The organism is Microbacterium sp. GQ128, assembly GCF_059758615.1.
Map to the genome: position 1 here is coordinate 1 of NZ_JCAXDY010000001.1, position 228,611 is coordinate 228,611.

The window sequence follows — 228,611 nt, forward strand, 5'->3', positions numbered from 1 at the left end:
GTTTACTCGAAAAGAACAGGGAGCATCATGCCAGAAGAGGAAGAGCGCCGTCCGCGTCGCAACGACGACAGCGGATCGCGCGGCAATCGCGCTTCTGGCGGACGCCCTGGGAACAGCCGTGACGGCTCGGCCCCGCGTCGTGAGGGTGGCGGCTACAACCGTGACGGCGCAGCTCCGCGCCGCGAGGGTGGTTACAACCGTGATGGTGGTGCTCCGCGTCGCGAGGGTGGCGGCTACAACCGTGATGGCGGTGCCCCGCGCCGTGAGGGCGGCGGGTACAACCGTGATGGTGGTGCCCCGCGTCGTGAAGGTGGCTACAACCGTGATGGTGGTGCTCCGCGTCGCGAGGGTGGCGGGTACAACCGAGATGGTGGTGCCCCGCGTCGTGAAGGTGGCTACAACCGTGATGGCGGTGCCCCGCGTCGCGAAGGCGGTGGCTACAACCGTGATGGTGGAGGCCCGCGCCGTGAAGGCGGCGGCTACAACCGTGATGGTGGTGCTCCGCGTCGCGAGGGTGGTGGGTACAACCGTGATGGCGGTGCCCCGCGCCGTGAAAGCGGCGGGTACAACCGTGATGGTCGTGCCCCGCGTCGTGAAGGTGGCTACAACCGTGATGGTGGAGCTCCGCGCCGTGAGGGTGGTGGGTACAACCGTGATGGCGGTGCCCCGCGCCGTGAAAGCGGCGGGTACAACCGTGATGGTGGTGCCCCGCGTCGTGAAGGTGGCTACAACCGTGATGGTGGTGCCCCGCGTCGTGAAGGTGGCTACAACCGTGATGGTGGTGCCCCGCGTCGTGAAGGTGGCTACAACCGCGACGGTGGTGCCCCGCGTCGCGAGGCCGGCGGCTACAACCGTGATGGTGGAGCTCCGCGCCGTGAGGGTGGCGGGTACAACCGTGAGGGTGCAGCCCCGCGTCGCGAGGGAGGCGGCTACAACCGTGACGGTGCCGATCCGCGCCGCGACTCTGCACCCCGTCGCGACGGCGGCGACCGTGATCGCTCGCGTTCCTTCCCGCAGCGCGGAGGCGCGAACCGGGAGCGTCCGGCTCAGGCGGCCAACGAGCGTCCGCGGTTCGACGAGCCGCAGATCCCTGATGAGATCACGGCACGCGACCTCAACGGGGCGGCTCGCAACGAGCTCAAGACCCTGAGCAAGGAGAACGCGGAGCATGTCGCGCGTCACCTGGCTATGGCTTCGAAACTCATCGACGAGGACCCCGCGCTTGCCCACGAGCATGCACTCGCTGCTTCTCGCCGTGCCGGTCGTATCGCGATCGTCCGTGAGACCCTCGGCATCACTGCTTACGCGACGGGCGACTTCGCCCTCGCGCTCCGCGAACTGCGCACCTATCGACGCATCTCGGGCAAGGACGATCAGATCGCGCTGATGGTCGACAGCGAGCGTGGCATCGGTCGCTCCGATCGGGCGCTGGAGACCGGCCGCGCAGTCGACCGCTCAGCCCTCGAGACTCCGGTACGCGTCGCTCTGGCGATCGCGATGTCGGGTGCGCGTCTGGACCAGGGCGATCTGGAGCTGGCACTCGGCGAGCTCGAGATCCCGGAGCTCGACCCGGATCGGGCATTCGAGTGGAGCCCGTCGCTGTTCGCCGCTCGTGCTGCTGTTCTCGAGGATCTCGGGCGCACGGAGGAGGCCGCGTTCTGGGCGCACCGCGCCGAGGTCGCCGCCCAGGCACTCGGCATCGACGAGGCCGGCGACGAGGAGATCTTCATCGAAGACAGCATGATCGAGGGCGAGTTCCTCGAGGAGGCTGAAGTTGAAGCTGAAGCTGAAGCTGAAGTTGAGGCCGATGACTTCCACGAGTCAGACGCCGATGAGTCAGACTCCGACGGATCAGACACCGACGGATCAGACACCGACGAGCCGGCCGCGGCCGAGCCCTCGGTCGAGGACGAGGTCCGGGAGCTCCTGGGTGAGGACGAGGCCGACGACACGGACCCGGAGGCGTAGTGGCGCTGTTCTCACGCAAGCGTGCTCCGCGCACGCCTCTCGATGGGGTCGACACGATCCTCGCTGATCTCGATGGCGTGGTCTACGCGGGCCCGGGCGCGCTGCCGTACGCGATCGACAGCCTCAATGAGGCCGCGAAGTCGGCGCGACTCGGTTACATCACCAACAATGCGGCTCGCACCGATGCATCCGTCGCGGAGCACCTCAGCAGCCTGGGCCTCCGCGTCGATGCGGCCGACGTGGTCACGAGCCCGCAGGCGGCCATGCGGTTGATGGCGAAGATCGTGCCCGCGCCGGCGACGATCCTGGTCGTCGGCGGCGATGGGCTCGTCGACGAGGTCCAGAAGGCCGGTTACGCCGTCACGCGCAGCGCCGAGGATTCGCCGAGCGCCGTCGTCCAGGGGTTCGCCCCGGAGGTGGCGTGGACCGACCTCGCCGAGGCGGCATTCGCCCTCAAGATCCCCGAAGACGAGGGCGGGATCCCGTGGATCGCCACGAACACGGACTGGACGATCCCGCGTGAGCGCGGTGTCGCACCGGGGAACGGCACTCTCGTCTCCGCGGTGCACACGGCCATCGGTCGTTTGGCGACCGTCGCCGGCAAACCCGAGGCGCCCATCTTCGAAGAGGCACTCGCCCGATTCGGCGCGCAGAAGGCGCTGTTCATCGGCGACCGGCTCGACACCGACATCATGGGTGCGAGCCGGGTCGGGATCGACTCCGTGCTCGTCCTCACCGGAATCGACCGTCCCAAGCACGTGCTGGCCACTCCCGAGGGCTCGCGTCCGACCTACATCCTCGGCGACCTGCGTGAGCTTCACGCGCCCTATCCGGAGGTCACGGAACGGGATGGCGTGTTCGATGTGAACGGCGCTGCCGTACGGGTCGTGGGGGCGGACGTCGAGATCGTGGCGGAGTCCGGATCGCAGATCGACCTGCTGCGCGCCGGCGCAGCCGCGATCTGGGCATCGGGGACACCCGTGTTCGTGCTGCGCGTTCCCGAGCGCCTCTACGACGACCCCTTCCATCGCCCCTGAGGCCACTCGCGTCGCTCCGACCGCCGTCGGAGGCGCCGCGTACAGTGGAACCGTGAGCGAAGAGACGACGAGTGCGCCGACCGACGGCCTGTGGAGCCGCCTCCGTCTGATCGAGGGGCAGCCTCTTCCGGCGCGAGCCGATGCGTACGCGAGCCTGCACGACGAGCTCTCCCGACGCCTCGAAAGCGGCGCGAAGCTCGACCAACGGGAGACCCCGGGATCCCGATGACGCGACTCGACGCTGCCCTCGCCGCCCGAGGACTCGCCCGCTCGCGCAGCCATGCGGCCACACTCATCGCCGATGGTCTCGTGAGCATCGACGGCCGCCCGGTGGTGAAAGCTTCGACCGCCGTCGACGATGAGGCGCAGATCACGATCGCCGGCGCCGATCACTATGTCGGTCGCGCGGCCCACAAGCTCATCGCCGGCCTCGACGGATTCGCGATCCCGGTCGAGGGGCGCCTCGCGCTCGACATGGGGGCGTCCACCGGAGGATTCACGCAGGTGCTCCGGGAGCGCGGCGCACGCAAGGTGCTCGCCGTCGACGTCGGACACGGTCAGCTCGCCGCGTCGATCGCGGCAGACCCCGGCGTCGTCGCCGTCGAGGGCTACAACGTGCGTCACATGACGCGGGAGAACCTCACCGACGCGACCGGCGAGAGCGACGCCCCCGACCTCGTGGTCGGGGACCTCTCTTTCATCTCTCTCGAGCTCGTGCTGCCGGCGGTGGCGGTCATCACCGAGCCGGGATCCGACATCCTGCTGCTCGTGAAGCCGCAGTTCGAGGTCGGGCGCACCGCGGTGCGCGGCGGTCTGGTCACCGACCCCGCGACGCGCGCGGACGCCGTCGCCCGCACCGTGTGGACCGCCTGGGATCTCGGGTTCGGGATGCTCGGCATCCTGCCCTCCCCGATCCTCGGAACGCACGGCAATGCCGAGTATCTGGTGCACCTCGCGCCGGGTCGGGGCAGCAATCCGACAGAATGGTTGGACAGCATCAACCGACTGGCAGGAGGACGATGAACGAGCGCAGCATCCTGGTCGTCGCCCACGCCGGCCGAGTCGACACGGTCGACGCCGCCCGCCGGGTGATCGGGGCCCTTCGGGAAGCCGGAGCCCGACCGGTGCTGGCCGCCGACGACCATGAGGCTCTCGTGGCCGTGGACGGGTTCTTCGCCGATGCCGACGTGCTCGGAGTGTCCGTCGATCCTGCCGATCTCGAACTGGCGATCGTGCTGGGGGGCGACGGGACCATCCTCCGTGCCGCCGAGCTCGTCCGCGACAGCGGCGCACCCGTGCTGGGCATCAACATGGGCCACGTCGGCTTCCTCGCCGAGATCGACCGCGACGACATGGACAAGGCCGTCCGCCGCGTGATCGACCGAGACTACGAGGTCGAGGAACGACTCGCGCTCTCCGTGCGGGTGAAGGATGCCGCAGGCGCGGTCGTCTACGAGACCTGGGCCCTCAACGAGGCCACGGTCGAGAAGGCCAGCCGTGAGCGGATGATCGAGGTCGTGCTCGAGATCGACGGTCGCCCGCTGTCGAGCTTCGGTTGCGACGGCATGGTCGTCTCCACACCCACAGGCTCGACCGCCTACAACTTCTCCGCCGGGGGACCGGTCATCTGGCCCAGCGTCGAGGCGATCGCCGTGGTGCCGCTGTCGGCGCACGCGCTCTTCGCCAAGCCTCTCGTCGTCAGCCCCGATGCCTCGGTCGCCATCGAGATGCTCGAGCGCACCGACGGCTCGGGCATCCTGTGGTGCGACGGCCGACGCTCGCACGACCTCCCGCCCGGCGCGCGCGTCGTGGTCCGCCGGTCTTCGCGTCCGGTGCGACTCGCACGCCTGCACCCCACGGCGTTCACCGACCGGCTCGTGCGCAAGTTCCAGCTGCCCGTCGAAGGATGGCGCGGACAGGCGCAGGGGGCGCAGTCATGATCGAGGAGATGCGGATGCAGGGCCTCGGTGTGATCGCCGACGCCGTGCTGCCCCTCGGTCCGGGATTCACGGCGATCACCGGCGAGACCGGTGCCGGAAAGACGATGGTGGTCACGGGGCTCGGGCTGCTGCTGGGTCAGCGCGCGGATTCCGGTGCGGTGCGCGCCGGTGCCGCCCAGGCCTCGGTCGCCGGTGTCTGGATCGTCCCCGAGAAGGGCGATGTCGCCGAGATCGTCGCCGACGCCGGGGGAGAGCTGGAGCCCGCTGGAGCCGGTAACGCCGAACTGTACGTCTCGCGCACGCTGAGCGCCGAGGGCCGCAGCCGAGCGAGCGTCGGTGGCCGCGCCGCACCGGCAGGAGTGCTCTCGGCTCTCGCGGAAGAACTCGTCGTGGTCCACGGACAGTCCGAGCAGCTGCGTCTGCGCTCCGCGGCTGCGCAGCGCGACGCCCTCGACCGCTTCGGCGGTGCTCCGATCGCGAAGGCGCTCGAGGCATACGCCGCCTCCTTCTCCCGCTGGCGGACACTCGACGCCGAGATCTCCGAGATCACGGAGAACCGCGACCGCCGCGCGGAAGAAGCAGCACGACTGCGCGAAGCCCTCGCACTGATCGAGGCGACCGCGCCGGAGCCGGGGGAGGACCAGGAGCTCGCCGAGCGTGCGGAGCGACTCGCGAACGCCGAAGAGCTGCGTCTGGCCGCCTCCCTCGCCCATGGTGCGCTCTCGAGTGAAGACGGTGAGCCCGATGCGTCGGCCCTCGTCGCGGAGGCGCGTCGTCTGCTCGAGCGCACCGCCGATGCGAAGCTCACCGAGATCGGCGAGAGCATCGCCGACATCGGTTACCGGATCGCCGACACCGCCGGACTCCTGTCCGCGTACCTGGCCGACCTCGACGAGACGGGCCCCCACGAGCTCGCCGCCGTCGAAGAGCGTCGAGCGGCACTCGGGACGCTGATCCGTGCGCACGGATCGCTCGACGAGGCTCTCGCGCTCTGGCAGACCGGCTCGGCACGCCTCGCCGAGCTCGACGACGACGGCGATCGCATCGAACGCCTCATCGCCGAGCGCGATGCGGCGCGAGCCGAACTCGATGCGCATGCCGCCGCGCTCACCGCGACGCGCACCGAGGCGGCTGCACGTCTCGGCGATGAGGTCACCGCCGAGCTGCACGCCCTCGCCATGCCGGATGCGCGCCTCGAGGTCGCCGTCTCGGAGGGGGCCGAGAGCACCCACGGTCGAGATGACGTCGCCATCCTCCTCGCCCCGCATCCGGGCGCCGAGCCACGCTCCGTCTCCAAGGGCGCCTCGGGCGGCGAGCTGTCGCGCGTGATGCTCGCGATCGAGGTCGTGATCGCCGCGACCGACCCGGTCCCGACGTTCGTCTTCGATGAGGTCGATGCCGGTATCGGAGGCGCCGCCGCCATCGAAGTGGGGCGGCGACTCGCCCGGCTCGCAGAGAAGTCGCAAGTCATCGCGGTCACGCACCTCGCGCAGGTCGCCGCGTTCGCGAACAACCACCTGTCGGTCGTGAAGGCCAATGATGGCGCGGTCACGGCGTCGAGCGTCCGGCGTCTCGAGGGTGAGAACCGAGAGGCCGAGATGGCCCGTCTGCTGTCCGGACTCACCGATTCGGATGCCGCACTGACCCACGCGCGTGAACTTCTCAGCCTCCGCGTCCCCACCGCCTGATAGGATCGAAGCCCGTGATGAACTCTTCTTCCGCGGCACCCAAGAACGACACGACCAAGCACATCTTCGTGACTGGTGGTGTCGTTTCGTCTTTGGGCAAGGGACTGACGGCGGCCAGCCTCGGCAACCTCCTCACGGCCCGCGGTCTGCGCGTCGTGATGCAGAAGCTCGACCCTTATCTGAACGTCGATCCCGGCACGATGAACCCGTTCCAGCACGGTGAGGTCTTCGTCACGGACGACGGCGCCGAGACCGACCTCGACATCGGCCACTACGAGCGGTTCCTCGACATCAACCTGTCCGAGGCCGCCAACGTCACCACCGGCCAGATCTACTCGCAGGTGATCGCGCGCGAGCGCCGCGGCGAGTACCTCGGCGACACGGTGCAGGTCATCCCGCACATCACCGACGAGATCAAGCGTCGGATGCGGCTGCAGGCCAGCGAAGACCCGCGCCCCGACGTGATCATCACCGAGGTCGGCGGCACGGTCGGCGACATCGAGTCGCAGCCGTTCCTCGAGTCCGCCCGCCAGCTCCGTCATGAGCTCGGCCGCGACAGCGTGTTCTTCGTGCACGTGTCGCTCGTCCCGTTCATGGGGGCGTCGGGGGAGCAGAAGACCAAGCCGACGCAGCACTCCGTCGCGGCGCTCCGTCAGGTGGGTATCCAGCCCGACGCGCTCGTGCTCCGCAGCGACCGTCCCGTCAGCGCGAGCAACCGCAACAAGATCGCCCTCATGTGCGACGTCGACGTCGAAGGCGTCATCAACACCGTCGACCTGCCGAGCATCTACGACATCCCGTCGACGCTCAACGACCAGGGTCTCGACTCGTACATCGTGCGCCGCCTCGGCCTCGACCAGAAGGCCGCGGAAGAGGTCGACTGGACGCGCTGGAGCAAGGTGCTGCACGCGGTGCACAACCCCAAGCACGAAGTCACGATCGGCCTGGTCGGCAAGTACATCGACCTGCCCGACGCCTACCTCTCGGTGACCGAGGCGCTCAAGGCCGGCGGTTTCGCGCAGGAGACCAAGGTGAACATCCGCTGGATCCCCTCGGACCTCTGCGAGACGCCGGAAGGCGCCCAGGAGCAGCTCGCCGAGCTCGACGGCATCTGCGTGCCCGGCGGCTTCGGCATCCGCGGCATCGAGGGCAAGCTCGGCGCCCTGAAGTTCGCGCGCGAGCAGGGCATCCCGACGCTCGGTCTGTGCCTCGGCCTGCAGTGCATGGTCATCGAGTACGCGCGCGATGTGGCCGGCATCGTCGGCGCCTCCTCGAGCGAGTTCGACCCGGAGACCTCCGAGCCCGTCATCGCCACGATGGCGGAGCAGGTCGACATCCTCGACGGCGGCGACCTCGGCGGCACGATGCGCCTCGGCCTGTACCAGGCGGCCCTCGCCGAAGGATCGCTCGCTCGTGAGCTGTACGGTGCGCCGGAGGCCTCCGAGCGGCACCGTCACCGCTATGAGGTCAACAACGCCTACCGCGACCGTCTGACGGAAGCCGGCCTGGTCTTCTCCGGACTCAACCCCGAGCTCGACCTGGTGGAGTACGTCGAGCTGCCGCGCGACGTGCACCCGTACTACATCGCCACGCAGGCTCACCCGGAACTGCGCTCGCGTCCCACTGCGCCGCACCCGCTGTTCCGCGGGCTCGTCGGCGCTGCGATCGAGCGTCACCGTGCGAGCGAGCTGTTCGACGTGAGCGATGACGTCACGGCCGATGCCTGAGTCGATCCAGCCCCTCCGGGACGAACCGTTCGAGCCGGAGGTGCTCCAGAGCGACCTCGTCTACGAAGGCCGGGTCTGGCACGTGCGCTCCGACCGCGTGCGCTACGGCGATGGCGAGATCGTGCGGCAGTACGTCGACCACACGGGTGCGGTGGCGATCCTCGCGCTCGATGACGACGGGCGGGTTCTGCTGATCCAGCAGTACCGGCATCCGATCCGTCATCGGGACTGGGAGCTGCCCGCCGGCCTGCTCGATGTCGAGGGGGAGGAGCCGCTCGCGGCCGCCCAGCGCGAGCTCGCGGAGGAGGCCGACCTCGTGGCCGCCCACTGGGAGCCGCTGGTCTCGTCGTGGACCACGCCCGGCGGCAACGACGAGGTCATCCACATCTTCCTCGCGACGGGCATCTCGTCGGCGGAGAACCCGCACGATCGCGAGGATGAGGAAGCAGACATCCGCGTCGAGTGGGTGCCGCTGGCCGACGCGGTGGATGCCGTTCTCGAGGGCCGCATGCACAACGGCATCCTCACGATCGGCATGCTGGCCGCGGCGCAGAGGCTGCGCGATCGGGGCTGAGGGATGCTGCTCGAGCGGGCCCTCGACGCGTACCTGCGTCACGTCACGATCGAGCGCGGCCTGAGCGAGCACACGATCGCCGCCTATCGGCGCGATCTCGACGGCTACTGCGAGTGGCTCGCGGCAGAAGGCGTCACCGACACGTCGGAGGTCACCCCGGCGGTGATCGACCGCTTCATCGCCGCGCGCGCGTCCGCCGAGCCGGCCCCGGCTTCGTCGAGCCTGGCGCGGCTGCAATCCTCGGTGCGGAGCTGGCATCGATTCCTCGCCCGCGAAGGCGTGGAGGTCGACGACCCGAGCGGGCGACTGCGCCCGCCCAAGGCACCGCGGCGCCTTCCGAAGGCACTGACCATCGATCAGGTCGAGCGGCTGCTCGCGGCTCCCTCTGCCGAGGACCCGATCGGCGTGCGCGACCGGGCCCTCCTGGAGCTTCTCTACGCCACCGGCGCCCGGGTGTCGGAGGCGATCGGACTCGATGTCGACGACCTGGCGCATGGCGACGTGCTGCGGCTGCGGGGCAAGGGCTCGAAGGAGCGCATCGTGCCCATCGGGTCGTTCGCGCGCGCGGCGGTCGATGCCTACCTCACCCGCGTCCGCCCGGCACTCGCGGCGAAGGGGCGCGCGTCGGCCCGGCTGTTCCTCGGCGCGCGCGGAGCACCCCTGTCGCGACAGAGCGCCTGGCTCGTGATCCGCGCGGCTGCCGAGAAGGCGCAGATCACCTCCGAGGTGTCGCCGCACACGCTGCGGCACTCCTTCGCGACGCATCTGCTGCAGGGCGGTGCCGACGTGCGTGTCGTGCAGGAGCTCCTCGGGCACTCGTCGGTCGCGACGACGCAGATCTACACGCACGTCTCGGTGGACACCCTGCGGGACATCTACGCCACCTCCCACCCGCGCGCGCGTTGAGCTCCGCAGACGCGGGAGAGGCGCCGTGCCGCGTGCCGAGGCGGCTGAGGAACGGGCCGACCGGTACAATCGACCAAGCACGAAGGAGCAGGAGAATCGGTGGCTGAGAAAGTGGCGAAGTCCAGGGCGAAGGCGCAGAAGGCCGACGAGACCCCCATGGGACCCACCGGCCGTCCGTATCACGGGTTCGCGATCCCGGAACCGTTGAAGTCCCACGGTCCTGCACGCATCATCGCGCTGTGCAACCAGAAGGGCGGCGTCGGCAAGACGACGACCTCCATCAACCTGGCCGCAGCTCTCGCCGAGTACGGCCGGAAGGTGCTCGCCGTCGACTTCGACCCGCAGGGCGCACTGTCCGCCGGCCTCGGCATCCCGACGCACGACGTGCCGACGATCTACGACCTCCTGCTCGACACGAAGCGCGACGCCCACGACGCGATCGTGCACTCCAGCGTCGAGGGTCTCGACGTGATGCCCGCGAACATCGACCTGTCGGCCGCCGAGGTGCACCTCGTCAACGAGGTCGCCCGTGAGACGATCCTCGCCCGGGTCCTGCGCCAGGTCGCGGGGGAGTACGACGTCATCCTCATCGACTGCCAGCCCTCGCTCGGCATCCTCACGGTCAACGCCCTCACCGCCGCACACGGCGTGATCATCCCGCTCGAGTGCGAGTTCTTCGCGCTGCGCGGTGTGGCGCTGCTCATCGAGACGATCGACAAGGTGCGCGACCGGCTGAACCCCTCCATCACGATGGACGGTCTGCTGGCGACCATGTACGACCCGCGCACGCTGCACTCCCGCGAGGTCCTCGAGCGCGTGGTCGAGGCGTTCGGGGACGACGTGCTGGAGACCGTGATCGGCCGCACCGTGAAGTTCCCCGATGCCTCGGTGTCGGGTGTGCCCATCACCGAGTTCGCCCCCGAGCACGCGGCCGCTCAGGCATACCTGCGGCTGGCGCGGGAGCTGGTCGCCCGTGGCGCTGTCGCCTAGCGAGGAGTCCGTCGACGCGACGCTCGAGGAGAGCGCGGGCGATACGGTCGCGACCGATCCGGGCTTCCGGGTCTCGCTGTCCAACTTCGACGGCCCGTTCGACCTGCTCCTGAACCTCATCTCGAAGCATGAGATGGACATCACCGAGGTCTCGCTGAGCGCGGTCACGAACGAGTTCATCGCGTACCTCGGTCAGCTCGAGAACGATGAGGAGCTGGATCAGGCATCCGAGTTCCTCGTCGTCGCCGCCACGCTCCTCGACATGAAGGTGGCCGGACTCCTCCCGCAGGGCGAACTGGTGGATGCCGAAGCCGTCGCGCTGCTCGAGGCGCGCGACCTGCTGTTCGCACGCCTGCTGCAGTACCGAGCCTTCAAGGAGGTCTCGGCGTGGTTCGGCCGTTGCCTGCAGCGCGAAGACCGTCGGCACGTCCGCGCCGCACGGCTCGACGAGAAGCACCGCAAGCAGACGCCCGAGCTGGTGTGGTCGCTCACTGCCGACGACTTCGCCGCGCTCGCGCTCCTAGCCTTCGCGCCCAAGGAGATCCCGCACGTCGGACTCGACCACCTGCACGCGCCGCTGGTCAGCATCCGGGAGCAGGCCGCGATCGTCGTCACGCTGCTCCGCGGTACGGAGTCGCTGAGCTTCCGCGAGCTCGTCTCGGGGGTGAGCGAGCCCGGCATCGTGGTCGCACGCTTCATCTCGGTGCTGGAGCTGTACCGCCACGCGGCGCTGTCCTTCGAACAACTGGAACCGCTCGGCGAGCTCACGCTGCGCTGGGCAGCCGACTCCTGGTCGGACGAGACTCTTGCGACCCTGGGGGCCGACTATGACCGATGACCTGACCGAGACCGTCGACGAGGTGGCGGAGCCGGCCTCCGACGAGGCGACGTCGGACGAGGCGACAGACGCTACCGAGATCCCGCTGTCCGAGCGCATCGAGGCCATCCTCCTCATCGTCGACGAGCCGCTCGGACTCGTGGCGCTGGCCGCCGCGGTGGGCTCCCCGGTGCCCGCCGTGCGGCAGACGCTCGAGACGCTGGTCGACGACTACGACGGGAAGGGCAAGGGCCCTCGCCGTGGCTTCGAGCTCCGCGAGGTCGGCGGTGGTTGGCGGCTGTATGTGCGCGAGGATCTCGATTCGCTGGTCGCGGAGTTCGTGGGCGGGCAGGCTCCGGCGCGGCTCTCGCAGGCGGCGCTCGAGACGCTGGCGGTCATCGCCTACAAGCAGCCGGTGACCCGAAGTCAGGTCGCCTCCATCCGTGCGGTGAACGTCGATTCCGTCGTGCGCACCCTCCTCGCCCGCGGTCTGATCACGGAGCTGTTCGCCGACTCCGAGACCGGCGCGATCAACTACGGCACGACCGAAGCACTCCTGCAGCACCTGGGCATCAACTCGCTCGACGAGCTGCCCCCGATCTCCCCTCTGCTCGACGACGGCGCAGACGGTTTCGACGAAGGGACCATCCGATGACCGGCTTCGACGCCTCCACCGACTCCGAGGGCGCGCCCGAGGGCATCCGTCTGCAGAAGGTGCTCGCCGGCGCCGGGGTGGCTTCGCGCCGCGTCGTCGAGCAGTACATCACCGAGGGACGCATCCGCGTCAACGGCATCGTCGTCTCCGAGCTCGGCCGGCGGATCGACCCGGAGCACGACCTCGTCGACGTCGACGGCACCGCCGTGCAGCTGGACGTCTCCAAGCGCTACGTCATGCTCAACAAGCCCACCGGCGTCGTCAGCAGCATGAAGGACGAGAGCGGTCGCCCCGACCTCCGTCGCTTCACCGAAGACTACGAGGAGCGCCTCTACAACGTCGGCCGCCTCGACGCGGAGACCAGCGGTCTGCTGATCCTCACCAACGACGGCGCGCTCGCGCACGTGCTCGCGCACCCGTCGTTCGGCGTGACCAAGGTCTACATCGCCAAGGTCGAGGGCACGGTGCTGCCGCAGACGATCTCGAAGCTCACGAAGGGCATCGAGCTCGAAGACGGTCCGATCGCCGCCGACAAGGCGCGTCTGCTGGACACCTCGCGCGGGTCGAGCCTGGTCGAGCTGACGCTGCACTCCGGACGCAACCGCATCGTGCGCCGGATGCTCGCCGCGGTCGGGCATCCCGTCACCGAACTGGTGCGTCGACAGTTCGGACCGCTCCACCTGGGAACCCTCCCGGCGGGGAAGACGCGGGAACTGACTAAAATCGAACTCGGCGCGCTTCTCACTCTGTCGCGCCGTGATTCCGGTGTCGCCGAGGCGCCAGGCGAGCAGGAGAACGAATGACCGATACGACGAGTGCGCCCACGGCGCGGAGGGCAGGCACCGTCGCGCCGCGCCTCTCCGGCACCGTTCGCGTCGTCGGTGCCGGTCTGCTCGGCGCGAGCGTCGGGCATGCGCTCCGGTCGAAGGGCATCGACGTCGTCCTGACGGATGCCTCGCCCGCCCAGCTGCGCCTCGCGGTCGACTACGGCGCCGGTCGCCTCGCCGCCGACGATGACATGCCCGCTCTGATCGTGGTGGCCGTGCCGCCCGACGTCACCGCCGACGTGATCCAGGCCGAGCTCGAGAGGTTCCCGGAGGCCGTCGTCACCGACGTCGCCAGCGTGAAGCTCGAGCCGTTCCGCACGTTGCAGGCGCGCGGCGTCGACCTCACCCGCTACATCGGCTCCCACCCGCTCGCCGGGCGCGAGCGCGGGGGAGCGATCTCGGCACGCGCCGACCTCTTCGTCGGTCGTCCCTGGGTCGTGTGCCGCGACGAAGACACGAAGGCCGCCGACCTCGCGCTGGTCGAGGCCCTCGCCCTCGACGTGGGTGCGATGCCGCTCGAGATGACGCCGGAGGAGCACGACCGCTCTGTCGCGCTCACCTCGCACGTGCCGCAGGTGGTCGCGAGTCTGCTCGCCGGCCGTCTCGCCGACGCCGAGGAGGGCGCGCTTCGTCTGGCCGGCCAGGGGGTGCGCGACACCACGCGCATCGCCGCCTCGGCCCCCGAACTCTGGGTGCAGATCCTCGGTGCCAACGCCGGTCCCGTCGTCGAGATCCTCGATGCCCTCGCGGGCGATCTCGCCGAGGTCGCATCCGCGCTGCGTGAGCCGAGCGCTCCGGGCGCCCGGCGCATCGTCGCCGAGACGATCCGTCAGGGCAACGACGGCGTCGACCGACTTCCCGGGAAGCACGGGCAGAACCAGCGCTTCGAGTCGCTCGTCGTCATGGTCGACGACACCGCCGGTCAACTGGGCCGCCTGTTCGGCGAGCTCGGGGAACTCGGCGTGAACGTCGAGGACCTCCGACTCGAGCATTCGCCCGGGGCGCAGTTCGGCCTGGCGGAGATCAGCGTCGACCCCGCCGCACTGCACGGGGCGATCACCGGACTTCAGGAACGCGGCTGGCGGATCGCGGGGAACACCAATGACTGACACCACCACGCCGTCCGCGGCACCGGCACACGGCACCGACGCGACGAAGTTCATCGCCATCGACGGGCCGGCCGGCTCCGGAAAGTCGAGCGTGTCGAAGGCCGTGGCCCGCACGCTCGGTCTCGGCTACCTCGACACGGGGTCCGCGTACCGGGCGCTCGCCTGGCACGTGCTGGACCGTGGTGCCGACACTTCCGATGCCGACGAGGTCCTCGCCGCCGCATCCGATTTCCCGGTGCAGTTGGGGCTCGACCCCGATGACCGCACCGTGCGCGTCGGCGATGCCGATGTGACCGAAGCCATCCGGGACCCGCGGGTCTCCGGTGCCGTGAGTGGCGTGGCGCGCGTGCCCGCGGTGCGTGCCCAGGTGAATGAGCTGTTCCGCACGCTCGTCGCCGAGTCCCCGTACCCGGCCGTCGTGGTCGAAGGTCGCGACATCACCACCGTCGTCGCGCCGGATGCCCCCGTGCGGATCCTCCTCACCGCGGCCCCCGAAGTGCGGGCCGCTCGACGTGCCGGCGAACTCGCCGGCGAGAACGCGGCAGCTGTCGCCGCGGCGCTGCACAAGCGCGACGCCTCAGACAGCGCCGTCGTCGACTTCCTGAACGCCGCAGAAGGCGTCGAGGTCGTCGATTCGACGGAACTCGATTTCCCCCAGACCATCGACGCCGTCCTCACGGTGATCGAGCGAATCCAAGGAGCACACCGTGGCTGACGAAGAATACGAAGGCGGCCCCGACCAGCTCGCCGAGAAGATGGAACAGATCGACGAGCATCTCGCCGAGCAGCGGGCGGAGACCCTGCGCGCCGGGCTCGCCGACTACGACCTGGACGATGAGGACGCAGAGCTTCTCGCGGGTGTCACGCTCGGCGAGGACGGCATCCACTACAGCCCGGCGCTTCCGGTGGTGGCGATCGTGGGGCGGCCGAACGTGGGCAAGTCCGCGCTCGTCAACCGCATCCTCGGCCGCCGCGAGGCCGTCGTGGAGGACACGCCCGGCGTGACCCGCGACCGCGTGACGTACAAGGCCGAGTGGGCCGACCGGCGGTTCTCCCTCGTCGACACCGGCGGCTGGGAGCCCGACGCCCGCGGCATCGACCGTTCGGTCGCGATGCAGGCCGAGGTCGCGATCGACCTCGCCGACATGGTGCTGTTCGTGGTCGACGCGATGGTCGGCGCCACCTCGACCGACGAGCACGTCGTGAAGCTGCTGCGCAAGAGTGGCAAGCCGGTGTTCCTCGTCGCCAACAAGATCGATGACGCCCGCCAGGAGCCGGAGACGGCGGGCCTGTGGAGCCTGGGCCTGGGCGAGCCCTGGCCGGTGTCGGCCATCCACGGACGCGGCGTCGCCGACCTGCTGGATGCCGTGCTGAAGAAGCTCCCCGAAGTCTCGGCCGTCGCGAAGCAGGAGATCGGTGGACCGCGTCGTGTCGCCATCCTCGGTCGCCCGAACGTGGGCAAGTCGTCGCTGCTGAACAAGGCGGCCGGCGAGGAGCGCGTGGTCGTGAACGACCTGGCCGGCACCACCCGCGACCCGGTGGACGAGGTCGTCGAGCTCGGCGGCAAGATGTGGCGTCTGGTCGACACGGCCGGCATCCGTCGTCGCGTGCACATGGCGCAGGGTGCGGACTTCTACGCCTCGCTCCGTACCTCTGCGGCGCTGGAGAAGGCCGAAGTCGCGGTCGTCGTGCTCGATGTCTCCGAGACGATCAGCGAGCAGGACGTGCGCATCATCGACCTCGTGCTGGAGTCGGGTCGCGCGCTCGTGCTCGCGTTCAACAAGTGGGACCGTCTGAACGACGACGACCTGGAGAACGCCGACCGTCGTCGCTACCTCGAGCGTGAGATCGAGCAGGACCTGGCGCACGTCGCCTGGGCTCCGCGCGTGAACATCTCGGCCAAGACCGGTCGTCACCTCGACAAGCTGGTTCCCGCGCTGGAGACGGCGCTGGAGAACTGGGACCGCCGTATCCCGACGGGCAAGTTCAACGCGTTCCTCGCGGAGCTCGTCGCCGAGCACCCGCACCCGCTGCGCGGTGGCAAGCAGCCGCGCATCCTGTTCGGCACGCAGGCGTCGACGCGTCCGCCGACGTTCGTGCTGTTCACGACCGGATTCCTCGATCCCGGATACCGACGGTTCATCCAGCGGCGTCTGCGCGAGCTCTACTCGTTCGAGGGCACGCCGATCGTGATCAACATGCGCGTGCGCGAGAAGCGCCAGCGCTGATCTGTTCCGGCGCATGTCGCGCCGTGGTGCCGATGCCCCGATGCTGTGAAAGGCTGAGGGGGTGACTGTCGTACCTCCTGCCGCTGGTGAACCGCGTCGCCCCGAGGGGCCGCGGGATCCGGGTGATGCGTGGGTCGTGGCCGAGTCGGGGGAGAAGTACTGGGGGCGCTTCGGTGCTGCCGGTCTGCTGGCGTACGATCCCGCTCGTGGCATCCTGCTGCAGCATCGTGTGGCGTGGAGCCACTTCGGCGGCACCTGGGGTCTCCCCGGCGGAGCGTTGCACGAGGGCGAGAGCGCGATCGTCGGTGCGATCCGCGAGGCGCAGGAGGAAGCGGGTGTGCCGGACGGTGCGGTGCGGCCGCGGTTCACGAGCGTCCTCGATCTGGGCATCTGGTCGTACACGACCGTGATCGCCGACGTGCAGGTGCCGTTCGACCCGGTGATCAGCGACCCCGAGAGCGTGGCGCTCGAGTGGGTGCCGGTCGACCAGGTCGATGCGCGGCCGCTGCATCCGGGCTTCGGCGCGTCGTGGCCGGCACTGCGCGCACTCCTCGAGGTGCGGCCGGTGGTCGTCGTCGACGCGGCGAACGTCGTCGGATCGGTGCCGGACGGGTGGTGGAAGGACCGCGCGGGGGCGGCCCGACGGCTGCGCGGGCGGCTGGAGGGATTGACCGTGCCTGCCGCCGACCTGGAACTCGAGGGCTCCGCGTGGTTCCCGGAGGTGTCGATGGTGGTCGAGGGACAGGCGCGCGGTGTCGACTTCGACGCGAGTGATGTGTCGGTCATCCGCGCCGATGCCGCGGGCGATGACGCGATCGTCGCCGAAGTCGAGCGTCTGGTGGCCGCGAAGCGCACCGTGGTCGCGGTGACCAGCGACCGAGGACTGCGCGAACGGGTCGAGCACGGGGGTGCCGAGCATGTGCGATCGGCCGGATGGTTGCGCGATCTGATCGATCACTGATCCCGACGTCTCACCGCGGGCCAAGGCTCATCCGCCGAACCGGCGTCAGACGAACATGACCCGTCGGGGCGGGGGATCGGAGTAGGCGCGGCCGAGCGGACTGTGCCAGGTGATGCTGCCGTCTCGTTCCTGCTGCGCCGCCCACCGATGCGGGTCGGGGATGTCGGGGTGCTTGAGAGTGTGGTGTGTCCGGCAGAGGTGGCCGAGGTTGTCGAGGCGCGTCTTCCCGCCCTTGGCATGATCGTGCTGGTGGTCGATTTCGCAGCGGTGCACGGGCATGCGGCAACCGGGAAAGCGGCAGTGCTGGTCACGAGCACGGAGGAACCGCCGCATACCCTCGGTCGGCGTGTACGTATCCGTTTCGACGAGCATCCCGGCGGCATCGAGGAACAGTCGGGTCCATCCGTTGTTCCCTCCCGCGAGAGCGCGGGCTACGTCGGGGTCCAACGGGCCGTGTCCGTCGAGCTCGGCCGGCTGATCGTCGATGCCGGCGAGCGTGGTCGCGGCGACCGTCACCTGGACGCGTCCTTGGATGCGTCCGAGGCCGTCGCCGTGCGCGCGGCTCGGGTCGCCGGCGAGGAGGAGGTCGGTGAAGAGGTCGGCCCGGATCTGCGCCCACGTGCGCGCGTCGGCAGGGATGTGCTCGATCTCGGGATCGGTCGCGAACGTTTCTCCGTCGGCGCTGAAGATCCTCCCGTCGGCGTGAGCGTCAGCGTCAGCAGGGTCGGCGTCAGCAGCGTCGGCGTCGGCGTTGGCCGCGGGGGCGTAGGCGTCGAAGGCCGGGTCGTCGAGCGCGAAGTCTTCGGGATGCAGGGCATCGATGTCTTCTTCCGACCACCAGGGCAGAAAATCGGGTACCGAATCCTGGCGCGCGCGCACGACTTCCCGGGTCATCCGGCTCAGCCGGTCGGAGATGGCGGTCGCGATCCATTCGGGAAGTACTGCCGTGAGCAGGGCGAGGCCGTCGTCGAGCGACTTCACGGTCACGCAGCGTTCCTTGGCCGCTCGCCGATGCCGTTCCCCGATGCTTTCGCCGATGAGTGCGCTGGCGACCTGCCTGGCGTGCGCGCGGGTGCGGGCAGCCGTGTCTTGCTCGGCGACGACGAGGACCGCCGTCTCGAACAGCGCCATGACGTCGGCATCGACCTTCTTGTTGCGGATGGCTTCGGCCACGAGCGCGCTCGCGCGGGCGATCTCCCGGACGTGGCCGGCGCTCAAGGACCCCGCGGAGAATGCGGCACGGACTGCGGGGAGGTGTTCGTGAAGCGCCTGTGCGTCGGCGAACGCGAAGTCCATCGACCCGCGGGACACGTGACCCGCGGCGGAGAACTCCGCGATCATGGAGCGGTGGATCGCGTCGCGATGGAACGGGCTCGCTGCGACCTCGGCATCGTGGAGGACGATCTGCTCGACCAACAGGTCGGCGGCCTCGGCTTCGAGCGCGGCGATGCGCCGTCGTTTCTCTACCCAGGCCTCGAGTACGCGGCGTCGCTCCGCGAGTTCGAGGTCGATGTCGGTCCGGGTGGCCATACCCCTATTCTAGAACAAAGCTTCGAAAGAATGCGGGGAGGATAACGGAATATCAATCCTCTGGGTCGTGGTTCCGCCCGCGGAGCTTGTCGATGTCGCGGCGCTCGCGTTTGGTCGGACGTCCGGCTCCACGATCACGGAGACCCAACGCGGCCTGCGGTTCCCGCGCCGGCGTCTTGTCCTCGTAGGCGAGCGCCGCCACCGGGGCACCGACTCGCTTGACGAGGAGCTGCCGCACGATCAGGATCCGGTCGAATCCGGCGATGCGGATGCGCAGCTCGTCGCCCACCCGCACCTGCTGCGCGGCCTTCACCTTGTCGCCGTTCACGCGTACATGCCCGGCACGGCATGCGGTGGTCGCAGCCGACCGGGTCTTGTAGACGCGGATCGCCCAGAGCCAGCTGTCGACGCGTGCCGCATCCATCAGGCAGTCCGCTTTCGCAGGGTGACCAGCGCGCCCGCGATGATGAGACCTTGGCCGAGCGTGTACGTGAGCATCACAGCCGGGCTGCTCCACACCGGAAGACCGTCGGGAAGGAAGAGTCGAAACGCCAGCAGAGTGTCGCTGGCGAGGAAGAACGCGCCGCCGATCGCGACCAGCGGGTGGCATCGTGCAGAGAACGCCGCCGTGCCGCCGAGCACGACGCCGTAGACCGCCACCGCGACCAGCAGGCCACCGGTGTGCGGCCCGAGGACGGCGATCATCGTCACCCACCAGAGCGCGTAGATCAGCGCCCACCACGGCATCCGCCGCACTTTCAGATGGCGGGCGAAGAGCAGGATGTATGCCACATGGGCGATGCCGAAGAACAGCAGCATCAGGGGGAGCTCCGGCGCCGCGGGGAAGAACGCGCCGGCGCCGTCGCCGAGCCATGAGAAGAGCAGTGCTGCGAGGAGCAGGATGAGGGTCATCGGGGGCTTGAGCCACCGCGCGGCGGCGAGGACGGGGATGGCGAGCAGCGGCATCAACAGGAGCTTCGTCGGTCCGGCGAGCGGGCTTCCGACGGCGAGCAGCACGACGTGGAGAACGGAGACCGCGACGTAGGGGAGGAAGGCCCAGGCCAGGAGCGAGGGCGAGGCGCGGCGCTGCATCTCCCCATCGTAGGGTCGGCCGATCGCCGGCGCTGTCGGGTGAGGCATACGCAGGGTCAGGATTCGACGGTGACCTGCTGGACGGCGTCGTCGATGCCCAGGTGCACGGCCGGCCAGTACCCCTCGGGGAAGTGCTCGCCGCAGGTGTCGGTCAGGTGCAGGACGGCGGTGCCGTCGGGGGTCACCTCGATCGCTTCGAGGGCGAGATCGGAGGCGGCGTCGTCGAGGTCCTGCCGCTCGGGTTCGCCGGTGTTGAAGTTCGTGACGACGGCGTCGGTCGCGATCCGCCGCAACATGTGCAGCCGCTTGACGACGTCGCGCATGCGGGGGAGCAGCGGCGCCACGTCGTCGGGAGTCTGGCCCTCGAGCATGAGCTCGATCTCCGCTCCCTCGACCGAGACCGTGCCGACGAACCAGTCGTGCGTGAGCACCGAGCCGTCGGTGAGCTGGGAGACGGCGCGGGTGAACGTGCCGAGTTCGGGATCGTCGATGGTCGGGCTCGCGTCGCTCATGCCTTCACGCTAGCGGCTCGCGGGTGTGACGCGATCATGGGGCCAGTTCGAGGGCGACGAGGGTGCGCCCCGGCTTGAGCTCGGTCTTCTCGATGAAGCCGGCCGCGAGGAACGTGCCGAGCGTGCCATGGAACAGATCGTTGGATCGCTGCTTCTCGCCGCGGGTATCGACCGGGTACCCCTCGATCAGTCGCGCTCCGGATTCGCGGGCGTAGTCGACGGCGGCTTCCAGGAGGGGCCGGTTCAGCCCGGCACCGCGGTGCTCGCGCCGCACGACGAAGCACGTGACCGCCCAGACCGACTCGTCATCGAACGGCTCGGTGGTCGCCGCGGCGATGATGCGCGTTCGCGGGATGCGCGCCTGGCGGGTGCGCGGCCCGATCCTGATCCAGCTGGCGGCATCGCCGTCGACGTAGGCGATGATCCCGGGCGGTGGCCCCTCGTCGATCTCGGCGCGGAACATCTCGATGCGCTGCGGAGTCGTGGTCGTGTTCCAGTCCTTGTTGCTCAGCACCGGCCAGATGCATTGGCAGCTCGCGCCGTCGCCACCTCCGGTGAGAGCATGCTGCACATCGTCCCAACGAGCCGTCGTCGCCACCTCGGTCGTGATCGTCACCATGCACGCGACGGTACGCGCGGCATCCGACAACCCGCAACGGCTCGGTTCGCGGAGGGGGTCGGGATGCGGCTAAGATAGGGGAGTTGCCTGCGCGAGAGTGCAGAACAACGGGCTGTGGCGCAGCTTGGTAGCGCACTTGACTGGGGGTCAAGGGGTCGCAGGTTCAAATCCTGTCAGCCCGACCACAAGGGCTGTTGGCAATACTGATTGCTGAACAGCGAGAGAAAAGGTAAGGGCACCTGCTTCGAGCAGGTGCCCTTCCCTTTTCTGTGTCTGCGAGGTCGATCCGGGTTCAGATAGTCGAGTCCGAACGATTCTGGGGACGAAAACACGAACGCGCCCGGTATTCGGGCGCGTTCGATTGTCCTGGTGTAGCGGGAAGCGTGCCGAGCGTGCCGCCGGCGGGCGTCGTCAGTGAGCGGAGCCTCTCAGGTGCGCATTGTTGTCAACGCGAGCTGGTCCTGTTGGTCAGTCGGCGTGGTCGTCGGCGACGATGTTCGACCGCCTCGGAGGATGCTGAGGTGACGTAGCCCCCGGCCGGCTCGGGGGCGTGCAGGCCGTCCGCTTGCACGGCGTAAGCGACGAAGCTCTGGCACCGGAGGGGAAGCAACGTCATCCCGTCGCCGGTGCGGGTGACGGCTCCGACGATGCGGGAAGCTCTCTCACGGCGGGCAGAGCGGACGCGAGCACGACTACCAGCTGCAGGGCGAAGACGATCACGGCGGCTGCGATGCACCAGACGAGGCCGAACGAGGCCGAGATCCCGACGCCCAGCCCGGCCCCGATGGGTCGCGCGCCGTAGGTGGAGACCACGACCAACGACGACACTCGACCGATGAGCGGTCTCGGTGTGACTACCTGCCGCAGCGAGGTCGTGGATATCGTCCAGAGGACGGGGCCCAGTCCGAAGAGGAAGAAAGAGGCGAACGCCAGAGCCGGAGACGGAATCCACAAGGTGGTGACCATCAGGATGGCTGCGATGAACCCGCCCGCCGGTCCGAGCACCGTCATCAGGCCGAATCGAAGGCGCCGGGAGAGAGGCTGCGAGAGCGCGGCGCCGATGACCATGCCCGCCCCGTAGGCTCCCATCGCGAGTCCCACCGTGGCGGGTGTCATCCCCAGTCCGTCCAATGCATAGACGACGAACACCGACTGGATCAGGAACCACCCGATGTTGAAGATGGTCGAGGTCGCGATCATCGGGCGTAGGTACCGATGCGTCAGCACGTATCTCATTCCTTGCGCGGCCTCGCTCCACGCCGAGGTGCGGGGCGATGGTGCGCTTCGGGGGATGTCGAGTCGGAGCAAGAGCACAGCCGCAGCCGCGCACGCGACGGTGGCCACGATGAGCGCTGTGCCCGCACCCGCCGCTGAGACGATGGCACCCGCGAGGACCGGACCGCTGACGAATGCGGCGCTTCTTCCGAGCTCCAGCCACCGGTTCGCGTCCATCAGGCGACCGGAGGCCACGAGTCGCGGCACCGAGGAGGGGACCGCGACGCTGACACCGACGGTCCCGACCGCCCCCACGCAGCTGAGGGCGAGGAGCGCGCCGAAGGAGAGCGCGTCGAGCGCGATCAGCACGACGATCCCGCCGAGGGTGGCCATGCGCAGCAGCTCTGACGCGAGGAGGATCCGCTGCGGAGAGGTTCGATCGATGACGAGCCCGAACGGCAGCGCGAGCACGAGAAAGGGCAGTGTCTGTGCGACCTGTAGCAACGCTGTCTCCGTGGCCCCGGCGCCGAGCATCAGCACGGCGGCCAGGGGCACAGCGACGAGCGCGATCTGCTCCGCCATCTGGGTGGTCACGCTCGACCACGCGATGCGCGTGAATCGGCTCGGGAGAGGATCGCGTCGGAGTATCGTCATGGATCGAGTCCACCAGCGTCGCGGGCTCAACTCCGGCGGGAATCAGACATCGCATCCGCGGCGCTGAAAGACGTGGCCTGTTCGGGCCGTGACGAACGCCGGACTCAGCGGCGCCGACGTCGTGCGGGGTCGGTGAGCCAGGGATAGCTCGGCGGTGATGCGTTGTAGATCCGGTCGCCGGGGGTGACGATCTCGTCGATGCGGTCGAGGACGGCATCGTCGAGAGCGAGGTCGGAGCCGGCGAGCGCGGCGTCCAGCTGCGACATCGTGCGGGGTCCGATGATGACCGAGGTGACCGCGCGGTGGGCGAGGGGGAATGCCACGGCGAGTTCCGGGAGCGTCACACCGATGCCCTCGGCGACCTCGACGAGTTGCTCCACGACGTCCAGCTTCCGCGCCGTCGTCGGGTCGCTCGGGTCGAACCATGCGGGTCGGAGCGCCGCGCGGCCGGTGTTCTCTACCGTGATGCCCTTGCGGTACCTGCCCGTGAGGAACCCGAAGGCCAGGGGGCTCCAGGTGAGCACGCCGAGGCCGAGCCGCTCGGCGACGGGGAGGACGTCGGCCTCGGCCCCTCGATCCAGGATGTTATACGGCGGCTGCTCGGTGCGGAAACGCATGAGGTGCCGCTCGCGGGCGACCTGGTCGGCATGCACGATCTCGTGCGCGGGGAACGTCGAACTCCCGAAGGCACGGATCTTGCCGTCGCGGACGAGGTCCGTCAGGACTCCGAGCGTCTCCTCGATGTCCGTGTCCCAGTCCGGCCGGTGCACCTGATACAGGTCGATGTAGTCGGTGCCGAGTCGCTTCAGGCTCGCGTCGACGGCGCGGATGAGGTATCGCCGCGAGTTGCCGCTGGTGTTCGGCGCCGGGTCTTCGTCGAGGGGAAAGTGGCCCTTGGTGGCGAGCACGGCCGCATCCCGACGCCCCCGGAGCGCCTTGCCGACGATGATCTCGGACTCACCTGCGGAGTACATGTCGGCGGTGTCGACGAAGTTGATCCCCCGGTCGAGGGCGGAGTGGATGATGCGCACCGCATCGTCGTGGTCGCCGTTGCCGATCGCGCCGAACATCATCGTGCCGAGCGTGAAGGGAGACACGGATATGCCCGTCCCCCCGAGTGGTCTGTAGGGAAGCATCTTTACTCCATGTCCTGTTCAGTGGGCGATAGCGGGTACGACGTCGCATTCATCGGATGTATTCCCTCGGCGTCATCGAGGCTTGCTCTGTCGGGCCAAGATCGGTTGTGCTCCAGCCATCGCGTGAGCTCGGCAGTGAGCATTTCCGGCGCATCCCATTGGATGAGGTGCCCGGCATCGGCGACCTCTGCGAGTGAAGCGTGCGGGATCATCGCTTGAAGTCGCGTGGCGCGGTCGGCCGGGATCCATGCGTCTTCGACACCCCAGACGATGTGCACGGGCTCGTCGATGTTGCCGTACCGGCCTTCCACCTCGTCGGTGTAAAGCTCATCGGCCTGAGCGATCTGGCGGTAGAACGCGGGCTGCCCATCTGGTCCCGTCCACGGCTGGACGAGCATCTCCAACGCCTGTTCGGTGAGTCCGCGGAAGCTCGCGCCTCGAACATAGGCTTCGACGGCTCCACGGTGCACGGCAGGCGGCAGCTGGGCGAAGACCTCTGCATGCTCCTTCACGAGTTGGAAGAACGGCGAGCCCCAGGGCGAGAACGCGACGACGTCGACCAGGCAGAGAGACGCGTAGGTCATGCCGTGCAGGAGCCTGGCGCGGAGCGCGACCGCCCCACCGAAATCGTGCGCGACGATGTGCGGGTGTCGGACGTCCCACACGTCGCACAGGTGCGCGAACAGCTCGCCCTGGACACCGAGATCGACGGGGTGATCCGCATCTTTCGAGGAGGCACCGTACCCCGGCATGTCCCAGAGATACACCGTGAACCGCGACGAGAGGGCGTCGGCGATGGGGCGCCAGAGTGCCGACGACCACGGCGTCCCGTGCAGGAGGATGAGCGGTGGACCATCGCCGAATCGATCCCAGGCGACGTTTCGCCCTCGCCAGTGAACAGCGCGGTCGAGCTGATGGTGAGTCATGGGTCCATGCTTTCAGAGGTGGAGAAGGGTGGTCCGGGCAGGCGATGACTTCCTCGAGACGGCGCCGCTCTCGTTCCGCTTCGGTTGGGCGCCTCGGCGCTCGGTGATCACCGCAGCGCTCGGAAGAACTCGCGGACGTCCGCCAGGAGGGCTTCGGGCTCTTCGAGTGCGGCGAAGTGGCCGCCGCGCCCCTCGACGTCCGTCCAGCGCACGATGTTGTTCGCCTTCTCTTCGGCGAATCGCAAGCCAACGTCATGGGCGAAGACGATCACGGCGGTGGGCACGCCGGAACTGGTGGGCACCGCACCCCAGCCGGCGTCCTGCGCGTAACCGACATAGGCTGCCGAGCCTCCGGTCGCCGTGAACCAGTACAGCGAGGCGTTGTCGAACAGGAATCCCTCACCGAGGATCTCGGCGACGGGTGTCTCGGCGGGGTGGGTCCACTCCTGGAACTTGTCGTGGATCCAGGCGAACTGCGCGACGGGGCTGTCCGCCGTCATGGCTCCGATCAGAGCCGGCCGCGTCGATTGGATCGCGATGTACCCGAACTCCTTCTGCATGAACTCACCGACCCGGCGCAGCCGATCCTGCTCGAGCGGAGTCAGCGCCGCCGCCGTCTCCTCATCGACTTGGCCGACGAACGAGCCGAGAGAGCCGTTGACATGCACGCCGATCACGCGGTCGGGTGCGAGGCGCCCGATCTCCGGCGCGACGCCCGCCCCCATGTCACCGCCCTGTACCGCGAAGCGCTCGTAGCCGAGCCTCATCATCAGCTCGAGCATCGTTGCGGCGATGTCGCTGCGCTTCCAGTCCCGGCCGACGAGCGGCGTGGAGAATCCGAAACCCGGGTGGGACGGAATCACCACGTCGAACGCATCGGATGCGTCGCCGCCGTGAGCGGTCGGATCGGTGAGCGGTCCGATCAGCGCCTCGAACTCGAGGAAGGACCCGGGCCATCCATGCATCAACAGCAGCGGTGTCGCTTCCGGATGCGGTGACCGCACATGCACGGCGTGGATGTTCTGCCCCTCGATCGTCGTGATGACCTGCGGGAACGCGTTCAGGCGCGCTTCGGTCGCGCGCCAGTCGTGATCCGCCCAGTGCGCGATCAGCGTCTGCAGTTCGGCCGCGGGGATGCCGGTGCTGCGGTCGTCGACGGGGAGCGGAGGCGTGAACCGCGCCCGGGCGAGCCGGCTGCGAAGGTCTGCGACGGCGGACTCCGGAATGTCGATGCGGAAGGGGCGGACGGTCTCGTTGGTGTTCATGACTTCATCCTCCCGAGCTAAACGGCCATAATATGGCCTGATATGAAAGGAGGCTGACGGCATGACTCGAACCACCGGGCGCACGCTCGCCCTCCTCTCCCTCTTGCAGGTTCGACGCGAGTGGAGCGGTGCGGAACTCCGCAAACGCCTCGAAGTGAGTGATCGCACGCTCCGACGTGATATCGACGATCTGCGCGAGCTCGGGTACGGGATCGAGGCGACTCGTGGACGGCACGGCGGCTACCGCTTGGGACCGGGCGCTGAGGTCCCGCCGCTGGCGCTTGCCCCCGACGAGTCCGTCGCCATCGCCGTGGGACTGCGTGCTGCGGCAGGCAGCGTGATCACCGGTCTGGAGGACGCCGCGGCGCGAGCTCTGGCCAAGCTCGAGCAGTCTCTGTCGTCGGCGACACGGCAACAGATCAGCGAGGTCGAGCAGGCGATGGTGCCGCTCGCGGGTCGGGTGCGCCCGGACATCGATCTGAACATCGTGACGGCTGCGGCCTCCGCGATCGCCGGTCGACTGCGACTCCGAATCGACTACACGCGCCACGATGGCGTCGAGGTGCAACGCATCGTCGAACCGCATCGCATCGTTCACACGACGACGCGCTGGTATCTGATCGCCTGGGTGCCTGAGCACGAGGCCTGGCGAACACTGCGCGTCGACCGCATCCGCCGCCCCGTCCTGGCCCGCGATGTCTTCCCGAGACGCGATATCCCCGACGATGCATTGCGGGAGTTCACCGCGCGCAGCATCACGACAGCTCCGTACCCCTACCGGGCGCGACTGAAGATGCACGCTCCCGCAGCGGAGGTCTCACGGCTCTTCGGCGCCACGGTCGCCTCGGTCGAAGCCGGCGGTGACGATGCCAGCATCCTCACCGCCGGGGCGCGCACTCCCGAGGAGTTCGCCCTATACATCGGCATGAGTGGCATCGAGTTCGAGGTGCTGGAAGGAGAAGAGGTGCGTCAGGCCCTCGCCGATATCGCCCAACGGATGCTGCGTGCCGCCGCGCCACAAGGGTGCCAACCGGCGCCTTAGGCAGCGTCAAATCCCGAAGAACGGTAGACAAGGGGCGAGTCCCTCGACAGCGACCGCCGGGCGTTGAACCCGGAACCACGTATCTCTATCCAGCCGCAGCCGGTCGGAGACAAGGGCCTGCCCGTCTCGATCATCCCGAGAGATGCCATCCGAGCGATAACCAAGTCGACGCGACACCCCGTGGGAAGCGGCGTTGTCTTGGAACACCTCACTGAGGGCGCTTTGGGCACCCAGCTCGTCGAAGGCCAGGTGGAGAAGCGCTGCACGAGCCTCAGTCCCGAGTCCCTGCCGGTGATGTTGGAGGCCAAGCCACGACTCAGTTCTAACCTCGCGGAGTACCGGAAAGTTCCTCGCTCGAAGGGCGACCATGCCCACGGGATCGCCACCACGGAACAGTCCCAATTCCAGGGCCCACGCTGAGCTGGACCACTCCCCACGCCGCGCCCAATGCTGCTGCAAGACGTTGAGCGCGGTTTGCTGCGGCGACTCCTCTGTCCACGGCGTCAGATACGGACGCTCACCCGGCTCGTGCACTCCCGCCGCAGCGACGGCGGCCAGCGCCCCAAGCTCGTCCTCATCGGGACAGCGGAGAACGAGCCGATCCAAGTACTCGGGGCAGACCAGCAGTGCCATCGGCGGCTATATGATCTTCTACTCGCTCGGCTCCGCACTCGGCGCGACCGCCACCACCACGATCTACTCCACTTCAGGGTGGACAGGAAGTGCTGTTCTCGGCGCAAGCTTCGCCCTCTGCGGGCTACTCACCTGGGCGCTCAGCCGCCATGCAGCCACGAGAGCGCGACGTGACGCCGCCGCTCTCGGATCGGGCCGCCTGGGTACGACGTCGAAAGCAGACTGAAGTTGGCCACCCGAACGCGCCACTGTCGATCGAGGGACGCCGACGGTTGATCGAACGCTGGGCATACTGCACGAGGTTTCGCTGGTTGAGGGCACCCTCGACGAGCTTGGTCCCGTCGCGACCGCCGATACGCAGGGCCTCGGTGCGGGGGCGGAGGATGCCGCCGTCGATCTGCAGGGAGGGCGCTTGCCCTTGTACCTTCTGGCGCCGATGACCCACACACGCCGGAGGGCGATCGCGATATGGTCGGTATTCGCGCGGCTGCCGGGAATGCGGCGGTCGTGGAGCACCCTCACTGGCGCCGGAAGATCCTTCAGCCTCGTGGCTGCTAAAGGTGAACGCGCCCTATCTGGTCCACTCGTGCTTGTCGCAGGAAAACCCAGGCGCAACAACAGGAAAGACCTGAGGACAGCGGAGCGTTGATCCGCACCACAGGTGGTTGTGCCAACAGCCCACCACAAAGCAGAAGAGGGACCGGCCGGAGGCTGGTCCCTCTTCTGCTTTCCCGAGCGCCTTCAGCGCCTCCGGCAAGGCCACTCGGCGCCGGGACGCTCCGCGGTCACCGCTCACTACGCGCGTGCGGTTGCCGCCACGTCGATCGTCTGGTCGTGCTCCCCATCGGGGTGGCGAAGCGCTGGGCAGTGTTCCGGGGTGGGGTGGTGGGCGATATCTATGATGTGGTCCAGGGCATCGCGGGCGGCGATGAGACCCTCGATGGCGTCGGTGATGCGATCGCGTTCCGCGGCCAGCAGGGCGAAGGATTCCGGGGATCCGTGGCCGGTGTCGACGCACGGCAGCAGTTGCGCGATCGTGCGACTCGGGACTCCGGCGGTGAAGAACTGCTGAAGAAGTCGGACGCGTTCCACGGCCGACGCGGCATAGTCCCTCTGGCCGCTCGGTGTGCGCTCCGACGACAGCAGCCCCTGCTCCTCGTAGTAACGGAGCGCTCTCGTGCTGACTCCTGCCTGGTACGCCACCTCGCCGATCCGCATCCGTGCTCCTCCTCGTTCCGCACTGCACTTGACCTTGACGTCAACGTCAAGTTCTAGCGTAGAGCCCGTCGGCTCGATCGGGCCGGAGAACGCAGAACCCCACAGAGGCAGGAACCCATGAACGTCACCGACCAGATCGCCCTCGTCACCGGAGCGAACCGAGGGATCGGACGCCAGTTCGTTCTCGAACTGCTCGATCGCGGCGCACAGACCGTCTATGCGACAGCTCGTCGTCCTGAGACGCTCGATTTCGGAGACGCGCGCGTGGTGCCGCTGAAGCTCGACCTGCTCGACCACGACTCCATCGTCGCGGCCGCCGCCGTCGCTCAGGACACCACGCTCGTCGTGAACAACGCCGGAATATCCACCGGCGCCGCTCTCGTCGCCGGCGACCTGGCGGAGTTGCGTCGCGAGATGGACACTCATCTCTGGGGCACCCTCGACGTCATCCGCGAATTCGCGCCGGTGCTCTCCGCGAACGGCGGCGGCGCGATCGTGAACGTGCTCTCCGCGCTCTCGTGGTTCTCCTCCCCGGCGGCGGGAGGGTACGCCGCCGCGAAGGCTGCGGCGTGGAACATGACCAACGGTGTTCGCCTCGAGCTCGCCGGTCAGGGAACACTCGTGCAGGGCGTGCACCTGGGCGCCGCGGACACCGATCTCATGGCCGACTACGACGGGCCCAAGATCGATCCTCGTGACGTGGCCCGCCGGTCACTCGACGGCCTCGCCGCGGGCTCGATCGAGGTGATCGTCGATGACTGGTCGGCGATGGTGAAAGCGTCGCTCGCGGGAGACCCTGCCGTGTTCTATGCCCAGATGACTGCACTGCTCGGCGCTTCCTGACGCCGGGCGCCATCGAAAGCCGCGTTCGGGACGAGTGGGGCGACGCCTCAGATGCGTCGCCCCACACGGCCGGATCCCGCTCAGGGCACGAGCACGATACGCCCGAACACATGGCCGGCATCCATGAGGCGGTGCGCCTGGGCCGCGTCGCTCAGCGGGAGCGTGTCGTGGATCACGGGGGAGAGGACACCTCGAACGGCGTCGCCGAACATCTCGCGTCGCACCCGCGCGAGCTCGTCGCGCGGCACGGTGTCGAGGCTGAGCGTTCCGAAGGTGATCGATCGGCGGAACCGGGACAGAAGCACCGTGCCGAAGTCCGCGGGCGGGAACCCGCCGACGACGCCCACGGCGATCAGGCGGCCGTTGGGCGCGAGCCGCTCGATGAACCGGGGAAGATCGGGGCCGCCGACGATGTCGAGGATGACGTCGAACTCGTCCGGGGCTTCCGGCACTCCCGTGCCGGCGCGGTCGAGCACGTGGGTGGCGCCGAACGCCCGCAGCCGCTCCCCGCGCTCGGGGGATGACGTGGTGACGGCGATGGTCCTGGCGCCAGCGCGAGCGGCCAGCTCTACGGCGGCCAAGCCGATGCTCCCGGCGGCACCCCGCACGAGCACGGATTCGCCCTCGACGAGGCGGGCGCGTTCGAGCGCGAAGTGCGCGACGGGTGCAGCGCTGCCGAGCGTCACCGCTTGGACGGACGTGAGTTCGGCCGGCAGCGCGACGATGTCGTCGGCGCGTGCGATCACGTACTCGGCGTACCCGCCCGAGATTCCGGTGAACGCCCAGACGCGTCGACCGACCCATGCCGGGTCGACGCCGGCTCCCGTCGCCGTCACGACTCCGGCCGCTTCGCTTCCGGGGATCATCCCCGAGTCGCGTGTCGCTTCGGCGATCCCTCCTCGACGGATCACGACATCGACCCCGCCGACGCCGATCGCCTCCGTTCGCACGAGCACCTCGCCGGCTCCGGGCGTCGGGATGGGAAGGTCCGTCACCTCCATGCCACTCGGGTCGCCGAAGGTCCGGATGATCACTGCGCGCATGGGTGCACTCCGTTTCGCGGCGGGAGGTCGGACCCGCCTTCGGAAACGTAACGGACGCCTGCGTCCACTTGAGTAAAGTGAGACAGATGTCCACGACTCTGCCTCAGGATCTGCGCTCGGACGCCCAGGAGAACCGCGACCGCATCATCGACGCGGCCCGCGAACTGTTCGCCACCGACGGCCTCGAGGTGACGATGCGGCAGATCGCCCGGCGCGCCGGCGTGGGCCCGGCCACCCTCTACCGGCGGTTCCCCACGAAAGCCGATCTCGTGCGCGCCGCCTTCGTGGACGAACTCCGCGACTGTCGGTCCATCGTGGTCGACGGCGTCGCCGACACCGACCCGTGGCGGGGGTTCAGCAGCATCATCGAGCGTCTCCTCGTGCTCAATGCCCGGAACCAGGGCTTCACGGACGCGTTCGTCTCCGCCTACCCGGAGGCCGTCGACTTCCGAGCGCATCGCGAGGACGCAGTGCGAGGGATCGTCACCGTGGCTCGTCGTGCCATCGAAGCCGGCGCGCTCCGCGATGACTTCGTCCTGGACGATTTCCTCATCGTCCTGCTCGCGGCGCGTGGACTCTCGCGCACGACGGAGGGGGAACGCACTCGGACCGCCCGTCGCTACGCGGCGCTCGTGATCGACGGACTGCGCGCCTCGGGCCGGCACGGCGCGCTGCCCCCCGCGCCGCGACTCCTCCCGAGTGTGATCCCGGGATAGATCGCGTGCCGTGTCGGCGCTGAGCGCGGGACGGATCGGCGATCGACTCTCCGAGAAGGCCGTTGCGTTCAGCGGCCTCCGAAGGTATCTCCCAGCCGGAAGACGGGGACGAAGTCGGGGTCGACGATCGCCGGACGTCGCAGACTGAACGCGGAGATGTCGTGTTCCGTGCGGCCGACGGTCAGCAGGTCGGCGAGGATCCGCCCCATCAGGCTCGCGAACTTGCCCGCGTGGCCGGCTCCGTTGAACACCGCGACGTGGGGATGGCCGGGCACGGTGTCGAGTACGAAGTCCCGGTCGGCCGGCATGTCGTACACGCAGGTCTTGCTCACCAGCAGCGGACCGGCGGCGGCCGGAAGGTGCTCCCGGAGGAAGTCGTGGAGCAGCAGCGGCTCCGTGTCGTCGGGGACGAACGTCCGCTCGGAGGACGAGATGAAGCGACCGCGCATGTCCCGGGCGATCTTGACCGCCGCTTCACCGTAGACCGGGAACCCGTAGTGAACTTCGTCGGCGTGATGGATCCAGATGGGGAATCTGTCCGGAGTGAAGTCCGCGAGGTGCGATGAGGAGAAGTACCCGACCTGCTCCTGACTCAGGGTGAGATCGAAGGAGAGGCCGAGGTCGGGCATGAGGTCGCCCAGCCACGAGCCGGCGGCGACGACGAGGTGGCCGCCGTCGAACGAACCCTCCGACGTCGTGACCGTGACTCCGTCCGGGTCGATCCGCACACCGGTCACGACCACGCCCGAGCGGAACTCGACCCCGGCGGCTCGGGCGAGCGACACATGGGCGGACACCGACCGGCGGATGTCGAGGATGCCGCCATCCGCCTGATGAATGCCGATCGTGTCATCCGTCACGTTCCACTGCGGGTACTGCGCGCGGATGTCGTCGATCGTCAGTTCGTCGTAGTCGATCCCTGCGGCATCCATCGCCCGGCGATATGCGTCGATCTCCTCCGCACCGGCGCTCCCGGCGGCCGCGAGGTCGATCCCGCCGGTCTTCGTGTAGACCTGCAGGCCGGAACGCTCCTCGACTTGAGCCCAGGCGGCGAACATCGCATCCGTGAGCCGGGTGTATTCCTCGCGGTGGTACGCCCGACGGATGATCCGAGAGTGGTCACCGGACGAGCCGAAGGCATGGCCGAGCTCGAACTGCTCCAGCACGAGGACGCGTTCTGCACCGGCCTCTGTCAACCAGTAGGCGGCCGCGGATCCGATGGCTCCGGCGCCGATGACGATGTGAGAGTAGCCCTGGGTCATGCTGTCGACTCCTTCGTGAACGATGCGATGAAACGGTCTGCGGCGGCATCCACCTCCGCGGACGGGCTGAGCAGTCGCTGCAGCAGCAGTCCGCGCATACCCGCGACCGCGACGAGGCTCGACTGCGCGGCATCCGGTGCTGTGAAGCCGTCGCGACGGGCAGCTGCTTCGAGGAGACGCGTCAGATCGTCGAGGTCGGCGACGAACTCGTCGTAGGCGCCGCGTTCGTACACAGCCAGCCCGATCAGGTGGAAGAACGCACGGGTCCTCTCCTCCTGCGCCGGGCTCGAATAGAAGCCCCAGATCGCCCGGAACAGCTCGACGAAACCGAGGCCCTCGCTCGTCGCCGCGATCATGAGGTTGTCGCGGCGGCGCGCCTCGGAGAGCACCGCGCTGAGCAGGCCCGGCCGCGAACCGAAGTGGTAGGTCAGCAGCGTGTGGTGCACGCCGAGACGCTCGGCCACCTGGCGCATCGACAGGTTCGGGCTGGGCCCGTTCTCGCCGAACTCGTCGAACAGCGCATGCAGGAGCCGCGCTTTTCCTTCGCCCACCGGTGCTCGCATGTTGCCTCCGTTGACATCTTCACCACTGTTGAGTACGTTAGCGCACAACCAATTCACCACTGTTGAGGACGCAGTCGTTCTCGGAAGAGGCGTCATGACCGAGATCTGGTTCGCAGGCGGGATCATCGCCGACGGGTCCGGTGCCGAGCCTTCGCCCGCGGACGTGTGCGTCGCGGACGGAGTGATCACCCGGATCGGAACCGCCCCGGCGGGAGCGGCCACCGTCGACCTCGACGGCATGTTGCTGACGCCCGGCCTGATCGACGCACACGTGCACTTCGGACTCTCGAGCCCGATCCGCGCGCAGTTCGGGTTCCAGCTCTCCGCCGCCGAGATCGCCGCCGACATCTTCCTCACGGCGAGCCGCACCCTCGACGCGGGTTTCACCACGGTGCGCGACACCGGTGGCATCGACCGGGGAGTGGTCGAGGTCATCGCCAACGGCAAGGTGCGTGGCCCACGGGTGCTGTCGTGCGGCCCGGTGCAGTGCCAGACCGGTGGACACGGCTACTACGGCGCCGCGTGGGAGCCCACCGAGCTGTGGGAGACGCACCACATCCCCGGCCTCGCCGCCCTCTCCCTCATGTCGGGCAACGCCGATGAACTGCGACGCAACGTCCGGGAGTCTTTCCGCCGCGGTGCGACCTTCCTGAAACTGTGCGTCACGGGAGGTGTCGTCGGGGGCCACGACCGCCTCGACGACACGCAGTTCACGTCGGCCGAGATCGCGGTCGCGGTGGAGGAGGCCGCCGCGCGCGGCACCTACGTGACCGTGCACGCGCACAACAACGCGGGCATCCGCAACGCCGTCCTGGCGGGTGTGCGCTGTGTGGAGCACGGCACCGACATCGACGAGCCGACCGCGCAGCTGATGCGCGAGCACGATGTGGCACTCGTCCCGACGTTCGCCGTGGTCGAGCAGATCATGGATCCGGGGAGCCTCGACGTGGATCCGTCGACCCGCGATCGTCTGGCCGGCGCCCGTCGCCGCATGGCGACCGCGCTCGAGATCTCCCGCGCAGCGGGCGTGCGGATCGGGCTCGGCTCCGACCTCCTCGGCCCCGAGCAGTACCGCCGAGGCGAGGAGCTGCGACTGCGTGCCGAGCTGGAGTCGCCCATGCAGGCGCTCGTCTCCGCCACCAGCGTCAACGCCGGCATCCTCGGCATCGGCGACACCGTCGGAATGCTCCGCGTGGGGATGGCGGCCGACATGGTCGCCTGGCAGCGGAACCCGCTCGACGACGCCCGCGTCTTCGCGGATCCGGACATGGCCGCCTTCGTCGTGAAGGCCGGCCGCATCATGAAGGGAGACACCCAGTGAGCGCGATGCTGAACGGCTGCTTGGCCGACACGGAGTACCTGGAGGTCACGGCACGGTCGGGACACCGCTACGCCGTGTGGGTGACCACGCCCCCGGGCTATGCGGAGTCCGCCGACTCCCTGCCCCTGATCTATGTCGTGGACGGCAACTGGTCCGTCGGGCTGACCGCGCCGCTCATCGTGACCCAGGCCGACCCGTACCTCTCGATCGCCCCCTACATCCAGGTCAGCGTCGGCTACGCGGGCGAAGAGGCCGCGCAGTGGGCACAGCTCCGCAACCGCGATCTCGTACCGCCGGGAGAACCCGTGGGCGACGAGATGCGGAGGACGCTCGCGGCCGCCCGCGATTCCGGGGCGATGACGCCGGAGCACGTGGACGCCTATCTCGCCCAGCTGGCCGACACCCATGCCGACGTCTTCCTCGAGTTCCTGACGGAGGAGCTTCACCCCCTCCTGCAGTCGAAGGTCCGCGTCAGCGAGACCGGCCACGGCCTCTTCGGCTATTCCTACGGCGGCCTCTTCGCCCTGTACGCCTGGCTGCGTGAGACGCCTCCGTTCGCGACGTTCGGCGCCGGCAGCCCGGGTGTCGCGGCCACGGACAGCCAGGTGTTCCCCCTGATCGCCGCCCTTCCGCAGCGTGACCCCGTCTCTTCCCTGCAGCAGCTGCACGTCACACTCAACGAAGCCGAGCTGTTCGGAGCGATCCCGATCTATCGGGAGATCGGACGCAATCTGCTCACGGTCATCGAAGAGCTGCATGCCCAGGGGCGCTCCGAAGGGATCTCGAAGGCCATGCTGCACGAGACCCATCTCACGGGGCTGCAGGCATCGTTCCTGAGCTATCTGAAGACCTGCCACACGCGCTCGGCATCCGCTGCGGGCGACGACGACCGTGAGTGAGTCCGCGCTCCTCGCCGACCTCGCGGCGGTCCTGCCCGCCGACCGTCTCACGACGGACCCGGACGTGCTCGAGAGCTACGCGCACGATGACGCCGAGTGGGCGGAGTGGTCGCTGCCGGCCTGCCTCGTGCGGCCGCGCACCCCCGAAGAGGTGCAGGCGGTGGTGCGCGCATGTCTGCGCCATGGCACGGCGGTCGTCGCCCGCGGGGCGGGCACGGGGCTCTCCGGCGGCGCCAACGCGCTCGCCGGCAGCGTCATGATCTCTCTGGAGCGGATGAACGCCGTGCTCGAAGTGGACGAACTCGAGCGACTCGCCGTCGTGCAGCCCGGGGTGGTCAACGACGACCTCCGGGCACGCGTCGCCGAGAACGGCCTCTGGTATCCGCCCGATCCGGCCAGCTCGCCGTGGTCGACCATCGGCGGTAACGTCGCGACGAACGCGGGCGGGGTGTGCTGCGTGAAGTACGGCGTCACCCGGGACTACGTGCTCGGGATGCAGGTCGTGACCGGCGCTGGAGAGCTCGTCCGTCTGGGCCGCCGCACCGCGAAGGGTGTCGCGGGGTACGACCTCACCGGACTCCTCGTCGGTTCCGAGGGGACACTCGGCATCGTCACCGAGATCACGGTGCGACTGCGGCCGGCGCGCCCGCCCGAGCAGACCGTCGCCGGGTTCTTCGACTCGCTCACCGCCGCGGGGGAGGCCGTGCGCGAGGTCGCGGCGGCCGGACTCACGCCGTCGGCGCTGGAGCTGATCGACCGCAACTGTCTGCGCGCGGTCGACGACTGGAAGAACATGGGGCTCTCCGCGGATGCCGCGGTCGTCCTGCTCGGGCGCGTGGACACCCCGGGCGCCGCCGGCGAAGAGGAGGCGGCAGCGCTGCTGGCGGCGTTCGAGCGCGGTGGTGCCACCTGGGCCGACCGGAGCACGGACGAGGCCGAGGGAGAGGCGCTGTTCGCCGCCCGACGCCTGGCGTATCCGGCCCTCGAGCGCCTGGGTCCCGTCCTGACCGAAGACGTGTGCGTCCCGAAAGGCGCGGTCCCGGAGATGCTCGGCCGCATCGAGGCCATCGGGCTCGCGAACGACGTGCTCATCGCCAACATCGCTCATGCGGGCGACGGGAACCTGCATCCGCTCCTGGTCGTCCCCGCCGGCGACGACGCGGCTCGCGCTCGCGCGGAGCAGGCATTCAGCGAGATCATCGACGCGGCGCTCGCGCTCGGGGGCACGGTCACGGGCGAGCACGGCGTGGGCCTGCTCAAACGCAAGGGCCTCGTGTCCGAGCTCGCTCCCGCCGCCCTCGACATGCATCGAGCGATCAAGGCCGCCCTCGACCCCGCCGGCATCCTCAACCCGGGCAAGGTCATCGGATAACGCGGGCGGCGCAGAATCAGTTCGCGCACACCTCGACGAAGGCCATCGCCCGATCGCGCAGAGCACGCAGGTCTCCGCCCGAGAAGGCATCGCCGAGAAGTGGACCGCCCACGCTCACGGCCGCCGCGCCCGCCTGCAGCCAGGCCGAAGCGCCCGCGAGATCGACGCCGCCCGACGGGACAGCGACGAGATCGGGGAAGGGTCCGCGCAGGTCCTTGAGGTAGCCGGGACCGACCTGCCCCGCGGGGAAGATCTTCACGGCCGAGGCGCCCGTCGACCACGACGCGAACAGCTCGGTCGGGGTCAGGCCGCCCGGAATGATCGGCACTCCGGCATCCGTCGCCTGGGTGACGAAATCGGCCGAGGTGATCGGGGTCACGAGATACGTCGCGCCCACCTCGATCGCTTGCGAGAGGTCGAGGGTGTTCGTCACGGTGCCGATACCGAGGTCGATCGCGTCGCCGAACCGCGCGAGCAGCTGCGGGAAGTGCTCGAACGTCCCCGGCGTGGTCAGCGTCAGCTCGACGCTGCGGATACCCGCGTCCACCAGCACATCGAGCACGGCGTCGTAGTCCTCGGCCCGCTTCGCGCGGGCGACCACGACCAGGCGCGAGTCGACCGTGCGCTGCGGGAGGGCGACCCGGCGGACCTCACCAGTCATGGCCTCACCAGTCAGGGCCTCACCAGTCATGGACGGTCCCGTCGAGCAGACGGTTCACCGGCAGGTAGGCCTTGGTGTACTCGTGGCCGGCGGCGGCATCCTCGTCGAGGTCGACGCCCAGACCGGGCTTGTCGCCGGGGTGCAAGAAGCCCTTGTCGAAGGTGAAGGAGGTCTGGAACACCTCGAGCGTCTGCGCGTTGTGGGGCATGTACTCCTGGATGCCGAAGTTGTGGATCGCGAGGTCGAGGTGCAGAGCCGCGGCCATGCCGACGGGGGAGATGTCGGTGGGACCGTGGATGCCGGAGCGGATGCCGTAGATCGCGGCGAAGTCGAGCAGCTTCTTCATGGCCGTGATGCCACCGGTGTGGGTCACGGCCGAGCGCACGTAGTCGATCAGGCGCTCGGTGATGAGGGTCTGGTAGTCGTAGACCGAGTTGAAGACCTCGCCGATCGCGAGCGGTGTCGTCGAGTGCTGGCGCACGAGGCGCAGTGCGCTCTGGTCCTCGCCCGGGGTGCAGTCCTCGAGCCAGAACAGGTCGTAGGGCTCGATGTCCTTCGCGAAGCGTGCGGCCTCGATCGGCGACATCCGGTGGTGTCCATCGTGGAGGATGCGCAGGTCGGTGCCGAAGTCCTCGCGGATCTGCGAGAAGATCCCGGGCATGTGGTTCAGGTAGCTTCGCGTGTCCCACGTCTCCTCGCTCGGGCGGTCACCCGAGCGCTTGGCGGGCTCGTAGTCGTAGCGCACACCGGGTCCGGTAGCCGAGACGCCGTAGATCTGGCCGAGGCCGGGCACACCGGTCTGCACGCGCACGGCGGTGTAGCCGAGCTCCTCGTAACCGGTGATCGCGTTCTTGAGGGCGGCGTAGTCGGTGCCGGAGGCGTGCGCGTAGACGCGGACGCCATCGCGGCTCGCGCCGCCGAGCAGCTGGTACAGCGGCATCCCGGCCTTCTTGGCCTTGATGTCCCAGAGGGCCATGTCGACCGCGGCGATCGCCGCCATGGTCACCGGTCCGCGGCGCCAGTACGGCCCGCGGTAGAGGTACTGCCAGGTGTCTTCGATCCTGTCCTCGTCGCGGCCGACGAGCATCGAGGCGACGTGATCGGAGAGGTACGACGCCACGGCGAGCTCACGTCCGTTGAGGGTGGCGTCGCCCAGGCCGACGATGCCGTCGGAGGTCGTGATCTTGAGCGTGACGAAGTTCCGTCCGGGGCTGGTGATGTTGACGTCGACGATCTCGATGGTCATGTCGTTCTCCTGAAGATGCGGGGCGAGGTGCGGGGCGCGGACGTTCGGGCGTCCGCACCCCTGGTCGTTACGGGCAGGGCGATCAGATCGCGTCGCGCGGATCCGTGAGGTCGCGACCGGCGACCTCCGGCATCCAGATCGAGGCGATGAGGGCGCACAGCGTGAAGATGAAGAGCATGATGATGATCGGGATGAACGAGCCGGTGACGGCCGACACCCATGCCGCGGCGATGACGGGGCCCGCGCCGGTCGCGACGATGGCGGCGATCTCGCGTGCCATGGCGGTGAACGTGTAGCGGTTGCGCGATCCGAAGAGCTCCGGGAGCGTGAGGTTCTCGAGCGACGCGAAGCTCATCACGGCGAGGTTGTGCAGCACGACGTAGCCGACGAAGACCTGCACGGTGTCCTTGCTGCTGATCATCAGCATCGTCGGGACGATGATGATGAGCGCGATGATCGCCCAGACCATGTACATGCGCTTGCGGCCGAAGCGATCGCCGAGCCAGCCCGAGAGCGGCACCGTGATGAAGGCGACGAGAGACGAGACGATCACGGCGTTCACGCCGATCGAGCGGTCCAGCAGCAGCACGACGGTGATGTAGCTGATCAGGTAGGTCTGGATCATGCCGGAGTTGCCGGCCTGGCCGAAGCGCAGCAGGAGCGCGATCGAGAACGCCTTCCAGGGCTTGCGCTGCATCGCCTCGAGGGTGCGGATGTCGCCGGTCTCGGTGGCGAGCTGGATCGCCTCGTCGCGGGACAGGGCCTTGCCGTCGACGACATCGTCGCGCTCCTCGAAGACCGGGGTCTCCTTGAGGTTGAAGCGCACCCAGATCGCGAAGAGCATGATCACGGCGCTGGCGATGAAGGGGATGCGCCAGGCCCAGGCGATGACCTCGTCTTCGCTGTACGCGACGAGCAGGATGGCCCAGATGCCCGAGGCGAGCAGCGTGCCGCAGTTCGTGCCGAGCGCGACGAGCGAGGCGATGATGCCGCGACGCTTGGCCGGCGCGTACTCGGCGAGCATGACGCCGGCACCCGAGATCTCGGCTCCGGCACCGAAGCCCTGCGCGATGCGCAGCAGCACGAGGAGGATCGGCGCGAGCACGCCCACCTGCGAGTACGTCGGCAGGAAGCCGATGAGGGTGGTCGCGAGACCCATCAGGAGGATCGTGTAGAACAGCACCTTCGTGCGACCGGTCTTGTCACCGAGTCGTGCGAAGAAGAACGCACCCACCGGGCGGGCGACGTAGCCGACACCGTAGGTGGCCATCGCGGCGACGACGGCGACGGCCGGGTTCTCGGAGGAGAAGAACAGGTCGGCGAAGACGAGCGCGGCTGCCAGCGAGTAGAGCTGGTAGTCCATGAACTCGAGGGCGGTGCCGAGCCACCCCGAGATGGCGGCGCGCACGAGGTCGCGTACCGACCTCTTCGCGGCGGGGTCGGCGACCGTGGCGGTCGTCTGCGGTTCGGACATGGGAGGTACTCCTTCGGACCAGGAACAGGGTGGGTGTATCGGTGCGGCGGGGCCGCCGGGTGGGGGTGATTCGCTAGAGGGCCAGGAGGACCTTGGCCGAGGCGGACGAGTCGCGGGCGAGCTCGAACGCCTGGATGGCATCGGATGCCGGGAGCACGTGGGAGATGACGGAGTCGAGGGCGTCGGACTCGGCCAGCAGGGCGACCGCGTCGTCGATCTCGGTGGAGAAGCGGAAGGCGCCGCGGATCGTCAGCTCCTTGGCGAGCATCGGGGCGAGATTCACTCCGATTTCAGCGTTCGGGAGCATCCCGACCTGAACGATCGCTCCGACGCGGCGGGCTGCGCGCACCGCCTGAGTGAGTGCGACGCCGACGCCGGAGCACTCGAAGACGACGTCGTACGACTCGTTCTCGATCGTGTCGCGGCCGACGAGTGAGACCTCGGTCGCGCCGAGTGCCTGAGCGCGGCTGAGCGGCTCTTCGCGCACATCGCTGGCGCCCACGACCGCGGCGCCCGCCTTGAGCGCGGCGGCGACGACGAGCAGGCCGATGGGTCCTGCGCCGATCACGAGGGCGCGTTTGCCGGCGATGTCTCCGGCGAGGCGCACGGCGTGGATCGCGACGGCCAGCGGCTCGGCGAGGGCTGCCCGTTCGAGCGGAAGGGATGCCGGGAGCACGCGGACCATGTGGTCTTCGACGATCAGCAGCTCGGATGCGCCGCCCTGACGGTGCGGGTTCGCCGCGGCGCTGCCGAAGTAGTCGCCGCCGGGACGCAGGTGCGGGTGATCCTCGAGGCCGGGGACCTCGGCTCCGTAGCGGGCGGGGTGCACGGTGACAGGAGTGCCGGGCGCCAGCCGGCCCGACGGGTCGAGGTCGACGACACCCGAGAGCTCGTGACCGGGGGTCAGGGGCTCGCGGATCGTGTACTCGCCGTTGGCGCCGTGGAAGTAGTAGTGCAGGTCGGACCCGCAGATGCCCACGTAGCTGACGCGGAGTCGGACCTCTCCGTCGCTGGGGGTCGGAACCTCGCGATCTTCCCAGCGGATGTCTTCCTTGCCGTGGATGGCGAGAGCCTTCATGGCTGCATCTCCTCTGCGCTGATGAACGATGATGTCGTGGTCTGGGATGCCGAGACGGCGTCGGCGATCGCGGCATCGACTCCCCGACGCCGGATGGCGTCGACGAGCTCCCCGACGCGCGCGATGAACGCATCCTGTGATCCGAGTCCATCACCGAACAGGTGCAGCTCGCCGATCACGCGCTGCGCGATCTCGCGACCGTCGCGGGCGGTCGACGCGAATCCGGCGAGGCGCTCGCGGGCGCCGTCGGTCATGGCGGCGGCGTGCAGGCCGGGGTCGAATCCGGGCAGCGGAGCGATGCAGGACAGATAGCCGGCGACGGTCAAGGCGATCAGGTGTGGCATCCCACCGGCGTGCAGAACGCGCAGTGCGGGTTCCGGGATGCGCTGGCGCAGCTTGACCGAGCCGTCGGTGCCGACCTGGCTCGTGCGGTGGCCGAGCGCGCTGTTGGCCCAGCGCTCGAACAACTCGCTCTCGTAGGCGCGGATGTCGACGCCGGAGGGAACCTCGATCGACGGCTCGTACTCGTCGCGTAGCACGGCGCGCGCGGCCCTCTCGATGCCGTCGAGCCCGATGGCCTCCGGGATTGTTCCGACGCCGCTGAGGGCGCCGAGGTAGGCGATGAGGGAGTGTGTGCCGTTGAGTAGCCGCACCTTCATCTGCTCGTAGCGCCCGACCTCGTCCGTGAACACGGCTCCGCCCGCCTCCCAGGCGGGCCGACCGCCGGCGAACCGGTCTTCGATCGCCCACATCGTGAAGGGCTCGGCCGGCACGGGAATGTCGTCGCGGGCGCCGAGCAGGGTGCTGACTCGAGTGCGCAGCTCTGCGGTGGTCGCCGGGACGATGCGGTCGACCATGCTGGAGGGGAACGTCACCGCACGGTCGAGGAACGCGAGGGCGTCCGCACTCTCGGAGCCCGGAAGCTCCTGCAGGAACTCGCGCACGAGCTTCTCGGTGTGGGCGCCGTTGGCGGCGAGGTTGTCGCAGCTGAGGATGGAGATCGGCGCTCCTCCGGCGGCGGCGCGGGCCTGGAGTCCGCGGGCGAGCTGGCCGATCGTCGAGTGAGCCGCCCCGCCTCGGAGGTCGGCGCGCACGGTGTCGTCGTCGAGGTCGAGGTGCTGCGTCGCGGGGGAGTAGCTGTAGCCGTTCTCGGTGACCGTGAGGGTCACGATGCGGATGCCGGGGTCGGCGATGTGGGCGATCACGCGCTCGGGCTGCTCGGCGCCGACGAACGCGTCGGTGTGCACCCCCGGGATCGTGAGCGAGGTGCTGCCGGGCGCGATGGTCGCGACCGAGTAGAGGAGGTCCTGGGCGTGCAGGGCATCGACGATCGAGCGGGAACGCGACGCAACGCCGATGATGCCCCAGTCGCCGCCCGCGTCCTGGAGTGCGGCGGCGGTGTAGACCGCCTGGTGTGCGCGGTGGAAGCTGCCGAGGCCGAGGTGGAGCATGCCGGCGCCGCTGGGGGAGACCATCGGAACGGTGGCCGTGGAGGCAGCTCGGCTCAGGATCCGGAGATCGGCGTTGATCGTCATGTAAAGCAGTGTGAATGGTTTGTACAAACTTGTCAAGTCGTTACATGGTCGGGAGTGATGATCTAGGATTGCTGACGAACGGGAGGGCGACGTGGCAGCGACACTGACGGACGTGGCAAGGCGCGCCGGCGTCTCCATCGCCACGGCATCCCGCGCATTCGGTGAGCCCGACAGACTCGCGCCGACGACGCGCGAACGCGTGCTCGAGGCCGCCGTCGAACTGGGCTACGCCAACACGCAGACGGGAACCGCCACCCGCACGTTCGGCGTCGTCGTTCCCGATGTCGCCAACCCCGTGTACGGCATGCTGCTCAAAGCCATCCAAGGGCAGGCGTGGCATGGACGCCACCGCATCGTGCTCTTCGATGCCGACGAAGACCGTCGTCGGGAACACGAGCAGATCGAGCAGGCCCGCAAACTCGACGGGATGCTGCTGTGCTCCCCGCGACTGCCCGACGCCGACGTGCTCGACCTGGTCGGCGACGCTCCCGTGGTCGTCGTCAACCGCCAGATCGACGGTATCGCCTGCGTGCTCATGGACACCGAGCACGGGCCCGCCCAGGCGATCGAACACCTCGTCGCGCTCGGGCACGAGCACATCGCGTACGCCTCGGGGCCGCGCGGCTCGTGGGCCGACGCGCGCCGTTTCGAGACGATCGCTGCGGCCTGTGAACGCCATGGGACCCGGCTGACCCGTCTGAGCCATCAAGCGGCTTCGATCCAGGGCGGCCGGGCCGCTGCCGCTCTCGCCGCCGCCAGCGGTGCCACGGCGGTCATCGCCTACAACGACCTCGTCGCCCTCGGCGTCGAAGCGGGGATGTCCGAACTGGGAAGGCAGTGCCCGTCGGACATCAGCATCGTCGGTATCGACGACATCGATCTCGCCGGAGCGGTCACCCCCGGGCTGACCACCGTGCGCATGCCCATCGAACGCTGCGGCGCGCTGGCGGTCGACCTTCTCCTGAAGACGCTCTCGGGCACGGTTCTCGGAGACATCCCACCCCTCTCCTCCGAATTGATCGTCCGCGCCTCCACCGCAGCCCCGCGCCGCTGAGACATGCTGTCGCCTGACATCGTGTCCGAAGGGACCCCGCCCGTGACCGTCGCGGTCGTCGGCCCCGGCGCGATCGGCACCGTCGTGGCAGCGGCGTTGCACGAGCGCGGCCTCGTGCCCCAGCTCTGTGGCCGCACCGCCCGCGAGAGTCTGGCGCTGATCGCGGACGGCGACCGCATCCTCGTGCCCGGGCCGGTCCTGACGGATCCCGAGCTCGTCACGGATCGAGTCGACCTCGTCTTCCTCGCGGTGAAGGCGACGCAAATCGCGGAGGCCGCGCCGTGGTTGGCGGCCCTGTGCGGGCCGGGCACGATCGTGTGCGTGCTGCAGAACGGCGTCGAACAGGTGTCGAGCGTCACCCCGTTCGCGAACGGGGCACAGGTGCTGCCGGCGGTGGTGTGGTTCCCCGCCCAGGCACAGCCGGATGGCGCGGTCTGGTTGCGTGCACCCGCGCGCCTGACCGTGCCCGACGTGGATGCCGCTCGGCGCGTGGCCGACGCGTTGCGCGGATCCCGATGCTCGGTCGACCTGTCCCCGGAATTCGCCTCCGTGGCCTGGTGCAAGCTGATGCAGAACGCCGCGGCCGGACTCATGGCAGTCACCGGTCGGCGCTCCGGCATCTTTCGCCGCCCCGATGTCGCTCGGCTGACTGTCGCGTACCTGCGAGAGTGCCTCGCTGTCGCTCGTGCGGAGGGGGCGCTCCTCGGCGACGAGGTGCCGGAAGAGATCCTCGCGAAGTTCCAGTCGGCTCCGGAAGACCTGGGAACCTCGATCCTCGCGGATCGGGAAGCCGGCCGTCCGCTGGAATGGGACATCCGCAACGGCGTCATCTCCCGGCTCGCCCGAGCACACGACATCCCGACGCCGACCAGCGACGCGGTGGGCGTGCTTCTCGCCGCGGCGAGCGACGGCCCCGGCTGACGGCCTGAGACGACGCTGGCGCCCCCGCACGGGATCGAGGAAGATGTCGATCATCGCACCGACACCTCGAAAGGGCGCACACCAGGATGACGAACCTCACGATCGGGACTGCACTCGGCGACCCGGAAGCCCACGTCCACCTCGACGCGCGGCGCTTCAACCGCCACACCTTCTGGGTCGGTCAGAGCGGGAGCGGCAAGACCTACGCGCTCGGCGTGGTGCTGGAGCAGCTGCTGCTGGAGACCGAGCTGCCGATGCTCATCCTCGACCCGAACGGTGACTTCACCCGGATGCGCGAGACCAGGGTCACGGCCAAGGATGCGGAGGCGTCGCGGCTCGCCGAAGCCGACATCCGGGTGTTCCGTTCCGGCTCGGGAGCGGGCGACGGGGATCGGCTGCACGTGCGCTACGTCGATCTGGTGCCCGCATCGAAGGCGGCCGTGCTGCGGATGGATCCCATCGCCGACGCCGAGGAGTACAACGCCCTGATCCATGTCGAGCAGGAGGCCGAGAGCTTCGATGCGCGCGACATGCTCCCCGACCTGCGTGCGTCGAAGGACCCCGCGCGGGTGGGGCTCGCGAACCGGATGGAGAACCTGCAGGTGCTCGAGTGGGAGCTGTGGTCGCGCGGTTCGGCATCCGTCGTGGACGTCATCGATGAGCGGCCCCGCGTGACGGTCCTCGACCTCGGCGGCTTCGAGCATCCGGCGGAGCCGAAGGTCGCCGCTCTCGCGGTGCTCGAACATCTCTGGGCGCGACGCGAAGAGCGGCGTCCCGTGCTGATCGTCATCGATGAGGCGCACAACCTCTGCCCGCCGAATCCGGAGACCGCGGTCGAACGAGCCCTCACGGAGCAGCTGGTGCAGATCGCCGCCGAGGGACGCAAGTTCGGTCTCTGGCTGCTGCTGTCGACTCAGCGGCCGACGAAGATCCACCCCAACGTCCTCTCCCAGTGCGACAACCTGGCGTTGATGCGCGTGAACGCCCCGCGGGATCTCGCCGAGCTCGCCGATGTGTTCGGCTTCGCCTCGGAGGAGGCGATCCGGCGATCCGCGCAGTTCGCGCAGGGACAGGCGCTGTTCGCCGGCGGGTTCGTCGCCGAGCCGACGTTCGTGCAGATGGGTGCGCGGATCACCGAGGAGGCGGGTGGCGACGTGAAGGTTCCGCTGCGCATCGGGAGATGATGGGAGCTCGATGTAGCGCTGGCACGACCGAACAGGAGCCGTAGCGGGTATGAATGGGCAGCGAGCGGCGGCGGACGACGGGATCCTGCGCGTGCACCGGGCCTTGCGTTCGGGGTTCGGAACCGAGGCCGCCGTCTACGGCACGATCCTGGTCAGCGGTTTGGTGGCCGTGTCCTCGGCGCACGGGGAGACCTCGCTGGCGGTGCTCTTCACGGTCGCCGTCACCGTGCTGGTTTTCTGGGGTGCGCATGTCTATGCCGGCACTGTGGCGCGGGTCAGCGATCGCGATGAACGGGAACAGGGTGAGCGCGTGGGCGTCCGTGTGGCGTTCGCGGCATCGGTGAAGCACTCCCTGGGCATGCTCAGCTCGGCGACGGTGCCTGCGGTGTTCCTGCTGGCGGGCACGACCCGCATCATGCCGGACGGACTTGCGAACGATCTCGCTCTCTGGTCGGGCGTCGTCATCCTCGCCTTCCTCGGGTACGTCGCCTTCCTCCGGCGGGGGAGCTCGCTTCTCGTGCGTATTCTCGGAGCCCTGGGGACGGCGTCCTTCGGGCTCGTGTTCGTGGTGCTCAAGGCGCTCGTGCACTGATCGCGAGCCCGGCTGTGGCACCCGGATCGCGGCGCCGGAGGGACGCATGATCGACGCAGCGTCCCTCCGGCGCGGGCCAGCGCACCGCAGTCCGGTCAGCCGGCGCTGCCCACGGGGGCCGCGGAGCGGCTGCCGTTCGCGGCCGCGATCACAGCCGACAGGGTGGCTGCGATCACCGAGCGCCCTTGGCCGGCCGTCCATCGGCTTCCCGCCGCGGACTGATGCTCCACCAGTGTCAGTGCGTCGCTGTCGTTGCCGGAGCCGACGCTCGTCTGATGCAGGCTGACCACATCGACCTGGATGCCGTGGGCGTCGAGCGCGGCGGTGAGGGCCTCGACGGGACCGACGTCGGTGTGGTCGCTGACGTGCTCGCATCCGTCGATGCGCAGCGTGATCGCGGTGTGCGTGGTCCCGGAGCTCTCGGCGATGTCGTAGGCGACGAGGTCGACGGAGTCGGAGGCCGCCCGGATGTACGTGCTCCGGAAGACGTCCCACAGCTCGGCGGCCGTGATCTCGGCTCCGGTCGCATCCGCGTGGCGCTGTACATGGCGCGCGAAGTCGATCTGCAGGCGCCGCGGCAGCTCGACGCCGTACTCGGCCTCCAGCAGGTAGGCGATGCCGCCCTTGCCGGACTGCGAGTTCACCCGGATCACCGCGTCGTAGTCGCGTCCGATGTCGGCGGGATCGATCGGCAGGTAGGGGACCCGCCACTCGACCTCGTGCTCCGCACGCCCCTCCGCGGTCGCACGCGCGCGATGCTCGGCGAAGCCCTTCTTGATGGCATCCTGATGGGTCCCGCTGAATGCGGTGTGCACGAGGTCGCCGACATACGGATGCCGGGCAGGGACCTCGATCCGGTTGCAGTATTCGACCGTGCGGCGGATCTCGTCGATGTCCGAGAAGTCGATCATCGGGTCGATGCCCTGCGCGTGCAGGTTCAGGGCCAGGGTCGCGATGTCGACATTGCCGGTGCGCTCGCCGTTGCCGAAGATACAGCCTTCGACCCGCTGCGCCCCGGCGAGCACGGCCAGTTCTGCGCAGGCGATGCCGGTGCCGCGGTCGTTGTGCGGATGGACGGAGAGGATCACCGCCTCGCGGCGAGCCAGGTTCTTGTGCATGTATTCGATCTGGTCGGCGTACACGTTGGGCGTCGCCACCTCGACCGTCGCGGGGAGATTCAGGATCACCGGCCGCTCGGGCGTCGCATCCCACAGGTCGGTCATGGCGTCGCAGATCTCCAGGACGTAGTCGGGCTCGGTGAGGTTGAACACCTCGGGAGAGAACTCGAATCGCACGTTCGGCAGGTCGCCGGCGAACTCGAGCACGTCGCGGCCGCCCGTGAGGATGAGCTGCTTCAGATCGGCCTCGCCGTAACCCAGGACCATGTCGCGCCATGCCGGCGCCGTCGCGGTGTACATGTGGATCACGACCGGATTACGGATGCCGCGGATCGAGGCGACCGTGCGCTCGATGAGGTCGCGGCGGGCGGGTGTGAAGACGACGATGGTTACGTCGTCCGGCGCGATGTCGCTCTCGGCGATGAGGCGGACGAAGTCGTGATCCGTCTGCGACGCCGAGGGGTATCCGACCTCGATCTCCTTGTAACCCATCGAGACCATCAGCGCGAAGAAGCGCCGTTTGCGGTCGGGGTCCATCGGTTCGGCGAGCGCCTGGTTGCCGTCGCGCAGGTCGACGGGCACCCACAGCGGTGCCGCGGTCAGGCGGTGCGTGGGCCAGTCGCGCTCGATCAGGGGAACCTCCACTCGCGAGAACACGTCGCGGTAGCGGTGCGAGGGCATCTGCGAGTGTCGTTGCCGGTTCCACGTCGGTGCGTATCGGGGGATCGGGCCAGTGGGGGTGGAGATGCGGGAGGAGGGCGTCGTGCTCATGGCGGTGCTGCTTCCTTCTTCGGAGAGGTGACCGGCGCATGATCGACTCCACGACGGGGAGCCGGTCCGGCTACGCCCCGCCGTGGCGGCGAAGAAGAAGGTGCTCTGACATGAACATGGCTAGACTGTAGCAGAACTCCTCAGACAAGTAGACGAGCTTGTAGACGACGGATCGGACGACCCATGGCTCAGGTGAAGCGCACACCGCTCGCGGATCAGGCGGCAGCGCTGCTGCTGGAGCGGATCCGAGCGGGAGAGTGGACGCTGGGGGAGAAGCTCCCCGGTGAGACCACGCTCGCACCGCAGCTCGGAGTGGGGCGCTCCACGGTGCGCGAGGCGATCCGCCAGCTCGCCGGACGCGGAGTGCTGGCCTCACGGCAGGGGGCCGGGGTCTTCGTCACCGCACTCGACGCACCCGAGGACTGGGATTCCGTTCTGCGCAGAGCCGGAGTCGCCGCGGTGATCGAGGCGCGGATCGCGATCGAGACCGAAGCGGCAGCGCTCGCCGCGTCACGACGGACGCCGGCCGATCTGCGCGTCATCCGTCGCGCCCTGGCCGAGCGCGACGCACATCGCTCCGAGCTCGAGAGCCACGTCGACGCCGACACGGTCTTCCACCGGTCGATCGTCGCCGCGGCCCACAATCCGGTTCTGCTCGATCTGTTCGACAGCTTCACCCCGCGACTGCGGGAGGCCATGATCGAGATGCTCCGCATCCGCCGGGTGTTCGGCGGCGACGAAGACCACGATGCGCACGCCGTGCTTGCGGACGCGATCGCCGACCGTGATGCGACGGGCGCGGCCGAACTCAGCCGCGCCCACCTCCTCACACTGCGGGACGCACTGGCCTGACGGCGGAGGCACCCCGCCCGTCGCCGCAGGATGACCAGCTCACGAGTGGTCCTGGTCATGGCGACATAGCGGTCGACCGCGCCCGTCACGTCGTCACCGAACTGCTCGGGCCGCACGAGGGCGACCAGGTCGAACTCGAGTCCCTTCGCGCCCTCCGGGGTCAATGACCGCACCCGCTCCCGGGGCGCGAAGCCCGGGTCCCCGATCACGCAGGCCACGCCGTCGGGGTGCGCGTCGAGCCAGGCGCCGAGCACGTCCGGAAGCGTTGCGGCGTCGCCGAACCGCACGGGAACTCCGCTCTCGCGCACCGACGTCGGCACGTTGGCGTCCGGGATCGCCGCGAGCACAAGGGGCGCCGCCGTCGCCATCACCTCCGCGGGCGTGCGGTAGTTCACCCCGAGGTGGGTGATCCGCACGTCGCGCAGACCGATGCGCGTGAGCCTCTCCTCCCAGGTCTCGGTGAATCCGTGCCGAGCCTGCGCGCGGTCGCCGACGACGGTGAAGCTGCGCGAGGGACAGCGGGCGACGAGCATCCGCCATTCCGCATCCGTCAGTTCCTGTGCTTCGTCGACGACGATGTGCCCGAAGGGGCCGGCCAGCTCGTCGGGTGTGAGCGCCGGTGGGGCGTCGACGCCAAGCAGCACGTTCCGCGCGTCCTGCCCGCGCAGCATCGACATCACCTTCATCTCGCTGTCGTCGTCTTCGATCAGGTGGTCGACCACGTGGGAGATCTGTTCCTGCGCTGAGGCGATCACCGCCTGGCGACGGTGTTCCTCGCGCACGGACTCCGGGTCGCCGATGCGACGCCGGGCGGCATCCAGAAACGGAAGGTCCGCCGTGGTCCACGGCGCCGATTCGTCCCTTTGCAGCAGCGCGATGTCGTCCGCGGAGAGCTGAGGCGCGCACCTCCGCAGCAGATCGGGCGAGCTCCATATCCGCCCCACGACGGTGGTCGGGGACAGCAGCGGCCAGGCGCGCACGAACGTCCCGGTGAGGTCGTCGTCCTGACGCAGCCAGCGCCGGATCGCGTGCGGCGGCACCTCCTCATCACTGACCTGTTCGACGAGGAGTTCCACGATCTCCTCCCAGACCTCGTCCCGAGCCTCGTTGTGCGACGCCGCGGGGTCAGCGGCGGCGAACACCTCTGTCCACTCCTCGCGGCTCAGCCAGAGATCGGCCCAGGGCGATTCCAGACGCATGGCGTGCTGCGGAGGGCGCTCGAAGGTCCGGGCGGCGGCGTCCAGCATCGCGTCAGGAGAAAGCGAGGCTTTCACCGCGGCGACGCGTGGATCCGGCTCCTCGACGGCGGTCGCGCCTTCGGGTACGAGGTCGCGCAGCGTGCACAGCCGCACTGTGTCCTCGCCGAGACTCGGCAACACGTCTTCCACGTAGGCGAGATAGTGCGCGTTCGGCCCCACGAGCAGCATGCCCCCGGCGCTCTGGGTCAGTCGCGGCTCCGCATACAGGAGGTGCGCGGCCCGGTGGAGGGCCACGACCGTCTTTCCGGTGCCCGGACCGCCGTCGACGACGAGAGTGCCGGGGGAGGGAGTGCGGATGATCGCATCCTGGTCGGCCTGGATCGTCGCGAGCACGTCGCGCATCCGTGAAGTGCGGTGCGTGCCGAGGCTGGCGATGAAGGCGGACTGGTCATCGAGGGAGGCCGCCCCGTCGAACCCCGCCGGGGTGAGCGCCTCGTCCCAGTAGTCGCTGATACGAGCGTCTGTCCACCGGTACCGACGACGCGAGACGATGCCGCGAGGATCCTCCATGGTCGCGGCGAAGTAGGGCTCCGCCGCCGGAGTCCGCCAGTCGACGAGCAGCCGGGTGCCGTCTGCCGCAGCCAGACCCGTGCGACCGATGTAGATCGGGTGGCCCTCGGCCGGCGTCATCCTGCCCAGGCAGATGTCGATGCCGAAGCGCTCCAGGATCCGGAGCCTTCCGCTCAGGCGGCGGATCTCCAGGTCGCGGTCCACGGCGGCGTCCCCGAAGCCGGCGCGCTGGCGGCGCACCTCGGTGAGGCGGCGGGTTACCTCGGCGCGCTGCTCCTCCAGGGTGTCGGCGATCCGTCGGAGGCGCGCGCGGTCGGCGTCGAGGAGGCCAGGGGTGGCTTTCGCGTGCAGATTCTCGGGCAGGTCGAAGGGGTCGAAAGGCATGGGTCTCCTTCACACGCGAGGGCCGGATCGCGCGAGCGAGGGTCGATTCTGCCGCATGGAGGGGGCCTTGCGGCAAGCCCCCATCCCGGAGATATCCTGGAAATGGAAGGACGCGGGGATCACGCTGACGCATCCGACCGGACGCCCTCCCTGCGGAGCACACCATGACGCATCGCATCGGCTATGTCATCGGAAGCCTCGCGCACGACTCGATCAACCGTGTCCTCGCGAAAGCGCTCGTGGGGCTGGCGCCGCACAGCCTCGAACTCGTCGAGATCCCGATCCGCGATCTCCCGCTCTACAACCGCGACGACGAGCTCGATCCGGTCGCCGCGGTGACCGAGTTCAAGCGTGCTGTCGAGGAATCCGAGGGGCTGCTGCTGGTGTCGCCCGAGTACAACCGCTCCATCCCCGGAGCGTTGAAGAACGCGATCGACTGGGGATCCCGTCCCTGGGGCCACAACTCCTTCGCCCGCAAGCCCACCGGCATCATCGGCGCTTCCACCGGAGCCATCGGCACCGCCGTCATGCAGTCGTCGATGCGCAGCGTGCTGAGCTTCCTCAACGCTCCGCAGCTCAATGCCCCGGAGGCGTACATCACGTTCGATCCCACGGTCTTCGGCGCGGACGGCGAGGTGAAGGATGCCGGCACGCGGGAGTTCCTCCAGCACTACATGAACGAGTACGCCGCGTTCGTCGAGCGGGTGCTGTCCCTCACCGCGCCGGGGCACGTGGGGGATCAGGGCTAGTCGGACCGACGGAGCCGCCCGTCAGCGGGCCGCTCCGTCGACGTGCTCTGCGGGCGGCATGCGCGAACGGCAGCCTCGATTCGATCGCGCAGGTCAAGGCCCTTGGCTCGGGCGCCTACGCGTCGCATGCTGGACGGATCTCTGGAGAGGAAGGGCATCGCATGTCTCTGAATCATGATCCGATCGACGCGGTGAAGCCGGACGCCGACCTGCACGAGCAATCCCGCCCCGAGCTCGAGGAGCCGGAAGACCCGGAAGTCGCGGTGGCCGCGCCGGGTCCTGGTCCGCTGGACGTCGATCTGGCCGACGCCGATTCAGCGGACGCCGTGGACCAGCGGACCGAGGTCCCTCTCGACGAAGAGCGTCGCGAGGAGTGATCCCCGCTCCGGCGACGGGGAATAGCCGACGGTGGGCTCGGGGTTGACGCCATCGGAGGCGCTCGTCGGCCGCACCACGACACGGCCGATCCGCGATCTTGCGAGTCGCGCCTCGACGGGACTCAGGAGGAGTGGGCAGATGACGATGTGGAACGCCGACGAGTTGGCCGCGATCGCCGCGCCGGAGATGTTCGATCTCTCCGCGCAGCTCGACGACGGGACGACGCCGAAGACCGTGGGGATCTGGGCGGTCGCCGTGGACGGCCGCCTGTTCGTACGCTCCTATACGGGGCTCGAGGGCAAGTGGTACGCCCCGGCGCTCGCCAGTCTGCGCGGTCGGGTGTCGGCCGGTGGTGTCACGAAGGACGTCCGCTTCGAGCGCGTCACCGATGAGGCGACGAACACGGCGATCGATGCCGAGTACCTCGCCAAGTACACGCCGAGCCCCTACGCGCCCGAGATGGGACAGGAGCCGGTGCGCTCGAACACCCTCGAGGTGATCCCGCTCGACTGAGCGTGCGCCGAATCGGCGGCTCGACGGGGGTATGCCCTCCCGAACGATCCGCCCCAGACGGTACCGCCGAGAGGGCTGACCGTCCTTCCCGGACGGTTGGGGAGGCGGCGAAGATCTCGCTGCGCTCTCGGCTGATCTCCCCAGATCTCAGCCTGTAGCCCCCGCTACGTGAGCAGAGTACCGCTTAATCGCCTTGTCCGCCATTTGGGGGACAAAGAAATTTACGAATGTTGCGCATTCCGGTCTCCTGTTGTCTTCCTGTCGGCGATGTTTAGGGTGGACTCATGGACAGACTGCTCGTTATCACCGCTCAGGTCGCCATCGCCCACGGCCACCGGGTCGAGGTGACCGAGCAGGTCGATCCGCTCACCGATGAACCCGTGGTCCTCGCTCTCGTCGACCTCGACACCGGCATCCGGTACCGCCGCGCAGAGGAGCCGAGCGGTGACGTCTCGCGCTGGATCGGCCGGGTGCTGGAGTGCACGGTGACCATCGGAGGACCCCGAGCGCACACCACCCTGCTGGTCGACCCCATCGGGCCCGGAGCGACGGGCGCCAAACGTGCCCTCCGCGGGGCCGACGCGGCCGCCGACGCCGCGAAGGCGGAAGCCGACCGATGGAGTGGCGCCGATCGGCCCCCGGTGGAGGAGCCCGAGCGCTTCTGGTGAGTCGGGGGCGGCGAGCCGAGAAGTGCCGCCGTCAGCGGAAATCCCTGGACCGGTGCGTGAGCCCGGTGCGCAGATCCTCGAAACCGTCGGCGAGCACATTGACCACTCCCTCGACCGACCGCTCCAGGATGCCGCGGATGATGAGCGCCGGTGATTCCCGGGCGACGCGACGGTAACGGTTCCAGACTCCGGCCGAGCAGACGATGTTCACCAGTCCGCTCTCGTCCTCGAGGTTCACGAAGGTGATCCCTGACGCTGTCGCCGGCCGCTGGCGATGGGTCACGAGGCCGGCGACCTCGATACGGCGACCGGCCTCGTGGCCCTGCAGATCGGCGGCGGTGAGCACCCCGCGGGTGCGCAGTGCCTCCCGGAAGTGCGCCATCGGATGGTCATCGGTCGACACCCCGGTCGCCCAGAGATCCGCCGAGAGCCGCTCGTAGCTGGTCTGATCGGCGAACAGGGGCGGTTGCACGGCGACGGTGGTCCCCGGAAGGAAGCGGGAGCGGTCGTCCGCTGCGGCGCCGGCGAGCCAGATGGCCTCTCGGCGCTCCAGCCCCAGGCAGTCGAAGGCACCGGCGGTGGCGAGTGCCTCCAGCTGTGCGGCGGTGGCATCCGTCCGACGCACCAGATCGTGCAGGTCACGGTACCGCCCGTGCGCCTCGCGCTCGGCGACGATCCTCTCCGCCATCGGCACGCCGATCCCGCGGATGCCGCTGAGGCCCAGTCGCACCGCGGATCCGCCGTCCCGCCGATGTGCCGCGGACTCGTCGGGAGCCTCCCTGTCGAAGCGGAGGGTGGGCGGTTGCGGATCGTCGAGGCAGTCCTCCCGGCCGGTCGGACCGTGCGAGGACGCGCCCTGGTCGAGAGGCTCCAGCATCTCCGTCGCCCCTGAGACGTGCAGATCGGGGCGGCGGACTTCCACCCCGTGCCGTCGGGCGTCCGCGGTGAGGGTCGCCGCGGAGTAGAAGCCCATCGGCTGCGAGCGCAGCAGGCCGGCGAGGAACGCTGCGGGGTAGTGCAGCTTCAGCCAGGAGCTGGCGTAGACGAGCAGGGCGAACGACAGGGAGTGCGACTCCGCGAAGCCGAAGTTCGAGAACGCCTGGATCTGGGCGTAGATGCGATCGGCCGCCTCGTCGGTGAGCCCGCGCCTGGCCATGCCGGCGTACAGCTTGTCCCTGACCTTCTCGATCTTCTCCAGACCGCGTTTCGACCCCATCGCCCGGCGTAGCAGGTCGGCCTCATCAGCCGTGCAGTCGCCGATGGCCGTCGCCATCTGGATGAGCTGCTCCTGGAAGATCGGGATGCCCAGCGTGCGCTTGAGGATGTCCTCCAGATCGCTGTGCGGGTAGGGGATCGTGAAGTCCACGGGCTCCTCGCCCCTGGCCAGGCGCTTCCGGTTCTCCTCGTCGACACGATCCTTCGCCATCTTGCGTCGCACGAAGGGGTGCACGGCCCCTCCCTGGATGGGGCCGGGACGGATGAGCGCGATCTGGATGGCGAGGTCGTAGAAGCAGCGGGGCTGCAGACGGGGGAGCAGGCCGATCTGCGCGCGGGACTCCACCTGGAAGACCCCGATCGAATCCGCCCGGCAGAGCATGTCGTACACCCCCGGCTCCTCCTTGGGGATGCGCTCCAGCGTCCACTCCTCGCCGGTGTTCTCCCGGATCAGGTCGAAGCAGTGCTGCAGGGCGGCGAGCATCCCGAGGCCCAGCAGGTCGAACTTCACCAGGCCCATGAAGGCGGAGTCGTCCTTGTCCCACTGGATGACGGTGCGGTTCTCCATGCGGGCATGCTCCACCGGCACGACTTCGCCGACCGGGCGCGCGGTGAGCACCATGCCGCCGGAGTGGATGCCGAGGTGGCGGGGTGCCTTCAGCAGCTCACCGGCGTAGGCGAGCACGTTCTCCGGGATGTCGTGACCCTCGACGGGCTCGAGTCCCACGCCCCAGCCGTCGACCTGGCGGGACCAGGCATCCTGCTGTCCGGGGGAATGACCGAGCGCCCTCGCCATGTCGCGCACCGCGTTCTTCGGTCGGTACTGGATGACGTTCGCCACCTGGGCCGCGCGTTCCCTCCCGTACTCCCGATACACCCACTGGATGATCTCCTCACGGCGGTCGGAGTCGAAGTCCACGTCGATGTCCGGCTCCTCCGTCCGCGTCGTCGCCAGGAACCTCTCGAAGGGGAGGCGATAGAGGATCGGGTCGACCGCGGTGATCCCGAGCAGGTAGCAGACCGCGCTCGCCGCGGCCGATCCCCGACCCTGGCAGAGGATGCCGCGTCTGCGCGCCTCGGCGACGATGCCGTGCACGATCAGGAAGTACCCCGGGAAGTCCTTCTCCTCGATCACATCCAGCTCGCGTTCGATCCGACGGTGGCCGGCGTCGTCCAGCCGGGGGTACTTCGACGGCACGGCCTCCCAGACCAGGTGACGCAGCCAGCTCATCGGCGTGTGCCCCTCCGGGACCTCCTGCTGGGGGAGCGCTGGCCGGGCGAGGCGCAGCGGGAAGGCGGATGCCGCCGCCAGTTCGAGCCCGTAGGAGATCGCTCCGGGGTAGCGCTGGAAGCGCGCGGACATCTCGGCGCCGCTGCGCAGATGTGCGCCGCCGTGTGCAGGCAGCCAACCGTCGAGCTCATCCATGCTGCGCACCGCGCGGACCGCGGCCACCGCCTCGGCGAGGGGCGCCTGTGCGGGGGTGGCGTAGTGCACGTTGTTGGTCGCGACCACCGGCAGCCGCATCCGACGGGCGTGGTCGGCGAGGGCGTCGTTGCGGCGGGTGTCCAGCGGGTCTCCGTGGTCGAAGAGCTCGACGGCGATGTGGTCGGCTCCGAACAGGTCGATGAGGGAGCGCAGCGGAGTGGCCGCGTCTCCGGCCTCGAGCCCGCGGCGCACCGCGCCCTTGCGGCATCCGGTCAGGATCGTCCAGTGCCCGCCCGCGCGTGCGGCGAGGTCGTCGAGGTCGTATACCGGGCGCCCTTTCTCTCCGCCGCGCAGCTGTGCCGCGGAGATCGCGCCCGAGAGCCGGTGGTAGCCCTCCATCCCGCGGGCGAGAACGAGCAGGTGCTCACCGGCAGGATCGGCGGAGCCTCGTTGCGGTGCGGGCAGGTCGAGTGACAGCTCGGCCCCGAACACGGTCTGCAGCGGGCTCTCCATGAGGTCGGCGACCTCGGCGAACCGTGCGGCACCGTAGAAGCCGTCGTGGTCGGTGAGGGCGAGCGCGGTCAGGCCGAGGCGGTCGGCCTCGGTGAGGAGATCCTCCGGGGAGGAGGCGCCGTCGAGGAACGAGTACGAGGAGTGGGCGTGCAGCTCGGCATAGGGGACCGCATCCTCGGGGCGCGCGGTGGCGGTGGGAGGAGTGCGCTTGCGGCGCCGACTCACCGGTCCTGGGTCCGTCCGCTGGCCGCGCGGTTCGGCGCCGAGAGGGGCCGGGGGCGACTCCTCGCCGCTGAGGGTGCGCTCCAGGTCGTTCCAGGAGAGGGGCGGATTGTGCCAGCCCATCAGCGATACCTCCCCTCGACCCACCAGCGCTCGCCGGTGTGGAAGACCAGCCAGGCACGGTCGTGATCGTCGACGATCTGCAGTCGGTGCCCACGTTTGCCGCCGCCGGATGCCCAGCGGCGCTCGTGGACGGGCCAGGGGCCGGCCCACGCCTGCACGGTCGCCCCGTCGATGCGGGCGGGATCGCTCGAGAGCGCCCCGCGCTCGTCGATGGTGATCGTGGTCTCGTCCGCCGCCAGCACCCCGATCGGACGCGGGGGGCGGAACACCTCTGCCGGGAGCGGATCGGGCAGGCTCCCCGGCCAGGGCGATTCCGGGTCGCGAGGGGCGACCGTGCGCTCACCCCAGGGCGTCAGCACCTGGCGATCGGCGAGCCACCGGCCGCCGGATACCGCGGCGGTGAGCACGCCCTGATGCCCCAGCATGGTCTGCACGCGGGAGACCGCGTGGTGCAGGCGCTCGTCGGTGCCGGATCCGAAGAGGCCCGGCTGGTGATGGGCGGCGTCGTCCACGGCGGCGGGGACGATGCGCACCGCCATGATGCCGCCGAACGCCCGTGCCTCATCGACCGGTTCCTTCGCCGACTGCGCGGCCAGGGCCTCCAGCTGCCAGCGCACCCGATCCACGAGGTCGGAGGCGTCGAAGCAGGTCGGATGCAACCAGGACCGGGAGAAGACCACGCCGTTGTCGTCGGTCAGATCGATGCGCACCTCCGTGCACACGACCGAGGCGTCACCGAGCGCGAGCATGACCGCATCCGCCGTCTGCCGCACCGCGAAGGCGACCTGGTCCGCTCCACCCAACGGCGAGTCGAACTCGATGTTCCGAACGAGTTCCGGGTCGGGGGGACGCGGTGTCAGCGGGCGGGAGTCGGCGCCGGCGGCGAGCGCGTGCAGGCGCGCACCGTGTTCGCCGAAGCGGTCGCGCACGTCGAGCGGGGCGAGCGCGGTGAACTCGCCGAGGGTGCGCACTCCGAGTCGGACGAGGAGACCGGCGATCTGCTCGTCGCGCAGCACCTGCACGGGGAAGGGAGCGAGGAACTCGCGGGATCCGCCGGGCGGCACGACCGTGCAGGGTGTGGGACCCCGCGCGGCGATCTCGGCGGTGAACGGGCCGTCCGCGACGCCGATGCGCACCTCGGGGAAGCCGGCCTCCGCGAGGACGGCGGTGAGCGACTCGGCTGCTTCCGCCTCTCCGCCGTGGTAGCGGGAGATGCCCCGGGCGCGGACGATCGCGAGTCCCGGCCGCAGCAGGGTGACCCCTGGCGCCTGCTTCTCGATGAGGTGCAGTACGGGGAGGAAGGCGCGCTCGTCGCGGTCGGGGTCGTGGGGGAGCACGCGCAGCGAGGAGAGGTGGCCCTGGGCGACGCGGCGGCGCTGACCGGTGCGCACGCCGTGCTCCCGGGCGGAGGCGGTGCAGGCGACGATCGTGTTCGCCTGCACCAGGGCGGTGGGCAGGTGCGGAGGCGGGCTGCCGAGCGCGGCACGCAGGGGCCAGTCGGGGAACCACAGCACGAGCACGCGGAGCGGGCTGTTCATCCGGCTTCCGCCCATCGCAGGAGCTCCGGGGGAGCAGCCTCTCCCTGGCCGGCGATGTCAGGGGAGAGGGAGGGCAGCGCGGTGAGCTCGGTCGCGACCGTCTCGACGGCGCCGTGGCCTCCCGGCAGCCGCACGTGCACGCTCGACGGGCGAGAGGTGTGCCGGGTCTGCGCGGTCACGGTCACGGTGCAGTCGGAGAGCAGCCCCCATCCGGCGCCGAGACCGTGCCAGTGCGGGTCATGAAGGCGTATCGTCCCCTCGCTCTGCGGCCAGCGTCCGATGCCGGGTGTCTCGGTGACCAGGAGTGTGCACCCGCGATCGCGCAGGCGGGCGCTCAAGCGGGAGACGTCGGCATCCCGTGCCCGCGTGGCGGGGTTCACGACGATCAGGGGCACGACCTCGGCCAGCGCGGAGGTGGCCGCGAGCCAGCGCTCTCCCGGGTCGGGGACGAGGATCAGCCGGGCGAGATCGATGCCGAATGCGGCTGCCGCTTCGACGCCGAGGGTCGGCATGCCGACGACGGCGCACCAGTGCCCCTTCTGAGACGCGGCACTGAGCAGTGCGAGCACCAGGCTCGGCGAGGGGGAGACGGTGTAGGAGGTTCCGGTCTGCAGCCCTTCCTCGGGAAGGAGTGCGGAGAAGGCGGGGTCGAGGGGGATCAGCGTATGCTCGCTGCGCCGGCGCTGCATCCGGCTGATCTCACGGCGCAGTCGCAGCACTTCTCCCGCGCGGGAGTCGCTCGCCGGTGAGAGCGAGGCCAGTGCATCGAGACTGATCACCCTGCATCCTTTCTCGAAGATATATTCTAATATATCAAGTCGTGTGGATGACGATAGTTCGTACATCGGACATCGGCAGGAGTTCTCCACAGGCCACCGGCGTCCGGACCGCGGATCTCCTAACCTGCGCCTATGGACCCGCGACTCGCACTCATCTCACTCGTGCACGTCATGCTGGCGGTCGTCGGCGCATGGCTGATCGTGATCGACGCGCGCACCCACCGCCTCCCGAATCGCATCGTGCTGCCGACGCTCGCCGTGCTGATCGTGCTCGCAGCCCTCGACGCGCTGGTCACGGGGCAGGGCACCGCGTTCCTCCGCGCCCTCCTCGGCATGGTGATCCTGGGTGGCTTCTACGCCGTGCTGCGCGGGATCAGCCGTGCCGGGATGGGCGGCGGCGACGTGAAGCTCGCCGCGGTCATCGGGTTCGCGCTGGGCTGGCACGGCTGGCAGTCGCTCGCGATCGGCGCCGCCTCGGCCTTCGTGCTCGGGGCGCTGTACGCACTCGTGCTCATCCTCCTGCGCCGAGCGGACGGTGCCACCCGCATCGCCTTCGGCCCGTGGATGATCGCGGGTGCTCTCCTCGGTGTCGTCCTGGGCTGAATCCGCCGGGTCTCGCACGGATAGTCCGATGTCGGGGCTACCCTGAAGCACATGGCACTTGCACGGCTTCACGGCGGCCCGCTCGACGGGCAGATCATCCCCCTCGGCGACGCGGACGACAAGCTGATCGTCCCCTACAGCGAGACGCAGGTGGTGTACAACCGCCGCAGCGAACCGCAGAACACCGGCCCGACCGATGGGCCGACCGAGGTCGACTACTGGTTCGAAGAGTCTCTCGAGGATCTCACTCTCAACGACGATGACTGAACCGTCCCGCACGGTCGAGGTCGAGCGCAAGTACGACGTCGACGGCGAGACCCCGCTGCCGGTCTGGGAGGCCATCCCCGGGGTCGACGCCGTCACCGCCGGGGAGGCCCGTGCGCTCGACGCGCAGTACTTCGACACCGCCGACGGAGATCTCGCCCGTGCCGGGGTGGCGCTGCGCCGTCGCACCGGTGGCCCCGACGAGGGCTGGCACGTGAAGGGACCGCGACAGGGCGACGGCCGTCTCGAACTCGGCTGGCCGCTCGGTGAGGGCGATGCGCTGCCCGAGGCCGTGGCCGAGACCGTGTCCGCATGGACGACCGCTCCGCTCACCCCGCTCGCCCGCATCCGGAACGACCGCACCGCCTACCTCCTCACGGGCCCAGCCGGGGTCGTGGCCGAGTTCGTCGACGACCGGGTGCAGGCGACGGATCTCCGGGGCGATGTGCAGCGTGAATGGCGGGAGTGGGAGATGGAACTCGGTCCCGCAGCTCCGGCCGACGACGAGGCGCGCGCCGCCTTCTTCGATGCCGTGGAGCGTGCCGTCCTGGCCGCGGGAGGCCGGGAATCGGCATCCGGTTCCAAGCTCGCCCGCGCCCTCGGCTTCTAGTCAGACGCAGGGCCGAACGCAACCCCTTCCCCCGGGGCGACACCGCATGCTTGAGTGACAGCATGAGTCGACCGCCTGTGCTCCGATCGCTGCAGACGATCGTCCCCGACACCGTTCTCGTCCAGGAGCAGGTGCGCGACGTCTTCGCCCAGCAGCCCGACCTCGGGCGTTTGGCGCAGCGGATCGTCACGACGTCGTTCAACGTCTCGGGCATCGACCGGCGCCACACCGTGATCGACGAGCTGTCGCTCGATTCCGACGTGGCCGAGCCCGTCTTCTTCGACCGGCGTTCCGGAGAGCTGCTGGCTCCGGGCACCAAGGCACGCAACGACATCTACACCCGCGAGGCTGCGAAGCTCTTCGTCGACGTCGCACGGAAGGCCCTGGATGCCGACCCCGAGATCGGCCCGGAGGATGTGACGCACGTCATCACGGTGTCCTGCACCGGGTTCCACGCCCCCGGCCCGGAGTACGAGATCGTGCGCGCACTCGGGCTGTCCGACGCCGTCCAGCGCTTCCATCTCGGGTTCATGGGCTGCTACGCGTCCATGCCGGCGCTGCGGGCGGCGAGTCAGTTCTGCATCGCGGACGAGAACGCGGTGGTCCTGGTGGTCAGCGTCGAACTCTGCACCCTGCATCTGCGCTCCTCGGAGAACCCCGACACGATCGTCGCCTCCTCGCTGTTCGCCGACGGCGCCGCGGCCGGCATCGTCACGGCCCGGGACCTCGCGTCGGCCTCACCCGCCCTGCGGTTGGACCGCTTCCACACGGCCATCGCGCCGGAGGGCGAGAAGGACATGGCCTGGACGATCGGCGACAGCGGTTTCGAGATGATCCTCTCCACCGCCGTTCCGCAGATCATCGGGGAGACCATCATCGGCGCACTCCGGCCGCTGTACTCCGCTGATGCGGAGATGGCCGAGGCGTTCGAGGGGGGTCGGGTGGGGGAGAAGGTCGAGCACTGGGCGATCCACCCCGGCGGTCGCAGCATCCTGGACCGGGTGCAGGAGCGGATGCACCTCAGCGACGCGCAGCTGCACCCCGCTCGCGAAGTCCTGCGCGAGAACGGGAACATGTCCAGTGCGACCGTGCTCTTCGTCCTCAAGCGCATCCTGGAGGAGGAAGAGGCTGCAGCGGGCGAACGCGTCGCCGCGATGGCCTTCGGCCCGGGGCTGACCGCCGAGAGCGCGCTGTTCACCGTCGTCGCCCCTTCGACCTCATGAGTCCAGTCCTGGCGGTCAGGGACGTCGACACCCCTGAGCTGATGGACGACCCGCACGCCGATGCACGGATGCTCGCACGGACCTACGGACGTTTCGGCTTCGTGAACGCGCTGGTCTCCCGTCCTGGCACGCTCTATCGTCGCGACATCCGGCCGCGCGCCGAGCGGTCGGGGCGACTGCGCATCCTCGATGTCGGTGCCGGCGGGGGAGACCTCTGCCGCCTGCTCGCCGGGCGGCTGCGTCACGACGGGCTCGACGCCGAGATCACCGCTCTCGACGCCGACGAGCGCGCGATCCGATGGGCCTCGGCGCACGACCGCGGGGCCGGTATCCGCTACCGACGCGCGCTGACCTCCGAGCTGGTCGACGCGGGCGACACCTACGACGTCGTGCTGTCCAACCACGTGCTGCACCACCTGGACGCGGACGAGCTTCAGACGGTGCTCAGCGACTCGGTGCGACTCGTCGCGCCGAACGGGCTGGTGTCCCACCACGACATCGCCCGGAGCCGGGCCGCTCACGTGCTGTTCGCCGCCGCGACCTGGCCGATCTCGCGCACCCTCCTCGCCGATTCGTTCATCCGCGAGGACGGACTCATCAGCATCCGTCGCTCGTACACGGCCGCCGAGCTGACGGCGATCGCTCCGACCGGGTGGACCGTCCGCGGGGGACTGCCCTCGCGACTGGAGCTGCGGTGGGAGGAAGGCAGTGCCCGATCATGACGTGCTGATCGTGGGAGCAGGCCCCGTCGGTCTGCTCCTGGCGTGTCTGCTGCTGCAGGAAGGGTTGCGCGTGGTGGTCTGCGAGCGGCAGACGGATGCCGACGCTCGGACCAGAGCGATCGGCATCCATCGGCCGGGGCTGGACGCTCTCGATGCGGTCGGCATCGGCACGGACGTCCGGTCCGAAGCGCTGCGGCTCGACGGTGGAGAGGTACGCAGCCGCCGACGGACATTCGCGACGCTGACCTTCGCGCCGGACCGTCCCGTCCTGATCCTCCCGCAGCCGCGGACGAGCGCGCTGCTCCGAGCCCGCGTGCAGGCTCTCTCGCCGGATGCGTTGATCTCCGGATGCACCGTGCGGACTCTCCGGCAGGACGCGGATGCCGTGCTGGTGGCGGCGGAGACCGTCGGAGGTCCCCGCGAGCACACGGCGTCGATGGTGGTCGTCGCCGATGGCGTGCGGAGCCGTCTCCGCGACGATCTCGGTGTCGGGTGGCGGCGTCATCCGGGACACGCGTCGTACTCGATGATCGACATCGACGACCCCGGAGCGGGGGACCGTGCGGTGCTGCACTGCGAACCCGCAGGTCTCGTCGAGTCCTTTCCGCTTCCCGGCGGACGCAGGCGGTGGGTGGTCCGCCACGGCGTGGGAGAGGACCTGCACCACGCTGATGCCTTCCGTAGGACGATCGAGGCGCGCACCGGGCTCGGCATCGAGCTCCCGCCCGACGCGGAGCCGACCTCCTTCGTCGCCGCGCAGCACCGAGCGACACGGCTGACCACAGGTCGGGTCGTGCTCCTCGGGGATGCCGCGCATGAGATCAGTCCGATCGGCGGGCAGGGGATGAACCTGGGCTGGGTGGACGCCCGACGTCTCGCGTCCGAGCTCGTGCGGTCGCTGCCGCATCGGATGCCGGAGTTGGCGAGGTTCGAGTGGCACGTGCTGCGCTCCGCCTCGCGCGCACAGCGTCGCTCGGCGTTCTACATGTCGATGGGTGCTCCGGCGCCGATGCCCGTGGTCCGCGGCAGGGAGCTGCTGATGCGCGCGCTTGGCGCGCCGCCGGTCCGGGGCTGGACGGCCGGGCTCCTCACGATGCGCGGACTCTGACGCACGACCTCCTCACGATGCGCGGACTCTGACGCACGACCTCCTCACGATGCGCGGACTCTGACGCTCGTGCCGCTGACGCACGAAGGCCCGGTCCGCATTGCGCGGGACCGGGCCTTCGAGAGGGTGGATCAGAAGTTGATCATGTGGCCGGCGAGGCCGTGGAAGCCCTCCTGCAGCGCCTCCGACAGCGTCGGGTGCGTATGCACGTTGCGGGCCAGCTCGAGCGCCGTGAGGTCCCACTTCTGGGCCAGCGTGAGCTCCGGCAGCAGCTCGGACACGTCCGGGCCGATCATGTGGGCGCCGATGAGCTCGAGGTGCTCGGCGTCGGCGATCAGCTTGACGAAGCCGACCGGCTCGCCCAGGCCGTGCGCCTTGCCGTTCGCCATGAACGGGAACGTCGCGACCTTGATCTCGCGCCCCTCATCCTTGGCCTGCTGCTCGGTGAGACCGAACGAGGCGACCTGCGGCGAGCAGAACGTCGCGCGCGGCATCATCCGGTAGTCGCCCAGCGTCTGCGTCTCGGCGCCGCCGATGGTCTCGGCCGCGACCACGCCCTGCGCCTCGGCCACGTGGGCGAGCTGCAGCTTGGCGGTCACGTCGCCGATGGCGTAGATGCCCTCGACGTTGGTGCGCGTGTGGTCGTCGATGTCGATCGCGCCGCGCTCGGTGAGCTTGACACCGGTCGCCTCGAGTCCGAAGCCCTCGATGTTCGGGGCGAAGCCGACCGACATGAGGACCTTGTCGGCCTCGATCGACGACTGCTGCCCGTCCTTGCCGGTGTAGGAGACGGTCACGGACGAGCCGTTGTCGACGACCGACTCGACCTTGGTGGAGGTGAGGATGTCGACGCCGTAGTTCTTGTACTGCTTCGTGATCTCCTTCGACACGTCGGCATCCTCGTTGGGGAGTGCGCGGTCGAGGAACTCGATGATCGTGACCTTGACGCCGTAGTTCGTCATCACGTAGGCGAACTCCATGCCGATGGCACCGGCGCCGACGATGACGATGGACTTCGGGAGCTCACGGCTGAGGATCTGCTCCTCGTAGGTCACGACGTTGTCGCTGAGCTGCACTCCGGGGAGCAGGCGGACCTTGGAGCCGGTCGCGATGATCGCGTTGTCGAAGGTGACCTCTTCGGTGGTGCCGTCGGCCTTGGCGACCGAGATCGCCTTCGGACCGGTGAAGGTGCCGCGACCGTCGTACTCGGTCACCTTGTTCTTCTTCATCAGGAAGTGGATGCCCTTGACGCGACCGTCGGCCACGACACGGCTGCGGTCGAACGCCTTGCCGTAGTCGATCGTGAACTCACCCGAGATGCCGAAGAACTCGGCCTTGTGATTGAGCGTGTGTGCGAGCTCCGCGTTCTTCAGAAGAGCCTTGGAGGGGATGCAGCCGACGTTGAGGCAGACACCGCCCCAGTACTTCTCCTCGATGATGGCGGTGGAGAGACCGAGCTGCGCGCTGCGAACCGCAGCGACGTATCCGCCAGGACCTGCACCAAGGATGACGACGTCGTAGTGTGGCATGCCTTAAGCCTATCGCTCCGTCGGGGCGTCGGAACCGGACGCGGAACCGCCGCGGCGACGGCTCAGGACGATCCAGATGACCACGCCGGCGACCACCAGGACAGCGACGATCGCAAGCACCCAGACCCACGGCGATCCGCCGGTGGTGTCGTCGGAATCCGCTGCCGGGGTCGTGGTCGCCTCGGGGGCTGCGGTCTGCTCGGCCGTCGGCGCCGCGGTGGTGGGGGCGGCAGTGGGTTCCTCGGTCGGTGTCGCGTCGTCTCCGACGGTCACGGTGAAGGAGTACTCGCCGGAGGTGGGGTGGCCGTCGCTGGAGACGACCTTCCAGATGACGTGATAGTCGCCGGCGGGACCCGAGCCCTGCAGCGGCTGCGTCACGATCGCGCCGTCGACCGTCGCTGCGCCATCGGAGACCGAGGAGCCGTCGGGGGCTGTGACGACGACCTCGGTCGCGCCCTCGCCGTCGATGAGCTTCGCGCTGAAGGTGAGCGTCAGCTCTTCCGGCACGGTCTCGACCGACTCATCGGCGGCCGGAGACGACGATACGAGCGCGTCGTGCGCGGAGGCGGAGACCGGGGAGAAGAGAACGAGGAACGCGGCGAGCAGTGTCACGGCGAGGGTGATCGGGGCGGCCGGATGGCGCAGAGCTTTGATCTTCACGAGTCCACCCTATGAATCCGCGGTATGTGATGGCTGAGTATGCAAGCTGCCTCCCGCGAGCGCCTCGGCATCCGTTAGTCTGGAAAACCAAGGAGGGCACTGTGACTGACAGCGACAGCCGACCGGCCGGAGAAGCCGCGATCCACCGTTCCGGTGAGCAGAGACACGACGTGACGCAGACGTTCGGGCACGATTCCGACCTGTCTTTCGTGCCGTTCGGAGTGGAACTCACCGACGTGGAGCAGAGTGCGATCAGCGCCCTGCCCGCAGGATCGGCGTTGCTGCTGGTCCGTTCCGGCGCTCTCGCCGGTGCCCGCTACCTCCTCGACACCGACGTGACCACGGTCGGCCGTCATCCCGAGGCCGACATCTTCTTCGACGACGTCACCGTGTCCCGTCGTCACGCGGAGATCACTCGCACCGGGTCGACGTTCGAGATCATCGACCAGCGCTCGCTCAACGGAACGTACGTCAACGGGGAGCGCGTCGACCGCAGCCCGCTGGTCGACGGCTCCGAACTGCGGGTCGGCAAGTTCCGCCTGAACTTCTTCGCCTCCCCTCGCGATCGCGCGGCGGCGAACGACTGATGGCGGCTACTCCCGCCCGCGAACGTTCCGCGTCCGCGGGCTTGCTGAGCATCGGCCAGGTCCTCGCTCGGCTCACACCGGAGTTCCCCGACCTCACCTCCAGCAAACTGCGCTTCCTCGAGGTGCAGGGCATCGTCAGCCCCTCTCGTACGGAATCCGGCTACCGCAAGTTCTCCGCGGCGGACATCGAGCGACTGCGTCTCGGACTCACTCTTCAGCGCGACCACTACCTTCCGTTGAGCGTGATCCGCGAGCAGCTCGACGAGGTCGATGCCGGCGGGGAGGCCGCTCCGCTCGCTCCGCCGCCCTCCATCGCGCCGGCGCCACGCCGATATCGACGCGATGAGCTGCTGGCTGCGGCCGGCGCGGGTCCGCAGCTGCTCAACGACGCGATCAGCACCGGCGTCATCGTCGCGCAGGAGAGCTACCCGGAGGCGACGGTCACGCTGCTGCGTGGTCTCGTCGCCCTCGACCGTCACGGCATCGAGCCCCGGCACCTGCGCTCGCTGCGTCAGGGAGCAGACCGCGAGGTCGCGCTCATCGAATCGGCGATGTCCTCGCTGCTGCGTCGGACGGATGCGCCGTCGCGGGCCAAGGCCAGTGAACTGGCGCCGGAATTGGCCGCGCGGATCGACGAAGTGCGCTCGCTCTTCGTGAAGGACGCGCTGTCGCGCGTGCTTTCGTAACGAACTGGTTGCGACACACCTTCGCGGTCCCGCGGATGTGATTGCCGGTGCCCAGGCACTGCTCTACCGTGGAAGATAACCGTTCCAGGGAGGATTTCAGATGAATGCGGATGAGCTCGCAGCAGACCCGCGGTTCGTACCCGAACTCCTCTTCACGGACGGTCTTCCGGCCATGGACGACGAGGTCGGCTACCGCGGTGCGGTCGCCGCTCGTGCCGCCGGCATCACCTACCGTCAGCTGGACTACTGGGCGCGCACCGAGCTGGTGGAACCCACCGTTCGCGGAGCGAGCGGCTCCGGTTCGCAGCGCCTGTACGGCTTCCGCGACATCCTCGTGCTCAAGCTCGTGAAGAGCCTTCTCGACACGGGCATCTCTCTGCAGCAGATCCGCACCGCCGTGGAAGAGCTGCGACGCGCGGGTATCCGCGATCTCGCCGGCACGACCCTCATGAGCGATGGCGCTTCGGTCTATCTGTGCACCTCGAACGATGAGGTCATCGACCTCGTGAGCCGAGGCCAGGGCGTCTTCGGCATCGCGGTCGGCAAGGTCCTCCGCGAGGTGGAGTCGACGCTCGTCGCGTTCGACGCGACCGCTCCGGATCCGGTCGACGAACTCTCGGCCCGCCGGACCAAGCGCTCCGCTTAGATCGCACGTCTCGTCATACAGAAAACGGCCGTCCTCGATGAGGATGGCCGTTTCACTGTGCGCGTGGCGGGTGTCAGCTCTGCGGCCCGCTCTCGGGAACGGCGATCCGTCCGGTGCGGATGATGCGATCGAGCAGCGAATCGAAGTCGGCGGCGAGCTCCTGTGCGGAATCGCCGGGCCAGATGTGCAGCGGCTTGGCGGCACCCTGCGCCTGCTGCAGGGAGGTGCGCTCCGGGAGCTGCGGGGAGAGCACGAGGGGGCCGAACATGTCGCGCAGCTCTTTGATGCGGAACTGGTGCTCGATGGACTGCGGGCGCACGCGGTTCACGACGATGCCGAGCGGCTGCAGCCGGGGAGAGAGGCCACGCCGGATCTCTTCGATCGCGCGAAGCGCGCGGTCGGCCGCGGCGACCGAGAAGAGCCCGGGTTCTGTGACGACCATGACGCGATCACTCGCGGCCCAGGCCGTGCGGGTGAGGGCGTTCAGCGACGGTGCGCAGTCGACGAGCACGAGGTCGTAGTCGGCCTCGACGGAGGCGAGCGCTTCCTCGAGCTTCCAGACGTCTCGGACGCTCGGGTGCGGTCCGTCGAAGTTGATCGCGGAGGGGCTTCCGATCAGCACGTCGATGGTGCCGGGGTGGACCTTCGCCCAGCCGCTGGAGGTGATCGCCTGACGGACCACCTTCTCCTTCGGATTCGCCAGGACGTCGGCGATGTTGAGTCGTCCGGCCACCTGGATGTCCATCCCGGTGGAGACGTCGGACTGCGGATCGAGGTCGACGACGAGAGTCCGGACTCCTCGAGCGAAAGCCGCTGAGGCCAGCCCGAGTGTCACGGTCGTCTTGCCGACGCCTCCCTTGAGAGAGCTGACGCTGAGTACGTGCACGGACACCACGTTACCTTCCCCTAGGCTGAGGGAACACTCAGCCCCGCCCCATGCGCATCGAAAACGCTGCGCATCGAGCTTTCAGAGGTGTGCATGTTCCAGAAGATCCTTGTGGCGAATCGCGGCGAGATCGCGATCCGCGCATTCCGTGCGGCAGTCGAAGTGGGGGCGCGCACCGTCGCGGTCTTCCCGCATGAGGACCGCGGCTCAGTGCACCGGCTCAAGGCCGATGAGGCCTACGAGATCGGTGAACGCGGACATCCCGTCCGCGCGTACCTGAACGTCGATGAGATCATCCGTGTCGCTCTCGAGTCGGGCGCGGATGCGATCTACCCCGGATACGGGTTCCTCTCGGAGAACCCTGAGCTGGCCGAGAAGGCCGCAGCCAACGGCATCGTCTTCATCGGACCTCCGTCCAACGTCTTGGAGATGGCGGGGAACAAGGTCGAGGCCAAGCGTCACGCGATCGAAGCCGGTGTACCCGTCCTCCGCTCCACCGAGGCCTCCGACGACGTCGAGGCTCTCGTCGCCCAGGCCGAGGACATCGGATTCCCGCTGTTCGCCAAGGCGGTCGCGGGTGGTGGCGGGCGCGGCATGCGCCGGGTCGAATCCTTCGGCGATCTCGCCCCCGCGCTGGCCGAGGCCATGCGCGAGGCGGCCAGCGCCTTCGGCGATGCCCGGATGTTCCTCGAGCAGGCGGTCGTGCGCCCCCGGCACATCGAGGTGCAGATCCTCGCGGACAAGACCGGCGAGACCGTGCACCTGTTCGAGCGTGACTGCTCGGTGCAGCGGCGTCACCAGAAGGTCGTGGAGATCGCTCCGGCGCCGAACCTCGACGACAGCGTCCGCACCGCGCTGCACGGATACGCGGTCGCGTTCGCACGGTCCATCGGCTACGAGAACGCCGGCACGGTGGAGTTCCTGCTCGAGACGGCGGGGGAGCGCACGGGCGAGGTCGTCTTCATCGAGATGAACCCGCGCATCCAGGTGGAGCACACGGTCACCGAGGAGGTCACCGACGTCGACCTCGTGCAGAGCCAGATGCGCATCGCGTCCGGCCAGACCCTCGCGGACCTCGGCCTGCAGCAGGAGAACCTGCATCTGCGGGGCGCGGCGCTGCAGTGCCGGATCACGACCGAGGACCCGACGCAGGGCTTCCGCCCCGACACCGGGAAGATCACGACCTACCGCTCGCCCGGCGGTGCCGGCATCCGTCTCGACGGCGGAACCGTCCACCAGGGTGCGCAGATCAGCCCGCACTTCGACTCCATGCTGGCGAAGCTGACCTGCCGTGGTCGCGACTTCCCCGCAGCCGTCGCCCGAGCGCGTCGTGCGCTGGCGGAGTTCCGCATCCGCGGTGTCTCCACCAACATCCCCTTCCTGCAGGCTCTGCTGGAGGATGACGCGTTCATCGCGGGCGATGTGAGCACCTCGTTCATCGATGAGCGTCCCGAGCTTCTGCGCGGTCGGGTCTCGAAGGACCGCGGGACGAAGTACTTGAACTGGCTGGTCGACGTCACCGTCAACAAGCCGCACGGCGCCCACCCGGGTGTGATCGACCCCTCGTCGAAGCTGCCGACGGTCGATCTGACCGCGGAGCCGCCGGCAGGCTCTCGTCAGCGGCTCCTCGAACTCGGGCCGGAGGGCTTCGCCCGGAGCCTCCGCGAGCAGACCGCCCTGGCGATCACCGACACCACTTTCCGCGATGCGCACCAGTCCCTCCTGGCGACCCGGGTCCGCACGAAAGACCTCGTCGCCGCTGCCCCCTACCTGGCACGGCTGACCCCCGGCCTGCTTTCCGTCGAGGCCTGGGGTGGTGCGACCTACGACGTCGCCCTGCGGTTCCTCGGCGAGGACCCGTGGGAGCGCCTCGACAAGCTGCGTGCCGCTCTGCCGAACGTGGCGATCCAGATGCTTCTGCGCGGCCGCAACACGGTCGGCTACACGCCGTATCCGACGGCGGTCACCGAGGCGTTCGTCGCGGAGGCGGCCGCCAGTGGCGTCGACATCTTCCGCATCTTCGACGCGCTCAACGACGTCGAGCAGATGCGGCCGGCGATCGAGGCCGTCCGCAAGACCGGCACGGCCGTCGCCGAGGTGGCACTCTGCTACACCGGGGACCTGCTCGACCCCGCCGAAGACCTCTACACGCTCGACTACTACCTGAAGCTCGCCGACCAGATCGTCGAGGCGGGCGCGCACATCATCGCGATAAAGGACATGGCGGGTCTGCTGCGCCCGGCGGCCGCCGCGAAGCTCGTCGCGGCGCTGCGGGAGCGGTTCGACCTGCCGGTCCACCTGCACACGCACGACACTCCGGGCGGTCAGCTGGCCACACTCCTCGCAGCCAGCGCCGTCGGTGTCGATGCGGTGGATGCGGCGTCGGCACCTCTGTCCGGAACCACGAGCCAGCCGTCCCTGTCTTCGCTCGTCGCCGCTCTCGCGCACACCGAGCGGGACAGCGGAATCCCGCTCGATGGAGTGTCCGATCTCGAGCCCTACTGGGAAGCGGTCCGTCGGACGTACGCGCCGTTCGAGTCGGGGCTTCCGGGGCCGACCGGACGCGTCTACCACCACGAGATCCCCGGCGGTCAGCTCTCGAACCTGCGTCAGCAGGCGAAGGCGCTGGGCCTGGCGGACGACTTCGAGCTCATCGAGGACATGTACGCAGCCGCCGACCGGATTCTGGGACGCGTGCCGAAGGTGACCCCTTCGTCGAAGGTGGTCGGCGACCTGGCTCTCCACCTCGCCGCCGTGAAGGCGGACCCCGCCGACTTCGAGGCGAACCCGGAGAAGTACGACGTGCCGGATTCGGTCGTCGGCTTCATGGCGGGCGAACTCGGTGACCTTCCCGGCGGGTGGCCCGAGCCCTTCCGGACGAAGGTTCTCGCCGGACGCTCGGTGCGACTCGGCCTCACGGATATCACGTCGGAGGACGAGGCGGCACTCGCCGGCACCAGCGCCGAGCGACGGACACGACTGAACACCCTGCTGTTCCCCGGACCGAGCGCGGAATTCGCGGAGCGTCGTGAGCTGTTCGGCGATCTCTCGGTGCTCGACACCAGCGACTACCTCTACGGGTTGGTCGCCGGGCAGGAGCACATGATCGAGATCGATCGCGGAGTGCAGCTCTACGTCGGCATCGAAGCCATCGGCGAGGCGGACGACAAGGGCATGCGGACCGTCATGACGACGCTCAACGGCCAGCTTCGCCCCGTGTTCGTGCGAGATCGCGCGATCGCCGTCGATGCGCACGAGGTGGAGAAGGCGGACACCTCTGTCCCCGGGCAGGTCGCCGCTCCGTTCTCGGGCGTCGTCACCCTGAAGGCCGAGGTCGGAGCGACCGTTCGAGCCGGCGAGCCCGTCGCGTCGATCGAGGCGATGAAGATGGAAGCGGCCATCACCGCACCCGTCGACGGCATCATCGAACGCCATGCGATCGCCGAGACGCAGCAGGTGGACGCGGGAGATCTTTTGGTCGTGATCCGCCCCGCGCACTAATCTTGTGCGGGCGAGGCCTGCGCACTGTGTGCGCATCCCGAGGCCCGCGCAGGCTGGGAGCGAGATCGTGACACCGAAGAACACTGCTGACCCCGAGGAGAACCCGCTGGGGATGCTGGATGAGGCCGCATCGCTCGACACGGCCGGCATCGGCATCCTCGGCGGGACCGCGCAGGTCAGTGTGACATTGCCCAAGGACGAGGACGACGACCTCACCGACGACGGGGTCATCGAGGGCGAGGTCGTCGGCGATCTCGTGATCGACCCACCCGTCGCCGCACAGTCCGAGGCGCACCCCGCATCCATCGTCAAGCCGTTGGCACCGGGGGACTCCTCCCCGCAGAAGACCGCTGCTCCCGTGGAGCCCCCGACCGCTGCGAAGAAGCCGAAGAAGGAGAAGGCAGCGGGCGCGATCCCGGCCCCGAAGAAGGCCGCGACCGAAGATCTCGTGCGCTCGGCGCCGGTTGTCGAGGAGCCCGAGGTCGAGGAGCCCGAAGTCGAGGTCGTCGAGCCGTCGGTCGTCCATGCCACCGCGATCGACGACGGCCCGGTGTCTTCCCCTCCGCTCGTCCATCCACGGTCGGAGAACATCATCGATGCCGTGATCATCGACGAGCCCGACGCCACCGCGCAGGTCGATACGCCGGACGATGTCGGCGATCGGTCCGAAGAGGCGGCTACCGTGGAGCGCTTCCTCGCCAAAGCGAAGGCCGACATCGCATCGGCGCCCGCTGCATCGGCGCCCGCTGCATCGGCGCCCGCTGCACCGAAGGTCGCTGCACCGACGCCCGCGCGAGCGTCCGTCCAGAAGGAGAACAGATCCGTGTCCACTCCCGATGACCAGAAGTCCGTCGCGTCTCAGCCCGTGCGCTCCGCGCCGCGAGTCGACGTCACGCTCACATCCAAGCGCCTGGATGATCTGGGCGACTCCTCGAGGGAATCGGCCGACCTCCTGACCGCAGACCGGCTGCTCGACCCCCACCGGGTCTCGAAGCCCGAGCCGGAGGGAGCGTGGAGCCACTTCCTCTACGCCGTCTCGGGGCGGCGCATCAACATCGGCGACGGCCGTCGTGCACGTGAGCGCAAGGCGTTGTCGGCGAGGATCGCCGCTCCGCTCGCCGGCGGCGCGCGGTTCGTCCCCGTGCTTTCGCGCAAGGGCGGCGTCGGCAAGACGACGATCACCGCCCTGCTCGGCATGGCACTGGCCGACGCCCGTGAGGATCGAGTGATCGCCGTCGACGCCAACCCCGATCGGGGCACGCTGGCGGAGCGCATCGTGCGTCCGCACCACAGCAAGTCCGTGCGCGATCTGGTCCGGATCCACGACGACGTCAAGGGATATCACGACATCTCGGCCATCGTCGCGAGGGATGCGACACGACTCGACGTGCTCGCCTCCGACTCCGACCCGCGCATCGCCGAAGCCTTCAGCGACAGCGACTATCGCGATGTCGCCGACGTCGCCGCGCACTACTACTCCCTGGTCCTGACGGACACCGGGACCGGCATCGTCCACTCGGTGATGTCAGCCACCCTCGATCTCGCCGATCAGATCGTCATCGTCTCGGGACTCAGCGTCGACGAGGCGCGGCTGGCCTCCGAGACCCTCACCTGGCTCGAGACCAACGGCTACGCGGAGCAGGCGCGCGACGCGATCGTGGTCCTCAACCAGTCCACGCCGGGAACCCCGCTGGTGCGACTGAATGAACTGCAGGCGCATTTCGCCACCCGCGCGCGAAGCGTCGTCCGCGTTCCCTATGACCCGCAGATCGCCGGCGGAGGGACGATCGTGTTCGCGAACCTGCTCCCGGAGACCCGGATCGCCGCCCGAGAGTTGGCGGCACTGCTGGTCGAGGGCCTGCGGGCGAAGGCCGCCTGATGTCGGTGCGTGAGATCCGTATCTTCGGCGACCCGGTTCTGCGCAGCGTCTGCGCACCCATCGAGGAGATCGATGACGGTGTGCGGGCCCTCGTGGCCGACCTCGTCGACACCGTCGAGCTCCCCGGGCGTGCCGGCGTCGCCGCGCCGCAGATCGGTGTCGCGCTCCGTGCCTTCAGCTACAACATCGACGGCGACATCGGATACGTGCTCAACCCCGTCCTCACCGAGGTGCGCGGCGAGCCGCAGCCGACGGGGGAGGGATGCCTCTCGGTGCCCGGCCTCTGGCACGACGCCCAGCGCTACCCGTGGGCGCGGGTCGAGGGCATCGACCTCGACGGCGAAGCGGTGGTGCTCGAGGGGGAGGGTCTGCTCGCCCAGGCGTTGCAGCACGAGACCGATCACCTCGACGGCAAGCTCTTCCTGACGCGCCTCGATCCGGAGACCCGCAAGGTCGCCATGCGCGAGGTGCGCGAGAGCGCCTGGTTCTGACCGCCGAACCACCCCCTTGTAAACGAACCGGCCCCCTGCGCACGCGCACAGGGGGCCGGTTCGTACACGAAGGGGTGGTTGGGGCGAGCGTCAGCCGCCGATCGCCACGTTCGTCGTCGCCACGGGCTCGTCGTAGATCGCGGCGATCTCGTCGGCGAAGTCGTTCATGATGACGTTGCGCTTGATCGAGAGCTTCGGCGTCAGGTGACCGGATGCCTCCGTCCACTCCGAGTCGAGGATCGTGAACTTCCGGATCGACTCGGCGCGCGAGACATGGGCGTTCGCGATGTCCACCGCGCGCTGCACCTCGGTGCGGACAGAGGTGTTCTTCGACGCATCCGCGAGCGACATCTTGGCGTCGAGGCCGTTGTTCGCGAGCCAGGTCGGCAGCATCTCGGGGTCGAGGGTGACGAGCGCCGAGATGAAGGGACGCTGGTCGCCCACCACGACGACCTGTCCGATGATCGGATTGGCGCGGATCGGGTCCTCGAGCGCTGCGGGAGCGACGTTCTTGCCGCCGGCGGTGACGATGATCTCCTTCTTCCGACCGGTGATCGTCAGGAAGCCCTCGGAGTCGAAGCTGCCGATGTCGCCGGTGTGGAACCAGCCGCCCTCGCTGAAGGCCTCGGCTGTCGCCTCGGGGTTGTTCCAGTACTCCTTGAAGACGTTGATGCCGCGGACCTCGATCTCGCCGTCGTCGGCGAGACGGACGCCGACGCCGGGGAGAGCAGGCCCGACCGTCCCGATCTTCGACTTGTCCGCCAGGTTCACCGTCGCCGGTGCGGTCGTCTCGGTGAGACCGTATCCCTCCAGGATGACCACGCCGAGGCTGTGGAAGAAATGTCCGAGGCGGGAGCCCAGGGGAGCGGAGCCCGAGACGGCGTACACGACGTTGCCGCCCATCGCCTCGCGCAGCTTGCTGTAGACGAGCTTGTTGAAGAGGGCGAACTTGAGCTTCATCCCGAAGGGGATCTTCTTGCCCGCCTCGAGCAGCTTCGAGTGCTCGATGGCGACGTCGGCGGCGGCGCGGAAGATCTTGCCCTTGCCTCCGGCCTCGGCCTTCTGCTCGGCCGAGTTGTAGACCTTCTCGAACACGCGGGGCACGGCGAGGAGGAAGGTCGGCTTGAACGACCCGAGAGCCGGCAGGAGCTGGCGCGTGTCGGGCTGATGCCCGGTGCGGACGCCGGCGTGGATGTCGAGGATGGAGATGAACCGCGCGAACACGTGCGCCGTCGTGATGAAGAGGAGCGTCGAGGCGCCCGGCGTCTGCACGACGGCGTCGAGCGCTTTGGCGGAGTTGCGGGACAGCTCGACGAAGTTGCTGTGCGTGAGGACGCACCCCTTCGGCCGACCGGTGGAGCCGGAGGTGTAGATGAGCGTCGCGATGTCGGAGCCGACGGCGAGGGTGCGGCGTCGTTCGATCTCTGCATCGCTCACCGAGGCGCCCTGAGCGGTCAGGGTGTCGATGGCCCCGAGGTGCAGCTGCCAGACCTCGCGGATCAGCGGCAGGTCTCCGCGGACCTCATCGACGCGGGCGAAGTGCTCCGGGGATTCCACGATCAGAGCGATCGCACCGGAGTCCTCGAGGATCCACTGGATCTGCGACGGCGAACTGGTCTCGTAGATCGGCACCATCACCGCGCCGGCGTAGAAGAGCGCGAAGTCCACGAGCGTCCACTCGTACGTCGTGCGCGCGAGGAAGCCGATCTTCTCGCCGGGCTGGATGCCGGCCGCGGCGAAACCCTTCGCCAGTGCGACCACGGCGGTCTGGAAGTCGGCGGCCGAGATGTCGCGCCACCCGTCACCGTCTGGCACGGAGAAGAGCGCACGATCCGGAGTGGCTTCGACACGCTTCACCAGCAGGTCGGCGACGTTCGCGTCGGGATCGGCGGGGACGATCGCGGGGACTTCAAACTGGACCACGGCAGCTCCTTCGGTACCGGTCGGGCACGGGTGTCCTTCGAGTGTAGGGCATGGAATCCGGTCGCGCCCGAGGTGAGACTCAGTCGCTTCCAAGGGCGAGAACGCGAGAACTCCGGGGTGCGGCTCGCGGCGGCGCTAGACTTCACCTCGATGTTCTACTGGCTGATGAAGTACGTCGTTATCGGCCCCGTGGTCAAGGGTGTCTTCCGCCCCTGGATCGTGGGGCGGAACAACGTGCCCGCGAACGGTGCGGCGATCCTCGCGAGCAACCACCTCTCCTTCGCCGATTCCATCTTCCTGCCGCTGGTGATCGACCGTCCGATGTCCTTCCTGGCGAAGAGCGACTACTTCACCGGGCGCGGCCTCAAAGGGTGGGCGACGAAGTTCTTCATGAAGGCCACCGGTCAGATCCCGATCGACCGTTCCGGTGGCAAGGCCTCCGAGGCGTCCCTCAACACGGGGCTGCAGGTCCTCGGCGGCGGCGACCTGCTCGGCATCTACCCCGAGGGCACGCGCAGTCCCGACGGCAAGCTGTACCGCGGCCGCACGGGGATCGCACGGATGGCGCTGGAGGCGAAGGTTCCGGTCGTACCCGTGATCATGGTCGACACCGATACGGCGATGCCGATCGGCAGGCGCCTGCCGCGCATCGTCCGCGTCGGCATCGTGATCGGGGAGCCCCTCGACTTCTCCCGGTACGCCGGTATGGAGAACGACCGCTACATCCTCCGATCCGTCACCGACGAGATCATGGTGGCCCTGCAGCGGCTCGGCGAACAGACCTACGAAGACGTCTACGCGTCGACGGTCAAGGACCGCCTCCCGACCCGCGTCACATAGCCCTCCGCGCGCGTCTGGGCGGTACGCGCGACCACTAGGCTGGAACGCATGCTCCCGCACCACATCGAAGCCCTTGATGCATGGCGCTCGCTTCCCATCAAGCAGCAGCCGCAGTGGCCTGACGCGGACCGCGTCGCCGACGTCTCCCGTCAGATCGCGGGTCTCCCGCCGCTGGTGTTCGCGGGTGAGGTCGACAACCTCCGCGACCGTCTCGCTCGTGCGGCCTCCGGCCAGGCCTTCCTGCTGCAGGGCGGAGACTGCGCCGAGACCTTCGCCGGGGCGACCGCCGAGCAGATCCGCAACCGCATCAAGACGGTGCTCCAGATGGCCGTGGTGCTGACGTACGGCGCCTCGATGCCGATCGTGAAGATGGGTCGCATGGCCGGCCAGTTCGCGAAGCCGCGCTCGAGCGACTCGGAGACCCGAGGAGACGTCACGTTGCCGGCCTACCGCGGTGACATCGTGAACGGCTACGACTTCACCGAGGGCTCTCGCACGGCGGACCCTGGTCGCCTGCTGCAGGGTTACCACACGGCCGCGTCCACGCTGAACCTGATCCGCGCGTTCACTCAGGGCGGTTTCGCCGACCTTCGTGAGGTGCACTCGTGGAACAAGGGTTTCGCGCAGAACCCGGCCAACCAGCGCTACGAGCGCATGGCCGCCGAGATCGACCGCGCGATCAAGTTCATGGAGGCGGCAGGCGCCGACTTCGACGAGCTCAAGCGGGTGGAGTTCTTCACCGGGCACGAGGGCCTTCTGATGGACTACGAGCGCCCGATGACGCGCATCGACTCCCGCACGGACACCCCGTACAACACCTCGGCGCACTTCCTCTGGATCGGCGAGCGCACGCGTGAGCTCGACGGCGCGCACGTCGACTACTTCTCCAAGATCCGCAACCCGATCGGCGTGAAGCTCGGTCCGACCACGTCGCCCGAGACCGCTCTGGCGCTGATCGACAAGCTCGACCCCGAGCGCGAGCCGGGTCGACTCACCTTCATCACGCGGATGGGCGCGGGCAAGATCCGCGACGCTCTGCCGCCGCTGCTCGAGGCCGTCCGCGACTCCGGTGCGCAGCCGCTGTGGGTCACCGACCCGATGCACGGCAACGGCATCACCACGCCGACCGGCTACAAGACGCGTCGCTTCGACGACGTGGTCGACGAGGTTCGCGGGTTCTTCGAGGCGCACCGCGCTGTGGGAACCTTCCCCGGCGGCATCCACGTCGAGCTCACCGGTGACGACGTCACGGAGTGCCTCGGCGGATCCGAGCAGATCGACGAGGCAGCCCTCGCGACGCGCTACGAGAGCCTGTGCGACCCCCGCCTGAACCACATGCAGTCGCTGGAGCTGGCGTTCCTCGTGGCCGAGGAGCTCGAGAAGCGCTGACGCTCGATACGAAGAGGGGGCCGGAATCGTCTTCCGGCCCCCTCTTCGTCTATCCGGCCTCAGCCGGAGAAGCTCATCGTGAGCGTGATGGTCGTCCCCTTGCGCTGGGCATCGGTCGGACTGTACGACTCGACCTTCGTGTTCTCGTTGGCGAAGAGATCCCACACCGAGTCCGGGAGCCCCGTGCCGCTCGTGTAGGACCACTTGAAGCCTGCCTCGTTCAGCGCACCCGTCGCCTCGTCGCGGGTCATTCCGGACACGTCCGGCACGTCGAACAGCGGGGGACCCTGGGAGATGATGAGCTGCACGGTCTCGCCCGGGCGCCAGGCGCCTTCCGACGGCCGGTCGGCGATCCCGATGACCCGGTCCTTCCCGATGTTGTCGCTGGTCTGGTAGAGGCTCTCCGGATTGACCTTCAGCCCCTTGCCCGTGAGAGCGTCGGTCGCCTGGGCGACGCTCAGGTCGCTGACATCGGGAACAGGGCCTCGTGACACCTGGATCGTCGCGGTGTCGGTCTCGTGGACCGTGCAGCCCTCGGCGCAGCCGAACGCGTCTCCGCCGTCGCGCGGCGTGATGCGGACGTTGATGACCTTGCCGTCGTCGAGGTCGCCGAAGTACTCCTCGTCCTCCGTGAGTTCGAGGTTGGCGGCTTGCAGCGCCGCGCGGACGTCGTCCACTGCCACCCCGGCGACCGCATCGATGTCGTGCGACGCGGGACCGGATGACACGACGACCGTGACGGTGGTCCCCTTGTCGAGGCGTGCGCCTTCTTCGGGATCGGTCTCGATCACCGCCCCGGCCTCGACCTCGACGGACGACGCGTCCTTCTGCGTCGGAACGAAGCCCGCGTCGACCAGGAGCGCTGCGGCCTCGTCGTAGGTCTTGCCCGCGACACCCGGCACGGCGATGAGCGAGCCGGGCCCGGACCCGAACCACCAGCCCACGCCACCGGCGAGCACCGCCAGCAGCAGCACCAGTGTCAGCAGGAACGCCCCGCGGGCTCGCCGTTTCGATGCGCGTCGTCGAAGTAGTGTCGCGTTGTCGATCTCGGCGGCGACAGGAGCGGTCGGATCCGCGATGACCATCGTCCCCGGCATCACCTTGGTGAGGTCGCCGGAGTCGCCATGGCTGTTCTGCGGAGCGGTCGCTCGCGCCGCGGTCGGGGTGACGCCGAGTTCGCGCTCGATCTCCCGCAGGCGTTCGAGCATCTGCTGGGCGTCGTCCGGACGCTCGTCGGGAGATTTCTCGGTGGCCCAGAGCACGAGTTCGTCGAGCTGCTCCGGCACGGCGGGGTTTCGCACGCTCGGACGCGGCACCGACTCGGTGGCGTGCTGGAACGCGATCTGCATGGGCTGCTCGCCCTTGTACGGCTGCTCGCCGACGAGCATCTCGTAGAGCATGATCCCGAGGGCGTAGATGTCGCTGCGGGCGTCGGCGGTCCCGCGGGTCACGAGCTCCGGGGCGAGGTAGGCGATGGTCCCGAGCAGCTGCTGTCCGGTCGCCGTGTTCGCCGTGGTCGCTCTGGCGAGACCGAAGTCGCCGATCTTGATACGGCCGTCCTCCGCGAGGAGCACGTTCTCGGGCTTGACGTCGCGATGCACGATGCCGGCGCGGTGTGCTGCCGAGAGGCCGGCGAGGATGGCGTCCATGATCGTGATCGTCTGCGGGATCGTGAGGCGCTTCTGCTCGCGCAGGAGCTCGCGCAGCGTGATGCCCGGCAGATACTCCATCACGAGGTACGCGAGTTCGCCGTCCTGCCCCTGATCGAACACGTTGACGACGTGCGGATCCGCCAGGCGGGCGGCGGCACGGGCCTCTTGGATGAAGCGGCTCTGGAAGGCCGAGTCGTCGCTGAGATGCGCGTGCATGACCTTGAGCGCGATCCGCCGTTCGAGGCGGAGGTCGGTGGCGACGTAGACCGTGGCCATCCCTCCGCGCGCGATCCGGGCGCGGACGCGGTACCGACCGTCGACAAGCCGCCCGATGAGGGGGTCGGCCTGCTGATTGGTCGTCACGTCAGAATTCTATTGAGAACTGCCTGAAAGACAGGGGAGCGGCTCACCTCTCGACCCTGCGGATTTTATGGAAGTGGTCAGCCGTGGAGGGCGAGCCAGCTGTAGGCCTGCGTCTCCCACTGGCCGTACTTGTCCGGATAGGCCGAGATCTGCACGGCCTGCGCGGCGGAGGTGAAAGGCATGCTCTCCCATCCGGGGACGTCGAGCAGGCCGCGCGTGACGTGTCCGTTGGGGTCGCTGCGACCGCCGTAGAAGACGCGGGTGCTGCGGTCGGCGTCCATGATCTGCGCCGGAGTTCCCCACCCGGTGCTCGGACGCTGCTGGAAGATGCCGAGGGAGTCGCGGTCGCCCCAGTCGAGATTGCGGAGTCCAGATTCCACCATGCCGGTCGCGAGCGCGATGGCGATCGCCCGATCGGAGACCCCGAGTTCGCGGCCGACGCGGATGATGAGGGCCGCGTTCGCTGCCTGCTCGCCGTCGAGGGCCGCCGACCGCTGTCCGCCCGTGGCAGCTGCGGCCGTCGCCGGTGCGGGAGTCGGAGCCGCACGGACGGCGAGCTTCTGGCCGGGGTAGATGATCGAGGTCGGCCCCAGTCCGTTCAGGGCGAACACCGCCTGCGTCGTGGTGCCGTACTTCTGGGCGATGCTGAAGACGGTGTCACCGGCGACGACGGTGTGGGATGCGGCGGCTGCAGTCGCAGGAGCGGGAGCAGGCGCGGCGGCCGGCGCGGCGGCAGGCGCAGCGGATCCGGCGACCACCAGGCTCTGGCCGGGGTAGATCACCGATGCGCGTGTGAGTCCGTTCGCGGCCAGAACCGCGTCGACGGTGGTTCCGTACTTCTGTGCGATGGCGTACACGGTGTCACCCGCGACCACCCTGTGCGCGGCGGCGGTCGGCGCGGGGGCAGCGGCAGGGGCGGCCGCGGGCGCCGCAGCGGCCGTCCGCAGCATCAGGGTCTGGCCCGGGTAGATCACCGAGCGCCAGGAGAGATGGTTCCAGGTCAGCACATCGACGGTGCGGAGTCCGAATCTCGACGCGATGGATGAGACCGTGTCGCCCGGGCGCACGACATAGCTCGCCGGCACCGCCTGGGCGGGCACCACCCGTACGGGTGTGCTGCGCTGACGTTCGACCGGGGTGAGATCGGTGGCCGCTGCGGCATCGGCCGGCGCCGCGGTGAGAGTGGCGGCGAGAGCGCCGAGAACGGCGGCAGGCACTCCGAGTTGCAGGTTTCGCGTTCGACGCGTGGCGGTCTTGGTTCTCAAGGCGGGCCCCCTTTTCGAGCACTTCACGCTGACACGGATGTAAACGGAAGTCAACAGAAGTGACGCAAGTGACAGATGTGACTGGAGGGACGACATGCGATGCCCGTGCAGAGATGAGATAGTTGGCAACGTGTCTGAGAACGTTGCTGGAACCCCTGCCGCCGCTGACGTCGCGTGGCTGACGATGCCCGAGCTCGTCGAGGTGCTCGACGAGCCCCTCGGCCGTGTCCGCCGCCTGATCGACGACCACTATCTGGTCGGATCGCGTCGCAGCGGCGTCTTCGCGGTTCCTGCGGTGTTCATCGTCGACGGGCATCCGCTCAGCTCGCTGCGGGGGACGATCATCGTGCTCCAGGATGCAGGCTTCACCGACGACGAGCTCATCGACTGGCTCCTCGCGGAGGAGGAGAGCCTCGGCCGATCGCCGATCGATGCGCTGCTGGCCGGCCACAAGAGCGCGGTCCGGCGACTCGCGCGCACCCTCGCCTGAGGCGAGCCGACGTCAGGCTGAGCGCACGGTGGCGGCTCGCGCGAGCTCGCGCAGATCGCCGACCGCGGCGTTGTCGAGCCGTGCGCCAGAGAGTGCACGGTCTGCTTCGCGAGCGTATTCGGCGATCATCGCCTCCACCTCGTCCAATGCACCGGAGTCGGCGATGGTGGCCTGCAAGAACGACACCTGCTGCGCGGTCAGGTCCGGGTCGCCGAGCATCTCGTCCAGGAGGTTCCTCGCCGATGCGTCCAGAGTCTGCCTGGTGAGCGCGACGAGAACGGTGCGCTTGCCCTCACGGAGATCATCCCCGGCCGGTTTCCCCGTGACGGCGGCATCGCCGAAGACGCCGAGCACGTCGTCGCGGAGTTGGAACGCCATGCCGACCGGGTGGCCGAAGCGACGCAGCGCCGCGGTCTGGTCCGTGTGGGCGCCGGCGAGGGCGGCGCCCAGGACCAGCGGCTGCTCGATGCTGTAGCGGGCCGATTTGAGCGACGCGACGCGCAACGCCCTCTCGGCGTGGAGCCGACCGTCATTGACGCTCCAGGCCGACTCCTCGGCGATATCGAGGAACTGGCCTGTGGTCACATCCCGTCGCATCCGCGCGTACTCGGAGCGCACTGCCCGAGCGTGGAGCTGCGCGTCCAGCGCGGACTCGAGCAGGTCATCGCTCCACGCGACGAGGAGGTCTCCGAGGAGGATCGCCGAGGCGCGCCCGAAGGCCTCGCCGTCTCCCGACCAGCCGGCGGACCGATGCGCCGCCTCGAGCGCGCGATGGGCGGCAGGCCGCCCGCGGCGTGTATCCGAGTTGTCGATCAGGTCGTCGTGCACGAGGGCGGCCGACTGGAAGATCTCGAGCGCAGTGCAGACGTCCCACAGGGCGTCGGTCTCGTTCGCATCGCGGTCGTCGAAGCGGGCGACGGCGCGCCATCCGGCATGGCAGAACCGGGCGCGCAGGCGCTTCCCTCCTTCGAGCGTGCCGGCAGCGGCATCAAGGAAAGAGGCGGCATCCGATCCGTACTCCGAGGATTCCTCGCGCATCCGGGTGAGGAATCGGTCGAGGCGCGCGGCGACCGCACCGGGGACGGGGGAGGAAGACGGCACGACTCCCAGCATACGTAAAGCATGGGGACATCGAACTGCTAGCCCCGGAAGCCCGGGCGCGCGTAGAATGGAACGCACGATACCCGAGGGGGACGAAATGCCACTCTCCGAACAGGAGCAGCGTCTGCTCGACGAGATGGAACGCCATCTCCTTCACAACGATGCCGACGTCGTCAGCGCGCCGTCCGGCGACCGTGCACTGAGCTACCGAAATCTGGTCTACGGTGCTCTCCTTCTGCTCGCCGGAGTCGGCGGCCTCGTGGCCGGTGTCATCCTCGGCGGGGTGTGGGGCATCGTGGTCGGTGTGATCGGATTCGCCGCGATGCTCGCCGGCGTCATGATCGCCGTCATGCCCGTGCGCCGATCGACTCCCTCAGAGCCTCGTGAACGCACCGCCTCGAAGCGTCAGGATTCCGCCTCGTTCATGGATCGGATGAACGACCGCTGGGATCGGCGCCAGGACGGTCACTGACCCCCCAGATCTTTCACGACAGAAGCCCGGATGCTGAGCATCCGGGCTTCTGTCGTTAACGCGAGCCCTCGCTGATCCTCCACTGGCGCTCCACCTTCCTCCACCGCGGAATTCCGCGGTTCTTTGGCGCGCCCGGATTGTCCTCGCCCCTGATTCTGCGGATTGGTCGTAGGTAAGTGGAGGAAAGTGGAGTAAAGTGGGGCGCACCTCGAGTTGGCCGGACGGAGAGGGGGTGATGGCCGATGTTGCTGGGTACGCACTCACCGAAGCTGGACGACAAAGGACGGGTCATCCTTCCTGCGAAATTCCGCGAGGACCTCGGCGGCGGCATCGTCGTCACGCGTGGCCAGGAGCGTTGCCTCTACGTGTTCAGCACGGCCGAATTCGAGACGATGCACGAGCGGATCCGCCAGGCCCCGCTCGCCAACAAGCAGGCGCGTGACTTCATGCGACTGTTCCTCTCCGGTGCGAGCGCGGAGATGCCCGACAGCCAGAACCGCATCACCATCCCCGCGCATCTGCGTCAGTACGCAGGACTGCAGAAGGAGCTCATCGTCACCGGAGTCGGCGCCCACGCCGAGATCTGGGATGCCGAGAGCTGGAACGCCTACCTCGCCGCCGGCGAGGAGACCTACTCCGACCTCGAGCAGGAGGTGATTCCGGGACTCTTCTGACCACGGCTGTGATGCCCCGCCGCTCCCGCCCCGACACACTTCCCCGGTGCCGGGTCGAGAAGCGGAGGGGGATCAGAGCCGAAGGTCACCCCGAGAAAGATCATGAACCTCCGAGACATTCACACCCCCGTACTGCTCGACCGCTGCGTCGAGCTGCTCGCTCCCGCCCTCCAGGCGGACGGAGCGGTGCTCGTCGATGCCACGCTCGGCATGGGCGGCCACTCGGAGGCGCTGCTCGAGCGCTTCCCGAACATCCGTCTCGTCGGGCTCGACCGCGACACCGACGCCCTGCGCATCGCGGGGGAGCGGCTCGCCCGCTTCAAGGACCGCGTCACGCTCGTGCACACGGTGTACGACGAGATCGGCCTGCACGCCCAGGGCGCGGCGGGCATCCTCTTCGACCTCGGGGTCTCCTCACTGCAGCTAGATGAGGCCGAGCGCGGGTTCGCGTATTCGAAGGATGCACCGCTCGACATGCGGATGGATCAGACCAAGGGCGTCACGGCGGCCGACGTGATCGCCACGTACAGCGAGGGCAATCTGCGGCGCATCTTCGAGCGGTACGGCGAGGAGAAGCTCGCCGGTCGTTACGCGCGCTTCATCATCGACGCCCGGCAGAAGCAGCCGATCACCCGCTCCGGCCAGCTGGTCGAGATCCTGATCGCCGCGACTCCGGCTGCTGCTCAGCGCGCCGGGCATCCGGCCAAGCGCGTGTTCCAGGCCCTGCGCATCGAGGTGAACACGGAGCTCAACGTGCTCGCCGACGCGATCCCGTCCGCGATGGACGCGCTCGGTGTCGGCGGACGCATCGTGGTGATGTCGTACCAGTCGCTCGAGGACCGCCTGGTCAAGCAGGCGTTCGCCGCTGCCGCAGCTTCGACGGCTCCGGCAGGGCTCCCGGTCGAGCTTCCCGAGCATGCGCCGAAGTTCCGCATCCTCACCAAGGGGGCGGAACTCGCCTCCGACGAAGAACGCGCGCGCAATCCGCGTGCGATCCCGGTGCGTCTTCGCGCCGCCGAGAAGCTGCGGGAGAGCGCATGAGCCTGAACGCCGTCGTCCGCAAACCGGTCCAGCCGGTCGCCCCGGCACGTGAGCCGCAGCGGAGGCTTCAACCGGTCACCCGGCCTGCCGTCCGGCGCAAACCCAAGCTCGCGTACGCACTGGTCGCCCTGGGCGGTGCCCTGGCCATCGGCGCGGTCCAGGTCGCGCTGTCGCTCGCGATCACGCAGGACTCCTTCACGCTCGCCGGCCTCACATCCCAGCAGCGTGAACTGAATCTGCAGACCCATGCGCTCCAGGAGGAGCTCACCGGGCTGAGCTCACCCCAGGTGCTCGCCAACAGCGCGGCGGGGCTCGGGATGGTGGTGGCGGGATCGCCGTCGTACCTGCGCCTCAGCGATGGAACGGTGTTCGGCACCGGCGCGGGCGCGGACTGGACTTCCACCGTCAACCCCGGAGGAGCGGGTGCGGTGAGCAACTCGCTCATCGTCAAGCCCGCGCCGACGAAGACGGCGACCGATGCAGGAGCGACCGGCGAGACCACTCAGGAGCTGCCGCCGGCGATCACCGACGGACTCCCGAGCCCCACGACACGCTGAACACACACGATCGACGGAGAAAGCCATGACGACACGAGCCACCCGCGGACCGCGGCGACGCACCGTCGTCGCCCTCGCCGTCATCCTGTCCGTGCTGGCGGCCTTCGTAGTGCGCCTCGTCGACATCCAGGTCGTGAGCGCTGACGAGCACGTCGCGCAGTCGCTCACCAAGATCGGCGTGGGGGACACGATCTCCGGGCAGCGCGGCTCGGTCGTCGACGCCGGTGGCACCGTCCTCGCATCGAGCGTCATGGTGTACGACGCGCAACTCAGCCCGCTGGTGATCACACAGCTCGAAGAGAACGATCCCAAGCTGCCCTGGGCTGAAGCCGCGGACAGGATCGCCGCGATCACCGGGCAGACCGGCGACGACGTCCGCGCGCTGGTCGCCGACGCACTCGCGAAGGACTCGCAGAGTCAGTACGCGCCACTCAAGAAGTCCCTCACCACCGAGCAGTACATCGAGCTGCGCGACCTGAAGCGCGAGAACAACCTCGCCTACCTCCACATGGAGGGACGAGAGACCCGCGTCTACCCGAACGGCGCGGTCGCCGGTAACGTCCTCGGCTTCCTCGACGGCTCGGGGACCGCCCAGGCCGGTGTCGAGCAACTGGGCGAGAAGTGCCTTGCGCCGATCGATGGCGAGGAGTCGTATCGCCGAGGCGCGAACGGCGTGGTGATCCCGGGCAGCGAGCGCACGGTGGAGGCCGTCGACGGCGGTTCGGTGCAGCTCACCATCAACAGTGATCTGCAGTGGTATCTGCAGCAGATGGTCGGCGAAGAGGCACGGAAGCAGGGTGCCAAGGGCGGCACCGTGACCGTCGTCGAGGTGAAGACCGGGAAGATCCGTGCGGCGGCCGAGTGGCCGTCCCTGGACCCCAACGACCTCGACTCCTCGACGCCGGAGACGCGGTACAGCCAGATCTTCCACAGGGACTTCGAGCCGGGGTCGACCTTCAAGGCGATCACCGCCGCCGCCGCCATCGAGGGTGCCGGGCTCACGCCCCTGAGCACGGTCACGGCGTCGTCGCGGGAGACATTCCCCAACGGCGCGGTCATCAACGACGCGTTCAACCACCCGGCGTACAACTACACCCTCGCCGGCGGGCTCATCGACTCGTCGAACGTCGCGCTGTCGAAGTTCGGCACCATGGTGAGTCCCGAGGTGCGCTACGACTACCTGGAGCGGTTCGGGGTCGGGCACAAGACGATCGACTTCCCCTCCGAGGTCGGGGGAACCCTGCACCCGGTCAGTGATTGGGACAGCCAGTCGCTCTACACGACGACCTTCGGCCAGTACTACACGGTCACAGCCGCGCAGCTCGCCGGCGCGTACCAGGCGATCGCCAACGGCGGTGAGAAGATCGACCTCTCGCTGGTCGAGTCGTGCACGAAGGCGGACGGCACCGTCGCCTCGCCCGACAAGCCGAAGCACGAGCAGATCATCGAGAAGCAGACCGCGTCCGAGATCACGCGCATGCTCGAGAACGTCGCCGTCCAGGGTGGTAACGCCGAGCGGATCCAGGTCCCCGGCTACCGTGTGACGAGCAAGACCGGTACCGCTCAGGTCGCAGACCCCGTCAACGGCGGCTACAAGAACGGCGTGTACTACACCAGCATGGTCGGCTTCGCGCCGGTGGACGATCCCCAGTACGTCGTCGTGGTCACCCTCGACGAGCCGACTAAGGTTGTATCGTCCGCGGCCACCGCATCCGCCTTCCAGAAGGCGATGACGCAGGTGATGAAAACGTATCGCGTGATGCCGTCCTCTGTCCCGATGGACGAGCTCCTTCCCAAGTTCGGATAGTCGGCGAGAGCCGCGCATGGAGATGAAATGATCGCCCTGACGCTCGCTGAGATCACCGCCGCAATCGGCGGTGATCTGCGCGTGGCCGGAGAAGACACCGCCGAGACCGTCGTCGACGGCCTCGTCGATACGGACTCGCGGACGATGGTCCCCGGCTCGATCTTCGTGGCCAAGCCCGGCGCGGAGACCGACGGACACCAATTCGTGGGGTCCGCGGTCGCTGCCGGCGCCGTGCTGGCCATCGTGGAGCACCCGGTCGATGTGCCGGTCAGTCAGATCGTCGTCGCCGACGCCGTCGCTGCGCTGGGGGAGCTGGCAAGAGAGGTCGTGGCGCGCGTGCGTGCCGGCGGCTCCCTCCGCATCATCGGCATCACCGGTTCCAACGGAAAGACCACGACGAAGAACTTCCTGGCGCGCATCCTCGAGGACGAGGGCGAGACGGTCGCGCCGATCAAGTCGTTCAACAACGAGGTCGGGGCCCCGGTCACGATGCTCCGCGTCACGGAGAACACGAGGTTCCTGGTGAGCGAGTTCGGGGCAGCGGCACCCGGCAGCATCGCGCACCTCGCCGGTCTCGTCGAGCCGGATGTCGTCGTCGTGCTCATGGTCGGCATGGCTCATGCGGGAGGATTCGGCGGGATCGAAGCCACCGCGAAGGCCAAGGCAGAGCTCGTCGAAGCTGCTCGGGTTCCCGGAACCGCCGTCCTCAACATCGACGACAACAGGGTCGCCGCGATGCGGGAGCTCGCGGAGGCGCGTGGCCTGCAGGTCGTCGGTTTCGGGCAGGGGCCCGCCGCCGATGTCCGCGCGCACGACATCGCGGTCTCCGCCTCCGGCACGTCCTGCACCGTCGAGGTCGACGGCGACCACCTGGCGCTGCGCCTGCGAGTCCTCGGCGCGCACCATGTGTCCAATGCACTGGCGGCCATCGCCGCAGCCGTCGTCGTCGGCGTCACGCCCGCAGATGCGGTCGCGCGACTCGAGACGGTCGAGATCGCCGAACGGTGGCGCATGCAGCCGCTGGGCAGCGATCGGGTGCGGATCATCAACGACGCATACAACGCCAGCCCGGACTCGATGGCCGCAGCCTTGCGGACTCTCGCGCAGATCACCGGTCCCGATGAGCGCACCGTCGCCGTTCTCGGCGCGATGACCGAGCTCGGCGAGAGCGCGGGGGAGGAGCACGATCGGATCGGTCTGCTCGCGGTGCGGCTCAACATCCAACGCATCGTCGTGGTCGGGCCCGAGGCACGGCGGCTCTACCTCGCCGCCGTCGGCGAGGGTTCCTGGGACAGTGAGGCCATCCACCTGCCTGATCAGGAAGCCGCCTTCGAGTACCTCCGCACCGAGCTCCGCGACGGTGATCGAGTCCTCGTGAAGTCATCCAATTCCGTGGGCCTCCGGCATCTCGGCGATCGTCTGGGAGAATTGTTCTCGTGAGGTCACTCATCATGTCGGCGGCGATCTCGCTCGCCTTCACCCTGTTCCTGACTCCCGTCTTCCTCCGGCTCTTCCGGAAGTGGGGCTGGGGGCAGGTCATCCGCACCCCCGAGTCGGTCCACAACCCGAGTCACGAGGCGAAGCGCGGCACCCCCACCATGGGTGGCGTCATCTTCATCGTCGGATCCATCGTCGGATACTTCACCGGCGTCTTGGTCAGCGGAGAGGTCCCGGCGCTCTCTGCGCTGCTGGTGATCTGGCTGATGGTCGGTTTCGGCGCCGTCGGATTCATCGACGACTACATGAAGGTGCGCAGCCAGCGCAGTCTCGGGCTGTCGGGGTGGCGCAAGGTGATCGGCCAGCTGCTGGTCATCATCCCGTTCGGCATCGTCGCTCTGAACTTCCCGAACAGATGGGGGCAGATGCCGGCGAGCCCTGCGATCTCGCTGTTCCGTGACATCACCTGGCTCAACCTCTTCGCCTTCGGCATCGTTCTCGGCTGGATCCTCTACCTCGTGTGGATCTCGATCATCGGCGTCGCGACCTCGAACAGCGTGAACCTCACCGACGGTCTCGACGGACTCGCGGCCGGAGCCGGCGTCATCGTCGTCGGCGCTTACAGCGTGATCGCGTTCTGGCAGTTCAAGCAGCCCTGCATCGGCGGCGATCCCGACGCCCTCGGCGGATGCTACGAGGTGCGCGACCCGTTCAATCTGGCCATCATCGCCGCATCGGTCGCCGCCAGCCTCATCGGATTCCTGTGGTGGAACGCGCCCAAGGCGAAGGTCTTCATGGGCGATGTCGGCTCGATGGCGATCGGCGGCGTCATCACCGCGATGGCGATCCTGACCCGCACCGAGCTCCTCCTGCTGGTGATCGCCGGCGTCTTCGTCCTGTCCTCCGGGTCTGTCATCCTGCAGCGCGCATACTTCAAGATCACGCGAGGAAAGCGCCTGTTCCTGATGAGCCCCTTCCATCACCACCTCGAGATGCGCGGCTGGTCCGAGGTAACGATCGTGGTGCGCATGTGGATCATCGCCGGGCTCCTCGCGGTCTCCGCCGTCGGCCTCTTCTACGTCGAATGGCTCACCCGTGTCGACTGATCGCCTCAACAGCCTCACCAGTTGGAACGCCGATTGGCGCGATCTCCGCGTCGCTGTCCTCGGGCTGTCGATGACGGGCTTCTCGGTTGCCGACACCCTCGCGGAGCTCGGTGCGCAGGTGCTCGTGCTCAGCGAGTCCGCGGAGGAGGAGTATGCGCGTCTGCTCCCGGTGATCGGTGCCGGCCTCGAACTCGGCTCCCTCGCCGAGGTGCCGGCCGCGCTGGTGGACTTCGCCCCCGAAGTGGTCATCGCCTCGCCCGGGTTCTCGCCGTCGCACCCGGTGATCCGCTGGGCGCAGGAGTCGGGAATCGCGATCTGGGGCGATGTCGAGCTGGCCTGGCGCGTCCGCGACAAAGTGGTCCGCGCCGACGGAACGCCGGCCGATTGGGTACTCATCACCGGGACCAACGGCAAGACGACCACGACCCAGCTAACGGCGTCGCTGCTGGTCGAAGGCGGTCTCCGGGCAGCGCCCTGCGGCAACATCGGCGTGCCCGTCCTCGATGCGGTGCGGGATCCTGCCGGCTTCGACGTGCTCGTCGTCGAGCTCTCCAGCCACCAGCTCTGGTACCTCGGCCAGTCACGGCCAGAGGGTGAGCTGTTCCCGCACGCAGCCGTGTGCCTCAACCTCGCCGACGACCATCTCGTGTGGCACGGCAGCGCCCAGGCGTATCGCGATGCGAAGGCCGTGGTCTACCGAAACACCCGCGTCGCCTGCGTCTACAACAAGGCCGATGATGCGACCCGGCTCATGGTCGAAGAAGCCGAGGTCGTCGAAGGTGCCCGTGCGATCGGGTTCGATCTGGGCATCCCCGGTCCGAGCGACCTCGGTATCGTGGAGGGACTCGTCGTCGACCGGGCGTTCCTCGACGACCGCGCGCGCAGCGCGCTCGAGCTCACGACCATCGCGGCACTGGACGAGGTCGGACTCGCCGCTCCGCACATCGTGCAGAACATCCTCGCCGCCAGCGCCCTGGCGCGTTCGCTGGGAGTCGAACCCGAGGCCATCCACTCCGCCCTGCAGTCGTTCCGCCTGGATGCGCATCGCATCCAAGTCATCGCGCGGCATGCGGGCATCACCTGGGTCGACGACTCCAAGGCCACCAATCCGCATGCCGCCGCGTCATCGCTGCGTGCCTACCCCGGTGCGGTGTGGGTCGTCGGGGGAGACTTGAAGGGCGTCGACATCGCCGACCTCGTCGCCGATGTCGGTGCGACTGCTCGCGCTGCGGTCGTGATCGGGGTCGAGAGGACCTCCGTCGTCGCGGCATTCCGGCGACACGCGCCGTCGGTACCGGTGTTCGAGGTCGATGCTGGCGAGACTGGACAGGTCATGAACCGTGTCGTGGAGATCGCGTCGGGGATCGTCGACGGCGAGGGCACAGTCCTGCTGGCCCCGGCGGCGGCATCGTTCGATCAGTTCTCGAGCTATGCGGATCGAGGGCACCGTTTCGCCGAGGCGGTGCGTGACTGGATAGACCGGGGGAGCGCCGATGACGCAGGTGTCCCGCCCTCCGCGCTCTGAGTCCGGCGGACTCGCCGCCCGGGTGTCGCTCGGCCGCCGGTTCACGCCGGTGTCGACCGAGTTCCTCCTCATCGCGTCGACCGCTCTGCTGCTGACCCTCTTCGGCCTGGTGATGGTGCTCTCGGCGACGAGTGCGACCGCGGTCGCCAGCGGCGCCGATCCGATGGGCGGGGTCCTCCGCCAAGGGGTGTTCGCGCTCCTCGGCGTCCCGCTGATGTTCCTGATCAGCCGTCTGCCCGTCGCATTCCTCAAGAAGATGGCGTGGCCGGCCCTCTTCGGCGCCGTCGCCCTTCAGCTCCTGGTGTTCACGCCGCTCGGGATCGAAGACGGCGGCAACCGGAACTGGATCGACATCGCCGGCTTCACGCTGCAGCCCTCGGAGTTCCTCAAGCTCGCGCTGGCGCTCTGGATCGCCGCGGTGCTGCTGCGCAAGCAGGCGATGCTCGGCACCTGGCACCACGTCTTCATCCCCGTGATCCCGGTCGGCGCGCTCGCGATCGGCACCGTGCTCGCCGGGAAGGATCTCGGCACCGCGATGGTGCTGGTGCTCATCCTGCTCGGCTGCCTCTTCTTCTCGGGCGTCAAGCTCCGACTCTTCATCATCCCGGTGGTGATCGGCATCGTCGCCGTCCTCGCGTATGCGCTGTCGAGCCAGGACCGGATGCGGCGCATCACGGCGACGTGCGACAACATGGCGCTGTACGAGAGCGACTGCTACCAGTCCATCCACGGCATCTGGGGCATGGCATCGGGTGGGATCTTCGGGCTCGGGCTCGGCAACTCCCAGGAGAAGTACGGCTGGCTGCCCGCTGCCGGCAACGACTTCATCTTCGCGATCGTCGGGGAGGAGCTCGGGCTGATCGGCTGCATCGTGGTCCTGGCCCTGTTCACGTTCTTCACCGTCGGCGCCTTCCACGTGATCCGGAAGACGCCGGATCCGTTCATCCGCGTCGCCGCCGGTGGCATCACCGTGTGGATCGTCGGTCAGGCCGTGCTCAACATCGGCGTCGTGATCGGTGTGTTCCCGGTGATGGGAGTCCCGCTCCCGTTCATGTCTCAGGGGGGTACGGCGCTGCTCGCCGTGCTGATCGCGTGCGGGGTGCTGCTCGCCTTCGCGCGCACCATTCCCGTTGTCGAGAAGCCGGTCGAGAAGCCATCAGCCGGGCGGGGTAGGGTCACCAGGTGACCTCGTACCTCCTCGCCGGCGGTGGCACCGCCGGCCATGTGAATCCCCTGCTCGCCGTCGCCGACGCGCTCCGTGAACGCGACGCCGATGCCACCGTGCTCGTGCTCGGGACCGCCGAGGGGCTGGAGTCCCGGTTGGTGCCCGCTCGAGGGTACGAACTGCTCGTCGTCGACAAGGTCCCGTTCCCGCGTCGTCCGAACCGCCAGGCCGCGGCCTTCCCGGTGCGCTTCCGCCGCGCGATCGCTCAGGTGCGCGCGCATATCCGACGCCACCGCGTCGAGGTCGTCGTCGGATTCGGCGGTTACGCGTCCGCACCCGCCTACGTGGCTGCGCGGCGCGAGGGTGTGCCGTTCGTGGTGCACGAGGCCAATGCCAAGCCCGGTCTCGCGAACGTGCTCGGGGCTCGTCGCGCCGCCGCCGTGGGCGTCGCCTTCGAGGGCACGCCGCTCCGGGGCAGCGAGACGGTCGGGATGCCGCTGCGGCAGGAGGTCATCGCGCTCGATCGTGAGGCGACGCGTGCGGAGGCAGCGGAGTACTTCGGCCTCGACGCCGATCGTCCGGTCCTGCTCGCGTTCGGCGGATCGCTCGGTGCTCAGCGCCTCAACGAGGCTCTCGCGGATTCCTGGCGCGATATCCTCGCGGCCGGGTGGCAGCTGCTGCACGTGACGGGCGAGCGCAGCGATCTCGCCGATCCTGGCGTGGAGGGGTACGCACTGCGTCGCTATGTCGACCGCATGGACCTGGCCTTCGCGCTGGCGGACCTGATCGTGTCGCGGTCCGGATCGGCGACGGTCAGCGAGATCAGCGCCTTGGGCATCCCCGCGCTCTACGTGCCCTACTCGGTCGGCAACGGCGAGCAGCGCCTGAACGCGGCGTCGGCGGTGGCCGCAGGTGCCGCCGAGCTCCTCGACGACGCGACCTTCGACGGCGATGCGGTGCGTCGGATCGTCGTGCCGCTGCTGGGAGACAGGGACAGGCTCGACCGGATGGCCGCAGCCGCCGAGACGGCGGGAACACGCAACGGCACCGAGAACGTGATCAGGCTGATCGACCGCGCACTGGACGCGGTCTGACACGGCCGAGAACAGCCAAGAAAAGTAGACTGAAGCGGACATGATCAGACCCGACCTCTCCCTCCCCATTCCCGAGACGATCACCGCCGCCCACTTCATCGGCATCGGCGGTTCCGGCATGAGCGGCCTCGCGAAGATGTTCCTCGATGCGGGCATCCGCGTCTCCGGCAGCGACCGTGCGGACAGCGACAACCTGCGTGCTCTGGCAGCCGCCGGGGCGACCGTGCACGTCGGCCACGACGCCGCACACCTCGGCGATGCCGACACCGTCGTGCACACCGGGGCGATCTGGCCCGAGAACCCCGAGTTCGTGACGGCCAAGGCTCGCGGTCTCCACGTGATCCACCGGTCGCAGGCGCTGCACTGGCTGATCGGCTCCCGACGGCTGGTCTCGGTCGCGGGGGCGCACGGGAAGACCACCTCGACGGGGATGATCGTCACGGCGCTGCGCGAGCTCGGTGCCGACCCGCACTTCGTCAACGGTGGCGTCATCGAGCAGCTCGGCACCTCGAGCGCCACGGGCACGGGTGACCTGTTCGTGGTCGAGGCCGACGAGTCCGACGGCACGTTCCTGCTCTACGACACCGCGGTGGCGCTCATCACCAATGTCGATCCCGACCACCTCGACCACTACGGCTCGGAGGAGGCGTTCCACGACGCGTTCGTGCGGTTCGCCGACGCCGCGACCGAAGCCGTCGTCATCTCCAGCGACGATGCCGGAGCGCTCCGCGTCGGTGCCGGGATCACTCACTCGAACGTGCTGACGTTCGGCCAGGCGGAGACCGCCGACGTGCGCGTCAGCGACATCGTCGCGGCCGGACCGGTCGCCGCGACCATCAGCCAAGGGGACGAGCAGGTGCGTATGCATCTCGCGGTCCCCGGCGTGCACAACGCGATCAACGCGGCGGGGGTCGTCGCGGTGCTCAGGGCACTCGGGTACGCGCTCGTCGACGCCGTGCGCGCCGTCGAGGGCTTCGCCGGCACCGTGCGCCGGCTGGAGCAGCACGGTATCGAGCGGGGCGTCACGGTGTACGACGACTACTCGCACCATCCCACCGAGGTGCGGGCGGCACTCGAGGCCATGCGCAGCATCGCGGGGTCAGGGCGGATCATCGCGATCCAGCAGCCGCACACGTACTCCCGCACGCAGCACATGTATCAGGAGTTCGCCGACGTCCTGGAGGAATTCGCGGACCACACGGTGATGCTCGATGTCTACGGCGCTCGGGAAGACCCGGTGCCCGGCGTCACGGGCGAGCTGGTGAGCACCGCGTTCCGCGACCCGTCCCATGTGCACTACGTCGCCGACTGGCAGCAGGCAGCCGACTACACCGCCACGGTCGCCCGTGACGGGGACTTCGTCGTGACCCTCGGCTGCGGCAACGTCTACCAGATCATCCCGCAGGTACTGGAGTCGCTGCGCCGGACCGACGAGGCATAACGATGCGTCGTCCCGCACCCCTTCCGTCCGCCCCCGAGGACCCGGCGGAGAAGGGCACCGCGTCGCAGGCGAGGGCACGCTCGCGGGGGCAGAGCGATGACGCGGTCGGGGAGCGGGCCGAAGCGGATGGCGCGATGCCGGAGTCGTCGTCCCGTGACGGAGCCGTGGGTGCTGCCGGTGACGAGCCCGAGCCGACATCGACAAGAGACGTGTGGCGCGCAGCACGGGCCAGACGCAAGGCGCTCCGCTCCGAGATCCGGCGTTTCACGCAGCGCTCCCGGCGTCGACGGATCATCTGGCTGAGCAGCATCGGCGCGGTGGTCCTGCTGATCGGCGGCAGTGTCGCGGCGGCGTACAGCCCACTCTTCGCCGTGGAGAAGATCACCGTGGTCGGAGCCGCGAGTCTCGACCCTGCCGCGATCGAGGCCGCTCTCGGTGACCAGGTCGGCACACCTTTGGCGCTCGTGGACACCAGCGAGGTGAAGGCCGCGCTGCTGGCGTTCCCCCTCATCGAGACGTATGCGCTGGAGGCGCACCCTCCGCACGATCTCACGGTGCGGATCGTGGAGCGCACGCCTGTCGGCGTCATCCGATCGACTGCGGGATACACCCTCGTCGATGCCGCGGGCGTGGCACTGTCGACCACGTCCGATCAGCCGGCGGGTCAGCCGGTGATCGACGTCGACGGCGGGGTCGAGTCGCGAGCTTTCCAGAGCGCCGGTCTCGTCGTGCGCGCGCTGCCGGCCGATGTCCGTGCCGCTCTCACCGGTGTGCGTGCGACGACCGCTGACGATGTGACGCTGACGCTCGATTCCGGATTGGTCGTGGTCTGGGGGAGTGCCGAGGAATCGGGGCTCAAGGCGCTCACGCTCTCGGCCACCATGGTCAAGAACCCGGATGCGGCGTCCATCGACGTCACGTCTCCCGAGGTGGCCGTCGTCGGCTAACGGCTTTCGCGGCAACGCCGACGGCTTTCGCGAGGGAATGGGGCGACACGCCCACGTGATCGCGCGCACGAGGGCGGGCGGCGCTTACCTTCGATCAAAGAGAACGCAATACCGGGAAATACTTTACACCTCTAGTTGAGGTTTAAGGTTCACCCTTTCCAGGCTCGAATAATCGGAGGCCGGCCATGAGCCAGAACCAGAACTACCTCGCCGTGATCAAGGTCGTCGGCGTCGGCGGTGGCGGCGTCAATGCCGTCAATCGCATGATCGATCTCGGTCTCCGCGGAGTCGAGTTCATCGCCGTCAACACCGACGCGCAGGCGCTGCTGATGAGTGACGCCGACGTCAAGCTCGATGTGGGCCGCGAGCTCACCCGAGGCCTCGGTGCCGGTGCGGACCCCGAGGTGGGTCGACGCGCCGCCGAGGACCACGCCGAAGAGATCGAGCAGGCCCTGACCGGTGCCGACATGGTCTTCGTGACCGCCGGCGAAGGCGGCGGAACCGGAACCGGTGGCGCCCCGGTCGTGGCACGCATCGCGAAGTCGATCGGCGCCCTCACCATCGGTGTCGTCACGAAGCCGTTCTCCTTCGAGGGTCGCCGCCGCCAGAGCCAGGCCGAGGCCGGCGTCGCCAAGCTCAAGGAAGAGGTCGACACCCTCATCGTGGTGCCGAACGACCGTCTCCTCGAGATCAGCGACCGCGGCATCTCGATGATCGAGGCCTTCGCCACCGCCGATCAGGTTCTGCTCGCCGGTGTCCAGGGCATCACCGACCTCATCACGACCCCGGGTCTGATCAACCTCGACTTCGCCGACGTCAAGTCGGTCATGCAGGGTGCAGGATCGGCCCTCATGGGAATCGGTTCCGCCCGCGGCGCCGATCGTGCGATCAAGGCCGCGGAGCTGGCCGTGGAGTCGCCGCTGCTCGAAGCATCCATCGAGGGTGCGCACGGCGTGCTGCTCTCGATCCAGGGTGGATCGAACCTCGGCATCTTCGAGATCCACGACGCCGCCGATCTCGTCAAGGAGGCCGCGCACCCCGAGGCGAACATCATCTTCGGCACGGTCATCGACGACACCCTCGGCGACGAGGTCCGCGTGACCGTGATCGCCGCCGGTTTCGACGGCGGGGAGCCCTCCCTCCGCCTGGACCCGATGGTCGTCTCGCGTCCGTCGGCCGCGACGCTCCCCGAGGTCGCCCTCCCGGACGAGTCCGAGACCAAGAGCGAGACGACGAAGCCCGAGCCCGTGCAGCAGCGCGTGCCGACCACGAGCATCGAGCCGGCCTTCGCTGACGACGACATCGACATCCCCGAATTCCTGAAGTGACCTCGGCGGTCGACGGTCAGGACCATCTGGGCCTGGCCGAGCGGTTGACGGCGATCGATGAACGCATCGCCGTCGCCGCTCGCGCCGCAGGGCGGGGGCGGGAGGAGATCACCCGTATCGTGGTGACGAAGTTCCACCCTGCCTCCCTCGTGCGCGACCTGCGTGCGCTCGGTGTGCGCGAGGTCGGGGAGAACCGTCAGCAGGAGCTGTCGGCGAAACAGGCCGAGTTGGCGGCTCTCGATCTGACTTGGCACTTCATCGGTCAGGGCCAGACCAACAAGGCCGCCGCCATCCGTCGCAGCGCCGACGTCGTGCACTCGGTCGACCGCGACCGCTTCGCCGATGCCCTGCACAGGGCGGCCGAGAGCGACGACGTGCTCGACGTGCTCGTCCAGATCAACCTGACGGACGATCCAGGCCGAGGCGGCGTCGCTCCCACGGATGCGGTGGCTCTCGCCGAGCATGTGCTCTCCCTTCCGTCGCTGCGCCTGCGCGGCGTGATGGCGGTGGCGCCCCTCGATGAGGAACCGGCAGCCGCATTCGCTCGCCTGCGTGACATCGCCGATGCCGTCCGCGTCGCCGAGCCCGCCGCATCCTGGATCTCGGCCGGGATGACCGGAGACTTCGCCGAGGCGATCGCCGCCGGTGCGACACACCTGCGGATCGGCTCCGCAATCACCGGCCCCCGGCCCGACCGGGGTTAACCTGTGAAAAGACCAGCCCCAAACGTTCGAACCGGAGGACACGATGGGTAACCCGCTGAAGAAGACCATGGTGTATCTCGGCCTCGCCGACGAGGAAGAGGTCTACGAGGAGGAGGCGCAGGCACCTGCCCGCGCTCACCGCGAACGCGACCGTGACCGCGAGGAGCCCGCACCGGCTCCCGTCACGCCGCTGCGTCGCCCCGTCGCCGTCCGCCAGCCGTCTGCAGGAGCCGTGAACGAGATCCTCACCGTCCACCCGAAGCAGTACCGCGATGCGCAGCTGATCGCCGAGAGCTTCCGCGAGGGCGTCCCCGTCATCATCAACCTCTCCCAGATGAGCGATGCCGATGCGCGTCGCCTCATCGACTTCGCGAGCGGGCTCTCCCTCGGTCTGTACGGCCGTATCGAGCGCGTCACCTCGAAGGTGTTCCTGCTCTCGCCGGAGAACATCGCGGTTTCGGGCCACGGGGGCATCGCACACGCAGACGCTGAGTCTGCGGGCTTCGACCAGTCGTAACTCGTGGAGCTGGTCTCCGTCGCGGCGAGCATCGTCCATCTGGTGCTGCTGCTGTACATTTTCGTGCTCTTCGCGCGCCTCATCCTGGACTACATCCCGATGTTCAATCGGGAATGGCGTCCGAAGGGTTTCGGTCTGGTCGCCGCTGAGGCCGTCTACACGGTCACCGATCCACCCATCCGGTTCTTCCGGCGGCTCATCCCGCCCCTGCGGATCGGGTCGCTGTCCCTCGACTTCGGGTTCACGCTCACCCTGCTGGTGGTACTGATCCTGATGAACATCGTGCGGCTTTTCATTTGACGAACACCGCCTGATTCTCCCGTCGGGCGCGCCCCGAGTTCCCGCAGTCTGGGTGTCGCGACATCGCGGCGCTGTGGCGCGGGGGCTATGCTGGCACCCAGGTGCGCGCCCCGGGTTCGCGCCACATCACGACCACGCCATACATCGATACTGGCATTCGAACTCATCGAAAGAGGAGCCACTCATGGCACTTACCCCGGATGACGTCGTCACCAAGCAGTTCCAGCACGTCCGTTTCAAGGACGGCTTCGACCCGGACGAGGTGGACGACTTCCTCGACGAGATCGTCATCGAGTGGCGCAAGGCTCTCGAGGAGAACGTCGAGCTGAAGGCCAAGCTGGCAGCGTACGAATCCGGCGCCGCTCCCGAGGCTGCCGCACCGGCAGCTCCGGCCGCGACCGAAGCCCCCGCGCCCGTCGCCGAGGTGCATGCAGAGCCTGCTCCGACGGGTTCCGCGACCGCGACGGCCGGCATCATCGAGCTCGCGCAGCGTCTGCATGACGAGCACGTGGCCGAGGGTGAGGCGAAGCGCAACGCGCTCATCGCCGAGGCCGAGACCGAGGTCGCGCGCATCCGCACCGAGGCCGAGGCGAAGCAGCGCGAAGAGTCGGCACGCCTGGAGCGCGAGCGCAACACGCTCGAAGCCCGCATCACCGAACTCCGCAACTTCGAGCGCGACTACCGCTCGCAGCTGCGCGGCTACATCGAGGGCCAGCTTCGCGAGCTCGACGAGAAGTCGGCGTCCACGGACTCCACGCCCGTCTCCGCGATCGGTCTGTAAGGCGCCTCTTGTCAGGACGCCCGCCCCTTCGTCGGTCGGCGGCCGGTGCGATCGTTGCGATTCTCGCAGCGCTCGTGCTGGCCGCCGATCAGTTTGTGAAGTACCTCACGATCGAGAACCTGCCTCTGCATGAGCCGGTTCCGGTTCTCGGCGAGTTCCTTCAGCTGTACTACGTCCGCAACCCCGGCGCGGCTTTCTCGCTCGGCTCCGAGGTGACGTGGATCTTCACGATCGCCCTCGCGGTGGTCGCCTCCGTCATCATCTGGAAGGCGTTCGGGATCAGATCCCGACTGTGGGCCGTCGTTCTCGGCTGCCTGCTCGGCGGTGTGCTGGGCAACCTCACGGACCGTCTGCTCCGTGAGCCCGGTTTCCCTGTCGGACACGTCGTCGACATGATCTCCATGCCGTGGATGATGCCCGCGATCTTCAACGTGGCAGACATCTTCATCGTGACCGGCATGATCTCTGTCGCACTCCTCGTCGTGTTCGGGCTTCGCTTCGACGGCACGCGCGAGCGTGACCATGCCGTGGTCGAGACGGAGGAGGAAGCAGAGGCCGCAGCGGCGGCTGCTGTCGCCGCCACCGAGACCGACGCCGACGTCATGCCGGCAGACGCACCCGCCGGTCGCACAGACGAGGACGATGCACCCTCGGAGGGTGCAGCTCCCGCATCCGAAGGACGCTGACCGTGGAATCGCGGTCTCTGCCGGTGCCCGACGGCTTGGACGGCACTCGCGTCGACGCAGCCCTGGCGAAGCTCATGGGCTTCTCCCGCACCTTCGCCGCCGACGTCGCCTCAGCAGGCGGTGTGCGGTTGGATGGCGTGACGCTCGACAAGTCCGACCGCCTCCGCGGCGGCGGGTGGCTCGATGTGGAGTGGCAGCCGAAGGAAGCACCGAAGATCGTTCCGATCGCGGTACCCGAACTCGGCATCGTGTGCGACGACGACGACATCGTCGTGGTCGACAAGCCCACCGGCGTCGCGGCGCATCCGTCGGTCGGTTGGGAGGGCCCCACGGTCGTCGGCGCTCTCGCGGCCGCAGGATTCCGTGTCGCCACGAGTGGCGCTCCCGAGCGTCAGGGCGTCGTGCATCGGCTCGATGTCGGCACCAGCGGTCTGATGGTCGTCGCGAAGTCCGAGCACGCCTACACGGTTCTGAAGCAGGCGTTCAAGGACCGCACGGTCGAGAAGATCTATCACGCCGTGGTGCAGGGGCATCCGGATCCGCTGGCGGGGACGATCGACGCGCCGATCGGGCGGCACCCGAACCACTCCTGGAAGTTCGCGGTGGTTCCGGACGGCAAGCCCTCGGTCACTCACTACGAGACGCTCGAGGCCTTCCCGGGTGCTTCGCTCCTGGAGATCCATCTCGAGACGGGCCGCACTCACCAGATCCGCGTGCACATGGCGGCGCATCGGCATCCCTGTGTCGGGGACCCGCTCTACGGAGCCGACCCGACGTTGTCGGCTCGGCTCGGGCTCACTCGGCAGTGGCTGCACGCGCACCAGCTGGCGTTCGCCCACCCGACGACGGGGGACTGGGTGCAGTTCGAATCCCCGTATCCGGAGGACTTCCGGCACGCACTGGATGTGCTGCGCGGCGAATAGCCCGTGCGTCGGCGTTGCGATGTCGGCCGTCTCCGGCACACTGATCGCATGGACATCGAGGTTCGACCAGCAACGGAGTTCGACGATGTCGCGGCGCTCGTCGGCCCGAAGAATCCGACGTCGAACGTCTGCTTCTGCCTGAGCTATCGCATCGGCAGCAAGGAGAACGTCGCGCTGCGCGGGGACCAGCGCGCTGATCGTGTGCGGGAGCTGTGTCACCAGGATCCGCCACCCGGCGTGATCGCGTACCTCGATGATGAGCCGGTGGGCTGGGCGGCGCTGCACCCGCGGCGTGAGACGAGCTTCGCCCGTAATCGGCTGATCCCACATGTCGACGACCTCGACGTGTGGTCGCTGTGGTGCTTCCGCGTGCGGCCGGGGCACCGCAAACAGGGCGTCTCCCACGCGCTTATCGAGGGAGCGGTGGCATACGCGAAAGAACGCGGAGCCCCGGCCATCGAGGGGTACCCCGTCGACAACGGTGGAGAGAAGGTGAATCTCACCATGGCGTACGTCGGCACTCGAGCGCTCTTCGAGAGCGCGGGGTTCGCGAAGGCGGCGGACACGGGGTCCGTGCTCGACGGATTCCCTCGGGTGTTGATGAGGCTCGATCTGGGCGCGTCACGAAATTCTTCGAAGAAAGCGTGAACCGTTTTCGGGATTCGCCCCAATACTCAGTGTGAGCACGGACAGCGAGATCATCCAGCGGTCGCTCGAACATCCCGGAGTCTTCTCCGAGATCTTCGAGCGGCACGTCCGACCCGTCGGCGGCTACATCCGGCGACGGGTGGGAGCGGACGCCGTCGATGACGTCCTGAGCGAGACGTTCCTCGTCGCCTTCCGGCGGCGCACGTCCTTTGACCTAGGGGCGGAGTCGGCGCGGCCCTGGCTGCTCGGCATCGCGACCAAGGTGGTGAAGAGCCATCGGGCCGCGGAAGCGCGGCAGTGGCGGGCCTTCGAAGCCTCGGCATCAGCGGAGGAGGTCGCGGAAGAGACTCCGCACGTCGCTTCCGATTCGCGGATCGACGCCGACGCCGCCCTGCGGGCACTGGCCCCGCGGATCGCCGCCCTCGCAGCCAAGGATCGGGACACGCTGTTGCTGCATGCGTGGGGTGATCTTACGTATGAGCAGATCGCCGCAGCGCTCGGTGTGCCGGTAGGAACCGTTCGGTCCCGGCTGAATCGCGTTCGTCGAAAGCTCGCGCCGCCCGGCTCACACGGATCTGCCCGACTGACATGGATGGCGAAGGAGGATAGCGATGCAGCTTTTGGAACAAGTTCGTGAGATCGGGATCGATGAGTCCCATGTGGATGATGACACCGTTCTTGCCGCGCGGCGGGCGCTGACTCGAGAGATGGCGGGGAGTGCGCGTCCGGAGCGAGCACGCCCGTACCGACGACGCACGTGGACCGGGATCGGTATCGGGGGGCTCGTCGCCGGAGCGGCCGTGACCGCGATCGTCGCCGGCTCGGTCATCGCGCCCCCGACCGCTCCCGATGCGGCAGCAGCCGAGGTGCTGGAACGCGCGTCTGCCGTGACCTTCGGAGCGCAGGACACCGCACTAGTCGCCGGGCAGTATCTGCGGATCGAGACCGTCGGCGAACACCTGCAGTTCTGGAAGGCAGAGTGGGCCGACGACGACGACGAGAACACGATGCCGTTCAATGCCCCGCGAGATGGCAGTGACGCCGCCGTGCTGGTGCGCGACACGCGCGTCCTGTTCATCCCGGCTGACCGTTCAGGAGACTGGTTCTACGACTGGGGACACGCCGAGGTCGTGGAGTCGTTCGGCGACCGCGGCGCCGAGGCGGCACGAGATTGGTGCTCCTCGCCCGGCTCCCAGATTCGTGAACGCGGCACGATCGAGAACCTCCCGGCGGGGGAGTACCTCGCCGTAGGCGGCGACGAGCCACCGATGCCGTACCTGGCGGACCGATACCGGCCGTACTACGACGAGATGCCGAGGGATCCCCAGAAGCTGCTCGACTGGCTCCGTGGACAGGCGGGGATGACGGGCGAAGAAGCAGATCGGTGGCTTGTGGCGGGTCTCTCCGATCCGTCGGCGATCAACCTGATGCCGGCCGACCTGCGTTCGGCGTTCTTCCTCGCGATCGCCCTGATCCCAGGATTCGAGGTGGTGGCTGAGGAGGGTTCGACGGCAACGTTGCAGTACGTCGTCCCCGGCCACCGGACGACGACGATCGTGATCGACACCGACGAGGGACTCATCGACTCGATCGCCGAGGACTATGGAAGCGGCGGGCCCGCAGGCGACACGGTCGACGCCGTCACGACGGTGCACACCGCCGTCGTGGACTCCGCGCCCCAGGGCTAGCGACCCGGCTGCGAGCCCCGGCACCGACCTCCGGTTCCGGGGCTCCGCCGTAGACTCGCCGGTAGGCCCAAGAGAATTTCGAACCGTTTGGCGATTCAAGGGCAATACATAGTGTGAGCACAGACAGCGAGATCATTCAGCGGTCGCTCGGGCAACCCCGAGCCTTCGCTGAACTGTTCGATCGGCACGCGGGATCGGTGGGTCGATATGCGGCTCGCCGCCTCGGTCCTGATGCCGGTGAGGACATCCTCAGCGAGACGTTCCTGGTCGCTTTCGCGCGGCGGAAGTCTTTCGACGCGGCGTGGGACTCCGCGCTGCCGTGGCTGTACGGCATCGCCTCGCGGTTGATCAAGAAACACCGAGCTCGGGAGGCGAAGCACCACCGCTCCAGTGTGGAGTCAGCGAACCGCGAGGAGCACGTCTCGCTCGGCGACCTCGAGGGGACGATCGCCCGCCTCGACGCCGAGATCTCCACCCGGGAGCTGGCGCCCCGCATCGCTGCGCTATCGGCGAAGGAACGGGACACGCTGCTGCTCTACGCCTGGGGAGACCTGACGTATGAGGAGGTCGCCGTCGCCCTCGGCGTGCCTGTGGGAACCGTCCGTTCGCGAATGAACCGAATACGGACTCGACTCGACCCGAGCAGGGGGAGCCGCCGAGAACGAGTTATGAGCGGGAAGGAAGGAGAGGTCGATGGACGTTTTCGAACGCGTGCGTGAGGTGAACACGAGCGCGAGCCTCACGGACGACCGTGTAGCCGCGGCGCGTGCTCGCCTTCTGAGCGGGATCGACGAGAGCAGGGAGCAGAATCGCAGACGTCTCGCGCTTCGAACCCTGCTGATCGCCGGCACCGTGGCCGCCACGGCTGCGGTGGCCACGGCAGTGGTGGTCTTCACACAAGAGACCGCGCCGCCTCCGCGTGTCGAGGCGATTCCGACACCCACGGTGACGCCGCAGCAGCCGGCGACGCCGAGTCCGCAGCCCTCCCCGACCTCGGGAACCGGAGCGACCGAGCCTTTTCCCGGTACGACGCCGCAAGCGGGGCAGTACCTCCGCATCGTCGGCGTCACCGAACGTCTGCACTATCGAGCCTCGTCGGGCGGGGCGTTCCCGTGGGCCTGGATGTCCGAGTCGTCGTCTCCGCCCGTCTCGGCTCTGCTCGCGCGCGATCGCGAGGAGCAGTATGTTCCGGCGGATCGCTCAGGCGACTGGTATCAGGTGCACGGTCCGAAGGCCGAGAGGGTGGAGCTCTTCCCGGGGGCGCAGGGTCCGGATGAGGACCAGGCGTGGAACACGATCATGCCGGAGGACAGCACGATAGGGGAGACATCGAGCACGGGTGGGCTGGCGGGCGACGCTTTTCCGCCTGTGGGGTCGACGGAGTACTACGCCGACCTTCCACGGGAACCGCGAGCGCTTCTCGATCATCTACGAGCGGTCGTCGGCACATGGACGTCCAGCCCGGAGGAGACGGACGATGCGCTCCTCGAGAACATGACGTCCACGTTGCTGTCGAACTTCGCACCGGCCGATGTCCGCAAGGCGTACGTGGGTGCACTGACGCTGAGTGGCCTCGCTCAGACGAGTTCGTCGGACGACGGGACGGTGAGCTTCGAGCTCCGCCGAGAACAGTACTCTCCGCGGACGGAGAAGTTGATCGTCGACGAATCGACTGGGTGGGTGACCGTGCACACCGTGCGCTACGACCGTCAGGCCGGCGCGACGGGGGACATGGTGCCCACAGACGTGCCCGACATTCGGACGACGTATACCGTCTCCATCGCGAATTCGGGTCCGTAGCGACTCTCGATCGACCGCCGGAGAGCCCCGACACCGACCTCCGGTGTCGGGGCTCCGCCGTAGACTCGAAGGCATGGCATCCGACTCCTTCGTCCACCTTCATGTGCACAGCGAGTACTCGATGTTGGACGGTGCGGCGAAGATCAATGCGATGACTCAGGCGGCCGCCGAATACGGCATGCCGGCCATCGCGGTGACCGATCACGGCAACACCTTCGCGGCGTTCGAGTTCTACAACGCGGCGCGGAACGCGGGCATCAAGCCCATCATCGGGCTCGAGGCGTACATGACCCCGGGCACCCACCGCAGCGACAAGACGCGCGTGCAGTGGGGCTCGCCCGACCAGAAGAGCGACGACGTCTCCGGTTCAGGCGCCTACACCCACATGACGATGTGGAGCCAGAGCACCGAGGGCATGCACAACCTCTTCCGGATCAGCTCCCGGTCGAGCATGGAGGGCTACTACTTCAAGCCGCGCATGGACCGCGAGCTGCTCCAGACCTATGGCAAGGGGATCATCGCGACGACGGGGTGCCCGTCGGGAGAGGTGCAGACACGACTCCGGCTCGGGCAGTACGACGCGGCACGGGCGGCGGCCGCAGAGTTCCAGGACATCTTCGGCAAGGAGAACTACTTCGCCGAGATCATGGACCACGGTCTCTCCATCGAGCGACGGGTCATGACCGATCTGCTCCGGCTAGCGAAAGACCTCAACATCCCGCTCGTCGCCACCAACGACTCGCACTACACGCACCAGCACGAGGCCGACGCGCACGAGGCGCTCCTGTGCGTCCAGTCGGGCTCCACCATGGACGACCCGAACCGGTTCAAGTTCGACGGCGACGGCTACTACATCAAGACCGCGGCCGAGATGCGGCAGCTGTTCCGTGACCACCCCGAAGCGTGCGACAACACCCTGCTGATCGCCGAACGCTGCGAGGTCGAGTTCGACACCTCGGCGAACTACATGCCGCGGTTCCCGGTGCCGGACGGCGAGACCGAAGACAGCTGGCTCATCAAAGAGGTCGAGACGGGTCTGCACTACCGGTACCCGGGTGGCATTCCCGACAAGGTGCGCAAGCAGGCGGAGTACGAGACCGGCATCATCCTGCAGATGGGCTTCCCCGGGTACTTCCTCGTCGTCGCCGACTTCATCAACTGGGCCAAGGACAACGGCATCCGCGTCGGTCCCGGCCGTGGCTCCGGTGCCGGTTCCATGGTCGCGTATGCGATGAAGATCACCGACCTCGACCCCCTCGAGCACGGTCTGATCTTCGAGCGGTTCCTGAACCCCGACCGCGTCTCGATGCCTGACTTCGACGTCGACTTCGATGACCGGCGTCGTGGTGAGGTCATCGACTACGTCACCGAGAAGTACGGCTCGGAGCGCGTCGCCCAGATCGTCACGTACGGCACCATCAAGTCCAAGCAGGCTCTGAAGGACGCGGGTCGTGTGCTCGGCTTCCCGTTCAGCATGGGGGAGCGCCTGACCAAGGCGATGCCGCCGCCCGTCATGGGCAAGGACATGCCGCTCGACGGGATGTTCGACTCTGCGCACCCCCGTTACAAAGAGGCGAGCGAGTTCCGTGCGCTGATCGAGACCGACCCCGAGGCGAAGACGGTCTTCGACCGCGCGCTCGGGCTCGAGGGATTGAAGCGGCAGTGGGGCGTGCACGCCGCCGGCGTCATCATGTCGTCCGACCCGCTGCTCGACATCATCCCGATCATGAAGCGCGAGCAGGACGGCCAGATCGTCACGCAGTTCGACTACCCGTCGTGCGAGTCGCTCGGTCTGATCAAGATGGACTTCCTGGGGCTCCGCAACCTCACGATCATCTCGGACGCGCTGGACAACATCCGGACGAACCGTGGCGAGGAGCTCGACCTCGAGCACCTCGGCCTCGACGACCCGGGCGTGTACGAGCTGCTCGCGCGCGGCGACACTCTGGGTGTCTTCCAGCTCGACAGCCCGCCGCTGCGCTCGCTGATGCGCCTGATGAAGCCCGACAACTTCGGTGACATCTCGGCCCTCATCGCCCTGTACCGTCCCGGGCCCATGGGAGCGAACTCGCACACCAACTACGCGCTGCGCAAGAACGGTCTTCAGGAGATCACCCCGATCCATCCCGAGCTGGAGGAGCCGCTGGCAGACATCCTTCAGGAGTCCTACGGCCTCATCATCTACCAGGAGCAGGTGATGGCGATCGCCCAGGCGGTGGCCGGGTTCAGCCTAGGACAGGCAGACATCCTGCGCCGCGCCATGGGAAAGAAGAAGAAGTCCGAGCTCGACAAGCAGTACGAGGGCTTCGCGGGCGGCATGAAGCAGCGCGGATTCGGCGAGGCGGCGATCAAGGCACTCTGGGACATCCTGCTCCCGTTCTCCGACTACGCCTTCAACAAAGCCCACTCTGCCGCGTACGGTCTGGTGTCGTACTGGACCGCCTACCTCAAGGCGCACTATCCCGCCGAGTACATGGCGGCGCTGCTGACCAGCGTCGGCGACTCCAAGGACAAGATGGCGCTGTACCTGAACGAGTGCCGCCGCATGGGTATCAAGGTGCTCCCGCCCGATGTGTCGGACTCGATCAACTACTTCGCGGCCGTCGGCGACGACATCCGCTTCGGTCTCGGCGCTGTGCGCAACGTCGGCAGCAACGTCGTCGACGGCATCGTGCGGGCTCGAAAGGACGAGCGGTTCACCTCGTTCCACCACTTCCTCGACAAGGTGCCGCTGCACGTCTCGAACAAGCGCACCGTCGAGTCGCTGATCAAGGCCGGCGCCTTCGACTCGATGGGAGACACGCGACGGGCCCTCATGGATGTGCATGAGGACGCGGTCGAGGCGGCCGTCGACCGCAAGCGCAACGAGGCCCAGGGTGCGATCGGCTTCGACTTCGACAGCCTCTACGACGGCATGGAAGAGGCGGCGCCCGCCAAGGTGCCCGCCCGTCCGGAGTGGATCAAGAAAGACAAGCTCGCCTTCGAGCGGGAGATGCTCGGGCTCTACGTCTCCGATCATCCGCTCGCGGGGCTCGAAGTTCCACTGGCGAAGCACGCGTCGATCTCGATTCACGACCTCAACAACTCCGAGGACCTCCAGGACGGCGACCAGGTGACGGTCGCGGGGCTCGTCACCAGCGTGCAGCACCGCGTCGCCAAGGCCAGCGGAAACCCCTACGGCATGATCACCGTCGAGGACTTCAACGGTGAGGTGACCGTGATGTTCATGGGGAAGACCTACACCGAGTTCCAGCACACGCTGCAGCAGGATGCGATCCTCGCTGTCCGCGGGCGCGTCTCGCGTCGGGACGACGGGCTCAACCTCCATGCCCAATCGGCGTTCGCACCCGACATCGGATCGTTCGATGCCGCGGGTCCGCTGGCGCTCGTCCTCCCCGAGCAGCGTGCGACGGAACGCGTGATGACGGAGCTCGCCGAGGTCCTTCGCCGGCACAACGGCGACACCGAGGTGCTGCTCCGAGTGCACCGCGGGGGCACCGCGAAGGTGTTCGAAGTGCCGATGCCCGTCAAGGTCTCGGCAGACCTGTTCGGCGACCTCAAGTCGCTGCTCGGACCCACCTGTCTGGGGTGAGCGGGTAGGATCGTGAGCCGTCGACAGCACGGCGAAACTTCCCGTCGAGCACTGTGACGAAAGGACCATCATGAGTACGGACACCTCCGAACCCGACCTTCCCGAGTCCGACCCCGAGGACTCGATCTTCAGCGACGACGACGGTGTGCTTTACGACGACGAGGTGACTCCTGAGTACGGCATCCTCGGATTCACCCTGCGTGAACTGCTGATCGTGGGCGTGTGGGTGGTCTCGTTCGTGCTCTCGTTCTTCCCGCTGACCGGCGGCCTGTCGCTGTGGGGCGTCGGCATTCAGTGGATCCTTCCGATCGCGCTTCCGACCGTGGCGGTGTTCCTCCTGGTGCTGCGCCGCTTCTCGCCGGACGGCATCCGCCGGGTGGGCTCGCTGGGCATCGATCAGTTCGCCTCGGTGACGTTCTCCGTCGCGGCTGTCGTCTGGGTCGGGAACCTGTGGCTCTCGATCTCGGGGCTCATCGCCACCGGCTACTGGGGGCTCCCGTGGAACGGCGTGGGGATGGTCATCACCTCTCTTGCGCTGGTCGTGCTCACCGTCTTCGCCCCGATCATTCCGGGCCTGAAAGAGGACTTCCACGGCCGCCTCGTCACGCTCGCCCATCGCAATGCCAATCCGGTGCGACCGGTGATCGCACGCCCACGCCCTGAGCCCGCGCCCGTCGCGGAATCGACCGCGGCCACCAGTGACACTCCGGCCGATGTCACGGTAGACGGATCGGCACTGCCTCCCGTGACCGACCTCGACGACGAGACGACCGGCCGACAGGCGACGGACGAGATCGCGCGATTCGACCTCGCGGAGCAGGTTCCCCTCACGGCGCATGCGTCCGGGGGCGGAGTCGGGACGGATCACGACGCTTCCGACGAGGAGTACACGCCCGCGTATTCACGTCGTTCCCGCGGACAGGAGCCCGAGATCGTCTCGGACACCGGGAGCATCGAGTCGCTGCTCGAGACGGCGGCGACCTATGAGACCGGCGATGTCACAGCCGAGAACGAGCCCCGCATCGTGGAGGGCCTGGCCGATGCCGACCCGGATCTCGATGCGACGAACCCGCGCGAGACGACGCCCGCCGCGCAGCCGTTCTGGATTCTCGCCGCCTCCGAACGGGATGTGCATGACGAGCGGGGAGAGCCGCTGTTCCGCATCGGGCCGAGCGCCTGGGCACTCGTGATCGAGGACCGTGGAGGTGCCTATGTCGTCCGACATGACGACGGACGGATCGGCTACCTCCACGACATCTCCGACATCTCGAAGGGCTGAAATGCGCACGATCGACCTGCGGGGGCGCGAGCTCTCGCCCGCTGACATGCTCGCGGCCGTACCCCGCGCCGCACAGGCGCGTGCGGAGGCGCTCGACACCGCCGCACGCATCGTCGAGGACGTGCGCGTCCGTGGTGAAGCGGCGCTCCGGGAGCAGGCCGAGCAGTTCGACCGGGTGGCCGGTCACGAGGTGCGCGTTCCTGCGGAGCACATCGCCGAGGCCCTCGCATCCCTCGAACCAGCCGTCCGTGCCGCGCTCGAAGAGGCGATCGTCCGCGTGCGCCGCGGATCCGAAGCCCAGGTGCCGACGGCTCGGACCACCGAGATCGGCCCCGGGGCCCGCATTCTGCAGCGGTGGCAGCCCGTGCACCGCGTGGGCGTTTACATCCCGGGCGGCAAGGCGGTCTACCCGTCGAGTGTGATCATGAACGTGGTTCCCGCACAGGTGGCAGGTGTCGAGCAGATCGCGCTGGCTTCGCCACCGCAGGCCGATCAGGGAGGGCGAATCCACCCGACTATTCTGGCGGCCGCCGCCCTGCTGGGCGTCACCGAGGTCTACGCCATGGGGGGAGCCGGCGCAATCGGCGCGTTCGCGCATGGTGTTCCGTCGCTGCGCCTCGACCCGGTCGATGTGGTGTCCGGTCCCGGCAACAACTACGTCGCGTCTGCGAAGCGCGCCGTAGCCGGCGTCGTCGGCACGGATTCCGAGGCCGGCGCGACGGAGATCCTCGTCGTCGCCGATGCCGAGGCCGACCCGCGACTCATCGCTGCGGACCTCGTCAGCCAGGCGGAGCACGATGAGCAGGCTTCCGCCGTCCTGGTGACGGATGCGGTCGAGCTCGCTGATCAGGTCGCCGTCGAGGTCGCGCGTATGGCGTCGGTCACACGCCACAGAGAGCGTGTCGCCGCGTCTCTGGGCGGTCCGCAATCCGCGATCGTCCTCGTCGACGACCGTGCCATGGCGACGGCTTTCAGTAACGCCTATGCTCCCGAGCACCTCGAATTGCATCTCGTCGACGCCGAGGATGCGGCTGCGACGTTCACCAGCGCCGGTGCGGTGTTTGTGGGCGACCAGACTCCCGTCAGCCTCGGCGACTACATGGCGGGGAGCAACCATGTGCTCCCGACCGGCGGTCAGGCGCGCTACGCGCCGGGTCTCGGGTCCTACACGTTCCTGCGCCCGCAGCAGGTGATCTCCTACGACCGCGCCGCGCTGGCCGAGGTTCGCGCCGGTGTCGTCGCCCTCGCGGAAACCGAGGTGCTCCCCGCGCACGGTGAGGCGATCGAGGCGCGTTTCAGCGCGTAGGATCGGTCAGATGCACTGCCCCTTCTGTCGTCACCCCGACTCCCGCGTCATCGACTCGCGCACCAGCGACGACGGGCTCTCGATCAGACGGCGTCGTCAGTGCCCGGAATGCGGGGGCCGGTTCACGACCACCGAGACGGCGAGCCTCAACGTCATCAAGCGCTCCGGCGTCATGGAGCCGTTCAGCCGCGAGAAGGTCATCTCCGGCGTGCGCAAAGCGTGTCAGGGGCGGCCCGTGACCGAAGCCGACCTCGCCATCCTCGCGCAGCGGGTGGAGGAGGCCGTCCGCCAGACCGGTGTCTCGCAGCTCGACGCGAACGAGATCGGTCTCGCGATCCTGGGTCCGCTGCGTGAGCTCGACGAGGTCGCGTTCCTGCGCTTCGCCAGTGTCTACCAGGCATTCGACTCCCTCGAGGACTTCGAGGCAGCGATCACCGACCTGCGCGCCGACCACACGAAGCAGGAGCCCGCGGACCGGTAATCTGGCAGGGATGTATCCGCTGCTCTTCCGCGCTGTCCTCTCGCGCTTCGACCCCGAGTTCGCCCATCACGCCGGAATGGCGGTGATCCGCGTTCTGGGCGTGCCCCCCTTCTCCTGGGCGACGCGCGCGATGACGCGCCCGGACCCCTCGCTGCGCGTCGAGGCGCTCGGTCTCACCTTCCCCTCGCCGTTCGGCATCGCGGCCGGGTTCGACAAGAACGCGGTCGGGGTGCGTGGTCTGGGTGCGCTCGGCTTCGGACACGTGGAGGTCGGGACGATCACGGCGGTTCCGCAGGACGGCAACCCGAAGCCGCGGCTGTTCCGGCTCATCGCCGATCGCGCGGTCATCAATCGGATGGGCTTCAACAACGCCGGCTCGGATGCAGCAGCACGCCGTCTCGCCCGCCTGCGTCGTGGTGCCCCGGACACGGTCGTCGGAGTCAACATCGGCAAGAGCCGGGTGGTGGACGTGGAGCACGCGACCGCCGACTACGTGGCCTCCGCAACCCGCCTCGCCCCGCTCGCCGACTACCTCGCGGTGAATGTGTCGTCTCCCAACACGCCGGGGCTGCGCGGGCTGCAGGCGGTGGAGACTCTCGCCCCACTCCTGCGCGCGGTCAAGCAGGCCGCCGGCGCCACCCCGCTGCTCGTCAAGATCGCCCCCGACCTGCCGGATGAGGAGATCGCCGCGATCGCGCAGCTGGCGGTCGCCGAAGGTCTCGCGGGCATCATCGCGAACAACACGACGATCAGTCGAGACGGCCTGCTCGCGGACGCGGCGAAAGTGGAGGCTGCCGGTGCCGGCGGTCTGTCGGGTGCGCCGCTGAAGCAGCGCTCGCTCGCGGTGCTGCGCGTCGTGCGCGCTGCGGTGCCCGCCGACTTCTGCGTGATCGCGGTCGGCGGAGTCGAGACGCCTGCCGATGTGCAGGAGCGTCTGGAAGCGGGCGCCACTCTCGTGCAGGGTTACACGGCGTTCCTGTACCGCGGTCCGTTCTGGGGCCGCGAGATCAACAGGGGACTGGTCAGTCGGGGTACTGCCCGCGCTTGACCTGCGGCTTCGGCAGGCGCATGAATCGCATCTGCAGGGCCCGCATCGCCGCGTACCAGCCGAGGCCGCGCTCGAGGCGCTCCTTGCCGAACTTCGCCGCGGCCTTGCGCTTGACCCGCATGCTCAGCAGGATCATGCCGCCGATCGCGATCACCAGGTAGCCCATCATCACCGCGTACGCATAGAACGAGATCATCATGTTCGTGGGCAGCAGCGAGGCGAGGATGACCAGCACCATCACGCCCATCACGAACTCGGCGGGGTGCCAGCCCGCGTCGACGTAGTCGCGCACCCAACGACGCTGGGGGCCCTTGTCGCGGACGGGGAGGTACTTCTCCTCGCCGGCGGCCATACCGGCCTGCGCTTTGGCTCGGCGCTCGTTGAGCTCGGCCTTGGCAGCTGCCTTGGCTTCCTTGGTGTTGGCGACCAGGGGGCGGCGACGAGCAGCCTCCTGCTCCGCACGGGTCGGCGTCGCGCGTCCCTTTCCGACGGCTGGCGTCTCGGAGGCGTCGTCGTTCGTCGAAGGGGAGACAGGGGTAGTGGCCACGGAGTTCCTCGGTTCGCTGCGGGGGATCACCTTAAGATTACTCGCATGACCTCTCCTGTTCCTCCCCGTGAGCCTGATGCCGCTGTCCTCGAGGCCGTGGCGACCGGCATCCCCTCCGCGTTGTCGGACCTCGGCCACCTCGTGCGCATTCCCGGGATGGCCTGGCCCGCGTTCGACCAGACCCAGCTGGAGCGCAGCGCGGAAGCCGTGGCAGCGCTGGCCTCGGACACCGGAGTCTTCGACGACGTTCGGGTGCTGCGCGCAGCGATCCCCGGCACCGATGAGCAGGGACAGCCGGCTGTCCTCGCCACGCGCGCGGCCCGCAACGGCAAGCCGACGATCCTGCTCTACGCACACCACGATGTGCAGCCTCCGGGGGATGACGCACTCTGGGAGACCCCGCCGTTCGAGCCGACGGTGCGAGACGGGCGCCTCTACGGGCGTGGTGCCGCAGATGACAAGGCGGGGATCATGGCGCACATCGCCTCGATCCGAGCGGTGCACGAGGTGCTCGGCGATGACCTCGACCTCGGCATCGCGATGTTCATCGAGGGGGAGGAGGAGTACGGGTCCCGTTCGTTCGCCCAGTTCCTCTCCGACAACAAGGATGCACTTCGTGCCGATGCCATCGTGGTCGCCGACTCCGGCAACTGGGATTCCGTCACCCCTGGTCTCACCGTTTCTCTCCGCGGCAACGCCCGCTTCACGCTGCGCGTGCGGACCCTGGACCACGCGTCGCACTCGGGCATGTTCGGGGGTGCGGTGCCCGACGCGATGATGACGACGGTGAAGCTGCTGTCGACGCTGTGGGACGCCGACGGTTCGGTGGCGGTCGCCGGAATGACCGAGCGCGACGCCCCCACCCCCGACTACACCGAGGCGACGCTCCGCGACGAGGCAGGGCTCCTGCCCGGCACGACTCCGATCGGCGACGGCACGATCCTCAGCCGGATCTGGAACAAGCCCGCGGTGACCGTGATCGGGATCGACGCGACGAGCGTGGCCGCGGCGTCCAACACGCTGCTTCCCGAGGTCACGGTGGTGATCAGTGCGCGCGTCGCGCCCGGGCAGACGGGACAGGACGCGTACGACGCCCTCGAGAGCCACCTGCGGGCACACGCCCCGTTCGGCGCGGAGCTGACGTTCTCGGATGTCGACCTGGGCGATGGCTTCCTCGTCGACACCAGCGGGTGGGCGGTGCAGCTGACGCGCGATGCGATGCGCGACGGCTACGGCGTCCCGCCCGTCGATCTGGGTGTCGGCGGTTCGATCCCGTTCATCGCCGACCTGGTGCGGGAGTTCCCGTCCGCGCAGATCCTCGTCACCGGCGTCGAAGACCCGCATTCTCGCGCGCACAGCCCGAACGAGTCGCTGCACCTCGACACGTTCCGCCACGCGGTTGCGACCGAGGCGCTGCTGCTCACCCGTATGAATGCGGCGGAACTCTGAGCCTCACAGGATCTGCGGCGGTAGAATCATCCGAGAAGCCGTGCACCTGCGGCCCGTCACAAGGAGCGACATGAGCGACACCACACTCTCCCCAGAGACCACCCGCGCACACGGCGTCACCCTGACCGACGCTGCCGCCACGAAGGTGAAGAACCTCCTCGAGCAGGAAGGCCGCGACGATCTCCGTCTGCGCGTCGCCGTGCAGCCCGGCGGATGCTCGGGCCTGATCTACCAGCTTTACTTCGACGAGCGGTACCTCGAGGGCGACGAGACCGTCGACTTCGACGGCGTCGAGGTGATCATCGACAACATGAGCGTCCCGTACCTCGACGGTGCGGCGATCGACTTCAAGGACACGATCTCCGAGCAGGGGTTCACCATCGACAACCCCAACGCAGCGGGCAGCTGCGCATGCGGCGACAGCTTCCACTGATCTTCCGTCTGCCGGATCGGCCGCCGTCACCACTGGTGACGGCGGCCGTTCCGCTTTCGGAACCTGCGTGGTTGGCATGAATCAGGTGTGAGCTTGCCCTAGACTTGGGTGTGCTCTGTTCGCGATCTGAAAGGTGCATCGTGCCCTCGAAACGCAGCCTTCGTTGGGCCGCACTCCCTGTGGGAGTCGTGGCAGCCGTGGCCCTGGCGGGATGCTCTCCCACCGAGCTGAACGGCTTTCTTCCGGGCTTCGTGGAGGGTGGCCCCGCAGCCACCAATCAGACCGAGCGTGTCTCGTCGCTCTGGGTGAACTCCTGGATCGTGCTTCTCGCCGTCGGCATCATCACCTGGGGCCTGATGGCGTGGGCCGCGATCGCGTACCGCCGCCGCAAGGGCCAGACCGGCCTCCCGGTGCAGATGCGCTACAACATGCCGATCGAGATCTTCTACACGATCGTGCCGCTCATCCTCGTGCTGGGCATGTTCTTCTTCACCGCTCGGGATCAGACCGAGATCGAGGCCAAGTGGGACGACCCCGACGTCGAGATCACCGCGATCGCCAAGCAGTGGGCGTGGGACTTCCAGTACGACGGCGAAGAGGAAGACAACTCCGACGCCGTGTGGACCATGGGCATCCAGGCCCAGCCCGATGCGGAAGGCAACATCGACCAGTCGCAGCTGCCGACCCTGGTGCTGCCGGTCGACAAGAAGGTCACGATCGACCTGCAATCCCGCGACGTCATCCACTCCTTCTGGATCATCGACTTCCTCTACAAGAAGGACATGTTCATCGGGAAGGACAACTCCTGGTCGTTCATCCCCACCCGTGAGGGCGAGTACGCCGGCAAATGCGCCGAGCTCTGCGGTGAGTATCACTCGATGATGCTCTTCAACGTGAAGGTCGTCTCTCAGGACGACTACGACGCGTACCTCGAGTCGCTCGAGGAGAAGGGCAACACGGGCGACATCACCGACGCGTACGACCGTCTCGCGAACTTCCCGGGAACGACCGCGAAGACCGACACCGAGGAAGGAGGGGAGTAAGTCATGTCGACCACAGAAGCTCCCCGTACCGACGAGACCCCCAGGTCGCGTCCCACCACTCTGCCCGCCCGCCAGGCCGCTCTGATGAGCTCCTCGCGCGTGGAGCAGAAGGGCAACATCGTCGTCAAGTGGATCACCTCCACCGACCACAAGACCATCGGGTACATGTACCTGATCGCATCCGTGCTGTTCTTCCTCCTCGGTGGTGTGATGGCGCTCGTCATCCGCGCCGAGCTCTTCGCGCCGGGCATGCAGATCGTCCCGACGAAGGAGCAGTACAACCAGCTGTTCACGATGCACGGCACGATCATGTTGCTCATGTTCGCGACGCCGCTGTTCGCGGGTTTCGCCAACGCGATCCTGCCGCTGCAGATCGGTGCTCCCGACGTGGCCTTCCCGCGTCTGAACGCCTTCGCGTTCTGGCTCTTCCTCTTCGGCTCGACCATCGCGGTCGCCGGGTTCCTCACCCCGCAGGGAGCGGCCTCCTTCGGTTGGTTCGCGTATCAGCCACTGGCGGGCGCGTCGTTCTCGCCGGGTGCAGGTGGAAACCTCTGGATGGTCGGACTGGGCATCTCCGGTTTCGGAACCATCCTCGGTGCCGTCAACTTCATCACCACGATCATCACGATGCGTGCTCCTGGTATGACCATGTGGCGCATGCCGATCTTCTCGTGGAACACGCTCATCACGAGCCTGCTCATCCTGATGGCGTTCCCCGTGCTGGCAGCAGCCATCTTCGCCGCTGCCGCCGACCGCATCCTCGGCGCGCACATCTATGACCCGGCCAACGGCGGAGTCCTGCTGTGGCAGCACCTCTTCTGGTTCTTCGGGCACCCCGAGGTCTACATCATCGCGCTGCCGTTCTTCGGCATCGTCTCCGAGATCTTCCCGGTCTTCAGCCGCAAGCCGATCTTCGGATACAAGACCCTGGTCTATGCGACCATCGCCATCGCGGCCCTCTCCGTCGCCGTGTGGGCACACCACATGTACGTGACCGGCTCGGTGCTGCTGCCGTTCTTCGCGCTGATGACGATGCTCATCGCCGTGCCGACGGGTGTGAAGATCTTCAACTGGATCGGCACGCTCTGGCGAGGGTCCGTGACCTTCGAGACTCCGATGGTGTTCGCCCTCGGCTTCCTCGTGTCCTTCGTCTTCGGTGGTCTGACCGGTGTCATCCTCGCGGCCCCGCCGCTGGACTTCGCGCTCTCCGACTCGTACTTCGTCGTCGCTCACTTCCACTACGTGGTGTTCGGTACCGTCGTGTTCGCCATGTTCGCCGGCTTCTACTTCTGGTGGCCGAAGTGGACCGGTCGCATGCTGAACGAGCGTCTCGGCTACGTGCACTTCTGGATGCTGTTCATCGGATTCCACATGACGTTCCTCATCCAGCACTGGCTGGGTGTCGACGGCATGGTCCGTCGTTACGCGGACTACTCGGCGGCCGACGGCTGGACCTGGCAGAACCAGGTCTCCACGATCGGAGCGATCATCCTCGGCGCCTCGATGCTGCCGTTCTTCCTGAACGTCTGGATCACGGCCCGCAAGGCTCCGAAGGTCACGGTCAACGACCCGTGGGGCTACGGCGCATCGCTCGAGTGGGCGACGTCGTGCCCGCCGCCGCGGCACAACTTCACGTCGATCCCGCGCATCCGCAGCGAGCGTCCTGCGTTCGATCTGAATCACCCGGAGGCTGCCGAGTTCGCGACCACGGCACCCGGCGAGCGAGAGGCCCACTAAGTCATGCGCGACAACGTCATTCTCTGGTGGGTGCTGACGGCGTTCTTCGCCCTCGTCGGTGTCGTCTACACCGGCTGGCACATCCTGGTCACTCCGTCCGACAACTTCGCGATGCGTATCGAGTGGGTCGGAACTGTCGCCCTGTTCTTCGCAGCCTTCATGGCGGCGATGGTCGCGTTCTACCTCGACCGCACGCACAAGGCGCAGAACGGTGAGCTGCCGGAAGACATCCTCACCGCTGACATCGACGATGGTGACCCCGAGCTCGGCGAGTTCAGCCCGTGGTCCTGGTGGCCCATCGTTCTCGCGGCTTCGGCGGGAGTCTTCGTCGTCGGCCTGGCCGTCGGTCACTTCCTGCTCCCGATCGGACTCGCGATCTTCGTCGTCGCGATCGTCGGCTGGGTGTACGAGTACTACCGCGGCAACTTCGCACGCTGAGACAGCCGCATTGAAGAAGGCCCCCGGATTCGTCCGGGGGCCTTCTTCGTGTCATGAGGGGTCCGCGTTCAGGCGCGAGTACGGACGCGTGCGATACCGGTCAGCGGATCCACGGGGCGGTGATGGACGCCATCGGCATCCTGCACCGGGTAGCCCTCGCGCACCCAGTACTCGAAGCCTCCGATCATCTCGCGGACCCGATAGCCGAGTCGGGCGAACTCGAGGGCGCCCTTCGCTCCGGCATTGCAGCCCGGGCTCCAGCAGTAGACGACGACGTCCGCTCCTTCCGGCACCTCGGACCGGGCGCGAGACGCGATCTCGCTGTAGTGCATGTGCACGGCGCCGGCCACCCGGCCTTGCGTCCACGCCTCCTCGGAGCGGACATCGACGACGATGACGTCCTCGCCGGCCTTGAGCGCGGCGTGGACATCGCTGGGATCCGTCTCGTAGGCGAGCTTGGCGGCGTAGAAGTCGGCGCGATCGATCATGATCTCAGCCTAGGACGAGGCCGTCCCCTGATCCGAGCAGATTCCTGTCGCGCAGAGAGCGAATACCGTCAGCGTCGTCCCCTCAGAGAGTCGCCGCCATCTGCACGCGAGGGCCGTATCGGAAGAGCCCGAGAGCGGTCTCCGTGTCGATGAGGGAGCGGAGCAGGGGAGAGTCGGGCTCGGTGACGGAGAATCCGGCGGAGGCGTAGAAGGGGGCGTTCCACGGGACATCGCGGTAGGTGCGCAGTGTGATCTTCCGGTGCCCCCGGCGACGAGCCTCCGAGAGCGCGGCCCGCACGAGTCGACGGCCGATTCCGCGACGCCCGAAGGAGGGGAGAACCGAGAGCTGCTCGAGATGAGCGTGTCCGTCGATCTCCAGGACGTGAACGAAACCGACGGGCTCGGGAGATGGAGTGCCGACATCATCGGGCTCGGCGACGAGCACGAATCCGGGCATCGACGCCCGGTCCTGCGCGCTGGTCGGCGGAGGCCAGTCGACGGCGGCGAAAAGATCGACCAGCAAGGCGTCTGCGGCGAGTTCGATCTTCTCGATCGCCGGGTCATCCGGTTGCTGTGCAGGACGTATCCGGATCTCCATCACTCTCCAGCGACGGCGGCGATGGCTTCGATCTCGACGAGCTGGTCGTCGTAACCGAGGACGGTGACACCCAAGAGGGTGCTGGGGACGTCGTGGGCGCCGAAAGCGGCGTGGATCACATCCCAAGCCGTGACGAGGTCGGCCTGCGCGGAGGAGGCCACCAGCACCCGCGTGCTGGTCACATCGGTGAGCGAGGCTCCAGCGACCTCGAGTGCACCTTTGAGGGTCTCGATGCACCGGGCTGCCTGCGCGGCGTAGTCGCCGGGCGCTGCGGTGGTGCCGTCATCGTTGAGCGGACAAGCACCGGCGAGGAAGATGAGTCGCGCCCCGACGGGAGCGGTCGCTGCATAGGCGTACGGCGCGTCGGCGAGGGTGGTGGAACGGATCAGCTGGACGACGGAAGACATGATTCGATCCTCTCATTCACGGATCAACAATGAAGGCCTCGTCCTGGTGGACGAGGCCTTCATCAGTGGGGGAGTCACGGCTACTCGCCGTCCTCCGAGTCCTTCTTGCGAGGCTTCTTCACGGGCTCCGTGGAGATCACGGTGCTCGGAGTGTTCGCCGTCTCGTCGACGTGGGTCTCACCGACCGTGAGGGGGGCGTCAGGGAAGCCGGCGCGCTCATGAGCGCCCTGGATCTCCGCAGCCTCGGTCTCGTCGTTCTGAGCCGTCACGTGGTGCTGGTGTGCGTCGGCTGCCTCGACCTCGGCCTGCGTGAGCGGGGCGAGACGGTCTTCGAAGAACCAGCGCGAGATCGAGGAACGAAGGTTCTCCGTCCACGGGATGCGACCCTTGGCGTTGGGGCGAACCACGAGGGGCTCGTAGGAGTCGACATCGATGAGCTTCCAGCGGTCGTACTTGTCGACCGGCTGGTGGACCTCGATGAACTCGCCACCGGGAAGGCGCACGATGCGGCCGGACTCGAAGCCGTGCAGCACGATCTCGCGGTCCTTCTTCTGAAGCGCGATGCAGATGCGCTTCGTGACGAAGTATCCGAGGATCGGGCCCAGGAAGAGCAGCGCCTGCAGCGTGTGGATCACGCCTTCCATCGTGAGCATGAAGTGCGTCGCGATGAGGTCGGACGATGCCGCTGCCCAGAGGACGGCGTAGAAGACGACGCCGGCGACGCCGATGGCCGTGCGCGTAGCCGCGTTGCGGGGACGCTGTGCGATGTGGTGCTCGCGCTTGTCGCCGGTGACCCACGCTTCGATGAACGGGTAGATCGCGACGACCACGATGAACAGGCCGAGCACCAGCACGGGCGCGATGATTCCGAAGGACCACGTGCGATCGAGGAACACGATGTCCCAGTTCGACGGTGCCAGACGAAGCGCGCCGTCGGCGAAGCCGATGTACCAGTCCGGCTGGGTGCCGGCGGAGACCGGGGACGGGTCGTACGGACCGTAGTTCCAGATCGGGTTGATCTGGAAGAAGGTCGCGATCATCACGATCACGCCGAACACGATGAACAGGTAGCCGCCCATCTTCGACATGTAGACCGGCATCATCGGGTAGCCCACGACGTTGTCGTTCGAGCGGCCGGGGCCGGCGAACTGCGTGTGCTTGTTGATGACCATGAGCATCAGGTGCACGACGATGAGGGCGATCACGATCATCGGCAGCAGCAGGATGTGCAGTGTGTAGAGACGCCCCACGATGTCGGTGCCGGGGAACTCGCCGCCGAAGAGGAGGAACGAGGTCCACGTGCCGATGAGGGGGAGACCCTTGATCATTCCGTCGATGATGCGGAGGCCGTTACCCGAGAGCAGGTCGTCGGGGAGCGAGTAGCCGGTGAAGCCCTCTGCCATCGCGAGGATGAACAGGATGAAGCCGATCACCCAGTTGAGCTCACGCGGCTTGCGGAACGCACCGGTGAAGAACACGCGAAGCATGTGCACGCCGATGCCGGCGATGAACACGAGCGCTGCCCAGTGGTGGATCTGGCGGACCAGGAGACCGCCGCGGAGGTCGAACGAGATGTGCAGCGACGACTCGAGCGCCGCGGACATCTCAATGCCTCGCATCGGGGCGTAGGCGCCGGTGTAGTGGGTCTCGACCATCGATGCCTGGAAGAAGAACGTCAGGAAGGTTCCGGAGAGGAACACGACGACGAAGCTCCACAGCGCGATCTCGCCGAGCATGAACGACCAGTGGTCGGGGAAGATCTTGCGTCCGAGCTCCTTGACGAAGCCCGAGAGGCTGGTGCGCTCATCGATGTAGTTCGACGCGGCACCGACGAAGCGACCGCCGAGGGGCGCTTTGGTGTCCTTGTCGTCTTTGGACAGCGTTGCGGTGCTCAATGGCGCTCCCAGAAGCTCGGGCCGACGGGTTCCTTGAAGTCGCTGCGTGCGACCAGGTAGCCCTCGTCATCGACGGTGATGGGCAGCTGCGGCAGCGGACGAGCCGCCGGGCCGAAGATGACCTTTGCGTGGTCCGTGACGTCGAACTGCGACTGGTGGCACGGGCACAGGAGGTGGTGGGTCTGCTGCTCGTACAGAGCCACAGGGCATCCGACGTGCGTGCAGACCTTGGAGTAGGCGACGATTCCGTCGTAGGACCAGTCCTTGCGGTCCTCGGCCTCGATCAGCTGCTCGGGGCGCAGACGCATCATCAGCACGATGGCCTTGGCCTTCTCCTCGAGGTAGCCGTCGTGGTGGCTCAGCGTGGCGAGCTCCTCCGGGATCACGTGGAACGCGGATCCAAGGGTGACGTCCGCGGCGCGGATCGGGGTGCCGTCCGGGTCGCGGACGAGGCGTGCGCCCTTCTCCCACATCGTGTGCTTGAGCAGCACGACCGGGTCGCCCGCAGTGGGGTCATCCGGGGTCGAGTGCGGTGCCAAGCCACGGAAGAGCGTGACACCGGGGATGATCGAGGCGACCAGGGCAGCGAACAGCGAGTTGCGGATCACGGTGCGGCGTCCGAAGCCGGACTCCTCGTTCGCGTCGGCGAAGGCCTGGACGGCCGCCTCCCGGGTCGCATCCTTGCCCCGGGTGGGGTGGCGGTGCTCGACGAACTCCTTGTCGGACATGAGCGCCTTGGACCAGTGGATCGCACCGATGCCGAGGGCCAGCAGCGCGAGGGCGATGCCGAGGCCGATGAAGAGGTTGTTCTGCCGGATGTCGATGAGCGCGCCGCTCTCGATCGGGAACAGCATGTAGGCGGCGACCGCCCAGATGCTGCCGGCGAGCGAGAGGTAGAACAGCGTGTAGACAGTGCGGACAGCGGCCTTCTCAGCGCGCGGGTCCTTGTCGGTCATCCGCTCGCGGTGCGGCGGAAGCCCGGGGTTCTGCACGGGATCGCTGACTGCGACACCCAGCCCCGGAGAGGGCTGGTAGGCCCTGTCAAGAGCCTGCGAGTCGTCGTCGTGTGCCATGGTGCTCCTCGTACGTTCCTCTTCGATGAATAAGCGTCAGTTGGACTTCGCCGTGATCCACACGGTGATGGCGACGAGCGCGCCGATTCCGAAGATCCACACGAACAGGCCCTCGGAGACCGGCCCGAGCGAACCGAGCGAGAATCCGCCGATCTGCACGGACTGCTGCTGGAAGAGCAGCGCCGAGATGATGTCGCGCTTGTCCTCGTCGGACAGGTTCATGTCGCCGAAGACCGGCATGTTCTGCGGGCCGGTGACCATGGCCGCGTACATGTGCAGCGCGCTGGTCTCCTGGAGTCCAGGAGCGTACTTGCCCTCGGTGAGTGCTCCACCGGCGGCGGCCACGTTGTGGCACATCGCGCAGTTGACGCGGAACAGCTCGGCGCCGTTCGCGACGTCGCCCTCTCCGTCCAGGATGTGGTCGGCAGGGAACGTCGGGCCAGGAGCCTCGGACTGCACGAAGGACGAGATCGCGAGGATCTGGTCCTCGGTGAACTGCGGCGTCTTCTGCGGAGCCTGCGGTCCCTGCATCTGCAGGGGCATGCGGCCGGTGGAAAGCTGGAACTCGGTGGCCAGCTCACCCACCCCGTACAGGCTGGGGCCGTTGGCGGTGCCCTGCAGGTCGAGGCCGTGGCAGGTGGCGCAGTTCGCCTGGAACAGCTTCTCGCCGTCTTCGACGGTCAGCTGCGTCGACGCGGTCTGCGTGTCGGATGCGGCGAACGCAGCCGATGCACCGGCGTACACGGCGCCGGTGATCATGAGGCCTGCGCCGATGAGCGCGGCCGCCGCCAAAGGGCTGCGACGACCGCTGGAACGGCGCTTCTTCTCTCGTGCCATCTCGGGGATCAGCTCCGCTCTTATTTCAGGAAGTAGATAACGAGGAACAGCACGATCCAGACGACGTCGACGAAGTGCCAGTAGTAGGACACCACGATCGAGGAGGTCGCCTCCTTGTGCCGGAAGTTCTTGACGGCGTATGCGCGTCCGATGACGAGCAGGAACGCGACGAGGCCGCCCGTGACGTGGAGGGCGTGGAAGCCGGTCGTCAGGTAGAAGGCGGAGGCATACGAGTCGGCGTTGATCGGCATGCCTTCAGCGACCAGCTGTGCGTACTCCCACACCTGGCCGGAGACGAAGATCGCGCCGAGGGCGAAGGTGAGGAAGAACCACTCGACCATTCCCCAGCCGAAGAGGCGACGGCGTCCGGCGCCGTTCTTCTGCCCCTTGCCGATCTTGTAGGGCTGCAGGTCTTCTGCCGCGAACACACCCATCTGGCACGTGAACGAGGAGAGGACCAGGATCGCAGTGTTCACTGCGGCGAACGGGACGTTCAGCAGCTCGGTCCGGTCTGCCCACAGCTCCGGAGAGGTGCTGCGGAGGGTGAAGTAGATCGCGAAGAGTCCCGCGAAGAACATCACCTCACTGCCGAGCCACACAATGGTGCCGACAGCTACCGGGTTGGGCCGCTTAATCGTTCTCGCCGCCGGGGCATACGTCGCTGAGGTCGTCACCCCTCCATTATGGCCGATCCTCGGGCGTGATTCTTGCACCCGCGGCCTTCGAATCGCCCTCCGATGACTTAGGGGACCCTAAGAAAACACTGCGAATACCCGGTGAATCCGCGGGAAACAGGGGGTGGGGGCGAATTGCGCATGCGTGCGGAAGCATCTGCATGTTTTCTCCGCGTTTTCTCCGCGCCGATAGGATCGCACACATGCCTGATTCGCTGACCTGGTCCGACGTGCTCACCTCCCTGCTGGAGCGCCGCGATCTCAGTGTCTGGGAGTCCACGTGGGCGATGCGTCAGATCATGCAGGGCGGGGTCAGCGAGGCTCAGCTCGCCGGTTTCCTCGTCGCTCTCCGCGCGAAGGGCGAGACGATCGACGAGATCGTCGGTTTCCGCGATGCGATCCTCGAAGCCGCGGTGCCGCTGCCGGTGTCACCGAACGTGCTCGACATCGTCGGAACGGGTGGGGATCGCGTCGGCACCGTTAACGTGTCGACGACCGCGGCGATCATCATCGGCGCCACGGGAGTGCCGGTCGTGAAGCACGGCAACCGTGCGGCCAGCTCCGCCTCCGGGTCTTCCGACGTGCTCGGAGCGCTCGGTCTGGAGCTATCGCTCGACCCCGCGGACGTGGCATCCATCCTCGACCGCACCGGTATCACCTTCGCGTGGGCCGGGGCGTTCCATCCCGGATTCAAGCACGCCGGCTCCGTCCGAGCCGAGCTCGGGGTGCCGACCGTCTTCAACATGCTCGGTCCGCTGTGCAACCCGGCTCGGGCAGAAGCCAATGCCGTCGGGGTGGCGCAGATCGAACGCGTCCCTCTGATCACGGGCGTGTTCCGCACGCGTGGCGCCACAGCACTCGTCTTCCGCGGCGATGACGGCCTCGACGAGCTGACGACGACCGGACACAGCCGTATCTGGGAGGTCACGCGGGGAGATATCCACGAACACGACCTCGACCCGCGCGACCTCGACATCCCGATCGCCGACCTCGCCGACCTGATCGGCGGCTCGCCGCAGCACAATGCCGAGGTGCTGCGGCGCACGCTCGCGGGGGAGACCGGCGCGGTGCGCGACATCGTGCTCCTCAACGCCGCTGCCGGCATCGTCGCGTTCGAGCTCTCGCAAGACGCGACACAGGTGCAGCGGCCCATCCTCGAGCGGTTGCGCGCGGGGTACGACAAGGCTGCTGCGGCCGTCGACGACGGTCGCGCCCTGGCGAAGCTCGATCAGTGGATCGGCGTCAGTCGCGAGCTGGCGGCAGCCCAGGAGTGACCGTGGACCCCGTCGACGCGCTGCTCGAGATCGCCTCCCTCCTGGAGCGCGAGCGCGCGTCGCGGTATCGCGCGAAGGCTTTCCGCCAGGCCGCCGCGACATTGCAGGACCTGCCGGATGATGTGCAGACCGATCCCACGCGGCTTCGTGCAGCCAAGGGGATCGGCGAATCCACGTTCGCCGTCATCCGCCAGGCGCAGTCGGGGCAGGTGCCGGACTATCTGGTCGAGTTGCGCGGCGACGTCGAGCCGGAGCGCGTCTCGGTGTTGCGTGCCAAGCTGCGAGGCGACCTGCACGCGCACACCGATTGGTCCGACGGCACCACTCCGATCCCGGTCATGGCTGCGGCCGCGCGGGCGCTGGGGCACGAATATCAGGCGATCACGGACCACTCTCCGCGACTGCGGGTGGCGCGCGGTCTGTCTGCCGAACGTCTTCGGGAGCAGATGCCCCTGGTGCGAGCTGAATCGGGCGAGGGTTTCACCCTGCTCGCCGGCATCGAGGTGGACATCCTGGAGGACGGCACGCTCGATCAGGAAGACGACCTGCTCGCGGAACTCGACATCGTCGTGGCTTCCGTGCATTCCAAGCTGCGCATGGACGCACGGCCGATGACGGCGCGCATGATCGCGGCCGTCTCGCATCCGCGGGTGAACGTGCTCGGGCACTGCACGGGGCGGCTCGTGCAGGGCGACCGGGGAACGCGTCCGCCGTCGGCGTTCGATGCTGCCGCCGTCTTCGCCGCGTGCGCGGAGAACGGTGTGGCGGTGGAGATCAACTCGCGTCCGGAGCGGCAGGACCCTCCGGACGAGCTGATCGCCATCGCGCTCGACGCGGGGTGCCTGTTCTCGATCGATTCGGATGCGCACGCGCCGGGACAGCTGTCGTTGCTCGATCACGGCGCAGAGCGCGCCGAACGGGCGGGGATACCCCCGTCGCGGATCGTGACGACCTGGGGTCTCTCGCGGCTGCTCGCCTGGGCGGGGTGAGTCGGCGCCGCTACTTCGATCAATCGGCTCGCAGGGCGGCTTTCGATACGGCCGCGACCGCGCGCGTCATCGAACCGCCGAGGTTCCATTTCTCGGCGAGGGCGGTTGCGGCGTCTACTTCGGCGGGGGCGAGAACCCGCAGCGGGATATCGGGTGCGCTGATCGGCAGCGAGGTCGCCACGGCGACCACGGTCGGTGCGACCTCGAGGTAGTCCGAAGCCGCCAGGATCTTCGCCCGGACGCCCGCGCTCATCCCCTCGCCGGCCTCCGCCGCGGCACGGATGCCGGTGAGGTCGCTGTGGGTCTGCAGGAGCGTCGCCGCCGTCTTCTCTCCCACGCCCGCGACGCCGGGCAGGCCGTCGGAGGCGTCGCCGCGCATCGTGGCGAAGTCCGCGTACTGCGAAGGAAGCACCCCGTACTTGGCGACGACGGTCGCATCGGTGACGACCTCGAGGTTGCTCATGCCGCGAGCGGTGTAGATGACGCGGACGTCGCGGGCGTCGTCGACCAGCTGGAACAGGTCCCGGTCGCCCGTGACGATGTCGACCGGCATCGTCGCATCGGTCGCGAGTGTGCCGATCACGTCGTCGGCCTCGTGCTCGGCGACGCCGATGATGGGGATGCCGATGGCGGCGAGCGTCTCGCGGATCAGCGGGATCTGCGCCTCGAGCGGGTCGGGCACCTCCTCGACGTCGGGCCCGCTGGCCACGACTTCGACGACGCGATGAGTCTTGTAGCTGGGGATGAGGTCGACACGCCACTGCGGGCGCCAGTCGTCGTCCCAGCAGGCGATCACGTGCGTCGGCTCGTACAGGGTGACGAGTTTGGCGATGATGTCGAGCAGACCGCGCGCCGCGTTGATCGGCGAGCCGTCGGGCGCCGTCACCTTGTCGGGAACCCCGTAGAAGGCGCGGAAATAGAGGCTGGCGGTGTCGAGCAGCATGAGGCGGTCGGCGCGGGTCATGGACTCAGCGTAGAGCGCGGTCGGTCCGCGGTCAGCAACCGGGCGCGCCGGGTTGCTCGGCGCAGGTGCGCGCGACGAGAGCGGTCTCCGCCTCGTAGACACGGATCTGCCGCGCGGGGCCGTCGATGGACAGTTCGCCGTCGATCGGGAACCATCCACCGCCGATGTCGACCTCGGCGGTGTAGTGGACGGTGACGTGCGCCGAGTAGGTGCCGCGCTCGCGATACGAATGGCTCGTCGGCGTCGGCGTGAACTGCGCCTGACCGAGCGCAGCCCAGGACCGCCCGCCGGTGTTCGTCGTCGTCGTCGCGCCGTCGCCGTACGTGAAGCTGAAGCGGACCGGGGTGAACCGCACGCTGGTCGGTCTGTCGAACAGCGTCCCCGCGCGGGTGTGCACGGATGCCGCCGCCACGAAGTTCGCGGGCATGCCCGCGATGCCGACATTGCCCGGCTCCCCGACGGTGGTGGCGGGAGCAGGGGCGAACTGTGCCACGTCGGTCATGGTGAGGGGGCGACCTTCGTCGTTCGTCACCCGCTCAGCGGTGATGTTGCAGGACGCCTGGCGGACGGGGTCGGTCGTACAGGGCTCGGGTTTGGCGGTCGTCCGTGTGTCGGGGTGAAAATCGGGCAGCGACGAGGACTCGCGGGGGGAGACCGTCTTGGAGGCGGAGACAACAACGGTGTTGTTAACGTTTGATGCCCAAGCGTCATCGATTCCTGCCTGAGGTGGCGGAGAGTCTGACTGTCCGGACGCCACGACCCCCGTGATCAGAGCAAGAACTAGTAGAGCGCGAACTCTTAGCATTCGATCGCCCGCGTAGAGATGGTGGAAGAGATCGCCAGCCCGGAGCTCGTCGTAGCCTCTGTGAATTGCACCTCGAGCGCTTGTCGAGGGGGACGATCGGCTGGCACGGCCGTAACACCGTTCGCGTCGAGGAGCTCGACGTCTGATACATCCAAACAGAGGCGAGCTGTCACGAGCTCTTCGTCGTAGGAAACGCGAGTGAACGAATCGAAGGTGGTGTCGCCCGTGCGGGAAATGCCACTTGCGTTGAAATTGCTGTAGTTCTCCTTCGCAGCCGAGAGCGCTTCTCCTCGAAGCCACTGATACACAGACTCAAATGAACGCGGATCGTGTAGATCCGTATCGTTGGATGCAGCGGTGTATGCCCGATAGGTCGCCTCGGCGGCGGCGAAGGCCTCTTCTTCCGAGGCGAAGGCGGGCGTCGGCGTGGGAGACGGAGAGGGATCCGGCGTGCAGCCGACGAGCAGGAGGAGAGCGCTCGTGACGGCAGCAGCGCGCGCGAAGGAGCGGAAGGAAGGCATCGGGGAGATCACCCGGTCACGCTAACTCGGGGGACGGGATGCCCGTTCGAGTTATCCACAGCTCCGGCAGGCCCGAATCCGACTTCCTGCCGCATCCGAAGTTCTGATAGCCTTAACCGTCACTCGTGGCGTGCACGCGCATGCCCTCGTGGCGAGAAAACCAAAATCCAACCGCTGAGAAGCATGCAGTCGGCCGTGCGCGGCCGTTGAGTCTCAGCCCGAGTCTCCATTCAACAAGGACAACCCACTACATGACTACCGCAACGACCGCCCCGGCCACCAAGCAGGTCGCCATCAACGACATCGGATCTGCTGAGGACTTCCTGGCCGCGGTCGAGAAGACCCTGAAGTTCTTCAACGACGGCGACATCATCGAAGGCACGATCGTCAAGATCGACCGCGATGAGGTCCTCCTCGATGTCGGCTACAAGACGGAGGGTGTCATCCCCTCGCGTGAGCTCTCGATCAAGCACGACGTCGACCCCAACGAGGTCGTCGCTGTCGGCGACCTGGTCGAGGCCCTCGTTCTCCAGAAGGAGGACAAGGAAGGCCGTCTGATCCTCTCCAAGAAGCGCGCACAGTACGAGCGTGCCTGGGGAGACGTCGAGAAGATCAAGGAGAACGACGGCGTCGTCACCGGTACGGTCATCGAGGTCGTCAAGGGTGGACTCATCGTCGACATCGGCCTCCGTGGCTTCCTGCCGGCGTCGCTCATCGAGCTGCGTCGCGTCCGCGACCTCACGCCGTACCTCGGCCAGGAGATCGAGGCCAAGATCCTCGAGCTCGACAAGAACCGCAACAACGTCGTCCTCAGCCGCCGTGCGCTGCTGGAGCAGACGCAGTCGGAGTCGCGCACCACGTTCCTGAACAACCTGCACAAGGGTCAGGTCCGCAAGGGTGTCGTGTCGTCGATCGTCAACTTCGGTGCGTTCGTCGACCTGGGCGGCGTGGACGGCCTCGTGCACGTCTCCGAGCTGTCCTGGAAGCACATCGAGCACGCCTCCGAGGTCGTCGAGGTTGGCCAGGAGGTCACCGTCGAGATCCTCGAGGTCGATCTGGACCGCGAGCGTGTTTCCCTGTCGCTGAAGGCGACGCAGGAGGACCCGTGGCAGGTCTTCGCCCGTACCCACGCGATCGGTCAGGTCACGCCGGGTAAGGTCACCAAGCTCGTTCCGTTCGGTGCGTTCGTCCGCGTCGCAGACGGCATCGAGGGCCTCGTCCACATCTCCGAGCTCTCCAGCAAGCACGTCGAGCTGGCCGAGCAGGTCGTGTCGGTCGGCGAAGAGGTCTTCGTCAAGGTCATCGACATCGACCTCGAGCGTCGTCGCATCTCGTTGTCGCTGAAGCAGGCCAACGAGTCGGTCGACCCCAACGGCACCGAGTTCGACCCGGCCCTGTACGGCATGCTCGCCGAGTACGACGAGAACGGCGAGTACAAGTACCCGGAGGGCTTCGACGCCGAGACCGGTGCGTGGAAGGAAGGCTTCGACGCCCAGCGCGAGGCATGGGAGCAGGAGTACGCTGCGGCCCAGGCTCGCTGGGAGGCGCACAAGGCTCAGGTCGTCAAGGCGGCCGAGGCCGAGGCAGCAGCCGGCGAAGACTTCGGCGGCGGCCAGTCCTTCACCAGCGAGGTCGCCGGAGCCGGCACCCTCGCGGACGACGAGGCTCTCGCGGCTCTGCGCGAGAAGCTCTCGGGCGGCAACGCTTAAGCAGCACTCTGAAACGGGTCGCCACCTCGCCTTCGGGCGGGCGTGGCGGCCCGTTTCGCGTTTCCTGGATGCTGCTTCCGCTGCGTGACGGAACATTACGACGGCATTCGTAACAATCGAACCGCCCCGCCACCATGGGGATATGACTACTCTGCTGCCTGCGTCGCGCACCGCCGGCGCTTCGTCGTCGGCAGGCACAGCGCAGGCCGTCCGACTCGACGGGGTCGAGCGTTCCTTCGCGTTGCCGCGCGGGCGTCGGGATGTGCTCCGCGGCATCGACCTCGAGATCGCCGCAGGGGAGATCCTCGCGGTCGTCGGCCCCTCGGGGTGCGGGAAGTCCACCCTCCTCCGGCTCGTCGGCGGACTCGATGCTCCGACGCGTGGACGCATCCTTCTCGACGACATCGGCGTCGCCGACGTGGACGAGCGGACCGCCATCGCCTTCCAGGAGCCGCGACTGCTCCCATGGCGCACCATCGCCCAGAACGTCGAGCTGGGGCTGCCGCGAGGCACCGCTCGCCGTGTCGGCCGCGATCGAGTGCGCGAGCTGCTGCACCTCGTGGGACTCGAGCACGCGGCGGACCAGCGCCCGCGCGAGGTCTCCGGCGGTATGGCTCAGCGCGCCTCCCTTGCCAGGGCTCTCGCCCGAAACCCCGGCGTTCTGCTGCTCGACGAACCGTTCGGCGCGCTCGATGCGCTGACGCGCCTGCGCATGCATGACCTCCTGCTGAAGATCCATTCGGCGGAGCCCACCACGATCCTGCTGGTCACCCACGATGTCGAAGAGGCGCTCTACCTCGCCGACCGCGTACTGCTCCTGCAGACCCTGGATGGCACGGGAACCGACGGGGAACCGTCCGTCGCCCGCACCATCTCCGTGCCCGGCCTCCGCCCTCGCGACCGCGCCGATCGCGGTCTCGCCGACCTGCGCGCCGACCTTCTCGAAGGCCTCGGCGTCGACACCCACCACCGCATCACCGAGGAGTCCCGATGAGCATCACCACCCGCCGAATCATCCCCGCGATCGCGATCGCCGGGACGATGATGCTCGTCGCGACAGGCTGTGTGGCGGGGGAGAACGCCGGGGCAGCCGGCACGAAGCCCACCTCCGGTGCGACCGATTGGTCATCCGACACCCTGTCGATCGACTTCGCGACCTACAACCCGCTGAGCCTCGTCATCAAGGACCAGCGCATCCTCGAGGACATCCTCGGCGATGACGTCGAGGTCGAGTGGGTGCAGTCCGCCGGCTCGAACAAGGCCAACGAACTGCTGCGCTCCGGCTCCGTCGACGTCGGCTCGACCGCAGGATCGGCAGCGCTGCTCGCCCGCGCGAACGGCTCGCCCATCCAGGTGATCGACATCTTCTCGCAGCCCGAGTGGGCAGCCATCGTCGTCGGCCCGGACAGCGACATCACGTCGGTCGAGGATCTCAAGGGTGCATCGATCGCGGCCACCAAGGGCACCGACCCGTACTTCTTCCTGCTGCAGGCGCTGGAAGAGGGCGGCCTGTCGCTCTCCGACGTGGAGGTGCAGAACCTGCAGCACGCCGACGGCCGGGCTGCGCTCGACGGTGGCTCGGTGGATGCCTGGTCGGGGCTCGACCCCATCATGGCCGCGGCCGAGGTGGAATCGGGCGACAAGCTCATCTACCGCAACGTCGACTTCAACACCTACGGCTTCCTGAACGCGACCGAGGACTTCATCACCAACCACCCCGACCTGGCGCAGGCCGTCGTCGACGCGTACGAGCAGGCCCGCGAGTGGGCGCTCGAGAACCCCGAGGAGACCGCCGCGCTGCTCGCCGAAGTCGCCGGCATCGACGCCGGCGTCGCCACCACCGTGATCGAGGAGCGCTCGAACCTCGACGTGAGCGGCATCCCTGGTGACGACCAGATCGCGGTGCTCGAGAAGATCGCACCCGTGCTCGTCGAATCCGGTGACGTGCAGGGCGGCAAGGACTCCGTCGACAAGGCGCTGTCGTCGATCGTGAACGACACGTTCGCGAAGAAGGCGGTCGACGGCGAGTGACGATTCCCGACCGACTGATCGTTCCCGAGGAGTCCCGGGACGCGCTCGATTTCGCGAAGGGCCGCTACCGGCATCCCGATGTCGGGGCTCGGCGCTCGTGGGACCGGCCGGGCGTGCGGATCATCGCCGGGCTCCTGCTGCCCGTGATCATCCTGGTGGCCTGGCAGATCGTGACGACCAGCGGGATGGTGCCGCCGTACCGCCTGCCCACACCGGCATCGGTGTTCCAGGCGGGCGTGGAGCTGGCCGAGACCGGACAGCTCTGGACGCATATCGCGATCTCCGTGCAGCGTGTGCTGCTCGGCTTCGCGATCGGATCCGTCATCGGGCTCGCGGTCGCCGGCGTCGTCGGACTCTCTCGGCTGGGGGATGTGCTCCTCAGCCCGACGCTCGCCGCGCTTCGCGCAGTGCCGTCGCTCGCCTGGGTGCCGCTCCTCATCCTCTGGATGCAGATCGGTGAGGAATCGAAGGTCACTCTGATCGCGATCGGCGCCTTCTTCCCCGTCTACACGACGGTCGCTTCCGCACTCCGGCATGTCGACCCGCAGCTCGTCGAGGCAGGCCGATCGTTCAGCCTGCGGGGCTGGTCGCTGTTCCGCATTGTGCAGCTGCCGGCGGTCGTACCCTCCGTCGTCTCGGGCCTGCGTCTCGCCCTCGCGCAGGCGTGGCTGTTCCTCGTTGCCGCCGAGCTCATCGCGTCGTCCATGGGCCTCGGATTCCTGCTGACCGACTCGCAGAACAGTGGCCGCGTCGACCGCATCCTGCTCTCCATCGTGCTGCTCGCCGTTCTGGGAACGCTCACCAACGCGGTCCTCGTGCTGGTTGAGAAGTACCTGCTGCGCCGGTGGGTGTGACCGTGACCGAGGCACGATTGCAGGAGTCGCGTGTCTACGCGGCTGGCAGATTCACGGATGCGAACGTGACCGCGGAGGCCTATGCGCGGGCGGCAGCCGACCCCGTCGCGTTCTGGGAAGAGGCCGCGCGTCGACTGGACTGGTCCGAGCCGTGGCACACCGCCCACGAGTGGGATCCGCCGATCGGCGATGCCGTTCCTGCCGCCCGTTGGTTCCTCGGCGGCAGGCTCAACGTGGCCGTCAACTGCGTGGATCGTCATGTGCTCGCCGGCCGCGGCGACAAGGTCGCTCTGCACTTCGAGGGTGAGCCGGGCGACCGCCGCTCGGTCACCTACGCCGAGCTGCAGCACCGCGTGTCGCAGGCCGCCAACGCGCTCGTCGCCCTCGGCATCCGTCCCGGCGACCGCGTCGTCATCTACCTCCCTGTGCTGGTCGAGACGATCGTGATCACTCTCGCCTGTGCGCGCGTCGGCGCGGTGCACTCGCTCGTGTTCGGCGGCTTCTCCGCCGAGGCCGTGCGGTTCCGTCTCGCCGACACCGGCGCGAAGCTGCTCGTCACCAGCGACGGTCAGTATCGCCGCGGAACCGCCACCGAGGTGAAGTCGACGGCCGATGCGGCCGCGGCGGATCTCCCCGACCTCGAGCACGTACTCGTGCTGCGCCGCACCGGACAGGACGTCCCGTGGACGGACGGTCGCGACGTCTGGTGGCATGACGTCGTCGACACGGCGTCGCCCGTGCACGAGGCGGAGTCCTTCGACGCCGAGCATCCGCTCTTCATCATCTACACGTCCGGCACCACAGGGAAGCCGAAGGGGCTGGTGCACACGTCCGGCGGGTATCTGACGCAGGCGAGCTGGGCGCACTGGGCCCACTTCGACGCGAAGCCCGACGACGTGCACTGGTGCACCGCAGACCTCGCGTGGGTCACGGCGCACACCTACGAGATCTACGGTCCGCTCTCGAACGGGCTCACGCAGGTCATCTACGAAGGCACGCCCGACGCCCCGCATCGGGAGCGCCACCTCGAGATCATCGAACGCTACGGGGTGACCGTCTACTACACGGCGCCCACGCTGATCCGCACGTTCATGACCTGGTTCGGGGCGGACCTGCCCGCGGGGCACGACCTCTCCACGCTGCGGCTGCTCGGCACCGTCGGCGAGGCGATCAACCCCGAGGCCTGGGTGTGGTTCCGGCGCAACTTCGGCCGCGACGAGCTGCCCGTCATCGACACCTGGTGGCAGTCGGAGACCGGAGCGGCCATGATCGCCCCGCTTCCGGGCGTCACCGCTCTCAAGCCCGGATCGGCCTCTGTCCCGCTCCCGGGTATCGATGTTGCCGTGGTGGACGAGCGGGGCGACGAGGTCGCGCCCGGCCGGTCGGGGACTCTCGTTGTGCGCAGACCCTGGCCCGGAATGGCCAGGACCGTCTGGGGTGACCCCGCACGCTATCGCGACGCCTACTGGTCGACGTTCGCGGGTCGGGGTGCGCACGGCGGCTTCTACGTGGCCGGCGACGGAGCGACCAGGGATGCCGACGGGTACATCTGGATCCTCGGCCGACTCGACGACGTCGTGAACGTCTCGGGACACCGACTCTCCACCATCGAGATCGAATCTGCACTGGTCGCACACGACACCGTGGGGGAGGCGGGGTCTGCCGGCGTGTCCGATCCGGTCACCGGACAGGCCGTCGTGGCCTTCGTGACCCCGTCCGGCCGAGCCGAGATCACGCCCGCCGACCTGCGCGCGCAGGTCGCCCAGGCCATCGGTCCCGTCGCCAAGCCGAAGCACATCGTGATCGTGCCCGATCTGCCGAAGACCCGCTCCGGCAAGATCATGCGCAGACTCCTGGCACAGTTGTGGGAGGCCGAGCAGGATCGCAGAGCCGGCCGCGACGCCGAGCCCCTCGGCGACACCACGTCGCTGCAGAACCCCTGGGCCGTCGCCGACATCGCCGACGTGCTCACCGCCGCCGAACTGAGGACAGCATGACGGAAGAACACCGCTTCGGATTCCGCACCAGAGCCCTGCACGCCGGAGGCACGCCCGACGCGGCGACCGGTGCACGGGCGGTGCCGATCTACCAGACGACGTCGTTCGTGTTCGAGGACGCGGCGGATGCCGGCAACCTGTTCGCCCTGCAGAAGTACGGCAACATCTATTCACGGATCGGCAACCCCACGGTCGCCGCGCTGGAGGAGCGTCTGGCTTCGCTCGAAGGCGGCATCGGCGCTGTTGCGACCGCCTCGGGGATGAGTGCGGAGTTCATCACGTTCGCGGCTCTCGTCGGTGCGGGTGACCACGTCGTCGCAGCGGCACAGCTCTACGGCGGGACGGTGACGCAACTCGATGTGACGCTGCGGCGGTTCGGCGTCGAGACGACCTTCGTCGCCTCGACCGACCCGGCGGACTACGCGGCGGCCATCCGTCCGGAGACCAAGGTCGTCTACGTCGAGCTGATCGGCAACCCTTCGGGGGAGATCGCCGACATCGAGGGGCTGGCCGCCGTCGCCCACGAGGCCGGGGTTCCCCTCGTCGTCGATGCGACGCTCGCCACTCCGTATCTCGCGCGGCCGCTCGAACACGGTGCCGACATCGTGATCCACTCCGTGACGAAGTTCCTGGGCGGACACGGGACGACCCTCGGCGGCGTCGTCATCGAGAAGGGCACGTTCGACTGGGGCAACGGCAAGTTCCCGCAGATGACCGAACCCGTCGACTCCTACGGCGGCATCAAATGGTGGGACAACTTCGGCGAGTACGGGTTCCTCACCAAGCTGCGCTCGGAGCAGCTGCGCGACATCGGTCCGGCCCTGAGTCCGCAGTCGGCCTTCAACCTTCTCCAGGGAATCGAGACGCTGCCGCAGCGCATCGACGCGCACCTCGCGAACGCGCGCATCGTCGCCGACTGGCTCGCCTCCGACCCGCGGGTCGCCTACGTGACGTGGGCGGGTCTCGAAGGGCATCCGCATCATGAGCGCGCGGCCAAGTACCTCCCGCTCGGCCCCGGCTCGGTCTTCGCGTTCGGCGTCGCGGCGGACGACGGTCGGGCCGCGGGGGAGGCGCTGATCGAGAACCTGCAGCTCGCCTCCCACCTCGCGAACATCGGCGATGCGCGCACGCTCGTGATCCACCCGGCCTCGACGACGCACCGCCAACTCACCGAGGCGCAGCTCGTCGCCGCCGGTGTGCGCCCGGACCTGATCCGCATCTCGGTTGGTCTCGAAGACGCCGAGGACATCATCTGGGACCTCGACCAGGCCCTCACGGCGGCGACGGGAGCGAACCGATGAGCGAGACGCAGACGACCTCCGCGGATTCCTGCGCCGTTCCGGCGGTGGCGGATGCCGTCGCGTGCGCACTGCCTGGCGTGCCCGCGGCTCACCCCGAGCGGACCTGGGCGGGGCCGAGCCAGCAGGAGCGCTTCGGGCTGCTCCGGAAGGCCACGTCGATCGCGATCGTGGGAGCGTCGAACAAGCCGGCACGGGCGTCGTACTTCGTGGCGACCTATCTGCTTTCCAGCACGTCGTACGACGTCTACCTCGTCAACCCGCGCGAGACCGAGATCCTCGGGCAGCCGGTCTATGCGTCGCTGAGTGACCTCCCTGTGGTCCCCGACATCGTGGACGTGTTCCGCCGGCACGACGACCTGCCCGGCGTCGCGCAGGAGGCGATCGACGCGGGCGCGCAGACACTGTGGCTGCAGCTGGGCTCGTGGAACGAGGATGCGGCGGCGATCGCCGAGGCGGCCGGACTGTCGGTCGTGATGGATCGCTGCATCAAGATCGAGCACGCGCGGTTCCACGGCGGTCTGCACCTCGCGGGGTTCGACACCGGCGTGATCAGTTCGCGGCGCCAGCTGCTCGCCCGCTGACCGCTGGCCGCATCGAAACATAGACTGGCGAGATGTCACTCATCGCGCTCACCGGCGGCATCGCGTCGGGGAAATCGACCATCGCCCGGCGACTGGCCGAGCACGGAGCGGTGATCGTCGACGCCGATCAGATCGTCCGCGACGTGCAGGCACCGGGCTCGCCGGTGCTGGAGCGGATAGCGGAGACGTTCGGGGCGTCGGTGATCGACGGTGAGGGGGCGCTCGATCGAGCGGCCCTGGGCGCGAAGGTCTTCGGAGCCCCCGAACTCCTCCGGCAGTTGAACGCGATCGTGCACCCGGCCGTGCGAGAGGAGTCGCAGCGCCGATTCGACGCGGCGTTCGCAGCGGATGAAGATGCCGTGGTCGTGTACGACGTCCCCCTGCTCGTCGAGGCGCGGGTCGATGATCCGTGGGACCTGATCGTCGTCGCGCACGCTCCCGCGTCGGAACGGCTCCGACGACTGATCGAGCTGCGCGGCATGGAAGAGCAAGCTGCGCGGGAGCGGATCGATGCGCAGGTCTCCGACGAGAGGCGACTCGCCATCGCGGACGTCGTGATCGACACGGCAGGCACCCTGGGGCACACGCACGAGCAGGTCGACGCGCTCTGGGACCGGATCCGGCGCGGCTGACCGCCTCCGGGCGCGCTTCGCGATCCGGGTGGAGCGGTGGCCGGCTTCCCGCTCAGGGGGCTGGGCGTCGCTGATATTCTGGTTGTGGGCGTGGGGACGCACCAGGGGATGGTCTGCTGGGGATAGCTTTTCCGCGCGCTCTGGGGAGTGGAGCGTCGGACCCTCGTGGCGGGCGCAGCCTGGTCGGTGCCGGTCATCGCCGCAGCGGTGGCATTGCCGCTGGCGGCAGCGAGCGGGAGCAACACCAGCAACGATCTGGCGAACTACTACTGGGACGCCGAAGCCCAGGGCGGCTACACGTCGCTCGTGCCGGCAGCCGGCGAGCTCAGGGCGACCTTCAGCACGCAGATCAGCTATCGGTCCTAGCCCGACTGGGTGAATCCTCCGGCCGGCGCGTCGCTCGTGGTCGTCGTCGAGTTCAGCTCACCCGTGACGCTCGACTCCGGTCCGTCCGTCGGGTCATGGACTCCGGTGCCTGCTGGCGGTTCCTCCGCACGGACGTTCACCTTCACGAAGACGCCGGCGAGCTTCGGCGATTCGCTGACGTTCAACGTGATCGGCTCCGCCGCCGGGACGCTCACCTCGACGGCCACGATGGGACTCTTGGGCGGCGGCACGACCACCTGGTCGTCGGAGCCGTCGGCGAAGACGGCCACCATCGTCGCCTGACGGCCTCGATGTCGGAGGGGCGGCATACGCTGGAAGTATGCAACCCACGCGCAGTGTCCGCCCCTTCGAGGTCATCAGCGAGTACGAGCCTGCCGGCGACCAGCCGCAGGCGATCGCCGACCTGGCGGCGCGCATCAACGCGGGCGAGACCGACGTCGTGCTGCTCGGCGCGACGGGTACCGGTAAGTCGGCGACGACGGCCTGGCTCGTCGAGCAGGTGCAGCGGCCGACCCTCGTGCTGGCGCACAACAAGACGCTCGCAGCCCAACTGGCCAACGAGTTCCGCGAGCTCATGCCGAACAACGCCGTCGAGTACTTCGTCTCGTATTACGACTACTACCAGCCCGAGGCCTACGTCCCGCAGACCGACACCTTCATCGAGAAGGACTCGTCGATCAACTCCGAGGTCGAGCGGCTGCGGCATTCGACGACCAACTCGCTGCTCAGTCGTCGCGACGTGATCGTGGTCTCGACGGTGTCGTGCATCTACGGACTCGGTGCCCCCGAAGAGTACCTGCGCGCCATGGTGGCTCTGCAGGTGGGCGAGCGGTACGACCGCGACGCGCTGATCCGCCAGTTCATCGCGATGCAGTACAACCGCAACGACGTCGACTTCTCGCGCGGCAACTTCCGGGTGCGCGGCGACACGATCGAGATCATCCCCGTCTACGAAGAGCACGCCATCCGCATCGAGCTGTTCGGCGACGAGATCGAGGCGCTCTACTCACTCCACCCGCTCACGGGCGAGGTCATCGAGAAGCTCGACGCCGTCCCCATCTTCCCGGCGTCCCACTACGTGGCCGGCACCGACGTGATCCAGCGATCCATCGGCACGATCGAGCACGAGCTGGAAGAGCGTCTGGCCGAGTTCGAGCGGCAGGGCAAGCTCCTCGAGGCGCAGCGTCTGCGCATGCGCACCACCTTCGACCTCGAGATGCTGCAGCAGCTGGGCTTCTGCTCGGGAATCGAGAACTACTCGCGTCACATGGACGGGCGCATGCCGGGGGAGCCGCCGCACACGCTCCTCGACTTCTTCCCCGACGACTTCCTCCTGGTGATCGACGAGTCGCACGTCACGGTGCCGCAGATCGGCGCGATGTACGAGGGAGACGCCTCCCGCAAGCGCACCCTCGTCGACCACGGCTTCCGGCTTCCGAGCGCGATGGACAACCGTCCGCTCCGATGGGACGAGTTCAAGAACAGGATCGGGCAGACCGTCTACCTGTCGGCCACGCCCGGCAAGTACGAGATGGGCATCGCCGACGGAATCGTCGAGCAGATCATCCGCCCGACCGGCCTCGTCGACCCGCACATCGTGGTCAAACCGTCGAAGGGTCAGATCGACGATCTGCTCGAGGAGATCCGCGTGCGCGTCGAGCGTGACGAGCGCGTTCTCGTCACGACCCTCACGAAAAAGATGGCAGAGGAGCTGACCGACTTCCTCGGCGAGCACGGCGTGCGAGTGCGGTACCTGCATTCCGACGTCGACACGCTCCGTCGTGTCGAACTCCTCAGCGAGCTGCGTGCCGGCGTGTACGACGTGCTGGTCGGCATCAACCTGCTGCGTGAAGGCCTCGATCTTCCGGAGGTCTCCCTCGTGGCGATCCTGGACGCCGACAAAGAGGGCTTCCTGCGATCGGGGACGTCGCTCATCCAGACCATCGGTCGTGCCGCTCGAAACGTCTCGGGCGAGGTGCACATGTACGCCGACAAGATGACGGACTCGATGGCGAAGGCGATCGAGGAGACCGACCGTCGTCGCGAGAAGCAGGTCGCGTACAACAAGGAGCACGGAATCGACCCGCAGCCTCTCCGCAAGCGCATCGCCGACATCACCGAAGTGCTCGCCCGCGAAGGTGCAGACACGGCGGAGATGATGTCGGGGCGCGGCCGCGCGTCGGGGAAGGGCAAGTCCCCGACGCCCAACCTGCGCCGCACCGGCATCGCGGCCGAGGGCGCGCAGCAGCTCGAAGCAACGATCCAGGATCTGTCCGACCAGATGCTCGCGGCAGCGGCAGAGCTCAAGTTCGAGCTGGCCGGACGTCTGCGCGACGAGGTGCAGGACTTGAAGAAGGAGCTCCGGGCGATGGAACGCGCGGGGCACGCATAGGCGAGGTCGCGGGGCGTCGCGCGGGTGGCCGCCGATTCGACACCCGGCGCGCTCGGCTCAGACTGGCCTAGGGGCAGTGCATCAGAGGCTTCGGTCCCGATCGGTCGATCTCGTGCTGGGTCATCGGAGCACCGCACAGCGGACAAGCGCGTTCGGCGCGCTCTGCCGGGCTCGGCGGAGGGGTCTTCTCGTACGGGCCGACGGAGGCGGGGCCGGCGAACCGGATGAGGTTCGTGTTCACCCAGGAGTAGAGGCCACCGGCCTCGCGGATGCGGGTGCGAAGGGGCGGGCGGGCGGGGTCCTGTGCCATGTTGCTTAGTGTACTAACGATTAGTGCAGATGTATAGTTTTCCGTGTGACGGCTACAGACGACCTGCTCAAGCTGGAGAACCAGCTGTGCTTCGCCCTGGTGACCGCGGCACGAAACGTCGTCGCCCTCTACCGCCCCATCCTCGAGCCCCTGGGCCTCACGCACCCGCAGTACCTCGTGATGCTCGCACTGTGGGAGAAGGCGCCGCGGACGCTGAACGATCTCGCCCTGGATCTCGCCATGGAACCTGCGACCGCGTCGCCCCTGGTGAAGCGGCTCGAAGCAGAAGGACTCGTCGCCCGGCAGCGGAGCAGTGAGGACGAGCGGCGACTGGAGATCACGCTGACAGCGGCAGGCGCGGCGCTGCGCGAGCGTGCCGTCGACGTTCCCCATCAGGTCATGGCGGCGGTCGGCATGGGCATCGACGAGATCGCTGCGCTCCGCGACGGCCTCGGTCCGTTCGCCGGGCGGCGCCCGGACCTCGGCTGAGCCCGAAGATCCCGGCCGCTGAGCGCGCCAGGGAGCGACTCCCCGGGATCCGCGTCCTATGGTGGAGTCATGTCGCGCCACGAAGCCCCGGTTTCCGGGGACCGGCGCGTCGGCGACTCTCGCGTGGCCCGGGTTCTGCTGCCTCTGGTGACGGTCGCGGGTCTCTTCGTCGTCCTGATGTTCATCGCTGCGCAGCAGGGCCTTCCGCAGTTCCGCCCGCTGCCGGGCAGCGAGGCGGAGCCGGTGGACGGGGTGACCAGCGAACCCGCACCCGTTGCGACGCCGCCCGTGCCCACGCAGGAGCCCGAGGATTCTCCGCTGCGTGACGTCATCGGCGCGATCATGGCGACCCTCGTCGCGATCGCGGTCCTGACGCTGCTGTTCTTCGGCGCGAGGATGCTGATCCGCCACCTGCGCGGTCTCTGGCGGGATCGACCGTTCGCACAGCGCGAGGGCACCGATATCGACGCATCGGCCATGGGCGCCACCGAGGTGGAGGCCGAGCCCGACACGGCGACCATCCGACGAGGGATCGATCAAGCGCTGCGGGCGATCGACCTCGACCCGGAACCGGGAGACAGCATCGTCGCGGCCTGGGTCGGCCTGGAGGAATCGGCGGCGGATGCCGGTACCGGCCGCGCGCCCAACGAGACGCCGTCCGAGTTCACCGTCCGGATCATCGGAAGGCGAGAGGACATCTCCGCCGACGTCATCATGCTGCTCGGACTGTACGAGCAGGTCCGTTTCGGCGGTCTCGTCGCAGGCGAACACGACCGTGCCACGGCAGCATCCTGTCTGCGCGGCATCCAGGCAGGGTGGCGATGACGGGGCGGCTCATCCTCGTCGGGGTCGGGGCAGTGGTCGCGGGCGTGGTCCTCGTGCTGCTCGTCGTGCTCGGCGCGCCGGTGATGTTCGCCGTCTCCTGGCTGCTGCTCGTGCTGACGATCGCGCTCGTCGGTCGCCAGGTCTTCTTCGACGAGGGTTCCGGCTGGCCTCCGGAGCGACGACGACGCGCCGAGCGCGGCTCCGAGGTGTCGCGTCTCGCCTGGTCGATCAACTCGCGCACGGGCCTCGCCGGGCATGTGGTCGTTCGTCGAGTGCAGAACGTGCTGCGGCGCCGGCTGGCACTCCGGGGTCTCGACCTCGACGATCCCTCCCACTACGCGATGATCGACGCACTTCTCGGGCGGGGCGTGCGTGACGCGCTGCACAAGCGCGAGGTTCACGCCGCCGATCTCGAACAGGTCCTCGATGCGGTCGAGCGCATCGCGGACGACTCCGCCGCGAACACAGAGCCGAAGACCGCCGCGAGGCCGGAACAGAGGAGAACCGATGAACACGGATGAGATCACACGGATCGCCGCTCTCGGCCGCCGCGTGCGGGAGAGCGTCGGCACCGCCGTCGTCGGAATGGACGAGCCCCTGACGATCGCCCTGGCCGCGATCTTCGCCGGAGGCCACGTGCTGTTCGAAGATGTCCCGGGGCTCGGCAAGACACTCGCCGCGCGGAGCCTGGCCTCCGCGCTGGGCCTGGACTTCCGCCGATTGCAGTGCACGCCGGACATGCTTCCCGGAGATGTCACCGGGTCGTACGTCTATGCTCCGGCGACGGGCGAGTTCCAGTTCCGGCCCGGGCCCATCTTCACCGGGCTGCTGCTGGCGGACGAGATCAACCGCACCACCCCCAAGACGCAGTCGGCGATGCTCGAGGCGATGGCCGAGCATCAGGTCACCGTCGAGGGGAACAAATTCCCGCTGCCCCGGCCGTTCCACGTCATCGCCACGTCGAATCCGATCGAGTACGAGGGAACCTACGCGCTTCCCGAGGCTCAGCTCGACCGCTTCATGGTGCGGCTCTCGATCGGCTACCCCGCGGGTGCCGACGAAACCCGCATCATCCTGGACCGTGTGCGACGGCAGTCGCCGGACGTTTCCGTCGAGCCTGTCGTCGATGCCGAAGGCCTGCTGGCGATCCAACGAGCGGTGGAGCGGATCCATGTTGACGAGGACGTCGCCGGCTACTGCGTCGAGCTGGTCCGCGGCACGCGCGAGGCGACGAATGTGTCGGTCGGCGCCTCTCCGCGCGGTTCGCAGTCGCTGGTGCTGCTCGGACGCGCTCTCGCGGCGCTGGAGGGGCGGGCGTATGTGCGACCGGATGACATCAAACGCATCGCGGAGCCCGTGCTGGCGCATCGCCTGACCCTCACTCCGCAGGCCTGGGCACAGGGCGTGGATCCCCGATCGGTGGTCGCGTCGGTCGTCGCCAAGACCTCGGTGCCGCCGACAGTCTCCGCGGTGCGATGACCGATCCGATCCGCGTCACCGAGCGCGCGACGCTCCCGTGGCGGCGCACACCCGTCGTCGCGATCGGCCTGGCCGGAGCCGCGCTGCTCGTCGCCGTCGGTCTCGCGTTCTCTCGGCCGGATGTGGTCGGCATCGGACTTCCACTCGCGCTGACGACGGCGTGGATGCTGATACGCCGGCCCGCCACGGCCGAGCTGCGGGTGGAAGTGCGTGCGCAGCGCGGTGAGGACGGGGAGCGATCGGAGGCTCGCGCCGAGGTCGAGGTCCAGGTCGACGCTGACTGGGTACAGCTCGCGGTCGAACAGGACAGTGGACCGCAGCGACTCGCCGACGTCGTGGCGGGTCCCTCGGTGCTCACCGCGAGGACGCGCCTGCAGCACTCGGGTCCGCTGGACCTGCTGAGCATGACCGCTCGGTGCGTGGCGCAGGACGGCGCATGGATCACCGATGAGGCTCCGCGCGTGGGGATCCGGTGGAAGACGCCGCCCCGGGTTCGTCGTCTCGGTCGGTTGCCGGTCGCACCGCGGCTCTCAGGTCTTCACGGCGCACACGAGGGGGCGCGCCCGGGACAGGGCGGCGACTTCCGCGACATCCATCCGTTCGCGCCTGGCGACGAACTGCGCCGCGTCGACTGGCGTGCCACCGCCCGGGCCGCCCGGCGGCCCGGTGAGCTCCTCGTGCGCCGCAACAACACTCTGAGCGACTCGTCGGTCGTCATCGCCATCGACACCGCAGAGGATCTCGGTGCGGTCGTGGCGGCCTGGGGTGCCGACGACCCCGACCGGTCCGGTGCGACCTCGTTGGATCTCGCCCGCGAGGCGGCGCTGTCGATCGCCGCCTCGGCCCTCGGTGAGGGGGACAGGGTCGCCTACCACGCGCTGTCGAGCGGGGGCCGGAGCATTCCTTCCGGGGGAGGAGCACGACACCTCGCCCGGCTGCGCGATGTCATCGCCGCGACCGGGCCGAGCACCGACGGCTCGGCATATCGCCGTTCGCCCGTCGTCCCCTCGGGGTCCATCGTGTTCGTGCTCTCGACCTTCTTCGACGGGGTGGCCGCTCAGCTGGCCACGCGATGGCGCTCCGCCGGCCACGCGGTCGTCGCGGTGGACGTGCTTCCGACGCCGGACGAGTCGCGGCTCACTCGGGAGCAGCGCATCGCGTTGCGCACCGTCCTCGCGGAACGGACCGACATCCTGACCGAGCTGCGCCATACGGGCATCGAGGTGGTGCCGTGGGCGGCGCCCGATGTCGACGCCGAGATGCGACTGGCGGCGCTTCGCCAGCAGCGGATGAGGGCTGTGCGCCGATGAGTGCCGCGGTCCGCCGAATCCGGGTACCGGGTGCCGTACCGGGGGTGACGATCCGGCTGCTCGTCGTCGGCGTCCTTTGGGTCGGCGCGGTGACGCTGATCCCGTTCCCCCTCTGGCAGGGGATCGCGGTGGTCGCGGCCGTGGTCTCCGCCGTGATCCCTCGCACGCTCGCGGCGTGGGCCGCTGCGGCCTGCCTCCCGTTCGGGGTGATCCTCACGGAGCCGTCTCCGGGCCAAACGGCTCTCGCGCTCCTGCTCGTGCACGCCGTCCACGTCCTCGCCTCGCTCAGCCTGGTCGTGCCGATGAGATCGCGCCTCGCGCTGCGGGTGCTCCGACCGACCCTTCAGCGCTTCGTCGTCGTGCAGCTCCTGTCACAGCCATTGGTGTTCGCGATGTGGCTGCTCGCTCCGCGCGGTGTCGACGACGGAACAGCGTGGTTCGCTCCGATCGCCGCTGCCATCCTCGTTGCAGGAGTACTGCTCGCGCTGTGGGCTGCGAGACGGACGGATGCCGAGCCGACGCGAACGGACCCAGAGGGAGCAGAACCGGGAGTCGGAGCCGATGTCCGTGGTCCCTCGTAGACTTGTTCGGTGCCCATCGTCCCCGTTGCTTCCTCAGGAAAACTCAGTGTCCGCGGTGCCCGCGTCCACAATCTCAAGAACGTCGACATCGACATCCCGCGCGACTCACTGGTCGTGTTCACCGGTCTGTCCGGGTCGGGCAAGTCGAGTCTCGCGTTCGACACGATCTTCGCCGAAGGGCAGCGTCGCTACGTCGAATCGCTGAGCGCGTACGCGCGCCAGTTCCTCGGTCAGGTCGACCGGCCCGACGTCGACTTCATCGAGGGGCTCAGCCCGGCCGTCTCCATCGACCAGAAGTCGACCAACCGCAACCCGCGGTCGACCGTCGGCACCATCACCGAGATCTACGACTACATGCGTCTGCTCTGGGCGCGCATCGGCATCCCGCACTGTCCCGAGTGCGGTGAGCGCATCCAGCGTCAGACCGTGCAGCAGATCGCCGATCAGCTCATGGAGCTTCCTGAGCGCACGCGCTACCAGGTGGTCGCGCCCATCGTCTCCCAGAAGAAGGGCGAGTTCGTCGACCTGTTCCGCGAACTCGGCGCGAAGGGCTATTCGCGTGCCATCGTCGACGGCGAGCTCATTCAACTCGCCGAGCCGCCGACGCTCAAGAAGAGCTACAAGCACGACATCGCGGTGGTCGTCGACCGGCTCGTGGCATCCGATGACATCCTGGGTCGCGTGACCGATTCGGTCGAGACGGCGCTCGGGCTCGCCGGCGGAGTGGTGCAGATCAACTACGTCGACGGCGAGGGCGACGACGCATGGCAGACGTTCTCCGAGAAGCTGGCCTGCCCGAACGGGCATGCTCTCACGCTCACCGAGATCGAACCGCGCACGTTCTCGTTCAACGCGCCGTTCGGTGCATGCCCGGCGTGCTCCGGGCTCGGCACCCGCATGTCGGTCGACGTCGACCTGATGCTGGGCGACGAAGACCTCTCGATCCGCCAGGGCGTCATCATCCCCTGGACCACCCAGGGCAAGGGGCTCTTCCAGTACTACGAGCGTCTGCTCGAGGGACTCTCCCGCGATCTGGACTTCTCGCTGGACACCCCGTGGCGCAAGCTGCACTCCGAGGTGCAGAACGCGATCCTGCGCGGCGAGAACTACAAGGTGACCGTCAAGTGGAAGAACCGCTACGGGCGCGAGATGCGCTACGCGTCGGGGTTCGAGGGCGTGGTCCCCTACATCGAGCGGCAGTACCTGCAGGCCGAGTCCGACAACCAGCGCAGCCGGTGGGGCGAGTACCTCCGCGAGGTGCCGTGCCCGGTCTGCGACGGCAATCGCCTCAAGCCCGAAGTGCTGGCCGTGCAGGTGCACGGCCACTCCATCGCCGAGGTCTCGCACCTCAGCCTCGCCGACGCCCGCGCGTTCATGGAGACGCTCACCCTCACCGATCGTGAAGCCAAGATCGCCGCCCAGGTGCTGCGCGAGATCCGTCTGCGGCTCGACTTCCTGCTGCAGGTCGGGCTCTCCTACCTCAACCTCAGCCGCTCCGCGGGTTCCCTCTCCGGTGGAGAGGCTCAGCGCATCCGCCTGGCCACGCAGATCGGCTCCGGTCTGACCGGCGTCCTCTACGTGCTCGACGAGCCGTCGATCGGACTCCACCAGCGCGACAACCGACGCCTCATCGAGACGCTGCTCACGCTGCGCGACCTCGGCAACACGCTGATCGTCGTCGAGCACGACGAAGAGACCATCGAAGCGGCCGACTGGGTGGTCGACATCGGCCCGGGCGCCGGCGTCAACGGTGGCGAGGTCGTGCATTCGGGGCCGTATTCGGCTCTGCTCGACGACAGCGACTCGATGACGGGGGAGTACCTCTCCGGTCGCCGCGAGATCCCCATGCCGACCAAGCGCCGCAAGATCGACAAGAAGCGGATGCTGAGCGTGGTCGGGGCTCGGGCCAACAACCTCCGCAACGTCACGGCCGACTTCCCCCTGGGCGTGCTCACCGCCGTCACCGGGGTCAGCGGCTCCGGCAAGTCCTCGCTCGTGAACGACATCCTGTACCAGGTGCTCGCGTCGCGGCTGAACGGCGCTCGCACGGTCCCCGGCAAGCACACGCGCGTCACCGGACTCGACAACCTCGACAAGGTCGTGCACGTCGACCAGGCGCCGATCGGCCGCACCCCGCGGTCGAACCCCGCCACGTACACGGGAGTGTTCGATCGCATCCGCACACTCTTCAGCGAGACACCGGAGGCGAAGGTCCGCGGCTATCAGCCCGGTCGATTCAGCTTCAACGTCAAGGGTGGCCGCTGCGAAGCGTGCTCCGGCGACGGCACGATCAAGATCGAGATGAACTTCCTGCCCGATGTGTACGTCGACTGCGAGGTCTGCCACGGCAAGCGGTACAACCGCGACACGCTGGCCGTGCACTACAAGGGCAAGAACATCGCCGAGGTGCTCGAGATGCCGATCGAGGAGGCCGCGGAGTTCTTCGAGCCGATCCAGGCGATCCACCGCTACATGAAGACGCTCGTCGACGTCGGGCTGGGCTACGTCCGACTCGGGCAGTCGGCCACGACGCTCTCGGGCGGAGAGGCGCAGCGCGTCAAGCTCGCCACCGAGCTCCAGCGCCGCAGCAACGGACGCAGCATCTACGTGCTCGACGAGCCGACCACGGGTCTGCACTTCGAAGACGTGCGGAAGCTCCTCGAGGTTCTGAACGGTCTGGTCGACAAGGGCAACACCGTGATCGTCATCGAGCACAACCTCGATGTGATCAAGTCGGCCGACTGGGTGATCGATCTCGGCCCCGAGGGCGGTTCCGGCGGTGGCCAGATCGTCGCCACGGGCACCCCGGAGCAGATCGCACGCGTCGAGGCGAGCCACACCGGGCTGTTCCTCGGCGAGATCCTGGGTGAGGGGCGCTCCGCGCGGAAGGCCAGCTGATGGCCGACGTGCTGCCGTACAAGCCGCGGACGGGGGAGATCCCGACCGATCCCGGCGTGTACCGCTTCCGTGATGCGTCCGGCCGGGTGCTCTATGTCGGCAAGGCGAAGAATCTGCGCCAGCGGTTGTCGAACTACTTCGCCCCGTTGCGCACGCTCCACGAGCGCACCCGGCGCATGGTCACGACGGCGGCGTCCGTCGAGTGGACCGTCGTCCCGACGGACGTCGACTCGCTGCAGCTGGAGTACATGTGGATCAAGGAGTTCGATCCGCCGTTCAACGTGCGCTACAAGGACGACAAGTCGTATCCCTTCATGGCGGTGACGCTCGCCGATGAAGCGCCCAGGGTGATCGTCACGCGCAATCGCAGGATCCCCGGTGCGCGGTACTTCGGCCCGTTCCCGAAGGTGTGGGCGGTGCACGAGACGATCGATCTGATGATCAAGGCGTTCCCGATCCGCACCTGCAGCGACTCCAGCTACAAGCGCGCGATGCAGACCGGAAGGCCCTGTTTCCCCGGGCAGATCGGCAAGTGCGGTGGCCCGTGCTCGATGACGGTGACCATCGAGGAGCACCGGGCCATGGTCGATGACTTCGTGGCATTCATGGCGGGCGGCGACGAGCGCTTCACCCGGGAACTGACCAAACGGATGCTGGCAGCGTCGGCGGCGATGGACTACGAGGCGGCAGCGAAGTATCGGGACAAGCTCTCGGCGATCGAAGCAGTGCTGGGCAAGAGCGCACTCGTGCTTCCGTCCGACGAGGACGCCGACCTCTTCGGCATCGCCGAGGACGAGCTGGCCGCCGCAGTGCAGCACTTCGTGATCCGCGGTGGCAGGGTCCGCGGTGTGCGTGCGCTCACCATCGAGAAGGAGATCGACATCTCGAGTGGCGATCTCGTCGAACAGGTGCTGCAGCAGGCGTACGGCGAGGCGCAGGACGTCCCTCGCCGCATCCTCGTCCCGACCTTGCCCGACGATGCTGCCGAACTCGAGGTGTGGCTGCGCGAACGTCGCGGAAAGAAGGTCGAGATCGCGGTCGCGCAGCGTGGCCAGCGGGCCGACCTCATGCGCACGGCGACGTTGAATGCGCAGCAGGCGCTGATCCGGTACAAGACCCGCCGCACGAGCGATTATGTCGCCCGCACGCAGGCGCTCACAGACCTGCAGGAAGCCCTGGGGATGTCCGAGGCCCCGCTGCGCATCGAGTGCTTCGACATCTCGCACCTCGGCGGAACGAACGTCGTGGCATCGATGGTGGTGTTCGAAGACGGCCTTCCTCGCAAGGACCAGTACCGCTCCTTCAACATCGCCGAGACGACGGATGACACCGACTCGATGTACCAGGTGCTGCGTCGTCGACTCGCCTACCTGGATCGTCCCGAGGAACCGGAGGTCATCGATCCGACGACCGATAGTGTCGTGGCGGAAGACGTGGGCGAGGTCACTGCGAGACGGAAGCCGCGATTCGCGTACCCGCCGCAGCTCCTGCTCGTCGACGGAGGGCAACCGCAGGTGGAAGCGGCGGCCCGCGCGCTCCGCGACGCCGGTCACACCGAGATCGCGGTGTGCGGTATCGCGAAGCGGTTGGAAGAGGTCTGGCTCCCCGGCGACGACTTCCCGGTGATCCTGCCGCGCACCAGCGAGGCGCTCTATCTGCTGCAGCGTCTTCGAGACGAGGCCCACCGCTTCGCGATCACGCACCAGCGCAAGCGACGCCGCAACGACATCTCCTCCGTACTCGCCGAGGTGCCGGGGCTCGGCGCCTCCCGCATCAAGGTGCTGCTCAAGCACTTCGGCTCGGTGACGGCGCTCCGCGCCGCCGAACCGGGCCAGATCGAAGAGGTGCAGGGAATCGGGCCGGTGCTCGCGCAGAACATTCATTCGCACCTGTCCACTCGCTAGGCTGGAGGCCGAGGGGGAGAGGGAGCACTGAGCAATGTCTGACGAGGAAAAGGGCGAATTCCTCATCGTCACAGGAATGTCCGGCGCGGGCCGGACGACAGTGGCGAATGCGCTCGAGGATCTCGGCTGGTACGTCGTCGACAACCTGCCGCCGCAGATCCTCCGGCCGCTGCTGGAGCTGACCGATATGGGAGGCAATGCCCTCCCGAAGGTCGCTGCCGTCGTCGATGTCCGTGGACGCAACCTCTTCGACGACTTCCCCGGCGTCGCACGTGCTCTCCGCTCTCGCGGGTCCGTCCGCGTGCTGTTCCTCGACGCGTCCGACGACGTGCTCGTGCGGCGCTTCGAGTCCGTGCGTCGCCCGCATCCGCTCCAGGGGGAAGGGACGCTGCTCGACGGCATCCGTATCGAGCGCACCAGGCTCGCGCCCATCCGCGAGGCTGCCGACCTGGTCATCGACACCTCGACGCTCAACATCCATCAGCTGGCGACGCAGGTCTCCGACATCTTCTCCGAGGAGGGCGCGGCACGTCACCGGGTGACGCTCCTCAGCTTCGGTTTCAAGTACGGACTCCCGACGGACGTGGACATCGTCGCCGACATGCGGTTTCTTCCCAACCCGTTCTGGAACGAAGATCTCCGCGGCTTGACCGGCCAGGACGAGACCGTCCGTGAGTACGTTCTCTCGCGCCCGGGGGCGATGGAGTTCCTGGATGCCTACTCGACCGCCCTCGTCCCGGTCCTCGAGGGGTATCAGCGGGAGAACAAGAGCCATTCCACGATCGCGATCGGTTGCACAGGAGGGAAACACCGTTCGGTCGCGATGTCGGAGGAGTTGGCGCGCCGCCTCTCCGCGATTCCGGGCGTCGCGGTCAGCGTCCGTCACCGCGATCTCGGCCGAGAATAGGGGTCCGCTCGGCCGAGTAAGCTGGACGTTTGCGCCGCGACCCGGCGCGTGAACGTGAAGGAGTGTCGTGGCACTAACCACCGACGTCAAGGCCGAGCTGGTCAGCATCCGCAATGCACCCCCGACGGTGCGAGTTGCGGAAGTCACCGCGATCCTCCGGTTCGCCGGTGGTCTGCATTCGATCGCCGGCCGTGTGGCCGTGGAGGCCGAGGTGGATGCCGAGACGCTCGCGCGCCGCGTCGCGCGTGACCTCGCCGAGATCTACGGCGTGCGCCCGGAGATCGCGCAGGTGCAGTCGAGCACCGCGAACGACGGCGCCCGGTGGGCTGTGCGGGTGATCGCCCAGGGTGAGACGCTCGCCCGTCAGACGGGGCTCCTCGACCAGCGGCGGCGCCCCGTGCGCGGGCTGCCGAACCGTCTCACGACCGGCTCCCGGGCCGAGGTCGCCGGTCTGTGGCGAGGTGCGTTCCTCGCTGCCGGCACCCTGAGCGAGCCGGGCCGCTCGGCGATGCTCGAGGTCGTCTGCCCGTCGTCCGAGGCCGCGATGGCGCTCGTCGGTGCGGCGCACCGGCTCGGCGTGGCCGCCAAGGCGCGCGAGGTGCGCGGTATGCCGCGCGTCGTCGTGCGTGAGGGCGAGGCGATCCGCACCATCCTCAACGAGATGGGAGCGCAGAAGACCGCCATCGCGTGGGAAGAGCTCCGTCAGCGCCGCGAGGTCCGCGCGGGGGTCAACCGTCTGGTGAACTTCGACGACGCGAACCTGCGTCGATCGGCGCAGGCAGCGGTCGCCGCTTGCGCTCGTGTGGAGCGCGCACTCGAAATCCTGGCCGATGAGGTGCCGGATCACCTCAAGGTCGCGGGAGAGCTGCGTCTCGCACACCGGGACGCCAGTCTCGACGAGCTGGGCCACCACGCCGACCCGCCGCTGACGAAGGATGCCGTCGCCGGACGCATCCGCCGCCTGCTGGCGATGGCCGACAAGCGCGCTCAGCAGGAGGGCATCCCGGGAACCGAAGCCGCGGTGCCCGTCGGACTCGACGTCTGACCCGCATCCTCGACGAAGACCCGCAGCCCGGCCACCGGACGGCGGGTCTTCGTCATATGGCGGAAGGTTCCGGGGCGCACCCGCGTTGTCCTCAGTAGGATGAAAGATGTCCGCTCTACGCCGCACATCGGCGGCGCGGAGGATCGGCAAGCGCCGCGGCGCGGCGCGGATTGGATGAAAGCGATATGGCGACCTACACGCTCCCCGACCTTCCCTACGACTTCGCAGCCCTCGAGCCGCACATCAGCGGCAAGATCATGGAACTGCACCATGACAAGCACCACGCAACCTACGTCGCCGGTGCGAACACCGCGCTCGACCAGCTCGCCGAGGCCCGTGAGAGCGGCAACCTCGCGAACGTCAACAAGCTCGAGAAGGACCTCGCCTTCAACCTCGGCGGTCACGTCAACCACTCGATCTTCTGGACGAACCTGTCGCCGAACGGCGGAGGCCAGCCCGAGGGCGAGCTGAAGGCGGCTATCGACGAGTACTTCGGCTCGTTCGAGAAGTTCCAGGCGCACTTCACGGCAGCGGCGACCGGCATCCAGGGCTCCGGCTGGGCCGTGCTCAGCTGGGACTCGATCGGCTCGCGCCTGATCATCCAGCAGCTGTTCGACCAGCAGTCGAACACGGCGCAGGGCACGATCCCGCTCTTCCAGCTCGACATGTGGGAGCACGCGTTCTACCTCGACTACCTCAACGTCAAGGCCGACTATGTCAAGGCGGCGTGGAACATCGCCAACTGGGAGAACGTCGCCCAGCGCCTCGAGGTCGCCCGCAAGCAGACGAACGGCCTGCTGGTACTGTCGTAATCGGGTCGCGTCCCGACGGGCCCCGGCTCGTCGGGACGCCCTCTCAGCCAAAAAACCCCGCGCTTCACTCATGCTGGAAAGCTGTGTGCAGTGCACGAGAAACAGGGAGACCTGAGTGTCTGTCAAGATCGGTATCAACGGCTTCGGCCGCATCGGACGCAACTACTTCCGCGCGGCTCTCGCGCAGGGAGCGGACCTTGAGATCGTCGCCGTCAACGACCTCACCGACAACAAGACCCTGGCGCACCTGCTGAAGTACGACTCGGTGGGCGGCGTCCTCGACGCCGAGATCAGCTACGACGATGAGAGCATCACCGTCAACGGCAAGAAGATCAAGGCCTTCGCCGAGCGCGACCCCGCAGGTCTCCCGTGGGGCGAGCTGGGCGTCGACATCGTCATCGAGTCGACCGGCTTCTTCACCAAGGCCGAGCTCGCCAAGAAGCACATCGAGGCCGGCGCGAAGAAGGTCCTCATCTCGGCTCCCGGCACCGGTGTCGACGGCACGTTCGTCATGGGCGTGAACGAGGACACGTACAACCCGGAGACGGATCACATCATCTCCAACGCGTCCTGCACCACCAACTGCCTTGCGCCGCTGGCGCAGGTCTTCAACGACGCGTTCGGTATCGACCGCGGCTTCATGATGACGGCTCACGCGTACACCGCCGACCAGAACCTGCAGGACGGCCCGCACAGCGACCTCCGTCGTGCACGCGCCGCCGCGATCAACATCACCCCTGCTTCGACCGGTGCAGCCAAGGCCATCGGCGAGGTGCTCCCGGAGCTCCAGGGCAAGCTGAGCGGCTCGTCGTACCGCGTCCCGGTTCCCACCGGCTCGATCGTCGACCTCACGCTGATCACCGACCGCGAGAACCTCACGGTCGACGAGGTCAACGAGGCGTACAAGAAGGCCGCTGCCGAGGGTCGTCTCGCCGGCTTCCTGCAGTACAACGAAGACCCGATCGTCTCGAGCGACATCGTGCACAACCCGCACTCGTCGATCTTCGACTCGACGCTCACCAACGTGAGCGGCAACCTGATCAAGGTCTCGAGCTGGTACGACAACGAGTGGGGCTACTCCAACCGTCTCGTCGACCTGACCGAGTACGTGGCCGAGCGCCTCTAAGCTCAGACACATGACTCTGCGCACCCTGGACACACTGGGGTCGCTCGAGGGCAAGCGCGTCATCGTCCGTTGTGATCTCAACGTCCCCTTGCGGGATGGGATCATCACGGACGATGGCCGTGTCCGCGCCTCGTTGCCGACCCTCAATGCACTCATCAACGCGGGCGCCCGCGTTGTCGTGTGCTCCCACCTCGGGCGGCCGGATGGCGCGCCCGACCCGCAGTACAGCCTGGAGCCGGTGGCTCAGCGGCTGTCGGAGCTGCTCGGTTCTCCGGTCGCGTTCGCCCGCGACACGGTCGGCGAGTCGGCGAAGGAAGCCGTCGCCTCGCTGGAGGACGGCGGGGTCGTCGTCATCGAGAACCTGCGGTTCAACGCGGGGGAGACCTCGAAGGACGACGCCACGCGCGCCGCCTTCGCGGCGGAACTCGCAGAACTCGGCGACGTGCTCGTCTCTGACGGCTTCGGGGTCGTGCACCGCAAGCAGGCGAGCGTCTACGAACTCGCCGAGCTGCTCCCGTCGGCGGCCGGTCTGCTGATCGCGGCCGAGCTCGACGTGCTCGACCGTCTGACCGAGAAGCCTGAGCGCCCCTACGCGGTCGTGCTCGGCGGCTCGAAGGTCAGCGACAAGCTCGGAGTCATCTCTCACCTGCTGCCGCGCGTCGACAAGATTCTCGTCGGCGGTGGAATGCTCTTCACCTTCCTGAAGGCGCAGGGTCACGCCGTGGCCTCCAGCCTGCTGGAAGAGGATCAGCTCGAGACGGTCCGCGGCTACATCGCGGAGGCGGCGGAACGCGGCGTGGAGCTCGTGCTCCCCACCGATGTCGTCGTCGCCGCATCCTTCGGTGCGGACGCCGCGCACGAAGTCGCCGCGGCAGACGCGATCGAGTCGACGCCGTTCGGTGCCTCCGGCATCGGACTCGACATCGGTCCGGAGACGGCAGCGCGCTTCGCCGAGGTCATTCGCGAGTCGAAGACCGTGTTCTGGAACGGTCCGATGGGCGTGTTCGAGTTCCCGGCGTTCGCGGCCGGCACCAAGACCGTCGCGCAGGCACTCACCGAGGTCGACGGCCTCAGCGTCGTCGGTGGCGGCGACTCCGCCGCTGCCGTGCGTCAGCTCGGATTCACCGACGACCAGTTCGGTCACATCTCGACCGGCGGCGGCGCGAGCCTCGAGTTCCTCGAGGGCAAGAAACTACCTGGGCTGGAGGTCCTCGGATGGGCGTGAACTCCCGTACCCCGCTGATCGCGGGAAACTGGAAGATGAATCTCGACCACCTTCAGGCGGTCGCGTTCGTGCAGAAGCTGCACTGGACGTTGAAGGATGCGAAGCACGAGGACGGATCCGTCGAGGTCGCGGTCTTCCCGCCCTTCACCGACATCCGCAGCGTCCAGACGCTCATCGACGCGGACAAGATCCCGTTCGCACTCGGTGCGCAGGACGTCTCGGCTCACGACTCCGGTGCATACACCGGCGAGGTCTCCGGGGCTTTCCTGGCGAAGCTCGATGCGAAGTACGTCATCATCGGCCACTCGGAGCGTCGTGAGTACCACGCCGAGGGCGACGACGTCGTGGCGGCCAAGGTGCAGGCGTCGCTCAAGCACGGCCTCGTGCCGGTGATCTGCGTCGGCGAGACCGCGGGCGACCTGGAGAAGTTCGGTGCCAGCGCCGTTCCGGTGTCGCAGCTCGAGGCCGCGCTCCAGGGCGTGTCGCCGAAGGCGGACATCGTCGTGGCGTACGAGCCCGTGTGGGCGATCGGCTCCGGCCAGGCCGCGACGCCGCAGCAGGCGCAGGACGTCTGCGCCGCTCTGCGCGCGGTCATCGCGAAGGTTCTCGGCGACGAGGCTGCGGCCCGCACCCGCATCCTGTACGGCGGCTCGGTCAAGGCGGCGAACATCGCCAGCTTCATGCGCGAGCCCGATGTGGACGGCGCACTCGTCGGCGGGGCGAGCCTCGTCGTGGACGAGTTCGCAGCGATCATCCGCTTCGAGAAGCACGTCGGCGTGTGAGTGCAGCGGGGCTGCGGCCCCGCTGCACCGTATACTTGACCGTTACGGGGGCGTTCCGGCCCCAGCGAAAGGCTCTTTCTCGTGGCAATTCTCGAGTTCGTCCTGCAGGTCGTGCTGGGCATCACCAGCGTTCTGCTGACCCTCCTCATCCTCCTGCACAAAGGTCGCGGCGGTGGACTGTCCGACATGTTCGGTGGCGGCATGACCTCTGCGGTCGGCTCCTCCGGTCTCGCGGAGCGGAACCTCAACCGCTTCACCGTCGTCCTGGCACTGACATGGTTCGTCGCCATCGTCGCGCTGGGCCTCATCACGAAATTCGAGGTCATCTGATGGCTACCGGTGGAAACGCTATCCGCGGCACCCGCGTGGGCTCCGGCCCGATGGGCGAACAGGATCACGGTTATCACGCCGATCGCATCGCGGTCTCGTACTGGGACGGTCTCGGCAACGAGACCGTGCGCTACTTCGCCGCGGGGCTCCCGGAAGAGGAGATCCCCGAGACGATCGACCACCCGCAGTCGGGTCTCCCGGCCGGGCGCGACAAGGAGAACCCTCCTGCTCTCGCGAAGGCGGAGCCGTACAAGACGCACCTCGCGTATGTGAAGGAGCGTCGCACCGACGAGGAGGCCGTCCAGCTTCTCGACGACGCGCTCACGCAGCTGCGCGAGCGTCGGGGGCAGTGACCTCGATCTGACGTCGAAGAGGCCGCCGTGAGTGATCACGGCGGCCTCTTCTGTCACGCGGTCGCGCTGTGCGCTCAGCGGCAGCCCGCGGCGGCGTCGATGTACTCCTGCGGCGGGTATCCGTAGGCCCAGACGCCGTTGGCATCGTCGGTGTAGCCCATGCTGATGGCCCACGCGGTGGCCCACTTCTCGATGCTGTCCTGCGTCGAGGAGTCGTACATGTCCTGGCACTTCACGCTGATCGCGTGACCCACCTCGTGTGCGACGAGCGCCTTGCTCCGCTCTGCCGGCCACTGCTCGGCCACCGAGTCGGAGAGCTCGATGTTCGCGCGTCCGGGGTCGTCCCACCACCAGGTGGTGTACCCGCCCATGCTTCCGTTGTAGCCCGCGCCGTTGACCACGGGGGACCAGTCGAACTCGAGCAGCACGCCCGGTGCGAGGGAACGGGCGAACGCCTCGATCTCCAGGCGCGCGCCCTGCAGCGGCCCCGACTTCTCGGCCAGTTCCTCGGACTCCGTCGCGATGATCTGAGCGCCGGCGTCCTGCAGCGCGACATACGTGGTCGCCGCCTTGGCGTCGATGCGCTTCACGGCCAGTGCATCCGCCGCGGCGTCTCGGAGCGCGATCACGGCGTCGTTGCGCGCGGAGAGGTGCGCCGCCTCGAACCCCGCTGCCGCCTCAGCCGCTGCGGACAGCACGGCCAATCCACTCTCCTGGACGGCGTCCCCGGCCACGGCCGCATTCTCGGACGCGGCTTGGAGGTCCCGCACCAGATCCTCGAGGGAGTTCTCGTCATCGGCCAGCTCCGCGGATTCTCCGAACAGCTCCCAGAACCAGACCGGCTTCTCTCCCGGAGACGGGAATGCGGTGGCGTCGAGCGTCTCCGCGGCAGCTCCCGCCTCCTCGCCCTCGGCGACGGCGGTGGACAGCGCCGATACGGCATCCTCCGGCACGGCGATCCGCGCATCGGTCACGTCCAGGATGACGTGGCCGGCATCCGTCGCCTGCGTGAGCGCGTCACGGGTGTGATCGGTTTCCGCCTTCACCGCCGTCGCGGTGCGGAGGGTGTCGTCGAGTCGGTCAGCGGTGTCGTCGTAACCGAGATTCGCGGACAGCTGCGTGATGCCCAGCGCAGCGATCACCGCCGCGCCCCCGAGGACGCCGACGACGAGGCCTCGGCGCGGGCGTCGGCGCGCCCGGGGGCCCGCGACGGGGCTCGGACTCGAAGAGAAGCGCGCCGGAAGCTCGTGGGCGCCGCGTGTCGGGGGGAGTGCGTGCGTCCCGGGGCCGGGCCGAAGCGGGGCGGTCACGTCGTGCCCATTTCGTTGTCGCCTTCCGGTCGGAGACTGCGTGCGTCGGTGCTGTCAGCGTATGGGACCGACCCCTGAGCATGCGAGAAGGCCCCCATCGTTTCCGATGAGGGCCTTCTTATCCGGAGGGGCTGACGGGAATCGAACCCGCATCATTAGTTTGGAAGACTAAGGCTTTACCACTAAGCTACAGCCCCGGAACCCCGCGGAATCTCGGGGACGGGCCGGATTTTCATCTCCGGACTCATCGATCATACCGGACAGTCGGGAGTGCTCCCGTCCGTTAGACTCGGTGGGGCTGAATCTGCGTGCGGATTCCCCGGGGCGTAGCTCAGCTTGGTAGAGCGCCCGCTTTGGGAGCGGGAGGTCGCAGGTTCAACTCCTGTCGCCCCGACACGGCCCCACGGACCTTACAGCCGCGATACCGCGCGGAAATCACAAGGAGAACACACCAGCATGGCGAACAGCACCGTCGAGAAGCTGACCCCGACCCGGGTCAAGCTCAGCATCACGGTCACCCCGGACGACCTCAAGCCCAGCATCGCTCACGCCTACGAGCACATCGCTCAGGACGTGCAGATCCCCGGCTTCCGCAAGGGCAAGGTCCCGGCGCCCATCATCGATCAGCGCATCGGCCGCGGTGCGGTCATCGAGCACGCGGTGAACGAGGGCCTGGACAAGTTCTTCCGCGACGCCACGGTCGAGCACAAGCTGCGCGTCGTCGGCCGTCCGGCCGCCGACATCACGCAGTGGCCGAACGAGAAGGACTTCTCCGGCGACCTGCTCGTCGACATCGAGGTGGACGTGCGCCCCGACATCGACCTGCCCGCCTACGACGACATCACCGTGACGGTCGACGCCATCGAGGCCGACGAGGCCGCACTGGATGCCGAGCTCGACAACATGCGCGCCCGTTTCGGCACGCTCGTCCCGGTCGACCGTCCGGCTGCCAAGGGCGACTTCGTCGAGCTCGACCTGGTCGCCACGATCGACGGCGCCGAGATCGACCGTGCCGAGGGCGTCTCCTACGAGATCGGCTCCGGCGAGCTGCTCGAGGGAATCGACGACGCGATCGAGTCGCTCACCGCCGGTGAGGACACCACGTTCCGCTCGGCCCTCGTGGGCGGCGACCACGCCGGTTCCGAGGCCGAGGTCTCCGTGACCGTCAAGGCCGTCAAGGAGCGCGAGCTTCCCGAGGCCGACGACGACTTCGCGCAGATCGCGAGCGAGTTCGACACCATCGCAGAGCTCCGCGAGAGCCTGGCCGAGCGCGTCGCGCAGCAGGGCGTCTTCACGCAGGGCTCCGCCGCCCGCGACAAGCTCGTCGAGGCGCTGCTCGAGAAGATCGAGATCCCGGTTCCGCCGCAGCTCATCGAGGACGAGGTGCACAACCACCTCGAGGGCGAAGGCCGCCTCGAGGACGACGTGCACCGCGCCGAGGTCACCGAGGCGAGCGAGAAGCAGTTCCGCACGCAGGTGCTGCTCGACACGATCGCCGAGCAGGCCGACGTGCAGGTCTCGCAGGAAGAGCTGAGCCAGTACCTGATCCAGTCGGCCGCGCAGTACGGCATGGCCCCGCAGGAGTTCGTCGAGGCGCTGCAGTCCTCGAACCAGCTCCCCGCGCTCGTCGGTGAGGTCGCCCGCAACAAGGCCCTCGCCATCGCGCTCGGCAAGGTCAAGGTCGTCGACAGCAACGGCAAGGCCGTCGACCTCTCCGACTTCATCGTCACGGACGATGAGGCTGCCGAGGGTCAGGCAGAAGCCGAGGAGAAGCCGGCCAAGAAGGCTCCGGCCAAGAAGGCGCCCGCGAAGAAGGCTCCGGCCAAGAAGGCCGACGCCGACGCTGCGGAGGAGCCCGCCGAGAAGAAGCCGGCTGCCAAGAAGCCTGCCGCCAAGAAGGCTCCGGCCAAGAAGGCGGCCGACAAGGCCGAGTGATCGGACACGATCCAGTGAAGAGGGCGGGTGCTGCGGCATCCGCCCTCTTTTCCATCCAAGGGAGAGCAGTGATGAAGACATGGGATGAGCGCATCGACGAGGTCTGGACGGATGCGTCGGGCGAAGAGGTCGGCGACGACACGATCGCGCGGATCGACGCCCTGGCCGCCGAGCGCGGGGCGGACGATGCACGCGCAGAGTTCGAACGTGCCGGTGCGCGGGACTCGGCGGGGAAGCCGGCCGAGGCCGTGGAGCTGTACCGCCGCGCGCTCGCGCTGGGGCTCGACGAGGAGCACCGCCCGCAGTGCGTGATCCAGCTGGCCAGCTCCCTGCGCAACCTGGGGGAGTACGACGAGGCTCTCGCCGTGATCCGCGCCGAGGAGGAGTTGTCGGCGGACGGGCCCTATCGCGACGCCGTCGCGACGGTCCATGCCCTCATCCTCGCGAGCGCCGGACGACCGGCGCAGGGGCTCTCGGTGGCACTGCTCGCGCTCGTGCCGCACCTCCCGCGGTACCACCGCTCGATGACGGCATACGCCCACGAGATCGCCGGCACCGACGCCTGATATGCCGACGGCGAACACGGCCTGAGTGCTGCGTTGTCGCCGGTAGATTCGAATCACTGAAACACGGAATCAGGAGCTGACATGGCTGCAGAACCCCTCCTCGCAACGAGCGTCTTCGACAGGTTGCTGAAGGACCGCATCATCTGGCTCGGCTCGGAGGTGCGAGACGAGAACGCGAACGAGATCTGCGCGAAGATCCTTCTTCTCGCCGCAGAGGACTCCGAGCGAGACATCTACCTCTACGTGAACTCGCCTGGTGGCTCGATCACCGCGGGTATGGCGATCTACGACACGATGCAGTTCGTGCCGAACGACATCGTCACGGTCGGCATCGGCATGGCCGCATCGATGGGCCAGCTGCTGCTGACCGCGGGCACCAAGGGCAAGCGCTACATCACGCCCAACGCCCGAGTGCTGCTGCACCAGCCGCACGGTGGCTTCGGCGGTACGTCGAGCGACATCCAGACCCAGGCGCAGCTCATCATGTCGATGAAGAACCGCCTCGCCGAGATCACCGCGGCGCAGACCGGCAAGTCGGTCGAGCAGATCAACGCCGACGGTGACCGCGACCGCTGGTTCACCGCCGAGGAAGCGCTCGAGTACGGCTTCGTCGACCACATCCGCGAATCGGCCTCCGACGTCATCGGCGGCGGCGGAACCGACCAGGACACCGAGTAACGGAAAGCGAAAGGACGCTCATGTACACACCCACCTTCCGCTCAGCCGGTGACCTTCCTTCCAGCCGCTACGTGCTCCCGCAGTTCGAGGAGCGCACGGCCTACGGTTTCAAGCGCCAGGACCCGTACAACAAGCTGTTCGAGGACCGCGTGATCTTCCTCGGCGTGCAGGTCGACGACGCGTCTGCTGACGACGTCATGGCGCAGCTCCTCGTCCTGGAGAGCCAGGATGCCGAGCGCGACATCACGATGTACATCAACTCGCCCGGTGGCTCGTTCACCGCGATGACGGCGATCTACGACACGATGCAGTACGTCGCACCGCAGATCCAGACCGTCGTGCTCGGCCAGGCGGCATCCGCCGCGGCCGTGCTGCTCGCGGCGGGTGCACCCGGCAAGCGCCTCGCGCTGCCGAACGCCCGAGTGCTCATCCACCAGCCCGCGATGGGGGAGGCCGGTCACGGCCAGGCTTCCGACATCGAGATCCAGGCCGCGGAGATCCTCCGCATGCGGACCTGGCTCGAGGAGACCCTGGCCGGGCACACCAAGCGCACGCCGGAGCAGGTGAACCGCGACATCGATCGCGACAACATCCTCTCCGCCGCGCAGGCGCTCGAGTACGGCATCGTCGACCAGGTGCTCACCACGCGCAAGCGCGTCTGAGACCGTTCGATCCAGAAGGGGCGTCCGTCATCATGACGGACGCCCCTTCTCCGTCCCCGGCGGATGTGCACTTGTTCCGCGGGCCATGCTCATATGAGCATTCGGATGCGCGAACGCGGATTTCGGCATACTCTGGACGAGGAAGGAGGATGCCGTGGAAGACGATCTGCTCATGGTTCGCGTCGCCGAGCTCTACTACGACGAGGACAAGACTCAGGACGAGATCGGCGGACTCCTCAAGATCTCCCGCTGGAAGGTCGGCCGACTCCTGGTGCAGGCCAAGGACCGCGGCATCGTGCGCATCGAGATCGTGCACCCGCGCGCCCGCCGGCTCGGTCTCGAGCGGATGCTGGTGGAGCGGTTCGGCCTCACGGATGCCGTCGTCGTACCCGCGCCGGAAGGCGATGACGGGACGCTCGAACGCGTGGCGCAGGCTGCCGCCGACTTCCTGACCGCACTGCGGCCGGTCCCGCGGACACTCGGCGTGAGCTGGGGCCGCACGCTCCGTGCCGTCGCCGAGGCGCTCCCCGACGGATGGGCCAACGGCGTCACCGTCGTGCAGCTCAACGGCGGCGTCAGCCTGAACCGCCGCTCGGGTGGTGCGGCCGGGCTGGCCGTCACGATCGCTCAGCGTGCTTCAGGCCAAGTGTCGCTGCTGCCGAGCCCGGCGATCCTCGAGCGCGTCGAGACCAAGCAGGCCATCGAGTCCGACCGCACGGTCGCGGCGGTTCTCGAAGAGGCAGCCGAGGCACAGGCGTTCCTGTTCACCGCGGGACCCTGCGACGCCTCGTCCGCCCATGTGGAGAACGGCTACCTCACCGTCGAGGAGGTCGAGGAGCTCGCGCGCCGCGGAGCCGTCGGCGACGTTCTCGGCCGCTACGTCGACGCGGAGGGCAACATCGTCGACTCGCAGCTCGACGCCCGGACGGTCGGCGTATCGCTCGACCGGCTGCGCGGAGCCGCCCACGCGATCTTCGTCACCGCCGGCCCCGCCAAGCACGACATCGCACGCACGGTCGTGACCAGCGGTCTGTGCGGCGTCCTGGTGACCGATGAGACCACAGCACGAGCATTGTTGGAGGAACAGTGACGACCACAGAAATCAGCCGCAGGACGGCGGTGGATGTCCTCGGCGGTGAGCCGGACGACGCCACCCTCCGTCGCTTCCTGCACGGGCTCCCCGGCGTCGACGCCGTCGGACTGGAGCAGCGCGCTGCCGGGCTCGGCACCCGCTCCATCAAGACCACCTCGAAGGCCTGGGCGCTCGACACCATCATCAAGCTGATCGACCTCACGACGCTCGAGGGTGCGGACACCCCCGGCAAGGTGCGCTCGCTCGTCGCCAAGGCGAAGACCCCGGATGCCGCCGACGCGTCGACTCCTCGGGTCGCAGCGGTGTGCGTGTACGGCGACATGGTGGGCGACGCGGTCACCGCCCTCGGCAGCCTGCACGGCGACCCCGATGACGGTCTGATCTCGGTCGCCGCGGTGGCCACGGCGTTCCCGAGCGGCCGTGCGTCGCTCGCGATCAAGCTCGCCGACACCGCCGAGGCGGTCGCCGCCGGCGCAGACGAGATCGACATGGTCATCGATCGAGGAGCGTTCCTCTCCGGTCGCTACGGCCTCGTGTTCGACCAGATCGCTCAGGTGAAGGAAGCCTGCCGCCGCGAAGACGGCTCGTACGCCTCCCTCAAGGTGATCCTCGAGACCGGTGAGCTGAACACGTACGACAACATCAAGCGCGCCTCGTGGCTCGGCATCCTGGCCGGAGGGGACTTCATCAAGACCTCGACCGGAAAGGTGCAGCCGGCCGCGACCCTGCCGACCACTCTGCTGATGCTCGAGACGGTGCGCGACTGGCACCGCGGCACGGGCGAGAAGATCGGCGTGAAGCCCGCCGGCGGCATCCGCTCGTCGAAGGACGCGGTGAAGTACCTCGTCACGGTCGCCGAGACCGTGGGGGAGGAGTGGCTCCAGCCGCACCTGTTCCGTTTCGGCGCCTCCAGCCTTCTCAACGATGTGCTCCTGCAGCGTCAGAAGCTCAGCTCCGGCCACTACTCGGGCCCCGACTACGTCACGATCGACTGACGGGAAGACGAACATGTCATTTCTGGAATACGCTCCGGCACCGGAGTCCACCGCGGTTCTGAACCTCAAGAGCAGCTACGGGCTGTTCATCGACGGCGAGTTCGTCGACGGCTCGGGCGCATCGTTCAACACGATCTCCCCGGCGACCGAGAAGCACATCGCCGAGATCTCCTCCGCGAGCGACGAAGACGTGGACCGTGCGGTCAAGGCGGCGCGTCGCGCCTACGAGAAGACCTGGTCGCGGATGAGCGGTCGCGACCGCGGCAAGTACCTGTTCCGCATCGCGCGACTCGTGCAGGAGCGGGCCCGCGAGCTCGCCGTCGCGGAGAGCCTCGACAACGGGAAGCCGATCAAGGAGAGCCGCGACGTCGACGTGCCGCTCGTCGCCTCCTGGTTCTTCTACTACGCGGGCTGGGCCGACAAGCTCGATCACGCCGGACTCGGCGCGAACCCCCAGGCTCTCGGCGTCGCCGGGCAGATCATCCCGTGGAACTTCCCGCTGCTCATGCTCGCGTGGAAGATCGCTCCCGCCCTCGCCGCCGGCAACACCGTCGTGCTCAAGCCGGCCGAGACCACGCCGCTCACGGCGCTGATCTTCGCCGAGATCCTGCAGCAGGCGGATCTTCCGGCCGGTGTCGTGAACATCGTCACCGGAGCCGGTGCCACGGGGTCGACCCTCGTACGCCACCCGGATGTGGACAAGGTCGCTTTCACGGGCTCGACCGGTGTCGGTCGCGACATCGCACGCGCGGTGGCCGGAACGAAGAAGAAGGTGACCCTCGAGCTCGGCGGCAAGGCGGCGAACATCGTGTTCGATGACGCTCCGATCGACCAGGCCGTCGAGGGCATCGTCAACGGCATCTTCTTCAACCAGGGCCACGTCTGCTGCGCGGGGAGCCGCCTGCTGGTTCAGGAGTCGATCCACGACGAGGTCGTCGATCGGCTCAAGACGCGCCTGTCGACGCTGCGCCTCGGCGACCCGCTCGACAAGAACACCGACATCGGGGCGATCAACTCCGCCGCGCAGCTGGCTCGGATCCGCGAGCTGAGCGACATCGGCGAGGCCGAGGGTGCGGAGCGCTGGACGGCGGACTGCGCGATCCCCGAGCAGGGTTTCTGGTTCGCTCCGACGATCTTCACCGGTGTCGAGGCGTCTCACCGCATCGCCCGCGACGAGGTCTTCGGCCCGGTGCTCTCGGTGCTCACCTTCCGCACGCCGGCCGAGGCCGTCGCGAAGGCGAACAACACGCCCTACGGGCTCTCGGCGGGCATCTGGTCCGACAAGGGGTCGCGCATCCTCGCGGTGGCCGACCGGCTCCGCGCCGGCGTGATCTGGGCCAACACGTTCAACCGATTCGATCCGTCGAGCCCGTTCGGTGGATACAAGGAGTCCGGGTACGGCCGCGAGGGCGGACGTCAGGGCCTCACCGCCTACCTCAAGGGAGCCGCAGCATGAGCAAGCGACTGACCGTCCCGAAGACGTACAAGCTGGCGATCGGCGGGGCTTTCCCGCGCAGCGAGTCCGGCCGCACGTACGAGGTGCTCACGCCCAAGGGCGCGTTCCTCGCCAACGCCGCGAAGGGCTCCCGCAAGGACGCCCGCGACGCCGTGGTGGCCGCGCGTGCTGCGGTCAAGGGCTGGTCCGGAGCGACGGCCTACAACCGCGGCCAGGTGCTCTACCGTGTGGCCGAGGTGCTCGAGGGGCGGCGTGCGCAGTTCATCGACGAGATCGTCGCGCAGCAGGGGCTCTCGTCCTCTGCCGCGGCCACGCAGGTGGACGATGCCATCGACCTCTGGGTCTGGTACGCCGGGTGGTGCGACAAGTACGCCCAGGTGGCGGGTAACGCGAACCCGGTCTCGGGGCCGTACTTCAACATCTCGGTTCCGGAGCCGACGGGCGTCGTGGCGATCGTCGCGCCCCAGGATTCCGCGCTGCTGGGCTTGGTCTCGGTCGTGGCGCCGGCCCTCGTGGCGGGCAACACGGTCGTGGTGGTCGCCAGCGAGCGGCATCCGCTGTCGGCCATCAGCCTCGCCGAGGTCCTGGCCACGAGCGATGTGCCGGGCGGTGTCGTCAACGTGCTCACCGGTTCGCCCGCGGAGATCGCCCCGTGGTTGGCCTCACACCAGGACGTGAACGCCCTGGACTTGGCCGGCGCCGGCGACCTCGACTGGGTCGACATGCAGATCGCGGCCGCAGACACTCTCAAGCGCGTCCTCACGCCCGGCGAGGTCATCGCCTCGCCCGAGCGGATCGGCGCCTTCACCGAGGTGAAGACGGTCTGGCACACGAAGAGCATGGTCTGAGCCCTCTGCCGATCTCGTGAGGGGTCGGGAATCGTCGCCTCGGAACCGGGGAAAGCGGCGGTTCCTGACCCCTCACGTGTCGCGACCCGACGCCGAGTACGTTCCAATGCGGCCCAGTGTCGTATGCAGCGGTTAGGCTCGAAGAACGATCTCTGATCCCCCATAGGAGGACGCGCATGGCCCGCATCGGTGAAAGCGCTGACCTGTTCAAATGCTCTTTCTGCGGAAAGAGTCAGAAGCAGGTCCAGCAGCTGATCGCCGGACCCGGCGTGTACATCTGCGACGAGTGCGTCGAGCTCTGCAACGAGATCATCGAAGAGCGGATGGCCGAGTCCTCCGGCGACGGTGTCGCGGAGTTCGAGCTGCCCAAGCCGCGCGAGATCTTCTCCTTCCTCGAGGAGTACGTCGTCGGTCAGGAGCCCGCCAAGCGCGCTCTCGCCGTCGCCGTGTACAACCACTACAAGCGCGTCCGTGCCCACGGCACCTTGCAGACCGCCGAGCAGCGGGCCGAAGAGGTCGAGATCGCGAAGAGCAACATCCTGCTCATCGGCCCGACCGGCTGCGGCAAGACCTACCTCGCGCAGACACTCGCCAAGCGTCTCAACGTGCCCTTCGCCGTGGCCGACGCCACCGCCCTCACCGAGGCCGGTTACGTCGGTGAGGATGTCGAGAACATCCTGCTCAAGCTCATCCAGGCCGCCGACTACGACGTCAAGCGCGCCGAGCAGGGCATCATCTACATCGACGAGGTCGACAAGATCGCCCGCAAGGCCGAGAACCCGTCGATCACCCGCGACGTGTCAGGCGAGGGTGTGCAGCAAGCGCTGCTGAAGATCATCGAGGGCACGGTCGCGTCGGTTCCGCCGCAGGGCGGCCGCAAGCACCCGCACCAGGAGTTCCTGCAGATCGACACGTCGAACGTGCTGTTCATCGTCGCGGGAGCGTTCGCCGGACTCGAAGACATCGTGTCCGCACGGGTCGGCAAGCACGGGATCGGCTTCGGCGCTCCGCTGCACGACAAGGGCAAGGATCTCGACCTGTTCAGCGAGGTGCTCCCCGAAGACCTGCACAAGTTCGGCCTGATCCCCGAGTTCATCGGCCGCCTCCCGGTCGTCACCTCGGTCTCGCCGCTCGACCAGGCCGCGCTCATCGACATCCTGACCGGCCCGCGCAACGCGCTGGTGAAGCAGTATCAGCGCATGTTCGAGATCGACGGCGTCCAGCTCGAGTTCGAAGAAGAGGCTCTGCGCTCGATCGCCGACCTGGCCGTCGAACGCAAGACCGGTGCCCGAGGGCTCCGCGCCATCCTCGAAGATGTCCTCGGCCCGATCATGTTCGAGATTCCCTCGGCAGAAGACGTCGCCAAGGTCATCGTCACCCGCGCGGCCGTCGACGAGGGCGCGCCGCCCACCATCGTGATGGAGCGCAAGCGCAAGAGCGCCTGACCTCGATCAGCCCAGCGGCATGATCAGGTCGGTGCGCAGGTCCGCCGGCGCCGTGCCGGGGTCGGACACGTAGACCTCGATCCAGATGCCACCGGGGCGTTCCCCCTCCGCGCCAGCGCGTTCGACGAGCGCTGCCCATCCGGCACCGAGCCCGTCGTACGAGCCGAAGACGGTGGTCGCGACGGCGGGACCGGCGGGCAGAGTCGAGGCGACGATGACGCTTCCGCTCGCCGTCGGCAGCGGCGTCTCCGGCGCCGTCCGCACGGGGAAGCCGAGCTCGAGGTCGAAGACGTCCATCGGGTCGCCGTAGTAGATCGCGAGGGCGGGCCCGGTCGGGGTCAGCACGTCGCCGGCGAACGTGAGCGCGATCGCCGAGTAGCCGGCGTCGAACGCGTCCGGAAGATCGGCGATGCGGATGGCCTTGTGACGGATCACCGCGAGTGGAACAGCGTCGAGGTCGAGGCGGTCAGCGGGGCCGAACGGCGCGTCGGGGAAAGCGTTCATGCGCTCAGCGTCTCACGACGGTGAGACCAGGTCCACGGTGTCGCCGGAGTCAGCCGTCTCGAACTCGGCGATCAGCACGGTATCGATGCCGTCACTCCACTCCGTATGTCGGGCCAATCGGAAGCCGAGCCGACGGAACGCCGCCGCCAGAGCGACCGGGTCGGCATACGGCTCATGATCACGCAGGTACGGCGCGGCGGAGGCTCCGTGCGGTGCGACAGGGGTTCCGGGAGCGGGACCCGCGAAGGTCGCGGTGACGAGGCGTCCGTGCGGACGCAGCACCCGCCTCCATTCCGCGGCCGCCTGTGCTACGGCAGGGATGATGTGCAGGGCCGTCACGCACGTGACCACGTCGGCGGAGGAGTCGGCGAGAGGGAGGTCTGCGGCATCCGCCTCGATCCACTCTGCGGCGGGTAGCGCCTCGCGGGCGACGTCGAGCATCCCCGGAGAGATATCCACGCCGACCAGGTCCAGATCGGGGGCTCGTCGGGACAACGCCCGAAGGACGAGCCCGGTGCCCGTGGCGACGTCGACGACACGGCTCACGTCATCCAGCGCGACGAAGTCGGCGACTGCCGCGGCGACCCCACGGTGCATCGCGCTCTCGTCGTAGTGCGGTGCTCGGGCGTCGAAGGCCTCACCGATGATGCGCAGCGGATCCGTCACCCGTGTGCCTCAGCCGCCGAGGCCTCGACGCTTCAGCAGCGGCTCGATCTCGGCATCCCGACCGCGGAAGTCGCGGTACGCCTCCAGGGGGTCCTTCGAGCCGCCGACCCCGAGCAGACGTGTGCGGAACCGATCGCCGTTGGCGCGGGTGAGCCCGCCGTTCTCCCGGAACCAGTCGACGGTGTCGGCGTCGAGCACCTCGCTCCAGATGTAGGAGTAGTAGCCCGCGCTGTACCCGCCGGAGAAGACGTGCGCGAAGTACGTGGACGAGTAGCGGGTGGGGACAGCCGGGTTGTCGAGGCCGATGTCGGCGAGGGCGGCGGCCTCGAACGCGGCGACGTCGTCGATCTCCGCGTCGACGCCCAGACGGTGCCAGGCCTGGTCCAGCCAGGCGGCGGCCAGATACTCGCTCGTCGCGTGGCCCTGATCGAAGGTCTCGGTCGCGCGAAGACGCTCGATGATCGCGGGGTCGAGCGGTTCGCCGGTCTCGTGGTGTCGGGCGTAGTTGTCGAGGACCTCGGGCCACAGGATCCACATCTCGTTCACCTGGCTCGGGAACTCGACGAAGTCGCGGAACACATTGGTGCCGGCGAAGTGCGGGTAGGTCACCGTCGCGAAGAGTCCGTGGAGGGCGTGACCGAACTCGTGGAACAGGGTCGTGACCTCATCGAGGGTCAGCAGCGTGGGCTCGCCCTCGCCGGGGAGTGGCACGTTGAGATTGTTGACGACGACGGGCGCGGTGCCGCGCAGTCGGGACTGACTCACGATCGCGTTCATCCAGGCCCCGCCGCGCTTCGAATCGCGCGTGTAGAGGTCGAGGACGTACAGGCCGACGGGGGTGCCGTCGTCGTTGCGCACCTCGAACACCCGAGCGCCGGGGTGGTAGGCCGCGAGGTCGTGACGTTCGGAGAACGTCACCCCGTACAGCCGCGTCGCGGCGAAGAAGACACCGTCCTGCAGGACGCGCTCCGCCTCGAACCACGGGCGCAGCGCGCTGGTGTCGATGTCGTACCGGGCCGTGCGCACCCGTTCGGTGTAATACGCCCAGTCATGGGCCTCCACCGAGAACGGCGTCGCTTCGGTCTCATCGACGATCGCCTGCAGTGCGGCGTGCTCCGCGCTTGCGTTACGTGCGGAGGGCGTGGCGAGCCGGCGCAGCATCCGCTCGACGGCATCCGGGGTCCCGGCCGTCTCGTCGGCGGTGACGTACGCGGCATGCGACTCATATCCCAGAAGCGCGGCCCGCTCCGCCCGCAACCGCACGATCTCGAGCAGCACAGGGCGGTTGTCATTCGCGTTGTCGCGGGATCCGCGCGCGAGGGACGCGGCCATGATGCGCCGTCGCGACTCCCGGACCCGCAGCTGGGCCAGGGCAGGGTGCCCGGTGAACAGCGGCAGCGTGATGAGGAGCTTGCCCTCGAGCCCCCGGTCCGCCGCCGCACGTGCTGCGGCCGACAGCTCGCCGGCACTGAGCCCATCGAGTTCGGCGGGGGAGTTGAAGACGACCGCGAGGTCGTTGGTGTCGTTCAGCAGGTTGCGCTCGAAGGTGTTGGTCAGCGTCGACAGCTTCTGATTCAGCGCGGTCAGCCGTTCCTTGGCGCTGTCGTCGAGACCGGCACCCGCGTGCGTCATCTCGCGGTGGTGGCGTTCCACGAGATAGTGCTGCTCGGCATCGAGGCCGAGAGCGTCCCGCTGCTCGAACACCTGCTGGACTCGCCAATACAGCTGGGCGTCCAGGGTGATCGCGTCCTGGTGGGCGGCCATGAGGGGTGCGAGCTGCTCGTCGATCTCCTGGATCTCGGGTGTCGCATCTGCGGAACTGACCGTGTAGAAGGCGTGGGCGACGCGGTCGAGCAGTTCGCCCGAGCGTTCGAGCGCCTCGATCGTGTTCTCGAAGGTCGGCATCGATCGCACCATCGTGATCCGGGCGACCTCGCGGAGCTGCTCCTCGAATCCGGCCTGGAACGCCGGGAGATAGTGCTCGGGTCGGATCGCGGAGTAGTCGGGGAGTCCGAAGGGGAGGGTCGACGGCTGCAGCAGCGGATTCGTGGCGTCGGTCATCCTCCGAGCCTATCCACGAGAAGGTCCGTGCTCAGGAACCTCCGTCGCTCAGGCGCGTCATCGCCCGAAGCGGTCGCAAAGAGTTCTTTGCAAAGAAAAGCTTGCAAAGAACTCTTTGCAAGGGTATCTTTGCATACATGACGAACGAGACGCAGGTACGGACGCTCGACGCCGGGGCGCTGAAGGCGCTGGCGCACCCGCTGCGGGTGAAGATCTTCGACCTGCTCGCCGCGCATGGCCCGCAGACCGCCAGCTCGCTGGCGGCACTCGTGGGCGAGACTTCCGGATCGACCAGCTACCACCTTCGCGCTCTCGCCGCGCATGATCTCATCGAGGAGGTCGAGGGTCGAGGCACCGCCCGCGAGCGGTGGTGGGAGCGGCCGAAGGGGCGGATCGACGTGCCTGCACCCGACGACATGACCTCGCCCGCCCACCGCGCCGCCGCCCAGATCGTCAACTCGGAGTTCTTCCGGCTGCGTCACGAGACGTTGATGGCGTACGTCAACCGCTCTCAGGCGGACGTGCCCGAGACGTGGCGCGACGCCGGCATCATCATGACCACACACCTCGACCTCACGCCGGAGCAGGCATCATCGCTGCGCGATGAGCTCGAGGCGATCGTCGAGCGCTCGATCGAGCGCTACCGGGGTCAGACCGGCCCGGACGTCCGCCGGGTGTCACTGCGGACCGAGCTCTTCGACCTGGGGACCCCGTCGACCCCGACATCCGCACCCGCCGCCGACATGGAGGAGGAATCATGACCAGCGCCACGCTTCAGCTGATCGCTCCGACCCACACCGAGGTTCGCCTGCTTCGGTTGGCCGACACGCTCACCGCGTGGGTCGAGCGCCGCGTCGTCCGCCGGGCCGAGCGGCGCGCGCAGGTTCTCGACAGGTTGCGGCAGCACCAGACGCCGACACAGGACCCGCGGTCGTTGACCCGCGCGCTCGCGCAACTCGACATCCCGCGGTTCTGAAGGAGTGGCAGACCGGACTCGGTAGGACGTAGAGACCCCCGTGCATCCGCGGAAGCGGAGTCACGGGGGTCTCATCATCGACCGGAGCAGTTCGCCGGCGCGGGCCGACTCAGTCGGCGAAGGGGCGGGCGACGATCTCGCCGGAAGCGGTCTGGAAGACCTCCCAGCCGGCGTCGAGCTCGGCGATGGCGCGACCCTCGAGCCAGGTGAGGGTCCAGTGGCCGGTGAGACCCTTCGCCTCCACCTCGGCGATCGCCGGGCGCAGGGATGCGGGGACCGAGGCGGGTGCCTCGGATCCCGCGGCCCATCGCGTGCCGAGCTGCATCAGGAACCCTCGCCCGGCGCGAGCTCGATCGCGGTGACCGCGAACTCCTCGGCCTCGCTGAACTCGAGCTCGGCGATGCGGCCGACGGCGCGGAGGTCGTCGGCGGCGGCGCGGAGCGCCTCGAGCTTCGCGGCGGGAGCAGCGATCGCGGCGCGCGAGACCGGAGTCTTCTGCGACGCCTTCGCCTCGGTCTTCGCACGGCGGATGCCGATCAGCGCCTCGCTGGCGGCGGCGAGCACGGCCGGCTCGCCGTCGATGCCGAGCGGCGTGGGCCACTTCGCCGTGTGCACGGACCCTTCCTCGAACCAGGACCAGGACTCCTCGGCCGCGAACGACAGCACGGGGGCGAGCAGGCGGAGGAGCGTCGACAGGGCAAGGCGCAGCGAGAGCGCTGCGGACGCCTGACCCACATCGGCCTGGTTGTAGGCGCGCTCCTTCACGAGCTCGAGGTAGTCGTCGCAGAAGGTCCAGAAGAACGCCTCGGTCAACTCCAGCGCGCGCGCCGCGTCGTACCGGTCGAACGCCTTGGTCGCCTCGGTCACCACACCGTCGAGCGCGCTCAGCATCGATGCATCCAGGGCATGCGTGACCTGTGCGCCCTCGGGCACGGGGAAGGACAGCACGAACTTGGCCGCGTTGAGCACCTTGATGGCGAGGCGTCGACCGATCTTCACCTGCGTCGGGTTCTGCGGGTCGAACGCGGCATCCATACCGAGGCGGCTCGAGGCGGCCCAGTAGCGCACCGCATCGGAGCCGTGGGCCTCGAGCACATCGGCCGGGGTGACCACGTTGCCCTTGGACTTCGACATCTTCTTGCGGTCGGGGTCGACGATGAAGCCGGAGATCGCGGCATTGCGCCACGGCGTCCGGTCGTCTTCGAGCGTCGAGCGCAGCATCGTCGAGAACAGCCAGGTGCGGATGATGTCCTGGCCCTGCGGGCGCAGGTCGAACGGTGCGGTGAGGTTCCAGAGCTCCTCGTCGCGCTGCCAGCCACCGGCCAGCTGCGGGGTGAGCGACGACGTCGCCCAGGTGTCGAGGATGTCGGCCTCGGCGTCGAAGCCGCCGGCCACGCCGCGCTGGTCCTCGCTGTATCCGGCGGGAACATCGGTGGTCGGGTCGATCGGGAGCGTCGCCGCGTCGGGGGTGAGCACGCGGTCGTAGTCCCGCTCGCCGTTCTCGTCGAGGGCGTACCAGAGCGGGATCGGCACTCCGAAGAACCGCTGGCGCGACACGAGCCAGTCGCCGGTGAGGCCGCCGACCCAGTTCTCGTAGCGCACGCGCATGAACTCCGGGTGCCAGGCGAGTTCCTGTCCGTGTGCGATGAGGGTGTCGCGCAGCTCGCCGTCGCGGGCGCCGTTGCGGATGTACCACTGGCGGGTCGACACGATCTCGAGCGGGCGGTCGCCCTTCTCGAAGAACTTCACCGCGTGGTTGAACGGCTTGCCGACCGCCGTCATGTCGCCGGTCTCCTGCAGCTTCTCGACGATGGCCTTGCGCGCGCTGAAGACGGTCTTGCCCGCGAGCTCCTCGGTGTACCAGGAGATCGCATCCGGGTTCTCGACGGACGAGGGCGCCTCGGGGAGGAAGCGTCCGTCCAGGCCGATCGTGGTCATGTTCGGCAGCGGCTCGTTCTCGGTGGTGCGCAGCTCGCGCCACCAGACGATGTCGGTGACGTCACCGAAGGTGCAGACCATCGCCGCTCCCGTGCCCTTGTCGGGCTGGGCGAGGTGGTGTCCGTGGATCTCGATCTCGGCGCCGAAGAACGGCGTCTTCACCTTCGTCCCGATGAGGTGCTTGTGCGGCCCCTCGGGGTGCGTGACGAGGGCGATGCACGCCGGCAGCAGCTCGGGGCGTGTGGTGTCGATCGCGATCGATCCGGAGCCGTCCGCGAAGGGGAATTCCATGGTGTGGTACGCGGCCTGCTGGTCGCGGTCCTCGAGCTCGGCCTGCGCGATGGCGGAGCGGAAGTCGATGTCCCACAGGGTCGGCGCGAGAGCCTGGTAGGCCTCGCCGCGCTCGATGTTGCGCAGGAATGCGAGCTGGCTCTGGCGGATCGTGTCGTCCGAGATCGTGCGGTAGGTCTGGGTCCAGTCCACGCTCAATCCGAGCTGACGGAACAGCGCCTCGAACTGCTTCTCGTCCTCGATCGTGAGGCGCTCGCACAGCTCGATGAAGTTGCGGCGGCTGATGGGCTGCTGGTCGGCAGCACGGCTGGACTTGTTGTCGCCGCCCTCGAACGGGGGCGTGAAGTCGGCGTCGTAGGGGAGCGACGGGTCGCACCGCACACCGTAGTAGTTCTGCACCCGGCGCTCGGTGGGAAGGCCGTTGTCATCCCAGCCCATCGGGTAGAACACGGTCTTGCCGCGCATGCGCTCGTATCGCGCCTTGACGTCGGTGTGCGTGTACGAGAACACGTGTCCGATGTGCAGGCTGCCGGATGCCGTCGGCGGCGGGGTGTCGATCGAGTACACGCCCTCACGGCCGGCCTGTGCCGCGCGCAGACGGTCGAACAGGTAGGTGCCCTGCTCCGCCCAGGCGGCGTCCCACTTCGCTTCGAGACCTTCGAGTGCGGGCTTGTCGGGAATCCCGGTGGGAGTTGATTCGGAAGCAGGCATGGAGGTCTCCTCGAGCGATGTATGCGGCACTGTGTGAGCGTGCCTGAGTGTGGGTGTTCCGCCCAGTCTACCGAGCGATCCGAAGGCCGGCTGGACACGGCGGAGTCGTCCGGCGCGGCGCGGATGTGCGCTGCTCCGCCCCTGGAAGGATCGGAGCATGACACCGCTGTCGACCGCCTCCTCCCGTCCCCGCCTCGCCGACCTCGGTGTCTCGTCAGGGGCGTTCGCGCGCGGTGCGCAGAACGCCATCACCGATGTCGGCGGTGTCCGGGTCGGGCACGCCACGCTGCACGGCGACGGTCTCCACACCGGGGTCACCGCGATCGTGCCCGATGCCCTGACCGGGGAGCGCCGCAGCCTCCCCGCGAACCTCTCGGTCGGCAACGGCTACGGCAAGCTCGTCGGCGCCACGCAGCTCCGTGAGCTCGCCGCCCTGGAGACCCCAATCCTCCTCACATCGACCCTGTCGGTCTTCCGCGTCGCCGATGCGCTGCTCGCACACCTGCTGGCGACCCCGGAGCACGCGCGGACGACCACGCTGAATCCGGTCGTGGGGGAGACCAACGACGGCTTCCTCTCCGACATCCGGCGCCGGGCCGTCGGCGAGGAGCAGGTGGTCCAGGCGTTGGAGGCGGCGGCCGCCGGTCCCGTCGCGGAGGGGTGTGTCGGGGCGGGCGCGGGGACGGTCGCCCTCGGCTACAAGGGCGGCATCGGCACGTCATCCCGGCTCGTCGACGTCGCAGGACAGACGCGCACGGTCGGTGTCCTGGTGCAGACCAACTTCAGCGGGACGTTGCGGATCGCGGGAGTGCCGCTCCCCGCGGAGGAGCTGCTGGCCGAGACCGCAGCTCAGCCCGTCGGCAATTCGTGCATGATCGTCGTCGCGACGGATGCTCCCGTGGATGGTCGCCAGCTCGGACGCGTGGCAGGCCGTGCGGTGTTCGCGATGCGGGGCGTCGGTGCCGATTACGCGCAGGGCAGCGGCGACTACGCGATCGCGTTCTCGGTGCACGACCCGGCGCTCGGCGGTCCGCTGGCGGACGACGAGCTGTCCCCGCTGTTCGCCGCCACTATGGATGCCGTGGAGGAGGCGCTGATCAACTCCGTGCTCGCCGCCGAGACGACCGTCGGACCCGAGGGTCGGACCGCGCGTGCGGTTCCCGTCGACCGGGTCCGGGAGAGACTCGCCCGCGCCGGAGCCGTCTGAACTCTGGACTCACCCGGCGAGCGCGCTGCGAATGCCCTCGCCGATCCTGCGCATCGCGGCCAGCACCGGCCCCCGCCCGTCTGCGCCGCGGTCCCAGTTCGCCAGCACCGCATAGGCGATCCGGCGATGCGGCGACATCACGATGCCGGTATCGGCGCGCACCCGCGAGATCGTGCCGGTCTTGTTGAGCAGCCAGATGCCGCGGTCGAAGCCCCAGTGTGCGAGGGGGTCGAGGTCGAAGGCGGACGCGACCATCGACAGGTCCATCCCCGCGCCGAGCCAGCGTCGGAGGGTGTCGGCCGATGCCGGGGTCAGGTCGGTCCCGTCGGCGAGACGCGTCATGAATCGCACCAGCTCGGTGGCGCTCGCATGCGACAGCGTCGTCGGAGCGCCGGGCGGGATCGGCCATCGCACGATGTCGTCCAGCGCGGAGGACGTGTAGCCGAGGGCGCGCGCGTGCTCCTGGACCACGGGGATCCCGATCACGCGACCCAGGGTGTTCGTCGCGGCGTTGTCGCTGACCGCACCGATGAGTGCGGCCACGTCGTAGAGCGACAGCTCGGCCGCCTGCAGCAGGTACCAGAGCCCGGAGTCGTCGATGGACTCCACGGGGCGGCGCGTCACGCGCTCCTCCAGGCTCCGTGTGCCGGCATCGACCTCGGTGAGCAGCCGATGCAGGAGGAAGATCTTGCCGACGCTCGCGGTGTCGAGCACCGTCGCGGGCGCATGTTCGAGCAGCACCTCGCCGGAGTCGATGTCCTTCACCAGCACCGACCACACCGCGCCGTGGTCGGCGGGCAGCTCCGTGTCGATGACGCTCATGCAAGCGCCTCGTCACGCGCGAGTCCGGTGACATGCAGCCGGATCCGTTCTCCGAGGTCTCTCATGCCGTCGATGACGGGCGCTCGCAGATCGGTCGGGCTCTGCTTCCAGTTCGCGGCCACCGCGTAGGCGACGGCGGCGACGGGGCCGCGGAGCAGGCCGGTGTCGACGCGGGCGAATCCGACGCTGCCGGTCTTGTGCCGCAGGACCATGCCCTGGTACTCGGCGTCGACGTGGGCGAGGGGGTCGAGCAGGAAGGCATCGGCTGTCATCGACGTGTCGGTGTCGGCGGCCAGCCAGTCGAGCACGCGTGCGCTCACTGCGGGGGAGAAGGCCTCGCCGGCACCGAGGCGGTGCATCAGGTCGGCCAGCTCCGCCGCGGTGCCGTACGACGGTGTCCAGGGCAGATCGGGGGTGCGCTCGTTGCGGATGTAGTCGTGCAGCGAGCTCTGCGTGTATCCGAGGGCCGGCGCGACGGCGCGCACGGACTCGAGCCCGCACAGGTGGATGAGGGCGTTCGTGGCGAGGTTGTCGCTCACCGCGCCGACGAGGAGGGCGGCGTCGTGCACGCCGATGCGCTGGCCCCGCATCCGGTAGAGCAGGCCGGAGTCCTCCACCCGGTGCTCCTCCGGGATGGCGACCGGCTGATCCGGATCGAGCGTGCCGTCTTCGAGTCGGCGCGCGACTTCGAGCAGGAGGAAGACCTTGCCGATGCTGGCGGTCTCGCACTGCACGTGCGGTTCGTGCTCGGCGAGGGTGGCGCCGCTGTCGGCGTCGATCACCCGCACCGACCAGGTGACGCGGGGATCGAGCGTGGGTACGGCGATCATCCGGGCACTCCCACCGTGAGTCGCGGTTCGTCCGTCATGGCATCGAGGACGCCGTCGACGCCGAGAGGGATCGTCAGGGCGTGCGGGTCGTGTCCGAAGCCCTGCTCCCACAGCACGGGCACACCCGCATCCTGGAACTCGTCGCACATGAGGGCGTGTACGAGCTCGAGGTCGCCGCATTCATGCCAGGAGCCCAGCACGATGGCGTTCGCCTGCGCGAGCCGCCCCGCCCTCCGCAGCTGCGTCACGAAGCCGTCGAGCCGGTAGGGCTCCTCGGTGATGTCCTCGAGGAACAGGATGCCGGGAGCGGGCACGGCCGCCTCGGGGGCGCCGAGCCCTGCGGCGAGCAGGCTCAGGTTGCCGCCGGTGAAACGCCCGACCGCACGCCCCGGCGTCATCACCTCGGTCTTCGGGCCGATCAGCTCGCGTCCGCGCCAGGGCTCGAACAACCACCGCTGCACGTCGTCGCGCACCTGTTCGGAGTCGCGGAAGACGTTGTTGCCCGCCATCGGGCAGAACAGCGTCGCCAGGTCCAGGTGCGCCCGCACGGCCTCGTGCAGCGCGGTGATGTCGGAGGAGCCGGTGAGGAGCTTCGGGCGACCGTCGCGCCGCAGTGCCCCGCGGCGCATCTCCGCCCAGTCGATGCCGTCGAGCAGCCGCAGTGCCCCGTACCCGCCTCGGGCGGCCACGACGGCGTCCACGTCCGGGTCCATCCACGCATCGACGAGATCCGAACGGCGCACGTCGTCGGGACCGGCGAGGTACGACGCGCGCGGGTGCGGGGTGAGCACGTGCTCGCCCACCCGCACCCGCAGACCCCACGACTCGTAGTAGTCGACGGCGCGCTGCGTGTTCTCCTCGTTGCCGGGCCCCGACGGCGAGACGATCGCCACCGTGTCCCCGGGCTGCAGCGGCGCGGAGTCGAGGTAGGGAGAGGTCGTCACGCCGGCTGCTCCTCGATGCGCGGTGCGGCGGAGAGCAGATGCCGGGTGTACTCGTGCTGCGGATTCAACAGGACCTCCTCGGTCGTGCCCCGTTCGACGATCTCCCCGCGGTACATGACGGCGACGCTGTGAGCGATGTTCCAGGCGAGGCCCAGGTCGTGCGTGATGACGAGCGCGGAGAGTCCGAGCCGCCGGCGCAGGTCGAGCAGCAGGCCGAGGATCTCTCCCCGCACCGAGGCGTCGAGCGAAGCGACGGGTTCGTCGGCGATGAGCATCTGCGGTTGCACGGCGAGGGCTCCGGCGATCACCACGCGCTGGCGCTGCCCGCCGCTGAGCTCCTGCGGGATGGCGCTGAAGAACCTCTCCGGCGGCGTCATCTCGGCATCCGTGAGGCTCTGGGCCACGCGCGCACGTTCGTCGCCCGTGAAGCGCTGCACCCGCAGACCTTCGGCGACCGACTCGTACACGCTGTGCTTCGGGTTGAGCGCGGCCCAGGGGTCCTGGAGCACGAGCTGCACCTGGGAGCGGAAATGCGCGAGGTCGCGGCCCTTGGTCGGCATCTCGGCTCCGTCGAACAGGATCCGGGAGCCGGGGTCGGCGGGCTGCAGACCCATGAGCGCCCGGGCGAGCGTCGACTTGCCCGATCCGGATTGGCCGACCAGGGCGACGATCTCGCCTCGACGCACGGTGAGGTCGACGTCGCGCACGGCGTGCACGGGCCGACTGCCGGAGCGATAGGTGACGTTGACGCCGCGCGCCTCCAGCAGCACCTCGTCGCCGTGGGCGATGTCCGGCACCTCTTCGGCGCCCTGCCCGTGCCGGGTGACCGGCGCCAGGCGGGAGGCCGGATCGCCGATCGTGGGGAAGGCATCGGCCAGCTGCCGGGTGTAGTCCTGCGTCGGACGCGTGCAGACGGCGTAGCTCTCACCGACCTCGACGAGTTCGCCGTCGCGCATGATGGCGATGCGCTGGCACGCCGTCGCGAGGACCGAGAGGTCGTGGCTGATCATCAGCATCGAGATGCCGCGCTCGGAGACGAGCCGCGAGATCATGTCGAGGATCTGCTTCTGCACGATGACATCGAGAGCGGTCGTCGGCTCGTCGGCGATGATGACCTCGGGGTCGCACGCCAGTGCCATCGCGATCATCACCCGCTGCTTCTGACCGCCGGAGAGTTCGTGCGGGTACGACTCGGCCTTCTGCTGCGGGAGGTCGACGACCTCCAGCAGCTCCGCCATGCGCTGCTTGCGGCCCTTCTCGGTCTTCCAGCGATCCGATGCATGCAGCTCCAGAGCCTCGAGCAGCTGCCAGCCCACGGTCCGCACCGGGTTCAGCGAGTGCATCGCCCCCTGGAACACGATGGAGGTCTGCGCCCAGCGCACCGCGCGCAGCTGGCCGAAGGAGAGCTCGGCGACGTCCTGGTCGCCCAGGAGCACGCGGCCGCTCAGGCGTGCGTTGTGGGGGAGCAGGCGCAGCACGCTCATCGCCAGGGTCGATTTGCCGGAACCCGACTCCCCGGCGATGCCGAGCGTCTGGCCCGCCGGCAGCGTCAGCGAGACGTTGCGGACGGCGGCGACCTCGTCCCGGCCGGCGCGCCCGGCGGTGCGGTAGGTGATCGAGACGTCGTCGAAGATCAGATCGGGCATGTCATCGGCTCCTCAGCGTCGGGTTCGTGATGTTCTCGACGGCGCGGCCCATCAGGGTGAACGACAGCACCACCAGGACGATCGCGATACCGGGCACGAGCACGTACCACCAGTAGCCGCTGGTCGCCGCCGACACGTCCATCGCGTTCTTCAGGATCGAGCCCCAGGACTGCAGCGTGGTGTCGCCGAGCCCGAGGAACGCCAGCGTGGACTCGGAGATGATCGCCGAACCCACCGTGAGTGTGGTGTTGGCGAGCACCAGAGGCAGCACGCCGGGGAGGAGGTGCTTGATGATGATGTGCCAGTGACCGGCGCCGAGGGCCCGCGAGCGCTCGATGTAGTCGCGCGATTCGATCGACAGGGTCTGCGCCCGGACCACGCGCGCCGTGCCCGCCCAGGAGGTGAGTCCGATCGCGATGATGATCGTCCAGACACCGCGGCTGAGCACCGAGGAGAGCACGATCGCGAGGATGAGCGAGGGCAGCACGAGGAAGAAGTCGATGATGCGCATCATCAGGCCGCCGAAGAAGCCGGTGAAGTGACCGGCGGAGAGCCCGACGAGTGTGCCGATGACCATCGACATGGCGGTGGCCGCGAGTCCGACCAGAAGCGAGACGCGCGCCCCCCACACCATGCGGACCCAGATCTCGCGGCCCTGCTGGTCGGTACCGAGCGGATGCTGCCACGAGGGCGGCGCGAACCGCTCCGGGTCGACGAGCTTGGTGACGTCGAGCATGCTCGACGGTGCGATCACCGGCGCCAGGATGGCCACCGCCGCGACGATGATCAGGAAGATCAGACCGACCATGCCCGCGCGGTGGTGCACGAACTGGCGGCAGAAGTCGGCGAACGCCGCCCCGCGACGGTGCCAGGCGAGGGCGCGGGGCGAGCGGATGGAAGTGGATGCCGTGCTCATGCGCGCCTCACCCTCGGGTCGAGCTGACGGTAGATGAGGTCCGCGATGAGGTTCATCACGATGATGATCGTGGAGAACACCACGAAGGTGCCCTGCAAGAGGGGGAGGTCGGGACCGGAGATGGCCTCGAAGGTGAGCTTGCCCAGACCGGGCCACGAGAACACGGTCTCCACCGTCACCGCCCCGGCGATCAGCCCGCCGATGTGCATGAAGACGAGCGTGACGGTCGGGAGCAGGGCGTTGGGGACGGCATGGCGGCGACGCACGAGGTCTTCCCGCAGCCCCTTCGCGCGCGCGGTCGTGAGGTAGTCGGCGCCCATCTCCTCCAGGAGCGAGCTGCGCATCACCATCAGGTACTGCGCATAGACCACGGCGACCATCGTGATCACCGGCAGGACCATGTGCGAGATCACGTCGAGGACGGCGCCGACGGGATCGGTGGGCGGGTTGGGGGAGACCATCCCGCCGGTGGGGAACCAGTGCAGCGTGCCGCCGAAGATCATCAGCAGCAGCAGGGCGAGCCAGAACGTCGGGACCGACCAGAACACCAACGAGGTGCCCGAGACGATGCGGTCGAAGGTCGAGCCGTGCTTCCACGCGGCCTTCTGTCCGAGCCACAGGCCGAGGGCGATGGCGATGATCGCCGCGGTGCCGGTGAGGAGGATCGTGTTCCAGAAGTACATGCCGATGAGTTCGGAGACCGAGGTGCGGTACACGTAGCTCGTGCCGAAGTTCAGCGTGAAGACGTTGCCGAGGTAGTCGAGGAACTGCTGCCACAGGGGCTTGTTCAGGCCGAGCTGCTCGCGCAGCTGCGCCACCTGCTCGGCACTCATGCCGCGCTCGCGCGCGATCGATGCGACCGGGTCTCCGGGCAGGATCTTGAAGGCGAAGAATCCGAGGAGGATGACCATCGCCATGCTGATGGCCGCGCCGCCCAGCTTGACCAGGAAGTAGCGGAGGCCGCCGAGGCCTCGCGGCTGCTCCTCGGCGGCGGCGCTGGTGGCGATGGCGGATGTGGAGGGGGGAACCGCGTTCGACATGGAGTCTCCTTACAGCGGACCGGGAGACGCCGCGGGGACGGATGTCCGCCGCCCGCGGCGTCTCGCTGGACTCATTCGACGTCGGCGATGTTGCGACGACGGATCAGGAAGAAGACGAGTCCTCCGATGAGGACCACTCCCACCACGATGCCTCCGATGATGAGTCCGGTGTTCGTGCCGGTGCCGCTGGCGGTCGCGCCCTCGACGGGCTCCACCGTGAGGTAGCCCCAGTAGCCGGCCTGGTTCGCGATGATGCCGCCGTCCTTGGGCTGCAGCGTGAAGCCGGTGAAGCGGTCGGAGCGGTAGGCCTCGAGCGAGTTGGCGTACCAGGTGGCGACCTGTGCCGTGTCGGTGTAGTTCAGCGCCAGCATGTCGTGCACGATCTCCTGGCGCTTCTCCTCGTCGGTCTCCGAGCGCTGCTGGGCATACAGCTCGTCGAACTCGGGGTTGCAGTAGCCGTCCTGCGTGGTGCCGCCGGTGCCGTCGGTCGCCGTGGGCAGGTTCATGCAGGTGTTGATGCCGAGCTGGTAGTCGGGGTCGGGGTTGACGGACCATCCGCTGAAGTACAGGTCGTAGTCGCCCGACGTGGCCTTCGCGCTGATGGTGTCCGAGTCGGTCGACTCGACGGCGATCTCGATCCCGATGTCCTTCATCCACGGGACGAAGAACTCGGCGATGGACTGCTCGTTCGAGTCGTCGGCATCCGTCAGCAGGCGCAGGCTCAGACGCTGTCCGTCCTTCTCCCTGATGCCGTCGGCAGCGGGCACCCAGCCCGCGTCGTCGAGCTTCGCCTTCGCTGCATCGGGGTCGAACCCGACGATCACCTCGTCGTCGTCCGAGAGGTGCCACTTCGGGAAGGACGCGGGGATGAAGCTGGTGGCCTGCACGCCCTCGCCGGAGAGCACCTTGTCGAGCAGCGTCTCCGTGTCGGTGCCGAGGCGGATCGCTTGGCGGACCTCGAGGTCCTTCAGCGCCGCGTTACCGGTGCCGTAGGGCACGTTCTCGCGGGTCTGCTGTCCCAGGTTGATGCTGATCGAGTGATAGCGGCGGCCGATCCCGGAATGGGTGGTGACGCCCTCGACGCCGTCGAGCGCCTCGAACTGCGTCGGGGTGAGACCCGAGACGAGGTCGACGTCGCCGGCCTTCAGCGCCTGCACCTGAGCGTCCGAGTTGGTGTAGTACACGTACTGGATCGCATCGATCTTGGGGGCGCCACGCCAGAAGTTCTTGTTCGCCTTGAGCACGATCGACTGGTTGGCCGAGTAGCTGTCCAGGACGAAGGGGCCGGAGCCGACCACCTCGGAGTCGTTCGCGAACGTGGTGGGGTCGTCGACCGCCTCCCAGATGTGCTGCGGGACGATCGGGATCTCGGAACCGGGGTTGGGCGCCTGCGGAGTCTTGAGGGAGATCACGACGGTCTTGTCGTCGGGGGTCTCGACCGAGTCGAAGTTGGAGACGAGGTTGCCGTTCGCCGTCGCCAGCGCCGGCACGGTCATCATCTGGTCGTAGGTGTACTTCACATCGGCGGAGGTGATGGGCTCGCCGTCCGACCACTTCAGGTCGTCCTGCAGGGTGAAGGTCCAGGTCTGACCGCCGTCGGTGGCTTCCCAGGAATCGGCGAGGCCCTTGGTGGGGGAACCGTCCTCGGCGTCATTCTGCACGAGGGACTCGTACACGTAGCGGATGATGTTCGTCGGCGTCAGGTAGATCGAGATGAACGGGTTGAACGTGTCGACGAAGCCGGACGTCGCGATGCGCAGCGTGGTCTCGGAGGCGGGGGATTCGGTCGCGGCACTCACGGACTGCGCCTGAGCGGCACCGGCGGGAGCAGCGATGAGCAGCGCGGAGGCGATCGCAGCGGCGGTCAGACTTCGTGCTGTTCTGGAGCGGGGGGCAAGACGCATAGAAGAAGTCCCTTCGGGCGCCGCCCGGATCCACGATGAAGCCGGGTCGGTGGAGACCATGCAAGCGGAAGTCTGCCCCGGGGTCAAGGGATTCGTTGCGTATCGTCGAAGATTTTTCGCAAGTCGACATCTGGGCGCAGGTTGCTTTCCGGGTGTAACAGCGCGGAAACATGCGGATGCAAGGATGCGCCCCACGCGAAGGGTGTTCAGCTATGCAGTATTTCCGTTCCGAGATCCGGAACGTATCCCTGGGGCCAGCGTGATCAGGGCGCAAACGGGAATCGTATCCTCACTCCGCGGGCAGGGTGAGCACGGCACGCAGGAGTTCGACGCGCTCGCCGAGGGAGGAGCGCAGGAAGTGCTCGTCCTCCGCATGCGCGCCGCCCCCGCGGGGTCCGAATCCGTCGACCGTGGGCAGCCCGAGGGCGCCGAGAAGATTGGTGTCGCCCGCGCCGGCCGCCGGACGTGCCTCGACGTGCTGTCCGACGCTGGCGGCAGACCGTTCGATGGTCGCCACCAGCGCGGCGTCCTGCGAGGAGGCGGCCCAGGCAGGGCGGGCGCTCAGGGTCTCGACGACGATCTCCGCGCCGGCGCGGAGATGCGCAAGCGACGTGAGTGCCCGCATAACGCGCTCCTCGGTGACCGGATCGGTGAAGCGGAGACCGATCTCCGCCTGCGCCTGCGCGGGGATCACGTTGGCGCGGGCCCCACCGGAAATCGTCCCGACATTGCAGAGCACGGGCCCCGGCAGGGCGGGATCCGCGACGATCTCCCGCACGCGCATCAGCTGATCGACGAGCTCGTCCACGGCGGACACTCCGTGCTCGGGGTCGAGAGCGGCATGTGCGGCGCGCCCGGTGACCGCGACCCTGACCCGCGCGCTCCCGCGCCTGCCGACCTTGAGGGCGCCGTCCGGATGCGGCGACTCGAATCCGATGGCGGCGACGGCTCCGCGTGCGCGTTCGGCGAGGAGGGGGCCGGACTCGGGCGAGCCGACCTCCTCGTCGGCGACCAGGACGATGCGCACGGCCCGGCGGCGTTCGCGCGGGAGTGGCTGGAGTCGTCGCAAGGCCTCGAGCATGACCACGATCCCGGCCTTCATGTCGTAGGCGCCGGGCCCGCGCACGACGTCGCCCTGCTCAGACCAGGGCAGCACGCCGTCGAGGGTGCCTGCCGGCCACACGGTGTCGGTGTGACCGATCAGGAGGTACGGATCGCCGGCGCCGGCGACGTCGATGACGAGATCCGTTCCCGCGGCGGTCGTCTCCTGACGGACCTCCCCGCCGACGCCCTCGAACCATTCGGTGAGGAGATCGGCGATGGTGCGGCTCGCCTCGACATCTCGGGTGGGCGACTCTCGCGTCACAAGTTCACGCACGAGTGCGATGATGTCGTCTGAAGGGTGGTCCGCTCCGGGAGCTGCCGGGAAAGTGGTCACAGTTACGAACCGTATCTGCCTCTTGATTGACGTGCAACCCGCCGATAACATCGCTCCCAGCCGCATCATTCGTTCGATCTTAGGAAACGTATCGTGCCTCACTCTTCGGTGGCCGCCGACGCGGGCGTCGGTTACGACTGCCGCGAACTGACCCAGTACTCCGAGTTCCGTGAGGCGGCGGCACTCTATGCACGTGTCTTCGCGTACACCGAGCAGGAGTACGCGCTCAACGCCAATCTGCTCACCGCGCTCGCCCGTAACGGAGGATCCGCGGTGGGGGCCTTCGCCGACGACGGCGGGCTCATCGGGTTCGCGTACGGCTTCGCGGGCTGCGATGCGAGCGGGACCCACTTCCACTACTCGCAGGCGGCCGCGGTCGATTCCGCGCAGCAGGGCCGCGGAGTCGGTCAGGCGCTCAAGCTCGCCCAACGCGACGTCGCGCTCCGGTGGGGGCAGCAGTCCATGCGGTGGACCTTCGATCCGCTGCTGGCGCGGAACGCGCACTTCAACCTCAGCTCCCTCGGCGCGGTCGGCATCGCGTTCGAACGCGACTACTACGCCCGACCGGACACCGACCGGCTCGTGGTCTCCTGGGACCTGACCGCGACCGCGCCCCGGGTGCCGCGATCGGGCCCTCCGACAGGACTGGGCAGGGAGGACTGGGGACGCGTGGTGCACGCTGACGACGCCGACTGGATCGCGATCCCCGCCCGTGCGGACGGGCTCCCTCCCGGCGAGCGCTCGGCACTGCGGCGGCAGCTGGAGAGTGCGATGACGGAGGTGTTCCGACGCGGCGATGTCCTCGTCGCTGCCTCCCGCGTCGACGAGCACACCGCGGTCTACCGCGCCGCATCAGGGAAGGGCACGGCATGAGCGACCGGCAGCACGAGGATCGCGAGCTCGTCTCGCCGCGGGACCGCTTCGGCGAGCGCATCCGGACGAATCTCTCCGCCGAGAGCATCCAGGCGCGCATCATCGAGACCGAGTTGCGCACGCTCGCGCGCACCTTCGAGGAGCTGAGCACCTCGGCCCAGGTGCCGCAGGCCGCGGCACTGCTGCTGGGCGCACGACGACGCTACGTCGCGGGTGAGGGAAAGGCGGCGGCCTATGCGCAGCTGCTCAACGCCGACCTGTCCGCGACGCTGTCCAACGTCTTCCTCGTCGACGGGCACGCGCTGCAGCCGCTGACCGTGCTGACGGACGTGCGGGCCTCGGACGTGCTCATCGCGTTCTCTCTCCGGCGCTACCGGGAGGAGACCGTGCGGCTCGGGCAGTTGTTCCGGGAGGCGGGCGGGCAGCTCGTGGTGATCACCGACAGCGAGGACGCCCCTCTGGCACCGCTCGCGACGTCGCTCATCCGCGTGCGCACCGGGTCGGCGTCCTATGCGGACTCGCCCACCCCGGTCGCGGCCGTCTGCCACCTGCTCAGTGCGCTGACGACGGCGAGCGCGAAGGGAGCCCGCCGCCGCCTCGCCGAGCGCGATCGGCTCGTCGCGCGACTGGGGCTCTACAGCTCGGATCCCTCGCGGCCCGAGGTCGACGAGGAGGCGGAGACGTGAGGATCACCCGCATCCGGCTGTTCGCGCTGCGTCAGGAACTGCGGCACAGCTTCGAGACCAGCTCGCACCGCAAGTCGGGCATCGAGCACATCCTCGTCGAGGCCACCGATGAGGAAGGCCGCAGTGGCTGGGGAGAGATCGCGGCGCCCAGCGACCCGTACTTCGGCGCGGAGACGACCACGACCGCATGGGAGATCGCCACCCGCTACCTCGTCCCGGCCCTGGTCGACGCAGAGGGCGAGGAGCCTGCCGACCTGGAGATGACGTGGGCGCGGGTGCGCGGCAACGAGTTCGCCAGAGCGGGCTTCTCCGGCGCGGTGTGGGATCTCTTCGCCCGCCGACGGGGGATCGCCCTCGCGACGGCGCTGGGCGGCACCCGCGACGAGGTCGTGGCGGGAGTCTCGCTCGGCATCGAGCCGTCGATCGACGAGCTCCTGGGCCAGGTGGAACTGCAGCGCGCCGCGGGATATCCGCGCGTGAAGCTCAAGATCGCCCCCGGGTGGGACGTGGAGCCGGTGCGAGCGGTGCGCGACGCGTATCCCGACCTCGACCTCCACGTCGACGCGAACGGCGCTTATCCCGACGACGACGACTCCGCCGCCGTGTTCACCCAGCTCGACGCACTGGGGCTGACGATGATCGAGCAGCCGTTCGCCCCGCGGGAGATGGTGGCGCACGCGACGCTCCAGGCCCGCATCGGGACGGCGGTGTGTCTGGATGAGTCCGTCGTCGGGCTCGGCGATCTGCGCACGATGATCAGGCTCTCCGCCGCGCGCATCCTCAACATCAAGGTGTCGCGGATGGGGGGACTCACCGTCGCGAAGGCGGCGCACGACCTCGCCGTCGACGCCGGCATCCCCGTCTGGTGCGGGGGCATGCACGAGTTCGGGATCGGTCGAGCGGCGAACGTCGCGATCTCGGCACTGCCCGGGTTCCTGCTCCCGTCGGATGTCTCCGGCTCCGACAAGTACTACGTCGACGACATCATCGCCCCACCCGTCACCGCGGTCGAGGGCCGGGTGCAGGTTCCTCGCGGAGCGGGCATCGGCCACGACGTCCTCGTGGAGCGGATCGAGCGGGCTGCTTTGCGCACCTGGGATTCCGCCGACTCCGCCGTGCGTGACCCCGCGCTCACGCACGGGTGAGACGCCCATTCCGGAGAGGACCATCATGCGTGCGCTGCTGCTGTATCGCCTCGACCTGTCGGGCACGTCCGCCGTCGAGGAGAGCATCCACCCGATCGACCCGCGTGAGCCGATCGTCAGGGCGACCGACCTCGGCGTCAATCGCGGCGACGGCGTGTTCGAGACCGCCGTGGTCCGCGGCGGCAGGCCGCAGGCGCTCGAGGCCCATCTGACGCGCCTCGAACGTTCGGCGGCGTTGATGGAGCTGCCCGCGCCCCGACGCGACCTGTGGCGAGCCGCGGTGCTCCGGGCGGCCGCGGAGGTGTCCCTTCCCGGAGCGCTGGAGGAGGGGGAGATCGCCTCCATCAAGTTCGTCATGACCCGGGGCGACGAGTTCGACCCGGCAGGGCCGACCGGATGGGTGCTCGGGTTCGCCGGCAGCGACCCCTCCGGCGTCCGTGCCCGTGGCGTCCGTGCCGTCGTGCTGGATCGCGGCTACCGGCACGACGTGATGCAGACCGCCCCCTGGCTGCTGCAGGGAGCGAAGTCGCTCGCCTACGCGGTGAATCAGGCCGCCCTCCGGGAAGCGGCCCGTCGCGGCGCCGACGACGTGATCTTCGTGAGCGCAGACGGATTCGTGCTCGAAGGACCCCGCTCGACGCTGATCGCCCGCATCGGCGGCGAGCTCGTCACACCACCCGCCGAGCTCGGCGTCCTCCCCGGAACGACCCAGGCCGATGCATTCTCGGGAATCACCGGCGTCCCGACGAGGATCGGGGTGCTCATGCGCGACGATCTGGATCGGGCGGATGCGCTGTGGTTGTGCTCCAGCACGCGTGGCGCGGTTCCGGTGGCGCAGCTCGACGGCGCGGAACGGGTCATCGACCATGACCTGACCGCGCGGATGAACGCGGCGCTGGATGCGCGCGAGGACTGAGAGAGGTGCACGGCGGATGCTCGACAGTGTGATCGACGGACACAACGACCTGGCATGGGCGAGCAGAACCCTGCTCGGGTACGGGGTGGAGGAACTCGCGGACGGCGTGCCGTCGACGCAGACCGACCTTCCCCGTCTCGCGATCGGCGGGGTGGCCGGACAGTTCTGGTCGGTGTGGGTCGATCCGGTGCTGCAGGGTGCCGAACAGGTCGTCGGAACGCTGGAGCAGATCGACTTCGTGCACCGCCTGGTCGACGCGCACCCCGAACGCCTCGCCTTCGCGCGGACCGCTGCGGACGTGCGCCAGGCGATGGCGGAGGGGCGGATCGCCTCGCTCATCGGCATCGAAGGCGGCGGCCAGCTCGGCGGTTCGCTCGCGGTGCTGCGCCAGTACGCCCGTCTGGGAGCGAGGTACATGACGCTCACCTGGTCGCGGACGACCGCCTGGGCCGACTCCGCGACCGACGACGCGCATCACGGCGGTCTCAGTTCATGGGGCCGCGAGGTGGTGCGCGAGATGAACCGCATCGGTGTCCTCATCGATCTCTCCCACGTGGCCCCGACCACCATGCGTCACGCGCTCGAGGAGACCACCCGCCCCGTGATGGTGAGCCACTCCGGTGCTCTCGCCCTCTGCGATCACCCGCGCAACGTCCCCGACGACGTGCTCGCCACGATCGGCGCCCAGGGCGGAGTGGTGATGGTCGCTTTCGTGCCCACGTTCGTCTCGCAGGCCCGCCGCGACTGGTGGGAGGCCGGCGGCGAGGGCGACGCGCCGGTGGTGGGCGTCGGCGACGTCGCCGATCACCTCGACCACATCCGGCGGGTCGCCGGACCGCACGCCGTCGGCATCGGCGCGGACTACGACGGCACCGACGTGATGCCGGACGGTCTCGCCGACGTCTCCGGCTACCCGGCGCTGTTCGCCGAGCTGCGAGCGCGGGGATGGTCGGAGGCCGACCTCGCCGGTCTCGCGCACGAGAACGTGCTCCGGGTCCTCGAGGCTTCCGATCGCGACCACGAGTCCTTCCTGGCAGGGCGGGCCGCACCTCCCGCGACCGCCGCGCTGGTGCCCGCCGTCGATGTGTCGACGCGGGAGGGAGCGCTGTGAGCCCGCGCGTGCTCGTCGTCGTCAACTCGGCGAGCTCCGGACCACGGCGCCTCGGGACCTGGCTCGCCGATCGCGGCATCGCGGTCGACCCCGTGGTGGGCGCGGAGGAGGAGCTTCCCGTCACTCTCGACGGCTATTCCGGGCTGGTGCTCCTCGGAGGGGGACTGATGCCGGACGAGGACGATCGTGCACCCTGGCTCGTGGCCGAGCGCGCGCTCGCCGCCGAGGCCATCGACCGCGACCTCCCGACGCTCGGCATCTGCCTGGGTGCGCAGGTGCTCGCGCACGTCGCCGGTGGAGAGGTGAAGGCGAAGACCGGCCCCGTCGAGCGCGGGGCGACGCCCATCCGTCCGACCCCGTCCGGCCGGGAGGACGCGGTGATCACGACGCTCGGCGACGGCGCCCCGATGATCGAGAACCACCAGGACATGATCACCCGTCTGCCTCCGCGGGCGGTGCTGCTCGCATCCAGCGACGCGATCGAGATCCAGGCCTTCCGGCTGGGGCGGCACGTGCGCGGCGTGCAGTTCCACCCCGAGGCCTCGGCTGCCGATCTCGCCCGGTGGGACGACGCCGCCCTGCGCGGAGAAGGCCGATCCCTGGCGCGACTCATCGCCGCCGCCGAGGAGGTCGACGCGCGCAACACCGAGGTGAGCCGTGCTCTCGTCGAGGCGTTCGCCGACGAGATTCTGGTCGGAGGTCGCGCGTGACCGCGGCGCCCGCTCCGCTCGAGACACCGACGATGACCACACCGGCGGTGGATCGTGCCCTCCGGCGCGGGCTGGACGAGCGGGCCCGTCGGACCGCCCCGGCATCGATCGTCGCCCTGTGCGAGCGCGGGGAGGTGCGAGGTGTCCGCACCCACGGACACCCGCGCGCCGACGATGCGACGACGAGTCGGGACACCGTGTTCCGGATCGCCTCGATGTCGAAGAGCTTCCTCGCCGCGACAGCACTCGCGCTGCGCGACAGTGGTGCCCTCGATCTGCATGCCCCGATCACCGAGTATCTCCCCGCCGTGCGCGCCAGGCACCGGGGCGCGGATGCCGTGCTCACCGGAGACCTGCTGCTCTCCAACCGGTCGGGGCTCGGCGAGGACAACGCCTGGGTCGACCGCCACCTGGGGGACTCCCGCGCAGAGATCGCGGCGCTGTTCTCCGAGGGGATGCTGCTCGCCGCCGCGCCCGGAACCACGTACCAGTACTCCAATCTCGGGCAGTCGCTGGTCGGCGCGGCGGTCGAGGCCGTCACCGGACGCGCTGTCGAGGACGTGGTGCGGGAGACCCTGCTGGATCCGCTGGGACTGACTCGCACCGCCCATTCGGCCGACGGCTACGCGCACGACACCCTCGCCGGCGGCTTCCGCACCTTCGACGACGGCACGACCTTCCACCCCGAGCCCTACGTGCGCACAGGCGCCCTCGGCTGCATCGGAAGCATGTTCAGCACCGTGGACGACATCGCCACCTGGATGTGGTTCCTCGGTTCGGCCTTCACCGACGACCCGCTCGCGCCGCAGGTGCTGGCTCCCTCCTCGCGGATCGAGATGCAGCAGCCGCGGACACCCATCGACGTGCCGTCGGGGATGTTCGACGGGCGCGACCTCGCCGGTGCCGGCTACGGGTACGGACTCTTCGTGGAGCAGGACCGGCGGTTCGGCCGCATCATGCAGCACTCCGGGGGCCTTCCGGGCTTCTCCGCCCACATGCGCTGGCATACGGCGACCGGCATCGGCGCGGTGGCGTTCGGGAACTCGGACGAGTTCGGTGCGCGGCGTGTGGCCGGTGCCGCACTGCAGGACGCGCTCGAGACGGCCGACGCGCCGTCGGCCGTGGTGCGCCCGTGGCCGGAGACCGTGACCGCGGCCCTGGCGATCGATGCCGCCATCCGACAGGGCCGATCCGCCGCCGAGTATCCGGGCCTGGCCGATCACGTCCTCGAGGATGTGCCACCGGGAATCCGTGATTCCCGGCTCGCTGCGCACATCGCCACGATCGGCGGCATCCGCCCCGTTCAGAAGCCCTTCGCCGAGCGGCTGATCGCAGCCGCCACCGAGGCCGAGCTGCGCTGGCGGATCGCCGGAGAGAGCGCGGACCTGCGCGTGGAAGCGCGCCTGGTGGGTGTTCCCCGGCCTCGCGTGCAGAGCCTGAGTCTCGCCGTCATCGCACACGGCGAGACGCGGACGGAGGACGAGCTCACCTCGCCCGCCGACCGGCATCGCATCGTGTTCGACGGGGAGTGACGACCCCGAGAGCCGCAGGGGCACGCTTTTCGACCCAGTCCAAGAAATCGCCGTAGACTGGAGGCATCCCGCCCCGTTCGTCCTGAGGATCGTCATGCCCGCAAACCCCGTGCGTCGTCTCCTGCCCTTCGCCGCGCTCGCCGCCGCCACCGCTCTGGTGCTGAGCGCCTGCGCTGCTCCTGGCTCCGAGGGAGAGAGCGACGGAGAGCTCGTCTGGTCCATCGAGGGCGCCAACCTGTCGGCGGGTCACATGGACCCGCAGGTCAGCCAGCTCGACGTCTCGGGCATGGTGCAGCGCGCGGTGCTCGACTCGCTCGTCTTCCAGGAGAACGACGGCACGTTCACGCCCTGGCTCGCGAAGGAGTGGGAGGTGTCGCCCGACAGCACCGAGTACACGTTCACGCTCCGCGACGATGTGACCTTCACCGACGGCGAGAAGTTCGATGCGGCGGCGGTCAAGGCGAACTTCGATCGCATCGTCGACCCGAAGACGGCTTCGAAGCAGGCGGCGAGCATGCTCGGCGCAGCCTTCTACGAGGGGACCGAGGTCGTCGACGACGACACCGTGAAGGTGACGTTCACCCAGCCGTACGCACCCTTCCTTCAGGCCGCGAGCACGCCGCAGCTCGGCTTCTACTCGCCCGCCGTGCTCGAGGAGTCGGCGGACAAGCTCAAGGCAGGCGGCCCCGACATCAACGTCGGTACCGGTCCGTTCGTGCTCGCCGAGTACACGCCCGACCAGGAGATCGTCTACACGCGAAACGACGACTACGCGTGGGGGCCGCACGACGAGAAGGCGCCGAAGTTCGAGACGCTCCGTGTCGAGATCCAGCCGGAGGCCTCCGTCCGTACCGGCGTCGTGACGAGCGGCGAGGCCGACCTCGCCAGCGACATCCCGCCGAATCTCGCGAAGGACCTCGGCGACGGCATCACCGTCGACTCGATCGAGTACCCGGGCCTGCCGTACTCGCTCTACCTGAACGAGAAGTACGGCGTGTTCGCCGATGAGAAGGTGCGTCAGGCGTTCGCCCGCGGAATCGACATCGACGCCGCGGTCGAGGAGATCTACTTCGGACAGTTCCCGCGTGCGTGGAGCATCCTCGGCTCGACCACCCCGGGTTATGACGCATCGCTCGAGGACAGCTGGCCGTTCGATCAGGACGCGGCGAACACCCTGCTCGATGAGGCCGGATGGACCGAGCGCGACGCCGACGGCATCCGCATGAAGGACGGCAAGCGCCTCTCGGTGCGGTGGATAGCCTGGACGCCCGTTCCCGACGACAACGCCGCCCTCGCCAACGCGATCCAGTCCGACCTCAAGGGGATCGGCTTCGAGGTGAAGCGCGAGGTGCTCGAACCGGGCGCCTACAACGAGCAGTACGAGCCGAAGACGTTCGACCTGACCGACTGGGGATTCTCCGGGGTCGATCCGGATCTGCTGCGCGCCCACCTGCACACCGACGGATTCCAGAACGCGTCTCAGGTGAGCGACCCTAAGATCGACGCGCTTCTGGAGCAGGCCGTCGGCAGCAGCGATCAGGACGAGCGCAACGAGCTGTACATGCAGGTGCAGCAGTGGAACGCCGAATACACCGCGATCGTGCCGCTGTACAGCCCGTCGGCGATCACCGCGGTCGGCGAGCGCATCGAGGGACTGCAGTACGACCTGTACGGTCGGCCGCTGTTCTACGATGTGACCGTCGGCTGATCCGCCGGCTGAGCGGAGGGCACGAGTGGTGAAGGCTGCTCTCGTCCGTATCGCCGGCCTCGCCGCATCCCTCGTCATCGTCCTGTGGGGTGCCGCAACCGTCGCGTTCCTCGCCTTCCGGGTGATCCCGGGCGATCCCGTGTCGGTGATGCTCGGACCTCAGGCGCAGGTCAGCGAGGCGGTCAAAGACGGGATCCGCGCGGACCTCGGGCTGGATCGGCCGCCGTTCGAGCAGTACCTCGGCTTCATCGGGCAACTCGCCCGAGGCGACCTGGGAGAGTCGTACCAGCTGCGGATGCCGGTGACCGAGGTCATCGGCCGACAGCTCGGTGCCACGGTGCAGCTCTCGGCCCTCGCGCTCCTCATCGCCCTGGTGCTGGCGCTCGCGGTCGCGGTGCTGGTGCGCGGCCCGGTGGCTCGTACCGTCGCTGCGGGCATCGAGCTGGTCGTGCTGTCGTCGCCCGTCTTCTGGATCGGGCTCATCCTGCTCAGCGTCTTCGCCTTCGGCCTCGGCTGGTTCCCGGTCTCCGGGGCGCGAAACCCGGCCACCCTCGTGCTCCCGGCGATCACCCTCGCCCTTCCGGTCGCGGCGCTGCTGAGCCAGGTGCTGCGCGACGGCCTGATGCAGGCGGAGCGGATGCCGTTCGCGGAGACCGTGCGTGCGCGCGGGGCGAGCCCTTCGTGGTTCACGGTGCGGCACGGGTTGCGCCACGGTGCAGCCTCGGCCATCACGCTCGCCGCGTACCTCACGGGTTCCGTGCTCGGTGGGGCGGTGCTCGTCGAGACGGTCTTCGCCCGGCCGGGACTCGGCCGCGTCACGCTCGCCGCGATCAGCGACCGCGATCTCCCGGTCATCACCGGCATCATCCTCCTGAGCGCACTCGTGTTCGTCGTCGTGAACCTCGTCGTCGAGCTCGTGCATCCCCTGATCGATCCGCGGGTCGGAGCGGCCCGCTCCGGAGGCATCCGATGAAGCGCGCACAGCGTGTGCTGCTGTGGACGGCCGCGGCGGTGCTCGCCGTGATCGTCTTCGCCGCGCTCTTCCCCGGAGTCCTCGCGACCCACGATCCGCTGCAGACCGACGTCCGCTCTGCACTGCTCCCGCCGAGTTCCGAGCATCTCTTCGGCACCGACCAGAGCGGTCGCGACGTGTACTCGCGTGTCGTCTACGGCGCAGGACGCTCGCTGGGGATCGGACTGCTCGCCACGGGGATCGCGCTCGCCGTTGGCCTCGTGATCGGTGCACTGGCCGGGGTCGCGCCGAGAGGGGTCGACGCCACGGTGATGCGGGTCAACGACGTGCTGATGGCATTTCCCGAGTTCCTCGTCGCTCTCGTCGTGGTCGCGGTGCTGGGACCCGGGCCGGTGAACATCGCGATCGCGGTGACGCTCGCAGCGGTTCCGGTGTACATCCGGCTCGCCCGTGTGCAGACGCAGACGCTGCGGGTCGCCGAGCACGTGGAGGCCGCGCGGATCCTGGGCGTGCCGAAGGGGAAGACGTTCACGCGTCACGTCGTCCCCGGCGTGATCGGGGCGCTCAGCGTGCTCGCCACGATCGGCATCGGCTCGAGCATCATGGCCGCCGCGGGCCTCAGCTTCCTGGGTCTGGGGCCATCCGAGCCGACGCCCGAATGGGGGCTGATGCTCGCCGGCGGACGCAATGTGCTCGGACAGGCGTGGTGGATCGCGGTCTTCCCCGGGATCGCGATCACCCTCACCGTCGTCTCGGTGACGGTGATCGGGCGCATCCTGCGGGCACGCGCAGATGGGCGGACGACGTGAGTGCGCTGGAGGTGCGGGGACTGCGGATCGCGTTCGGTGCGGACCCGGTGGTCGACGGCGTCGGATTCACGGTCGAGCCGGGGGAGTGCGTCGCCATCGTCGGGGAGTCGGGCGCGGGGAAGACCCTCACCGCCCGGGCACTCCTCGGGCTCGCGCCGTCGGATGCGACGGTGACGGTCGACACGCTCACCGTCGACGGGCGGAACGCGGCGACGCTCTCCGAGCGCGGGTGGCGCGGGCTCCGAGGCGCCCGCATCGGCCTCGTCTCGCAGGACGCCCTGGTCTCGCTCGACCCGCTGCGCCGCATCGGTGCGGAGGTGGCGGAGCCGTTGCGCCTGCACCGCATCGTGCGCGGTCGGGCGGCGCTCGATGCCCGGGTGCGAGAACTGCTGCAACGGGTGTGGATGCCGGATGCCGAGCGTCGCGCCCGACAGTATGCGCACGAGCTCTCCGGGGGACTCCGACAGCGGGCGCTGATCGCCTCCGCGATCGCCGCGTCTCCCGTCGTGCTGGTGGCCGATGAGCCGACGACCGCGCTGGACGCCACCGTGCAGGCCCGGATCCTCGGTCTGCTGCGCGCGATCACGGATGCGGGGACGGCGCTCGTCTTCATCAGTCACGACTTCGCGGCCGTCCGGCGGCTCGCGGACCGGGTGCTGGTCATGAAGGGCGGGCGGGTGGTCGAATCCGGCACGGTGGTCGAGGTGCTGGAGAACCCGCAGCACGAGTACACGCGTCAGCTGATCGCGGCGACGATCCACGAACCCCGCGGGGCTGTGCAGACGGAGTCGACGCCCGTGCTGGTCGTGGACAGCCTCTCGAAGAGCTTCGACGCGGTGCCGGCGGTCACAGACGCCTCGTTCACCGTCTCGGCGGGGCACACGCTCGGCGTCGTGGGCGAGTCCGGATCGGGGAAGACCACGCTGGCACGGATGATCGTCGGTGTCGAGCAGCCCGACACCGGTTCGCTGCGCTGGATCGGCACGCCGCGGGTGCAGTTGGTGCACCAGAATCCGCTTGGCGCCTTCGACCCCCGATGGACGATCGGCCGCTCCCTCCGCGAGGCGCTCGAGGCCGTCGGTGTGCCACGGAGCAGAAGGGCCGAGCGGGTGGCCGAGCTACTGGTCGAAGTTGGCCTCGCGACCGAGCTCGCCGACCGTCTCCCCCGTGCGCTCTCCGGCGGACAGCGGCAGCGTGCGGCGATCGCCCGGGCGCTCGCGGCTGATCCCGAGGTGCTGGTCCTCGACGAACCTGTGTCGGCGCTCGATCCCTCGGTCCGCGAGCGGGTGCTGCAGCTGCTGGCCCGACTGCAGCGCGAACGGCAGCTGACGATGATCCTCGTCTCGCACGACCTCGACGTGGTCGGAGCCGTCGCCGACGAGGTTCTCGTCATGCAGGATGGCCGGATCGTGGAGCAGGGCATGACCGCCGACGTGTTCGCGGCGCCGCAGCATCCGTTCACGCAGGAGCTGCTGGCGGCGAGCGGTCCCGTCAGTCCTTGATCTGGATGCCCAGACCCGCCGCGATCACGGGCGCCAGCTGCTGGACCTGGAACGGGGAGAGGGTCGTCCCGCGGAGACTGTTGGCGTCGAGGTACGTCATCGCGTCGAGGCCGCGCAGATCGACATCTTTCGCGCGCATGCCCCGCGGGTCGACCTCATCGCTGGTCGTCGCGGTGAACCGGACGCGGGTGAGTTCGGCTTGCGGCATGTCGATCGTGCGGATCGCGCAGCCGGATATCTCGAGGTCGGTCACTTTCGCGGCGCCCAGGTTGAGGTAATCGATCCGCACGTCGCGCAGCTCGAGCTCGGAGATACGCGCTTCGCTGAGGTCGAGGGTGCCGATGCGTCCTCCGCTGATCCGCATCCGCCGCACACCGGCGTCGCGCATACGCAGGGAGGCGATGCGTGCCCCGGACATCTCGACGTCGACCACAGTCGCTCCCGTGAGATCGACGGCTTCCGCATCGGCGGACACGGTGCACTGCTCGAGCGTCGCGTAGGCGAGGTCGACGGTGCCGTGGAGATCGAGGCTCGCGGCGACGATGTCGGCACTGCGTGCGGGGGAGGCGGGCTCGAACTCGCGGGGGAGATCGGGACCGCTGATGCGAGGCGCTGCGGGGGACTCTGACGTGCGGGCCATCCCTCGAGGCTATGGCCTGCCGCGGACACCCGTCGCAGGCGGCGCACGCAGGGCGGGGGACGGGTGCTCCCGCGAGCTGCGGGTTACTGCGGCCTTCTGCACCTCCCGCGGCCGAACTTCCCGAATCTGGCCGCGGGAGACGCAGAAGGCCGCACCAGCTGCGCGCGCACCTCTCGTGCACAGGTGCCGAGCGCGGCTCGTTGTCCACGGGCACGGAGCGCGCGGCAGCCACCGCGCCGGAGCGGCCCCGACACTGGACGGGTGCGGCGAACGGCGGAGGTACTTGCGGCGAGAATCATTGACCTCGGCGGTATCGTGCGATCCGCTCGCGTCGCTGATCTCGGGTTCGGCAGGACGGCAGTGGATGCTGCGCTCAGAGCCGGCGCCATCATCCGCCCCCGCCGCGGTTGGCTCGCCTCGCCCGCGGCCGATCCCCTTCTCCTGGAGGCAGCCCGACATGGCGTGACCCTCACCTGTCGGACGCAGGCGGGCCGCCTCGGTCTCTGGGTGCACGATGCGTCCGGCCTTCCGCACGTCGCAGTCGGGACGAACGCATCGAGTCGACGGGGACTCCGCGCGAAGGTGCACTGGAGCACGCCGCCCGTCCCGCGTCACCCCGACGCGTTGGTCGATCCGGTCGAGAATGTGCTGGCGCATATCGCGGAGTGCGAGCCGTTCGAACAGGCGCTCGCCACGTGGGAGTCCGCGTTGAACCGATCCCTCGTGACGATCGAGGAACTCCGTCGGCTCCCATGGCGACCGACTGCGCGTCGAATACTCGCCACCGCCGCGCCCTTCTCGGATGCGGGGCTGGAAACATACATCCGCGAGCGGCTCCGCTGGCTCCGGGTGCCGGTGCGAGCTCAGATCTGGATCGCCGGGCATCGCGTCGATGCTCTGATCGGCAGCCGCCTCATACTCCAGATCGACGGTGCTCACCATGTCGGTGCCCAGCGCAGCGAAGACATCCGACACGACGCGGTGCTGAAGCTCAGGGGTTACCACGTCATCCGGGTCTCGTACTCTCAGATGATGTTCGAGTGGCACATGGTGCAGGACCTGGTCATGCGCGCCGTGGCGCAGGGGCTGCACGAGGCCTGAGCCCCCGCACTCACGTGTTTCGCCGCAGTCACGTCCCCCGAGTCGCGGTTGCCTCGGCCTTACGCACTTCCCTCGGCCGTTTCTGTCGAATCCGGCCGAGGCAAGCGCGAAAGGCCGCAGCAAGCGCAGGACCGCGGCGACCGCAGTGCCTGTCCGCGAAACCGCAGGCGCCGCGCAGGCGCAGGACCCGCGTACACTGGAGGGACGAGCATCGATCCGGCATCACCGGGGAGCTCTCGGAAGAACGGCGCATCCTTCGGGAGGCGCTCAGTAGAACCGAGCGGGGCAGGCCCGTCACAGCCGCAGTGAGAGTGGTCGCGTCGCAAGGCGTGGCACGCGAGGTGGTACCGCGGTCCGCGAGGGTCGTCCTCGCAGGAGCATCCGCCACGACGACCACTGCGAGACACGATGACCTACCCCCGTTCCTCCTTCGGCCCCGCCGCCGACCCTTCGACGAGCTCAGGGACCCACGTCGCGCCCAGCCCCCGCTTCCCGCAGATCGAGGAGGAGGTGCTCGCGTTCTGGAAGGGCGACGACACCTTCCGCGCCTCGATCGAGCAGCGCGAAGGCTCTCCGGAGTGGGTGTTCTACGACGGCCCTCCGTTCGCGAACGGCCTGCCGCACTACGGACACCTGCTCACCGGTTACGCCAAGGACGTGTTCCCGCGGTTCCAGACCATGACCGGCCACAAGGTCGACCGCGTCTTCGGTTGGGATACGCACGGCCTCCCCGCGGAGCTCGAGGCGATGAAGCAGCTCGGCATCACCGAGAAGGCCGAGATCGAGCAGATGGGCATCGACGTCTTCAACGCGAAGGCGAAGAGCTCCGTGCTCGCCTACACGCACGAGTGGCAGGACTACGTCACCCGCCAGGCGCGCTGGGTGGACTTCGACCGCGGCTACAAGACGCTCGACCTGGGGTACATGGAGAGCGTGCTCTGGGCGTTCAAGACGCTGTACGACAAGGGTCTCGCCTACGAGGGCTACCGCGTGCTGCCGTACTGCTGGCGCGACGAGACCCCGCTCAGCGCGCACGAGCTGCGCATGGACGACGACGTGTACCAGATGCGGCAGGACCCCTCGGTCACCGTCACCTTCCCGCTGACCGGAGCCAAGGCCGAGTCCCTCGGCCTCACGGGGGTCCGCGCCCTCGCCTGGACCACGACGCCCTGGACGCTGCCGACCAACCTCGCGCTCGCCGTGGGACCTGAGATCGAGTACGTCGTGCTGCCCGCCGGCCCCCTCGGCGCCGCCGACGTGCACCAGGCCGCCGGAACCACGGATGCCGCGATCGAGTCGTCCGCGCACCGTTACCTGCTCGCCCGCGAGCTCGTCGGCGGCTACGCCAAGGACCTCGGGTACGAGAGCGCGGAGGACGCGCTCGCGGCGGTCGACGCCACGGTCCGCGGCGCCGAGCTGCAGGACGTCACCTACGACCGCCTGTTCGACTACTACGCGGACACCGAGACGTACGGCACCGAGAACGCCTGGCGCATCCTCGTGGACGACTACGTCACGGTCAGCGACGGCACCGGCATCGTCCACCAGGCCCCGGCCTACGGTGAAGACGACCAGCGGGTCGCGGGCGCTGCCGGCATCCCCACGATCCTGTCTCTCGACGACGGCGGGAAGTTCCTCCCGAACGTCACCGATGTGGCGGGTCAGCTGTGGATGGACGCGAACACCCCGCTGGTGCGCCTGATCCGCGAGAACGGCCGCCTGATCCGACTGCAGAGCTACGAGCACTCGTACCCGCACTGCTGGCGCTGCCGGAACCCGCTGATCTACAAGGCCGTGTCGAGCTGGTTCATCCGCGTGACGGACATCAAGGACGACATGCTCGCCAACAACGAGCAGATCACCTGGGTGCCGGAGAACGTCAAGCACGGCCAGTTCGGCAAGTGGCTCGAGGGCGCACGCGACTGGTCGATCAGCCGCAACCGCTACTGGGGCTCGCCCATCCCGATCTGGAAGAGCGACGACCCGGAGTACCCGCGCGTCGACGCCTACGGCTCGCTCGAAGACCTGGAGCGCGACTTCGGCACGCTGCCGCGCAACCCCGAGGGTGATATCGATCTGCACCGCCCGTACATCGACGACCTGACGCGCCCGAACCCCGACGACCCCACCGGCAAGAGCACGATGCGCCGGATCGAAGACGTCTTCGACGTGTGGTTCGACTCGGGTTCGATGCCCTACGCCCAGGTGCACTACCCGTTCGAGAACCAGGAGTGGTTCGACTCGCATGCACCGGCGGACTTCATCGTCGAGTACATCGGCCAGACCCGTGGCTGGTTCTACGTCATGCACGTGCTGTCGACCGCGCTGTTCGACCGCCCGGCGTTCACGGGTGTCAGCTGCCACGGCATCGTGCTGGGCAGTGATGGCTACAAGATGTCGAAGTCCCTGCGCAACTACCCGGACGTCTCGGAGGTGCTCGACCGCGACGGCTCCGACGCCATGCGCTGGTTCCTGATGTCGAGCTCCGTGCTGCGCGGGGGAAACCTCGCGGTGACCGAGGAGGGCATCCGCTCCGGCGTCCGCGAGTTCCTGCTGCCGCTCTGGAACTCCTGGTACTTCTTCGCCACCTACGCGAACGCGTCCGGTGCGGACGGGTACGAGGCCGAATGGCGCACGGATTCCGCGGATGTACTCGACCGCTACATCCTGGCGCGCCTGGGCGACCTCGTACGCGATGTGCGGGCCGATCTGGAAGGCCTCGACTCGACCACGGCATCGGCGCGGCTGCGCGACTTCGCCGAGGTGCTGACGAACTGGTACATCCGCCGCTCGCGCGACCGCTTCTGGGTCGGCGTGACGGAGGACCCGAAGAGCCGCGAGGCCTTCGACACGCTCTACACGGTGCTCGAGACGCTCACCCGCGTCGCGGCGCCGCTCGTGCCGCTGATCAGCGAGCGCGTGTGGCAGGGCCTCACCGGCGGGCGCAGCGTGCACCTGACGGACTGGCCGGATGACACGCAGTTCCCCGCCGCCGACGAGATCCGCGACGCGATGGATGCCGTGCGAGAGCTCTCGAGTGTCGGCAACGCGCTGCGCAAGAAGGAGAAGCTGCGCGTGCGACTCCCGCTGGCGCGTCTGACCGTCGTGTCGCCGCTGGCCGGAACGTTGGGGCAGTTCGAGGACATCCTTCGCGAAGAGCTCAACGTGAAGTCGGTCGAGCTCGTGCCGCTGACCGGCACCACCGCGGTGGACTACGGCATCGCGCACCGCCTGAGCGTCAATGCTCGCGCGGCGGGTCCGCGTCTGGGCAAGGACGTGCAGAAGGCGATCCAGGCCGCGCGCTCGGGGGACTGGAGCGAGGTCGACGGTGTCGTGACCGCGGGCGGGATCGTCCTGGAACCGGCCGAGTACGAGCTCGTGCTCGAGACCACCGGGCGTCCGGAGGGCGAAGCTCTCGCGATCGTCCCGACCGGCGGCTTCATGCTTTTGGACACCAGGACGACTCCCGAGCTCGAAGCCGAGGGGCTCGCACGCGACGTGATCCGCGCCGTGCAGGAGACCCGCAAGAACGCCGACTTCGACGTCAGCGACCGCATCCAGCTGGTTCTCCGGTTCCAGGATGATGCGGACACCCAGGCCGTCGTCTCCGCCTTCGACCTCGCGGGCATCGCGGCGGAGACGCTGGCCGAGCAGTACTTCGTGATCGATGCGCACGGCGATTCGATCTTCGGGCACGGAACCGTCCTCGCCGCTGCCGGAGGAGTGACACCCGAATTCTCCGCGGTCATTCCCGCCGGCACATATGCGAACGCCGGCGAATTCACGATCGCCGTGACCAGGATCGGAGCAGGAGCATGAACGACCGGGAGCGGGCGGACGCCGTCTACGAGGCACTGCTGAGCCGTGCGGGAGAGCGATGGGTGCAGCCGCGCAAGGAGCGCACCGCGCGCATCCTCGCCTTCCTCGACGACCCGCAGCGCACCTACCGCGTCATCCACATCACGGGCACCAACGGCAAGACGTCGACGGCTCGGATGATCGAGAGCCTGCTGCGCGCACACGATCTGCGGACGGGGCTGTTCACCAGTCCGCACCTGGAGCGCTTCACGGAGCGCATCATGATCGACGGCGAGCCGATCTCCGACGAGGCGATCGCCGACGCGTGGGACGAGATCGAGCCGTTCGTCGACATCGTCGACGCGGAGTTCGAGGCCGCAGGAGATGCGCCGCTGACGTTCTTCGAGCTGCTCACGGTCCTCGCTTTCGTCGCCGTGGCGGATGCGCCGGTCGATGTGCTGGTGCTCGAGGTCGGGATGGGCGGGGAGTGGGACTCCACGAACACCGCGGACGGCGACGTCGCGGTGTTCGCGCCGATCGACATCGACCACGCGGATCGGCTCGGCGACACGATCGCCGAGATCGCAGAGGTCAAAGCGGGCATCATCAAGGAGGGTGCCGCGGTGGTGTCCGCCCAGCAGCCTCCTGAGGCGGCCGAGGTGCTGCGCCGGGTGGCGGCGGAGCGCAACGCGACGATCGCCTTCGAGGGCGAGGAGTTCGGCATCACGGAGCAGAAGCTCGCCGTCGGAGGCCAACTTCTCACGATCCGCGGGCTGGCGGGGGAGTACGCAGAGGAGTACCTGCCGCTCTACGGAGCCCACCAGGGGCACAACGCCGCACTCGCGGTGGCCGCCGTCGAGTCGCTCATCGGCGGAGCGACCCAGGCGATCGCGGGCGACATCATCTCCGACGGGCTCCAGGGCACGACCTCGCCGGGGCGCCTGCAGCTGCTCGGCATCGCGCCGACCGTGATCGTCGATGCCGCGCACAATCCGCACGGTGCCGCGGCTCTCGCCCAGGCGCTGGACGACAGCTTCGACTTCGACGAGTGGGGTCTCGTGCTCGGCGTGCTCGCCGACAAGGATGCCGCAGGCATCGTCGGTCGGCTCGCGCCCGGGGTCGCGCACGTCTTCGCGACGGCGCCCGACTCGGATCGCGCGAGCGACGCCGATGCGATCGCCGACCTCGTCGAGCAGACCGGTCAGCGCGCGACCGTGCACCATTCCCTCGCCGAGGCTGCCGATGCTGCGCGGGAGTGGGCGGCCGCGTCCGACCGTCGCGCCGTCGTGATCGCCGGCTCGGTCGTCCTCGCCGGAGAGGCTATCGCCCTCGCCGAGGAAGAGGACTGGAAGTCGGGGTGGCGCGCGTGAGCGCCGATGCTGCGCCCGCGCGCCGACCGCGGCCGCCGCGGACTCTCGTGCAGAAGCTCGCACCCATCGTCCTCGGGTTCGAGGCGATCGTGGTGTTCCTCGTCGGGCTCACGATCTTCGGCCTGCGCCAGCTCCCCGCCGGTGTCGAACCGTGGTGGGGGATCGTCGGCGGCGGAGTCCTCGCGCTCGCCTGCATCGCCATCGCCGGAATGATCACGAAGCCCTGGGCCATCCCGGCCGGGTGGGTCGTCCAGGCGATCGTGGCCCTGTCGGCGTTCTTCGTCCCGGCCATCCTGCTCGTCGTCCTGATTTTCGGCGGGATGTGGGCGTATGCGACCATCGGAGGGGCCCGACTGGACGCACGACGCCCCGCCGAGCCCACGACCGAGACTCAGACAGAGAGTGAATGACATGGCCACCGAAGAAACCCTCGTCCTCGTCAAGCCCGATGGCGTCGCCCGCGGCCTCACCGGCACGATCCTCGCCCGCATCGAGGCGAAGGGGTACGCCCTCGTCGACATCCGCCTCGTCGAGCCCGACCGCGATCTGCTCGCCGAGCACTATGCCGAGCACGAGGGGAAGCCGTTCTACGAGCCGCTGCTCGAGTTCATGCTCTCGGGGCCGTCGGTCGCCATCCGTCTCGCGGGCAACCGTGTGATCGAGGGGTTCCGCTCCCTCGCCGGCACGACCGATCCGACCACGGCGGCACCCGGCACGATCCGCGGCGACTTCGGCCGCGACTGGGGCCTCAAGGTGCAGCAGAACCTCGTGCACGGCTCGGACAGCCCCGAGTCGGCCGCGCGCGAGCTCGGCATCTGGTTCGACTGAGACCCGTACGCGAAACCCGCCGTCGATCCGAGGATCGGCGGCGGGTTTCGTCGTCTTCCACCCGAAGGCGAATCAGAAGATCATTCCGATGACCTCGCCGAGGAGGTCGAGGCCGCGCAGCTGGACGAGCAGGATGATCAATGCGTAGGCGAGGATCGTCGCGAGCGGCACCCAGGGCATCAGCCGGTTCGCGCGCTCCATGACCTTCTCATTGCTCGTGAAGGTCCCGTTGCGGGTGAGATGCACCATGGTCGCGAAGAAGGTCGGGATGGTCACCGCCCAGGTCGCCATGCACCACGGGCACAGCACACCGAGGTTCGGGGCGTACAGGCTCTGGCTGATGAGCCAGATGACGAAGCCGAAGGCGAACGTGACTCCGGCTCCGAACGCGAGCCAGAACCAGCGGGGGAAGCGCGCGCCGGCGAGAAGCGCGACGCCGACGACCAGAGGGGCCATCCAGAGTGTGAGGCCGATGATCGGATTGGGGAATCCGAAGATCTCGCCCTGCCAGGAGTTCAGGTTGATGTCGCACTGGATCATCACGCTCACGTAGCAGTTCGACACCGCGTCGGGATTCTCGAGCTTGGCGAACTTCTCGACCGTGAGCTGGAAGGCGGCGAACCAGCCGACCACGCTCGCGAAGATCAACCAGACGGCGTAGACGACGGGGCGGGTGCGCTGCTCGCTCATAGGGGGATTATCCCAACGACTGCTATGGATGTGGCGAGAACAGGCCGGACAAAACGCGCTGGTCACGACGGGATGCCGTGAACGGAGCCACTTGGTGCGATAATGGCCTGTGACACGATGAACGGCCTTGCCGCGACACGTGTCGACGCAGACTTCGGGGCCCCATGCCCCACGCGATCAGAGCCATGAGCCGGTCGCACACCGAGTGAGTTCGCGGAACCCGCGGGTACCGCATGAGATTTCACGGAGCAGCAGTGCTCCGTGCAGGGAGCAAGCCAGAGATGGCCGATGAGAACAATGACAACAACGCACCTACCCTCGACTCCCCGGCTGACGCCGCGGAACCGCTGACGGAGCCCACGGCTCCCGAGGTCCACGATCCGCAGGGATCGACGAACGAGGACGACACCGCGGCCGATGTGGCGGATGCTGCGGCCGACGCCGCTGCCGACGACGTGGCCGCTGGCTACGCTGCCGCCGAGGATGCTGCTGCGGCCGCAGACGACGCTGCGGCCGGTGCCGCCGCGGATGCCGCTGCGGAGGACGAGGCTGCCGCCGTGATCGCGGCTGAGGCCGAGGTCGCAGCAGAGTCCGAGGTCGCCGAAGACGCTTCCGCGGAGAGCAGCGAAGCCGTGACTCCTTCGGACGCCGACGTCGAGGCCATCTCCGAGGCGATCGTCGAGGAGAGCGCTGTGGGCGAGGCACCGGCTGAGGAAGCGCAGGTGGTGGAGGCCTCTACCGAGGAGCCCGCAGACCAAGCCGATGCTGCCACCGAGGCGCCCGCTGAGGAGAAGACCCCGGCTGCCCCCGAGGCTCCGGCCGCAGTGACCGCTGTGTCGCTCGGCCTGCTGCCCGAGGTGTTCGTGTCGCAGGTCTCCACACAACTGCACTTCTACGCGCCCGAGGTCATCCCGCTGCCCGCACGGCCCGACCGTGGCGAGCGCATCTTCGATCGCATCGCCGAGCGCGAGCCTCAGGACGAGTCATCGGGTCGGGGCCGCGGTCGCGGTCGCCGCCGTGGCGGATCCGACGGAGACGACCAGCGCGAAGAGCCGCGTCAGCGCCAGCGCGTCGTCGAGTACATCACCGAGCCGAAGGCCATCAAGGGCTCCACCCGGCTCGAGGCGAAGAAGCAGCGCCGCCGCGACGGACGCGACGCAGGTCGTCGCCGTCCCGTCGTCACCGAGGCGGAGTTCCTCGCGCGACGCGAGTCGGTCGACCGCAAGATGGTCGTCCGCTCCAAGAACGGTCGCACGCAGATCGGCGTCCTCGAGGACGGAGTTCTCGTCGAGCACTACGTCGCCCGCAACCAGGACGCATCACTGATCGGCAACGTGTACCTCGGCCGCGTCCAGAACGTGCTGCCGAGCATGGAGGCCGCGTTCGTCGACATCGGCCGCGGCCGCAACGCCGTGCTGTACTCCGGCGAGGTCGACTGGGACGGCGTCGAGACCGGCAACCAGCCGCGACGCATCGAGCTCGCGCTCAAGCCCGGCGACCGCGTGCTCGTGCAGGTCACCAAGGATCCGGTCGGACACAAGGGTGCGCGTCTCACGAGCCAGATCTCCCTTCCCGGCCGCTATCTGGTGTACGTCCCAGGCGGCTCGATGAACGGCATCAGCCGCAAGCTGCCCGACAACGAGCGTGCGCGACTCAAGCGGATCCTCAAGGAGGTCCTCCCCGAGTCCTCCGGCGTGATCGTGCGCACGGCCGCCGAGGGCGCGACCGAGGACCAGCTCACGCGCGATGTGCAGCGTCTCACCGCGCAGTGGGAGCACGTCCAGAAGCAGGTCGAGAGCCAGCAGGCGCCGGCCCTCCTGCACGCGGAGCCCGATCTGCTCGTCAAGATCGTCCGTGACGTCTTCAACGAGGACTTCACCAAGATGCTCATCCAGGGTGAGGACGCCCAGCAGACCATCCGCGCCTACCTCGAGAGCGTGGCGCCTGACCTGCTCGAGCGGGTCGAGGCATACGAGGACGAGACCGACCCGTTCGACGCGTTCCGCATCACGGAGCAGATTGAGAAGGCGCTCGACCGCAAGGTCTGGCTCCCCTCGGGTGGTTCGCTCGTGATCGACCGCACCGAGGCGATGACCGTCGTCGACGTCAACACCGGCAAGTTCGTCGGCTCCGGCGGAAACCTCGAGGAGACGGTCACCAAGAACAACCTCGAGGCTGCGGAGGAGATCGTCCGCCAGCTGCGCCTGCGGGACATCGGCGGGATCATCGTCGTCGACTTCATCGACATGGTGCTCGAGTCCAACCGCGATCTCGTGCTCCGCCGTCTGATCGAGTGCCTGAGCCGCGACCGGACGAAGCACCAGGTCGCCGAGGTCACGTCGCTCGGTCTCGTGCAGATGACCCGCAAGAAGCTCGGACTCGGGCTTCTCGAGACTTTCAGCGAGGCGTGCGAGGTCTGTGCCGGGCGAGGTGTCATCGTGCATCACGATCCGGTGGTCAAGCACCGCTCCAGCAACAGCGGCAACAACAGCAACGGCAACGGTCAGAGCGGTCGTCGCCAGCGGGGCGGCAACGGCAACAACGGTGGCAACGGGCAGAACCAGAATGCGCCCGCCGCGCCGAACGTCACCCACAGCATCACCGAGGGCGCGAAGTCGGCACTGGCTCAGATCGCCGCCTCCACGATCGTTCCGGCCGCAGAAGGCACTGCAGAGGCGGAGACCGCTCCGGCAGTGACCGAGGCGCCGACGGCTGCCGAGCGACCCAAGAAGGCTCGCAAGAAGCGCGGCGGCGATCGCTCGGCTCCGAAGTCACCCGCCGAGCAGCTGCTCGACTCGGTGCTCGACGCCCTTCCGGAGCCGAAGGCTCCGGGTCAGGGACGAGGCCGTCGTCGGGTCAGCACGGCCGCTCTCACCGGCACACCCGTCTCGGTGAACAACGAGCCGTCAGCGCCGGTCGCGGCCGCGGACTCGGAGTCCTGAGGCGATCAGTCGGCGCACCAGCTCCTTGCCCCTGACGGGGCGGGCGCCGGCGACGACGAGCCGGGGGATCATCTCCTCCGGCACGTCGTAATGGTCGAGATCGAACGCGCGCGCCGGCACGTCGTTCGCTCTCGCGAAAGCGTGCAGCTCCTCCAGGCTCTCGTCGCTGACCAGATGCGCCCACAGGCGTCCATGGGCGGGCCAGAGGGGGTCGTCGACGAGTACGGTCACCTCGTCAGCCTACGACCGCTCCGGCGGGGTCGGCCGCGGAGCGACACGCGGGGGTGCGGGAGCGGCTTCGCTTTGCGACACCGACCCGCATCCGGTAAAGTAGTCCCTTGGTGCGTATGCCGCGTCGTCCTCGTCGGCCGAAGCGGAGAGTCTTGCGTTCGCGCCCGCCGTTCTGCGGCGCATGCAAGCAACAGTCTTCCCGTGAGATCTCGGAGCCGCGAGCTCCCCAACGAAACAGGTATGAAGTGGTTTACGCAGTAGTGCGCGCCGGTGGGCGGCAGGAGAAGGTCGAGGTCGGCACGATCGTTCAGCTCGACCGTGTCAAGGCTGCCCAGGGCGAGAAGATCGAGCTGGCCGCAGTGCTGCTCGTCGACGGCGCCACGGTGACCACCGACGCTGACTCGCTGGCGAAGGTCAAGGTCACGGCTGAGGTCATCGGCAACCTCCGCGGCCCGAAGATCATCATCCAGAAGTACAAGAACAAGACCGGTTACAAGAAGCGTCAGGGCCACCGTCAGGAGCTCACGCGCGTCAAGATCACCGGCATCAAGTAAGCCCGAGGGGACTAGGACATGGCACATAAAAAGGGCGCAAGCTCAACCCGTAACGGTCGTGACTCCAACGCTCAGCGCCTCGGCGTGAAGCGCTTCGGCGGTCAGCAGGTCCTCGCCGGCGAGATCATCGTCCGCCAGCGCGGCACGCACTTCCACCCCGGCGTGAACGTCGGCCGTGGTGGCGACGACACGCTGTTCGCTCTGGCCGCCGGTGCGGTCCAGTTCGGCGCGAAGGGCGGCCGCAAGGTCGTCAACATCGTCGCTGCAGCTGAGTGATCTCAGCGCGACACTAATCATCCGGTTCGGGGCGGGCTTCGGCTCGCCCCGTCCGTGTATCTGCACACCGTCATAAAACAGGAACCCAGGGGAACCCGCACATGGTCACGTTCGTCGACACCGTCACACTGCACTTGCGTGCGGGTAAGGGCGGCGGCGGCTGCGTCTCCGTGCACCGCGAGAAGTTCAAGCCCCTCGGCGGCCCCGACGGAGGAAACGGCGGCGACGGCGGCGACATCGTGCTCGTCGCCGACCCGCAGACCGGCACGCTGCTCTCGTACCACCACTCGCCGCACCGCTCCTCCGGCAACGGCGGTCCGGGCATGGGCGACCACCGCTCCGGTTTCCTCGGTGAGACGCTCGAACTGCCGGTTCCCGTGGGCACCGTGGTGAAGAACACCGCGGGCGAGGTCCTGATCGACATGATCATCCCCGGCGAGCGGTTCGTCGTCGCCAAGGGGGGGATGGGCGGGCTCGGCAACGCGGCTCTCGCCACCCCGAAGCGCAAGGCTCCCGGCTTCGCACTGCTGGGCACGCCGGGATACGAGGGCGACGTCGTCCTCGAGCTGAAGACTGTCGCCGACATCGCGCTCGTCGGCTACCCGTCCGCGGGCAAGTCGAGCCTGATCGGTGCGATCTCGGCCGCGCGACCCAAGATCGCCGACTACCCGTTCACCACTCTGCACCCCAACCTGGGTGTCGTGCAGGTGGGAGATTTCCGCTATACGGTCGCCGACGTGCCCGGCCTCATCGAGGGCGCGAGCGAGGGCCGCGGCCTCGGACTCGAGTTCCTCCGCCATGTCGAGCGCTGCTCGGCTCTGCTGCACGTGCTCGACTGCGCCACGCTCGAGCCCGGGCGCGACCCGATCTCCGACCTCGACGTGATCCTCGCAGAGCTCGGCGCCTACGAGGTGCCCGAGGGGCAGACTCCGCTGCTCGAGCGCCCGCAGTTCGTCGCCCTGAACAAGATCGACGTGCCCGAGGCGCGCGATCTCGCCGAGCTGGTCCGTCCCGACCTCGAGGCGCGCGGCTTCCGTGTGTTCGAGATCTCCACGGTCTCCCACGAGGGCCTGCGTCCGCTCACGTTCGCGCTCGGCGAGCTCGTCGAGAAGGCCCGCGCCGAAGCAGCGCTGGAGACGCCGCCGGAGCGGGTCGTCATCCGCCCGCGTGGCTCCAAGAAGGGCTTCACCATCCGCGTCGAGGGTGGAACCTACGGCAACGTCTACCGGATCCTGGGCGAGAAGCCGGTGCGCTGGGTTCAGCAGACCGATTTCCAGAACGAGGAAGCCGTGGGCTACCTCGCGGATCGCCTCGAGAAGCTCGGCGTCGAGGATGAGCTCTTCCGCCTCGGTGCGGTGCAGGGATCGACCGTCGTGATCGGCGAGGGCGACAGCATCGTCTTCGACTGGGAGCCCACGATGACCTCGGCGGCGGAGCTCATGAGCGCGCCGCGCGGCACCGACCCCCGTCTCGCACCCAACGCGCGCCGTACGACGTCGGAGCGACGCGAGCAGTACTACGAGCGCATGGACGCCAAGGCCGAAGCACGTGCCGAGGTGGAGACCCAGCGCCTGGCCGCGTACCGCGAGGATGGCGAGTGACCGCACGCACGCGCGCTGATCTGGCGACCGCATCACGCATCGTCGTCAAGGTCGGCTCGTCCTCGATCAGCGGGGAGTCCTCGTGGCGCATCCCCGTGATCGTCGAGGCCCTCGCCGCGGCGCACGCACGCGGGACAGAGGTCGTGTTGGTCTCTTCCGGCGCGATCGCCTCCGGGATTCCGTTCTTGCGTCTGGACTCGCGGCCGAACGACCTCGCCACCCAGCAGGCGGCCGCGGCCGTGGGGCAGAACATCCTCATGTACCGGTATCAGGAGTCGCTTCGCCCGTTCGACATCGTCGCCGGCCAGGTCCTTCTCACCACGGGCGACCTGGAGAACCCCACGTCTCGCTCCAACGCCCGTCGCGCGATGGAGCGGCTCCTGGGCCTGCGGACTCTGCCGATCGTCAACGAGAACGACACGGTCGCGACGCAGGAGATCCGGTTCGGAGACAACGACCGCCTCGGCGCCCTGGTCGCGCAGCTGATCGAGGCTGACGCGCTCATCCTCCTCAGCGACATCGAGTCGCTGTACACGAAGCCGCCGACAGACCCCGGGGCGGAGCCCATCGACATCGTCGCGCACGACGCCGATCTCGCCGGGCTCGAGTTCGGTTCGACCGTGGTCAACAGCGTCGGCACCGGCGGGGCGGCCACCAAGGTCTCGGCTGCGCGACTGGCCGCGGCATCCGGCATCGGCGTGCTCGTCACCAGCGCAGATCTGGTGGACAAGGCGCTGTCCGGCGCCGAAATAGGGACCTGGTTCGAACCCGCCAGCTCATAAACTGGACGGATGACCGACCAGACCCCGCAGGCGCGCCTCGAACGCGCCAAAGAGGCCTCCCGATCCACCGCAGCGCTCACCAGCGATGCCAAGGTTCGCGTGCTCGAAGCGATCGCTGTCGCGCTCCTGGCGGACGCACCGCGCATCATCGAGGCGAACGGTCGCGACATCGCTCGCGGGCAGCAGGAGGGCATCGGCGAGTCCCTGATCGATCGACTGCGGCTCGACGAGAAGCGGGTGGCGGCTCTGGCCTCCGCCGTCCGCGAGGTCGCCGCGCTCCCCGATCCCGTCGGGCGTGTGGTCGGCGGTCATCGGATGCCCAACGGCGTGGCGCTCGAGCAGGTGCGGGTGCCCTTCGGCGTGGTCGGCGCGATCTACGAGGCTCGGCCCAACGTCACCGTCGACATCGCCGCACTCGCGCTGCGATCGGGCAATGCCGTGGTCCTGCGAGGCGGCAGCGCCGCTCACGACTCCAATGCCGTGCTCGTGGAGATCATGCGTGCGGCGGTCGAGAGCGCGGGCCTCACGGCGGAGGCCATCCAGACCGTCGACGACTTCGGACGCGACGGTGCGAAGGCGCTCATGCACGGTCGCGGTTTCATCGACGTCCTGATCCCGCGGGGGAGTGCGGGCCTCATCGAGACCGTGGTGACGGAGTCGACCGTGCCGGTCATCGAGACCGGGGCCGGCAACGTCCACATCTTCCTCGACGAGACCGCTCCCGACGACTGGGCGCGTGACATCGTCGTGAACGCCAAGGTGCAGCGTCCGAGCGTGTGCAACGCGGTCGAGACGGTCCTCGTGCATCGTCAGGCGGCGCCGCGGCTCGTGCCGCTGGTGGCCAGTGCTCTCCAGAGCGAGGGTGTCGCGATCCACGGCGACGACATGGTCGTCGGGCTCATGTCGAACGTGATCCCCGCCACCGAGGAGGACTGGGAGACCGAATACCTCAGCCTGGACATCGCGATGAAGGTCGTCGACTCGCTCGATGAAGCCCTCGCGCACATCCGGCGCTACAGCACGGGACACACCGAGTCGATCATCACGACGGACACGCGCAGTTCCGAGCGCTTTCTCGCCGAGGTGGACTCCGCCGTGGTCATGGTGAACGCGTCCACGCGATTCACCGACGGAGGTGAGTTCGGCTTCGGTGCAGAGGTCGGCATCTCGACCCAGAAACTGCACGCGCGGGGTCCGATGGGGCTCTCCGAGCTGACCAGCACGAAATGGCTCGCGCGTGGGTCGGGGCAGACGCGCGGCTGAGGGCTAGACTGGGGGACGCTGTACCCCACAGGATCCCGAACAGCACGCCACGAAACGGAGCCAGGATGAACCTCGTCGCACAGATCGCGATGGCCGCTGCCGAAACCGAGCACCACGGCAACGTCGCGCTCGAGACGCTGATCTTCGGGGTCATCGCCGCGATCGTGTTCGGCGCGCTCGGCCTCGTGACGTTCTCGTACAAGAACGTCGCCAACCGTCACTCGGCGAAGGCTGAGGCCTGGGCCGCGCAGCACGGCAAGGACGGCCACGAGGCGGGACACGGCCACTAGGCCCGCATGAACGACGCTGCGACCACGCGCCCCCCGCGCATCGGCGTGATGGGCGGAACATTCGACCCCATCCATCACGGCCACCTCGTCGCAGCCAGTGAAGTCGCGAACTCCTTCGACCTCGACGAGGTCGTCTTCGTGCCGACCGGACATCCGTGGCAGAAGTCGGGCGTCTCGCCGAGCGAGCATCGCTATCTGATGACCGTCATCGCGACCGCCTCGAACCCGCAGTTCACGGTGAGTCGGGTCGACATCGATCGCGAAGGCCCGACCTACACGATCGACACGCTGCGTGACCTGAAACGGGATCGACCCGACGCCGAGCTCTTCTTCATCACCGGAGCCGACGCCGTGGCGCAAATTCTCAGTTGGAGGGACCATGATGAGTTGTGGGAGTTGGCCCACTTCGTCGCGGTCTCACGTCCTGGACATGTCCTGAGCACTGACGGCCTCCCGAGCGACAACGTCAGCCAACTCGAGGTGCCGGCACTGTCGATCTCGTCGACGGACTGCCGCGAACGCGTTCGTGACGATCAGCCGGTCTGGTACCTGGTCCCTGATGGGGTCGTTCAGTACATCGCGAAGCATCATCTGTATCGGAGCAAGGCATGAGTACATCGGATCAGCAAGGGCACGGTCCGCTGACGCGCAAGCAGCTGCGGGAGATCCGGTTGACGGGATCGAACCCGGTGATCTCCAGCGAGGAGGCCGCCGCGGCAGCCGAGACGGCACCGCCGGCGCCCCCACTGCCACGTGCCGCCGAACCGGTCCAGATCGAGCCGGCGCCGCTGCCGGATCCCGTGGCCGAAGAGGCGAACGGTGACACACCGCTGACCCGTCGTCAGGTTCGCGAGCAGGAGAGGGCCCGCACCGGTTCCGTCTCCGTGATCGGGGCCGACGAGGCGGAGGCGGCGTCGGCCGCCGAGCAGGTCGACGAGCCGGCGGTCGCACCCGTCGAGCAGCCCGATGAAGCGCCGAAGCAGGAGGAAGCTCCCGCGAAGGCCGCGTCAGAAACTTCTGCAGCAGGTTCCGGTGAGATCGTCTCCGGGATCCCGGACTTCCCTCGGACGGTCGACGCCGGTGACGACGACGATGAGGACGTGGACGACGAGGTCGCCGTCGCTCCCGTCAGTGCATCCGTCGCCGCCGACACGGTCGGCGAGGTCCCGCTCGACGCGGTCGAGCCCTCCGTTGAAGCGACAGTCGACGAAGAAGACCTCGAGGCTGTCCTGGGCCTTCCCGCCGACGCGGGCGATGCGGCCGTCGACGACGATGTCCTCGCCGACGTGCACGATGCCGACGAAGACCGCGATGACGACGACACCGTTCGTCCGACCGTCAACTCGTCCTTCGGGGAGGGGCTGCTCGCAGACGCCCCCGACGCCCACGCCCCCTTCCGTCCCTCCTTCGACGAGTTGATCGGCGTGGGAGACTCCACGGGGTCGCAGCATTCCGCTCCCAACGCACTGATCTTCACGCCCTCGCCGGGAGAGGGTTCCCTCTCCGGCCCGGTCGCGTCCACCGGAGAGATCCTCGTCACCGGCTCCTACGAGCTGCCGCAGGGCCTCGGCTCGCAGGGCCACGCGCTCGGGACCACGGATGGCAAGGACGTCGACGCCGTCCTCATCGATGGCGAGCTGCCCCCCGCATCCTCGCCGACGCCGATCGCCGCGAGCTCGGCCGTCAGCACCATCAAACCAGCCGGAGAAGTCATCCGGCCTCCGGCCCCCGAGAAGGGGAACCGATTGATGGTCACGCTCGCCATCATCGCCGGCGGACTCGCCCTCGCGATCGGCGTCGTTCTCGTCATCGCCTTCACCACGAAAATGATCTGATGCAATCACCTGAAACTGCCGAAGAGATGCTGCGTCTCGCAGCCCAAGCCGCCATCGACAAGGGCGGCGAGGATCTCGTCGCGCTCAACGTCTCCGAGCCACTCCCGCTCGTCGACATCTTCCTGCTCGTCACGGGAAACAGCGAGCGCAACGTCGCCGCGATCGCCGACGAGATCGAGGACCGACTGATCGAGTCGGGGCACAAGCGCGTGCGTCGCGAGGGGCGGGCCGAGGCTCGCTGGGTGCTGCTCGACTTCGGCGATCTTATCGTGCACGTCTTCCACCAGGAGGAGCGCGTCTACTACGGACTCGAGCGCCTCTGGAAGGACTGCCCGGTCGTTCCGATCGACGTGGCCGAACCCGCCGCAGACGCCAGCTGACATGAGCACGCACCTGATCACCGGTGCGGGCTCCGGCATCGGGTCTGTTCTCGCCCGACGGTTGTTGGACCGTGGCGATGCGGTCGTGGCGCTGGCTCGCGATGCGGGTCGCGCCCGGCAGATCGCAGCGGACCTTCCCGGTGCGTCCGTCATCGTCGGTGACCTCGCTCAGCCGGGACGCCTGTCGTGGGCGCTCTCGAAGCAGCAGCTCCCCGAGCGCATCGACTCGCTGGTGCATGTCGCCGGTGTCGTCGACCTCGGCGACGTCGCTGATCTCACGGCCGCTCTGTGGGAGCAGCAGCTCGCCGTCAACCTCGTCGCTCCGGCCGAGCTCACGAGGCTCCTCCTTCCTGTGCTGCGCGTGTCTCAGGGGCAGGTCTTGTTCGTGAACTCCGGGGCGGGCCTGCGCGCCAACGCCGGATGGTCGGCGTATGCCGCGTCCAAGCACGGTCTCAGGGCGCTGGCCGATGCGCTGCGCGCCGAGGAGGCCGCGCACGGAGTTCGCGTGACATCGATCTACCCGGGTCGCACGGCGACACCGATGCAGGAGCGCGTGCACCAGCAGGAGGGGCAGGCGTACGACCCGGACCGCTTCGCCACACCGGAGGCGGTCGTCACGACCATCCTCACGGCACTCGACCTTCCGCGTGACGCGGAGATCACCGATCTGACGGTGCGTCCAGGACGCTGAGCCGTCCCGGCATCCTCCGCGGGGGATGTCAAGGGGCTTCTTTCGGGAGAGCGGATGGCGCAGGCTCTTCTTGAGAGAGTCCTGGAGGGCCCCCACATGTCTGAACTCCCCGACCCGCGCTTCATGTTGAATCGCATCACCGCGTCGGAATGGGTGATCAACGACCTTCGGTACTCGCCGAACGATCCGCGTCATGTGGTCGCCTGCGTCTACGAGCTCGCCGAGACCGAGGTCGAGGTGACGTGGCTTCGCGATCTGCCCCTCGCCACCCGTTACGGGACCGCATTCGAGGTGCTCGAGGATGTCGAGCGGATGCGTGATTCGAGCCGGGCGACCCGTCCGATCGCCATTCCCCACCGGCCGCCCCTGATGGCCACCTGACCTTCCCGCTGTCACACACCGAAGCGCACCCCTCGATGATCGAGGAGGTGCGCTTCGGCGTTCGCGGGCCGGAGAGGCGCTCAGGCGCCGGCGTCCTCGTCCTCATCCGCTCCCGCGGCGACACGATCGGCCTCCGCGCTGTCGACGAGCGCGTCATCGGCGTCCGGATCGAGGACTTGTTCGCCGTCGACATCCCTGGTGGGTACACCGGCCGCGTCGTCGTCGTGGGGGACCGGAGGCACCGGAGGAATGATGGGGTTCGACATGATCGCATCCTTTCGTCGGGGTGCGTTCACCGTAGAACCCCGCAGGGCGCGGACTGAATCGGGTTGACGCTCGAGGCGGAGCGCGCTAGCAGCGTGTGCCGCGCCCGGTCCAAAGAAAAGAACCCTGCTCCGCGTCGCCGCGGAGCAGGGTTCTGATGTTTCGATTGTGTGGACCTGAGGGGACTCGAACCCCTGACCCCCTGCATGCCATGCAGGTGCGCTACCAGCTGCGCCACAGGCCCAGATGCCGCTCCGTAGAAGCCGGAGCAACTTGAAAAGAGTACTACACGAATCCGCGCGAGCACCAATCGGCGGCGGCCGCCCGGGAGTGTCGTCCTGCGGCTGGAACAACCGCGAGGAGCGCGGCGTTCTGTTCATCGTGAGCATCCTCGACAGTCTGGTGATCGGCGCAGGGCAGGCCGGTCTCTCGGCATCGTTCCACCTGTCGCGACTGGGCATCTCGCACGTGGTGCTCGATGCCGATGCGCGTCCGGGCGGAGCCTGGCAGCACCGCTGGGACGCCCTGACGATGCGCGACGTCCACGGCGTCGCCGAACTGCCCGACGACACGCCTCCGCCGCGTGACGGCGCCCGCGCCAACATCGCGGTCCCCGAGTACTTCGCCTCCTACGAGCGCAAGCATGCGCTCCCGGTGCTCCGCCCGGTGCACGTTGAACGGGTCGAGGACCGAGACGGGCTCCTGGTCGTGCGAGCGCGCGAGGGGGAGTGGACGACCCGCACGCTGGTGAACGCGACCGGGACGTGGTCGCATCCGTTCCTCCCACACTTCCCCGGTATGGAGACCTTCGTCGGAGAGCAGTTGCACACGGTCGACTACCCCGGCCCCGAGCACTTCGTCGGCAAACGGGTGCTCGTGGTCGGCGGGGGAGCGTCGGCCGTGCAGTTCCTCGGCGCTCTCGCCCCGATCACGGACACCCTCTGGGTCACGCGCCGGGAACCTGTGTGGCGGACCGACGACTTCACACCCGAAGCCGGTGCCGCCGCGGTCGCTCTGGTCGAGCAGCGTGTCGCCGCAGGACTCCCTCCGGAGAGCGTGGTCAGCGTCACCGGACTCATGCTGCGTCCGCAGGAACGCGAGGCCGAGCGTCTCGGCGCCTACGCCGCACGCCGCCCGATGTTCGCGCGCATCGAGCCCGACGGAGTGCGCTGGGCCGACGGCAGCTTCGAGCGCGTCGACGTCATCCTCTGGGCCACCGGGTTCCGTCCGGCCATCAGCCACCTTGCGCCCCTGCACCTGCGCAGCACCGCCGGGGGGATCCAGCTCGACCGGAACGGCCGCGGCACGACCGCGGTCGCCGATCCGCGGGTGCAGCTGGTCGGCTACGGGCCTTCGGCGAGCACGATCGGCGCGAATCGTGCCGGGCGCTCCGCGGCCAAGGGCGTGCAGCGCGCGCTGCGGTCCGCGGGGGCGAGCGTCACCACCGGTTGAGTACCTCTTCGGCGAAGCCCTCGATGCCGTCCACGCGCACCTGCGCACCCGTGTCGTCGCGCACCCATCCCGACCAGACACCGAACAGCTGATCCGTTCGACTGGCGATGACGAGCGCATTCGTGCGCGATCTCTTGTCGTAGAACGGGGAGAAGGTGAGGTCGGCCGCCGCGCCGTGCACCCGCCACGGGCGCATGAAACGGTCGGGGTCGTAATCCCACACGAGTTCCTCGCTGATCTTCGACAGGCGGCCGTCGACGAGCAGTGCGTTCTCGGTGGCTCCGGAACCGTCCGTCCACTTCGCGCCGAGCTGCAACCCGATCGTGCGGCCGTCGACGATGCCGCTGCCCGCCGCCCAGTTCCAGTGCACGCGGTACGGCCAGCGCCCGCGGCCGTGATCGAGAACCGCCCAACTGCCCACCGGAACGTCGTAGGCTCGGCCGTCGATCGCGACGGTGCCGGTCGTCGGCCGCGCCACATCCTTCACCGTGTACTGGAACCGACGGATGTCCTCCCCACGACGCCACGGCACGACCACGCCGAGTGACTCGTGCTCGGGCGGCCGGGCGGCGAGCAGGTCGAACGACACCCGGGGCGCGGTGCCTCGCAGGCGCGTGCCGTCGAACGTCTCGTCGATGTCGAGCGTGATCCGGCGGGTGCGGGCCTGTGTCGAGCCGTCTCCGAGCGATGGCGGCAGGGTCGCGGAGCGTGCTCCGGGGGAGACCACCGTCGAGCCGATGTCCTCCCCGGTCGCGCGGTCGAGCACCCAGACCTCGTGGAGAGCCAGGTAGTCGACGCACGACACGGTGAACGCGATGATGTGGGACGGGGTCATCACGTTCCAGTACTCCCAGCGCTTGTTGCGCCCCCAGCGACCACGTCCGGGGATCCCGGACGTGTCGTGCAGCGGGAGGCGGGACCAGCCGAGCGCATCGCGGTTGAGCGTTCCGTCGGGAGTCGTGAGCGAGACGGGCGCGGTGATCTCGCGCTCGATCAGCGGTGTGGGCATCGTCGTCCTGCTGTCGGGAGGGATGCCGTTCGGGTCGGCATCGTTGCCCTGAGTGTAGAGGACCCCGCCGCGTCGGACGAGGGCCCGGCGCGCAGATTCATGCGCGGGCGGAGAACGGTGCCTGGCTACGCTGAGGACATGCTCCGCATCGTGCTCCTCGTCGTCTGGCTGCTGCTGTCCGCCTGGCTCGTGATCTGGGTCGGCGAAGGGCTGTTCGGGGTGGATCAGCGCCGGTCGATCCTCCCGTTCGCCGGCGAGGACACCCTCGGCGGTCCGATCATCATCGGAGTCGCATGGGGGCTGCTGCTGACCTTCGGCGGGATGCTGTCGGGCATCGCGCGTCGCAGGACTCCTCGCGGTGAGGCGCAGATCGACGTCGGCACGATCGTCGAGGTCTCCCGCACCGGGATGACGGTGAACGACGTCCCGCAGTACGACCTCTTCATCCGTGTCACCCCGAGCGCCGCCGACGACTTCATCGGCCAGCTCCGGATGCTCGTGCAGCCCACCGACCTGGCGACGCTCCAGGTCGGGCTGCCGCTTCCGGTGCGCTACAGCCTGACCGACCAGGACACCGTCGAACTCGCGGATCTGAGCGACCCCGCCGTTCGCGACGCGATGCTGCAGTGGCGCATCGACCGGGGATTGATCGACCCCGGTCAGGTGCGGGCGCGCACCAGCGGCACCCAGGTGCCGGCGTCGGTGCTTGAGGTGCGGCCGACGGGCCGACGTCGCGAGGGGCAGAGCGAACTCGCGCTGCGGGTGCTGATGGTGCCGGAAGGCGCGGCGACCTGGGAAGCCGACACGACCGTGTTCGTGTACCCCCAGGCGATCCCGCATCTGCAGGTCGGCGCCCCCGTGTGGGCGTTCTACCGCCGGGAGGATCCGCAGACCGTCGCGGTGACCATCGAGAAGGAGACGGCCCGATGAACCCGATGGACACCCTCATCTGGCTGGTGAACTTCCCGGCCTCGCACGGCTATGCCATGGTCTTCATCGCGGGGTTCTCGATTCTCGGGCTGTTCGCGCTGTCGGTTCGGGGTGCGGTGCCGGGCGAGGCGCTGCGGAGCATCCGGGAGCGGGAGGGCCTCCTGCACCCCACGGAACGTCCGCGGGGTCGGGTCTGGGCCGGCGTCGTCCGTGTCGGGGCCCGCGTGCTGGCGTTCCTCATGGTCGGATCGCTCGTGATCGGGATCCTCAGCCTCACCGGAGTGCCCGTGACCCGGGCGTACATCTACGACAACGGCCGCCCCACCACCGGGACGCTGGAGGGGGACTGGGTGACCTTCACGACCGCCGAGGGCGTCGAGTACACGCTGGAGAGCAACTTCTTCACGCCCGCCGTGTACCCGGATCGCGATGCGTTCCTGACCAGCGGCGAGCCGGTCGTCGTCCGCTATCTGCCGAGCCATCCGCAGGCGTTCGTGATCGACAGCGATCAGACCCCACGCTGACATCGGAGCAGGCGCGTAGGGTGAGGGTATGTCGCGCATCATCGTCTTCGGCGGCCACGGCCGCATCGCCCTTCTGCTCGCGCCACTGCTCGTCGCCCGCGGCGATGAGGTCACCGGCGTCATCCGCAACCCGGAGCACGCCTCCGATGTCGAAGCGACGGGGGCCACGGCTCTCGTCGCCGATGTCGAGAATCTCGGAGTGGAGGAGATCGCCGAGATCATCCGCGGACACGATGCGGTCGTGTGGTCGGCCGGTGCCGGCGGCGGATCCCCGGAGCGCACGTACGCGGTCGATCGGGATGCCGCGCAGCGGTCGATGGACGCGGCCGAGCTCGCGGGCGTCCGCCGCTACGTGATGGTGTCGTGGCTCGGCTCGACGGCCGATCACGGTGTGCCAGAGAACGACTCCTTCTTCCCCTACGCCGACGCGAAGTGGGCCGCCGACGAGCATCTGCGCGGCAGTGCGCTGGACGGCACGATCCTCGCCCCCGGCACGCTCACGTTCGACGAGCCGACCTCTCGGATCCAGATCGACCCCGCGGGCAGCGGAGCCGTCTCGCGGGCCGATGTCGCCGCGGTCATCGCCGCAGCGCTCCACGGACCGTGCACGATCGGACGGACGATCCGCTTCGGCAACGGCAACGGCAACGGCGACGCCGGCTCGGCGGTGCCGATCGCCGAGGCGCTCGGCTGCTGACGCGTCCACACCGCACAGGACCCGTCATGTCTCGATACCGTCGCTGGGCCGCAGGAGCACTGGCGGTCGTCGCGACGGCAGCGATGTGCGCCTCGCCGGCAGCCGTCGCGTCGCCCATCCCGTCGACGGTTGGCTCCCACACCCCGACCGCCGTCTCCTCGGGCGGGGAGACCACCGGCCCGGCCGTGCATGCGACCGCTCTGGTGCAGGCGATGTCCGTGGCAGAGCAGGCTTCCACGGTGGTCATGGGCCACGTGTCGGGAACGGACCCGGCCGCGCTCCGGACCTACATGCAGTCCGGTCTCGGTGGGTTCATCTTGATGGGGGCGAACATCCCCGCGACGGAGACCGAGCTGCAGGCTCTCACCGCCGCGATGACCATTGATCCCGCGTCGCCCCCGTTGATCGCGGTCGACCAGGAGGGCGGCATCGTCTCGCGGCTGCACGGCGACGACTACGCGGCCTCCACCACGCTGAAGGGGCAGCCGGTCGATGACACCTCCGCAGCGTTCACGGCCCGAGGGTCTCTCGTGGCACGGGCGGGGATCACGGTGAACTTCGGCACGGTGGCCGACTTCACGGCCGACTCGGGAACGTTCATCTACGGCCGCGCACTCGGCACCGACCCCGCGAGCTCCGCGGATCGGGTGGCGGCCGCCACCACCGCACAGGAGCAGTTCGTCGCGTCGACGCTCAAGCACTTCCCCGGACACGGTGCCGCCCCCGGCGACTCGCACTCCGCGATCCCGAGCACGAGCATGGGACTCGACGAATGGCGCAGCACCGAGGCCGTTCCGTTCGCGGCGGGCATCGATGCCGGAGCGTCTCTCCTCATGTACGGGCATCTCGCCTACACCGCCGTCGACGCCCTGCCTGCTTCCCTCTCGCCGAAGTGGCACGCGATCGCCAGGGAGGAGCTCGGCTTCGACGGGGTGGCGGTGACCGACGACCTCGGCATGCTGCTGTCGTCGGGGAATCCCGCCTACGCGGATCCGGTCGCCAACGGCGTCGCCGCGATCGCCGCCGGCAACGACCTGGTGCTGATGATCGCGGGCTCCGACGCGCAGACGGCCGGGAAGATGGCGGCCGGAATCGCGGCCGCGGTCGACGCCGGCACGCTGCCGAAGGACCGGCTCGAAGAGGCGGCGACGCGGGTGCTCACGCTGCGCACGCAGCTGGCTGCAGCATCCGCGCGGTGGACGCTGTGCGCCGACTGCGAACCGGTGCAGTGACGCTCAGGCCGCTGCTCGTGCGCCGTCGCCGAGCCACGCGGCCAGCAGGGCAGTGCGCAGAGCGGCACCGCGTTCGGCGAATCCGCGCTGCCGACGCACATACTCCGCCTTGCCCTCGGGCGTCTCGATGCGCACTGGGATGACATCCCAGGCGGAGAGATCGTAGGGCGCGGCCTCCATATCGAGCAGCCGGATGTCGCGCGCCAGCTCGAAAGAGTCGAGGAGGAGTTCGCCCGGGATGAGCGGTCCGAGCTTCGTGGCCCACTTGTAGAGATCCATCCCTGCGTGCAGACACCCTGGTTGCTCGAACAGCGGCTGATCCTCACGGCTCAGGGGCGTGCGGTTGCGGGGAACGGCCTCCGGGGTGAAGAACCGGAACGCGTCGAAGTGCGTGCAGCGCAGGTCATGGTTCTCGACGACCGCATCCGTGCCCGCCTGTCCCAGACGCAGCGGTACCGCGTGGCGATGCTCGTCCGCCTGGTACACCATGGCCCACTCGTGCAGTCCGAAACAGCCGAACTGGCCGGGGCGCGAGGCCGTGCGGCGCAGCATCCGTTCGACGAGGGCGGCGAGGTCCGCCTTCTCCTGTGCGAACGACCGGGGGTCGGGCACGGCGCCGCCCTCGGTGTCACCGGGCGAATACCAGCGCCAGGAGAGGCGTTCCGGCGCATCCTGCAGCTCGACGCCTGCTCCCGGGTGCCACCGCCGAAGCTGCGCGGGCTTGTAGGAGTAGTAGGTGTGGAGGAAGTCCCACACGGGGTGCTTCTCGGATCGGGCGGCGCGCTCGCGATGTCCGGCCGTCAGGGTGTCCGCGCGTTCCTGATGCGCCTGCTCACGGGCGAGCCATTCATCGCGGGGGATCGCCTTCTCGACGAGCGTGTCCATGTCTGCCGTGTTCTCGTCAGTGCAGGATGCCGACTTCGCCGAGGAGGTCGCGGAGACCGGCGCCGTCTTCCGCACTCACCCACGGTGCCACGTCTTCGGAATGCGGCTCGCGGTCGGCGCGTCCACCGGCGAGCACGGCCTCGGCGGGCAGCAGGCGTCTGATGGCGACGCCGGCGACCGAATCGGGATGCTCGTCCATGAACTGCGAGTAGATCGCTTCGTCGTGCTGACCGTCATCGCCGATCAGCAGCCACTTCACGTCGGGGAACTCCGTCGCCAGTCGACGCAGATTGGTGAGCTTGTGCTCACGCCCGCTGCGGAACCAGCGCTCATGCGTCGGGCCCCAGTCGGTCAGGAGCATCGAGCCTGCCGGGAAGAGATGACGACCGAGGAACCGCCAGAGGGTCGGGGCGACGTTCCACGCGCCGGTGGACAGGTACACCATCGGCGCGCCGGGGTGCTGCCGCAGCAGCTGGTCGAGGAGCACGGCCATCCCAGGGACGGGGAGGCGGGCGTGCTCGTCGAGCACGAACGAGTTCCAGAACGCGATGAACGGACGCGGCAGGGCTGTGACCATGACGGTGTCGTCCACGTCGGACACGACGCCGAACGTGGTCCCCTCCGCGACGATGAAGGCGCCTGCTTCGACCGGTTCCTGTCCCTCGACCGAGATCATGAACGTCTGCCAGCCGGGCTCCAGGTCGACGGGGATCTTCGCATCGACCACGCCGCCGCGGTCGGCGACCAGTTGATGCGTCGTCTCTCCGAAATGCACGGTCACGGACGCGTACCCGACGGGGATCCCGACGAAGCTGCGCCAGCCGCGCACGCTCGCCGGCTCACCGTCGCGGGTGCGCCGCTGCGGGGGCACGATCAGCACTCGGCCGACCACGCGCACCCAGCCGGGGCCGCCGTAACCGGGGAACGGGAGGATCGTGGCGACACGGCCGCGGCGGCGCGCACGACCTTCACGCCAGACATGGAAGCGATGCTCGAGTCGGGCGAACCAGTGGATCCGGGGGGCTGGGGGAGCCGATGCCATTGACTCAGTCTTTCACGTCGGAGTCGGTCGCCGACTCCGGTGCCTCCTGATGGCGGGCTTCGAGCCGCTGCAGCAGCTTCTTGCCGAAGTACGCGAGGAGCAGGAAGAGCGCGATGACGCCGACGAAGATGTAGCCCGCGAAGTGCACGCGATCCACGAGCTCGCGGAAGCTGCCGGCCGCGAGGGAGGTCACACTCACATACGCGGTTGCCCAGAGGATGCATGCCGGGGCGGTCCATGCCAGGAACTTGCGATAGGGGTACTCGCTCATACCGACGGTGAGGGGGACGAGGGAGTGCAGCACCGGGAGGAATCGCGACAGGAAGATCGCGATGCCGCCGCGGCGCTCGAGATAGTTCTCTGCCCTGACCCAGTTGTGTTCGCCGATCTTACGGCCGAGCCAGGACACGCGGATGTGCGGGCCGAGCCATCGGCCGAGCCAGAATCCGATGCTCTCGCCGATCAGCGCGCCGATCACGACGGCGACGCCCATCGCGATGCCCTCCCAGACGGTGGCGACGCCCATCGAGGCGATGATGACGATGGTGTCCCCGGGGACGATGAGTCCGATGAGGATGCTGGTCTCCAGCATGACGGCGAGACCTGCGACCAGAGTGCGCGTGACCGGATCGATCGACTGCACGGTGTCGAGGAGCCAGAGCAGGAGGTCGTCCACGTCATGAGAATACGGGAGCGGCCCGGTCCTAGGCTGGAAAGGTGCCCGAACAGCTGACTGCTCGACGACTTCCCTCCTGGGTGAAGCCGTCGTCCGTGTTCCGGATGCTCGAGGCGCAGGTCGCGGATCTCTTCTGGCTCGACGCGGGAGCG

Annotated in this window: 220 protein-coding genes, 4 tRNA genes and 1 pseudogene (1 of these 225 running past the window's edge); 158 read left to right on the forward strand and 67 right to left on the reverse strand. The window is 68.5% G+C overall.

Annotated elements, in window-relative coordinates; genetic code table 11:
• The first annotated feature begins 27 nt into the window (after positions 1-27).
• From AC6CHX_RS00005 to AC6CHX_RS00085, 17 genes are all read left to right on the forward strand, one after another.
• Positions 28-1,968: a primosomal protein gene (locus AC6CHX_RS00005; protein ID WP_498271176.1), complete on the forward strand. Its 1,941-nt coding sequence runs from the start codon at positions 28-30 to the stop codon at positions 1,966-1,968.
• A complete protein-coding gene (locus AC6CHX_RS00010; RefSeq protein WP_498271177.1) occupies positions 1,968-3,005 on the forward strand; it encodes an HAD-IIA family hydrolase in 1,038 nt (345 codons plus the stop codon). Before AC6CHX_RS00005 ends, AC6CHX_RS00010 begins: the two co-directional genes overlap by 1 nt.
• Positions 3,006-3,057: 52 nt before the next feature.
• Positions 3,058-3,234: a hypothetical protein gene (locus AC6CHX_RS00015; protein WP_167381665.1), complete on the forward strand. Its 177-nt coding sequence runs from the start codon at positions 3,058-3,060 to the stop codon at positions 3,232-3,234.
• The gene (locus AC6CHX_RS00020; protein WP_498271178.1) at positions 3,231-4,028 is read left to right on the forward strand and encodes a TlyA family RNA methyltransferase; all 798 of its coding nucleotides are present in this window, start codon (positions 3,231-3,233) and stop codon (positions 4,026-4,028) included. Before AC6CHX_RS00015 ends, AC6CHX_RS00020 begins: the two co-directional genes overlap by 4 nt.
• Complete coding sequence (locus AC6CHX_RS00025; RefSeq protein ID WP_498271179.1) at positions 4,025-4,945, forward strand: NAD kinase; 921 nt, start codon at positions 4,025-4,027, stop codon at positions 4,943-4,945. The genes AC6CHX_RS00020 and AC6CHX_RS00025 overlap by 4 nt, the downstream gene beginning before the upstream one ends.
• The gene (recN, locus tag AC6CHX_RS00030; protein ID WP_498271180.1) at positions 4,942-6,633 is read left to right on the forward strand and encodes a DNA repair protein RecN; all 1,692 of its coding nucleotides are present in this window, start codon (positions 4,942-4,944) and stop codon (positions 6,631-6,633) included. The genes AC6CHX_RS00025 and recN overlap by 4 nt, the downstream gene beginning before the upstream one ends.
• Before the next feature lie 17 nt (positions 6,634-6,650).
• Positions 6,651-8,360, forward strand: coding sequence for a CTP synthase (gene pyrG / locus AC6CHX_RS00035; RefSeq protein WP_136042282.1), 1,710 nt, complete (start codon positions 6,651-6,653; stop codon positions 8,358-8,360).
• Positions 8,353-8,934, forward strand: a complete 582-nt coding sequence (locus AC6CHX_RS00040; RefSeq protein WP_498271181.1) for an NUDIX domain-containing protein — start codon at positions 8,353-8,355, stop codon at positions 8,932-8,934. The genes pyrG and AC6CHX_RS00040 overlap by 8 nt, the downstream gene beginning before the upstream one ends.
• A 3-nt stretch (positions 8,935-8,937) precedes the next feature.
• The gene (gene xerD / locus AC6CHX_RS00045) at positions 8,938-9,840 is read left to right on the forward strand and encodes a site-specific tyrosine recombinase XerD (protein WP_136042279.1); all 903 of its coding nucleotides are present in this window, start codon (positions 8,938-8,940) and stop codon (positions 9,838-9,840) included.
• 156 nt (positions 9,841-9,996) lie between these two features.
• Positions 9,997-10,830 carry a ParA family protein gene (locus tag AC6CHX_RS00050; RefSeq protein ID WP_167381670.1) on the forward strand — a complete coding sequence of 278 codons (834 nt, stop codon included), beginning with the start codon at positions 9,997-9,999 and terminating at the stop codon, positions 10,828-10,830.
• Positions 10,820-11,668 (forward strand): segregation and condensation protein A, encoded by an 849-nt coding sequence (locus tag AC6CHX_RS00055; RefSeq protein ID WP_376107246.1) that lies wholly within the window; start codon positions 10,820-10,822, stop codon positions 11,666-11,668. The genes AC6CHX_RS00050 and AC6CHX_RS00055 overlap by 11 nt, the downstream gene beginning before the upstream one ends.
• Complete coding sequence (gene scpB / locus AC6CHX_RS00060) at positions 11,658-12,302, forward strand: SMC-Scp complex subunit ScpB (protein ID WP_498271182.1); 645 nt, start codon at positions 11,658-11,660, stop codon at positions 12,300-12,302. The genes AC6CHX_RS00055 and scpB overlap by 11 nt, the downstream gene beginning before the upstream one ends.
• Positions 12,299-13,105 (forward strand): pseudouridine synthase, encoded by an 807-nt coding sequence (locus AC6CHX_RS00065; RefSeq protein WP_498271183.1) that lies wholly within the window; start codon positions 12,299-12,301, stop codon positions 13,103-13,105. Before scpB ends, AC6CHX_RS00065 begins: the two co-directional genes overlap by 4 nt.
• Positions 13,102-14,238 carry a prephenate dehydrogenase gene (locus AC6CHX_RS00070; protein ID WP_498271184.1) on the forward strand — a complete coding sequence of 379 codons (1,137 nt, stop codon included), beginning with the start codon at positions 13,102-13,104 and terminating at the stop codon, positions 14,236-14,238. Before AC6CHX_RS00065 ends, AC6CHX_RS00070 begins: the two co-directional genes overlap by 4 nt.
• Positions 14,231-14,953 carry a (d)CMP kinase gene (gene cmk, locus AC6CHX_RS00075; protein WP_498271185.1) on the forward strand — a complete coding sequence of 241 codons (723 nt, stop codon included), beginning with the start codon at positions 14,231-14,233 and terminating at the stop codon, positions 14,951-14,953. The genes AC6CHX_RS00070 and cmk overlap by 8 nt, the downstream gene beginning before the upstream one ends.
• Positions 14,954-14,993: 40 nt before the next feature.
• Positions 14,994-16,466 carry a ribosome biogenesis GTPase Der gene (gene der / locus AC6CHX_RS00080; protein ID WP_498272006.1) on the forward strand — a complete coding sequence of 491 codons (1,473 nt, stop codon included), beginning with the start codon at positions 14,994-14,996 and terminating at the stop codon, positions 16,464-16,466.
• A gap of 61 nt (positions 16,467-16,527) precedes the next feature.
• Complete coding sequence (locus AC6CHX_RS00085; RefSeq protein ID WP_498271186.1) at positions 16,528-17,427, forward strand: NUDIX domain-containing protein; 900 nt, start codon at positions 16,528-16,530, stop codon at positions 17,425-17,427.
• A 45-nt stretch (positions 17,428-17,472) separates the two neighbouring features.
• Here the strand turns inward: AC6CHX_RS00085 and AC6CHX_RS00090 are convergent, their stop codons facing one another.
• The 5 genes from AC6CHX_RS00090 to AC6CHX_RS00110 are packed head-to-tail and all read right to left on the reverse strand — an operon-like array spanning position 17,473 to position 21,180.
• The gene (locus AC6CHX_RS00090) at positions 17,473-18,957 is read right to left on the reverse strand and encodes an HNH endonuclease signature motif containing protein (RefSeq protein WP_498271187.1); all 1,485 of its coding nucleotides are present in this window, start codon (positions 18,955-18,957) and stop codon (positions 17,473-17,475) included.
• A gap of 52 nt (positions 18,958-19,009) precedes the next feature.
• Positions 19,010-19,381, reverse strand: a complete 372-nt coding sequence (locus tag AC6CHX_RS00095) for an RNA-binding S4 domain-containing protein (RefSeq protein WP_376106993.1) — start codon at positions 19,379-19,381, stop codon at positions 19,010-19,012.
• Complete coding sequence (locus AC6CHX_RS00100; protein ID WP_498271188.1) at positions 19,381-20,049, reverse strand: lysoplasmalogenase family protein; 669 nt, start codon at positions 20,047-20,049, stop codon at positions 19,381-19,383. Before AC6CHX_RS00100 ends, AC6CHX_RS00095 begins: the two co-directional genes overlap by 1 nt.
• Before the next feature lie 56 nt (positions 20,050-20,105).
• Positions 20,106-20,561 (reverse strand): hypothetical protein, encoded by a 456-nt coding sequence (locus tag AC6CHX_RS00105; protein ID WP_498271189.1) that lies wholly within the window; start codon positions 20,559-20,561, stop codon positions 20,106-20,108.
• Between the two features lie 34 nt (positions 20,562-20,595).
• On the reverse strand, positions 20,596-21,180 hold the full coding sequence (locus tag AC6CHX_RS00110) for a GNAT family N-acetyltransferase (RefSeq protein WP_498271190.1): 585 nt from the start codon (positions 21,178-21,180) through the stop codon (positions 20,596-20,598).
• 108 nt (positions 21,181-21,288) lie between these two features.
• Here AC6CHX_RS00110 and AC6CHX_RS00115 point away from each other — a divergent pair.
• Positions 21,289-21,365, forward strand: a tRNA-Pro gene (locus AC6CHX_RS00115).
• 427 nt (positions 21,366-21,792) lie between these two features.
• Here the strand turns inward: AC6CHX_RS00115 and AC6CHX_RS00120 are convergent.
• The 4 genes from AC6CHX_RS00120 to AC6CHX_RS00135 form a co-directional block, all read right to left on the reverse strand.
• A complete protein-coding gene (locus tag AC6CHX_RS00120; protein ID WP_498271191.1) occupies positions 21,793-23,049 on the reverse strand; it encodes an MFS transporter in 1,257 nt (418 codons plus the stop codon).
• A 104-nt stretch (positions 23,050-23,153) separates the two neighbouring features.
• Complete coding sequence (locus tag AC6CHX_RS00125) at positions 23,154-24,185, reverse strand: aldo/keto reductase (protein WP_498271192.1); 1,032 nt, start codon at positions 24,183-24,185, stop codon at positions 23,154-23,156.
• A gap of 2 nt (positions 24,186-24,187) precedes the next feature.
• Positions 24,188-25,111: an alpha/beta fold hydrolase gene (locus AC6CHX_RS00130; RefSeq protein ID WP_498271193.1), complete on the reverse strand. Its 924-nt coding sequence runs from the start codon at positions 25,109-25,111 to the stop codon at positions 24,188-24,190.
• A gap of 107 nt (positions 25,112-25,218) precedes the next feature.
• Entirely contained in the window at positions 25,219-26,376 is a 1,158-nt protein-coding gene (locus tag AC6CHX_RS00135) for an epoxide hydrolase family protein (RefSeq protein ID WP_498271194.1), read from the reverse strand.
• 61 nt (positions 26,377-26,437) lie between these two features.
• Here AC6CHX_RS00135 and AC6CHX_RS00140 point away from each other — a divergent pair, with 61 nt between their 5' ends.
• Positions 26,438-27,418, forward strand: a complete 981-nt coding sequence (locus tag AC6CHX_RS00140) for a helix-turn-helix transcriptional regulator (protein WP_498271195.1) — start codon at positions 26,438-26,440, stop codon at positions 27,416-27,418.
• A 6-nt stretch (positions 27,419-27,424) separates the two neighbouring features.
• Here AC6CHX_RS00140 and AC6CHX_RS00145 read toward each other — a convergent pair whose 3' ends face one another.
• Both AC6CHX_RS00145 and AC6CHX_RS00150 read right to left on the reverse strand, forming a co-directional pair.
• Entirely contained in the window at positions 27,425-28,051 is a 627-nt protein-coding gene (locus tag AC6CHX_RS00145; protein ID WP_498271196.1) for a GNAT family N-acetyltransferase, read from the reverse strand.
• A 795-nt stretch (positions 28,052-28,846) separates the two neighbouring features.
• Positions 28,847-29,269: a MerR family transcriptional regulator gene (locus tag AC6CHX_RS00150; protein ID WP_498271197.1), complete on the reverse strand. Its 423-nt coding sequence runs from the start codon at positions 29,267-29,269 to the stop codon at positions 28,847-28,849.
• A gap of 117 nt (positions 29,270-29,386) precedes the next feature.
• On the opposite strand from AC6CHX_RS00150, the gene AC6CHX_RS00155 reads away from it, so the two are divergent.
• Positions 29,387-30,112, forward strand: a complete 726-nt coding sequence (locus tag AC6CHX_RS00155) for an SDR family oxidoreductase (protein ID WP_498271198.1) — start codon at positions 29,387-29,389, stop codon at positions 30,110-30,112.
• A gap of 80 nt (positions 30,113-30,192) precedes the next feature.
• Here the strand turns inward: AC6CHX_RS00155 and AC6CHX_RS00160 are convergent, their stop codons facing one another.
• Positions 30,193-31,155, reverse strand: coding sequence for a zinc-dependent alcohol dehydrogenase family protein (locus tag AC6CHX_RS00160; RefSeq protein WP_498271199.1), 963 nt, complete (start codon positions 31,153-31,155; stop codon positions 30,193-30,195).
• 86 nt (positions 31,156-31,241) lie between these two features.
• Between AC6CHX_RS00160 and AC6CHX_RS00165 the strand changes: the two genes are divergently transcribed.
• Entirely contained in the window at positions 31,242-31,871 is a 630-nt protein-coding gene (locus AC6CHX_RS00165; RefSeq protein ID WP_498271200.1) for a TetR/AcrR family transcriptional regulator, read from the forward strand.
• A 68-nt stretch (positions 31,872-31,939) separates the two neighbouring features.
• Here AC6CHX_RS00165 and solA read toward each other — a convergent pair whose 3' ends face one another.
• Together solA and AC6CHX_RS00175 are read right to left on the reverse strand one after the other, a co-directional pair.
• Positions 31,940-33,133: an N-methyl-L-tryptophan oxidase gene (gene solA / locus AC6CHX_RS00170; RefSeq protein ID WP_498271201.1), complete on the reverse strand. Its 1,194-nt coding sequence runs from the start codon at positions 33,131-33,133 to the stop codon at positions 31,940-31,942.
• A complete protein-coding gene (locus AC6CHX_RS00175; protein ID WP_498271202.1) occupies positions 33,130-33,696 on the reverse strand; it encodes a TetR/AcrR family transcriptional regulator in 567 nt (188 codons plus the stop codon). The genes solA and AC6CHX_RS00175 overlap by 4 nt, the downstream gene beginning before the upstream one ends.
• A 94-nt stretch (positions 33,697-33,790) precedes the next feature.
• On the opposite strand from AC6CHX_RS00175, the gene AC6CHX_RS00180 reads away from it, so the two are divergent.
• The 3 genes from AC6CHX_RS00180 to AC6CHX_RS00190 are packed head-to-tail and all read left to right on the forward strand — an operon-like array spanning position 33,791 to position 37,288.
• Entirely contained in the window at positions 33,791-35,017 is a 1,227-nt protein-coding gene (locus tag AC6CHX_RS00180) for a metal-dependent hydrolase family protein (RefSeq protein ID WP_498271203.1), read from the forward strand.
• Positions 35,018-35,022: 5 nt separating this feature from the next.
• Positions 35,023-35,916, forward strand: coding sequence for an alpha/beta hydrolase (locus AC6CHX_RS00185; protein ID WP_498272007.1), 894 nt, complete (start codon positions 35,023-35,025; stop codon positions 35,914-35,916).
• On the forward strand, positions 35,909-37,288 hold the full coding sequence (locus AC6CHX_RS00190; RefSeq protein WP_498271204.1) for an FAD-binding oxidoreductase: 1,380 nt from the start codon (positions 35,909-35,911) through the stop codon (positions 37,286-37,288). The genes AC6CHX_RS00185 and AC6CHX_RS00190 overlap by 8 nt, the downstream gene beginning before the upstream one ends.
• Positions 37,289-37,304: 16 nt before the next feature.
• Here AC6CHX_RS00190 and AC6CHX_RS00195 read toward each other — a convergent pair whose 3' ends face one another.
• The 5 genes from AC6CHX_RS00195 to AC6CHX_RS00215 all read right to left on the reverse strand — a co-directional run bounded on the left by AC6CHX_RS00195 (position 37,305) and on the right by AC6CHX_RS00215 (position 43,282).
• Complete coding sequence (locus AC6CHX_RS00195) at positions 37,305-37,949, reverse strand: bifunctional 4-hydroxy-2-oxoglutarate aldolase/2-dehydro-3-deoxy-phosphogluconate aldolase (protein ID WP_498271205.1); 645 nt, start codon at positions 37,947-37,949, stop codon at positions 37,305-37,307.
• A gap of 19 nt (positions 37,950-37,968) precedes the next feature.
• A complete protein-coding gene (manD, locus tag AC6CHX_RS00200) occupies positions 37,969-39,195 on the reverse strand; it encodes a D-mannonate dehydratase ManD (RefSeq protein ID WP_498271206.1) in 1,227 nt (408 codons plus the stop codon).
• 82 nt (positions 39,196-39,277) lie between these two features.
• Positions 39,278-40,669, reverse strand: coding sequence for an MFS transporter (locus tag AC6CHX_RS00205; protein ID WP_136042217.1), 1,392 nt, complete (start codon positions 40,667-40,669; stop codon positions 39,278-39,280).
• Positions 40,670-40,742: 73 nt separating this feature from the next.
• A complete protein-coding gene (locus AC6CHX_RS00210) occupies positions 40,743-41,747 on the reverse strand; it encodes an L-idonate 5-dehydrogenase (protein ID WP_498271207.1) in 1,005 nt (334 codons plus the stop codon).
• Positions 41,744-43,282 (reverse strand): mannitol dehydrogenase family protein, encoded by a 1,539-nt coding sequence (locus AC6CHX_RS00215; protein ID WP_498271208.1) that lies wholly within the window; start codon positions 43,280-43,282, stop codon positions 41,744-41,746. Before AC6CHX_RS00215 ends, AC6CHX_RS00210 begins: the two co-directional genes overlap by 4 nt.
• Positions 43,283-43,394: 112 nt before the next feature.
• Between AC6CHX_RS00215 and AC6CHX_RS00220 the strand changes: the two genes are divergently transcribed.
• The 4 genes from AC6CHX_RS00220 (at position 43,395) to AC6CHX_RS00235 (ending at position 47,033) form a co-directional block, all read left to right on the forward strand.
• Positions 43,395-44,336: a LacI family DNA-binding transcriptional regulator gene (locus tag AC6CHX_RS00220; protein ID WP_498271209.1), complete on the forward strand. Its 942-nt coding sequence runs from the start codon at positions 43,395-43,397 to the stop codon at positions 44,334-44,336.
• 21 nt (positions 44,337-44,357) lie between these two features.
• Complete coding sequence (locus tag AC6CHX_RS00225) at positions 44,358-45,257, forward strand: oxidoreductase (protein ID WP_498271210.1); 900 nt, start codon at positions 44,358-44,360, stop codon at positions 45,255-45,257.
• An 86-nt stretch (positions 45,258-45,343) separates the two neighbouring features.
• Positions 45,344-46,441, forward strand: coding sequence for an ATP-binding protein (locus AC6CHX_RS00230; RefSeq protein ID WP_498271211.1), 1,098 nt, complete (start codon positions 45,344-45,346; stop codon positions 46,439-46,441).
• A gap of 49 nt (positions 46,442-46,490) precedes the next feature.
• Entirely contained in the window at positions 46,491-47,033 is a 543-nt protein-coding gene (locus AC6CHX_RS00235; RefSeq protein WP_498271212.1) for a hypothetical protein, read from the forward strand.
• A gap of 95 nt (positions 47,034-47,128) precedes the next feature.
• On the opposite strand, the gene AC6CHX_RS00240 is transcribed toward AC6CHX_RS00235, so the two are convergent.
• The gene (locus AC6CHX_RS00240; RefSeq protein WP_498272008.1) at positions 47,129-48,832 is read right to left on the reverse strand and encodes a 2-isopropylmalate synthase; all 1,704 of its coding nucleotides are present in this window, start codon (positions 48,830-48,832) and stop codon (positions 47,129-47,131) included.
• A 273-nt stretch (positions 48,833-49,105) separates the two neighbouring features.
• Between AC6CHX_RS00240 and AC6CHX_RS00245 the strand changes: the two genes are divergently transcribed.
• Positions 49,106-49,774 (forward strand): FadR/GntR family transcriptional regulator, encoded by a 669-nt coding sequence (locus tag AC6CHX_RS00245; protein WP_498272009.1) that lies wholly within the window; start codon positions 49,106-49,108, stop codon positions 49,772-49,774.
• 23 nt (positions 49,775-49,797) lie between these two features.
• Here AC6CHX_RS00245 and helR read toward each other — a convergent pair.
• Positions 49,798-51,927 (reverse strand): annotated as a pseudogene (gene helR, locus AC6CHX_RS00250) (RNA polymerase recycling motor ATPase HelR); the annotation flags it as partial.
• A gap of 164 nt (positions 51,928-52,091) precedes the next feature.
• Between helR and AC6CHX_RS00255 the strand changes: the two are divergent.
• The 4 genes from AC6CHX_RS00255 to AC6CHX_RS00270 all read left to right on the forward strand — a co-directional run bounded on the left by AC6CHX_RS00255 (position 52,092) and on the right by AC6CHX_RS00270 (position 54,235).
• Positions 52,092-52,676, forward strand: a complete 585-nt coding sequence (locus AC6CHX_RS00255; protein ID WP_498271213.1) for an NADPH-dependent FMN reductase — start codon at positions 52,092-52,094, stop codon at positions 52,674-52,676.
• 161 nt (positions 52,677-52,837) lie between these two features.
• Complete coding sequence (locus AC6CHX_RS00260; RefSeq protein WP_498271214.1) at positions 52,838-53,053, forward strand: hypothetical protein; 216 nt, start codon at positions 52,838-52,840, stop codon at positions 53,051-53,053.
• 139 nt (positions 53,054-53,192) lie between these two features.
• Complete coding sequence (locus AC6CHX_RS00265) at positions 53,193-53,567, forward strand: DUF2255 family protein (protein WP_498271215.1); 375 nt, start codon at positions 53,193-53,195, stop codon at positions 53,565-53,567.
• Positions 53,568-53,851: 284 nt separating this feature from the next.
• On the forward strand, positions 53,852-54,235 hold the full coding sequence (locus AC6CHX_RS00270; RefSeq protein ID WP_498271216.1) for a hypothetical protein: 384 nt from the start codon (positions 53,852-53,854) through the stop codon (positions 54,233-54,235).
• A gap of 31 nt (positions 54,236-54,266) precedes the next feature.
• Here AC6CHX_RS00270 and AC6CHX_RS00275 read toward each other — a convergent pair whose 3' ends face one another.
• From AC6CHX_RS00275 to imuA', 3 genes are read right to left on the reverse strand one after another with little or no spacing between them, the layout of a single operon-like run.
• Positions 54,267-57,734 (reverse strand): error-prone DNA polymerase, encoded by a 3,468-nt coding sequence (locus AC6CHX_RS00275; protein WP_498271217.1) that lies wholly within the window; start codon positions 57,732-57,734, stop codon positions 54,267-54,269.
• On the reverse strand, positions 57,734-59,272 hold the full coding sequence (locus AC6CHX_RS00280; RefSeq protein ID WP_498271218.1) for a DNA polymerase Y family protein: 1,539 nt from the start codon (positions 59,270-59,272) through the stop codon (positions 57,734-57,736). Before AC6CHX_RS00280 ends, AC6CHX_RS00275 begins: the two co-directional genes overlap by 1 nt.
• Entirely contained in the window at positions 59,269-60,051 is a 783-nt protein-coding gene (gene imuA', locus AC6CHX_RS00285) for a DnaE2-dependent mutagenesis accessory factor ImuA' (RefSeq protein ID WP_498271219.1), read from the reverse strand. The genes AC6CHX_RS00280 and imuA' overlap by 4 nt, the downstream gene beginning before the upstream one ends.
• Before the next feature lie 132 nt (positions 60,052-60,183).
• On the opposite strand from imuA', the gene AC6CHX_RS00290 reads away from it, so the two are divergent.
• The 6 genes from AC6CHX_RS00290 (at position 60,184) to AC6CHX_RS00315 (ending at position 64,581) form a co-directional block, all read left to right on the forward strand.
• Entirely contained in the window at positions 60,184-60,654 is a 471-nt protein-coding gene (locus AC6CHX_RS00290) for a prepilin peptidase (RefSeq protein WP_498271220.1), read from the forward strand.
• A gap of 51 nt (positions 60,655-60,705) precedes the next feature.
• On the forward strand, positions 60,706-60,921 hold the full coding sequence (locus AC6CHX_RS00295; RefSeq protein WP_136042202.1) for a response regulator: 216 nt from the start codon (positions 60,706-60,708) through the stop codon (positions 60,919-60,921).
• Entirely contained in the window at positions 60,914-61,528 is a 615-nt protein-coding gene (locus tag AC6CHX_RS00300) for a CYTH domain-containing protein (RefSeq protein ID WP_498271221.1), read from the forward strand. The genes AC6CHX_RS00295 and AC6CHX_RS00300 overlap by 8 nt, the downstream gene beginning before the upstream one ends.
• A 62-nt stretch (positions 61,529-61,590) precedes the next feature.
• Positions 61,591-62,751: a type III polyketide synthase gene (locus tag AC6CHX_RS00305; protein WP_498271222.1), complete on the forward strand. Its 1,161-nt coding sequence runs from the start codon at positions 61,591-61,593 to the stop codon at positions 62,749-62,751.
• The gene (locus AC6CHX_RS00310) at positions 62,748-63,473 is read left to right on the forward strand and encodes a methyltransferase domain-containing protein (RefSeq protein ID WP_498271223.1); all 726 of its coding nucleotides are present in this window, start codon (positions 62,748-62,750) and stop codon (positions 63,471-63,473) included. Before AC6CHX_RS00305 ends, AC6CHX_RS00310 begins: the two co-directional genes overlap by 4 nt.
• On the forward strand, positions 63,460-64,581 hold the full coding sequence (locus AC6CHX_RS00315) for an FAD-dependent oxidoreductase (RefSeq protein WP_498271224.1): 1,122 nt from the start codon (positions 63,460-63,462) through the stop codon (positions 64,579-64,581). Before AC6CHX_RS00310 ends, AC6CHX_RS00315 begins: the two co-directional genes overlap by 14 nt.
• Before the next feature lie 131 nt (positions 64,582-64,712).
• On the opposite strand, the gene lpdA is transcribed toward AC6CHX_RS00315, so the two are convergent.
• Both lpdA and AC6CHX_RS00325 read right to left on the reverse strand, forming a co-directional pair.
• On the reverse strand, positions 64,713-66,110 hold the full coding sequence (lpdA, locus tag AC6CHX_RS00320) for a dihydrolipoyl dehydrogenase (RefSeq protein WP_498271225.1): 1,398 nt from the start codon (positions 66,108-66,110) through the stop codon (positions 64,713-64,715).
• 9 nt (positions 66,111-66,119) lie between these two features.
• The gene (locus AC6CHX_RS00325; protein ID WP_498271226.1) at positions 66,120-66,770 is read right to left on the reverse strand and encodes a copper resistance CopC family protein; all 651 of its coding nucleotides are present in this window, start codon (positions 66,768-66,770) and stop codon (positions 66,120-66,122) included.
• Between the two features lie 101 nt (positions 66,771-66,871).
• Between AC6CHX_RS00325 and AC6CHX_RS00330 the strand changes: the two genes are divergently transcribed.
• The 3 genes from AC6CHX_RS00330 (at position 66,872) to AC6CHX_RS00340 (ending at position 68,689) form a co-directional block, all read left to right on the forward strand.
• Complete coding sequence (locus tag AC6CHX_RS00330; protein WP_029261538.1) at positions 66,872-67,357, forward strand: FHA domain-containing protein; 486 nt, start codon at positions 66,872-66,874, stop codon at positions 67,355-67,357.
• A complete protein-coding gene (ftsR, locus tag AC6CHX_RS00335; RefSeq protein WP_498271227.1) occupies positions 67,357-68,043 on the forward strand; it encodes a transcriptional regulator FtsR in 687 nt (228 codons plus the stop codon). The genes AC6CHX_RS00330 and ftsR overlap by 1 nt, the downstream gene beginning before the upstream one ends.
• Before the next feature lie 100 nt (positions 68,044-68,143).
• Entirely contained in the window at positions 68,144-68,689 is a 546-nt protein-coding gene (locus AC6CHX_RS00340) for a MerR family transcriptional regulator (RefSeq protein ID WP_136042194.1), read from the forward strand.
• Positions 68,690-68,762: 73 nt separating this feature from the next.
• Here AC6CHX_RS00340 and AC6CHX_RS00345 read toward each other — a convergent pair whose 3' ends face one another.
• Entirely contained in the window at positions 68,763-69,575 is an 813-nt protein-coding gene (locus AC6CHX_RS00345; RefSeq protein WP_029261541.1) for a ParA family protein, read from the reverse strand.
• Positions 69,576-69,668: 93 nt separating this feature from the next.
• Here AC6CHX_RS00345 and AC6CHX_RS00350 point away from each other — a divergent pair, with 93 nt between their 5' ends.
• The 3 genes from AC6CHX_RS00350 (at position 69,669) to def (ending at position 75,446) form a co-directional block, all read left to right on the forward strand.
• The gene (locus AC6CHX_RS00350) at positions 69,669-73,076 is read left to right on the forward strand and encodes a pyruvate carboxylase (protein ID WP_498271228.1); all 3,408 of its coding nucleotides are present in this window, start codon (positions 69,669-69,671) and stop codon (positions 73,074-73,076) included.
• A 67-nt stretch (positions 73,077-73,143) separates the two neighbouring features.
• A complete protein-coding gene (locus AC6CHX_RS00355; protein ID WP_498271229.1) occupies positions 73,144-74,955 on the forward strand; it encodes a MinD/ParA family ATP-binding protein in 1,812 nt (603 codons plus the stop codon).
• On the forward strand, positions 74,955-75,446 hold the full coding sequence (gene def, locus AC6CHX_RS00360; RefSeq protein ID WP_498271230.1) for a peptide deformylase: 492 nt from the start codon (positions 74,955-74,957) through the stop codon (positions 75,444-75,446). The genes AC6CHX_RS00355 and def overlap by 1 nt, the downstream gene beginning before the upstream one ends.
• Positions 75,447-75,536: 90 nt before the next feature.
• On the opposite strand, the gene AC6CHX_RS00365 is transcribed toward def, so the two are convergent.
• Positions 75,537-77,369 (reverse strand): AMP-dependent synthetase/ligase, encoded by a 1,833-nt coding sequence (locus AC6CHX_RS00365; RefSeq protein ID WP_498271231.1) that lies wholly within the window; start codon positions 77,367-77,369, stop codon positions 75,537-75,539.
• A gap of 150 nt (positions 77,370-77,519) precedes the next feature.
• Between AC6CHX_RS00365 and AC6CHX_RS00370 the strand changes: the two genes are divergently transcribed.
• Together AC6CHX_RS00370 and AC6CHX_RS00375 are read left to right on the forward strand one after the other, a co-directional pair.
• On the forward strand, positions 77,520-78,209 hold the full coding sequence (locus AC6CHX_RS00370; RefSeq protein ID WP_136042189.1) for a lysophospholipid acyltransferase family protein: 690 nt from the start codon (positions 77,520-77,522) through the stop codon (positions 78,207-78,209).
• A gap of 48 nt (positions 78,210-78,257) precedes the next feature.
• Positions 78,258-79,598, forward strand: coding sequence for a class II 3-deoxy-7-phosphoheptulonate synthase (locus tag AC6CHX_RS00375; protein ID WP_136042188.1), 1,341 nt, complete (start codon positions 78,258-78,260; stop codon positions 79,596-79,598).
• 59 nt (positions 79,599-79,657) lie between these two features.
• Here the strand turns inward: AC6CHX_RS00375 and pknB are convergent, their stop codons facing one another.
• Positions 79,658-81,613, reverse strand: coding sequence for a Stk1 family PASTA domain-containing Ser/Thr kinase (gene pknB / locus AC6CHX_RS00380; RefSeq protein ID WP_498271232.1), 1,956 nt, complete (start codon positions 81,611-81,613; stop codon positions 79,658-79,660).
• Positions 81,614-81,690: 77 nt separating this feature from the next.
• Positions 81,691-82,878 (reverse strand): LysM peptidoglycan-binding domain-containing protein, encoded by a 1,188-nt coding sequence (locus AC6CHX_RS00385; RefSeq protein WP_498271233.1) that lies wholly within the window; start codon positions 82,876-82,878, stop codon positions 81,691-81,693.
• A gap of 130 nt (positions 82,879-83,008) precedes the next feature.
• Between AC6CHX_RS00385 and AC6CHX_RS00390 the strand changes: the two genes are divergently transcribed.
• Positions 83,009-83,368, forward strand: coding sequence for an Rv2175c family DNA-binding protein (locus tag AC6CHX_RS00390; RefSeq protein WP_376106851.1), 360 nt, complete (start codon positions 83,009-83,011; stop codon positions 83,366-83,368).
• 12 nt (positions 83,369-83,380) lie between these two features.
• Here the strand turns inward: AC6CHX_RS00390 and AC6CHX_RS00395 are convergent, their stop codons facing one another.
• The gene (locus AC6CHX_RS00395) at positions 83,381-84,469 is read right to left on the reverse strand and encodes a polyprenyl synthetase family protein (protein WP_498271234.1); all 1,089 of its coding nucleotides are present in this window, start codon (positions 84,467-84,469) and stop codon (positions 83,381-83,383) included.
• Positions 84,470-84,566: 97 nt separating this feature from the next.
• On the opposite strand from AC6CHX_RS00395, the gene AC6CHX_RS00400 reads away from it, so the two are divergent.
• From AC6CHX_RS00400 to AC6CHX_RS00540, 29 genes are all read left to right on the forward strand, one after another.
• Positions 84,567-84,941 carry an SCO2097 family morphological protein gene (locus AC6CHX_RS00400; RefSeq protein ID WP_452326879.1) on the forward strand — a complete coding sequence of 125 codons (375 nt, stop codon included), beginning with the start codon at positions 84,567-84,569 and terminating at the stop codon, positions 84,939-84,941.
• A gap of 242 nt (positions 84,942-85,183) precedes the next feature.
• Positions 85,184-85,615: a division/cell wall cluster transcriptional repressor MraZ gene (gene mraZ, locus AC6CHX_RS00405; protein ID WP_056418591.1), complete on the forward strand. Its 432-nt coding sequence runs from the start codon at positions 85,184-85,186 to the stop codon at positions 85,613-85,615.
• A 102-nt stretch (positions 85,616-85,717) separates the two neighbouring features.
• Positions 85,718-86,656 (forward strand): 16S rRNA (cytosine(1402)-N(4))-methyltransferase RsmH, encoded by a 939-nt coding sequence (gene rsmH / locus AC6CHX_RS00410; RefSeq protein WP_136042183.1) that lies wholly within the window; start codon positions 85,718-85,720, stop codon positions 86,654-86,656.
• Positions 86,653-87,213 (forward strand): cell division protein FtsL, encoded by a 561-nt coding sequence (gene ftsL / locus AC6CHX_RS00415; protein WP_498271235.1) that lies wholly within the window; start codon positions 86,653-86,655, stop codon positions 87,211-87,213. The genes rsmH and ftsL overlap by 4 nt, the downstream gene beginning before the upstream one ends.
• 25 nt (positions 87,214-87,238) lie before the next feature.
• The gene (locus AC6CHX_RS00420) at positions 87,239-89,020 is read left to right on the forward strand and encodes a peptidoglycan D,D-transpeptidase FtsI family protein (protein ID WP_498271236.1); all 1,782 of its coding nucleotides are present in this window, start codon (positions 87,239-87,241) and stop codon (positions 89,018-89,020) included.
• 27 nt (positions 89,021-89,047) lie between these two features.
• The gene (locus tag AC6CHX_RS00425; RefSeq protein WP_498271237.1) at positions 89,048-90,460 is read left to right on the forward strand and encodes a UDP-N-acetylmuramoyl-tripeptide--D-alanyl-D-alanine ligase; all 1,413 of its coding nucleotides are present in this window, start codon (positions 89,048-89,050) and stop codon (positions 90,458-90,460) included.
• Positions 90,457-91,563: a phospho-N-acetylmuramoyl-pentapeptide-transferase gene (gene mraY / locus AC6CHX_RS00430; protein ID WP_498271238.1), complete on the forward strand. Its 1,107-nt coding sequence runs from the start codon at positions 90,457-90,459 to the stop codon at positions 91,561-91,563. The genes AC6CHX_RS00425 and mraY overlap by 4 nt, the downstream gene beginning before the upstream one ends.
• Entirely contained in the window at positions 91,553-93,088 is a 1,536-nt protein-coding gene (gene murD, locus AC6CHX_RS00435; RefSeq protein WP_498271239.1) for a UDP-N-acetylmuramoyl-L-alanine--D-glutamate ligase, read from the forward strand. The genes mraY and murD overlap by 11 nt, the downstream gene beginning before the upstream one ends.
• Positions 93,057-94,274, forward strand: a complete 1,218-nt coding sequence (gene ftsW / locus AC6CHX_RS00440; RefSeq protein ID WP_136042177.1) for a putative lipid II flippase FtsW — start codon at positions 93,057-93,059, stop codon at positions 94,272-94,274. Before murD ends, ftsW begins: the two co-directional genes overlap by 32 nt.
• Entirely contained in the window at positions 94,271-95,347 is a 1,077-nt protein-coding gene (locus AC6CHX_RS00445) for a UDP-N-acetylglucosamine--N-acetylmuramyl-(pentapeptide) pyrophosphoryl-undecaprenol N-acetylglucosamine transferase (protein WP_136042176.1), read from the forward strand. Before ftsW ends, AC6CHX_RS00445 begins: the two co-directional genes overlap by 4 nt.
• 40 nt (positions 95,348-95,387) lie before the next feature.
• Positions 95,388-96,788, forward strand: a complete 1,401-nt coding sequence (gene murC / locus AC6CHX_RS00450) for a UDP-N-acetylmuramate--L-alanine ligase (protein ID WP_498271240.1) — start codon at positions 95,388-95,390, stop codon at positions 96,786-96,788.
• 2 nt (positions 96,789-96,790) lie between these two features.
• Positions 96,791-97,735 (forward strand): cell division protein FtsQ/DivIB, encoded by a 945-nt coding sequence (locus tag AC6CHX_RS00455; protein ID WP_498271241.1) that lies wholly within the window; start codon positions 96,791-96,793, stop codon positions 97,733-97,735.
• 185 nt (positions 97,736-97,920) lie between these two features.
• Positions 97,921-99,063, forward strand: a complete 1,143-nt coding sequence (ftsZ, locus tag AC6CHX_RS00460) for a cell division protein FtsZ (protein WP_498271242.1) — start codon at positions 97,921-97,923, stop codon at positions 99,061-99,063.
• 26 nt (positions 99,064-99,089) lie between these two features.
• Positions 99,090-99,767, forward strand: coding sequence for a YggS family pyridoxal phosphate-dependent enzyme (locus AC6CHX_RS00465; RefSeq protein WP_498272010.1), 678 nt, complete (start codon positions 99,090-99,092; stop codon positions 99,765-99,767).
• 43 nt (positions 99,768-99,810) lie between these two features.
• A complete protein-coding gene (locus AC6CHX_RS00470) occupies positions 99,811-100,284 on the forward strand; it encodes a cell division protein SepF (RefSeq protein WP_029261566.1) in 474 nt (157 codons plus the stop codon).
• 3 nt (positions 100,285-100,287) lie between these two features.
• Entirely contained in the window at positions 100,288-100,584 is a 297-nt protein-coding gene (locus tag AC6CHX_RS00475; RefSeq protein WP_376106817.1) for a YggT family protein, read from the forward strand.
• A 184-nt stretch (positions 100,585-100,768) separates the two neighbouring features.
• Positions 100,769-101,365, forward strand: a complete 597-nt coding sequence (locus AC6CHX_RS00480) for a DivIVA domain-containing protein (protein WP_498271243.1) — start codon at positions 100,769-100,771, stop codon at positions 101,363-101,365.
• An 8-nt stretch (positions 101,366-101,373) separates the two neighbouring features.
• Positions 101,374-102,051 (forward strand): signal peptidase II, encoded by a 678-nt coding sequence (gene lspA / locus AC6CHX_RS00485; protein ID WP_498271244.1) that lies wholly within the window; start codon positions 101,374-101,376, stop codon positions 102,049-102,051.
• Positions 102,052-102,053: 2 nt separating this feature from the next.
• Complete coding sequence (locus AC6CHX_RS00490; RefSeq protein ID WP_498271245.1) at positions 102,054-102,974, forward strand: RluA family pseudouridine synthase; 921 nt, start codon at positions 102,054-102,056, stop codon at positions 102,972-102,974.
• Positions 102,975-103,022: 48 nt separating this feature from the next.
• The gene (locus AC6CHX_RS00495; protein WP_498271246.1) at positions 103,023-103,622 is read left to right on the forward strand and encodes a GNAT family N-acetyltransferase; all 600 of its coding nucleotides are present in this window, start codon (positions 103,023-103,025) and stop codon (positions 103,620-103,622) included.
• A gap of 31 nt (positions 103,623-103,653) precedes the next feature.
• On the forward strand, positions 103,654-104,259 hold the full coding sequence (locus AC6CHX_RS00500) for an RNA polymerase sigma factor (protein WP_498271247.1): 606 nt from the start codon (positions 103,654-103,656) through the stop codon (positions 104,257-104,259).
• Between the two features lie 22 nt (positions 104,260-104,281).
• Positions 104,282-105,310 (forward strand): hypothetical protein, encoded by a 1,029-nt coding sequence (locus tag AC6CHX_RS00505; protein WP_498271248.1) that lies wholly within the window; start codon positions 104,282-104,284, stop codon positions 105,308-105,310.
• Positions 105,311-105,423: 113 nt separating this feature from the next.
• The gene (locus AC6CHX_RS00510) at positions 105,424-106,029 is read left to right on the forward strand and encodes an RNA polymerase sigma factor (protein WP_498271249.1); all 606 of its coding nucleotides are present in this window, start codon (positions 105,424-105,426) and stop codon (positions 106,027-106,029) included.
• On the forward strand, positions 106,004-107,110 hold the full coding sequence (locus tag AC6CHX_RS00515; RefSeq protein WP_498271250.1) for a hypothetical protein: 1,107 nt from the start codon (positions 106,004-106,006) through the stop codon (positions 107,108-107,110). Before AC6CHX_RS00510 ends, AC6CHX_RS00515 begins: the two co-directional genes overlap by 26 nt.
• Before the next feature lie 73 nt (positions 107,111-107,183).
• The gene (dnaE, locus tag AC6CHX_RS00520) at positions 107,184-110,702 is read left to right on the forward strand and encodes a DNA polymerase III subunit alpha (RefSeq protein ID WP_498271251.1); all 3,519 of its coding nucleotides are present in this window, start codon (positions 107,184-107,186) and stop codon (positions 110,700-110,702) included.
• Positions 110,703-110,772: 70 nt separating this feature from the next.
• Positions 110,773-111,981, forward strand: coding sequence for a hypothetical protein (locus AC6CHX_RS00525; protein WP_498271252.1), 1,209 nt, complete (start codon positions 110,773-110,775; stop codon positions 111,979-111,981).
• A 1-nt stretch (position 111,982) separates the two neighbouring features.
• Positions 111,983-113,287, forward strand: a complete 1,305-nt coding sequence (hisD, locus tag AC6CHX_RS00530) for a histidinol dehydrogenase (RefSeq protein WP_498271253.1) — start codon at positions 111,983-111,985, stop codon at positions 113,285-113,287.
• A gap of 10 nt (positions 113,288-113,297) precedes the next feature.
• Positions 113,298-113,768: a transcriptional regulator NrdR gene (gene nrdR / locus AC6CHX_RS00535; RefSeq protein WP_136042164.1), complete on the forward strand. Its 471-nt coding sequence runs from the start codon at positions 113,298-113,300 to the stop codon at positions 113,766-113,768.
• Between the two features lie 10 nt (positions 113,769-113,778).
• Positions 113,779-114,816: a quinone-dependent dihydroorotate dehydrogenase gene (locus tag AC6CHX_RS00540; protein ID WP_498271254.1), complete on the forward strand. Its 1,038-nt coding sequence runs from the start codon at positions 113,779-113,781 to the stop codon at positions 114,814-114,816.
• On the opposite strand, the gene AC6CHX_RS00545 is transcribed toward AC6CHX_RS00540, so the two are convergent.
• Positions 114,791-115,363 (reverse strand): DUF3043 domain-containing protein, encoded by a 573-nt coding sequence (locus AC6CHX_RS00545; RefSeq protein WP_136042162.1) that lies wholly within the window; start codon positions 115,361-115,363, stop codon positions 114,791-114,793. The genes AC6CHX_RS00540 and AC6CHX_RS00545 overlap by 26 nt on opposite strands.
• 45 nt (positions 115,364-115,408) lie before the next feature.
• Here AC6CHX_RS00545 and AC6CHX_RS00550 point away from each other — a divergent pair, with 45 nt between their 5' ends.
• From AC6CHX_RS00550 to ctaF, 5 genes are all read left to right on the forward strand, one after another.
• Positions 115,409-116,812 (forward strand): dipeptidase, encoded by a 1,404-nt coding sequence (locus AC6CHX_RS00550; RefSeq protein ID WP_376106781.1) that lies wholly within the window; start codon positions 115,409-115,411, stop codon positions 116,810-116,812.
• Between the two features lie 70 nt (positions 116,813-116,882).
• Positions 116,883-117,245 (forward strand): iron-sulfur cluster insertion protein ErpA, encoded by a 363-nt coding sequence (gene erpA / locus AC6CHX_RS00555; protein WP_017830247.1) that lies wholly within the window; start codon positions 116,883-116,885, stop codon positions 117,243-117,245.
• 140 nt (positions 117,246-117,385) lie between these two features.
• Entirely contained in the window at positions 117,386-118,288 is a 903-nt protein-coding gene (ctaC, locus tag AC6CHX_RS00560; protein ID WP_136042160.1) for an aa3-type cytochrome oxidase subunit II, read from the forward strand.
• Positions 118,289-118,291: 3 nt separating this feature from the next.
• Positions 118,292-120,025: an aa3-type cytochrome oxidase subunit I gene (gene ctaD, locus AC6CHX_RS00565; protein WP_205820323.1), complete on the forward strand. Its 1,734-nt coding sequence runs from the start codon at positions 118,292-118,294 to the stop codon at positions 120,023-120,025.
• A 3-nt stretch (positions 120,026-120,028) separates the two neighbouring features.
• Positions 120,029-120,463, forward strand: a complete 435-nt coding sequence (gene ctaF / locus AC6CHX_RS00570) for an aa3-type cytochrome oxidase subunit IV (RefSeq protein ID WP_029261586.1) — start codon at positions 120,029-120,031, stop codon at positions 120,461-120,463.
• Positions 120,464-120,531: 68 nt separating this feature from the next.
• On the opposite strand, the gene AC6CHX_RS00575 is transcribed toward ctaF, so the two are convergent.
• The 7 genes from AC6CHX_RS00575 to ctaE all read right to left on the reverse strand — a co-directional run bounded on the left by AC6CHX_RS00575 (position 120,532) and on the right by ctaE (position 126,435).
• Entirely contained in the window at positions 120,532-120,951 is a 420-nt protein-coding gene (locus AC6CHX_RS00575; RefSeq protein WP_498271255.1) for a rhodanese-like domain-containing protein, read from the reverse strand.
• Between the two features lie 82 nt (positions 120,952-121,033).
• Complete coding sequence (locus AC6CHX_RS00580; protein ID WP_498271256.1) at positions 121,034-121,549, reverse strand: GNAT family N-acetyltransferase; 516 nt, start codon at positions 121,547-121,549, stop codon at positions 121,034-121,036.
• A complete protein-coding gene (locus tag AC6CHX_RS00585; protein ID WP_498271257.1) occupies positions 121,549-121,956 on the reverse strand; it encodes a RidA family protein in 408 nt (135 codons plus the stop codon). Before AC6CHX_RS00585 ends, AC6CHX_RS00580 begins: the two co-directional genes overlap by 1 nt.
• An 80-nt stretch (positions 121,957-122,036) precedes the next feature.
• Positions 122,037-123,851: a cytochrome bc1 complex cytochrome b subunit gene (gene qcrB / locus AC6CHX_RS00590; protein ID WP_452326861.1), complete on the reverse strand. Its 1,815-nt coding sequence runs from the start codon at positions 123,849-123,851 to the stop codon at positions 122,037-122,039.
• Complete coding sequence (gene qcrA, locus AC6CHX_RS00595; protein WP_136042155.1) at positions 123,848-124,924, reverse strand: cytochrome bc1 complex Rieske iron-sulfur subunit; 1,077 nt, start codon at positions 124,922-124,924, stop codon at positions 123,848-123,850. The genes qcrB and qcrA overlap by 4 nt, the downstream gene beginning before the upstream one ends.
• Before the next feature lie 36 nt (positions 124,925-124,960).
• The gene (gene qcrC / locus AC6CHX_RS00600; protein WP_136042154.1) at positions 124,961-125,761 is read right to left on the reverse strand and encodes a cytochrome bc1 complex diheme cytochrome c subunit; all 801 of its coding nucleotides are present in this window, start codon (positions 125,759-125,761) and stop codon (positions 124,961-124,963) included.
• A gap of 20 nt (positions 125,762-125,781) precedes the next feature.
• On the reverse strand, positions 125,782-126,435 hold the full coding sequence (gene ctaE / locus AC6CHX_RS00605; protein ID WP_029261593.1) for an aa3-type cytochrome oxidase subunit III: 654 nt from the start codon (positions 126,433-126,435) through the stop codon (positions 125,782-125,784).
• 203 nt (positions 126,436-126,638) lie between these two features.
• Here ctaE and trpD point away from each other — a divergent pair, with 203 nt between their 5' ends.
• Both trpD and AC6CHX_RS00615 read left to right on the forward strand, forming a co-directional pair.
• Positions 126,639-127,709, forward strand: coding sequence for an anthranilate phosphoribosyltransferase (gene trpD, locus AC6CHX_RS00610; RefSeq protein ID WP_376106764.1), 1,071 nt, complete (start codon positions 126,639-126,641; stop codon positions 127,707-127,709).
• Between the two features lie 2 nt (positions 127,710-127,711).
• Positions 127,712-128,698 (forward strand): PHP domain-containing protein, encoded by a 987-nt coding sequence (locus AC6CHX_RS00615; protein WP_498271258.1) that lies wholly within the window; start codon positions 127,712-127,714, stop codon positions 128,696-128,698.
• Positions 128,699-128,717: 19 nt separating this feature from the next.
• On the opposite strand, the gene AC6CHX_RS00620 is transcribed toward AC6CHX_RS00615, so the two are convergent.
• The 3 genes from AC6CHX_RS00620 to AC6CHX_RS00630 form a co-directional block, all read right to left on the reverse strand.
• Complete coding sequence (locus AC6CHX_RS00620) at positions 128,718-129,662, reverse strand: 5'-3' exonuclease (RefSeq protein ID WP_498271259.1); 945 nt, start codon at positions 129,660-129,662, stop codon at positions 128,718-128,720.
• Positions 129,663-129,693: 31 nt separating this feature from the next.
• A complete protein-coding gene (locus AC6CHX_RS00625) occupies positions 129,694-130,194 on the reverse strand; it encodes a PKD domain-containing protein (protein ID WP_498271260.1) in 501 nt (166 codons plus the stop codon).
• 266 nt (positions 130,195-130,460) lie between these two features.
• Positions 130,461-131,000 (reverse strand): hypothetical protein, encoded by a 540-nt coding sequence (locus tag AC6CHX_RS00630; RefSeq protein WP_498271261.1) that lies wholly within the window; start codon positions 130,998-131,000, stop codon positions 130,461-130,463.
• A 239-nt stretch (positions 131,001-131,239) separates the two neighbouring features.
• Here AC6CHX_RS00630 and rpsA point away from each other — a divergent pair, with 239 nt between their 5' ends.
• The 11 genes from rpsA to uvrB all read left to right on the forward strand — a co-directional run bounded on the left by rpsA (position 131,240) and on the right by uvrB (position 142,872).
• Positions 131,240-132,697, forward strand: a complete 1,458-nt coding sequence (rpsA, locus tag AC6CHX_RS00635) for a 30S ribosomal protein S1 (RefSeq protein ID WP_105710170.1) — start codon at positions 131,240-131,242, stop codon at positions 132,695-132,697.
• A gap of 142 nt (positions 132,698-132,839) precedes the next feature.
• Positions 132,840-133,691 carry an ABC transporter ATP-binding protein gene (locus AC6CHX_RS00640; RefSeq protein WP_498271262.1) on the forward strand — a complete coding sequence of 284 codons (852 nt, stop codon included), beginning with the start codon at positions 132,840-132,842 and terminating at the stop codon, positions 133,689-133,691.
• Positions 133,688-134,728 carry an aliphatic sulfonate ABC transporter substrate-binding protein gene (locus tag AC6CHX_RS00645; RefSeq protein ID WP_498271263.1) on the forward strand — a complete coding sequence of 347 codons (1,041 nt, stop codon included), beginning with the start codon at positions 133,688-133,690 and terminating at the stop codon, positions 134,726-134,728. Before AC6CHX_RS00640 ends, AC6CHX_RS00645 begins: the two co-directional genes overlap by 4 nt.
• Entirely contained in the window at positions 134,725-135,582 is an 858-nt protein-coding gene (locus AC6CHX_RS00650) for an ABC transporter permease (protein WP_498271264.1), read from the forward strand. Before AC6CHX_RS00645 ends, AC6CHX_RS00650 begins: the two co-directional genes overlap by 4 nt.
• Positions 135,583-135,584: 2 nt before the next feature.
• On the forward strand, positions 135,585-137,579 hold the full coding sequence (gene acs, locus AC6CHX_RS00655) for an acetate--CoA ligase (RefSeq protein ID WP_498271265.1): 1,995 nt from the start codon (positions 135,585-135,587) through the stop codon (positions 137,577-137,579).
• Entirely contained in the window at positions 137,576-138,880 is a 1,305-nt protein-coding gene (locus AC6CHX_RS00660; RefSeq protein ID WP_498271266.1) for an O-acetylhomoserine aminocarboxypropyltransferase/cysteine synthase family protein, read from the forward strand. The genes acs and AC6CHX_RS00660 overlap by 4 nt, the downstream gene beginning before the upstream one ends.
• Positions 138,877-139,461, forward strand: a complete 585-nt coding sequence (locus tag AC6CHX_RS00665) for a CoA-binding protein (protein WP_498271267.1) — start codon at positions 138,877-138,879, stop codon at positions 139,459-139,461. The genes AC6CHX_RS00660 and AC6CHX_RS00665 overlap by 4 nt, the downstream gene beginning before the upstream one ends.
• 32 nt (positions 139,462-139,493) lie before the next feature.
• Positions 139,494-140,093: a dephospho-CoA kinase gene (gene coaE, locus AC6CHX_RS00670; protein ID WP_498271268.1), complete on the forward strand. Its 600-nt coding sequence runs from the start codon at positions 139,494-139,496 to the stop codon at positions 140,091-140,093.
• A 165-nt stretch (positions 140,094-140,258) separates the two neighbouring features.
• Entirely contained in the window at positions 140,259-140,459 is a 201-nt protein-coding gene (locus AC6CHX_RS00675; protein ID WP_498271269.1) for a hypothetical protein, read from the forward strand.
• 9 nt (positions 140,460-140,468) lie between these two features.
• Positions 140,469-140,762: a hypothetical protein gene (locus tag AC6CHX_RS00680; RefSeq protein ID WP_498271270.1), complete on the forward strand. Its 294-nt coding sequence runs from the start codon at positions 140,469-140,471 to the stop codon at positions 140,760-140,762.
• Between the two features lie 37 nt (positions 140,763-140,799).
• Complete coding sequence (gene uvrB / locus AC6CHX_RS00685) at positions 140,800-142,872, forward strand: excinuclease ABC subunit UvrB (protein WP_136042142.1); 2,073 nt, start codon at positions 140,800-140,802, stop codon at positions 142,870-142,872.
• Positions 142,873-142,939: 67 nt separating this feature from the next.
• Here uvrB and AC6CHX_RS00690 read toward each other — a convergent pair whose 3' ends face one another.
• A complete protein-coding gene (locus AC6CHX_RS00690) occupies positions 142,940-143,182 on the reverse strand; it encodes a hypothetical protein (protein ID WP_498271271.1) in 243 nt (80 codons plus the stop codon).
• 45 nt (positions 143,183-143,227) lie between these two features.
• Between AC6CHX_RS00690 and AC6CHX_RS00695 the strand changes: the two genes are divergently transcribed.
• From AC6CHX_RS00695 to AC6CHX_RS00770, 16 genes are all read left to right on the forward strand, one after another.
• Positions 143,228-143,671 (forward strand): MarR family winged helix-turn-helix transcriptional regulator, encoded by a 444-nt coding sequence (locus AC6CHX_RS00695; protein WP_136042140.1) that lies wholly within the window; start codon positions 143,228-143,230, stop codon positions 143,669-143,671.
• A gap of 69 nt (positions 143,672-143,740) precedes the next feature.
• Positions 143,741-144,496, forward strand: a complete 756-nt coding sequence (locus tag AC6CHX_RS00700) for a DUF4129 domain-containing protein (RefSeq protein WP_498271272.1) — start codon at positions 143,741-143,743, stop codon at positions 144,494-144,496.
• Entirely contained in the window at positions 144,493-145,017 is a 525-nt protein-coding gene (locus AC6CHX_RS00705; RefSeq protein ID WP_498271273.1) for a hypothetical protein, read from the forward strand. Before AC6CHX_RS00700 ends, AC6CHX_RS00705 begins: the two co-directional genes overlap by 4 nt.
• Positions 145,004-145,975, forward strand: a complete 972-nt coding sequence (locus AC6CHX_RS00710; protein WP_498271274.1) for an AAA family ATPase — start codon at positions 145,004-145,006, stop codon at positions 145,973-145,975. Before AC6CHX_RS00705 ends, AC6CHX_RS00710 begins: the two co-directional genes overlap by 14 nt.
• A complete protein-coding gene (locus tag AC6CHX_RS00715) occupies positions 145,972-147,285 on the forward strand; it encodes a DUF58 domain-containing protein (protein WP_498271275.1) in 1,314 nt (437 codons plus the stop codon). The genes AC6CHX_RS00710 and AC6CHX_RS00715 overlap by 4 nt, the downstream gene beginning before the upstream one ends.
• A gap of 44 nt (positions 147,286-147,329) precedes the next feature.
• A complete protein-coding gene (locus tag AC6CHX_RS00720; protein ID WP_498271276.1) occupies positions 147,330-147,866 on the forward strand; it encodes a hypothetical protein in 537 nt (178 codons plus the stop codon).
• 9 nt (positions 147,867-147,875) lie between these two features.
• Entirely contained in the window at positions 147,876-150,764 is a 2,889-nt protein-coding gene (uvrA, locus tag AC6CHX_RS00725) for an excinuclease ABC subunit UvrA (protein ID WP_498271277.1), read from the forward strand.
• The gene (uvrC, locus tag AC6CHX_RS00730; RefSeq protein WP_498271278.1) at positions 150,764-152,668 is read left to right on the forward strand and encodes an excinuclease ABC subunit UvrC; all 1,905 of its coding nucleotides are present in this window, start codon (positions 150,764-150,766) and stop codon (positions 152,666-152,668) included. Before uvrA ends, uvrC begins: the two co-directional genes overlap by 1 nt.
• Before the next feature lie 34 nt (positions 152,669-152,702).
• Entirely contained in the window at positions 152,703-153,575 is an 873-nt protein-coding gene (gene rapZ / locus AC6CHX_RS00735; protein WP_136042133.1) for an RNase adapter RapZ, read from the forward strand.
• A gap of 67 nt (positions 153,576-153,642) precedes the next feature.
• Positions 153,643-154,620: a DNA-binding protein WhiA gene (gene whiA, locus AC6CHX_RS00740; protein WP_017202788.1), complete on the forward strand. Its 978-nt coding sequence runs from the start codon at positions 153,643-153,645 to the stop codon at positions 154,618-154,620.
• Between the two features lie 185 nt (positions 154,621-154,805).
• Positions 154,806-155,432: a superoxide dismutase gene (locus AC6CHX_RS00745; protein WP_029261619.1), complete on the forward strand. Its 627-nt coding sequence runs from the start codon at positions 154,806-154,808 to the stop codon at positions 155,430-155,432.
• Positions 155,433-155,547: 115 nt separating this feature from the next.
• Complete coding sequence (gap, locus tag AC6CHX_RS00750; RefSeq protein ID WP_136042132.1) at positions 155,548-156,558, forward strand: type I glyceraldehyde-3-phosphate dehydrogenase; 1,011 nt, start codon at positions 155,548-155,550, stop codon at positions 156,556-156,558.
• Between the two features lie 10 nt (positions 156,559-156,568).
• Positions 156,569-157,783 carry a phosphoglycerate kinase gene (locus tag AC6CHX_RS00755; protein ID WP_498271279.1) on the forward strand — a complete coding sequence of 405 codons (1,215 nt, stop codon included), beginning with the start codon at positions 156,569-156,571 and terminating at the stop codon, positions 157,781-157,783.
• The gene (gene tpiA / locus AC6CHX_RS00760; protein ID WP_136042130.1) at positions 157,774-158,565 is read left to right on the forward strand and encodes a triose-phosphate isomerase; all 792 of its coding nucleotides are present in this window, start codon (positions 157,774-157,776) and stop codon (positions 158,563-158,565) included. The genes AC6CHX_RS00755 and tpiA overlap by 10 nt, the downstream gene beginning before the upstream one ends.
• 81 nt (positions 158,566-158,646) lie before the next feature.
• Complete coding sequence (gene secG, locus AC6CHX_RS00765; protein WP_029261623.1) at positions 158,647-158,895, forward strand: preprotein translocase subunit SecG; 249 nt, start codon at positions 158,647-158,649, stop codon at positions 158,893-158,895.
• Positions 158,895-159,248 carry an RNA polymerase-binding protein RbpA gene (locus AC6CHX_RS00770; RefSeq protein WP_017830291.1) on the forward strand — a complete coding sequence of 118 codons (354 nt, stop codon included), beginning with the start codon at positions 158,895-158,897 and terminating at the stop codon, positions 159,246-159,248. Before secG ends, AC6CHX_RS00770 begins: the two co-directional genes overlap by 1 nt.
• Positions 159,249-159,322: 74 nt before the next feature.
• On the opposite strand, the gene AC6CHX_RS00775 is transcribed toward AC6CHX_RS00770, so the two are convergent.
• Both AC6CHX_RS00775 and AC6CHX_RS00780 read right to left on the reverse strand, forming a co-directional pair.
• A complete protein-coding gene (locus AC6CHX_RS00775) occupies positions 159,323-160,390 on the reverse strand; it encodes a zinc metalloprotease (protein WP_498271280.1) in 1,068 nt (355 codons plus the stop codon).
• 294 nt (positions 160,391-160,684) lie between these two features.
• Positions 160,685-160,755 (reverse strand) — tRNA-Gly (locus tag AC6CHX_RS00780).
• Positions 160,756-160,878: 123 nt separating this feature from the next.
• Here AC6CHX_RS00780 and AC6CHX_RS00785 point away from each other — a divergent pair.
• The 10 genes from AC6CHX_RS00785 to clpX all read left to right on the forward strand — a co-directional run bounded on the left by AC6CHX_RS00785 (position 160,879) and on the right by clpX (position 170,236).
• Positions 160,879-160,952: transfer RNA gene (locus AC6CHX_RS00785), tRNA-Pro, on the forward strand.
• A gap of 62 nt (positions 160,953-161,014) precedes the next feature.
• Positions 161,015-162,493, forward strand: a complete 1,479-nt coding sequence (gene tig / locus AC6CHX_RS00790; protein WP_498271281.1) for a trigger factor — start codon at positions 161,015-161,017, stop codon at positions 162,491-162,493.
• 71 nt (positions 162,494-162,564) lie between these two features.
• Entirely contained in the window at positions 162,565-163,059 is a 495-nt protein-coding gene (locus AC6CHX_RS00795) for a tetratricopeptide repeat protein (protein WP_498271282.1), read from the forward strand.
• Positions 163,060-163,140: 81 nt separating this feature from the next.
• Positions 163,141-163,737 (forward strand): ATP-dependent Clp protease proteolytic subunit, encoded by a 597-nt coding sequence (locus AC6CHX_RS00800; RefSeq protein ID WP_017830295.1) that lies wholly within the window; start codon positions 163,141-163,143, stop codon positions 163,735-163,737.
• 20 nt (positions 163,738-163,757) lie between these two features.
• Positions 163,758-164,399: an ATP-dependent Clp protease proteolytic subunit gene (locus tag AC6CHX_RS00805; protein ID WP_021201511.1), complete on the forward strand. Its 642-nt coding sequence runs from the start codon at positions 163,758-163,760 to the stop codon at positions 164,397-164,399.
• Positions 164,400-164,553: 154 nt separating this feature from the next.
• A complete protein-coding gene (locus AC6CHX_RS00810) occupies positions 164,554-165,489 on the forward strand; it encodes a sugar-binding transcriptional regulator (RefSeq protein WP_240745082.1) in 936 nt (311 codons plus the stop codon).
• Complete coding sequence (gene deoC, locus AC6CHX_RS00815; protein WP_498271283.1) at positions 165,486-166,487, forward strand: deoxyribose-phosphate aldolase; 1,002 nt, start codon at positions 165,486-165,488, stop codon at positions 166,485-166,487. The genes AC6CHX_RS00810 and deoC overlap by 4 nt, the downstream gene beginning before the upstream one ends.
• Before the next feature lie 13 nt (positions 166,488-166,500).
• Entirely contained in the window at positions 166,501-167,943 is a 1,443-nt protein-coding gene (locus AC6CHX_RS00820; RefSeq protein WP_136042125.1) for an aldehyde dehydrogenase family protein, read from the forward strand.
• Entirely contained in the window at positions 167,940-168,791 is an 852-nt protein-coding gene (locus AC6CHX_RS00825; RefSeq protein WP_498271284.1) for an aldehyde dehydrogenase family protein, read from the forward strand. The genes AC6CHX_RS00820 and AC6CHX_RS00825 overlap by 4 nt, the downstream gene beginning before the upstream one ends.
• Before the next feature lie 176 nt (positions 168,792-168,967).
• Positions 168,968-170,236 carry an ATP-dependent Clp protease ATP-binding subunit ClpX gene (gene clpX, locus AC6CHX_RS00830; RefSeq protein ID WP_136042123.1) on the forward strand — a complete coding sequence of 423 codons (1,269 nt, stop codon included), beginning with the start codon at positions 168,968-168,970 and terminating at the stop codon, positions 170,234-170,236.
• A gap of 6 nt (positions 170,237-170,242) precedes the next feature.
• Here the strand turns inward: clpX and AC6CHX_RS00835 are convergent, their stop codons facing one another.
• The 3 genes from AC6CHX_RS00835 to AC6CHX_RS00845 are packed head-to-tail and all read right to left on the reverse strand — an operon-like array spanning position 170,243 to position 173,467.
• Complete coding sequence (locus AC6CHX_RS00835) at positions 170,243-170,740, reverse strand: GyrI-like domain-containing protein (protein WP_498271285.1); 498 nt, start codon at positions 170,738-170,740, stop codon at positions 170,243-170,245.
• A gap of 12 nt (positions 170,741-170,752) precedes the next feature.
• Complete coding sequence (locus AC6CHX_RS00840) at positions 170,753-171,406, reverse strand: class I SAM-dependent methyltransferase (protein ID WP_498271286.1); 654 nt, start codon at positions 171,404-171,406, stop codon at positions 170,753-170,755.
• A 9-nt stretch (positions 171,407-171,415) separates the two neighbouring features.
• The gene (locus AC6CHX_RS00845) at positions 171,416-173,467 is read right to left on the reverse strand and encodes a M3 family metallopeptidase (protein WP_498271287.1); all 2,052 of its coding nucleotides are present in this window, start codon (positions 173,465-173,467) and stop codon (positions 171,416-171,418) included.
• Positions 173,468-173,604: 137 nt separating this feature from the next.
• On the opposite strand from AC6CHX_RS00845, the gene AC6CHX_RS00850 reads away from it, so the two are divergent.
• On the forward strand, positions 173,605-174,228 hold the full coding sequence (locus AC6CHX_RS00850; RefSeq protein ID WP_498271288.1) for an ArsR/SmtB family transcription factor: 624 nt from the start codon (positions 173,605-173,607) through the stop codon (positions 174,226-174,228).
• The gene (locus AC6CHX_RS00855; RefSeq protein ID WP_498271289.1) at positions 174,225-174,443 is read left to right on the forward strand and encodes a hypothetical protein; all 219 of its coding nucleotides are present in this window, start codon (positions 174,225-174,227) and stop codon (positions 174,441-174,443) included. Before AC6CHX_RS00850 ends, AC6CHX_RS00855 begins: the two co-directional genes overlap by 4 nt.
• A 109-nt stretch (positions 174,444-174,552) precedes the next feature.
• Here AC6CHX_RS00855 and AC6CHX_RS00860 read toward each other — a convergent pair whose 3' ends face one another.
• Both AC6CHX_RS00860 and valS read right to left on the reverse strand, forming a co-directional pair.
• Positions 174,553-174,768 carry a hypothetical protein gene (locus tag AC6CHX_RS00860; protein ID WP_376106657.1) on the reverse strand — a complete coding sequence of 72 codons (216 nt, stop codon included), beginning with the start codon at positions 174,766-174,768 and terminating at the stop codon, positions 174,553-174,555.
• The gene (gene valS, locus AC6CHX_RS00865) at positions 174,768-177,383 is read right to left on the reverse strand and encodes a valine--tRNA ligase (RefSeq protein ID WP_498271290.1); all 2,616 of its coding nucleotides are present in this window, start codon (positions 177,381-177,383) and stop codon (positions 174,768-174,770) included. The genes AC6CHX_RS00860 and valS overlap by 1 nt, the downstream gene beginning before the upstream one ends.
• 157 nt (positions 177,384-177,540) lie before the next feature.
• Here valS and AC6CHX_RS00870 point away from each other — a divergent pair, with 157 nt between their 5' ends.
• Positions 177,541-178,590 (forward strand): P1 family peptidase, encoded by a 1,050-nt coding sequence (locus AC6CHX_RS00870; protein WP_498271291.1) that lies wholly within the window; start codon positions 177,541-177,543, stop codon positions 178,588-178,590.
• Positions 178,591-178,599: 9 nt separating this feature from the next.
• Here the strand turns inward: AC6CHX_RS00870 and AC6CHX_RS00875 are convergent, their stop codons facing one another.
• The 8 genes from AC6CHX_RS00875 to AC6CHX_RS00910 all read right to left on the reverse strand — a co-directional run bounded on the left by AC6CHX_RS00875 (position 178,600) and on the right by AC6CHX_RS00910 (position 188,070).
• Positions 178,600-179,412 carry a serine hydrolase gene (locus AC6CHX_RS00875; protein WP_498271292.1) on the reverse strand — a complete coding sequence of 271 codons (813 nt, stop codon included), beginning with the start codon at positions 179,410-179,412 and terminating at the stop codon, positions 178,600-178,602.
• Positions 179,409-180,242 (reverse strand): serine hydrolase, encoded by an 834-nt coding sequence (locus AC6CHX_RS00880; protein WP_498271293.1) that lies wholly within the window; start codon positions 180,240-180,242, stop codon positions 179,409-179,411. Before AC6CHX_RS00880 ends, AC6CHX_RS00875 begins: the two co-directional genes overlap by 4 nt.
• A complete protein-coding gene (locus tag AC6CHX_RS00885; protein WP_498271294.1) occupies positions 180,239-181,186 on the reverse strand; it encodes a S66 peptidase family protein in 948 nt (315 codons plus the stop codon). Before AC6CHX_RS00885 ends, AC6CHX_RS00880 begins: the two co-directional genes overlap by 4 nt.
• Positions 181,183-182,832: an ATP-binding cassette domain-containing protein gene (locus AC6CHX_RS00890; protein WP_498271295.1), complete on the reverse strand. Its 1,650-nt coding sequence runs from the start codon at positions 182,830-182,832 to the stop codon at positions 181,183-181,185. The genes AC6CHX_RS00885 and AC6CHX_RS00890 overlap by 4 nt, the downstream gene beginning before the upstream one ends.
• Before the next feature lies 1 nt (position 182,833).
• Positions 182,834-183,748, reverse strand: coding sequence for an ABC transporter permease (locus tag AC6CHX_RS00895; protein WP_498271296.1), 915 nt, complete (start codon positions 183,746-183,748; stop codon positions 182,834-182,836).
• On the reverse strand, positions 183,745-184,788 hold the full coding sequence (locus AC6CHX_RS00900) for an ABC transporter permease (RefSeq protein WP_498271297.1): 1,044 nt from the start codon (positions 184,786-184,788) through the stop codon (positions 183,745-183,747). The genes AC6CHX_RS00895 and AC6CHX_RS00900 overlap by 4 nt, the downstream gene beginning before the upstream one ends.
• A gap of 71 nt (positions 184,789-184,859) precedes the next feature.
• Positions 184,860-186,692, reverse strand: coding sequence for an ABC transporter substrate-binding protein (locus AC6CHX_RS00905; RefSeq protein ID WP_498271298.1), 1,833 nt, complete (start codon positions 186,690-186,692; stop codon positions 184,860-184,862).
• A 289-nt stretch (positions 186,693-186,981) separates the two neighbouring features.
• A complete protein-coding gene (locus AC6CHX_RS00910; protein WP_498271299.1) occupies positions 186,982-188,070 on the reverse strand; it encodes a M20/M25/M40 family metallo-hydrolase in 1,089 nt (362 codons plus the stop codon).
• Positions 188,071-188,223: 153 nt separating this feature from the next.
• Between AC6CHX_RS00910 and AC6CHX_RS00915 the strand changes: the two genes are divergently transcribed.
• From AC6CHX_RS00915 to AC6CHX_RS00965, 11 genes are all read left to right on the forward strand, one after another.
• Positions 188,224-189,003, forward strand: coding sequence for a hypothetical protein (locus tag AC6CHX_RS00915; protein WP_498271300.1), 780 nt, complete (start codon positions 188,224-188,226; stop codon positions 189,001-189,003).
• Positions 189,000-189,689, forward strand: coding sequence for a MurR/RpiR family transcriptional regulator (locus AC6CHX_RS00920; protein WP_498271301.1), 690 nt, complete (start codon positions 189,000-189,002; stop codon positions 189,687-189,689). The genes AC6CHX_RS00915 and AC6CHX_RS00920 overlap by 4 nt, the downstream gene beginning before the upstream one ends.
• A complete protein-coding gene (gene menC / locus AC6CHX_RS00925; RefSeq protein ID WP_498271302.1) occupies positions 189,686-190,834 on the forward strand; it encodes an o-succinylbenzoate synthase in 1,149 nt (382 codons plus the stop codon). The genes AC6CHX_RS00920 and menC overlap by 4 nt, the downstream gene beginning before the upstream one ends.
• A gap of 25 nt (positions 190,835-190,859) precedes the next feature.
• On the forward strand, positions 190,860-191,750 hold the full coding sequence (locus AC6CHX_RS00930; RefSeq protein ID WP_498271303.1) for an aminotransferase class IV: 891 nt from the start codon (positions 190,860-190,862) through the stop codon (positions 191,748-191,750).
• Between the two features lie 16 nt (positions 191,751-191,766).
• A complete protein-coding gene (locus AC6CHX_RS00935; protein WP_498271304.1) occupies positions 191,767-192,861 on the forward strand; it encodes a dipeptidase in 1,095 nt (364 codons plus the stop codon).
• A complete protein-coding gene (locus AC6CHX_RS00940; protein WP_498271305.1) occupies positions 192,858-193,571 on the forward strand; it encodes a type 1 glutamine amidotransferase in 714 nt (237 codons plus the stop codon). Before AC6CHX_RS00935 ends, AC6CHX_RS00940 begins: the two co-directional genes overlap by 4 nt.
• Positions 193,572-193,603: 32 nt before the next feature.
• Positions 193,604-195,103, forward strand: coding sequence for a serine hydrolase domain-containing protein (locus AC6CHX_RS00945; protein ID WP_498271306.1), 1,500 nt, complete (start codon positions 193,604-193,606; stop codon positions 195,101-195,103).
• A gap of 94 nt (positions 195,104-195,197) precedes the next feature.
• Entirely contained in the window at positions 195,198-196,811 is a 1,614-nt protein-coding gene (locus AC6CHX_RS00950; RefSeq protein WP_498271307.1) for an ABC transporter substrate-binding protein, read from the forward strand.
• 28 nt (positions 196,812-196,839) lie between these two features.
• The gene (locus tag AC6CHX_RS00955) at positions 196,840-197,784 is read left to right on the forward strand and encodes an ABC transporter permease (RefSeq protein WP_498271308.1); all 945 of its coding nucleotides are present in this window, start codon (positions 196,840-196,842) and stop codon (positions 197,782-197,784) included.
• On the forward strand, positions 197,781-198,593 hold the full coding sequence (locus AC6CHX_RS00960) for an ABC transporter permease (protein WP_498271309.1): 813 nt from the start codon (positions 197,781-197,783) through the stop codon (positions 198,591-198,593). Before AC6CHX_RS00955 ends, AC6CHX_RS00960 begins: the two co-directional genes overlap by 4 nt.
• The gene (locus tag AC6CHX_RS00965; protein WP_498271310.1) at positions 198,590-200,095 is read left to right on the forward strand and encodes an ATP-binding cassette domain-containing protein; all 1,506 of its coding nucleotides are present in this window, start codon (positions 198,590-198,592) and stop codon (positions 200,093-200,095) included. Before AC6CHX_RS00960 ends, AC6CHX_RS00965 begins: the two co-directional genes overlap by 4 nt.
• Here the strand turns inward: AC6CHX_RS00965 and AC6CHX_RS00970 are convergent.
• Positions 200,085-200,735 (reverse strand): pentapeptide repeat-containing protein, encoded by a 651-nt coding sequence (locus AC6CHX_RS00970; protein WP_498271311.1) that lies wholly within the window; start codon positions 200,733-200,735, stop codon positions 200,085-200,087. The two genes, AC6CHX_RS00965 and AC6CHX_RS00970, sit on opposite strands and share 11 nt — an antisense overlap.
• Positions 200,736-201,095: 360 nt before the next feature.
• On the opposite strand from AC6CHX_RS00970, the gene AC6CHX_RS00975 reads away from it, so the two are divergent.
• From AC6CHX_RS00975 to ndk, 5 genes are all read left to right on the forward strand, one after another.
• Complete coding sequence (locus tag AC6CHX_RS00975; protein WP_498271312.1) at positions 201,096-201,836, forward strand: endonuclease domain-containing protein; 741 nt, start codon at positions 201,096-201,098, stop codon at positions 201,834-201,836.
• A gap of 408 nt (positions 201,837-202,244) precedes the next feature.
• On the forward strand, positions 202,245-205,655 hold the full coding sequence (ileS, locus tag AC6CHX_RS00980) for an isoleucine--tRNA ligase (RefSeq protein WP_498271313.1): 3,411 nt from the start codon (positions 202,245-202,247) through the stop codon (positions 205,653-205,655).
• On the forward strand, positions 205,652-207,004 hold the full coding sequence (locus AC6CHX_RS00985) for a bifunctional folylpolyglutamate synthase/dihydrofolate synthase (protein ID WP_498271314.1): 1,353 nt from the start codon (positions 205,652-205,654) through the stop codon (positions 207,002-207,004). The genes ileS and AC6CHX_RS00985 overlap by 4 nt, the downstream gene beginning before the upstream one ends.
• Positions 207,001-207,414 (forward strand): DUF4233 domain-containing protein, encoded by a 414-nt coding sequence (locus AC6CHX_RS00990; RefSeq protein WP_452326827.1) that lies wholly within the window; start codon positions 207,001-207,003, stop codon positions 207,412-207,414. The genes AC6CHX_RS00985 and AC6CHX_RS00990 overlap by 4 nt, the downstream gene beginning before the upstream one ends.
• Position 207,415: 1 nt before the next feature.
• Positions 207,416-207,832: a nucleoside-diphosphate kinase gene (gene ndk / locus AC6CHX_RS00995; RefSeq protein WP_029261664.1), complete on the forward strand. Its 417-nt coding sequence runs from the start codon at positions 207,416-207,418 to the stop codon at positions 207,830-207,832.
• A gap of 72 nt (positions 207,833-207,904) precedes the next feature.
• Here the strand turns inward: ndk and AC6CHX_RS01000 are convergent, their stop codons facing one another.
• On the reverse strand, positions 207,905-208,522 hold the full coding sequence (locus tag AC6CHX_RS01000) for a vitamin K epoxide reductase family protein (protein WP_498271315.1): 618 nt from the start codon (positions 208,520-208,522) through the stop codon (positions 207,905-207,907).
• A 281-nt stretch (positions 208,523-208,803) separates the two neighbouring features.
• On the opposite strand from AC6CHX_RS01000, the gene AC6CHX_RS01005 reads away from it, so the two are divergent.
• The gene (locus AC6CHX_RS01005; protein WP_498271316.1) at positions 208,804-211,464 is read left to right on the forward strand and encodes an Rne/Rng family ribonuclease; all 2,661 of its coding nucleotides are present in this window, start codon (positions 208,804-208,806) and stop codon (positions 211,462-211,464) included.
• Here AC6CHX_RS01005 and AC6CHX_RS01010 read toward each other — a convergent pair.
• Entirely contained in the window at positions 211,429-211,695 is a 267-nt protein-coding gene (locus tag AC6CHX_RS01010) for a DUF4031 domain-containing protein (protein WP_498271317.1), read from the reverse strand. The genes AC6CHX_RS01005 and AC6CHX_RS01010 overlap by 36 nt on opposite strands.
• Before the next feature lie 245 nt (positions 211,696-211,940).
• Between AC6CHX_RS01010 and rplU the strand changes: the two genes are divergently transcribed.
• The 11 genes from rplU to AC6CHX_RS01065 all read left to right on the forward strand — a co-directional run bounded on the left by rplU (position 211,941) and on the right by AC6CHX_RS01065 (position 219,748).
• A complete protein-coding gene (rplU, locus tag AC6CHX_RS01015) occupies positions 211,941-212,249 on the forward strand; it encodes a 50S ribosomal protein L21 (protein WP_028501602.1) in 309 nt (102 codons plus the stop codon).
• 18 nt (positions 212,250-212,267) lie between these two features.
• A complete protein-coding gene (rpmA, locus tag AC6CHX_RS01020) occupies positions 212,268-212,525 on the forward strand; it encodes a 50S ribosomal protein L27 (protein WP_028501603.1) in 258 nt (85 codons plus the stop codon).
• Between the two features lie 101 nt (positions 212,526-212,626).
• Complete coding sequence (gene obgE / locus AC6CHX_RS01025; protein ID WP_136040926.1) at positions 212,627-214,126, forward strand: GTPase ObgE; 1,500 nt, start codon at positions 212,627-212,629, stop codon at positions 214,124-214,126.
• Positions 214,123-214,908 carry a glutamate 5-kinase gene (gene proB / locus AC6CHX_RS01030; protein WP_498271318.1) on the forward strand — a complete coding sequence of 262 codons (786 nt, stop codon included), beginning with the start codon at positions 214,123-214,125 and terminating at the stop codon, positions 214,906-214,908. The genes obgE and proB overlap by 4 nt, the downstream gene beginning before the upstream one ends.
• A 9-nt stretch (positions 214,909-214,917) precedes the next feature.
• Positions 214,918-216,171 carry a glutamate-5-semialdehyde dehydrogenase gene (locus AC6CHX_RS01035; protein ID WP_498271319.1) on the forward strand — a complete coding sequence of 418 codons (1,254 nt, stop codon included), beginning with the start codon at positions 214,918-214,920 and terminating at the stop codon, positions 216,169-216,171.
• A 65-nt stretch (positions 216,172-216,236) separates the two neighbouring features.
• Positions 216,237-216,461, forward strand: a complete 225-nt coding sequence (locus AC6CHX_RS01040; protein WP_029261671.1) for a hypothetical protein — start codon at positions 216,237-216,239, stop codon at positions 216,459-216,461.
• 6 nt (positions 216,462-216,467) lie between these two features.
• On the forward strand, positions 216,468-217,073 hold the full coding sequence (nadD, locus tag AC6CHX_RS01045) for a nicotinate-nucleotide adenylyltransferase (protein ID WP_136040929.1): 606 nt from the start codon (positions 216,468-216,470) through the stop codon (positions 217,071-217,073).
• Complete coding sequence (locus tag AC6CHX_RS01050; RefSeq protein WP_498271320.1) at positions 217,070-218,296, forward strand: hypothetical protein; 1,227 nt, start codon at positions 217,070-217,072, stop codon at positions 218,294-218,296. The genes nadD and AC6CHX_RS01050 overlap by 4 nt, the downstream gene beginning before the upstream one ends.
• Positions 218,296-218,676, forward strand: coding sequence for a ribosome silencing factor (rsfS, locus tag AC6CHX_RS01055; RefSeq protein WP_091037033.1), 381 nt, complete (start codon positions 218,296-218,298; stop codon positions 218,674-218,676). The genes AC6CHX_RS01050 and rsfS overlap by 1 nt, the downstream gene beginning before the upstream one ends.
• 1 nt (position 218,677) lies before the next feature.
• A complete protein-coding gene (locus AC6CHX_RS01060) occupies positions 218,678-219,367 on the forward strand; it encodes an SDR family oxidoreductase (protein WP_136040931.1) in 690 nt (229 codons plus the stop codon).
• A gap of 96 nt (positions 219,368-219,463) precedes the next feature.
• The gene (locus AC6CHX_RS01065) at positions 219,464-219,748 is read left to right on the forward strand and encodes a hypothetical protein (RefSeq protein ID WP_136040932.1); all 285 of its coding nucleotides are present in this window, start codon (positions 219,464-219,466) and stop codon (positions 219,746-219,748) included.
• An 80-nt stretch (positions 219,749-219,828) separates the two neighbouring features.
• On the opposite strand, the gene AC6CHX_RS01070 is transcribed toward AC6CHX_RS01065, so the two are convergent.
• Positions 219,829-220,014, reverse strand: a complete 186-nt coding sequence (locus AC6CHX_RS01070) for a hypothetical protein (protein WP_376106556.1) — start codon at positions 220,012-220,014, stop codon at positions 219,829-219,831.
• A gap of 169 nt (positions 220,015-220,183) precedes the next feature.
• Positions 220,184-220,256 (reverse strand) — tRNA-Ala (locus AC6CHX_RS01075).
• Between the two features lie 137 nt (positions 220,257-220,393).
• On the opposite strand from AC6CHX_RS01075, the gene AC6CHX_RS01080 reads away from it, so the two are divergent.
• A complete protein-coding gene (locus AC6CHX_RS01080) occupies positions 220,394-221,464 on the forward strand; it encodes an NAD(P)-binding domain-containing protein (protein WP_498272011.1) in 1,071 nt (356 codons plus the stop codon).
• Here AC6CHX_RS01080 and AC6CHX_RS01085 read toward each other — a convergent pair.
• Positions 221,451-222,473, reverse strand: a complete 1,023-nt coding sequence (locus tag AC6CHX_RS01085) for a DUF2804 domain-containing protein (protein ID WP_498271321.1) — start codon at positions 222,471-222,473, stop codon at positions 221,451-221,453. The two genes, AC6CHX_RS01080 and AC6CHX_RS01085, sit on opposite strands and share 14 nt — an antisense overlap.
• A gap of 138 nt (positions 222,474-222,611) precedes the next feature.
• On the opposite strand from AC6CHX_RS01085, the gene AC6CHX_RS01090 reads away from it, so the two are divergent.
• Genes AC6CHX_RS01090 through AC6CHX_RS01105 form a run of 4 tightly spaced genes read left to right on the forward strand, consistent with a single transcriptional unit; the run spans position 222,612 to position 225,856 of the window.
• The gene (locus AC6CHX_RS01090; RefSeq protein WP_498271322.1) at positions 222,612-223,403 is read left to right on the forward strand and encodes a hypothetical protein; all 792 of its coding nucleotides are present in this window, start codon (positions 222,612-222,614) and stop codon (positions 223,401-223,403) included.
• Positions 223,400-223,927: a hypothetical protein gene (locus AC6CHX_RS01095; RefSeq protein ID WP_498271323.1), complete on the forward strand. Its 528-nt coding sequence runs from the start codon at positions 223,400-223,402 to the stop codon at positions 223,925-223,927. Before AC6CHX_RS01090 ends, AC6CHX_RS01095 begins: the two co-directional genes overlap by 4 nt.
• Positions 223,928-223,955: 28 nt before the next feature.
• A complete protein-coding gene (locus AC6CHX_RS01100) occupies positions 223,956-224,624 on the forward strand; it encodes an NAD(P)H-binding protein (RefSeq protein WP_498271324.1) in 669 nt (222 codons plus the stop codon).
• Positions 224,625-224,650: 26 nt separating this feature from the next.
• Entirely contained in the window at positions 224,651-225,856 is a 1,206-nt protein-coding gene (locus AC6CHX_RS01105) for a glycoside hydrolase family 3 N-terminal domain-containing protein (RefSeq protein WP_498271325.1), read from the forward strand.
• 3 nt (positions 225,857-225,859) lie between these two features.
• Here AC6CHX_RS01105 and AC6CHX_RS01110 read toward each other — a convergent pair whose 3' ends face one another.
• Genes AC6CHX_RS01110 through AC6CHX_RS01120 form a run of 3 tightly spaced genes read right to left on the reverse strand, consistent with a single transcriptional unit; the run spans position 225,860 to position 228,459 of the window.
• Positions 225,860-226,741: a 3-methyladenine DNA glycosylase gene (locus AC6CHX_RS01110; RefSeq protein WP_498271326.1), complete on the reverse strand. Its 882-nt coding sequence runs from the start codon at positions 226,739-226,741 to the stop codon at positions 225,860-225,862.
• 16 nt (positions 226,742-226,757) lie between these two features.
• Positions 226,758-227,783 carry an App1 family protein phosphatidate phosphatase gene (locus AC6CHX_RS01115; protein ID WP_136040669.1) on the reverse strand — a complete coding sequence of 342 codons (1,026 nt, stop codon included), beginning with the start codon at positions 227,781-227,783 and terminating at the stop codon, positions 226,758-226,760.
• 4 nt (positions 227,784-227,787) lie between these two features.
• Positions 227,788-228,459: a DedA family protein gene (locus AC6CHX_RS01120; protein WP_136040668.1), complete on the reverse strand. Its 672-nt coding sequence runs from the start codon at positions 228,457-228,459 to the stop codon at positions 227,788-227,790.
• A 41-nt stretch (positions 228,460-228,500) separates the two neighbouring features.
• On the opposite strand from AC6CHX_RS01120, the gene AC6CHX_RS01125 reads away from it, so the two are divergent.
• Positions 228,501-228,611, forward strand: partial view of an anthranilate synthase component I family protein gene (locus AC6CHX_RS01125; RefSeq protein WP_498271327.1) — the 5' portion only. 1,212 nt of this gene lie beyond the right edge of the window; only the first 111 of its 1,323 coding nucleotides appear in the window; its start codon is at positions 228,501-228,503; the stop codon falls past the right edge of the window.

Coding starts and splice junctions, on each gene's coding strand:
- AC6CHX_RS00005 (WP_498271176.1), top strand. CDS start 28: ATGCCAGAAGAGGAAGAGCGCCGTCCGCGTCGCAACGACGACAGCGGA.
- AC6CHX_RS00020 (WP_498271178.1), top strand. CDS start 3,231: ATGACGCGACTCGACGCTGCCCTCGCCGCCCGAGGACTCGCCCGCTCG.
- AC6CHX_RS00025 (WP_498271179.1), top strand. CDS start 4,025: ATGAACGAGCGCAGCATCCTGGTCGTCGCCCACGCCGGCCGAGTCGAC.
- recN (WP_498271180.1), top strand. CDS start 4,942: ATGATCGAGGAGATGCGGATGCAGGGCCTCGGTGTGATCGCCGACGCC.
- pyrG (WP_136042282.1), top strand. CDS start 6,651: ATGAACTCTTCTTCCGCGGCACCCAAGAACGACACGACCAAGCACATC.
- AC6CHX_RS00040 (WP_498271181.1), top strand. CDS start 8,353: ATGCCTGAGTCGATCCAGCCCCTCCGGGACGAACCGTTCGAGCCGGAG.
- xerD (WP_136042279.1), top strand. CDS start 8,938: ATGCTGCTCGAGCGGGCCCTCGACGCGTACCTGCGTCACGTCACGATC.
- AC6CHX_RS00050 (WP_167381670.1), top strand. CDS start 9,997: ATGGGACCCACCGGCCGTCCGTATCACGGGTTCGCGATCCCGGAACCG.
- scpB (WP_498271182.1), top strand. CDS start 11,658: ATGACCGATGACCTGACCGAGACCGTCGACGAGGTGGCGGAGCCGGCC.
- AC6CHX_RS00065 (WP_498271183.1), top strand. CDS start 12,299: ATGACCGGCTTCGACGCCTCCACCGACTCCGAGGGCGCGCCCGAGGGC.
- AC6CHX_RS00070 (WP_498271184.1), top strand. CDS start 13,102: ATGACCGATACGACGAGTGCGCCCACGGCGCGGAGGGCAGGCACCGTC.
- cmk (WP_498271185.1), top strand. CDS start 14,231: ATGACTGACACCACCACGCCGTCCGCGGCACCGGCACACGGCACCGAC.
- der (WP_498272006.1), top strand. CDS start 14,994: ATGGAACAGATCGACGAGCATCTCGCCGAGCAGCGGGCGGAGACCCTG.
- AC6CHX_RS00090 (WP_498271187.1), bottom strand. CDS start 18,957: ATGGCCACCCGGACCGACATCGACCTCGAACTCGCGGAGCGACGCCGC.
- AC6CHX_RS00095 (WP_376106993.1), bottom strand. CDS start 19,381: ATGGATGCGGCACGCGTCGACAGCTGGCTCTGGGCGATCCGCGTCTAC.
- AC6CHX_RS00100 (WP_498271188.1), bottom strand. CDS start 20,049: ATGCAGCGCCGCGCCTCGCCCTCGCTCCTGGCCTGGGCCTTCCTCCCC.
- AC6CHX_RS00105 (WP_498271189.1), bottom strand. CDS start 20,561: ATGAGCGACGCGAGCCCGACCATCGACGATCCCGAACTCGGCACGTTC.
- AC6CHX_RS00110 (WP_498271190.1), bottom strand. CDS start 21,180: ATGGTGACGATCACGACCGAGGTGGCGACGACGGCTCGTTGGGACGAT.
- AC6CHX_RS00120 (WP_498271191.1), bottom strand. CDS start 23,049: ATGACGATACTCCGACGCGATCCTCTCCCGAGCCGATTCACGCGCATC.
- AC6CHX_RS00125 (WP_498271192.1), bottom strand. CDS start 24,185: ATGCTTCCCTACAGACCACTCGGGGGGACGGGCATATCCGTGTCTCCC.
- AC6CHX_RS00130 (WP_498271193.1), bottom strand. CDS start 25,111: ATGACTCACCATCAGCTCGACCGCGCTGTTCACTGGCGAGGGCGAAAC.
- AC6CHX_RS00135 (WP_498271194.1), bottom strand. CDS start 26,376: ATGAACACCAACGAGACCGTCCGCCCCTTCCGCATCGACATTCCGGAG.
- AC6CHX_RS00140 (WP_498271195.1), top strand. CDS start 26,438: ATGACTCGAACCACCGGGCGCACGCTCGCCCTCCTCTCCCTCTTGCAG.
- AC6CHX_RS00145 (WP_498271196.1), bottom strand. CDS start 28,051: ATGGCACTGCTGGTCTGCCCCGAGTACTTGGATCGGCTCGTTCTCCGC.
- AC6CHX_RS00150 (WP_498271197.1), bottom strand. CDS start 29,269: ATGCGGATCGGCGAGGTGGCGTACCAGGCAGGAGTCAGCACGAGAGCG.
- AC6CHX_RS00155 (WP_498271198.1), top strand. CDS start 29,387: ATGAACGTCACCGACCAGATCGCCCTCGTCACCGGAGCGAACCGAGGG.
- AC6CHX_RS00160 (WP_498271199.1), bottom strand. CDS start 31,155: ATGCGCGCAGTGATCATCCGGACCTTCGGCGACCCGAGTGGCATGGAG.
- AC6CHX_RS00165 (WP_498271200.1), top strand. CDS start 31,242: ATGTCCACGACTCTGCCTCAGGATCTGCGCTCGGACGCCCAGGAGAAC.
- solA (WP_498271201.1), bottom strand. CDS start 33,133: ATGACCCAGGGCTACTCTCACATCGTCATCGGCGCCGGAGCCATCGGA.
- AC6CHX_RS00175 (WP_498271202.1), bottom strand. CDS start 33,696: ATGCGAGCACCGGTGGGCGAAGGAAAAGCGCGGCTCCTGCATGCGCTG.
- AC6CHX_RS00180 (WP_498271203.1), top strand. CDS start 33,791: ATGACCGAGATCTGGTTCGCAGGCGGGATCATCGCCGACGGGTCCGGT.
- AC6CHX_RS00185 (WP_498272007.1), top strand. CDS start 35,023: ATGCTGAACGGCTGCTTGGCCGACACGGAGTACCTGGAGGTCACGGCA.
- AC6CHX_RS00195 (WP_498271205.1), bottom strand. CDS start 37,949: ATGACTGGTGAGGTCCGCCGGGTCGCCCTCCCGCAGCGCACGGTCGAC.
- manD (WP_498271206.1), bottom strand. CDS start 39,195: ATGACCATCGAGATCGTCGACGTCAACATCACCAGCCCCGGACGGAAC.
- AC6CHX_RS00205 (WP_136042217.1), bottom strand. CDS start 40,669: ATGTCCGAACCGCAGACGACCGCCACGGTCGCCGACCCCGCCGCGAAG.
- AC6CHX_RS00210 (WP_498271207.1), bottom strand. CDS start 41,747: ATGAAGGCTCTCGCCATCCACGGCAAGGAAGACATCCGCTGGGAAGAT.
- AC6CHX_RS00215 (WP_498271208.1), bottom strand. CDS start 43,282: ATGACGATCAACGCCGATCTCCGGATCCTGAGCCGAGCTGCCTCCACG.
- AC6CHX_RS00230 (WP_498271211.1), top strand. CDS start 45,344: ATGACGAACCTCACGATCGGGACTGCACTCGGCGACCCGGAAGCCCAC.
- AC6CHX_RS00235 (WP_498271212.1), top strand. CDS start 46,491: ATGAATGGGCAGCGAGCGGCGGCGGACGACGGGATCCTGCGCGTGCAC.
- AC6CHX_RS00240 (WP_498272008.1), bottom strand. CDS start 48,832: ATGCCCTCGCACCGCTACCGCGACGTGTTCTCGCGAGTGGAGGTTCCC.
- AC6CHX_RS00245 (WP_498272009.1), top strand. CDS start 49,106: ATGGCTCAGGTGAAGCGCACACCGCTCGCGGATCAGGCGGCAGCGCTG.
- AC6CHX_RS00255 (WP_498271213.1), top strand. CDS start 52,092: ATGACGCATCGCATCGGCTATGTCATCGGAAGCCTCGCGCACGACTCG.
- AC6CHX_RS00260 (WP_498271214.1), top strand. CDS start 52,838: ATGTCTCTGAATCATGATCCGATCGACGCGGTGAAGCCGGACGCCGAC.
- AC6CHX_RS00265 (WP_498271215.1), top strand. CDS start 53,193: ATGACGATGTGGAACGCCGACGAGTTGGCCGCGATCGCCGCGCCGGAG.
- AC6CHX_RS00270 (WP_498271216.1), top strand. CDS start 53,852: ATGGACAGACTGCTCGTTATCACCGCTCAGGTCGCCATCGCCCACGGC.
- AC6CHX_RS00275 (WP_498271217.1), bottom strand. CDS start 57,734: ATGGGCTGGCACAATCCGCCCCTCTCCTGGAACGACCTGGAGCGCACC.
- AC6CHX_RS00280 (WP_498271218.1), bottom strand. CDS start 59,272: ATGAACAGCCCGCTCCGCGTGCTCGTGCTGTGGTTCCCCGACTGGCCC.
- AC6CHX_RS00290 (WP_498271220.1), top strand. CDS start 60,184: ATGGACCCGCGACTCGCACTCATCTCACTCGTGCACGTCATGCTGGCG.
- AC6CHX_RS00295 (WP_136042202.1), top strand. CDS start 60,706: ATGGCACTTGCACGGCTTCACGGCGGCCCGCTCGACGGGCAGATCATC.
- AC6CHX_RS00300 (WP_498271221.1), top strand. CDS start 60,914: ATGACTGAACCGTCCCGCACGGTCGAGGTCGAGCGCAAGTACGACGTC.
- AC6CHX_RS00305 (WP_498271222.1), top strand. CDS start 61,591: ATGAGTCGACCGCCTGTGCTCCGATCGCTGCAGACGATCGTCCCCGAC.
- AC6CHX_RS00310 (WP_498271223.1), top strand. CDS start 62,748: ATGAGTCCAGTCCTGGCGGTCAGGGACGTCGACACCCCTGAGCTGATG.
- lpdA (WP_498271225.1), bottom strand. CDS start 66,110: ATGCCACACTACGACGTCGTCATCCTTGGTGCAGGTCCTGGCGGATAC.
- ftsR (WP_498271227.1), top strand. CDS start 67,357: ATGGCGGCTACTCCCGCCCGCGAACGTTCCGCGTCCGCGGGCTTGCTG.
- AC6CHX_RS00340 (WP_136042194.1), top strand. CDS start 68,144: ATGAATGCGGATGAGCTCGCAGCAGACCCGCGGTTCGTACCCGAACTC.
- AC6CHX_RS00350 (WP_498271228.1), top strand. CDS start 69,669: ATGTTCCAGAAGATCCTTGTGGCGAATCGCGGCGAGATCGCGATCCGC.
- def (WP_498271230.1), top strand. CDS start 74,955: ATGTCGGTGCGTGAGATCCGTATCTTCGGCGACCCGGTTCTGCGCAGC.
- AC6CHX_RS00370 (WP_136042189.1), top strand. CDS start 77,520: ATGTTCTACTGGCTGATGAAGTACGTCGTTATCGGCCCCGTGGTCAAG.
- AC6CHX_RS00375 (WP_136042188.1), top strand. CDS start 78,258: ATGCTCCCGCACCACATCGAAGCCCTTGATGCATGGCGCTCGCTTCCC.
- AC6CHX_RS00400 (WP_452326879.1), top strand. CDS start 84,567: ATGCCACTCTCCGAACAGGAGCAGCGTCTGCTCGACGAGATGGAACGC.
- mraZ (WP_056418591.1), top strand. CDS start 85,184: ATGTTGCTGGGTACGCACTCACCGAAGCTGGACGACAAAGGACGGGTC.
- rsmH (WP_136042183.1), top strand. CDS start 85,718: ATGAACCTCCGAGACATTCACACCCCCGTACTGCTCGACCGCTGCGTC.
- ftsL (WP_498271235.1), top strand. CDS start 86,653: ATGAGCCTGAACGCCGTCGTCCGCAAACCGGTCCAGCCGGTCGCCCCG.
- AC6CHX_RS00420 (WP_498271236.1), top strand. CDS start 87,239: ATGACGACACGAGCCACCCGCGGACCGCGGCGACGCACCGTCGTCGCC.
- AC6CHX_RS00425 (WP_498271237.1), top strand. CDS start 89,048: ATGATCGCCCTGACGCTCGCTGAGATCACCGCCGCAATCGGCGGTGAT.
- ftsW (WP_136042177.1), top strand. CDS start 93,057: ATGACGCAGGTGTCCCGCCCTCCGCGCTCTGAGTCCGGCGGACTCGCC.
- murC (WP_498271240.1), top strand. CDS start 95,388: ATGATCAGACCCGACCTCTCCCTCCCCATTCCCGAGACGATCACCGCC.
- AC6CHX_RS00455 (WP_498271241.1), top strand. CDS start 96,791: ATGCGTCGTCCCGCACCCCTTCCGTCCGCCCCCGAGGACCCGGCGGAG.
- ftsZ (WP_498271242.1), top strand. CDS start 97,921: ATGAGCCAGAACCAGAACTACCTCGCCGTGATCAAGGTCGTCGGCGTC.
- AC6CHX_RS00470 (WP_029261566.1), top strand. CDS start 99,811: ATGGGTAACCCGCTGAAGAAGACCATGGTGTATCTCGGCCTCGCCGAC.
- AC6CHX_RS00480 (WP_498271243.1), top strand. CDS start 100,769: ATGGCACTTACCCCGGATGACGTCGTCACCAAGCAGTTCCAGCACGTC.
- AC6CHX_RS00495 (WP_498271246.1), top strand. CDS start 103,023: ATGGACATCGAGGTTCGACCAGCAACGGAGTTCGACGATGTCGCGGCG.
- AC6CHX_RS00515 (WP_498271250.1), top strand. CDS start 106,004: ATGGACGTTTTCGAACGCGTGCGTGAGGTGAACACGAGCGCGAGCCTC.
- dnaE (WP_498271251.1), top strand. CDS start 107,184: ATGGCATCCGACTCCTTCGTCCACCTTCATGTGCACAGCGAGTACTCG.
- AC6CHX_RS00525 (WP_498271252.1), top strand. CDS start 110,773: ATGAGTACGGACACCTCCGAACCCGACCTTCCCGAGTCCGACCCCGAG.
- hisD (WP_498271253.1), top strand. CDS start 111,983: ATGCGCACGATCGACCTGCGGGGGCGCGAGCTCTCGCCCGCTGACATG.
- nrdR (WP_136042164.1), top strand. CDS start 113,298: ATGCACTGCCCCTTCTGTCGTCACCCCGACTCCCGCGTCATCGACTCG.
- AC6CHX_RS00540 (WP_498271254.1), top strand. CDS start 113,779: ATGTATCCGCTGCTCTTCCGCGCTGTCCTCTCGCGCTTCGACCCCGAG.
- AC6CHX_RS00550 (WP_376106781.1), top strand. CDS start 115,409: ATGACCTCTCCTGTTCCTCCCCGTGAGCCTGATGCCGCTGTCCTCGAG.
- erpA (WP_017830247.1), top strand. CDS start 116,883: ATGAGCGACACCACACTCTCCCCAGAGACCACCCGCGCACACGGCGTC.
- ctaD (WP_205820323.1), top strand. CDS start 118,292: ATGTCGACCACAGAAGCTCCCCGTACCGACGAGACCCCCAGGTCGCGT.
- ctaF (WP_029261586.1), top strand. CDS start 120,029: ATGCGCGACAACGTCATTCTCTGGTGGGTGCTGACGGCGTTCTTCGCC.
- AC6CHX_RS00575 (WP_498271255.1), bottom strand. CDS start 120,951: ATGATCGATCGCGCCGACTTCTACGCCGCCAAGCTCGCCTACGAGACG.
- AC6CHX_RS00580 (WP_498271256.1), bottom strand. CDS start 121,549: ATGGAGATCCGGATACGTCCTGCACAGCAACCGGATGACCCGGCGATC.
- AC6CHX_RS00585 (WP_498271257.1), bottom strand. CDS start 121,956: ATGTCTTCCGTCGTCCAGCTGATCCGTTCCACCACCCTCGCCGACGCG.
- qcrA (WP_136042155.1), bottom strand. CDS start 124,924: ATGGCACACGACGACGACTCGCAGGCTCTTGACAGGGCCTACCAGCCC.
- qcrC (WP_136042154.1), bottom strand. CDS start 125,761: ATGGCACGAGAGAAGAAGCGCCGTTCCAGCGGTCGTCGCAGCCCTTTG.
- trpD (WP_376106764.1), top strand. CDS start 126,639: ATGCCTGATTCGCTGACCTGGTCCGACGTGCTCACCTCCCTGCTGGAG.
- AC6CHX_RS00620 (WP_498271259.1), bottom strand. CDS start 129,662: ATGACCCGCGCCGACCGCCTCATGCTGCTCGACACCGCCAGCCTCTAT.
- rpsA (WP_105710170.1), top strand. CDS start 131,240: ATGACTACCGCAACGACCGCCCCGGCCACCAAGCAGGTCGCCATCAAC.
- AC6CHX_RS00640 (WP_498271262.1), top strand. CDS start 132,840: ATGACTACTCTGCTGCCTGCGTCGCGCACCGCCGGCGCTTCGTCGTCG.
- AC6CHX_RS00645 (WP_498271263.1), top strand. CDS start 133,688: ATGAGCATCACCACCCGCCGAATCATCCCCGCGATCGCGATCGCCGGG.
- AC6CHX_RS00660 (WP_498271266.1), top strand. CDS start 137,576: ATGACGGAAGAACACCGCTTCGGATTCCGCACCAGAGCCCTGCACGCC.
- AC6CHX_RS00665 (WP_498271267.1), top strand. CDS start 138,877: ATGAGCGAGACGCAGACGACCTCCGCGGATTCCTGCGCCGTTCCGGCG.
- coaE (WP_498271268.1), top strand. CDS start 139,494: ATGTCACTCATCGCGCTCACCGGCGGCATCGCGTCGGGGAAATCGACC.
- uvrB (WP_136042142.1), top strand. CDS start 140,800: ATGCAACCCACGCGCAGTGTCCGCCCCTTCGAGGTCATCAGCGAGTAC.
- AC6CHX_RS00690 (WP_498271271.1), bottom strand. CDS start 143,182: ATGGCACAGGACCCCGCCCGCCCGCCCCTTCGCACCCGCATCCGCGAG.
- AC6CHX_RS00700 (WP_498271272.1), top strand. CDS start 143,741: ATGTCGCGCCACGAAGCCCCGGTTTCCGGGGACCGGCGCGTCGGCGAC.
- AC6CHX_RS00705 (WP_498271273.1), top strand. CDS start 144,493: ATGACGGGGCGGCTCATCCTCGTCGGGGTCGGGGCAGTGGTCGCGGGC.
- AC6CHX_RS00710 (WP_498271274.1), top strand. CDS start 145,004: ATGAACACGGATGAGATCACACGGATCGCCGCTCTCGGCCGCCGCGTG.
- AC6CHX_RS00715 (WP_498271275.1), top strand. CDS start 145,972: ATGACCGATCCGATCCGCGTCACCGAGCGCGCGACGCTCCCGTGGCGG.
- uvrC (WP_498271278.1), top strand. CDS start 150,764: ATGGCCGACGTGCTGCCGTACAAGCCGCGGACGGGGGAGATCCCGACC.
- rapZ (WP_136042133.1), top strand. CDS start 152,703: ATGTCTGACGAGGAAAAGGGCGAATTCCTCATCGTCACAGGAATGTCC.
- AC6CHX_RS00745 (WP_029261619.1), top strand. CDS start 154,806: ATGGCGACCTACACGCTCCCCGACCTTCCCTACGACTTCGCAGCCCTC.
- AC6CHX_RS00755 (WP_498271279.1), top strand. CDS start 156,569: ATGACTCTGCGCACCCTGGACACACTGGGGTCGCTCGAGGGCAAGCGC.
- tpiA (WP_136042130.1), top strand. CDS start 157,774: ATGGGCGTGAACTCCCGTACCCCGCTGATCGCGGGAAACTGGAAGATG.
- AC6CHX_RS00770 (WP_017830291.1), top strand. CDS start 158,895: ATGGCTACCGGTGGAAACGCTATCCGCGGCACCCGCGTGGGCTCCGGC.
- tig (WP_498271281.1), top strand. CDS start 161,015: ATGGCGAACAGCACCGTCGAGAAGCTGACCCCGACCCGGGTCAAGCTC.
- AC6CHX_RS00795 (WP_498271282.1), top strand. CDS start 162,565: ATGAAGACATGGGATGAGCGCATCGACGAGGTCTGGACGGATGCGTCG.
- AC6CHX_RS00800 (WP_017830295.1), top strand. CDS start 163,141: ATGGCTGCAGAACCCCTCCTCGCAACGAGCGTCTTCGACAGGTTGCTG.
- AC6CHX_RS00805 (WP_021201511.1), top strand. CDS start 163,758: ATGTACACACCCACCTTCCGCTCAGCCGGTGACCTTCCTTCCAGCCGC.
- AC6CHX_RS00820 (WP_136042125.1), top strand. CDS start 166,501: ATGTCATTTCTGGAATACGCTCCGGCACCGGAGTCCACCGCGGTTCTG.
- AC6CHX_RS00825 (WP_498271284.1), top strand. CDS start 167,940: ATGAGCAAGCGACTGACCGTCCCGAAGACGTACAAGCTGGCGATCGGC.
- clpX (WP_136042123.1), top strand. CDS start 168,968: ATGGCCCGCATCGGTGAAAGCGCTGACCTGTTCAAATGCTCTTTCTGC.
- AC6CHX_RS00835 (WP_498271285.1), bottom strand. CDS start 170,740: ATGAACGCTTTCCCCGACGCGCCGTTCGGCCCCGCTGACCGCCTCGAC.
- AC6CHX_RS00845 (WP_498271287.1), bottom strand. CDS start 173,467: ATGACCGACGCCACGAATCCGCTGCTGCAGCCGTCGACCCTCCCCTTC.
- AC6CHX_RS00850 (WP_498271288.1), top strand. CDS start 173,605: ATGACGAACGAGACGCAGGTACGGACGCTCGACGCCGGGGCGCTGAAG.
- AC6CHX_RS00855 (WP_498271289.1), top strand. CDS start 174,225: ATGACCAGCGCCACGCTTCAGCTGATCGCTCCGACCCACACCGAGGTT.
- AC6CHX_RS00860 (WP_376106657.1), bottom strand. CDS start 174,768: ATGCAGCTCGGCACGCGATGGGCCGCGGGATCCGAGGCACCCGCCTCG.
- valS (WP_498271290.1), bottom strand. CDS start 177,383: ATGCCTGCTTCCGAATCAACTCCCACCGGGATTCCCGACAAGCCCGCA.
- AC6CHX_RS00870 (WP_498271291.1), top strand. CDS start 177,541: ATGACACCGCTGTCGACCGCCTCCTCCCGTCCCCGCCTCGCCGACCTC.
- AC6CHX_RS00875 (WP_498271292.1), bottom strand. CDS start 179,412: ATGAGCGTCATCGACACGGAGCTGCCCGCCGACCACGGCGCGGTGTGG.
- AC6CHX_RS00880 (WP_498271293.1), bottom strand. CDS start 180,242: ATGATCGCCGTACCCACGCTCGATCCCCGCGTCACCTGGTCGGTGCGG.
- AC6CHX_RS00890 (WP_498271295.1), bottom strand. CDS start 182,832: ATGCCCGATCTGATCTTCGACGACGTCTCGATCACCTACCGCACCGCC.
- AC6CHX_RS00895 (WP_498271296.1), bottom strand. CDS start 183,748: ATGAGCACGGCATCCACTTCCATCCGCTCGCCCCGCGCCCTCGCCTGG.
- AC6CHX_RS00900 (WP_498271297.1), bottom strand. CDS start 184,788: ATGTCGAACGCGGTTCCCCCCTCCACATCCGCCATCGCCACCAGCGCC.
- AC6CHX_RS00905 (WP_498271298.1), bottom strand. CDS start 186,692: ATGCGTCTTGCCCCCCGCTCCAGAACAGCACGAAGTCTGACCGCCGCT.
- AC6CHX_RS00920 (WP_498271301.1), top strand. CDS start 189,000: ATGAGCGACCGGCAGCACGAGGATCGCGAGCTCGTCTCGCCGCGGGAC.
- AC6CHX_RS00930 (WP_498271303.1), top strand. CDS start 190,860: ATGCGTGCGCTGCTGCTGTATCGCCTCGACCTGTCGGGCACGTCCGCC.
- AC6CHX_RS00935 (WP_498271304.1), top strand. CDS start 191,767: ATGCTCGACAGTGTGATCGACGGACACAACGACCTGGCATGGGCGAGC.
- AC6CHX_RS00945 (WP_498271306.1), top strand. CDS start 193,604: ATGACCACACCGGCGGTGGATCGTGCCCTCCGGCGCGGGCTGGACGAG.
- AC6CHX_RS00950 (WP_498271307.1), top strand. CDS start 195,198: ATGCCCGCAAACCCCGTGCGTCGTCTCCTGCCCTTCGCCGCGCTCGCC.
- AC6CHX_RS00960 (WP_498271309.1), top strand. CDS start 197,781: ATGAAGCGCGCACAGCGTGTGCTGCTGTGGACGGCCGCGGCGGTGCTC.
- AC6CHX_RS00970 (WP_498271311.1), bottom strand. CDS start 200,735: ATGGCCCGCACGTCAGAGTCCCCCGCAGCGCCTCGCATCAGCGGTCCC.
- ileS (WP_498271313.1), top strand. CDS start 202,245: ATGACCTACCCCCGTTCCTCCTTCGGCCCCGCCGCCGACCCTTCGACG.
- AC6CHX_RS00985 (WP_498271314.1), top strand. CDS start 205,652: ATGAACGACCGGGAGCGGGCGGACGCCGTCTACGAGGCACTGCTGAGC.
- ndk (WP_029261664.1), top strand. CDS start 207,416: ATGGCCACCGAAGAAACCCTCGTCCTCGTCAAGCCCGATGGCGTCGCC.
- AC6CHX_RS01000 (WP_498271315.1), bottom strand. CDS start 208,522: ATGAGCGAGCAGCGCACCCGCCCCGTCGTCTACGCCGTCTGGTTGATC.
- AC6CHX_RS01005 (WP_498271316.1), top strand. CDS start 208,804: ATGGCCGATGAGAACAATGACAACAACGCACCTACCCTCGACTCCCCG.
- rpmA (WP_028501603.1), top strand. CDS start 212,268: ATGGCACATAAAAAGGGCGCAAGCTCAACCCGTAACGGTCGTGACTCC.
- obgE (WP_136040926.1), top strand. CDS start 212,627: ATGGTCACGTTCGTCGACACCGTCACACTGCACTTGCGTGCGGGTAAG.
- AC6CHX_RS01035 (WP_498271319.1), top strand. CDS start 214,918: ATGACCGACCAGACCCCGCAGGCGCGCCTCGAACGCGCCAAAGAGGCC.
- AC6CHX_RS01040 (WP_029261671.1), top strand. CDS start 216,237: ATGAACCTCGTCGCACAGATCGCGATGGCCGCTGCCGAAACCGAGCAC.
- nadD (WP_136040929.1), top strand. CDS start 216,468: ATGAACGACGCTGCGACCACGCGCCCCCCGCGCATCGGCGTGATGGGC.
- AC6CHX_RS01050 (WP_498271320.1), top strand. CDS start 217,070: ATGAGTACATCGGATCAGCAAGGGCACGGTCCGCTGACGCGCAAGCAG.
- rsfS (WP_091037033.1), top strand. CDS start 218,296: ATGCAATCACCTGAAACTGCCGAAGAGATGCTGCGTCTCGCAGCCCAA.
- AC6CHX_RS01060 (WP_136040931.1), top strand. CDS start 218,678: ATGAGCACGCACCTGATCACCGGTGCGGGCTCCGGCATCGGGTCTGTT.
- AC6CHX_RS01065 (WP_136040932.1), top strand. CDS start 219,464: ATGTCTGAACTCCCCGACCCGCGCTTCATGTTGAATCGCATCACCGCG.
- AC6CHX_RS01070 (WP_376106556.1), bottom strand. CDS start 220,014: ATGTCGAACCCCATCATTCCTCCGGTGCCTCCGGTCCCCCACGACGAC.
- AC6CHX_RS01085 (WP_498271321.1), bottom strand. CDS start 222,473: ATGCCCACACCGCTGATCGAGCGCGAGATCACCGCGCCCGTCTCGCTC.
- AC6CHX_RS01090 (WP_498271322.1), top strand. CDS start 222,612: ATGCTCCGCATCGTGCTCCTCGTCGTCTGGCTGCTGCTGTCCGCCTGG.
- AC6CHX_RS01095 (WP_498271323.1), top strand. CDS start 223,400: ATGAACCCGATGGACACCCTCATCTGGCTGGTGAACTTCCCGGCCTCG.
- AC6CHX_RS01100 (WP_498271324.1), top strand. CDS start 223,956: ATGTCGCGCATCATCGTCTTCGGCGGCCACGGCCGCATCGCCCTTCTG.
- AC6CHX_RS01105 (WP_498271325.1), top strand. CDS start 224,651: ATGTCTCGATACCGTCGCTGGGCCGCAGGAGCACTGGCGGTCGTCGCG.
- AC6CHX_RS01110 (WP_498271326.1), bottom strand. CDS start 226,741: ATGGACACGCTCGTCGAGAAGGCGATCCCCCGCGATGAATGGCTCGCC.
- AC6CHX_RS01115 (WP_136040669.1), bottom strand. CDS start 227,783: ATGGCATCGGCTCCCCCAGCCCCCCGGATCCACTGGTTCGCCCGACTC.